This window comes from Bradyrhizobium sp. IC3123, assembly GCF_020193625.1.
In the GTDB taxonomy this organism is placed as follows: Bacteria; Pseudomonadota; Alphaproteobacteria; order Rhizobiales; family Xanthobacteraceae; genus Bradyrhizobium; species Bradyrhizobium yuanmingense.
Window position 1 is genome coordinate 337,856 of record NZ_JADYVF010000003.1, and the last position, 225,395, is coordinate 563,250.

At 65.0% G+C, this 225,395-nt stretch carries 218 protein-coding genes and 1 other RNA gene (2 of these 219 running past the window's edge); 80 read left to right on the forward strand and 139 right to left on the reverse strand.

The annotated features are described in order from the left end of the window. The 3 genes from I6F20_RS11675 to I6F20_RS11685 form a co-directional block, all read left to right on the forward strand. Positions 1-870, forward strand: the 3' portion of a protein-coding gene (locus I6F20_RS11675; RefSeq protein WP_035998767.1) for an ABC transporter substrate-binding protein. It extends 516 nt beyond the left edge of the window; 870 of the gene's 1,386 nt are visible here — the last part of the coding sequence; the start codon falls outside the window, past its left edge; it ends in the stop codon at positions 868-870. 93 nt (positions 871-963) lie between these two features. Beyond that, on the forward strand, positions 964-1,836 hold the full coding sequence (locus I6F20_RS11680; RefSeq protein ID WP_035998764.1) for a carbohydrate ABC transporter permease: 873 nt from the start codon (positions 964-966) through the stop codon (positions 1,834-1,836). Next, positions 1,833-2,684 (forward strand): carbohydrate ABC transporter permease, encoded by an 852-nt coding sequence (locus tag I6F20_RS11685; protein WP_035998760.1) that lies wholly within the window; start codon positions 1,833-1,835, stop codon positions 2,682-2,684. Before I6F20_RS11680 ends, I6F20_RS11685 begins: the two co-directional genes overlap by 4 nt. A gap of 116 nt (positions 2,685-2,800) precedes the next feature. Here I6F20_RS11685 and I6F20_RS11690 read toward each other — a convergent pair whose 3' ends face one another. From I6F20_RS11690 to I6F20_RS11710, 5 genes are all read right to left on the reverse strand, one after another. Then, positions 2,801-3,613, reverse strand: a complete 813-nt coding sequence (locus I6F20_RS11690) for an ABC transporter permease (protein ID WP_036041161.1) — start codon at positions 3,611-3,613, stop codon at positions 2,801-2,803. A 4-nt stretch (positions 3,614-3,617) separates the two neighbouring features. Beyond that, complete coding sequence (locus tag I6F20_RS11695; RefSeq protein WP_225126274.1) at positions 3,618-4,532, reverse strand: ABC transporter permease; 915 nt, start codon at positions 4,530-4,532, stop codon at positions 3,618-3,620. Next, positions 4,529-5,701, reverse strand: a complete 1,173-nt coding sequence (locus I6F20_RS11700; protein ID WP_225126275.1) for an ABC transporter ATP-binding protein — start codon at positions 5,699-5,701, stop codon at positions 4,529-4,531. The genes I6F20_RS11695 and I6F20_RS11700 overlap by 4 nt, the downstream gene beginning before the upstream one ends. Positions 5,702-5,870: 169 nt before the next feature. Beyond that, entirely contained in the window at positions 5,871-7,343 is a 1,473-nt protein-coding gene (locus tag I6F20_RS11705) for a glycerol-3-phosphate dehydrogenase (RefSeq protein ID WP_225126276.1), read from the reverse strand. Between the two features lie 138 nt (positions 7,344-7,481). Then, positions 7,482-10,166: an EAL domain-containing protein gene (locus I6F20_RS11710; protein WP_225126277.1), complete on the reverse strand. Its 2,685-nt coding sequence runs from the start codon at positions 10,164-10,166 to the stop codon at positions 7,482-7,484. Between the two features lie 202 nt (positions 10,167-10,368). On the opposite strand from I6F20_RS11710, the gene I6F20_RS11715 reads away from it, so the two are divergent. Then, the gene (locus tag I6F20_RS11715) at positions 10,369-11,493 is read left to right on the forward strand and encodes an NAD(P)/FAD-dependent oxidoreductase (RefSeq protein WP_035998729.1); all 1,125 of its coding nucleotides are present in this window, start codon (positions 10,369-10,371) and stop codon (positions 11,491-11,493) included. Positions 11,494-11,639: 146 nt separating this feature from the next. On the opposite strand, the gene I6F20_RS11720 is transcribed toward I6F20_RS11715, so the two are convergent. After that, entirely contained in the window at positions 11,640-11,822 is a 183-nt protein-coding gene (locus I6F20_RS11720) for a YdcH family protein (protein ID WP_008546178.1), read from the reverse strand. A gap of 330 nt (positions 11,823-12,152) precedes the next feature. Here I6F20_RS11720 and I6F20_RS11725 point away from each other — a divergent pair, with 330 nt between their 5' ends. From I6F20_RS11725 to I6F20_RS11735, 3 genes are all read left to right on the forward strand, one after another. Continuing rightward, positions 12,153-12,359: a YdcH family protein gene (locus tag I6F20_RS11725; RefSeq protein WP_008546179.1), complete on the forward strand. Its 207-nt coding sequence runs from the start codon at positions 12,153-12,155 to the stop codon at positions 12,357-12,359. 131 nt (positions 12,360-12,490) lie between these two features. Further along, positions 12,491-12,709, forward strand: a complete 219-nt coding sequence (locus I6F20_RS11730) for a hypothetical protein (protein ID WP_035998725.1) — start codon at positions 12,491-12,493, stop codon at positions 12,707-12,709. A 22-nt stretch (positions 12,710-12,731) separates the two neighbouring features. Beyond that, positions 12,732-12,983 (forward strand): hypothetical protein, encoded by a 252-nt coding sequence (locus I6F20_RS11735; protein ID WP_036021965.1) that lies wholly within the window; start codon positions 12,732-12,734, stop codon positions 12,981-12,983. 1 nt (position 12,984) lies between these two features. Here the strand turns inward: I6F20_RS11735 and I6F20_RS11740 are convergent, their stop codons facing one another. Further along, a complete protein-coding gene (locus I6F20_RS11740) occupies positions 12,985-13,692 on the reverse strand; it encodes a GGDEF domain-containing protein (protein WP_225112934.1) in 708 nt (235 codons plus the stop codon). 142 nt (positions 13,693-13,834) lie between these two features. On the opposite strand from I6F20_RS11740, the gene purE reads away from it, so the two are divergent. Both purE and I6F20_RS11750 read left to right on the forward strand, forming a co-directional pair. Then, positions 13,835-14,323, forward strand: a complete 489-nt coding sequence (gene purE / locus I6F20_RS11745) for a 5-(carboxyamino)imidazole ribonucleotide mutase (protein ID WP_035998720.1) — start codon at positions 13,835-13,837, stop codon at positions 14,321-14,323. After that, the gene (locus tag I6F20_RS11750; protein WP_225126278.1) at positions 14,320-15,426 is read left to right on the forward strand and encodes a 5-(carboxyamino)imidazole ribonucleotide synthase; all 1,107 of its coding nucleotides are present in this window, start codon (positions 14,320-14,322) and stop codon (positions 15,424-15,426) included. The genes purE and I6F20_RS11750 overlap by 4 nt, the downstream gene beginning before the upstream one ends. Positions 15,427-15,468: 42 nt before the next feature. Here I6F20_RS11750 and aqpZ read toward each other — a convergent pair whose 3' ends face one another. Continuing rightward, the gene (aqpZ, locus tag I6F20_RS11755; RefSeq protein ID WP_035998714.1) at positions 15,469-16,191 is read right to left on the reverse strand and encodes an aquaporin Z; all 723 of its coding nucleotides are present in this window, start codon (positions 16,189-16,191) and stop codon (positions 15,469-15,471) included. A 259-nt stretch (positions 16,192-16,450) separates the two neighbouring features. Here aqpZ and rpsU point away from each other — a divergent pair, with 259 nt between their 5' ends. Beyond that, the gene (gene rpsU, locus I6F20_RS11760; RefSeq protein ID WP_008546194.1) at positions 16,451-16,747 is read left to right on the forward strand and encodes a 30S ribosomal protein S21; all 297 of its coding nucleotides are present in this window, start codon (positions 16,451-16,453) and stop codon (positions 16,745-16,747) included. 101 nt (positions 16,748-16,848) lie between these two features. Beyond that, the gene (locus I6F20_RS11765) at positions 16,849-17,499 is read left to right on the forward strand and encodes a tetratricopeptide repeat protein (RefSeq protein WP_074447704.1); all 651 of its coding nucleotides are present in this window, start codon (positions 16,849-16,851) and stop codon (positions 17,497-17,499) included. Between the two features lie 26 nt (positions 17,500-17,525). Here I6F20_RS11765 and I6F20_RS11770 read toward each other — a convergent pair whose 3' ends face one another. The 12 genes from I6F20_RS11770 to I6F20_RS11825 form a co-directional block, all read right to left on the reverse strand. Beyond that, the gene (locus I6F20_RS11770; protein ID WP_225126279.1) at positions 17,526-18,446 is read right to left on the reverse strand and encodes a hypothetical protein; all 921 of its coding nucleotides are present in this window, start codon (positions 18,444-18,446) and stop codon (positions 17,526-17,528) included. A gap of 93 nt (positions 18,447-18,539) precedes the next feature. After that, positions 18,540-18,824: a cupin domain-containing protein gene (locus I6F20_RS11775; RefSeq protein ID WP_035998690.1), complete on the reverse strand. Its 285-nt coding sequence runs from the start codon at positions 18,822-18,824 to the stop codon at positions 18,540-18,542. 12 nt (positions 18,825-18,836) lie between these two features. Further along, positions 18,837-19,934, reverse strand: coding sequence for a calcium:cation antiporter (locus tag I6F20_RS11780; protein WP_035998688.1), 1,098 nt, complete (start codon positions 19,932-19,934; stop codon positions 18,837-18,839). 48 nt (positions 19,935-19,982) lie between these two features. Beyond that, the gene (locus I6F20_RS11785) at positions 19,983-21,455 is read right to left on the reverse strand and encodes a sodium:proton antiporter (protein WP_518513056.1); all 1,473 of its coding nucleotides are present in this window, start codon (positions 21,453-21,455) and stop codon (positions 19,983-19,985) included. Next, entirely contained in the window at positions 21,415-22,212 is a 798-nt protein-coding gene (locus I6F20_RS11790; RefSeq protein ID WP_225126654.1) for an alpha/beta hydrolase, read from the reverse strand. The genes I6F20_RS11785 and I6F20_RS11790 overlap by 41 nt, the downstream gene beginning before the upstream one ends. A 211-nt stretch (positions 22,213-22,423) precedes the next feature. Beyond that, positions 22,424-23,821 (reverse strand): NAD(P)(+) transhydrogenase (Re/Si-specific) subunit beta, encoded by a 1,398-nt coding sequence (locus tag I6F20_RS11795; RefSeq protein ID WP_225126282.1) that lies wholly within the window; start codon positions 23,819-23,821, stop codon positions 22,424-22,426. A gap of 39 nt (positions 23,822-23,860) precedes the next feature. Then, positions 23,861-24,178 (reverse strand): proton-translocating transhydrogenase family protein, encoded by a 318-nt coding sequence (locus I6F20_RS11800; protein ID WP_035998681.1) that lies wholly within the window; start codon positions 24,176-24,178, stop codon positions 23,861-23,863. Positions 24,179-24,190: 12 nt separating this feature from the next. Beyond that, positions 24,191-25,318 (reverse strand): Re/Si-specific NAD(P)(+) transhydrogenase subunit alpha, encoded by a 1,128-nt coding sequence (locus tag I6F20_RS11805; RefSeq protein ID WP_225126284.1) that lies wholly within the window; start codon positions 25,316-25,318, stop codon positions 24,191-24,193. Between the two features lie 140 nt (positions 25,319-25,458). Beyond that, positions 25,459-25,611, reverse strand: coding sequence for an aa3-type cytochrome c oxidase subunit IV (locus I6F20_RS11810; protein ID WP_035998674.1), 153 nt, complete (start codon positions 25,609-25,611; stop codon positions 25,459-25,461). 97 nt (positions 25,612-25,708) lie between these two features. Then, the gene (locus I6F20_RS11815; protein WP_074447732.1) at positions 25,709-26,104 is read right to left on the reverse strand and encodes a type II toxin-antitoxin system death-on-curing family toxin; all 396 of its coding nucleotides are present in this window, start codon (positions 26,102-26,104) and stop codon (positions 25,709-25,711) included. A 12-nt stretch (positions 26,105-26,116) separates the two neighbouring features. Then, positions 26,117-26,341: an AbrB/MazE/SpoVT family DNA-binding domain-containing protein gene (locus I6F20_RS11820; protein WP_035998672.1), complete on the reverse strand. Its 225-nt coding sequence runs from the start codon at positions 26,339-26,341 to the stop codon at positions 26,117-26,119. Between the two features lie 81 nt (positions 26,342-26,422). Further along, entirely contained in the window at positions 26,423-28,360 is a 1,938-nt protein-coding gene (locus I6F20_RS11825) for a M3 family oligoendopeptidase (RefSeq protein ID WP_225126286.1), read from the reverse strand. Between the two features lie 127 nt (positions 28,361-28,487). Between I6F20_RS11825 and I6F20_RS11835 the strand changes: the two genes are divergently transcribed. From I6F20_RS11835 to mepK, 3 genes are all read left to right on the forward strand, one after another. After that, a complete protein-coding gene (locus I6F20_RS11835; protein WP_057028054.1) occupies positions 28,488-29,984 on the forward strand; it encodes a sigma-54-dependent transcriptional regulator in 1,497 nt (498 codons plus the stop codon). 347 nt (positions 29,985-30,331) lie between these two features. Next, entirely contained in the window at positions 30,332-32,500 is a 2,169-nt protein-coding gene (locus tag I6F20_RS11840; protein ID WP_225126291.1) for a L,D-transpeptidase family protein, read from the forward strand. Positions 32,501-32,784: 284 nt separating this feature from the next. Beyond that, the gene (mepK, locus tag I6F20_RS11845; protein WP_225126293.1) at positions 32,785-34,377 is read left to right on the forward strand and encodes a peptidoglycan L,D-endopeptidase MepK; all 1,593 of its coding nucleotides are present in this window, start codon (positions 32,785-32,787) and stop codon (positions 34,375-34,377) included. 49 nt (positions 34,378-34,426) lie between these two features. Here mepK and I6F20_RS11850 read toward each other — a convergent pair whose 3' ends face one another. From I6F20_RS11850 to I6F20_RS11860, 3 genes are all read right to left on the reverse strand, one after another. Beyond that, positions 34,427-36,193, reverse strand: a complete 1,767-nt coding sequence (locus tag I6F20_RS11850) for an adenylate/guanylate cyclase domain-containing protein (RefSeq protein WP_035998656.1) — start codon at positions 36,191-36,193, stop codon at positions 34,427-34,429. 86 nt (positions 36,194-36,279) lie between these two features. Continuing rightward, entirely contained in the window at positions 36,280-36,552 is a 273-nt protein-coding gene (locus I6F20_RS11855) for a DUF2312 domain-containing protein (protein ID WP_018641571.1), read from the reverse strand. A gap of 195 nt (positions 36,553-36,747) precedes the next feature. Continuing rightward, positions 36,748-37,053, reverse strand: coding sequence for a DUF1244 domain-containing protein (locus I6F20_RS11860; protein WP_035998652.1), 306 nt, complete (start codon positions 37,051-37,053; stop codon positions 36,748-36,750). Positions 37,054-37,206: 153 nt separating this feature from the next. Here I6F20_RS11860 and I6F20_RS11865 point away from each other — a divergent pair, with 153 nt between their 5' ends. The 3 genes from I6F20_RS11865 to I6F20_RS11875 all read left to right on the forward strand — a co-directional run bounded on the left by I6F20_RS11865 (position 37,207) and on the right by I6F20_RS11875 (position 40,377). Continuing rightward, positions 37,207-37,788 carry a DUF1036 domain-containing protein gene (locus I6F20_RS11865; protein ID WP_035998649.1) on the forward strand — a complete coding sequence of 194 codons (582 nt, stop codon included), beginning with the start codon at positions 37,207-37,209 and terminating at the stop codon, positions 37,786-37,788. After that, positions 37,785-39,221, forward strand: coding sequence for a pyruvate kinase (pyk, locus tag I6F20_RS11870; protein ID WP_036021924.1), 1,437 nt, complete (start codon positions 37,785-37,787; stop codon positions 39,219-39,221). The genes I6F20_RS11865 and pyk overlap by 4 nt, the downstream gene beginning before the upstream one ends. A 247-nt stretch (positions 39,222-39,468) precedes the next feature. Then, on the forward strand, positions 39,469-40,377 hold the full coding sequence (locus I6F20_RS11875) for a DMT family transporter (RefSeq protein WP_225126295.1): 909 nt from the start codon (positions 39,469-39,471) through the stop codon (positions 40,375-40,377). 33 nt (positions 40,378-40,410) lie between these two features. On the opposite strand, the gene I6F20_RS11880 is transcribed toward I6F20_RS11875, so the two are convergent. Then, the gene (locus I6F20_RS11880) at positions 40,411-41,091 is read right to left on the reverse strand and encodes a TetR/AcrR family transcriptional regulator (protein WP_057028549.1); all 681 of its coding nucleotides are present in this window, start codon (positions 41,089-41,091) and stop codon (positions 40,411-40,413) included. A gap of 441 nt (positions 41,092-41,532) precedes the next feature. Between I6F20_RS11880 and I6F20_RS11885 the strand changes: the two genes are divergently transcribed. Continuing rightward, positions 41,533-43,125, forward strand: coding sequence for a glycosyltransferase 87 family protein (locus tag I6F20_RS11885; RefSeq protein ID WP_225126297.1), 1,593 nt, complete (start codon positions 41,533-41,535; stop codon positions 43,123-43,125). 74 nt (positions 43,126-43,199) lie between these two features. Next, complete coding sequence (locus tag I6F20_RS11890; RefSeq protein WP_225126299.1) at positions 43,200-44,432, forward strand: glycosyltransferase family 87 protein; 1,233 nt, start codon at positions 43,200-43,202, stop codon at positions 44,430-44,432. Positions 44,433-44,486: 54 nt separating this feature from the next. Here I6F20_RS11890 and I6F20_RS11895 read toward each other — a convergent pair whose 3' ends face one another. Next, positions 44,487-45,716 carry a glycosyltransferase family 87 protein gene (locus tag I6F20_RS11895; RefSeq protein WP_225126301.1) on the reverse strand — a complete coding sequence of 410 codons (1,230 nt, stop codon included), beginning with the start codon at positions 45,714-45,716 and terminating at the stop codon, positions 44,487-44,489. 167 nt (positions 45,717-45,883) lie between these two features. Next, the gene (locus tag I6F20_RS11900) at positions 45,884-46,048 is read right to left on the reverse strand and encodes a Flp family type IVb pilin (protein ID WP_035998610.1); all 165 of its coding nucleotides are present in this window, start codon (positions 46,046-46,048) and stop codon (positions 45,884-45,886) included. 297 nt (positions 46,049-46,345) lie between these two features. On the opposite strand from I6F20_RS11900, the gene I6F20_RS11905 reads away from it, so the two are divergent. From I6F20_RS11905 to I6F20_RS11915, 3 genes are all read left to right on the forward strand, one after another. Beyond that, positions 46,346-47,836, forward strand: coding sequence for a hypothetical protein (locus tag I6F20_RS11905; RefSeq protein ID WP_225126303.1), 1,491 nt, complete (start codon positions 46,346-46,348; stop codon positions 47,834-47,836). A 110-nt stretch (positions 47,837-47,946) separates the two neighbouring features. Next, the gene (locus I6F20_RS11910) at positions 47,947-49,443 is read left to right on the forward strand and encodes a hypothetical protein (RefSeq protein WP_225126655.1); all 1,497 of its coding nucleotides are present in this window, start codon (positions 47,947-47,949) and stop codon (positions 49,441-49,443) included. 64 nt (positions 49,444-49,507) lie between these two features. Then, positions 49,508-50,503 (forward strand): glycosyltransferase family 2 protein, encoded by a 996-nt coding sequence (locus tag I6F20_RS11915; RefSeq protein WP_225126305.1) that lies wholly within the window; start codon positions 49,508-49,510, stop codon positions 50,501-50,503. Positions 50,504-50,567: 64 nt separating this feature from the next. Here I6F20_RS11915 and I6F20_RS11920 read toward each other — a convergent pair whose 3' ends face one another. The 14 genes from I6F20_RS11920 to tolQ form a co-directional block, all read right to left on the reverse strand. After that, positions 50,568-52,007 (reverse strand): hypothetical protein, encoded by a 1,440-nt coding sequence (locus I6F20_RS11920; RefSeq protein WP_225126307.1) that lies wholly within the window; start codon positions 52,005-52,007, stop codon positions 50,568-50,570. A 121-nt stretch (positions 52,008-52,128) separates the two neighbouring features. Next, positions 52,129-53,361, reverse strand: a complete 1,233-nt coding sequence (locus tag I6F20_RS11925) for an APC family permease (RefSeq protein ID WP_225126309.1) — start codon at positions 53,359-53,361, stop codon at positions 52,129-52,131. 9 nt (positions 53,362-53,370) lie between these two features. Beyond that, a complete protein-coding gene (locus tag I6F20_RS11930) occupies positions 53,371-54,210 on the reverse strand; it encodes a universal stress protein (protein WP_225126311.1) in 840 nt (279 codons plus the stop codon). A 252-nt stretch (positions 54,211-54,462) separates the two neighbouring features. Next, entirely contained in the window at positions 54,463-56,385 is a 1,923-nt protein-coding gene (ftsH, locus tag I6F20_RS11935) for an ATP-dependent zinc metalloprotease FtsH (protein ID WP_035998585.1), read from the reverse strand. Positions 56,386-56,661: 276 nt separating this feature from the next. Then, complete coding sequence (gene tilS / locus I6F20_RS11940) at positions 56,662-57,717, reverse strand: tRNA lysidine(34) synthetase TilS (protein ID WP_035998583.1); 1,056 nt, start codon at positions 57,715-57,717, stop codon at positions 56,662-56,664. Positions 57,718-57,781: 64 nt separating this feature from the next. Continuing rightward, positions 57,782-58,864 carry a tol-pal system protein YbgF gene (gene ybgF, locus I6F20_RS11945; protein ID WP_109142503.1) on the reverse strand — a complete coding sequence of 361 codons (1,083 nt, stop codon included), beginning with the start codon at positions 58,862-58,864 and terminating at the stop codon, positions 57,782-57,784. Between the two features lie 206 nt (positions 58,865-59,070). After that, positions 59,071-59,559, reverse strand: a complete 489-nt coding sequence (pal, locus tag I6F20_RS11950; protein ID WP_035998574.1) for a peptidoglycan-associated lipoprotein Pal — start codon at positions 59,557-59,559, stop codon at positions 59,071-59,073. A 244-nt stretch (positions 59,560-59,803) separates the two neighbouring features. Next, positions 59,804-60,565 (reverse strand): N-acyl amino acid synthase FeeM domain-containing protein, encoded by a 762-nt coding sequence (locus I6F20_RS11955; protein ID WP_225126313.1) that lies wholly within the window; start codon positions 60,563-60,565, stop codon positions 59,804-59,806. A 167-nt stretch (positions 60,566-60,732) separates the two neighbouring features. Continuing rightward, a complete protein-coding gene (locus I6F20_RS11960; protein WP_036021865.1) occupies positions 60,733-63,054 on the reverse strand; it encodes a putative bifunctional diguanylate cyclase/phosphodiesterase in 2,322 nt (773 codons plus the stop codon). Between the two features lie 36 nt (positions 63,055-63,090). Continuing rightward, positions 63,091-63,234, reverse strand: a complete 144-nt coding sequence (locus I6F20_RS11965) for a hypothetical protein (RefSeq protein WP_225126316.1) — start codon at positions 63,232-63,234, stop codon at positions 63,091-63,093. 78 nt (positions 63,235-63,312) lie between these two features. Next, positions 63,313-64,656 (reverse strand): Tol-Pal system beta propeller repeat protein TolB, encoded by a 1,344-nt coding sequence (gene tolB, locus I6F20_RS11970; RefSeq protein WP_225126657.1) that lies wholly within the window; start codon positions 64,654-64,656, stop codon positions 63,313-63,315. Between the two features lie 41 nt (positions 64,657-64,697). Further along, positions 64,698-65,657, reverse strand: a complete 960-nt coding sequence (tolA, locus tag I6F20_RS11975) for a cell envelope integrity protein TolA (RefSeq protein WP_081494442.1) — start codon at positions 65,655-65,657, stop codon at positions 64,698-64,700. Between the two features lie 4 nt (positions 65,658-65,661). Beyond that, the gene (gene tolR, locus I6F20_RS11980) at positions 65,662-66,114 is read right to left on the reverse strand and encodes a protein TolR (protein ID WP_036021864.1); all 453 of its coding nucleotides are present in this window, start codon (positions 66,112-66,114) and stop codon (positions 65,662-65,664) included. A 43-nt stretch (positions 66,115-66,157) separates the two neighbouring features. Next, positions 66,158-66,874, reverse strand: coding sequence for a protein TolQ (gene tolQ, locus I6F20_RS11985; protein WP_225126318.1), 717 nt, complete (start codon positions 66,872-66,874; stop codon positions 66,158-66,160). A gap of 421 nt (positions 66,875-67,295) precedes the next feature. Here tolQ and I6F20_RS11990 point away from each other — a divergent pair, with 421 nt between their 5' ends. Further along, positions 67,296-67,814 carry a DUF2231 domain-containing protein gene (locus tag I6F20_RS11990; RefSeq protein WP_035998550.1) on the forward strand — a complete coding sequence of 173 codons (519 nt, stop codon included), beginning with the start codon at positions 67,296-67,298 and terminating at the stop codon, positions 67,812-67,814. 7 nt (positions 67,815-67,821) lie between these two features. On the opposite strand, the gene I6F20_RS11995 is transcribed toward I6F20_RS11990, so the two are convergent. Further along, on the reverse strand, positions 67,822-68,592 hold the full coding sequence (locus tag I6F20_RS11995) for a serine acetyltransferase domain-containing protein (protein ID WP_225126320.1): 771 nt from the start codon (positions 68,590-68,592) through the stop codon (positions 67,822-67,824). Positions 68,593-68,846: 254 nt separating this feature from the next. Between I6F20_RS11995 and I6F20_RS12000 the strand changes: the two genes are divergently transcribed. After that, a complete protein-coding gene (locus I6F20_RS12000) occupies positions 68,847-70,010 on the forward strand; it encodes an acyl-CoA desaturase (protein WP_225112960.1) in 1,164 nt (387 codons plus the stop codon). 33 nt (positions 70,011-70,043) lie between these two features. Here the strand turns inward: I6F20_RS12000 and I6F20_RS37945 are convergent, their stop codons facing one another. From I6F20_RS37945 to I6F20_RS12025, 6 genes are all read right to left on the reverse strand, one after another. After that, positions 70,044-70,178, reverse strand: coding sequence for a hypothetical protein (locus I6F20_RS37945; RefSeq protein WP_271542926.1), 135 nt, complete (start codon positions 70,176-70,178; stop codon positions 70,044-70,046). Beyond that, positions 70,175-70,432, reverse strand: coding sequence for a hypothetical protein (locus I6F20_RS12005; RefSeq protein WP_057028074.1), 258 nt, complete (start codon positions 70,430-70,432; stop codon positions 70,175-70,177). The genes I6F20_RS37945 and I6F20_RS12005 overlap by 4 nt, the downstream gene beginning before the upstream one ends. A gap of 254 nt (positions 70,433-70,686) precedes the next feature. Beyond that, complete coding sequence (locus I6F20_RS12010) at positions 70,687-71,178, reverse strand: DUF2852 domain-containing protein (RefSeq protein ID WP_035998538.1); 492 nt, start codon at positions 71,176-71,178, stop codon at positions 70,687-70,689. A gap of 121 nt (positions 71,179-71,299) precedes the next feature. Continuing rightward, a complete protein-coding gene (locus tag I6F20_RS12015; protein WP_057028075.1) occupies positions 71,300-72,040 on the reverse strand; it encodes a TetR/AcrR family transcriptional regulator in 741 nt (246 codons plus the stop codon). Positions 72,041-72,252: 212 nt separating this feature from the next. Beyond that, positions 72,253-72,618 carry a YciI family protein gene (locus I6F20_RS12020; RefSeq protein ID WP_036021849.1) on the reverse strand — a complete coding sequence of 122 codons (366 nt, stop codon included), beginning with the start codon at positions 72,616-72,618 and terminating at the stop codon, positions 72,253-72,255. 48 nt (positions 72,619-72,666) lie between these two features. Continuing rightward, complete coding sequence (locus I6F20_RS12025; RefSeq protein ID WP_035998515.1) at positions 72,667-73,071, reverse strand: YciI family protein; 405 nt, start codon at positions 73,069-73,071, stop codon at positions 72,667-72,669. A gap of 416 nt (positions 73,072-73,487) precedes the next feature. On the opposite strand from I6F20_RS12025, the gene I6F20_RS12030 reads away from it, so the two are divergent. The 4 genes from I6F20_RS12030 (at position 73,488) to I6F20_RS12045 (ending at position 77,447) form a co-directional block, all read left to right on the forward strand. Next, positions 73,488-75,152, forward strand: a complete 1,665-nt coding sequence (locus tag I6F20_RS12030) for a methyl-accepting chemotaxis protein (RefSeq protein WP_225126322.1) — start codon at positions 73,488-73,490, stop codon at positions 75,150-75,152. A gap of 215 nt (positions 75,153-75,367) precedes the next feature. After that, positions 75,368-76,156: an SDR family NAD(P)-dependent oxidoreductase gene (locus I6F20_RS12035; protein WP_225126324.1), complete on the forward strand. Its 789-nt coding sequence runs from the start codon at positions 75,368-75,370 to the stop codon at positions 76,154-76,156. A gap of 114 nt (positions 76,157-76,270) precedes the next feature. Then, entirely contained in the window at positions 76,271-76,708 is a 438-nt protein-coding gene (locus tag I6F20_RS12040) for a hypothetical protein (RefSeq protein WP_035998510.1), read from the forward strand. 394 nt (positions 76,709-77,102) lie between these two features. After that, complete coding sequence (locus I6F20_RS12045; protein WP_035998508.1) at positions 77,103-77,447, forward strand: hypothetical protein; 345 nt, start codon at positions 77,103-77,105, stop codon at positions 77,445-77,447. A 196-nt stretch (positions 77,448-77,643) separates the two neighbouring features. On the opposite strand, the gene I6F20_RS12050 is transcribed toward I6F20_RS12045, so the two are convergent. The 4 genes from I6F20_RS12050 to I6F20_RS12065 form a co-directional block, all read right to left on the reverse strand. Further along, the gene (locus I6F20_RS12050) at positions 77,644-78,057 is read right to left on the reverse strand and encodes a VOC family protein (protein ID WP_225126326.1); all 414 of its coding nucleotides are present in this window, start codon (positions 78,055-78,057) and stop codon (positions 77,644-77,646) included. 30 nt (positions 78,058-78,087) lie between these two features. Continuing rightward, complete coding sequence (gene kdpF / locus I6F20_RS12055) at positions 78,088-78,627, reverse strand: K(+)-transporting ATPase subunit F (protein WP_225126328.1); 540 nt, start codon at positions 78,625-78,627, stop codon at positions 78,088-78,090. Positions 78,628-78,820: 193 nt separating this feature from the next. Then, a complete protein-coding gene (locus I6F20_RS12060) occupies positions 78,821-80,122 on the reverse strand; it encodes an RNA polymerase sigma factor (protein ID WP_036041341.1) in 1,302 nt (433 codons plus the stop codon). After that, positions 80,119-80,487 carry a YciI family protein gene (locus I6F20_RS12065; RefSeq protein WP_035998498.1) on the reverse strand — a complete coding sequence of 123 codons (369 nt, stop codon included), beginning with the start codon at positions 80,485-80,487 and terminating at the stop codon, positions 80,119-80,121. Before I6F20_RS12065 ends, I6F20_RS12060 begins: the two co-directional genes overlap by 4 nt. 140 nt (positions 80,488-80,627) lie before the next feature. Between I6F20_RS12065 and I6F20_RS12070 the strand changes: the two genes are divergently transcribed. Then, positions 80,628-81,593 carry a 2-hydroxyacid dehydrogenase gene (locus tag I6F20_RS12070; protein WP_225126330.1) on the forward strand — a complete coding sequence of 322 codons (966 nt, stop codon included), beginning with the start codon at positions 80,628-80,630 and terminating at the stop codon, positions 81,591-81,593. Between the two features lie 15 nt (positions 81,594-81,608). Here I6F20_RS12070 and I6F20_RS12075 read toward each other — a convergent pair whose 3' ends face one another. Next, on the reverse strand, positions 81,609-82,289 hold the full coding sequence (locus I6F20_RS12075; protein WP_035998494.1) for a TetR/AcrR family transcriptional regulator: 681 nt from the start codon (positions 82,287-82,289) through the stop codon (positions 81,609-81,611). A 106-nt stretch (positions 82,290-82,395) separates the two neighbouring features. On the opposite strand from I6F20_RS12075, the gene I6F20_RS12080 reads away from it, so the two are divergent. Next, positions 82,396-83,040: a glutathione binding-like protein gene (locus I6F20_RS12080; protein ID WP_225126331.1), complete on the forward strand. Its 645-nt coding sequence runs from the start codon at positions 82,396-82,398 to the stop codon at positions 83,038-83,040. 37 nt (positions 83,041-83,077) lie between these two features. On the opposite strand, the gene I6F20_RS12085 is transcribed toward I6F20_RS12080, so the two are convergent. The 12 genes from I6F20_RS12085 to I6F20_RS12140 form a co-directional block, all read right to left on the reverse strand. Then, positions 83,078-83,845: a substrate-binding periplasmic protein gene (locus I6F20_RS12085; protein ID WP_057028082.1), complete on the reverse strand. Its 768-nt coding sequence runs from the start codon at positions 83,843-83,845 to the stop codon at positions 83,078-83,080. Positions 83,846-83,862: 17 nt separating this feature from the next. Continuing rightward, positions 83,863-84,177: a c-type cytochrome gene (locus I6F20_RS12090; protein ID WP_225126332.1), complete on the reverse strand. Its 315-nt coding sequence runs from the start codon at positions 84,175-84,177 to the stop codon at positions 83,863-83,865. A gap of 114 nt (positions 84,178-84,291) precedes the next feature. Continuing rightward, complete coding sequence (locus tag I6F20_RS12095; RefSeq protein WP_035998486.1) at positions 84,292-86,010, reverse strand: pyrroloquinoline quinone-dependent dehydrogenase; 1,719 nt, start codon at positions 86,008-86,010, stop codon at positions 84,292-84,294. A gap of 323 nt (positions 86,011-86,333) precedes the next feature. Further along, positions 86,334-87,638, reverse strand: coding sequence for a TRAP transporter large permease (locus I6F20_RS12100; protein WP_225126333.1), 1,305 nt, complete (start codon positions 87,636-87,638; stop codon positions 86,334-86,336). Positions 87,639-87,669: 31 nt separating this feature from the next. Continuing rightward, the gene (locus I6F20_RS12105) at positions 87,670-88,263 is read right to left on the reverse strand and encodes a TRAP transporter small permease subunit (RefSeq protein WP_225126335.1); all 594 of its coding nucleotides are present in this window, start codon (positions 88,261-88,263) and stop codon (positions 87,670-87,672) included. Between the two features lie 9 nt (positions 88,264-88,272). Next, positions 88,273-89,271, reverse strand: coding sequence for a TRAP transporter substrate-binding protein (locus tag I6F20_RS12110; protein WP_225126337.1), 999 nt, complete (start codon positions 89,269-89,271; stop codon positions 88,273-88,275). A 33-nt stretch (positions 89,272-89,304) separates the two neighbouring features. After that, positions 89,305-90,963 (reverse strand): hydantoinase B/oxoprolinase family protein, encoded by a 1,659-nt coding sequence (locus I6F20_RS12115; protein WP_225126338.1) that lies wholly within the window; start codon positions 90,961-90,963, stop codon positions 89,305-89,307. Between the two features lie 2 nt (positions 90,964-90,965). Continuing rightward, positions 90,966-93,050, reverse strand: a complete 2,085-nt coding sequence (locus I6F20_RS12120) for a hydantoinase/oxoprolinase family protein (protein ID WP_035998471.1) — start codon at positions 93,048-93,050, stop codon at positions 90,966-90,968. 140 nt (positions 93,051-93,190) lie between these two features. Beyond that, a complete protein-coding gene (locus I6F20_RS12125) occupies positions 93,191-94,012 on the reverse strand; it encodes an NAD-dependent protein deacetylase (RefSeq protein ID WP_225126340.1) in 822 nt (273 codons plus the stop codon). Between the two features lie 74 nt (positions 94,013-94,086). After that, on the reverse strand, positions 94,087-95,886 hold the full coding sequence (locus I6F20_RS12130; RefSeq protein WP_225126342.1) for a cation:proton antiporter domain-containing protein: 1,800 nt from the start codon (positions 95,884-95,886) through the stop codon (positions 94,087-94,089). 133 nt (positions 95,887-96,019) lie between these two features. Then, positions 96,020-96,856 carry an SDR family oxidoreductase gene (locus I6F20_RS12135; protein ID WP_035998460.1) on the reverse strand — a complete coding sequence of 279 codons (837 nt, stop codon included), beginning with the start codon at positions 96,854-96,856 and terminating at the stop codon, positions 96,020-96,022. Positions 96,857-96,926: 70 nt separating this feature from the next. After that, the gene (locus tag I6F20_RS12140) at positions 96,927-98,240 is read right to left on the reverse strand and encodes a solute carrier family 23 protein (protein ID WP_225126344.1); all 1,314 of its coding nucleotides are present in this window, start codon (positions 98,238-98,240) and stop codon (positions 96,927-96,929) included. A gap of 126 nt (positions 98,241-98,366) precedes the next feature. Between I6F20_RS12140 and I6F20_RS12145 the strand changes: the two genes are divergently transcribed. Then, complete coding sequence (locus I6F20_RS12145) at positions 98,367-99,701, forward strand: dicarboxylate/amino acid:cation symporter (RefSeq protein ID WP_225126345.1); 1,335 nt, start codon at positions 98,367-98,369, stop codon at positions 99,699-99,701. 192 nt (positions 99,702-99,893) lie between these two features. Here I6F20_RS12145 and I6F20_RS12150 read toward each other — a convergent pair whose 3' ends face one another. The 10 genes from I6F20_RS12150 to I6F20_RS12195 all read right to left on the reverse strand — a co-directional run bounded on the left by I6F20_RS12150 (position 99,894) and on the right by I6F20_RS12195 (position 109,820). Next, complete coding sequence (locus tag I6F20_RS12150; protein WP_225112967.1) at positions 99,894-101,507, reverse strand: ABC-F family ATP-binding cassette domain-containing protein; 1,614 nt, start codon at positions 101,505-101,507, stop codon at positions 99,894-99,896. A gap of 172 nt (positions 101,508-101,679) precedes the next feature. Further along, the gene (locus tag I6F20_RS12155; protein ID WP_028138431.1) at positions 101,680-102,027 is read right to left on the reverse strand and encodes a RidA family protein; all 348 of its coding nucleotides are present in this window, start codon (positions 102,025-102,027) and stop codon (positions 101,680-101,682) included. Positions 102,028-102,040: 13 nt separating this feature from the next. After that, entirely contained in the window at positions 102,041-103,162 is a 1,122-nt protein-coding gene (locus I6F20_RS12160) for an NAD(P)/FAD-dependent oxidoreductase (protein WP_225126346.1), read from the reverse strand. Beyond that, positions 103,159-104,577: an FAD/NAD(P)-dependent oxidoreductase gene (locus I6F20_RS12165; RefSeq protein WP_225126347.1), complete on the reverse strand. Its 1,419-nt coding sequence runs from the start codon at positions 104,575-104,577 to the stop codon at positions 103,159-103,161. The genes I6F20_RS12160 and I6F20_RS12165 overlap by 4 nt, the downstream gene beginning before the upstream one ends. Continuing rightward, positions 104,574-104,870, reverse strand: a complete 297-nt coding sequence (locus I6F20_RS12170; RefSeq protein WP_025034065.1) for a (2Fe-2S)-binding protein — start codon at positions 104,868-104,870, stop codon at positions 104,574-104,576. The genes I6F20_RS12165 and I6F20_RS12170 overlap by 4 nt, the downstream gene beginning before the upstream one ends. A 31-nt stretch (positions 104,871-104,901) precedes the next feature. Further along, complete coding sequence (locus I6F20_RS12175; protein WP_225126348.1) at positions 104,902-106,038, reverse strand: NAD(P)/FAD-dependent oxidoreductase; 1,137 nt, start codon at positions 106,036-106,038, stop codon at positions 104,902-104,904. Positions 106,039-106,046: 8 nt separating this feature from the next. Further along, a complete protein-coding gene (locus tag I6F20_RS12180; protein ID WP_225126349.1) occupies positions 106,047-106,853 on the reverse strand; it encodes an ABC transporter permease in 807 nt (268 codons plus the stop codon). Further along, positions 106,850-107,725 carry an ABC transporter permease gene (locus I6F20_RS12185; protein WP_225126350.1) on the reverse strand — a complete coding sequence of 292 codons (876 nt, stop codon included), beginning with the start codon at positions 107,723-107,725 and terminating at the stop codon, positions 106,850-106,852. Before I6F20_RS12185 ends, I6F20_RS12180 begins: the two co-directional genes overlap by 4 nt. Beyond that, entirely contained in the window at positions 107,722-108,762 is a 1,041-nt protein-coding gene (locus tag I6F20_RS12190) for an ABC transporter ATP-binding protein (RefSeq protein ID WP_035998437.1), read from the reverse strand. Before I6F20_RS12190 ends, I6F20_RS12185 begins: the two co-directional genes overlap by 4 nt. Positions 108,763-108,785: 23 nt before the next feature. Continuing rightward, positions 108,786-109,820 carry an ABC transporter substrate-binding protein gene (locus I6F20_RS12195; protein WP_035998434.1) on the reverse strand — a complete coding sequence of 345 codons (1,035 nt, stop codon included), beginning with the start codon at positions 109,818-109,820 and terminating at the stop codon, positions 108,786-108,788. A gap of 276 nt (positions 109,821-110,096) precedes the next feature. Between I6F20_RS12195 and I6F20_RS12200 the strand changes: the two genes are divergently transcribed. After that, the gene (locus I6F20_RS12200) at positions 110,097-111,017 is read left to right on the forward strand and encodes a LysR substrate-binding domain-containing protein (RefSeq protein ID WP_225126351.1); all 921 of its coding nucleotides are present in this window, start codon (positions 110,097-110,099) and stop codon (positions 111,015-111,017) included. On the opposite strand, the gene I6F20_RS12205 is transcribed toward I6F20_RS12200, so the two are convergent. The 8 genes from I6F20_RS12205 to I6F20_RS12240 are packed head-to-tail and all read right to left on the reverse strand — an operon-like array spanning position 111,007 to position 119,099. Continuing rightward, a complete protein-coding gene (locus I6F20_RS12205) occupies positions 111,007-112,380 on the reverse strand; it encodes an amidohydrolase family protein (RefSeq protein WP_225126352.1) in 1,374 nt (457 codons plus the stop codon). The genes I6F20_RS12200 and I6F20_RS12205 overlap by 11 nt on opposite strands. Further along, positions 112,377-113,960 carry an ABC transporter substrate-binding protein gene (locus I6F20_RS12210; RefSeq protein ID WP_225126353.1) on the reverse strand — a complete coding sequence of 528 codons (1,584 nt, stop codon included), beginning with the start codon at positions 113,958-113,960 and terminating at the stop codon, positions 112,377-112,379. The genes I6F20_RS12205 and I6F20_RS12210 overlap by 4 nt, the downstream gene beginning before the upstream one ends. Beyond that, positions 113,960-114,844 carry a polysaccharide deacetylase family protein gene (locus I6F20_RS12215; RefSeq protein ID WP_225126355.1) on the reverse strand — a complete coding sequence of 295 codons (885 nt, stop codon included), beginning with the start codon at positions 114,842-114,844 and terminating at the stop codon, positions 113,960-113,962. Before I6F20_RS12215 ends, I6F20_RS12210 begins: the two co-directional genes overlap by 1 nt. Further along, positions 114,831-115,646 (reverse strand): ABC transporter substrate-binding protein, encoded by an 816-nt coding sequence (locus tag I6F20_RS12220; protein WP_035998422.1) that lies wholly within the window; start codon positions 115,644-115,646, stop codon positions 114,831-114,833. Before I6F20_RS12220 ends, I6F20_RS12215 begins: the two co-directional genes overlap by 14 nt. 16 nt (positions 115,647-115,662) lie before the next feature. Beyond that, a complete protein-coding gene (locus tag I6F20_RS12225; RefSeq protein ID WP_057028105.1) occupies positions 115,663-116,427 on the reverse strand; it encodes an amino acid ABC transporter ATP-binding protein in 765 nt (254 codons plus the stop codon). Next, on the reverse strand, positions 116,424-117,281 hold the full coding sequence (locus I6F20_RS12230; protein ID WP_036021759.1) for an amino acid ABC transporter permease: 858 nt from the start codon (positions 117,279-117,281) through the stop codon (positions 116,424-116,426). The genes I6F20_RS12225 and I6F20_RS12230 overlap by 4 nt, the downstream gene beginning before the upstream one ends. Next, positions 117,278-118,105 (reverse strand): ABC transporter substrate-binding protein, encoded by an 828-nt coding sequence (locus I6F20_RS12235; RefSeq protein WP_225126356.1) that lies wholly within the window; start codon positions 118,103-118,105, stop codon positions 117,278-117,280. The genes I6F20_RS12230 and I6F20_RS12235 overlap by 4 nt, the downstream gene beginning before the upstream one ends. Before the next feature lie 37 nt (positions 118,106-118,142). Next, on the reverse strand, positions 118,143-119,099 hold the full coding sequence (locus I6F20_RS12240; protein WP_225126358.1) for an N-carbamoyl-D-amino-acid hydrolase: 957 nt from the start codon (positions 119,097-119,099) through the stop codon (positions 118,143-118,145). A 150-nt stretch (positions 119,100-119,249) separates the two neighbouring features. On the opposite strand from I6F20_RS12240, the gene I6F20_RS12245 reads away from it, so the two are divergent. Together I6F20_RS12245 and I6F20_RS12250 are read left to right on the forward strand one after the other, a co-directional pair. Then, a complete protein-coding gene (locus I6F20_RS12245; RefSeq protein ID WP_036021753.1) occupies positions 119,250-120,176 on the forward strand; it encodes a LysR family transcriptional regulator in 927 nt (308 codons plus the stop codon). Positions 120,177-120,204: 28 nt separating this feature from the next. Next, the gene (locus I6F20_RS12250) at positions 120,205-120,912 is read left to right on the forward strand and encodes a type 1 glutamine amidotransferase (protein WP_225126360.1); all 708 of its coding nucleotides are present in this window, start codon (positions 120,205-120,207) and stop codon (positions 120,910-120,912) included. Positions 120,913-121,106: 194 nt separating this feature from the next. Here I6F20_RS12250 and I6F20_RS12255 read toward each other — a convergent pair whose 3' ends face one another. From I6F20_RS12255 to I6F20_RS12285, 7 genes are all read right to left on the reverse strand, one after another. Further along, positions 121,107-121,574 (reverse strand): nuclear transport factor 2 family protein, encoded by a 468-nt coding sequence (locus I6F20_RS12255; RefSeq protein ID WP_036021747.1) that lies wholly within the window; start codon positions 121,572-121,574, stop codon positions 121,107-121,109. Between the two features lie 79 nt (positions 121,575-121,653). Then, complete coding sequence (ybgC, locus tag I6F20_RS12260; protein WP_036021745.1) at positions 121,654-122,103, reverse strand: tol-pal system-associated acyl-CoA thioesterase; 450 nt, start codon at positions 122,101-122,103, stop codon at positions 121,654-121,656. A gap of 68 nt (positions 122,104-122,171) precedes the next feature. Beyond that, positions 122,172-123,092: a metallophosphoesterase gene (locus I6F20_RS12265; RefSeq protein WP_225126362.1), complete on the reverse strand. Its 921-nt coding sequence runs from the start codon at positions 123,090-123,092 to the stop codon at positions 122,172-122,174. Positions 123,093-123,220: 128 nt separating this feature from the next. Further along, on the reverse strand, positions 123,221-124,255 hold the full coding sequence (gene ruvB, locus I6F20_RS12270; RefSeq protein WP_225126659.1) for a Holliday junction branch migration DNA helicase RuvB: 1,035 nt from the start codon (positions 124,253-124,255) through the stop codon (positions 123,221-123,223). A 155-nt stretch (positions 124,256-124,410) separates the two neighbouring features. Continuing rightward, on the reverse strand, positions 124,411-125,028 hold the full coding sequence (ruvA, locus tag I6F20_RS12275) for a Holliday junction branch migration protein RuvA (protein WP_035998377.1): 618 nt from the start codon (positions 125,026-125,028) through the stop codon (positions 124,411-124,413). Next, entirely contained in the window at positions 125,025-125,552 is a 528-nt protein-coding gene (gene ruvC / locus I6F20_RS12280; protein ID WP_225126363.1) for a crossover junction endodeoxyribonuclease RuvC, read from the reverse strand. The genes ruvA and ruvC overlap by 4 nt, the downstream gene beginning before the upstream one ends. 124 nt (positions 125,553-125,676) lie before the next feature. Beyond that, a complete protein-coding gene (locus I6F20_RS12285) occupies positions 125,677-126,423 on the reverse strand; it encodes a YebC/PmpR family DNA-binding transcriptional regulator (RefSeq protein WP_035998371.1) in 747 nt (248 codons plus the stop codon). Positions 126,424-126,639: 216 nt separating this feature from the next. On the opposite strand from I6F20_RS12285, the gene I6F20_RS12290 reads away from it, so the two are divergent. From I6F20_RS12290 to I6F20_RS12305, 4 genes are all read left to right on the forward strand, one after another. Then, positions 126,640-128,388 (forward strand): methyl-accepting chemotaxis protein, encoded by a 1,749-nt coding sequence (locus I6F20_RS12290; RefSeq protein ID WP_225126364.1) that lies wholly within the window; start codon positions 126,640-126,642, stop codon positions 128,386-128,388. A 140-nt stretch (positions 128,389-128,528) separates the two neighbouring features. Then, a complete protein-coding gene (locus I6F20_RS12295; protein WP_225112983.1) occupies positions 128,529-129,953 on the forward strand; it encodes a methyl-accepting chemotaxis protein in 1,425 nt (474 codons plus the stop codon). 282 nt (positions 129,954-130,235) lie between these two features. Then, positions 130,236-131,372, forward strand: coding sequence for a DSD1 family PLP-dependent enzyme (locus I6F20_RS12300; RefSeq protein ID WP_225126365.1), 1,137 nt, complete (start codon positions 130,236-130,238; stop codon positions 131,370-131,372). A 104-nt stretch (positions 131,373-131,476) separates the two neighbouring features. Further along, positions 131,477-132,064 (forward strand): GNAT family N-acetyltransferase, encoded by a 588-nt coding sequence (locus tag I6F20_RS12305; protein WP_085971997.1) that lies wholly within the window; start codon positions 131,477-131,479, stop codon positions 132,062-132,064. A gap of 163 nt (positions 132,065-132,227) precedes the next feature. On the opposite strand, the gene I6F20_RS12310 is transcribed toward I6F20_RS12305, so the two are convergent. The 5 genes from I6F20_RS12310 to I6F20_RS12330 all read right to left on the reverse strand — a co-directional run bounded on the left by I6F20_RS12310 (position 132,228) and on the right by I6F20_RS12330 (position 134,960). Next, positions 132,228-133,052: a TIGR00282 family metallophosphoesterase gene (locus I6F20_RS12310; RefSeq protein ID WP_225126366.1), complete on the reverse strand. Its 825-nt coding sequence runs from the start codon at positions 133,050-133,052 to the stop codon at positions 132,228-132,230. After that, positions 133,030-133,626 (reverse strand): 5-formyltetrahydrofolate cyclo-ligase, encoded by a 597-nt coding sequence (locus I6F20_RS12315; protein WP_225126367.1) that lies wholly within the window; start codon positions 133,624-133,626, stop codon positions 133,030-133,032. The genes I6F20_RS12310 and I6F20_RS12315 overlap by 23 nt, the downstream gene beginning before the upstream one ends. 189 nt (positions 133,627-133,815) lie before the next feature. Then, a non-coding RNA gene (ssrS, locus tag I6F20_RS12320) (6S RNA) lies at positions 133,816-133,976 on the reverse strand. 283 nt (positions 133,977-134,259) lie between these two features. Continuing rightward, positions 134,260-134,643, reverse strand: a complete 384-nt coding sequence (locus I6F20_RS12325; RefSeq protein ID WP_035998340.1) for a cell division protein ZapA — start codon at positions 134,641-134,643, stop codon at positions 134,260-134,262. Next, positions 134,640-134,960: a DUF4164 domain-containing protein gene (locus I6F20_RS12330; RefSeq protein ID WP_020608063.1), complete on the reverse strand. Its 321-nt coding sequence runs from the start codon at positions 134,958-134,960 to the stop codon at positions 134,640-134,642. Before I6F20_RS12330 ends, I6F20_RS12325 begins: the two co-directional genes overlap by 4 nt. A 368-nt stretch (positions 134,961-135,328) precedes the next feature. Here I6F20_RS12330 and tkt point away from each other — a divergent pair, with 368 nt between their 5' ends. The 8 genes from tkt (at position 135,329) to I6F20_RS12370 (ending at position 144,852) form a co-directional block, all read left to right on the forward strand. Continuing rightward, positions 135,329-137,314 (forward strand): transketolase, encoded by a 1,986-nt coding sequence (gene tkt / locus I6F20_RS12335; RefSeq protein ID WP_225126368.1) that lies wholly within the window; start codon positions 135,329-135,331, stop codon positions 137,312-137,314. Between the two features lie 148 nt (positions 137,315-137,462). Then, on the forward strand, positions 137,463-138,470 hold the full coding sequence (gene gap, locus I6F20_RS12340; protein ID WP_225126369.1) for a type I glyceraldehyde-3-phosphate dehydrogenase: 1,008 nt from the start codon (positions 137,463-137,465) through the stop codon (positions 138,468-138,470). Positions 138,471-138,652: 182 nt separating this feature from the next. Beyond that, positions 138,653-139,849: a phosphoglycerate kinase gene (locus I6F20_RS12345; RefSeq protein WP_109142460.1), complete on the forward strand. Its 1,197-nt coding sequence runs from the start codon at positions 138,653-138,655 to the stop codon at positions 139,847-139,849. Between the two features lie 39 nt (positions 139,850-139,888). Further along, entirely contained in the window at positions 139,889-140,956 is a 1,068-nt protein-coding gene (fba, locus tag I6F20_RS12350; RefSeq protein ID WP_035998315.1) for a class II fructose-bisphosphate aldolase, read from the forward strand. Positions 140,957-141,174: 218 nt separating this feature from the next. After that, positions 141,175-142,200, forward strand: coding sequence for a class I fructose-bisphosphate aldolase (locus tag I6F20_RS12355; protein ID WP_225126370.1), 1,026 nt, complete (start codon positions 141,175-141,177; stop codon positions 142,198-142,200). 3 nt (positions 142,201-142,203) lie between these two features. Beyond that, positions 142,204-142,893 carry a thiamine phosphate synthase gene (locus I6F20_RS12360; protein ID WP_225126371.1) on the forward strand — a complete coding sequence of 230 codons (690 nt, stop codon included), beginning with the start codon at positions 142,204-142,206 and terminating at the stop codon, positions 142,891-142,893. A gap of 8 nt (positions 142,894-142,901) precedes the next feature. Beyond that, on the forward strand, positions 142,902-143,975 hold the full coding sequence (locus I6F20_RS12365; RefSeq protein WP_225126373.1) for a tetratricopeptide repeat protein: 1,074 nt from the start codon (positions 142,902-142,904) through the stop codon (positions 143,973-143,975). A gap of 85 nt (positions 143,976-144,060) precedes the next feature. Continuing rightward, a complete protein-coding gene (locus tag I6F20_RS12370) occupies positions 144,061-144,852 on the forward strand; it encodes an inositol monophosphatase family protein (RefSeq protein ID WP_225111697.1) in 792 nt (263 codons plus the stop codon). A 143-nt stretch (positions 144,853-144,995) separates the two neighbouring features. Here the strand turns inward: I6F20_RS12370 and I6F20_RS12375 are convergent, their stop codons facing one another. From I6F20_RS12375 to I6F20_RS12385, 3 genes are all read right to left on the reverse strand, one after another. Continuing rightward, on the reverse strand, positions 144,996-148,157 hold the full coding sequence (locus tag I6F20_RS12375) for a multidrug efflux RND transporter permease subunit (RefSeq protein ID WP_035998301.1): 3,162 nt from the start codon (positions 148,155-148,157) through the stop codon (positions 144,996-144,998). Between the two features lie 184 nt (positions 148,158-148,341). Next, entirely contained in the window at positions 148,342-149,535 is a 1,194-nt protein-coding gene (locus I6F20_RS12380; protein ID WP_085968706.1) for an efflux RND transporter periplasmic adaptor subunit, read from the reverse strand. 230 nt (positions 149,536-149,765) lie between these two features. Further along, on the reverse strand, positions 149,766-150,785 hold the full coding sequence (locus tag I6F20_RS12385; RefSeq protein ID WP_225126374.1) for an SAM-dependent methyltransferase: 1,020 nt from the start codon (positions 150,783-150,785) through the stop codon (positions 149,766-149,768). A 168-nt stretch (positions 150,786-150,953) separates the two neighbouring features. Here I6F20_RS12385 and I6F20_RS12390 point away from each other — a divergent pair, with 168 nt between their 5' ends. The 3 genes from I6F20_RS12390 to I6F20_RS12400 all read left to right on the forward strand — a co-directional run bounded on the left by I6F20_RS12390 (position 150,954) and on the right by I6F20_RS12400 (position 153,589). Continuing rightward, positions 150,954-151,967 carry a flagellar motor protein MotA gene (locus I6F20_RS12390; protein WP_225126376.1) on the forward strand — a complete coding sequence of 338 codons (1,014 nt, stop codon included), beginning with the start codon at positions 150,954-150,956 and terminating at the stop codon, positions 151,965-151,967. Positions 151,968-152,114: 147 nt separating this feature from the next. Then, positions 152,115-153,143 (forward strand): peptidoglycan -binding protein, encoded by a 1,029-nt coding sequence (locus I6F20_RS12395; RefSeq protein WP_036021776.1) that lies wholly within the window; start codon positions 152,115-152,117, stop codon positions 153,141-153,143. After that, entirely contained in the window at positions 153,143-153,589 is a 447-nt protein-coding gene (locus I6F20_RS12400) for a GNAT family N-acetyltransferase (RefSeq protein WP_225126377.1), read from the forward strand. The genes I6F20_RS12395 and I6F20_RS12400 overlap by 1 nt, the downstream gene beginning before the upstream one ends. Before the next feature lie 31 nt (positions 153,590-153,620). Here I6F20_RS12400 and I6F20_RS12405 read toward each other — a convergent pair whose 3' ends face one another. Beyond that, complete coding sequence (locus I6F20_RS12405) at positions 153,621-155,471, reverse strand: ABC transporter ATP-binding protein/permease (RefSeq protein WP_225126379.1); 1,851 nt, start codon at positions 155,469-155,471, stop codon at positions 153,621-153,623. Positions 155,472-155,668: 197 nt separating this feature from the next. Between I6F20_RS12405 and rpmE the strand changes: the two genes are divergently transcribed. Continuing rightward, on the forward strand, positions 155,669-155,896 hold the full coding sequence (gene rpmE, locus I6F20_RS12410) for a 50S ribosomal protein L31 (RefSeq protein ID WP_027573780.1): 228 nt from the start codon (positions 155,669-155,671) through the stop codon (positions 155,894-155,896). A 205-nt stretch (positions 155,897-156,101) separates the two neighbouring features. Here rpmE and rcdA read toward each other — a convergent pair whose 3' ends face one another. Further along, complete coding sequence (gene rcdA, locus I6F20_RS12415; RefSeq protein ID WP_035998279.1) at positions 156,102-156,611, reverse strand: protease adaptor protein RcdA; 510 nt, start codon at positions 156,609-156,611, stop codon at positions 156,102-156,104. Between the two features lie 596 nt (positions 156,612-157,207). Next, positions 157,208-157,399, reverse strand: coding sequence for a DUF1192 domain-containing protein (locus I6F20_RS12420; protein WP_035998277.1), 192 nt, complete (start codon positions 157,397-157,399; stop codon positions 157,208-157,210). A 119-nt stretch (positions 157,400-157,518) separates the two neighbouring features. Between I6F20_RS12420 and I6F20_RS12425 the strand changes: the two genes are divergently transcribed. Next, positions 157,519-158,517, forward strand: a complete 999-nt coding sequence (locus tag I6F20_RS12425) for an NAD(P)H-quinone oxidoreductase (RefSeq protein ID WP_035998275.1) — start codon at positions 157,519-157,521, stop codon at positions 158,515-158,517. A 153-nt stretch (positions 158,518-158,670) separates the two neighbouring features. Then, on the forward strand, positions 158,671-161,547 hold the full coding sequence (locus I6F20_RS12430; RefSeq protein WP_225126381.1) for an EAL domain-containing protein: 2,877 nt from the start codon (positions 158,671-158,673) through the stop codon (positions 161,545-161,547). A 159-nt stretch (positions 161,548-161,706) separates the two neighbouring features. On the opposite strand, the gene I6F20_RS12435 is transcribed toward I6F20_RS12430, so the two are convergent. Continuing rightward, the gene (locus I6F20_RS12435) at positions 161,707-161,970 is read right to left on the reverse strand and encodes a DUF7662 domain-containing protein (RefSeq protein WP_225126383.1); all 264 of its coding nucleotides are present in this window, start codon (positions 161,968-161,970) and stop codon (positions 161,707-161,709) included. Positions 161,971-162,113: 143 nt separating this feature from the next. Here I6F20_RS12435 and I6F20_RS12440 point away from each other — a divergent pair, with 143 nt between their 5' ends. Further along, positions 162,114-163,610: a sensor domain-containing diguanylate cyclase gene (locus I6F20_RS12440; protein WP_225126385.1), complete on the forward strand. Its 1,497-nt coding sequence runs from the start codon at positions 162,114-162,116 to the stop codon at positions 163,608-163,610. Positions 163,611-163,720: 110 nt separating this feature from the next. On the opposite strand, the gene I6F20_RS12445 is transcribed toward I6F20_RS12440, so the two are convergent. Continuing rightward, positions 163,721-164,596 (reverse strand): UTP--glucose-1-phosphate uridylyltransferase, encoded by an 876-nt coding sequence (locus I6F20_RS12445; RefSeq protein ID WP_225126387.1) that lies wholly within the window; start codon positions 164,594-164,596, stop codon positions 163,721-163,723. A gap of 205 nt (positions 164,597-164,801) precedes the next feature. Between I6F20_RS12445 and I6F20_RS12450 the strand changes: the two genes are divergently transcribed. Next, the gene (locus I6F20_RS12450) at positions 164,802-166,187 is read left to right on the forward strand and encodes a lytic murein transglycosylase (RefSeq protein ID WP_225126389.1); all 1,386 of its coding nucleotides are present in this window, start codon (positions 164,802-164,804) and stop codon (positions 166,185-166,187) included. Between the two features lie 170 nt (positions 166,188-166,357). Further along, positions 166,358-168,067, forward strand: coding sequence for an SGNH/GDSL hydrolase family protein (locus tag I6F20_RS12455; protein WP_035998254.1), 1,710 nt, complete (start codon positions 166,358-166,360; stop codon positions 168,065-168,067). Between the two features lie 163 nt (positions 168,068-168,230). Here the strand turns inward: I6F20_RS12455 and I6F20_RS12460 are convergent, their stop codons facing one another. Further along, the gene (locus I6F20_RS12460; protein ID WP_035998251.1) at positions 168,231-168,605 is read right to left on the reverse strand and encodes a CsbD family protein; all 375 of its coding nucleotides are present in this window, start codon (positions 168,603-168,605) and stop codon (positions 168,231-168,233) included. 64 nt (positions 168,606-168,669) lie between these two features. Beyond that, positions 168,670-169,407 (reverse strand): SDR family NAD(P)-dependent oxidoreductase, encoded by a 738-nt coding sequence (locus I6F20_RS12465; protein WP_225126391.1) that lies wholly within the window; start codon positions 169,405-169,407, stop codon positions 168,670-168,672. 100 nt (positions 169,408-169,507) lie between these two features. Here I6F20_RS12465 and I6F20_RS12470 point away from each other — a divergent pair, with 100 nt between their 5' ends. Together I6F20_RS12470 and I6F20_RS12475 are read left to right on the forward strand one after the other, a co-directional pair. Beyond that, positions 169,508-170,287 (forward strand): SDR family NAD(P)-dependent oxidoreductase, encoded by a 780-nt coding sequence (locus I6F20_RS12470; protein ID WP_074447693.1) that lies wholly within the window; start codon positions 169,508-169,510, stop codon positions 170,285-170,287. Positions 170,288-170,383: 96 nt separating this feature from the next. Continuing rightward, entirely contained in the window at positions 170,384-171,271 is an 888-nt protein-coding gene (locus tag I6F20_RS12475) for a TauD/TfdA dioxygenase family protein (protein WP_035998242.1), read from the forward strand. A 152-nt stretch (positions 171,272-171,423) separates the two neighbouring features. Here the strand turns inward: I6F20_RS12475 and I6F20_RS12480 are convergent, their stop codons facing one another. After that, entirely contained in the window at positions 171,424-172,068 is a 645-nt protein-coding gene (locus I6F20_RS12480) for a YqgE/AlgH family protein (protein WP_035998239.1), read from the reverse strand. 142 nt (positions 172,069-172,210) lie between these two features. Between I6F20_RS12480 and I6F20_RS12485 the strand changes: the two genes are divergently transcribed. Together I6F20_RS12485 and I6F20_RS12490 are read left to right on the forward strand one after the other, a co-directional pair. Next, on the forward strand, positions 172,211-173,050 hold the full coding sequence (locus I6F20_RS12485) for a protein-disulfide reductase DsbD domain-containing protein (protein ID WP_035998237.1): 840 nt from the start codon (positions 172,211-172,213) through the stop codon (positions 173,048-173,050). Between the two features lie 85 nt (positions 173,051-173,135). Beyond that, complete coding sequence (locus I6F20_RS12490; protein ID WP_225126392.1) at positions 173,136-174,494, forward strand: flippase; 1,359 nt, start codon at positions 173,136-173,138, stop codon at positions 174,492-174,494. A gap of 156 nt (positions 174,495-174,650) precedes the next feature. Here the strand turns inward: I6F20_RS12490 and I6F20_RS12495 are convergent, their stop codons facing one another. The 12 genes from I6F20_RS12495 to cysG all read right to left on the reverse strand — a co-directional run bounded on the left by I6F20_RS12495 (position 174,651) and on the right by cysG (position 185,878). Continuing rightward, complete coding sequence (locus tag I6F20_RS12495; RefSeq protein WP_225126393.1) at positions 174,651-175,439, reverse strand: 3-hydroxybutyrate dehydrogenase; 789 nt, start codon at positions 175,437-175,439, stop codon at positions 174,651-174,653. 1 nt (position 175,440) lies between these two features. Beyond that, a complete protein-coding gene (locus tag I6F20_RS12500; RefSeq protein WP_035998231.1) occupies positions 175,441-176,616 on the reverse strand; it encodes a DUF3734 domain-containing protein in 1,176 nt (391 codons plus the stop codon). A 79-nt stretch (positions 176,617-176,695) separates the two neighbouring features. Next, the gene (locus tag I6F20_RS12505; RefSeq protein WP_035998228.1) at positions 176,696-177,199 is read right to left on the reverse strand and encodes a CAP domain-containing protein; all 504 of its coding nucleotides are present in this window, start codon (positions 177,197-177,199) and stop codon (positions 176,696-176,698) included. A gap of 108 nt (positions 177,200-177,307) precedes the next feature. Continuing rightward, positions 177,308-178,342 carry a sulfate/molybdate ABC transporter ATP-binding protein gene (locus tag I6F20_RS12510; protein WP_035998225.1) on the reverse strand — a complete coding sequence of 345 codons (1,035 nt, stop codon included), beginning with the start codon at positions 178,340-178,342 and terminating at the stop codon, positions 177,308-177,310. Then, positions 178,332-179,243, reverse strand: coding sequence for a sulfate ABC transporter permease subunit CysW (gene cysW, locus I6F20_RS12515; RefSeq protein ID WP_225126394.1), 912 nt, complete (start codon positions 179,241-179,243; stop codon positions 178,332-178,334). Before cysW ends, I6F20_RS12510 begins: the two co-directional genes overlap by 11 nt. 9 nt (positions 179,244-179,252) lie before the next feature. Continuing rightward, the gene (gene cysT, locus I6F20_RS12520) at positions 179,253-180,089 is read right to left on the reverse strand and encodes a sulfate ABC transporter permease subunit CysT (protein ID WP_074447692.1); all 837 of its coding nucleotides are present in this window, start codon (positions 180,087-180,089) and stop codon (positions 179,253-179,255) included. A gap of 37 nt (positions 180,090-180,126) precedes the next feature. Beyond that, a complete protein-coding gene (locus I6F20_RS12525; protein WP_225126395.1) occupies positions 180,127-181,128 on the reverse strand; it encodes a sulfate ABC transporter substrate-binding protein in 1,002 nt (333 codons plus the stop codon). Positions 181,129-181,248: 120 nt separating this feature from the next. Beyond that, complete coding sequence (locus tag I6F20_RS12530; RefSeq protein WP_036021667.1) at positions 181,249-181,974, reverse strand: phosphoadenylyl-sulfate reductase; 726 nt, start codon at positions 181,972-181,974, stop codon at positions 181,249-181,251. Next, positions 181,971-182,486, reverse strand: coding sequence for a DUF934 domain-containing protein (locus I6F20_RS12535; RefSeq protein ID WP_225126396.1), 516 nt, complete (start codon positions 182,484-182,486; stop codon positions 181,971-181,973). Before I6F20_RS12535 ends, I6F20_RS12530 begins: the two co-directional genes overlap by 4 nt. After that, entirely contained in the window at positions 182,473-184,128 is a 1,656-nt protein-coding gene (locus I6F20_RS12540) for a nitrite/sulfite reductase (protein ID WP_109142442.1), read from the reverse strand. Before I6F20_RS12540 ends, I6F20_RS12535 begins: the two co-directional genes overlap by 14 nt. A gap of 11 nt (positions 184,129-184,139) precedes the next feature. Continuing rightward, positions 184,140-184,457 carry a DUF2849 domain-containing protein gene (locus I6F20_RS12545; protein WP_225126397.1) on the reverse strand — a complete coding sequence of 106 codons (318 nt, stop codon included), beginning with the start codon at positions 184,455-184,457 and terminating at the stop codon, positions 184,140-184,142. Next, positions 184,454-185,878 (reverse strand): siroheme synthase CysG, encoded by a 1,425-nt coding sequence (gene cysG / locus I6F20_RS12550; RefSeq protein ID WP_225126398.1) that lies wholly within the window; start codon positions 185,876-185,878, stop codon positions 184,454-184,456. Before cysG ends, I6F20_RS12545 begins: the two co-directional genes overlap by 4 nt. A 244-nt stretch (positions 185,879-186,122) precedes the next feature. On the opposite strand from cysG, the gene cysD reads away from it, so the two are divergent. From cysD to I6F20_RS12570, 4 genes are all read left to right on the forward strand, one after another. Then, positions 186,123-186,917: a sulfate adenylyltransferase subunit CysD gene (gene cysD / locus I6F20_RS12555; protein ID WP_225126661.1), complete on the forward strand. Its 795-nt coding sequence runs from the start codon at positions 186,123-186,125 to the stop codon at positions 186,915-186,917. A gap of 14 nt (positions 186,918-186,931) precedes the next feature. Next, positions 186,932-188,848 (forward strand): adenylyl-sulfate kinase, encoded by a 1,917-nt coding sequence (gene cysC / locus I6F20_RS12560; protein ID WP_225126399.1) that lies wholly within the window; start codon positions 186,932-186,934, stop codon positions 188,846-188,848. 354 nt (positions 188,849-189,202) lie between these two features. Continuing rightward, a complete protein-coding gene (locus I6F20_RS12565) occupies positions 189,203-191,368 on the forward strand; it encodes a malate synthase G (protein ID WP_225126400.1) in 2,166 nt (721 codons plus the stop codon). A gap of 194 nt (positions 191,369-191,562) precedes the next feature. Continuing rightward, complete coding sequence (locus I6F20_RS12570) at positions 191,563-191,763, forward strand: CsbD family protein (protein WP_008546815.1); 201 nt, start codon at positions 191,563-191,565, stop codon at positions 191,761-191,763. Between the two features lie 156 nt (positions 191,764-191,919). On the opposite strand, the gene I6F20_RS12575 is transcribed toward I6F20_RS12570, so the two are convergent. The 3 genes from I6F20_RS12575 to I6F20_RS12585 all read right to left on the reverse strand — a co-directional run bounded on the left by I6F20_RS12575 (position 191,920) and on the right by I6F20_RS12585 (position 193,710). Next, entirely contained in the window at positions 191,920-192,075 is a 156-nt protein-coding gene (locus tag I6F20_RS12575; RefSeq protein ID WP_008546817.1) for a Thivi_2564 family membrane protein, read from the reverse strand. Between the two features lie 155 nt (positions 192,076-192,230). Further along, entirely contained in the window at positions 192,231-192,881 is a 651-nt protein-coding gene (locus I6F20_RS12580) for a DUF2865 domain-containing protein (RefSeq protein ID WP_225126401.1), read from the reverse strand. 13 nt (positions 192,882-192,894) lie between these two features. Continuing rightward, positions 192,895-193,710 carry a L,D-transpeptidase gene (locus I6F20_RS12585; RefSeq protein WP_225126403.1) on the reverse strand — a complete coding sequence of 272 codons (816 nt, stop codon included), beginning with the start codon at positions 193,708-193,710 and terminating at the stop codon, positions 192,895-192,897. Positions 193,711-193,918: 208 nt separating this feature from the next. Between I6F20_RS12585 and I6F20_RS12590 the strand changes: the two genes are divergently transcribed. The 5 genes from I6F20_RS12590 to I6F20_RS12610 all read left to right on the forward strand — a co-directional run bounded on the left by I6F20_RS12590 (position 193,919) and on the right by I6F20_RS12610 (position 198,041). Further along, positions 193,919-195,031, forward strand: a complete 1,113-nt coding sequence (locus I6F20_RS12590) for an AI-2E family transporter (RefSeq protein WP_035998174.1) — start codon at positions 193,919-193,921, stop codon at positions 195,029-195,031. A 78-nt stretch (positions 195,032-195,109) separates the two neighbouring features. Further along, the gene (locus I6F20_RS12595; RefSeq protein WP_035998171.1) at positions 195,110-195,481 is read left to right on the forward strand and encodes an ElaB/YgaM/YqjD family protein; all 372 of its coding nucleotides are present in this window, start codon (positions 195,110-195,112) and stop codon (positions 195,479-195,481) included. A gap of 88 nt (positions 195,482-195,569) precedes the next feature. Continuing rightward, positions 195,570-196,025 carry a hypothetical protein gene (locus I6F20_RS12600; RefSeq protein ID WP_057028148.1) on the forward strand — a complete coding sequence of 152 codons (456 nt, stop codon included), beginning with the start codon at positions 195,570-195,572 and terminating at the stop codon, positions 196,023-196,025. Between the two features lie 168 nt (positions 196,026-196,193). After that, entirely contained in the window at positions 196,194-197,342 is a 1,149-nt protein-coding gene (locus tag I6F20_RS12605) for an OpgC domain-containing protein (RefSeq protein ID WP_225126405.1), read from the forward strand. A gap of 90 nt (positions 197,343-197,432) precedes the next feature. After that, on the forward strand, positions 197,433-198,041 hold the full coding sequence (locus I6F20_RS12610) for a TetR/AcrR family transcriptional regulator (protein ID WP_225126663.1): 609 nt from the start codon (positions 197,433-197,435) through the stop codon (positions 198,039-198,041). Here the strand turns inward: I6F20_RS12610 and I6F20_RS12615 are convergent. The 15 genes from I6F20_RS12615 to urtA all read right to left on the reverse strand — a co-directional run bounded on the left by I6F20_RS12615 (position 198,038) and on the right by urtA (position 211,940). After that, positions 198,038-199,696: a CHASE domain-containing protein gene (locus I6F20_RS12615; protein WP_225126407.1), complete on the reverse strand. Its 1,659-nt coding sequence runs from the start codon at positions 199,694-199,696 to the stop codon at positions 198,038-198,040. The two genes, I6F20_RS12610 and I6F20_RS12615, sit on opposite strands and share 4 nt — an antisense overlap. Positions 199,697-199,995: 299 nt before the next feature. Continuing rightward, the gene (gene ureG / locus I6F20_RS12620) at positions 199,996-200,619 is read right to left on the reverse strand and encodes an urease accessory protein UreG (RefSeq protein WP_225126409.1); all 624 of its coding nucleotides are present in this window, start codon (positions 200,617-200,619) and stop codon (positions 199,996-199,998) included. Positions 200,620-200,658: 39 nt separating this feature from the next. Then, entirely contained in the window at positions 200,659-201,387 is a 729-nt protein-coding gene (locus tag I6F20_RS12625) for an urease accessory protein UreF (RefSeq protein ID WP_225126665.1), read from the reverse strand. After that, positions 201,368-201,979 carry an urease accessory protein UreE gene (locus tag I6F20_RS12630; protein WP_225126410.1) on the reverse strand — a complete coding sequence of 204 codons (612 nt, stop codon included), beginning with the start codon at positions 201,977-201,979 and terminating at the stop codon, positions 201,368-201,370. The genes I6F20_RS12625 and I6F20_RS12630 overlap by 20 nt, the downstream gene beginning before the upstream one ends. 13 nt (positions 201,980-201,992) lie before the next feature. Then, positions 201,993-202,292 (reverse strand): putative quinol monooxygenase, encoded by a 300-nt coding sequence (locus tag I6F20_RS12635; protein ID WP_035998129.1) that lies wholly within the window; start codon positions 202,290-202,292, stop codon positions 201,993-201,995. 129 nt (positions 202,293-202,421) lie between these two features. Next, complete coding sequence (gene ureC, locus I6F20_RS12640; protein WP_225126412.1) at positions 202,422-204,137, reverse strand: urease subunit alpha; 1,716 nt, start codon at positions 204,135-204,137, stop codon at positions 202,422-202,424. A 34-nt stretch (positions 204,138-204,171) separates the two neighbouring features. Next, positions 204,172-204,711 carry an HD domain-containing protein gene (locus I6F20_RS12645; RefSeq protein ID WP_035998123.1) on the reverse strand — a complete coding sequence of 180 codons (540 nt, stop codon included), beginning with the start codon at positions 204,709-204,711 and terminating at the stop codon, positions 204,172-204,174. 56 nt (positions 204,712-204,767) lie between these two features. Next, positions 204,768-205,073 carry an urease subunit beta gene (locus tag I6F20_RS12650; protein WP_026202067.1) on the reverse strand — a complete coding sequence of 102 codons (306 nt, stop codon included), beginning with the start codon at positions 205,071-205,073 and terminating at the stop codon, positions 204,768-204,770. A 9-nt stretch (positions 205,074-205,082) separates the two neighbouring features. Then, positions 205,083-205,385, reverse strand: a complete 303-nt coding sequence (locus I6F20_RS12655; RefSeq protein WP_007605424.1) for an urease subunit gamma — start codon at positions 205,383-205,385, stop codon at positions 205,083-205,085. Between the two features lie 38 nt (positions 205,386-205,423). Continuing rightward, on the reverse strand, positions 205,424-206,242 hold the full coding sequence (locus I6F20_RS12660) for an urease accessory protein UreD (RefSeq protein WP_370100949.1): 819 nt from the start codon (positions 206,240-206,242) through the stop codon (positions 205,424-205,426). Positions 206,243-206,292: 50 nt separating this feature from the next. Further along, complete coding sequence (gene urtE / locus I6F20_RS12665; protein WP_225126414.1) at positions 206,293-206,988, reverse strand: urea ABC transporter ATP-binding subunit UrtE; 696 nt, start codon at positions 206,986-206,988, stop codon at positions 206,293-206,295. A gap of 3 nt (positions 206,989-206,991) precedes the next feature. Next, on the reverse strand, positions 206,992-207,753 hold the full coding sequence (gene urtD, locus I6F20_RS12670) for an urea ABC transporter ATP-binding protein UrtD (protein WP_225126416.1): 762 nt from the start codon (positions 207,751-207,753) through the stop codon (positions 206,992-206,994). Positions 207,754-207,759: 6 nt separating this feature from the next. After that, complete coding sequence (gene urtC, locus I6F20_RS12675) at positions 207,760-208,929, reverse strand: urea ABC transporter permease subunit UrtC (RefSeq protein ID WP_225126417.1); 1,170 nt, start codon at positions 208,927-208,929, stop codon at positions 207,760-207,762. Continuing rightward, positions 208,926-210,533, reverse strand: a complete 1,608-nt coding sequence (urtB, locus tag I6F20_RS12680) for an urea ABC transporter permease subunit UrtB (protein WP_225126418.1) — start codon at positions 210,531-210,533, stop codon at positions 208,926-208,928. Before urtB ends, urtC begins: the two co-directional genes overlap by 4 nt. An 84-nt stretch (positions 210,534-210,617) precedes the next feature. Beyond that, positions 210,618-211,940: an urea ABC transporter substrate-binding protein gene (gene urtA, locus I6F20_RS12685; RefSeq protein ID WP_035998103.1), complete on the reverse strand. Its 1,323-nt coding sequence runs from the start codon at positions 211,938-211,940 to the stop codon at positions 210,618-210,620. Positions 211,941-212,420: 480 nt separating this feature from the next. On the opposite strand from urtA, the gene I6F20_RS12690 reads away from it, so the two are divergent. The 3 genes from I6F20_RS12690 (at position 212,421) to I6F20_RS12700 (ending at position 214,786) form a co-directional block, all read left to right on the forward strand. Beyond that, positions 212,421-214,004 (forward strand): DEAD/DEAH box helicase, encoded by a 1,584-nt coding sequence (locus tag I6F20_RS12690; protein WP_225126419.1) that lies wholly within the window; start codon positions 212,421-212,423, stop codon positions 214,002-214,004. Positions 214,005-214,027: 23 nt separating this feature from the next. Continuing rightward, complete coding sequence (gene infA / locus I6F20_RS12695) at positions 214,028-214,315, forward strand: translation initiation factor IF-1 (protein WP_035998101.1); 288 nt, start codon at positions 214,028-214,030, stop codon at positions 214,313-214,315. 258 nt (positions 214,316-214,573) lie between these two features. Continuing rightward, a complete protein-coding gene (locus tag I6F20_RS12700; RefSeq protein WP_035998097.1) occupies positions 214,574-214,786 on the forward strand; it encodes a cold-shock protein in 213 nt (70 codons plus the stop codon). A 91-nt stretch (positions 214,787-214,877) separates the two neighbouring features. On the opposite strand, the gene I6F20_RS12705 is transcribed toward I6F20_RS12700, so the two are convergent. The 4 genes from I6F20_RS12705 to I6F20_RS12720 all read right to left on the reverse strand — a co-directional run bounded on the left by I6F20_RS12705 (position 214,878) and on the right by I6F20_RS12720 (position 217,784). Further along, the gene (locus I6F20_RS12705; protein WP_036036873.1) at positions 214,878-215,492 is read right to left on the reverse strand and encodes a TadE/TadG family type IV pilus assembly protein; all 615 of its coding nucleotides are present in this window, start codon (positions 215,490-215,492) and stop codon (positions 214,878-214,880) included. Positions 215,493-215,515: 23 nt separating this feature from the next. Then, positions 215,516-216,097 (reverse strand): TadE/TadG family type IV pilus assembly protein, encoded by a 582-nt coding sequence (locus tag I6F20_RS12710; protein ID WP_036021610.1) that lies wholly within the window; start codon positions 216,095-216,097, stop codon positions 215,516-215,518. A 205-nt stretch (positions 216,098-216,302) separates the two neighbouring features. Then, positions 216,303-216,806 (reverse strand): pilus assembly protein N-terminal domain-containing protein, encoded by a 504-nt coding sequence (locus tag I6F20_RS12715; protein WP_035998084.1) that lies wholly within the window; start codon positions 216,804-216,806, stop codon positions 216,303-216,305. A 150-nt stretch (positions 216,807-216,956) separates the two neighbouring features. Further along, the gene (locus I6F20_RS12720; RefSeq protein ID WP_225126420.1) at positions 216,957-217,784 is read right to left on the reverse strand and encodes a sterol desaturase family protein; all 828 of its coding nucleotides are present in this window, start codon (positions 217,782-217,784) and stop codon (positions 216,957-216,959) included. A gap of 272 nt (positions 217,785-218,056) precedes the next feature. Here I6F20_RS12720 and I6F20_RS12725 point away from each other — a divergent pair, with 272 nt between their 5' ends. The 9 genes from I6F20_RS12725 to I6F20_RS12765 all read left to right on the forward strand — a co-directional run. Next, a complete protein-coding gene (locus I6F20_RS12725) occupies positions 218,057-218,221 on the forward strand; it encodes a Flp family type IVb pilin (protein ID WP_025033956.1) in 165 nt (54 codons plus the stop codon). Between the two features lie 77 nt (positions 218,222-218,298). Next, the gene (locus I6F20_RS12730; RefSeq protein ID WP_225111714.1) at positions 218,299-218,439 is read left to right on the forward strand and encodes a hypothetical protein; all 141 of its coding nucleotides are present in this window, start codon (positions 218,299-218,301) and stop codon (positions 218,437-218,439) included. Positions 218,440-218,561: 122 nt separating this feature from the next. Beyond that, complete coding sequence (locus I6F20_RS12735; protein WP_036021607.1) at positions 218,562-219,086, forward strand: A24 family peptidase; 525 nt, start codon at positions 218,562-218,564, stop codon at positions 219,084-219,086. Between the two features lie 129 nt (positions 219,087-219,215). Then, positions 219,216-220,013, forward strand: coding sequence for a Flp pilus assembly protein CpaB (gene cpaB, locus I6F20_RS12740; RefSeq protein ID WP_035998075.1), 798 nt, complete (start codon positions 219,216-219,218; stop codon positions 220,011-220,013). Continuing rightward, positions 220,010-221,500 (forward strand): type II and III secretion system protein family protein, encoded by a 1,491-nt coding sequence (locus I6F20_RS12745; protein WP_225126421.1) that lies wholly within the window; start codon positions 220,010-220,012, stop codon positions 221,498-221,500. The genes cpaB and I6F20_RS12745 overlap by 4 nt, the downstream gene beginning before the upstream one ends. A gap of 20 nt (positions 221,501-221,520) precedes the next feature. Continuing rightward, positions 221,521-222,255, forward strand: a complete 735-nt coding sequence (locus I6F20_RS12750) for a CpaD family pilus assembly protein (protein ID WP_225126422.1) — start codon at positions 221,521-221,523, stop codon at positions 222,253-222,255. Further along, a complete protein-coding gene (locus tag I6F20_RS12755; RefSeq protein ID WP_035998070.1) occupies positions 222,252-223,520 on the forward strand; it encodes a CpaE/TadZ family protein in 1,269 nt (422 codons plus the stop codon). Before I6F20_RS12750 ends, I6F20_RS12755 begins: the two co-directional genes overlap by 4 nt. Before the next feature lie 21 nt (positions 223,521-223,541). After that, a complete protein-coding gene (locus I6F20_RS12760) occupies positions 223,542-225,011 on the forward strand; it encodes a TadA family conjugal transfer-associated ATPase (protein ID WP_035998067.1) in 1,470 nt (489 codons plus the stop codon). A gap of 16 nt (positions 225,012-225,027) precedes the next feature. Next, positions 225,028-225,395: the 5' end (the start) of a type II secretion system F family protein gene (locus tag I6F20_RS12765; protein WP_057028159.1), read on the forward strand. 610 nt of this gene lie beyond the right edge of the window; 368 of the gene's 978 nt are visible here — the first part of the coding sequence; the start codon lies at positions 225,028-225,030; its stop codon lies beyond the right edge, outside the window.

Here is a 225,395-nt window from a genome sequence, read left to right on the forward strand (position 1 = left end):
CCGAACGACTGGACCGGCTACTGGAGCTTCTGGTGCGACAAGGTGCAGCCGGCGATCCGTAAGGCCACAGGCCAGCGCATCTATGCCGTCGGCCAGCCGATGGGCGTGGAATCCACCGACTCGTTCCAATCGTTCTACACCTTCATGGACGCCTACCACGTCAAGCTGGTCGACGACGACGGCAAGCTGCTGGTGGACGACCCCAAGGTCCGCGACGGCCTGATCAAGGCGCTGAAGGACTACACCGACACCTACAGCAAAGGCTGCGCCCCGCCCTCCGCGACTACCTGGAAGGACCCGGACAACAATGTCGCCTTCCACAACAAGACGATCGTGATGACCCACAACTTCACGATCTCGATCGCAGCGAAATGGTACGAGGAATCGCAGAACCAGAACCTCACGCCGGAACAGCGCGAGGCCGGCAAAAAGGCTTATGAGCAGGACATCGTCACGGCGTCCTTCCCCAAGGCTCCCGATGGCTCGACCATCAAGTATCGCTCCGACGTCAAGACGGGTCTGATCTTCACCGCGGCCAAGAACAAGGCCGAGGGCAAGCAGTTCCTCAACTTCCTGCTGCAGGAAGAGAACATCCGTCCCTACATCGAGGGCGCGCTCGGCCGCTGGTTCCCGGTGACGAAAGAAAGCCAGGAAAGCCCGTTCTGGCAGGCCGACAAGCACCGCAAGGCCGTCTACACCCAGTTCAAGGGCGGCACCTCTCAGTTCGACTTTACCAGGAACTGGAAGTTCACGATCTTGAACAATGAGAACGTGTGGGCGAAGGCGATGAACCGCGTCGTCAGTGAGAAGGTTCCGGTCGACAAGGCGGTCGACGAACTCATCGCCCGCATCAAGCAGGTCGCGGGCTGAGTCGTCCGCCGATCTCTCCGCGTTGCGGGGGAGAGTGCAACAACAACACCGGCCGCGTCTCGCGGCCGGCTTCTCTTTGAAGAGTCCGAAAGAATGGCGATCACGCTCTCTGGCGATCAGGCAATACCCGGCCCGCCCCTGTCGTCGCGGCTGACCCCGGCGCAGGTCTGGGGCATCCTCCTGCTAACACCTTATCTGCTCGTCTTCCTTGCCTTCGTCGTCTATCCCGTCTGCTACGGGCTCTGGCTGGCACGCGATCCGGCAAACTATGTGGCGCTATATCACGACCCGATCTTCGCGCGCGCTGCAATCAACACGCTGATCTTCCTGGTCGTCGGCATCAACATCAAGATGATGATTGCGCTGTTCCTGTCCGGCTTCTTCGCGCAGCAGCGCACCTGGATCAGATGGCTGTCGGTGATCTTCATCCTGCCCTGGGCGGTGCCGTCGATCCCGACCATCCTGTCGGTGCGCTTCATGCTCAATCCCGAATGGGGCATGGTCAACCATTTCATCTTCTCCCTGACCGGCGATGACGGTCCGAACTGGCTGAACGACCCGACCGTCGCGCTCTGCATGGCGATCGCCGTGCACATCTGGAAGTCGCTGCCGTTCTGGACGCTGATCCTGATCACCGGGCGCCTTGCGATCTCGCACGATCTGTTCGAGGCCGCCGAGGTCGACGGTGCCAGCTGGTGGCAGAAATTCCGCTACATCACCTGGCCGTCGATGCAGACGCTCTACGTCACCTGCACGCTGCTCTCGATGATCTGGACGCTGGGCGATTTCAACAGCGTCTACCTGCTCACCGGCGGCGGACCTGCCGACCTCACGCACGTGCTGGCGACGCTCGGCATCCGCTATCTTCGGCTCGACCAGCTCTCGCTCGCGATGGCATCCATCGTCTGCGCGATGCCGTTCGTCCTGCCACTGGTTTACTTCATGATGAAACGGTTGTCGCGATGAAGCTTCCCTCCCTCCGTGACGTCGCGACGGAAGCGCGGCTGCTGCTGATCGGCATTCCCGTCTTCCTGTGGACGATGATCCCGATCTACCACATGTTCCTGTTCGCGATCTCCCCGAAGGAGGACGCGTTCTCGGGCAAGCTGTGGCCGGACCATCCGACGCTGCACAACTTCGAAATCGTGTTCAAGCAGCAGCACTACTTCCTGCGCGACTTCTACGCCCAGTTCTGGAATTCGACGCTGATCGCAGTCTCCGTGGGCGTGCTCACGCTGTTCATCGCGACCGCCGCGGCGTTCGCGATTTCGCGATTGAAGGTGCCGGGCGGCCGCGCCGTGCTGAACCTCGCGCTCTTCACCTATTTCATTCCGGCGGCGTTCCTCGCGGTCCCGATGTATCGCACGATGGGCAATTACGGCCTGCTCAACAATCACTGGTCGCTGATCCTGGCCATGGTGACGATCGCCTCGCCTTACGCGATCTGGGTGCTGAAGCAGGCCTCGGACAAGCTGCCGGTGGAGCTGGACGAAGCCGCGGTGATGGACGGCGCCACCACGCTGCAGATCTTCCGCCTGGTCTATTTGCCGCTGATGATGCCCTCGCTGGTCGCGATCGGCACCTATGCGGTGCTGCTGGCCTGGAACGAGTATCTCTACGCGTTCCTGCTGCTGTCGAACGACCGCGACATCACCCTCCCCGTCGCGCTCGGCAACTTCCTCGCCGCCGACGACTCGCCTTGGGAGCTGCTGATGACGACGGGCTTCATCTACGCGCTGCCGCCGGCCGCGGTCTATTACGCCTTCCGCCGCTACATGGTGGGCGGGCTCACGGCGGGTGCGGTGAAGTCGTAAATAGGCTGTCATTCCGGGATGGTCCGAAGGACCAGACCCGGAATCTCGAGCTTCTCAGGTGCGCTATTCCGCACCATGGTTCAATGCTGCGTATCGCTCCGGAGTGACGCTCTCCTCTACAGCGGCGCCGCGCTCTCGCCCTGCGAGCTCGACAGCTTGGAGGCGAGCGAAGCGATCACGATCACCACCGCGATCAGCGCGATCACCAGCGTGCAGATCGCGTTGATCTCGGGCTTCACGCCGAGCCGCACCTCCGAATAGATGCGGATCGGCAGCGTCGCCGAGCCTGGGCCCGTGGTGAAGCTCGCGATCACGAGATCATCGAGCGACAGCGTGAACGCCAGCATCCAGCCGGCGACGATTGCAGGGGCGATCAGCGGCAGCGTTACGGCAACGAACGCACCGACGGGATTGCAGCCGAGATCCATCGCCGCCTCCTCCAGCGAGCGATCGAGCGAGCCGAGGCGCGACTGCACGACCACCGTGACGAAGCACATGGTGAGCGTGGTGTGGGCGATCGTCACCGTCCAGAAACCCCGCTCGGCGTTCAGCGCAACGAACAGCAAGAGCAGCGACAATCCGGTGATCACCTCCGGCATCACCAGCGGTGCGTAGAGCATGCCTGAGAACAGGGTGCGACCACGAAAGCGTTCACCGCGCGACAGCGCCACCGCTGCGAGCGTGCCGAGCAGCGTCGCGATCGTCGCGGAGGCGACAGCGACCCGCAGGCTCATCCAGGCCGCCTCGATCATGGCGCGATCGTTGAACAACTCATGATACCAGCGCAGCGACCAGCCGCCCCACACCGTCACCAGGCGCGAAGCGTTGAAGGAATAGAGAACGAGGATCAGGATCGGCAAATAGAGGAACGCCAGCCCCAGCGCGAGCGAGGCGATGTTGAAGCGGGACAGGCGGGAGACCTTGCGCATCGCGCTATCTTCCCTGTTCCAGCTGCCGCTTCTGCAGCCGCTCGTACAGCAAGAGCGGCACCAGCAGCACGACCAGCAGCACGATCGCGGCAGCCGAGGCAACCGGCCAGTCCTTGTTGGTGAAGAATTCGAGCCACAGGGTCTGGCCGATCATCAGCGAATTGGAGCCGGCCAGAAGGTCGGGAATGACGAACTCGCCGACGATCGGGATGAAGCACAAGAGCACGCCGGCGCCGACACCGGGCAGCGACAGCGGGAAGGTGACGAGCCAGAACACCCGCCAGGGCGGCGCGCCGAGATCGGCAGCCGCTTCCTCCAGCACCGGCTCCATCTTGGCGAGCGTCGCGTAGAGCGGCAGGATCATGAACGGCAGATAGGAATAGACGATGCCGATATACATCGCGGTGTCGGTGGAGAGCCACACCACGGGCTGGCTGAAAAGATGCAGCGCCAGCAGGACCTGGTTCAGCAGGCCGTCGTGCTGGAGGATGTTGATCCAGGCGTAGATGCGGATCAGGAACGAGGTCCAGAACGGCACGATCACCAGCACCATCGCCACCGCCTGCCAGCGCTGCGGCAGCCGCGCCATCCCGTAGGCGATGGGATAGCCGATCAGGAGCAGTAGCGCGGTGGCCGTGAGGGCGACGGTGAGGCTGCGGACATAGGCGAAGACGTAAATGTCGTCGGAGGCGAGCAGCTTGAAATTGTCGACCGAGAGCGCAGCGAACGCTGCCTTCAGCGCGTTCCATCCCGCCGTGAGGTCGAACACCGGCTCGTAAGGCGGCTGCGCGATCGCGGTCTGCGACAGGCTGATCTTGAGCACGAAGCCGAACGGCACCAGGAAGAACAGCACCATCCAGACATAGGGCGCGATGGCCGCGAAGCGCGCCGGCTTTGCGAAGATGCGGCGCGAGCTCATGATTGCAGCACCACGCAATCGTCGGGCGTGAACCAGGCGACGACATGCTGGTTCAGGCTGTAGGCGTCGACATCCAGCCGCGCGCTGTTAGCGACCGACGCCTGCAGCATCCCGCCGGTGTCGAGCTTCACCTTATAGGTGGTGGTGCCGCCGAGATAGCAGATGTCCGCGATCACGCCCTCGAGGGTGTTGATCGCCGTCTCACGACCGGCCTCGTTGGCCGGGCCGCGGCGCGACAGCTTGACCTTCTCGGGGCGGATCGCGACCGCCAGTTTTCCGGTGCCGACCGCCTCACGCGGCTCGGCCACCACCAGCGCCCCCGCATCGCGCGTGCCGATGACCAGACGATGACCGTCGCGCAATTTTGACTCGCCGTCGAACAGGTTGATGTCGCCGACGAACTCGGCGATCCAGCGCGAGCGCGGCGCCTCATAGAGCTCGCGGGGGTTCGCGACCTGGGCGAGCTTGCCTGATTTCATCACGCCGATCCGGCTCGCCATCGTCATCGCCTCCTCCTGGTCGTGGGTGACGATGATGAAGGTCATGCCGAGCCGCCGCTGCAGTTCCATCAGCTCGGCTTGCGTGTTTTCGCGAAGCTTCTTGTCGAGGGCTGCGAGCGGCTCGTCGAGCAGCAGGAGTTGCGGGCGGCGCGCCAATGCGCGGGCGAGCGCCACGCGCTGGCGCTGACCGCCGGACAACTGGTCCGGCTTGCGCTTCTCCAATCCCTCGAGCTTGACCAGCGCCACCATCTCCGCGACGCGCGTGGCGATGTCGGCACGCGGCATGCCGGCGCGCTTCAGGCCGAAGGCAATGTTGTCGCGTACCGACAGATGCGGGAACAGCGCATAGTTCTGGAACATCATGTTGATCGGGCGCTCGTGCGGCAGCGCCTGCGCGATATCCTTGCCGCCGAGCAGGATACGCCCCTCGTCCGGCGCCTCGAAGCCCGCGAGCATGCGCAAGAGCGTGGTCTTGCCGCAGCCGCTCGGGCCGAGCAGCGCGAAGAACTCGCCGGCCTTGATATCGAGCGACACGCCGTCGACGGCGCGGAACGTGCCAAAGGTCTTGGCGACGCCCTCGATGCGCAGCAGCGGCTGGCCGGGCGCCGGGCATGCGTCCCCGCCAGCCGCTTCAGCCGCAACGTTCATCCCGGGCAATTCTTCCGCCATGGTCCCTGCCAACCCCGATTCCGCCGCACGCTAGCGGCCGATCGTGTTTAGCTCAACCGGTTCGGGGAAAACTTACATCGCGCCGCCGTAGCCCGGATGGAGCGAAGCGGAATCCGCGGCTGTTCGCCGGCGCAGAGACTCTCCCGGATTTCGCTTCGCTCCATCCGGGCTACACCAGTGACCGGCTCAGATCTGCCATGAACGCCGCCAGCGCGTCGTGGTCCGCCGCAGGCATTGTCAGGCCCAGCTTGGAACGGCGCCACAGAACGTCATCCGGAAAACGCGCCCATTCGTGGGTCATGAGATATCGCACCTCCGCGCCGGTCAGTTCGGGACCGAAGGCTGGGCCAAGCTCTTTGCGCGTCCTTGCTTCACCGAGCACGGCCGCCAATCGCGAGCCGTAGGCCGCGACCAGGCGCTGGGCTTCCGGCTCGGACAGAAAGCGCCAGCGCTCGCGTGCGAGGTCGACCTCGGTGTCGAAACGATCCCAGGCGAAATCTCCACCTGGCAGCGCTGCGCCGGCGGTCCAGGGCGGCGACATCGGATAGAACGGCGTCAGCCTCGTCACCGCCCGCTCGGCGCGCCGGCGCGCGGTGGTGAGGTCGCCGCCGAACATCGTGATCAGCGGTGCCTTGCGCCGGCGCGCGTGGAACAGGGTTGTGCCCTCGCGTTGCCGCGCGGACGCCGGCCTCAGATTGACGCCGCAGACCGTCCGGACCACGTCGGTCGGGGCGACGCGCTCGCGGAAGTAGCGGCTCGCCGCTTCGCAGAGATAACCGACATCGGCCCCTCGCACCGCCACGATGGCGGGGTCGCCGGTGAAATCGTGCGTGACTGTGCCGATCAGCGTGAACGCGCGCTCAAACGGGCTTGCGAAGATCAGTCGGCCGTCGCTGTTCTGGAACACGTAGACATTGTCTGAATCGAACAGCCTGGGCACGATGATCTGGCTCATCTGCATGGCCGTGGCGGCGGGCTGCGGCTGGCGCAGGACGGTCTCCGCGACGATCGAGGTCCAGCCGCCACTGGTATTGGCCAGCGCCCTTGCTGTAACGGAGCGGCGGTGGCCGCGATCGACCACGGCGAGCCGCCAGATGTCGGTTCGGTCGGCACGCACGCAGCGCGCCCCGGTCCGGATCGTCGCACCACGCTCGGCGGCGTCCAGCGCCGTGAGCACGACAAGGCGGGAATCGTCGACGATACAGTCCGAATATTCGAACGCCGTGCCGAACGGGCGCTTCAGCGCGTTGCCGACCGGGTGATGGGTGATGTCGAGGGTCGTCGATCCGGGCAGGCCGCTCCGGCCGGCGAGGACGTCATAAAGAAACAGGCCGGCCCGCAGCAGCCACGGCGGACGCTCGTCCACATGTGCAGGAATCACGAAACGCATCGGCCGCACCAGATGCGGCGCGATGGCGAGCCAGGTCCGGCGCTCGGCCAGTGCCCGGCGCACCCGCCAAAAGCCGCGGCGCTCCAGCACCGAGAGATCGCCGTGGATCAGCCGCGGTGTGGCCGACGACGCCGCGCCGCCGAGATCGCCCTGCTCGAACAGGATCACCCGCAGGCCGCGGCCCGCCGCATCGCGGGCGAGGCTGACGCCGTTCAGGCCGCCGCCGATGATCGCGAGGTCGTAATCCGCCATGAAGCCGTCGAATGGGAGCGAAGCACTCCCATCCACTAGAGCGATTTCCGTTCCGATGAAATCGGAACGGTGGCTCTAGATTCATATTCTGACGCGTTTTCTTGACGCGAGCCGCTGTCCACTTCGCTCGAAAACGCTCTAACCGGTCTTCAGCGCAAGCTCCATGGCTTCGGCGCGGCCGACGAGCCCGGCATATTTGCCGATCGGCAACGGCTTGCCGAGCAGATAGCCCTGCACCCCGTCACAGCCTTCCTTGGCGAGGAAGGCGAGCTGGTCGAGCGTCTCGACGCCCTCGGCGATGATCGACATTTCGAGGCCGTGGCCGAGGTCGATGACGGCGCGCACGATCGCCGCCGATTGCGGGTTGCGGCCGAGATTGATGATGAAGGCGCGGTCGATCTTGATCTTGTCGAACGGGAACGCCTGGAGATAGCTCAGCGAAGAATAGCCGCTGCCGAAATCGTCCATGGAGATGCGCACGCCGAGCGCCTTCAGGCGGCGCAGCAGCGCAAGGCCGCGATCGAAATCCTCGATCAGAACACCTTCGGTGATCTCGAGCTCGAGCCGGCCGGGTGCGAGGCCCGTCTCGATCAGGATCGAATGGACGAGGCCGACCACGTCGCCGTGCATGAACTGCGCCGGCGACAGATTGACCGCGACCTGCAGCGGCTTCGGCCAGGACGCCGCCTCGCGGCAGGCCTCGCGCAGGATCCACTCGCCCATCTCGACGATGAGGCCGCTCTCCTCGGCGATGGGAATGAATTCGGCCGGCGAAACCTGGCCGCGCACCGGATGCTGCCAGCGCGCCAGCGCCTCGAAGCCGATGATCTCGCTCTCGGCGACGCTGTGGCCCGCGGCCCCCTGCGGCTGGAAGGCGAGCGAGAGCTCGCCGTTCTTGACCGCCATGGAGAGGTCCTGGTGCAGCACGCGGCGGTCGCGGATCTGCTGGTCCATCTCGGGCTGGTAGAGGCTGATCGTGCCGCGCGACTTCTGCTTGGCGCGGAACAGCGCCGCGCCGGCATTGGCGAGCAGCGAGGCGCCATCGGTGCCATTGTGGGGAAAGACCGACATGCCCGTGGTGATGCCGGCGCGGACCGGGCGGCCGTCGATCTGGAAGTCCCTCGCGACAGCTTCGCCGATCTGCTGCGCCAGCGCGAGGCCCGCCTCGGGCTGCTTGCCGTCGATGATCAGGCCGAACTCGTCCCCGGACAGGCGCGCCACCACGCCGCCGCGTGCGGAATCCTGCAGCCGATGGGCGACCTCGATCAGGAGCTTGTCGCCCAGCGCATGGCCGAAGACGTCGTTGACCTCCTTGAGGCCGTCGAGGTCGACGCAGAGCACGGCGAACTCCTCGTCCGTGCCCTCGCAAGCCTCGATCATCTGAGTCAGCGCCTGCAGGAAGGCCGCGCGATTCGGCAGATCGGTGAGGCCGTCGTGATAGGCCATGTGCGCCATGCGCGACTCGGTCTGCCGGCGGTCGGTGACATCCTCGTGGGTCTTGATCAGATATTGCGGCTCGCCGGCATCATTGACCACGGTGGCGCGGCGGGTGAGGAACAGCCGCAGGCCGTTCTTGGTAGAGATCGGATGCTCCTCGGTGATCATCCCGCGCTTCTTGATCGCGGCCTCGTCGCGCGCGACGATCAGCCTGGCTTCCTTGGCGTTGAAGATGTCGGACGCGGTCAGGCCGGTGGCTTCCTCGCGCCTGCGGTTGAGGATCGTCTCCGCGCTGCGGTTGGCGAGCAGATAGCGGCCGTCCTTGACCTGCTCCACGATCAGCGCAACCGGGATGTTGTCGACCACGAGCTCGAGGAACTTCTTGGTGCTCTCCAGCTCCTGCGACAGCGAGCGGCGGTCGGTGATGTCCTCGAACAGGATGAGCAGAAATTCGGGCTTGTTGCTCTCGTTGCGGACCACGATCCGGATCGAGGCGACCATGCGCCGCGCGCCGGCACGATCCACCTCGAACTCATTGCGGTGCTGGCCATCCGGCGAATTGAGCGCGGCCTGGTCAGCGGCCTCGATGCTGGCCGCCGAGGCCGACGCAAACAGCTCCCGTGCATTCCTGCCGACGGCGAAGTCCCGCGACAATCCCCAGAACTTCTCATAGGCGCTGTTGGCGAAGATGTAGCAGCCGTCCTCGATGTTCTTGGCCGCCACGCAGGCCGGCACATGATCGAGCACCGATTCCAGGAACTGCTTGGTGGAGGCGAGCTGCCGCGACAGGTTGCGCTGCTCGGTGACGTCGAGATGGGTCGCCACCGAGCCGCCGTTCGGCAACACGAAATACTTCACCAGGATAGCCCGTCCGTCCGGCAGTTCCGTGGTCAGGCCATTGGCGCTCGATGCCTTCCGGTAAAATTCGTCATCGGTGACGCCGAGCACTCCGCGCTCGCGGCGCAGCCTCAGGATGTCGCAACCGGTCATGTTGGGCCGGAGGTCGGATCGCGTCAGGCCATAGATCTCGAGATAGCGGTCATTGCAGAAGATGACGCGGCGCTGCGCATCCGTCATCACCACGCCCTGGTTGAGGTTGTTCATGGCGGAGGAGATGAAGGCGTTGCGACGCAGCTGCAAACGGCTGGACCGGCGCAGCGAGGAATGGATCCACAGCCCGATCGCGGCGAGGAACGAGCAGACCACGATGCCCGCGATGAGGGCTTCCCAGATCACGCCGGGATCAAGCCTGGTGAGATCGCCCGGAACGGCAAGGCTGTCCGATGCCGCAAAGGCGCGCGCAGGCGCGCCCGTAACGGCCAGGCATAGGAGGGCGTGCACAGCAATCCAAAGCGTGCTGCCCACGTGCCAGTTCTTCTCAGCCATCAGCCACCCGCGATTTCAACGTCGGATTGTCTGGCTTCGCGGGTTTGGATCGGGTAAACGCCTGTGGGCACAACAGAATAATGTGACATAAAATGCGGCAATTGCCCTGACATGATAAACGACTTCTTAACGGAAGCCCCGCCTGCGCCGCCGCATCCGGACCGTGCGCCACCGGTGCTTCCAACTGGTATCCTGCACAACCATGGATAGGGTCGATTGCGTCGTCATCGGAGCCGGCGTGGTCGGGCTCGCGGTGGCCCGGAAGCTCGCCCAGGCCGGGCGCGAGGTGATCGTGCTGGAGGAAGCCGAGGCGATCGGCACCGTCACCTCCTCGCGCAACAGCGAGGTGATCCATGCCGGCATCTACTACCGGGCCGGGAGCTGGATGGCGCGCATGTGCGTGGCAGGCAAGCACGCGCTGTACCGCTACTGCGCCGAGCGCGGCATCCCGCACAAAAATTGCGGCAAGCTGATCGTCGCGACCAGCCCGAAGGAGACCGAGAAGCTGCAATCGATCAAGGCGCATGCCGAGGCCAACGGCGTGCTCGACATGCAGCTGCTCTCGGGCGAGGCCGCACGCGCGCTGGAGCCGGCGCTCGCCTGCGACGCCGCGCTGCTGTCACCGTCGACGGGCATCATCGACAGCCATTCCTACATGCTCTCACTGCGCGGCGAAGCCGAGGACGCCGGCGCAGCTTTCGCGTTTCACACCCCGCTGATCCGTGCCAAGGCGGCGGCCGGCCTCATCGAGATCGATGCCGGCGGCGAGGCACCGATGACGCTGCAATGCAACCTCCTCGTCAACGCCGCGGGGCTGTCGGCAACGCATGTGGCGCGCAACATCGACGGCATGCCGCTGGACCGGATTCCGCCGGCCTATCTCGCCAAGGGAAACTACTTCAGCTGCAACGCCAAGGCGCCGTTCTCGCGTCTGATCTATCCGGTGCCGGAGCCCGGCGGCCTCGGGGTGCACTTGACGCTGGACATGGCAGGACAGGCGCGCTTCGGGCCTGACGTCGAATGGATCGAGACGATCGACTACGAGGTCGATCCGTCACGCGCCGAGCGCTTCTATCCCGCGATCCGCAAATACTGGCCGACGCTGCCTGACGGCGCGCTGATGCCGAGCTATTCGGGCATCCGCCCGAAGATCGTGCCGCCGGCCGTGGCCACGCAGGATTTCTTGATGCAGGGCCCGCGCGATCACGGCGTTGCAGGCCTGATCAATCTGTTCGGCATCGAATCGCCGGGACTGACGTCCTCGCTCGCGATCGCCGATCACGTCGCCGAGCTCGCAGATATCGACAGTGTTTCGAGAAGCGGATAAGTGTGCGCGTCGAGAGCCACGGGTCCAAGCAAGAATGAGCGCCGCACAACCGTGTTGCACGGTACACACCTTGCAGCAGGGATGAGCACGGATGCTCTCATCCCTGCGTGAAGGACGTGATCAACTCTACACTGTCACGGGGGTTACTAGTGGAGCGTGTCGCCAGATTGCTTCAGACGCTCGATCTGGTCCTTGACCATCAACTTCCGGCGCTTCAACTCAACAATTTGCAGGTCGTCTGTTGAAAGGTGCACGAGAGCTTCGTGCAATTCGTTTTCGAGAAGTTTGTGCTTCCGTTCCAATTCAACGAGATGTGCCTGAATTGTCATTCGAAACCTCCTCGGTAGGGTTGAACCTTTAGGATTCGATCCGGACAACCAAGTCTACATCACCGATTCGTCCTGTCGATGGGTATCCGTCGTTGCAGCGTCATTTTTGAAAGTTCATATGTAACGAAGCGTGACTAAGGGAACCACGCCGGAAAAATCCATGATATCAATACGCCCACGCACCGCCGCAGCTCCCTGCAGAAATATGTTGCTGGAGATCGGGGACGAGGGATCGCAGATCGCTTGCGATCACGCGGCGCAAGGACGATAATTTCCACAGGGCATCCACAGCCCGGATCTCACGCCTATCGGTTTTCGGCCACCGCAGACATGACCAATGAAGATGAGCGTGAGCTCGAAGCCGAGCTCACCCGGTTGCAGCAGGAACACCGAGATCTCGATGCGGCGATCGATGCATTGCATCAATCGCCCGCCCCCGACCTGTTGCGGTTACAGCGCCTGAAGAAGCGCAAGCTGTTGTTGCGCGACCGCATCGCGTTCATCGAAGACCAGATCACCCCCGACATCATCGCCTGACCGTGAGCCGGTCTTGCGCGGCGCCCCGCCGCTTCCGAATCCGCTTGACTCAATAAGAACAAAATAGGAACATTCGCGGGCGCCCCAACACCTCAGAGAACGCTCAAGGACAACACACGAGGACAACGCAGATGTCGGCAACCGCCCTTTTCGACAACAGCCATTACGAACAGGCCTGCGATCAGGCGATCGCGATGTGCGACGGCAATCTGCGCAGCACCATCAAGGCGCTGATCATGGCCAACGAATATCTGGAAGCCGAGCTGGAGGAATTGCAGGCGGCGATTTCAGCCGGCTGCATTCCGGAGATCTCGCGCAGCAAGATGCGGAGCAAGAGCAGCGCCGCATAATCTTCAACCTTGGAGCAACGCCATGTCGGATGTGACCTATTACGTTGCAATGCCCTTCTTGATCGATGACGACGGATCACCCGTCGCAGGCGCTGCAGAGGAGTGTCAGTCCTCGACGGCGGCGCTGCGACGCGCAGAGATGCTGGCGCGCGGCGCCGGCCATATCGGCGCGATCGCGTTCAGCCGCAGCGGCGATCCCATGACCGGCGAATTCGGCGACGCGACGCTGCTGCGCAAGTTCGGCAACGTGCCGGAAGATCTTGCCACCCTCTAGACTAGCGCTCGCCGCCGACCAGCCTGATCCGCGGCTCGTGCCGGCGGCTCGCCTTGCGCACATACATGGCGGCATCCGCCTCCTCCAGGGCGCGGCCTGCAGCGGATTGCGGACCGAGCAGCGCGACGCCGGCCGAGGCGCCCGCGGCCACGTGCTGGCCGCGAAAAACGAATGACAATTCGTCGATCGCCTGCTCCAAGGCCGCAGCCTTGACCTTCGCATCGGTCTCGCTGAGATTCCAGAGCAGCAGCGCGAACTCGTCGCCCCCGAGCCGGCCGACCACGTCGGAGGCGCGGATCTGTCGCGTCAGCGTGGCGACAATCGCCTTGAGCACCTCATCGCCGGCGGCATGACCGAAGGAATCGTTGATCGGCTTCAGCCGATCGACGTCGAGCACGATCAGCGCCCCGCTGGCGCGGTAGCGCTTCATATAGGCGATGGCGCGCGCGAGCTCGCGCTCGAAACCGCGCCGGTTGGGAATCCCGAGCAGGAAATCGGTATCGGCGGCCGCCTCGAGCTCCGAGATCCGCAGCAGGGCCGCCTTGAGCTTGCTCCTGAGGCCGCGGATGATCGCCTTGCCGTCATCGGCAGCCGGCGCTCTGCGCAAGGCCGGTTTGGCCGCGCGGCTCGAAACGGCTTTGGATCGGGCGGCGCTCATGTTCCGGCCCTTTCTGGCCTTCGCAGGGCTCGCCCTTTTCGGTTTCTTCATGGGCATCGTGCTCAATGAAGGCTTGCGGGGATTCACCAAGACAGGATAGTGGATTCCCTTCTCCTTGCCACCGCCTTGCGAGCCGCCGGCCGGAATCATTAATCTGGCCTATCTCTCTGTTTTTCTGGGCACAATTGACGTCATGACCGCGCCGATCGCCATCATCATGGGAAGCCAGTCGGACTGGGACACGATGCGGCACGCCGCCGACACGCTTGACGCGCTCGGCATTGCTGCCGACAGCCGCATCGTCTCGGCCCACCGCACGCCCGACCGGCTGTTCGCATTCGCCAAGGGTGCCAAGGCCGCAGGCTACAAGATTATCATCGCCGGCGCCGGTGGCGCGGCCCATCTGCCGGGCATGGCGGCGGCGCTGACGGAACTCCCGGTGTTTGGCGTTCCCGTCGAATCCAAGACGCTCAAGGGCGTCGATTCGCTCTATTCGATCGTCCAGATGCCCGCGGGCATTCCGGTCGGCACCCTCGCCATCGGCAAGGCCGGCGCGATCAATGCCGCGCTGCTGGCAGCCGCCGTGCTGGCATTGTCCGACCCCGCCCTGTCGGATCGCCTCGCCGCCTGGCGCAAGGCCCAGACCGAGGCGGTCGCCGAGCGGCCGGAGGACAAGGCGTGACGGACACCAGGCACGTGAAGCTGAAGCCCGGTGACACCATCGGAATCCTCGGCGGCGGACAATTGGGCCGGATGCTTGCCATGGCCGCGGCGCGACTCGGCCTACGCTGCCAGGTGTTCTCGCCCGATCCGGATTCACCGGCCTTCGACGTCGTGCTGAACGCGACCTGCGCCGAATATGCCGACGTCGAGGCGCTCGAATTGTTCGCGCATGATGTCGACGTCATCACCTACGAATTCGAGAACGTGCCGGCGGCAGCCGCGCTAGTATTGGACGCGCGCCGCCCGGTGCTGCCCAACCGCAAGATCCTCGAGACGACCCAGGACCGGCTCGCCGAGAAGGATTTCGTGACGAAGCTCGGGATCGGCACTGCCGCCTACGCCGACGTCACCTCCGTCTCCTCGCTGCGCGAGGCGATCGCCAGGATCGGCCTTCCAGCGGTGCTGAAAACCCGCCGCTTTGGCTATGACGGCAAGGGCCAGGCCATCATCCGCGAGGGCGACGACATCGCGAAGGTGTGGACCAGCCTCGCCACCAAATCGGCGATCCTGGAGGCCTTCGTGCCCTACGAGCGCGAGATCTCCGTGATCGCCGCGCGCGCGGCCACGGGCGAGGTCGAGTGCTTCGACGTCACCGAGAACGAGCACCGCGACCACATCCTGAAGATATCGCGTGCGCCCGCGCCGATTCCTGACGCGCTAGCCGAGGAGGCGCGCAGCATCGCGAGCAAAATCGCAAGCGCGCTCGACTATGTCGGCGTGCTCGCGGTCGAGATGTTCGTGCTGGCAGGCGGCACCGGACCGAAGGTGCTGGTCAACGAGATCGCGCCGCGCGTGCACAATTCCGGGCACTGGACGCTCGACGGCGCCTCCGTCTCGCAGTTCGAGCAACACATCCGCGCCATCGCCGGCTGGCCGCTCGGCAAGCCGGTGCGCCACGGCGACGTCGTCACCATGACCAACCTGATCGGCGACGAGATCAACGATTACGAAAAGTGGATGAGCGTGCCGGGCGCGACCGTGCACATCTACGGCAAGGGTGCGCCGCGCCCCGGCCGCAAGATGGGCCACGTGACGGAAGTCAGGCCGCCCCGCGTCACGTGACGGGATCGCAGCAAGAGCTGCAATCCCGTCGGGCGATTGTGACTACGCCGTCTTCACGCCCGCAACGACGCCGCTGGGCTCCTCGCTGAGCCAGCGATAGATCACCCCGCCGAGCGCGCCGCCGATCAGCGGCGCGACCCAGAACAGCCACAGCTGCGACAGCGCCCAGCCGCCGACGAACAACGCCGGGCCGGTGCTGCGCGCCGGGTTCACCGAGGTGTTGGTGACGGGAATGCTGACGAGGTGGATCATCACCAGCGCGAGCCCGATCGCCAGCGGAGCGAAACCCGCCGGCGCGCGCCCATGGGTCGCCCCCATGATGATGAACAGGAACATCATGGTCATCACCACCTCGGTGAGGAAGCCGGCCATCATGCTGTACTGACCGGGCGAATGCGCGCCATAGCCGTTGGAGGCGAAGCCCTTGCTGACGTCGAAGCCGGGCGCCCCACTCGCAATGACATAGAGCAGCGATGCGGCGACAATCGCGCCCGCCACCTGGGCGATCACATAAGGCAGGATCTGGCCGGCCGGAAAGCGGCCGCCGGCGGCGAGACCGACCGTGACGGCCGGATTCAGATGGCACCCGGAGATGTGGCCGATCGCGTAGGCCATGGTGACGACGCTCAATCCGAAAGCCAGGGACACGCCGACCAGCCCGATCCCGACCTGCGGGAAGCCGGCGGCGATCACCGCGCTTCCGCAGCCCGCGAATGTCAGCCAGAAGGTGCCGATGGCTTCGGCAGCATATTTTTTGATGTCCATTGTAGTCCCTCATTGCAAAGATTCCGGAACAAAGCTCCGGTGCGGCCCCGTCCTCGGCGCCAAATCGCCCAAATCGGGGCCGCATGGAGGTATTTTCGCCGCATTTAATGGCCGAACTTGGCCCGAAAATCCGCTTGGCCGGTGGACATCTGCGGTTTTGTCTGATACATCCGCGCGCTCAAGGTTAAGGGCTTGCGCGTTTCGCCATCCCCTTTGACTTACCAGAATTCAAATCCGATCCACCTGAAGAGGATGCCGCGTGCAGGTTCTCGTTCGCGATAACAATGTTGATCAAGCCCTCAAGGCGCTGAAGAAGAAGATGCAGCGCGAGGGAATTTTCCGCGAGATGAAGCTCCGCGGTCATTACGAGAAGCCCTCCGAGAAGAAGGCCCGCGAAAAGGCCGAGGCCGTGCGCCGCGCGCGCAAGCTGGCCCGCAAGAAGCTGCAGCGCGAAGGCCTGCTGCCGATGAAGCCGAAGCCGGTGTTCGGCGCCGGCCCGGGCGGTGATCGCGGCGGTCGTGGCGGCCCCGGCGCAGGTCCGCGCGGACCGCGCTGAGCCGATTCAGCAAGACTCTAGTTTTCGAAGACGCGGGCCCCAGGCCCGCGTTATTGTTTTGAGGACTTGTCGGATCAAGCTCTAGCGCGAGCCAACCGTAGATGGCCTCCCCTTTCTCCCAGCGCGGCCTTCCGCGACGGCGCCGGATCTGGCAGCCGCCGCTCGCGGCGGCCCTGACGGGGATCGTGCTGGGCGGCTGCTCGTTCGATCTGGGATCACTGATGCCGGAGAAGGACAAGCCGCAGGAGGCCCCCAAGGCCGCCGCGCCGGCCGAGAGCGCGGTGAGCGCCGGCAACGTCACCGAAGCCCAGGCCCATACCGCGAAGGCTCAATCTCTGGCGAAGTCAGGCGAGGCCGCGGCAGCGCTCGACGAGTTCAATCGCGCGATCGGCCTCGATCCCTACAATGCGCAGGCGCTCTATGGCCGCGCCCTGATCTACCAGGGCAACAACCAGCACGACTTCGCGATCGCCGATTTCAGCGCCGCCAGCGGACTCAACCCGCAAAAGGCCGAGCCGCTGCTGGGCCGCGCCAACAGCTATCTCGCGCTCGGCAAGGTCAAGGAGGCCGCAGCCGATCTCGACGAAGCCTCCGAGGCCGATCCGAACAATGCCCAGGTCTGGACCGCGCGCGGTCAGGTCTATGAGCGCTTGGGCGACAAAGCCAAGGCGGCGGCGTCCTACACCAAGGCGGTTGCGCTTCGTCCACGCGACGAACCCGCTCGCAGCGGTCTCGCCCGCGTCGGCGGCTGACGGTTTGGCGGAGGCTGAGCGGAGTTCTAGTCGGGCGTGGCGCTCTTGGGCAGAACGGCGTTGAACATCGACTTCATGCCCGACAGCATCTCGTCGGCGACATTGGTCTTCTTCGGCCGCGGCAGGGCGGCGCCCGCATCGGCACGCAGGTCGAGCGGCGGCGCGATGACCGGCACGGGAATGTCGGCCGGCGGCGTCACCCGATTCGGATCATCGTTGCCGATCGAGGCCGTGTAGGGCGGATTGGAGCCCCCATTGCCATAGGCCTCGGGTGAGGGCGTCGAGACATTGATCGGCGGCGGCAGCGGACGGACTGGAGACGGCTCCACATTCACGACACGCGGAGCCTCCGGCGTGCGGGCGGCGTCCCGCACCGCAGGCTCAGCCGGCTTGGTCTCCGACGCGCGAGCCTCGGCAGGCTTGGTCTCGGACGGCTTGGTCTCGGACGCTCTGGCCTCGGCAGCCTTGCCCTCGGGCGACTTGCGCAGGCGCTCGATCGCAGCACGCGCCAGATCGTTGGCGTCGGGAGCCGCGGAAGCCGCCGTCGGGGCCGAATTGGCCTCAACCACGGGAGCAGAAGCCGCCGGTGCGGATTTCGCCGCGGCCTTGTCGCGGGCAGAGGGACGTCCGCGCGGACCGGTGTCAGCGGGAGCCACGTCTGCGGCCTTGGTCTCGGCGGCCGGCGGATGATCGACCGGCTTCTCGACCGCCGCCTTGTCCGTCACGCTCTTCTCGGGGATGCCCTTGGCCTTGACGCCGGAGGCGGGAAGGTTGGCGGTATCGGTGGGTTTGCCGTCGCTGCCGGTCTGGGCAGGCGCGGTCACGGCGGCTGGGGTGTCGGCGGCCGGCTTGGCGTTGATGTAATGATTGACGATGTAGGCCCCGATGATCGTCGCGAGCACCGAGGGGAAAATATCCATCGAAATTTTTGCGAGGTATTTCAGCATTCCGACCACACTCCCCGCGCGACCTGATGCGGGAACTTTAGGGCATTGTGAGGGATCAACTGCGACGGATCGATGGCAAACAGGGGCGCGACCCTAGCGTTTCAGCTCAATTTCAAGGAACACGATCTCAGTTGAGGTTTCGTTAAGTACGTCATGCTGGACGCCGGCCTTGCGGAAATAGGATTTCCCGGCGGCAAGCTGCGCCTTGGACCTTTCGCCATTGGGCGCGACGATGGTCATCTCGCCGGCGGCGAGCGGAACGATCACATAGTCCATGCCATGGGTGTGATGGCCGGTGGCGCTGCCGGGGGCAAGCCGCCATTCCGTCACCCGGACCTCTTCGTTGTCGACCTGAACCTCGGACTGGGCGGCAAGCACCGGGAGCTCCTTCTAGGGTACGAAAACCATGAACACGTAGACGGCAAATACCACCATATGCACCAGGCCGAACAGGACATTGGTCCTGCCCGTGCCGAAGGTCAGCATGCTCAGGAAGAAGGTCAGCAGCAGGAGCACGCTGCCCTGGGCGCCGAGGCCGAGCTCGAGCTCCTTGTCGAGCGCGTAAGTGGCGACGCCGACGGCAGGAATGGTCAGGCCGATGGTCGCCAGCGACGATCCCAGAGCGAGGTTGATGCTCTTCTGGAGGTCGTTCTGGCGGGCCGCCGAGACGGCCGCGACGCCTTCCGGCATCAGGATCAGAAGCGCGACCAGAAGCCCGGCAAAGGCCGGCGGCGCGCCAATCTTGGCCGCGACGGCGTCGACCACCAGCGAGAATTTCTTGGAGAGCAGCACGACCGCCAGCAGCGCGATCAGCAGCAGCACGACGCTGAGCACCAGCATCCTGCCCGACAGATGCACCTCGCCGCTGCCGGCGTACGCCCGCTCGTGGACGAAGTAATCCTTGTGCAGGACCGTCTGGGTGTAGAGAAACACCGCATAGAGCGCCAGCGTGACCACGTCGACGAAGCCGAGCTGGACCGCCGAATAGACAGGCCCCGGCGTGGTGGTGGTGTAGTTCGGCAGGATCAGCGTGATGGTCGCGAGCGCGAACAGGACGCTGAGATAGACGTTGGCGCCGGAGAGCTGAAAACCCTGCTCGCGATAGCGCAGGCCGCCGATGAAGATGCAGAGCCCGACGAGGCCGTTGCAGACGATCATGACCACGGCGAACACGGTGTCGCGCGCCAGTGCCGGGGCAGGCTTGTCGCCCAGCATGATCGTGGTGATCAGAGCGACCTCGATGATGGTCACCGAGAGCGTCAGCACCAGCGTGCCGTAGGGTTCGCCGACCCGCTCCGCGATCACCTCGGCATGATGAACCGCCGCGAACACCGTGCCGAACAGGATGACCAGAAGGACGACGGTGAAAAGAAGACCGCCAAACGACAGCGTGAAGACGTAATCCGTGGCGCTGACGGCTGCGAACAACAGCAGGGCCAGCGCCGGAAAGACCCAGGCCGACCGGGGCATCGGATCATGCGCGCTCATCATCGGCTCCAACTACGAAAGCGAGCAATAGCAAATCGGCCGGCGGATTCAATGCCAGTGCAGGATCGGTGCGACCGGCAGGAACGTCAGCAACAGGAACAGCGGGATCAGCACGGCGCCGGCGCGCAGGAGATAACCGAAGAAGCTCGGCATCGCGACGCCGTTCTCGCGCGCGATGCTGCTCACCATGAAGTTCGGCGCGTTGCCGATATAGGTGAGTGCTCCCATGTAGACCGCTCCCATGGAGATCGAGGCGAGCGTGCCCGAGAGCTGATGCATCAGCACCTGCGGATTGCCGCCGGCGAGCTCGAAGAACAGCAGATAGGTCGGCGCATTGTCGAGGAACGCGGACATCAGGCCGGTGAACCAGAAATAAACGACCTCGCGCGGCGCGCCATCCGGCGCCGTCACCGCCGACAGCAGCCAGGCGAACGCGCCGTGATGGCCGGCATTGAGCATGGCAATGACCGGGATGATGGCGACGAAGATGCCCGCGAACAGTTTTGCGACCTCGCGGATCGGCTCCCAGGTGAAGCCGTTGGCCTGCCTGTGCTCGTCGGGCGTCAGCCACGCCGACAGCGCCGCGATGGCCAGCAGCGCCAGGTTGCGCGCGACGTCCTCCAGCTCCAGCTTGGTACCGAAAATGTCGAACGCAATGTCGGGCCTCCACATCGCCGAAGCGAGAAGGCTGGCGACGATGGCTGCGATCAGCACCAGATTGACGAGGCCGCGGATGCGCAACGGCTCTCCCCGGCCTGTGTCGGCGGGCGGCGGCTCACTGCGAAAGCGCCAGACGTCGACGACGGCGAAGATCGCGAGCAGCAGGACGGCGACGAGTGCGGTCTGCAACCAGATGGTCCGCGTGGTCCAGAAGAAGTCAACGCCATGCAGGAAGCCGACGAACAGCGGGGGATCGCCGAGCGGGCTCAGCGCGCCGCCGACATTGGCCACCAGGATGATGAAGAAGATGACGACATGGGTGTTGTGGCGCCGCTGCCGGTTGGCGCGGATCAAGGGGCGGATCAGGATCATCGCGGCACCCGTGGTACCGACGATGCTCGCCCCCAGCGTGCCGAGCGCGAGGATGCCGACATTCGCCGCCGGCGTGCCCTTGATGTCGCCCGTGATGAGGATGCCGCCGGCCACGACATAGAGCGCGAACAGCAGCACGATGAACCCGAGATATTCGGCGAGCATGGCATGGACCAGCGCCGCCAGTGTCGCCATGCCGCCGGCGAAGACGACGAGCGCGGCGAGCGCCAGTAGCGACCAGGCAGCGGTGATCTTGCCGTAATGGTGATGCCAGATCTTCGGCAACAGCAGCGGCCCCATTGCAATCGACAGCAACAAGCTGGCAAAGGGCAGCGCATAGGGCCAGCGCATCGCCGCACCATCGAGGCCGGTCGCGGCAAGCGCGTTCTGCGGCAGAAACGTCAAGCAGGAGACGACGAGCGCGGGGAGGTAACGTTGAGCCAAGCCGTCAGCCGCCAATGAAGCCTCTCGCGGTTTCGATCGCGCCATATTGATCGAGATCGTCGTGTCCGCCGCCCTCCATGCGAACGAACCGCTTGGGCTCGCGGGCGAGCGCGAACAGACGCTCTCCGAAGAGGATCGAAATGACAAGGTCATTGGTGCCATGCATGACCAGCAGCGGCACCGTGACGCGCGACATGCGCTGGTCCGAATGGAACGGGTCGCGCATCAGGAGGCGGACCGGAACGAACCAGAACGATGACCCCGCAATGTCGGCCGCCGACGTATAGGGCGCCTCCAGGATGAGTTTTCCAACGCGATGCTCCGAGGCGAGCGCGACCGCGACGCCCGTCCCGAGCGAAAAGCCCCAGGCGACGATTCGTTCCGCCGCATAGCGCGCGGTGGTGAACGCGTAGGCGGCTGCAGCGTCGCGCAGCAGGCCCTGCTCGCTCGGCATCCCGCTCGAGCCGCCATAGCCGCGATAGGACAGCGCAACGAGGCCGGTGCCGTCGGCGGTCATCGCCTTGAAACGGCCGACGCGGCCGGCGAGAAAATCGCCATTGCCGTGGAAGTAGAGGATCACGGAACGACCGGGCTTGGCCGGCACGTGCCAGACGATGACCTGCTCGCCATCAGACGTGGTCAAGACATGCTCTTGCGCCTCAGGAAGGCCCGCAGCATCGGGTGCGGTGCGACCGGCGGGCGGGATCGGAAACAGCATCTCGCGCTGGCGGACGTACAGCACGAGGAGACCGGCGCAATAGACGGTCAGGAGCACGATGGCGATCCACTTGACAATGCTCATCATTGCGCGGCCGCTCCCTCGCTTGAGACTAGGGCTTGCGACGGCTCCGCAGCAATTTCATGACGTCGGTCGCAGGCTCGCCGGAACGTCGCGGCAGCTGCACGCCGCCTTGTGGGCAGCGTGCCAGGCGACGCGCTGCTCGCGCACGCCTTGGGCGGCATGCGATCGGACTGGTGCCATTCCTAATTGATGGCCACGGTCCCTCCCCCCGTCACATCGCCTTGACGATGTTCTCGGTGACCTTCTTGGCGTCGCCGAGCAGCATCATGGTGTTGTCGCGGTAGAACAGCGGATTGTCGATACCGGCATAGCCCGACGCCAGCGAGCGCTTGATGAACATCACCGTGCCGGCCTTCCAGACCTGGAGCACCGGCATGCCGTAGATCGGCGAAGTCTTGTCCTCTTCGGCCGCCGGGTTGGTGACGTCGTTGGCGCCGATCACGAAGGCAATGTCGGCCTGCGCGAATTCGGAGTTGATGTCCTCGAGCTCGAACACCTCGTCATAGGGCACGTTGGCTTCGGCCAGCAGCACGTTCATGTGGCCGGGCATGCGGCCGGCGACCGGGTGAATGGCGTATTTCACCTCGACGCCTTCCTTCTTGAGCATGTCCGCCATCTCGCGCAGCGCGTGCTGGGCCTGCGCCACCGCCATGCCGTAGCCGGGCACGATGATGACCTTGGAGGCGTTCTTCATGATGAAGGCCGCATCGTCCGCCGAGCCGAGCTTGGCGGGCTTCTGCTCGCCCGTGGCGCCGCCGGCCGCCGCGGTCTCACCGCCGAAGCCGCCGAGGATGACCGAGATGAAGGACCGGTTCATCGCGTGGCACATGATGTAGGACAGGATCGCGCCCGAGGAACCGACCAGCGCGCCGGTGATGATCAGCGCGGAGTTGCCGAGCGTGAAGCCGATGCCCGCGGCGGCCCAGCCGGAATAGGAGTTCAGCATCGAGATCACGACCGGCATGTCGGCGCCGCCGATCGGGATGATCATGAGCACGCCGAGCGCCAGCGCGATGATGGTGATCATCCAGAAGTCGAACGCGCCGCCGGTGAGGACGAGACGGACGATAAAGAACACCAGCGCCACGGCCAGCGCGATGTTGATGATGTGACGGGCCGGCAGGATGATCGGCGCGCCGCTCATGCGCGCGGACAGCTTCAGGAACGCGATCACCGAGCCGGTGAAGGTCAGCGCGCCGATGGCGACACCGAGCGACATTTCGACCAGACTTGATGCATGAATGGCGCCGGGCTTGCCGATGTCGAAGGCCTCAGGCGCGTAGAACGCGCCGGCAGCGACCAGCACCGCGGCCATGCCGACCAGCGAGTGGAAGGCGGCGACCAGTTCCGGCATCGAGGTCATCGGCACGCGGCGGGCGATCACCGCGCCGATGCCGCCGCCGATCGCGACCGCGAGGATCACGAGGATCCAGGCCACGCCATCCGCCGGCGGATGGCTCGCCAGCGTGGTGGCGACCGCGATCGCCATGCCGATCATGCCGAACAGATTGCCCTGGCGCGAGGTTGCCGGGCTCGACAGCCCGCGCAGCGACAGGATGAACAGCACCCCCGCCACGAGATACAAGAATGCAGAGAGATTGGCGCTCATCTCAGGTCCCCATTGATCCCTTCAGCCCGAGGTGGCCGCTTACTTCGACTTCTTCTTGTACATCGCCAGCATGCGCTGGGTGACAAGGAAGCCGCCGAAAATGTTCACGCAGGCGAAGACGAGCGCGACGAAGCCGAAGCCGCGCGCCCAGCCCGAGCCGCTCGAAACCATGCCGACGCCGACCGCGAGCAGCGCGCCGACCACGATCACCGAGGAGATCGCGTTGGTCACGCTCATCAGCGGCGTGTGCAGCGCGGGCGTCACCGACCACACCACGAAATAGCCGACGAAGACGGCGAGGACGAAGATCGACAGCCGGAAGATGAAGGGGTCGACGACCTGTGCAGCGTGCTCCATGGCAATCTCTCCTTAAGCTTTCGGCTGGAAGTTAGGGTGGATCACGGCGCCGTCCTTCGTCAGCGCGGTAGCCTTGACGAGTTCGTCGTCCCAGTTGACGGCGAGCTTCTTCTCTTTCTTGTCGATCATGGTCTCGATGAAGGAGAACAGGTTGCGCGCGTAGAGGCTGGAGGCCGAGGCCGCAACGCGACCCGCAACGTTGGTGTAGCCGACGATCTTGATGCCATCGAGGTCGACGACTTCGCCGGCCTTGGCGCCCTCGACATTGCCGCCGCGTTCGACGGCGAGATCGACCAGCACCGAGCCGGGCTTCATCGACTTGACCATGTCGGCACTGACGAGCTTCGGCGCCGGGCGGCCCGGAATCAGCGCGGTGGTGATGACGATGTCCTGCTTCTTGATGTGCTCGGCGGTGAGCGCGGCCTGCTTGGCCTGGTATTCTTTCGACATTTCCTTGGCGTAGCCGCCGGCGGTCTGCGCGTTCTTGAACTCCTCGTCCTCGACGGCGAGGAATTTCGCGCCGAGGGATTCCACCTGCTCCTTGGTGGCGGGCCGCACGTCGGTCGCGGTCACGACGGCGCCGAGACGGCGCGCGGTCGCGATCGCCTGGAGGCCGGCGACGCCGACGCCCATCACGAACACCTTTGCGGCAGGCACGGTGCCGGCTGCGGTCATCATCATCGGAAAGGCGCGGCCGAAGGCTTCGGCGCCCTCGATCACGGCGCGGTAGCCGGCGAGGTTGGCCTGCGAGGACAGCACGTCCATCACCTGCGCTCGGGTGATGCGCGGCATCAATTCCATCGCGAAGGCGGCGATGCCGGCATCGGCCATCGTCTTCAGCGCGGCATCGTTGCCGTAGGGGTCCATGATGGCGATGACGAGGGCGCCGCGCTTGTACTGCGCCAGCTCGGATGCCTCAGGGCGCTTCACCTTGATGATGATGTCGGCGTCCTTGAGCGCGTCAGCGCTGACGGTGGCGCCGACCGCGGTGAATTCGGAATCCGGCAGGCCCGATTTGATGCCGGCACCCGGCTCGACGGCGATCTCGGCGCCCAACGCCTTGAACTTCTTCACCGTATCAGGCGAAGCGGCGACCCGCGGCTCCGACGGATCTATTTCTTTGGCAACGGCGATCTTCATAGGCCCTCCGGCGACGCGGACAAAAACGCGCACGCGAACTTAGCGTTACTCCCGCAACGTTTGGATACCGGTTTTGAAACCGGCTTGTATGCAAATTTAATGAGCAGCCGCCGGCGTTGGCGGATGCAGCCGACGATGGATCAGGTCAGAAAGACCGCCATCAGGATCACGATGAGCGCGACCGAGACCGTGCCGTACTTCACCAGCTTGATGAAGCCCTCATAGGTCTGCTCGTGGGCAACGTAGTCGTTGCCGTCGGCGGTGGTGTACGCCACTTCGCTATGGTCAGCCATGGAATGTCCCCAGTCGAACGTCGAATTCTCGGGCTGGGATACCTGAAAGATTTAGACAGGGCAACGGCACCGAGGCGGGGTTTTCCCGCAAATCGGGTCATTTGGAATTCCAATTGTCCCGGATCCATCGCGTCAGACTCTCCTCACTGACTTCGCCGGCGGCGAGGGAGAGGATGATCGTTGTCGCTTCCGCGGGATCGGGGCTGAAAGCTACGCCGTTCTTGCGAAGAAAAGCCATCATGGCCATGAAGGCGATGCGCTTGTTTCCATCGACGAATGCATGATTTTTCGCGAGGCCGAATGCATAGGCTGCAGCGAGTTCGTCCAACGGCGCCTGTTCCGAGCGCCATTTGTTGATCGGGCGCTCCAGCGCCGAGCGCAGCATGCCTTCGTCGCGCAATCCCGGCGCACCGCCGAAGCGCCGGAGCTGTCGACCATGAATTGCGACAGCCTGCTCGTAGGTGACCCAGAGCGGCTCCTGAGGATCGCTCATGCGCATCGCCAGCTATTTTGCGAGCGCAGCGAGCGTGTCGCGATACTTATCCATGATCTCGTCGGCGATCTCCATCGTCCGCTCGAAATCGGGGTCGTAGGGCAGCAGCTGAAAACCACCACCAGGCAATTCCACCACATGCAATTGCTGGCCGCGCTTGAGATCGAGGCGCTGCATCAGCTCGCGTGGCAACAGCAAACCATCCGAATTGCCGATCTTCTTGATCTCAATTTTCATGGCCGACCTCCGGCGCGTTATACACTTGTATAACACAACCAACGGGTCGGTTCAACGGATGTTTTACGGATGGCGAATGCGTCAGCCCATCGCCTCCAGCTCGTCGATCATTCCGGCGATGACGCTGAGCCCGCCGTCCCAGAACTTTGGGTCCTTCGCATCTAACCCGAATGGCCGCAGCAGCTCGGAATAGTGCTTGGTGCCGCCGGCGGCGAGCATGTCGAGATAGCGCTCGGCGAAACCCTCGGCCGCGTTCTCGTAGACGGCATAGAGCGAGTTCACGAGACAGTCGCCGAACGCGTAGGCGTAGACATAGAACGGCGAATGGATGAAGTGCGGGATGTACATCCAGTAGTTCTCGTAGCCCGCCTTGATCTCGATCGCCGGTCCAAGGCTCTCGCCCTGCACCGACAGCCAGATCTCGCCGAGCCGCGTCGCGGTGAGCTCGCCGTTCTTGCGCTCGGTGTGGACCGCACGCTCGAAGGAATAGAACGCGATCTGCCGCACCACGGTGTTGATCATGTCCTCGACCTTGCCAACGAGCAGCGCCTGGCGCTGCTTCGCGCTCTTGGTCTGGGCCAGCAGCCGCTTGAAGGTGAGCATTTCGCCGAACACGCTCGCGGTCTCCGCCAGGGTCAGCGGCGTCGGCGCCATCAGCGCGCCGTTCTTTGCCGCGAGCACCTGATGGACGCCATGGCCGAGCTCATGCGCGAGCGTCATCACGTCGCGCGGCTTGCCCTGGTAGTTCATGAGAACGTAAGGGTGCGCTGACGGCGTGGTCGGATGCGAGAACGCCCCGGGCACCTTGCCCGGCCGGACCGGCGCGTCGATCCAGCGGTCGGTGAAGAAGCGCTCGGCGATATCGGCCATTTTGGGCGAGAAGCCGCGATAGGCCGTCAGCACCATGCTGCGCGCCTCCGGCCAGGCGATGACATCGGTCGCCGCGAAAGGCAGCGGCGCGTTGCGGTCCCAATAGGCCAGCCGCTTCTTGCCGAACCATTTCGCTTTCAGCGCATAATAGCGATGCGACAGTTTCGGATAGGCTGCGCGCACCGAGGCGACCAGCGCATCGACGACCTCGCGCTCGACACGATTGTTCAGATGGCGGGAATCGGCCACGTCCTTGAAGCCGCGCCAGCGGTCGGAGATGTCCTTGTCCTTGGCCAACGTGTTGGTGATCAGCGCAAAGGTGCGCTCATTGGCCTTGAAGGTCTTCGCCAGTGCCTCCGCCGCGCTCTTGCGCTTGGCGCCGTCGCGATCCTGCAGCAGATTCAGCGTCGGCTCGATCGCGAGCTCCTTGGCGCCGACCTTGAAGCGGAGGCTGGAGATGGTCTGATCGAACAGCCGGTTGAAGGCTGAATAGCCGGTCTGCGCCTTCTCCAGGAAAAGCTGCTCCAGCTTGTCGTCGAGCTGGTACGGCTTCTCCTTGCGCAGATCCTCGATCCAGGGACCGTAGTGCGCGAGCTCGGCGGCCTGCATCGCGCGATTCAAAATATCGTCATCGATCCGATTGAGCTCGAGCGCGAAGAACAACAGATGCGTGGACGCCGCCGTCAGCCGCTCGGACACGTCGCCGTAAAACTTTGAAATCGCAGGGTCCACACTGTCGCCGGCATGGACGAGCCCGGCATAGGAGCCGAGACGGCCGGCGAGATCGTCGATCGCCTCATAGCGTCGCACCGCCTCGGCGAGCCACTTTCCGCCATCTTCGTTTGCTGTCCCTGTCGCCAGCTTGCCCCTGTAGTCCGTCTCGAAGGCGACGCAGTCGGCATCCATTCTCTCGAGGTCGCGCGCCACCTCCGGCGCCTCGATCCCGGAATAGAGGTCGGCCAGGTTCCACTCCGGAAGCTTGCCGGTCTTGCTCGCAGCTTTGGAGGGTGCAGCTTTGGAGGGCCTTGCCTTGGGGGCGGATTTTTTGGTGCTTGGCTTGCGGAGAGCGGGCTTGCCGGGAGCGGACTTCTTGAGAGCGGACTTGTTCAAGGCAGATTTGTTCAAGGCGGACTTGGAGCGCGAATTCATTGTGTGGGAAACCTGTGTTCAACAATCGCGGCGGCAGGCGGGGGCATCAAGGTTTAAGCGTGCGTTAATCGGCTTCGGCCAGAGTGCCCCGATTCGAGACAGATAGTAGTAGCGTGCGGGGAACACCATGGCTGCCAGTATTTTGATCGCCGACGACGACGCTGTAGCCCGCCGGCTGGTCGAGAACATGGTGCAGAAATGCGGCTATGAGACGGTCGTCGTGGACTCCGGTGACGCCGCAATTGCCGCCCTCACTGCCCCCGACGGACCGGCCATCGACGCCGTCATCCTCGACCTCGTCATGCCCGGCCTCGACGGCATGGGCGTATTGGCGAAGATCCGCGAAGCCGGCCTGAGCGTCCCCGTCATCGTGCAGACCGCTCATGGCGGTATCGACAACGTGATCTCCGCGATGCGCGCGGGCGCGGCCGATTTTGTCGTCAAGCCGGTCGGCGTCGAGCGGCTCCAGGTCTCGCTTCGCAACGCGCTCAACACGTCCGCGCTCAAGGGGGAATTGCAGCGCATCCGTCACAGCCGCGAAGGACGGCTCACCTTCTCCGACATCATCACCCGCTCCGAAGCGATGACGGGCGTGATGCGCGCCGCCCAGAAGGCGGCAAACTCCGCGATCCCCGTGCTGATCGAGGGCGAGTCCGGCGTCGGCAAGGAGATGTTCGCGCGCGCCATCCATGGCAGCGGCGAGCGCAAGGCCAAGCCGTTCGTTGCGGTCAATTGCGGCGCAATTCCCGACAACCTCGTCGAGTCCATCCTGTTCGGCCATGAGAAGGGCGCCTTCACCGGGGCCACCGAGCGGCACACGGGCAAGTTCGTCGAGGCTCATGGCGGCACGCTGTTTCTGGACGAGGTCAGCGAGCTGCCGCTGACGGCGCAGGTAAAGCTGCTGCGTGCGCTCCAGGAGGGCGCCGTGGAATCGGTCGGCGGCCGCAAGCCGCTCAAGGTCGACGTCCGCATCATCTCGGCCACCAATCGCAAGCTGCTGGAGCGGGTGAAGCAGGGACAATTCCGGGAAGACCTGTTCTACCGGCTGCACGTGCTGCCGCTGACGATCCCCTCGCTGCGCGCGCGGCGTGAGGATATCCCGCACCTGCTCAGGCATTTCATCGCGCGCTTTGCCGCCGAGGAGAACCGCCCGATCACCGGGATCAGCGGCGAGGCGGTGGCCCATCTTGCCCAGCTCGACTGGCCCGGCAACATCCGCCAGCTCGAGAACGCGGTCTATCGCGCCGTGGTGATGAGCGACGGGGACCAGCTTGGTCTCGGCGACTTCCCTCTGCTCGCCTCGCAGGCGCATCCCGTCACGGATATTCCGACCGCTCCGTTGCTGCTCGAGCCGGCGGCGACGCCCTCCGTAGTGTCGGGTAATGAAATACCAATCGCCCCGCTCCCCGCGGTGGGAACGCTGTCTATGCTCACTGCGACCGGGGATGTCCGCCCGCTGGAGGACATGGAGAACGAGATCATCCGTTTCGCGATCTCGCATTATCGCGGCCAGATGTCCGAAGTGGCTCGCCGACTCAAAATCGGCCGCTCGACGCTCTACCGCAAACTCGACGAGGCCGGGGTTCCCGGGCATGGCGGCAAAAGCGGCGAGGAGACGCATTGAGCCCAGTGCGAACGAAGCTTCGCGCGGCGGTGCGAGATCGCTCTAAGCCGTTCGCGTGACGACGGAATTCGTCTGCGATTTGAACCGTGACTTGGAAGTGACAGACAGAGGGAAAAGCGCGTGGCAGAAGCGTACAATCCGTTGCCAAGAGGCTCCCTTGAAGTCAGTTTGTCGTGAGTTGCCCCGGGCAGCGCTGGCCGCAAAATCGGGGCCTGTATATCGTCTGCGTCAGAATCGTTGCGTGCAGGCGTGCAACTTTCGAGAGGCCGGCGCGGTTTAGCCGAAACATCAATAAGCGATAACGAGCTGTTCCATGAAGGAACAGTTCACCCGAGGGGTGCGACACAATGCGTGACCGTTTGAACCACCGTGTGGGCTTTGACCGTGTCTTGATGACGGTCGCGGCGACCTTCCTCACGGTGTCGGCCAGCTCGGCCCTGGCGCAGGATCTGCCGCGCAGCAGCGCCGCGGAACTCGCGATCGAAGCCGCGATCCCGCGCCCCGAACCGGCAAACGTCCCGCCCCCGACTGCAGCCGACATCAAGCTCGACACCACCGCCACGGTGCAGGATTCCACGAAGGACGTCGCAAGGGATTCCGCCAAGGTGAACGTCCCGCCCACGGCGGACAAGGTGGAGACCAAGCCCTCCGACCTTGCCACCACACCCGCGCCGGAAGCGCCGAAGAGCGAGACTGCAAAAACCGAGCCGGCCAAGGCCGACACCGCAACGGCCACGCCGGCGGCTCCCGCAGCACCGGCCGCCGAACCGGTGAAGGCCGCAAGCAACGTGCCCACCGCCGACCAACCGGTCGCGGACAAGCTCAAGGACATCATCGGCGCTAAGACCTCGCGCCATTTCGACCGCAAGAACGAGCGTGCAGCGATTGAGAAGTTCTACGGCGCGCGCGACTTCGCGCCGGTCTGGACGCAAGGCGGCAACCTGACTGCTGCGGCCAAGGGCGTGATCGCACGGCTCAAGGACGCGGCGTCCGACGGTCTCAATCCCGCCGACTATCCGGTGCCGGATTTCGCCGCCACGACCCCCGATGCGCTGGCTGATGCCGAGCTCAAGCTCACCGCCAGCATGTTCGACTATGCCCGCCACGCCCAGAGCGGCCGCATGCATTGGTCGCAGGCCGGCGGCGACATTCTCTATCCCGAGCATCCGGTCGATCCCGGCGAAGTGCTCGCCAAGATCACGACGGCGGCGGACGCCTCCGCGGCGCTCGAGAGTTACAACCCGCCGCACAAGCTCTACAAGGAGCTGAAGGCCAAGCTCGCCGAGCTGCGCGGCCAGGGCAGCGGTCCGGTGATCGAGATCGCCGACGGCCCTGCGCTGAAATACACCCCTGCCGGCAAGAAGCAGGCTGAGATCGTCGTGGAAGATCCGCGCGTGCCGCAACTGCGCGCCAAGCTCGGCCTCGCCGAGAATGCCAGCGACACCCGCTACGACGCTGCGGTCGCCGAAGCCGTGCGCAAGTTCCAGACCGGCGCCGAGCTGAAGCCGACCGGCATCCTAGACGACAAGACGGTCAAGGCGCTCAACACCCCCAAGCGCGACAAGCAGATCGACGTGGTGCTGGTGAACATGGAGCGCTGGCGCTGGCTGCCGCGCGATCTCGGCGCGCCGGCGCTGGGTGACGCCTATGTCATCCTCAACATTCCCGATTTCACTTTGAAAGTGATGCAACGCGGCCAGCAGGTCTGGACCACACGCGTCGTCACCGGCAAGCCGGGCAAGCAAGCCACCCCGCTCCTCACCGAGACGATGAAGTACATCACGGTGAACCCGACCTGGAATGTGCCGCCATCCATCGTTTACAACGAGTACCTGCCGGCATTGCAGCAGGACCCGACCGTGCTTCAACGCATGGGCCTGAGGCTTGAGCAAAACCGCGACGGCTCGGTGCACATTTCGCAGCCGCCGGGCGAAGCCAACGCGCTCGGCCGCATCCGCTTCAACTTCCCGAACAAGTTCCTCGTCTATCAACACGACACGCCGGACAAGCATTTGTTCGCCAAGGAAGAGCGCGCCTTCAGCCATGGCTGCATGCGCGTGCAGAATCCGGATCAGTACGCCTCCGTTCTGCTCAACATCGTCATGCCGAACGAGAAGTACACGCCGGAGCGCATCCGCAGCATGTACGGCAAAAGCGAGATCGACCTGAAATTCCCGACCCCAATCCCGGTCAACATCACCTACCAGACCGCGTTCGTGGATGAGGCCGGCAAGCTGCAATTCCGCAAGGACGTCTATGGTCGCGACGCGGCCATGATCAACGTCCTGAAGAACAACCGCGGCAAGGACCTCGAGGCCGTCGTGGCGCATTCCCAGCCGAGCTATTCGCGTCCGGCAACGACGCTGCCCTCCGGAGTGGCCGTGGCCAACAACGGCAGCGGCTTCGGCTCGTCCGGGCCGAACTTCTTCGAGCGGCTGTTCGGGGCGCCCACCCAGGCCGTGCCCCCGGCACCGGTCGGCCGCCGTCCGCAACAGCAGCGGGTGTTTACCCGCTGACGCCCGTCCCGCACTCGTTTTCCTGAAATTCTGCAAGGAAATCAGCGACCCCGTCCCCAGGATGGGGTCGTTGACGTTAACCATGCTGCGACCTGCGATGGGGCGGCGGGCGTTTTTTTGCCACAGTCAACCGCTTAGGATCGTAATCTGACTTGGTTTGGGGGCGAGAAGGTCAACCTCAAATTAACCTTCTCGCTTTAAGAAAGCGTTCATCCTCTTTCGCGCTGCTAACGGGGTTGGCGGGAGAGTCCATTTGAACGCTCGTCGACTGGGTGGGCTCATACGTGCTGACTGGTCTCGCACGCCAATTCGTTGTGCTGTCGTTGTCCCATGCGGGCGTGAAGGCCGGATCCCGGATCGGCCTTGCGGCTGCATTGCTGCTTGCGGCCGCCGGTTCGGTTCATGACGCCGCCGCTCTGAACGAGACCAAGACGCTCTCGTTCCACCACACCCATTCCGGCGAAGACCTCACCGTCACCTTCAAGCGCGACGGGCGCTACGACGAGGCGGCGCTGAAGCAGCTCAACCACTTCCTGCGCGACTGGCGTACCCAGGAACAGACGGTCATGGACCGTCGCCTGTTCGACATCCTCTGGGAAGTCTATCGGGACGTCGACGGCAAGCAGCCGATTCAGATCATCTCCTCCTATCGCTCCCCCGCCACCAACGCCATGCTCCGCCGCCGCTCCTCCGGCGTGGCGCGCGCCAGCCAGCACATGCTGGGCCATGCGATAGACTTCTTCATCCCCGGCGTACCGCTGGAGCAGATCCGCTTCGCCGGCCTGCGTCTGCAGCGCGGCGGGGTCGGCTTCTATCCGACATCCGGCTCGCCTTTCGTGCACCTCGACACCGGCAGCGTCCGGCACTGGCCGCGGATGACGCATGACCAGCTCGCCCGCGTCTTCCCGGACGGCAAGACGGTGCATCTGCCGACCGATGGCGTGCCGCTGAAGAACTATGAGCTCGCCAAGGCCGAGATCGAGCGGCGCGGCAGCGGCGATGACGCCGGCAGCAAGCCGAATTTCTTCGCAGCCTTGTTCAGGAGCAAGCCGGCAGCTCCGGCCGCCAGCGACGAGGATGACGAGGGCGCGCCCAGCCCGGCCGCGAAGCCGGCGGCACCGACCGTCGTCGCAGCCGCCGCCAAGCCCGCCGAGCCGGTGCCGACGCCGCGCGCCAAGCCGCAGATCGCCGCCGCGATCCAGCTCGCGTCGGCCGATGCGCAGATCGTCGCGCCGCCCAAGCCGAAGCCCGCGCCCGTGGCTGACAAGCCCGCTGCCAGCAAGCCGGAAACCCCGGCCGACATCATCAATGCGCGCGGCTTCTGGGATGACGTTCCGGCCATGCCGCAGCAGGCGACGCCGGCGCAGGTCGCCGCGCTGAAGGCGCGCCAGGCGCTGGCCGCGGCCACCGATCCGCAACCGACCGCGAGCGTGTCCAACGCGGCCCTGCAAGCCCTGGCTTACGCGCCGGCGGCGTCCCCGGTCGACCGCGGCAATGTCGTCGCCGCCTCGGCGCCGATCCCGCGCACCACCCGCCCCCGTAGCGTGGCTCAGGCGCCGGAGATCAACAGCGTGGTCGGCAAGAGCGTCGACGGCAGGGTCGCAACCGCGACCCGCCTGTCTGCGGCCAAGGGCGAGAGCATCTGGCTCAAGATCGTGATGCTGTCGCCGAGCGCCAGCCACGCGATGTCGGTGACGCTGATGGGCGAGCTCGATACCGCGGCGCTGCGCGGCTATTTCGTCAAGCCGCGCTCCGTGATCGCGATGGGCTTCTCCGACGACCCGATGCAGGGCCTGTCCTGCGACAATTTCTCGGGCAGCGCGACCGCAAAGCTCGAGACGACGTCGTTCGTCGTGCGCACCGCCGCGCTGCGCTGAGTCCTCTGTGCCAGCAAAGCTCTCTCTGTTCGTCCTTGCCCGGGGTCGATCAAGCCGGCAAGCCGGCCGCGATGAGGCCGGCCTCGTGACGCTGCCGGTCGGGCTCGCGCTTGTAGTGCAGCGTCGCAAGATAAGCTGCCACCGAGAATCCCGGTTCGCGCTTCAAGACCTCGGCGGCGTGAGCGCCGGCCGCGATCGCGTTCTTCATCTGCGCGAATGTCGCCGCCAGGAACGCATGATGGGTATAGTCGGGGCGCGTGATCCTTGAAAACGCCTCGGCGGCCTCGGCGTATTTCTCCGCGCAATAATAGGCGCGGCCCAGATGGCTCCAGAAGCGCTCGGGATGATAGGGGTTGAGACGCATCGCTTTCCTGATCCAGTCGATGCCTTCCTCCGGCAGGCCCAGCCAGGTCAGAAGCTCTCCCTGTTGCACGACGACGAGGTCGTAGTTCGGATTGAGGGCGAGTGCACGCTCCTGGTGATAGGTGGCCTTTTCGTAGTCGTGTCGCGTCAGATTGAGCGCGGCGAGAATTCGGTGCACGTCCGCGTCGTTGTCGTCGAGCGCCAACGCAATTTCCAGCTCCGAAGCAACCTGCTCGAAGGTCGCCTCGCGGTCGGCGCACCAGCCATAGATCCAGCACTGACCGAGCACGCATGCCTTCCAGGCATGAGCGTGGGCATAGTTCGGATCCATCGCCAGCGCGCGGTTGAGCAGCGTCTGCGCCTGAGCGTTGTCGTCGCGGGTTGACCGATGATGCAGGAGCTTCGCAGCCAACACGCATTCGTAAGCGGGCATGTTGTCGGTCGGCTTGCGCTTGGTGCGGTCGTGCGTTGCGGCTTCTACCCGACCCGGCAACGTCGCCACGATCGCGCGGGTCATCTCGTCCTGGATGGCGAAGATATCCCGGAGCTCGCGGTCGTAGCGTTCCGCCCAGATATGGCGGTCGGTCTCTGCATCGATCAGCTGCACGGTGACGCGGACGCGCTCGCCGGCCTTGCGAACGCTGCCCTCGATGACATAGTCGACTCCGAACTCACGGCCGATGTCCTGGACCTTTACGGCCTTTCCCTTGTAGACGAACGTCGAGTTGCGGGAGATGACGAGCAGGTCGTGGAAGCGCGAAAGCTCGGTGATGATGTCCTCGGTGAGACCGTCAGCGAAGAACTCCTGCTCCGGATCGCCGCTCATATTGGCGAACGGCAGCACGGCGATGGACGGCTTCTTCGAAACACCCGGCGGCGTCAGAGCACGATTGGACCCGTCAGGCAGGCTTGCGGGCCCCTCCGCCAGCCGAATGCGGAAGATGCGGATTGGACGGGCGATGTTCTTGACGCTCTGTTCACCGAGATCGTCGAACTGAACGCCGTCGAGCCGGTCGCCGACCTGATCGCGCACCGCGCCGGAGACGCAGATTCCTCCGGGCTCGGCCAGCGTCTCCAGCCGCGCCGCGACGTTGACGCCATCGCCGAATATGTCGTTCTGATCGACGATGACGTCGCCGAGATTGATGCCGATGCGGAATTGGATCCACCGCGGCGGCGGGACGTCGGCATTGCGCCGCGCCATGCGGCGCTGAACCTCGGCCGCACATAGCACGGCATCGACGACGCTGTGGAATTCCGCGAGCATGCCGTCGCCGGTCGTCTTGATGATACGGCCGCGATTCTTGGCAATGGCAGGATCGATGAGCTCGACACGATGGGTCTTGAGGCGCGCAAGAGTGCCGGCCTCGTCGACCTCCATCAGCCGGCTGAAGCCGACCATGTCGGCAGCGAGAACCGCGGCAAGCCTGCGCTCTGGTCCCGGCACATCCATCGCTCGGTCCCTTCACCGAGCAACCTAGCAGATGCCGAGATTTTGCCCAAGCTTGGTGCGCTGCAACGCCGACCGGGCGGGGCGCCTCAGAGCATCCCCAGCGCCTGCATGTAGGTCTCGAGGATGGTCTCTGCCTCGGCGCGCTCGTTGGGGTCCTGCTTGCGCAGGCGCACGATGGTGCGCAGCGCCTTGACGTCGTAGCCGTTGCCCTTGCTTTCGGCATAGACGTCGCGGATGTCGTCGGAGATCGCCTTCTTCTCTTCCTCCAGCCGCTCGATGCGCTCGATGATGGATTTGAGCTGGTCCTTGGCGAATTTCGTCGCGGGCTCGTCGTCGCGGACGGCGGCGGAGGTGGCCATCTTGGTACTCCCAATGGAACTGGCAAAACGAGGTGACGCCGGCATCCCTCACCGCGCGTGCTGGGTAGACCCTTAGGGTCGGCGCTCCCAGCGTTCAAGCAAGCATCACGCTCGTCCACAGCGCGCCCACACCTTCCTGCGCTGACGCACAGAAAGCTGTTGTGTGGTGCGACTCAGGGCTCGGCGATGGGCCGTTCAATGCCCGTGGGGATGGACCTTCTTCATCGCCTCGAGCTGCTCGGGCGTGGCCGTGCCCTGGTGCTTCGCCTTCCAGGTCTCATAGGGCATGCCGTAGACGGCCTCCCGGCTCTCGTCCTTGCTCAAGGCGACGCCCTGGGCGTCCGCGGCGTCCTTGAGCCAGTTGGACAGGCAATTGCGGCAGAAGCCGGCCAGATTCATCAGGTCGATGTTCTGGACGTCGGTGCGGCTCCGCAGATGCTCGACCAAGCGCCGAAAAGCGGCCGCCTCGAGCTCCGTTCTGGTTTTGTCGTCGATTGCCATGGCTGTCTTCCTCAAGGTCCGTTCCGGGGCAGGGTTACGGGATCAGGTGGGTCTTGTCACAGATTTTGCCATATCGCGGCGCAAAGGGGCCACTGCCCGGCTGCCCCCGGCCCAACGCCAAATCGTCAATGATCTGGTATAGCTTCCGCGACAATGACTGCCGAATCTCCCCGCTCCCCGCTTTACCTGCTCGCCCGGTTGGTCCCGGTGCTGGTGGTCGCCCTGGCGTGCCTCTACGCCGGCCCGGCCTCCGCCGATTTCCGCCTCTGCAACAACACGTCGAGCCGGGTCGGGATCGCGCTCGGCTACAAGGACGCCGAGGGCTGGACCACCGAGGGCTGGTGGAACATCTCGTCCCGTTCCTGCGAGACGCTGCTGCGCGGCACGCTGGTCGCCCGGTACTACTACATCTACGCCATCGACTACGACCGCGGCGGCGAATGGTCGGGCCAAGCCTTCATGTGCTCCCGCGACAAGGAGTTCACCATCCGCGGCACCGAGGATTGCCTGGCCCGCGGTTATGACCGCACCGGCTATTTCGAGGTCGACACCGGCGAGCAGCGCGCCTGGACGGTGCAGCTGACCGACGCCAACGAACAGCCGGCGCAGCAGCGCGTGCCTGGCCTGCCCGGCCCGGTGGGCCCGGGCGGCGTTCCGGGTTTGCCCAATAGCCCGCCCGGTGCTACGCCCCCGGGCTCGCCCGGCCTGCCACCCCCGTCTGGAAATAAGCCATGAGGCGCCTTCGCCGTATCAAGATTCTCGCGACCCTGGGACCAGCCTCTTCAGACCTCGCGATGATCCGTCGCCTGTTCGAGGCCGGCGCCGACCTGTTCCGCATCAACATGAGCCACACCCCGCATGACAAGATGCGGGAGCTGGTGGCGACGATCCGCAACGTCGAGAGCAGCTACGGCCGGCCGATCGGCATCCTGGTCGACCTGCAGGGTCCGAAGCTGAGACTGGGCTCCTTTGCCGAAGGGGCGATCCAGCTCCAGAACGGACAGACCTTCACGCTGGATTCCGACAAGACGCCCGGCGATGCCACGCGCGTCCAGCTCCCGCATCCGGAGATCCTGGCGGCGCTCAGGCCCGGCCATGCGCTGCTGCTCGACGACGGCAAGGTGCGGCTGATCGCGGAGGAGACCTCGAAGGAGCATGCGGTGACGCGTGTCGTGGTCGGCGGCAAGATGAGCGACCGCAAGGGCGTCAGCCTGCCCGACACCGACCTGCCGGTCTCGGCGATGACGCCCAAGGACCGCGCCGACCTCGAGGCCGCCCTCGTCACCGGCGTCGACTGGATCGCGCTGTCCTTCGTGCAGCGCGCCGACGACGTCATCGAGGCCAAGAAGATGATCCGCGGCCGGGCCGCCGTGATGGCCAAGATCGAGAAGCCGCAGGCGATCGACCGCCTCGCCGACATCATCGAGGCTTCCGATGCGCTGATGGTGGCGCGCGGCGACCTCGGCGTCGAGCTGCCGCTGGAGCGGGTGCCGAGCCTGCAGAAGCAGATGACGCGGATGGCGCGCCGCGCCGGCAAGCCGGTGGTGATCGCGACCCAGATGCTGGAATCGATGATCCAGTCGCCGGTGCCGACCCGCGCCGAAGTCTCCGACGTCGCCACCGCGGTCTATGAGGGCGCCGACGCCATCATGCTGTCGGCGGAATCGGCGGCCGGCAAATTCCCGGTCGAGGCGGTCTCGACCATGAACCGCATCGGCGAGGAGGTCGAGCGCGATCCGACCTACCGTTCGGTGATCATGGCCCAACGTCCGGCGCCGGAATCCACCGCGGGCGATGCCATCGCCGACGCCGCGCGGCAGATCGCCGAGACGCTCGACCTGCCGGCCTTGATCTGCTGGACCTCATCGGGCTCGACCGCCGTGCGCGTGGCGCGCGAGCGGCCGAAGCCGCCGATCGTGGCGATCACGCCGAACATCACCGCCGGCCGCCGGCTCGCGGTCGCCTGGGGCGTGCATTGCGTGGTGGCGGAGGACGCGCGCGACCAGGATGACATGGTGAGCCGCGCCGGCCAGATCGCCTTCCGCGACGGTTTCGTCCGCGCCGGCCAGCGCGTCATCATCGTCGCCGGCGTGCCGCTCGGCATCCCCGGCACCACCAACATGGTGCGCATCGCCTCGGTCGGCCCCGAGGGCGACGCCAACATGTGAGGACCGGCGGGCCGGCCAAACACAAAGTCGAAAAACAACCCCATGCACAGTAGCCGGGCGCTTGGCCGGACCTTGCCCGGGTTTCGCGAAAAAACACGCTCGGGCAATGACCTGAGCGCAATCAGGTCGCCTCTTGGCTCGCGGCGCGATTTCTTCAGGTCCCAACCAGCGCCTTGTTCGCCGGCGGCAGCGTCTGCCGCACCAGGCCGCGGGGGCGGCGAGAAGTTGTTCGAATGGAATCGGTCGCATGGCCACCGTAGAATCCGAAGCCCGCGCCCGCCCGACGCTGGGCATCGTGCTCATGGCGGCCGCGATGCTTTCGATCCCGCTGGTCGATGGGATCGCCAAATATCTGAGCGCCGACTATTCGCCGCTCTTCATCGCCTGGGCGCGCTACGCCGTGGCAAGCGCCGTCGTCCTTCCGGTGGCCGCGATCAGGTACAAAGGAGAGGTCTTTCCCGCCGAACGGCGCGCCTCCCATATGCTGCGGACGGTGTTCCTCGTCTCCGGGATGACGCTTTACTTCCTGTCCATCGCGACCGTTCCGCTGGCTACAGCCGTCAGCGCCTATTTCGTGGGGCCGGTCATCGCGGTCGCGCTCGCCGCCATGGTCCTGAAGGAGCGTTTGACGCAACGAAAGCTCGCGAGCCTGGCGCTGGGCTTCACCGGCGCCATCGTCATTCTGCGCCCGGACGGCGACATCGAGCCCGGCATTCTGCTGGCGCTCGGCGCCGGGCTAACGTTCGCGCTCTATCTGATCGCAACGCGGCAGGCTTCTCTGGTCAGCGATCCCGTCAAAACGCTCGCATTCCAGTCTGTCGTCGGCATGGTGCTCCTGACGCCACAAGCCATCTTGACCTGGACCACACCGGCTTGGGACGCTGTCATGTTCTTTCTGGCTTTGGGTGCGCTCTCTGCTGTCAGTCATGTCCTGTCCATCGCGGCATTTCGCTTCGCCGAAGCGTCCACCCTGTCGCCGCTGGTCTATCTCGAACTGCTCGGTTCCACAGCCATCGGCTATCTTGTCTTCAAGGATATCCCGCAAGGCTCCACGATCGCCGGAGCCGTCCTCATTGTGACCGCCGGGCTCATTCTTCTGAAGCGTCCCACCGGGGTTGATCAGTCCGGCCGGGAAAATGCTGATGTAGCAGGATAACAGCGGGCCCGGGCGATCCCGGTGGCGGTCGGCTCAGGCGCCGACCAGTGCCTTGGTCGTCGGCAGCAGCGTCTGCTGCACCACGAGGCCGCGGGCGCGGGCGTCCATGACGCCGACGGCGCGCAGCGCCAGCAGCGTCACGGTCTGCACCGCATCGCGCATCTTGACGGGATCATCGAGATTATCGGGCGCGAGCGGCCCGACCAGGGCCTCATGCAGCGCGCCGAGCAAGGCGGTGGCGGCGAGCGCGGTGTCCTGCGCCGGCAGATGGCCGGCACGCACGGCGGCGTCGATCCGCGAGGCGATCTCGCCGGCGATCTCGCGCCGGCTGGCGAGACGGGAGGCGCTGACATCGACATCGACAGGCTCGGCCAGGATGCCCCAGGCCAGCCTGCGCTGCGACAGCGTATGCACCGCCACGGTGGTGACCGCGGCCGCCAGCGCCGAGGACGGCCCCGGCGCGGCATCTGCCGCTCTTCGGATCGCCGCGAGCTCGTCGCGGGAGACCTCGGCAATGAGCTCGGAGATCAGCTCGGCCTTGGAGGGGAAATAGCGATAGACGGTGCCGGCCGCGACATTGGCCCGTACCGCGACCGGCGCGATCTGCACCGCCGCCATCCCGCCTTCCGCCGCCGCCTCCCGCGCCGCCGCCAGTATGGCGCTGCGCCGCGCCGCAAGGCGCTTCACCACTTGATGCGTCCGCCGATAAACCATGGCGCGCTTCCTGTCCCACACGCCGGCCGCACGCCCTGCAGCCGAACGCTTCTCACGCAATAGATGCAAATCGCCCCGCAAGGACTGAACAACTATTCAGGGTGAATGACAAGATGCAAATGCGTGGGGCGTCATGGTGGGCGGACGGAGGCGTCAAGCTGCGTCGGCGGGCGCGTGGGCTTCGTTCTGCAACGCACTCCGCCCTCGTTCCCGTTTCCGACATCCACAATCTCTAGGTGTCAAATCAGAAAATTCTCGCAAAGATTCATGCAACCTTAACTGGCTACCCGTAGTCCTACGGTTGTAAATTGGAATTCGGCAATGCGTTTCACGAGCGGGCTTTCTGCGGTTCAGCGACCCGGCTCTGCTCGTGATGTTCCCGGCGCATATGGCGCCTTGATGCTGGAACGCGCGGCGATTTCTTCCGATCCGCGAGAGGTCATGTCCCTTCCCGCGGCCGACAGGCTGCGGCGGTCGTGGAGGGCGAAGCAGCGCGGCAATGCGCTTGCAGCGATCGCCGTTGTCGTCTGCTCGATGCTGGCAGGCGCGCTCTACACCCTGGCCATGGGAGAGGACGTCAACTGGGATTGGCAGAACTACCACGAATACAATGTCTGGGCCGTTCTCAACGGCCGCTATGGCGTCGATGTGGTCCCGCCGGGCTTTCAGACCTACTTCAATCCGCTCGTCTATTTCCCCGTCTACTATCTCCGCCACGTGCTGCCGGCGCCCTATGGGCTGATGATCATCGGCGCTGTTCACGGCCTCAACCTTGCGCTGATCTGCCTGTTCGCGCGGCTGCGCCAGGCCGCAACCATCGCGTCGGTCGCAGCAGTGGTCGTCATCGCTGCCTCGGGTCCGATGACGCTCTCGGAAGTCGGCACGAGCTTTTCCGACGTGCTGCTGGCCTTGCCCGTGATCGGCGGCTGCCTTCTGATCCTGGTGGCGGATCGCCGACCGGCGATCTGCGTCCTGCTCGCGGGATTGCTGATCGGTGCCGCCGTCGGGCTGAAGCTGACCAATGTCGTCTACGCGATCGGCGCTGCCGCGGCGCTGATCGTCTCCGCGCGTCCGCTGCGGGCGATCACGCTTCTTGGCATCGGCGGAATGGCCGGCGCGGCGCTCACCGGCGGGGTATGGTGCCTGATCACGTGGCGCGACACCGGCAATCCGATCTTCCCGCTGTTCAATGCACTGTTCCAGTCGAGCGAGGTGGCCGGCGTCAACCTGATGGATGCGCAGTTCATGCCTCATGGCGTGCTCGACGCATTGGCCTACCCCTTCTACTGGCTGATCGGCGACCACCGAGGCGCGGAGCATCCGTTCCGCGACGCGCGCTTCGCGGTGGTGATGGTCCTGCTCGTGCTCGGCCTGTGGGTCCGCGCGAGGCGCAAGAGCGCGATCCTCACCCGGGGTGACGTGCAGCTGGTGGTGCTGTTTGCGGCCTCTTACCTCGCATGGCTCGGCTTGTTCTCGATCCAGCGCTATGCGGTGGTTCTGGAGCTCCTGTGCGGTCCGCTGATCGTTCTCCTGCTCACGCGCCTCGCCGCGAGCACCGGACCGTCATCGCTGACGGCGTCCCCTCGTCCGCTCGCCGTGTTGACGTTGACGCTCGCAGTCGCGATCGCAGCGTGGTCGCAGCCGGCGGACTGGTGGCACCGCCCCTGGTCCGACGTCTACCGGCCGAAGATCGCCCACGAGCTCGATCAGCCCGCGACCTATTTCATCCTCGGCAAGCCACTGGCCTATATCGCGCCGCAGCTGCCCTCCCAATCGCGCTTCTACCTGCTCGCCGATATCGCCGTGCCGATCGTCCCCGGCGGCATCTTCGACCAGCGCATTCGCGCCGGGCTGAAGACGCCGCTGCCCGGCGGCGTCCGCGAATTGCACATGCGCGGCGATCCGGACCGCAGCGCGCTGCTGGATCGCTACGAGCTCACCATCGATCGCTCCCGGCCCTGCGTCACCATTGAGGGCGCCCGCCCCGGCACGGTGATCGAAAGTTGCCCGCTGATCGCGCGGACTGCGCATTAGTCGCCGTCCGCGCGGAACTCAAACTTGAGAACCATCGCGCCTCTCGAACAGAGGCCTTACCCTTTGAGCGTACAATGAGTCATGGCAAGCTTGGCACAGGCAATCCAGCATCAGTAAGGATCTACGCGTCCCTCACCGTGGTCGCTGCGGCCATTCTGCTGGCGGTTGTCATATTTGACTTCCAACTGGCAGCATCCCAGTCGTTCCCATCGTTCGTAGTTGACCCAGGCGGCTTTCCGGTTGGTCGAGATTTTCTGAACACTTGGATAGGCGGCCGATCGGCTTTTTCCGGCGGCCCTGCGGACTGGTTTGATTCCAGCGCCTACATGGCTGCGATAGCGAAGGTGACCGGCATTCCCGATTTGGCACCTCTGTATTGGTCGTATCCGCCGCATCTTCTGTTCGTCATTTGGCCCTTTGGTTTGCTCGGTTTTCTGCCGTCGTACATTGTGTGGTGCGTCACCGGGCTCGCCCTGTATGTTTGGGCGGCAACATCATGTGGTGTCGAACGAAAATACTGGGTGTTTCTGGCCGTCGCACCTGCCGTCACGGTTAACGTATTCCTCGGCCAAAATGGCTTCTTGACCGCTGCGCTCTTGATCGGCGGTCTGGCAAACCTCGAGCGGCGGCCGATACTCGCTGGAATTTTGTTTGGTATGCTGACTATCAAGCCGCAACTCGGTCTCCTGCTTCCGATCGTGCTGGTGCTGGGAGGGCACTGGCGAGTCATTGGTTCAGCCGTCGTCATGACGGTGTCGCTTGTCGCCGCGACTGCAGCATGGTTTGGGCCAGAAATCTGGATCGCATATTGGCATAAAGTTTTGCCGCAACAGCACGAACTGCTCGACGTGGCAGGTATCATGGGCTGGCCGATCGTTGCCTCAGCCTTGATCAACGCCCGCCTTGCGGGTCTTCCGGCTGATTTGGCCTGGGTAGTGCAAGGAGCGGCGTCGGTTTGCGCCGTCGGTGCAGTGGTTTGGACATTCTGGCGCAAGCGCGATCCGGTCCTCTCACTAGCGCTCTTCGTTACCGCCACCTTCTTGTTTTCGCCCTGGATCATGAACTACGACATGGTCGTATTCGGATGGATTGTCGCGCTCCTGCGTCAGCGCGGAAACGAAACGTTCGTGGATCAAATTCTTTCGCTTGCGTTATGGGCGTTGCCTATTCTGATGTTCCCATTCGGCTTCGCGCAAATACCGATCGCTTTACTGATCCTCCCCTTGTTCGCCGCGCGTCTCCTATGGCGGTTGTCCAATGGCAAAACAAAGCAGGCCTCGTCAGTGGCATCGCCAGCTTTAGCTTGAGTGGCGACATTTCCCATCTGACGTCTGACCAGTGCCTGTGCCCGACCGAGCTTCTCAGCTCGTTCGTGTGAGAGCGACCTGCGTTGACGCGGCCTCGGCACTCCGCCAGGCTGCGCAGCGTCCGAGGATCAGCCCGAACACGATCAGGATCGCCGGGAAGCCGACCGGCTGCCCGAGAAACAGGAAGCTCGCAAGCAGGCCGAAGACGAGCGCCAGCGCCATCACCTCGTGGCGTGCGAAACCTTCGTCGAGACCGGCTCGGATGAGGAAGGCCACGGCGATGCCCAGCACGACCAGATCGTACATGAAGAGATAGGGCGTCGTCAGCAGCGCCGCGGTCGCGAGCATCGCCGCCTTGAGGGCATAGGGCAGCCGGCTCCGCCACACCACGACCAGCGCCACGGCAACAGCTGTGGTCAACACCCACTGGAAGATCCATGCGAGCTGCTCGGTGCCGCCGAGATAGCGCACCAGCGCGAAGATGCTCTGCATCTTGAACCAGGGCGCCCTGCCTTCGGTCAGGAAGGCCTGGGAGAACATCGGAATCCAGTGGAAGAACGCCTGCCAGCTTTCGGTGCCGAAGGCGAACCAGGATAGTGCAGCGATCGCAACGGTGACGATCGCGGCGCTGAACAGCACGGTCCATTCGGCGGCGGCGAGCAGGACAAGCGGAAACAACAATCCGTATTGCGGCTTGTAGCTGAGAAGGCCGAGGCAGATTCCAGCCAGCACCGGCCGCGTCGGCAACAGATAGAGCATGCCGCCGATCAGCGAGGCCGTGAGGAAACCGTTCTGCCCGACCAGGATGTTGAGGAAGGCGGCCGGAAATCCAACCGCAATTACCAAGCCCGCGTTGCGCCCGATGATGGCGCGCATCACGGCGAGATAGGGCACCATGCTGAACGCGGCCCAGCCGATGAACGCCACCGTATAGGGAAATTGCGCGAGGAAGGACGCGACGAACAGGAAGGGCGGCGGATAATGCCAGGCGAAATGGCCGACAAAATCCTGCTTGAGAAGCGCAAGCTCGACCTGCTTCTGAATGTCCCAATCCCAGGCCTGCGCGGGATGCCCCTCGAGCGCCAGTCTTCCGGCCGCCCAGACGTTGACGAAATCAGTGGGGATGCCGCGCCCGTCGGCGTCAAAGATCCAGAGATGGGCGAGATAGGCCGTCGGAAAATACGCCAGCGTGACGATCGCCAGCACGAAGGAGATGTTGACGAGGATCGCTGGGACCGCACCGTGACGGCCGATTGCAGGCGGAACGGAGGAGGCTTCGGCCATGCGGCTTCCTTGCGCGATGATGTGAGGCGGATGCGCCCAAGCCATACACCCGAGTGGCTTGAAGGAGGCTTAAGCCTGATCGTCGAACGCCCCGCGCCGATTCCTGGACAACGCAAAAGAGCCCCGTCGATGACGGGGCCCTTCGCTATTCCGCTGGTCGTCCGGCCTTACTTGAGGCTGGTCGAGATCGAGCTGAACTTCGTGTTCAGCGTGGTGCCGAGGTTGTTGACGACGGTGATGATCGCCAGCGCGATGCCGGCAGCGATCAGGCCGTATTCAATGGCGGTGGCGCCGGATTCATCCTTCATGAAACGCGCAACGAGGTTCTTCATAGAGTGCTCCAAATGAGTACACGAGGCTACAACTGATCTGGTCTCTTCGGCTTCCCAGCGCCGCCCGACCATGGCAACGGAACGTAGAGGCAAAGAATTGCACCGCAGTTAATTCGGCTGCGTAAACACCGAGCGGATTGCGTGTATCGGCCCATGGTAAATCCAAGTTCGAAACAATCCGTTAAATTGTAAGCATCTGACGCCGGCCTGGCGCGGCCGGTTTACCCGAAGTTATGACCGGCGTGGTCCAATGCCGCCCGCTCGGGCCGGCAAGAACAACCAGGACGACGAGACGGCATGTCCCTTTCCTTCGCCAACAGCATCGCGGTGCAGGGCCGCGCGCGTGCCCTGGTGCCGTTGTGCGTCGGCGCCGGCGCCTATCTGTTCTTCCTGTTCCTCGGCGACACGCTGCTTCAGGATTCCGACTCGTTCTGGCAGATCAAGATCGGGCAATGGATCCTCGATCACCGCGCCATGCCCATGATCGACTTCTATTCCTTCACGCGGACGGGCGCGCCGTGGATCTCGACGTCCTGGCTGTCGCAGGTCGCGTTCGCCTTCTCGCATGCGCACTGGGGCTGGGCAGGCCCCGTCATCCTCACCGCGGCCGCCGTCGCGCTCACCGTCGCGATCTTCGTCCATCTGCTCGAGGCGCATATCGGAGCCCCGCGCGCGGTGCTGTTCGCAATGCTGGCGCTGCTGCTGTCGATCCATCACGTGCTGGCGCGGCCGCATATTCTGGCGCTGCCGGTGATGGTGGCGTGGGTCGGCTTGCTGATGGCGGCTGCGAGCCGCCGGAGCGCGCCGTCCTGGACCTGGCTGCCGCTGATGGCGCTGTGGGCGAACCTGCACGGCGGCTTCGTGCTCGGGCTCGCGCTGATCGGCCCGATCTCGCTCGAAGCGGTCGAGCATGCCGGGAAGGGACGACGGCTCGCCCTGTTCATGCGCTGGGTGCTGTTCGGAATCGGGGCGCTGATCGCGAGCTGCTGCACGCCGTACGGCTGGCGAACGCTGCAGGGCGCGACCAACATTCTCAGCCTCGGCGAGTTGCTGACACTGATCGTCGAATGGATGCCGGCGAACTTCGCCACGTTCACCCCGTTCGAAGGCGCCCTGCTCGCCCTGATCGCATTCGGTTATTATCGCGGCCTGGTGCTGTCAGCACCCCGGATCTTCCTGATCCTCTTCCTGACCTGGAGCGCGCTGAGCCACGTCAGGAGCATCGACGCATTTGCATTCCTGGTGCCGCTGGTGCTGGCAAAGCCGCTCGGCGAGATGTTCCCGCAGCCGGCGCTTGAGCCCGCCGGTGCCGACAGCTGGCCGGGCCGCTATGTCACGGCGCTCGGCGCGCTGATGATCGTGGCGGCAAGCTGGACCTCGACCTCGCTCTATCTGGGGCACCACCGCTTCACCTTCACGATGACGCAGACGCCGGTTGCCGCGGTCGACCTGCTCGAGCAACGCAAGGTGCAGCGCGTCTTCAACGCCTACCAGTTCGGCGGCTATCTGATCTCGCGCGATATCCCTGTTTTCGTCGATGGCCGCGCCGAGCTCTACGGCGAGAAATTCATCATGGACTTCTTCAAGGCGACCGAGGGCAAGAAGCCCGAGCTGCTGCCACGCCTGCTCGACGAGCACAAGATCGACGCGACACTGCTGGGCGCGGATGCGCCGGGCCCGCAGATCCTCGACCAGCTCAAGGGCTGGAAGCGGATCTATGCGGACGACATCGCCGTGATCCACGTGCGCGACGCCGCAGACGGCGCGACCGCGGCGCCTTCGAAGTGACGACCGGCTCCAGCGCGCGTCTTCGGCCTCAGCGACTTCATCAGATGGTTCCTTCCAGCAAGCCGATCCTGACAGATCCGGCGCGTTCCGCCCCGGACCGAGCCGTGGCGATGATCGTGCTTGCGATGCTGGCTGTAGTCTCGTTTGTTCCGGTGCTGCTGACGCCCATTCCGGCGATGGTCGATTATCCCAATCACCTCGCCCGCATGTCTGTTCTGAGCCAGAACGGCACCGCGGGTGCAAATCCGTATTACGAGGTGAGGTGGGCCTTCTATCCCAACCTCGGAATGGACCTGCTGGTCCCGCAGCTGGCGCGGCTGATGAGCGTCGAGAACGCGACGCGGCTGTTTCTCCTGCTGAGCCAGGTCCTGATCGTCACCGGTGCGCTTCTGCTCGAATGGGTCAGGAAGGGACGCATCCATCTCGCCGGCTTCGCCGCGCTCGCTTTGCTCTATTGCCTGCCGTTCAGCTGGGGTTTCGTGAACTTCGAGTTCGGGCTCGGCCTCGCGCTCTGGGGCATCGCCGTCTATCTGATGCTGGCGGAAGGCCCCTGGCCGCTGCGCTTCATGGCCAATCTGATCTTCGTCGCCGCGCTCTATGTGGCGCATTTCTTTTCGCTCGGCATCTATGGCGCAACGCTCGGCCTTTTCGAGCTGTCGCGCGTCCGCCAAGGGCGGGTCGCGTATTCCGTCGCGGCCGCGCGGCTTGGCGCGCTGGCCCTACCGGCGCTTGCGCTGCTTGCGATCATGCATGTCACGGCAGGCGCGATCGGAAGCCAAGGCAATGACTGGTTCCTCGCATTCAAGCCGGTCTGGCCGCTCCGCATCATGAACGGTTACAATCTGACGGCCGCGGCGGTGACGGGGCTGACCCTCATGACCGCGTTGCTGTTCGCCGCAAGGCGCGACTTGCTCAGGCTCGAGCCCGCCGGGATCTGGATCGCGCTCGGTCTTGCGCTCCTGTACGTGGCCATTCCCTCGAGGCTGTTCGGGACCTCTTTCGCCGACCTCCGCGTGTTTCCTGCTGCGGCGCTGATCCTGCCGGCGTTCTGCTCGCTGTCGCTGCCAAGCCGGGCTTGGCGGATGGCTGCACTCGCTGCGATCAGCGGCATCACGCTGATCAATCTCGCCGTTGTCTTCACGGTATGGCTGCCCTACCGCACTGACTACGCGGCCATTATCGAGTCGTTCCGCAAGGTCGAACGTGGCTCGCGCGTCCTCGTCAGCAATGCGGACGAAGCTGGCGACCCGCCCTTCGCCGATCTCACGGCGTATCCGATGTATTATGCGCCAACGCTGGCGGTGCACTATGCCAATGCGTTCGTGCCCAATCTCTTCACGGAGGCGGGCAAGCAGCCTGTTCGGGCCGTCGAGGCCGTGCGCCATCTTGCCACTCCGGATGGCGGACTGGTGTCCTCAGGCCTGCTCACCGCGATAGCAGCGGGCCACCCGCCGGCGGACTCGCCGCGCTTTGTCCGCACCTGGTACCGGGATTTCGACTACCTCTATGTGCTGGGACCGCGGGCCGCAAACCCGCTGCCGGATCTGCTGGAACTATTGGAGACCTCGGATCGGTTCGTGCTCTACAGGATTCGCCGCAAGTCCTGAGAAAGGCGACCTTAACCACCTGCCCGTAGACTTCCGTCCCTGCAACCCAGCTGGACTCCTTCGCATGGCGGCCAATTCCGGACCGATCCGCTACAGCCTCGTCATTCCCGTCTTCAACGAGGAAGCCGTACTGCCGATATTGTTACGCCGGCTCGACTTCCTGCTGTCCCGGCTCGACGGGCCGGCAGAGGCGATTTTCGTCGACGACGGCAGCAGCGATTCCAGCTCGATCGTGCTACAGGCACTTGCTGTGCGCGACGCCCGCTTTCGCTATATCGGCCTGTCGCGGAATTTCGGCCATCAAGTCGCCATCACCGCCGGCATGGACGCCGCGCAGGGCGACGCGATCATCGTCATGGACGCCGATTTGCAGGATCCGCCCGAAGTGATCGAGCAATTGATCGCAAAATGGCACGAAGGCAATGACGTCGTCCACGCCCGCCGCTTGTCGCGCGAGGGCGAAAGCCGATTCAAGCGCGCGACCGCACACCTGTTCTACCGGCTGCTCGGCAAGATGTCCTCCGTCGGCATCCCCGCCGACGTCGGTGACTTCCGCCTGATCGATCGCAAGGTGCTGGACGCGCTCAGGCAGATGCCGGAGCAGGATCGCTTCGTACGCGGCATGATCGCCTGGCTCGGCTTCCGCCAGGCCGAGGTCACCTTCCATCGTCTCGAGCGCGCCGCGGGCGAGACCAAGTACCCCCTGTTCAAGATGATCCGCCTAGCGGTGAACGCCGCGCTCGGCTTTTCCGATCTGCCCTTGCGCCTGGCGATCTGGTGCGGATTGACCGTCTCGGCATTCGCACTGCTCTACGGCGGCTGGGTCGTCGTGATGTGGCTGAGCAACGACGCTCATCTCGTGACTGGCTGGTCCTCGACCATTGTCCTCCTCTCGCTGTTGTGTGGAATGAACATGCTGATGACGGGGATCGTGGGCCTTTACGTCGGCCGCATCCATGCCGAAGTAAAGCGCCGTCCACTGTACGTGGTCCAGAAGCGAGCCGGCTTCGATCGCAACGAGGCGGCGACTGTACCCGCCAAGCACGCAATCAACGAGTGATCCGCCGCAATCATCTCGGACGTGAGGCCAACACCTCGTCTTCGATGCTGCTGGCGAGCTGGCTTTACTGCATCTCCCGGCGCTTGTGGACGACCGCCACATCGTCGCTGTACACGCGCTGCCAGTGCGGGAGCCGGTCAAGCATCGCTGTGGCGGGCGTATTCGGTGCGAGCAGCGTCGCGCGGATCTTGTAGTCGTCGAGCAGCTTAAGAAAATCTCCGAGGTCAATCAGCGCCAGGGCGCGATTGTAGCGGTCGATGAACGGTCCGCCGAACAGTTCCGCGCGGCCGTCGATGAAGGTTGGAATGCCGGCAAAGACCAAATAGCCGCCGAAGGAATAATCGTTGAGCAGCGGCCCCGCCTTGGCGAGGTCGGCACGGGCGACCGCCGCCTCGGGGGTGATGAGGGGAGCCGGCCGGATGTCGCGCGCCAGCGCCAATCCACTCATCGCGGCCAAGATGCCGAATGCCGCCAGGTTCAAGCCACGCGAGGAGCGGTCGGTCTCGTTCCCGCTCGGCCCGCCGAACCTCCGGGCCAGCGGGGCCGCGAGGTAGAGCGGTGCCAGCATGGCCAGCAGATCCGCATTGCGCATCTGCGCCAGCGCGAAATGGAGCAAGCCGATCACCACGAGGGTCCGCACGACCGGCAGCGTGACGCCGCGCGAGAGCGCGAAGATGCCCCCCAGCAACAGCAGCTCGAAGCCGCCGATGCGGCTGAAATCCTGCGGCCGCCATTCCGCGATCCAGGCGAGCGCGGGACCGAGGCCGAGTGTCGTGATCGGCATCAGCAGCGGTTCCGGCCCATGCGGCGTCAGGCAGGATGCGGCGACGGCAAGCAGTGTGAATGGCACCCAGCGCAGCAGCACGCGTGGCCATTGGCTTCGCTCCTCGCGCAGCAGCGCCTCGAGCACCACGGGTCCAATCAAGCCAAGCGCCAGCACTCCGCTGCCGTGCAGATTGCCCCACACGACCAGCAGCGGCAGGGCCCAGTATGGTGGCGGCCTGCCGTGATCCATGCAACGCACCAGGGCAGCCGCCCAGATCACCATGATGGGCATCACGAGCACGTGTGGCCGCGCCAGCATGTGCGGCGCCGTCAGGATGACGGCCGCGATCACCATGACCAGCGTCTGGGTCGGCGACAGCTCGCGCAGCAGGAAGTATGTGAGCAGACCAAAGGCGAGTGCGATCGCCGCGGCCGCGACGACGACGACGCCGGGCCAGCCGGACAGGACGTAGGCTCCGGCATAGATGACTTCCGACAGCCATTCGAACGTGATCCAAGGCGCGCCATGCTTCGAAAACGAAAATGGATCGCTCGTCGGCAGGGTCCCATGCGCCATGATCCAGCGCCCGAGCTCGACGTGAGAATAGCTGTCGGGATCTCCGAGCAGCTTCGGGCCGACAGCCAGCAACACAGCGTAGACGGCGAGCCCCACAGCCCAAGGGAGCGCTGCACGCGCCGAAAACGGTTGAACCGCGCTGGAGACGACCTGATCAGTCATGGCGGGCCAAGCTAGGCCTTAATTGTTAAGGTGTTCTTTAATGTTTCACCGATCGCGCGTGCGGAAGCGAGAGAACCGCCATCGCAACGTCCGGGTCCTCCGCCGAAACGCCACGCGGGCGCTATCGCACGAGATCGATCAGGAGCAACGCGGCGCTTGTGAACAGTCCTGCGATCGGCACCCAAATGGGCACGAAGAACACGCCGGCGGGAGGCTTGGATTCTCTCGTCTTGATGCGAAGAAGCGCCAGGTTGACCAGGACGAAGATCCCGAGCGTCAGGCGTGAGGTCCATTCGGCCAATCCGGTCAAGGGAACGCCGAGGGCGAGGATCAGGATGGCGCCCACGCCGAAGAGGGTTGCAACCACCGGCGCGCCGCTTCTGGCGTTCACACGGGCCAGAAAGGCCGGAAGGCTGCCTTGGTCCGCAAGCCCGTACAGCACACGTCCGATCATCAGCATGTGAACGATGATCCCGTTGACCGTCGCAACGATCGCGATGACGCTCAATACCGAGAGGGGAAGACCGGTCAACCGCTGAAAGACAAGTGCAAGCGGAGCCGAGGCGTGCGCGAGCTCGGCCGGGGGCACCGCGACGACCGCGACCCAGACGACGATCATGTAGAGGAGCGCGGTCACGCCGAGGGTGATGAAGAGCGCCCAAGGCAGCGTTTGGGACGGATTCTTCATCTCCTCGGAGATGTTCACGAGGTGCTCGAACCCGATGAACGCAAACACGGCGAGCAGCGACGTCTGTGCGATCCCGGTCCACGCTGCTTTATCGCTCAGGGGAGCCAACAGTTCGGGCAGCCGGGAGACCAGGGCGTCGCCCTCAAACAGCCCGGCTCCGACAATGAGGACCAATCCTCCGATCTCCACGACCGTCATCAAGCCGGCGAAGCTGATGGACTGAACCGCGGAGAGGCAGGCGATCGCTCCCATCGCGAGCACGACGCCCGCGATGATCCAGCTGGCAGGCAGCGGCAGGAACACGCTGATGTAGCCGGCGCTCCCCACGGTGATGGTCGCGCCCGAAATCGTCGCTGCAGCCACCACGAGCAACCCTGTGGCACCGCTGAGCCATTTTCGATGAAACGCGGCCTGGACATAGGCGGCCTCGCTCGCCGCGACCGGCAGTCGCGTGCCCAGTTCGGCAAAGCTCCCGGCCGTCACGCCCATCACGACCGCGGCAACGAGGAACGCCAGAGGTGCATGCATTCCGCTCCGGGCAGCGGCCGCGCCCACCAGGACGTAGATGCCGGCGCCGATCGTCACGCCGAGCCCATAGAGGACCGCGTGCGTGAGCGTCAGCGATCTGACCAGTTTCGTAGACCCGAGCGGCGCCACCTCCTGCATCACCAAGCGTCAATGCGAAAACAGGATCGGCACCGGCGGCTTGGACAGCAGGCCCCTGGTCGCGCCGCCGAGCACGAATTCCCGCCACCTCGGCGTTCCGTACGCGCCCATCACGAGGACGTCGATGCCGTGGGACAGCACGTAAGATGTGAGGACCTCGTCGATCGGCTTGCTCTCGGCATCGATCTCATCCAGCACGACCTCGATGCCGTGACGAGCCAGGTTCTTCGCCAGTTCTCGGCCGGAATGTCTGGAATCCAGGGGCTTTTCGTTGGTGACAGTCACGACGCGTACGCTTCTTGCGCTTTCAAGCAAAGGAAGTGCGTCGGAAACCGCTCGCGCAGCGGTGCGGCTGAAGTCCCAAGCCACGCAGATGGCATCGAGCCGCAAGGGACGCGACCGCGGGCCGGTGGGCAGGATCAGCGTCGGCCTGCCGGATTCGAAGATCACCTCCTCGGCGTACCCCAGATCATGGGAGTCCGGCACCGCCATGATCGTGAGATCCCGAAGCCTTGCATAGTCAACCAGCAGCGCGGCCTCGCTGGCGGTTGCACAGTGCTCGAAGATGGTCTCATGCCGGACGCCGGATTTGTCGGCGGAGGCTTCGAATGCGGCAAGCAGGGCTTTCGCATTCTCGCGGCTCTTGGCGGCCTCGCGCGCAATAAGCGCGGGTATGTCCAGGATGACATCCCCGAGCAGGCTTGCGCGCACCTCCGCATGGACCTCGCAGGAAATGGCTGCGAGGTGCGCCCCCAGGGTGGCGGCCACCGAGACGGCATCGTCGATCACTGAAACCGGCGTCGGCTCCGGGTAGCTCGCCAGGGTCAACAGAACATCCTTGAAAGCCATGTGTGCCTCCTTTGACGAGTCGGAACCTAACGCCGTCGAGATGCTCCTTCTTGACCCACCGCAACCGATTCAACCGGATGGCTGTGGCAAAACGGCCCAGGCTCGAACGATGGCGCCGGAACAGAACGCTCTGGTTCGGCGGCGCCTGCCTTGCGGGAGGGCCAGCGCAATGCGAGCTCGCGAAGGCGCGCTCGGACAATAAAAAACGCGGCGTTACCGCCGCGTTTTTCGATTCTCAACTGCCGCTTGGAATTACGCCTGCGGCTGCGGCTCCAGGCCGGGATCCGGATCGGGACGCGGGCGCGGCTTGCCGGCCGGGGGCACGGCGGAGGCGCGCGGTGTGGTCGGCTCGAGCACGGACTCGCGGTTCGGCTTCTTGCCCTTGAGCAGGTCGACGATCTCGTCGCCGGTCAGCGTCTCGAACTCGAGCAGGCCCTTGGCCAGCGTCTCGAGATCGGCGCGCTTCTCGGTGAGGATGCGCGTCGCCTCCTTGTAGCCTTCCTCGACCAGACGCTTGATCTCGGAATCGATCTTCTGGACGGTGGCTTCGGAGGCGTTCTGCGTGCGCGACACCGACATGCCGAGGAAGACCTCGTCCTGGTTCTCGCCATAGGAGACGGTGCCGAGCTCTTCCGACAGGCCCCAGCGCGTCACCATCATGCGGGCCAGGCGCGTGGCCTGCTCGATGTCGGACGCCGCGCCCGAGGTCACCTTCTCGCGGCCGAAGATCAGCTCTTCGGCGACGCGGCCGCCCATCATGATGGCGAGGCGCGAGGTCATCTGCTCCAGCGACATCGACAGCTTGTCGCGCTCGGGCAGCTGCATGACCATGCCGAGCGCACGGCCGCGCGGGATGATGGTCGCCTTGTGGATCGGATCGGTCGCGGGCACGTTGAGGCCGACGATGGCGTGGCCGCCCTCGTGGTAGGCCGTGAGCAACTTCTCTTCCTCGGTCATGACGAGCGACTTGCGCTCGGCGCCCATCATCACCTTGTCCTTGGCCTCCTCGAACTCGGCCTGCGTCACCATCCGCTTGTTGCGGCGGGCGGCGGTCAAAGCGGCCTCGTTGACGAGGTTCATCAGGTCGGCGCCGGAGAAGCCCGGGGTGCCGCGCGCGATGGTCTTGAGGTTGATATCGGGCGCCAGCGGAACCTTGCGAACATGCACCTTCAGGATCTGCTCGCGGCCGACGACGTCGGGGTTCGGCACCACGACCTGACGGTCGAAGCGGCCCGGACGCAGCAGCGCGGGATCGAGCACGTCGGGGCGGTTGGTGGCGGCGATCAGGATCACGCCCTCGTTGGCCTCGAAGCCGTCCATCTCGACCAGCAGCTGGTTCAGCGTCTGCTCGCGCTCGTCATTGCCGCCGCCGAGACCGGCGCCGCGGTGACGACCGACGGCATCGATTTCGTCGATGAAGATGATGCAGGGCGCATTCTTCTTGGCCTGCTCGAACATGTCGCGGACGCGGCTCGCGCCGACGCCGACGAACATCTCGACGAAGTCGGAACCGGAGATGGTGAAGAACGGCACGTTGGCTTCGCCCGCGACCGCACGCGCGATCAGGGTCTTACCGGTGCCGGGCGGGCCGACCAGCAGCACGCCGCGCGGAATGCGGCCGCCGAGGCGCTGGAATTTGCCGGGGTCGCGCAGGAACTCGACGATCTCCTGCAGGTCCTGCTTGGCTTCGTCGACGCCGGCGACGTCTTCGAAGGTGACGCGGCCATGGGCCTCCGTCAGCATCTTCGCACGCGACTTGCCGAAGCCCATCGCCTTGCCGGCGCCGCCCTGCATCTGCCGCGACAGGAAAATCCAGACGCCGATCAGCGCGATGAAGGGCAGCCAGGAGACCAAGAGCGAGACGAACCACGGCACGTTGTCGCCGGGCGGCTTCGCGGTGATCTGCACCTTGCTGTCATAGAGGCGCTTCACCAGCGTCGGGTCGTTCGGCGCGTAAGTCTGGAAGCTGGAGCCGTTGGTGAAGGTGCCGTGGATGTCCGGCCCCTGGATCACGACGTCGCGCACATTGCCGCGGTCAACTTCGCTCAGCAGCTGCGAGAAGGCGATGTCCTGCGAGGAGGCCCGCTGACCCGGATTCTGGAAGAGCGTGAACAACGCCAACAGCAGCAAGACAATGATGACCCAGAGGGCGAAATTGCGCAGATTGGCGTTCATCGATCTTCCTTCGTGGTCGCGCGGATCGCGGCCGTGATCCTTGGGCAGTTGATTTGGTCAATGCGAGGAAATCCCAAGGAATCCTCATCGTTAGACGGATACAATTTAGGTGCCGCCCCGGTCGCTGCCAAGGGAACGAGATGGGACTATTTATCCCATCTTAGCGCGATTCCCGCTGAAATCATGGCGTCCGAACCCGGGTTTTTCCTGCCTGGTTAAGGTGGCCTGACGGCACGGACGCGAATTGACCGGTGTCATGATCCGCTCTCGTCGCGCTCATCTGCCCTTGCGCCGCCGGGCCGGCGCCGGCGCGATCTGGATACGCCCGCCGGCAAGGCTGATCAAGGCTCCCGCAAGGGTCTGCTTCAGAACCGGCCGGCCATTTGCGGCTGCGCCGGGGCCGGCGATCGCCCGATCAAGCACCGACATCAGGGTTTCGACCTTGCCGAGTTCCGCCGGCCCTTCATGGCCGAGCGCGTTGATGGCCCGCAGCAGGAGCCGCAGCCGCACCTCCTCCGGCAGGGCGGCAAAGGTCGCGGCCTCGAAGCTCCTGACACTCGCCTGCGGCGCATCGCCGCGATCCCGCAGGCGGAGGAAGCGCTCGGCGCCGTCGGCAAGCACCTCGACCGCCGCATTGGCCCGCGCCAGCCTTGCCGCGAGCCGCGCCAGATTTCTGGCGTCGCCGCCCTCGGCCGCGAGGAGCGGCAGCAGCGCGCGCAGCCGCGGCCGTGTGTAGGCGGTGTCCCGGTTGGTGGGATCCTCGGCAAAGCCGATCCTCGCCCGCCGCAAGGTCGCGATCAGCTGCGATTTCGGAACGTCGAGCAACGGACGCGCCAGCACGATTCCGTCGCGCTCGGTGAATGGAGCCATGGCCGAGAGTCCGGCAAGTCCGCTGCCGCGGAACAGGCGCATCAACAGGGTCTCGGCCTGGTCGTCGCGGGTGTGTGCCGTCAGCACATGGCTCGCGCCGGCGGCACGGGCGGCCTGTGCGAGCAGGCGGTAACGGGCCTCGCGCGCGGCGGCAGGCAGCCCCGTCTTCGGCTTTTCACCGCGCCAGCGCAAGGTCCGGTGCGGCAATCCGAGCGCCGCGGCGAGCCGCTTGACCTCGCGCGCCTCACGGGCGGCCTCCGGGCGCAGGCCGTGATCAATCGTGACGACCGTGATTTGCGGGCCTCGCGCGAGGCTGCGCTGCCAGCGCGCTGCAAGCCACATCAGCGCAACCGAGTCGGGCCCGCCGGAGACCGCGAGCACCAGCGCCGGGGCATCTCTCAGGCCCGCGAAGAGCCGCCTCGCCTCGCGCGCCGAGATCGGTGAATCGTCGTCGTCTGACATGACGCTGCAATCATCCGCGGATTGACCGAATGTTTAGCGCAACGCCATCCGCTTTGTCAGCGGATCAGCACTTCACCCGCTTCTGCTCGCGATCGACGGCGGCTTTGACGCCGGCGGAGGCGCGGGGATATTTGCGGCCGATCTCGCCGAAGGCGGCGCAGGCGGCCTCCTTCTCCTTCAGCGCGGCGAGCGACTGGCCGAGCCGCAGCAGCGCATCCGGCGCCTTGGCCGATTTCTCGTATTTGGTGGTGACGGCGAGGAACGCTTCGGCGGAATCGCGATATTGCTGGCGCTGGAAATAGCTCTCGCCTAGCCAGTATTGCGCGTCGCCGACCAGCGGGTCGCTCGGAAATTTCTGCGTGAAGTTCTTCATGGTCTGCTCGGCCAGCGCGTAGTCCTTGCGCTGCATGTAGCCGATGCCGAGGTCGAACTCGTCGCGGGGCGTCGCCGACGGCGGCAGGGTGGCCAAAGCAGCGCCACCGGCCGGTGCGGGATAACCCGATTGTGCCGGCGGATAGCCGGGCTGCGCGGCCGGCGGCACACCTTGTTGGTAGCGCGGGCTGGTGTTGGCGAGATCGAGCGGCTCGCCCGCATTGCGGCCGCCGCCAGGCGTGACCGCCGGCATCGGCTGCTGCCCGCCGCCGAGTGCGCGCGGCGCGCCGGGTGCATTCGGGTTCTGGTTCGGGTCGAAGGCATCGCCGCGGCGGCGTGTGCCGGGAGCGCCGGGCGCCGGCTGCTCCTGAACGATCGGCGCGGGCGCGGCGATCTGCGGCTGCTCGTAGCTCGGCTGCGCGGCTTGCTGTTGCGGCGGCGGCTGGCGATAGCCGGGCGCGACCTGACCTGGTGCAATCTGGCTGGGTGCGATCTGCGCGGGCGGCATCGCCGCGACGTTGGGTGCCTGCCCGGGCGCCCCTTGCGCGCCGCCCTCGAGCGCCCGCAGGCGCTCTTCGAGCTGGCGGTTGCGATATTGCAGCTCCTCGTTCTGGCCGGTGAGCTGGCGCAGCCGGTTCTCCAGCCGCTCGATCCGCATCTCAGGGTCGACATCATCCGACTGCCCGTAGACCGATTGCGCAAGCGCGGGCGAGCACAAAGAGAGCAGCGCGGCGGTCGCCGCGGTACCGGTAAAAGCCTTAAATCTGGATGACATCTTGCCCTGACGACGAAAGCGAAATGGCCTGCGACGGAACCCTCGACGCGCCACACATCGAAGTGGAGTACGCCAAAAATGTGACTGATACCAAGGGGTTTTCAGTCCCAGAATGCTGAAACGAAACCGGCGCCCGAGAGGGCGCCGGCATATCCAATTGCAAAGCTGAACGGGGCCTGACTGACCACCGGGGACCTGACCGAGCGTCAGGAGCTGGCGTTCAGGACAGTGACGGCGCGGCGGTTCTGCGACCAGCAGGAGATGTCGTTACAGACGGCGACCGGCCGTTCCTTGCCGTAGGAGATCGTGCGCATGCGGTTCGGGTCGATGCCGCGCGAGGCGAGGAACGAACGGACCGACTGGGCACGGCGGGCGCCGAGCGCGATGTTGTATTCGCGGGTGCCGCGCTCGTCGGCATGACCTTCGATGGTGAAGGAGTAGCGCGGATAGGTCTGCAGCCACTGCGCCTGCTTCTCCAGGGTCACGATCGCCTGCGGGGTCAGATCGGTCTGGTCGCTTTCGAAGAACACGCGGTCGCCGACGTTGACGACGAAGTCCTGCTGGCTGCCGGGCGTCGCCGCATTGGCCATCGCATCCGTCGCGGCATTCTTGTTGGCGCAGGCGCCCATCGACAGCGCGACGGCGAGCACCGCGGCCAGCTTCAATCCCTGGAGGATACGCATAGGATGTCTCATTCCGGAGCCTCCACGCTCACGTTAGTCCACTGCTGTCCGGTCTACAGGGGGTTGGTTAAGCGAACGTTCCGTCAACCTTGACGGAACCTTGCCTCAGCCGGTCAAATGCCCCCAACCAGCGAAAAGCAAACGTCATGGTTAATGGGTTGTAAATGTGGCGCGAGGGTGAAGGCAAGCCGCGTCGGCCGGCAAAAGAGCCGGCACTTGCTGGAATTTTGGGCCGAAATGACCGGGGAGCGCCCGCCTAGACCGAACCGAGCGCTTGAGAGGCCACGTCCAGGGTGCGCGGCGTGGTGAGCAGAATCGGCCGCGTGGCGGCCTGCCGGGGGATGCTGCGTTCAAACAGCATGCGCCGCTCGAACGCGCTGGAGCGCATGATCGGAAAGCGCGCGAGCACCTTGTCCCGCTGCCGCCGGACGTCGGTGGCCATCAGGACCGCCTTCTTGGTGGGCCAGCCCGGAAAGCCCCGCGGCTCCGGCGAAATGGTCTCGTGCAGGAAGATGCGGCGGTAGAACGCCTGATGATCGGTCCGGATCATGGCAAGGCCGGTGTCGGCGTTGAAATGATCGCACGCGACAAAGGCGAGGCGGACGGTCAAATAGGGCAGCTCGGGAAAACGGTGGTGCTTGTCGGGATCTGCAACGAGCCGGCATGGATCGACAAAAACCTCGCCGCGATCGAGGCGGGGATGCAGGATGTCGCCGAACACCTCGGTGGTATAGGACATCCGCCATTCCGACGTCAGCAGATGGATGCGGACGGAGCTGCAAAGCTCTCCGTCAACATAGACCCCGAAATTCCAGGTGTTGGGCGTTTCGTCGAAATGATCGCTGACGCGCAGCGAAGGTGATGGCTCGATCAGACCGGCCTGCAGATAGGCGCGGTAGCGCATCAGATACAGGTTGTCCTTGTCCTCGGGCGTTTCGATGAGCCGATAATCGATGCGGTCAAACAACGCGGCGCCTCGTGGAAGGAGCGCCGTGTTCGGTTCGGCTCCGGACTTCATCTGCAACCTCTGACTCCAAGCAACTTCCACGAGTAGCCAGACCTTAATGGTTCCTTAACGGAATTGCAAAGCTATAGAATCGTTAGGGTTAACCTTTGCGAGCCCGCAAGACTACGGTGCACACGGGAGCCGATTGCGAGAGTGGAGCTGCCGGGAAGGGATCGGGCCTATCGCGACGACACAAGGGCGAGCTGGTCGTCGGGCACGCGACGACCATGCGAGGCGTTGAGCAATTGCCGGATTCGCACCGCCGGTACGGGCCGGCTGAACAGGTAGCCCTGCCCTTCGGTCACGGTGCCGTCGGCGCTGATCAGCTCGAGCTGCTCGTTGGTCTCGATGCCTTCGACCACGACGGCCATGCCGAGGTCGGCGGACAGCCGCGCGACACCGCGCAGCAGCGTCAGCGGCCGGTCGGAATCGATACCTTCGAGGAAGGAGCGATCGATCTTCACCTTCTGCATCGGGAAATTGTGCAGGTAGCTGAGGCTGGAGTAGCCGGTGCCGAAATCGTCGAGCGAGATGCGCACGCCGAGCGCATGCAATTGCGACAGGATGTCGTGGGTGAGCTGGGTGTTGCGCAGCAGCGAGGACTCGGTGATCTCGATCTCCAGACGATGCGCCGGCAGGCCCGACACTTCGAGCGCGTAGCGGATTTCGCTCAGGACGTCGCGCTGGTGGAATTGCTGCGGCGAGAAGTTGACGGCGACGCTGACACCCTCCGGCCACTTCATGCATTCCATGCAGGCGCGGCGCAGGATCCAGCGGCCGAGATCGACGATCAGGCCCATGTCCTCGGCGACCGGGATGATGTCGACCGGCGAGACCGTGCCGCGCACCGGATGATTCCAGCGCAGCAGCGCTTCGCAGGTGGTGATCTTGCCGGACCTCAGATTGACCAGGGGCTGGAAGAACAGCTCGAATTCCTCGTTGGCGAGCGCCTTGCGCAGGTCGAGCTCGAGGATGCGGCGCGCCTCGACGGTCGCGGCCATCTCGTCGCGGAAGAAACAATAGGTGCCGCGGCCGTCGGCTTTGGCGCGGTACAGCGCCATGTCGGCGTTCTTGAGCAGCGTGTCGGCGCTGGTGCCCTCCGGCGAGGTCAGCGCGATGCCGACGCTGGCGCCGATCTCGACCAGATGATTGTCGATGCGGTACCGCTCGCTCAACCGCTCGACGATGCGGCGGGCGAGTGCCGCGGCATCCTCGGGCGACGTGAGGTTCTGCTGGAACACGACGAACTCGTCGCCGCCGAACCGGGCGACGAAATCCTCGGGGCGCAGCATCTCGCGCAGGCGGTTGGCGACGGCGCACAGGAGCTGGTCGCCGCAGGGATGGCCCAGCGTGTCGTTGACCTGCTTGAACTGGTCGAGGTCGATGAACAGCAGCGCGGAGAGCTGCGCCGCATCGTGGGAGACAGCCAGCAGGTGCTCGATCTGGTCGCGGAAGTTGACCCTGTTCGGCAACGCCGTCAGGTCGTCGTATCGCGCAAGATGGGTGATCTTGGCCTCGGCGTTGCGCCGCTCGGTGATGTCCTCGAGCAGCAGCACCGCCCCTCCGTCCGCCATCGGCTGAACGGTCCAGCACAGCGACCGATTTCGCTCCAGGTTCGCCTCGGCGGTGATGATCTCCTTCTCCCGCGAACTTTCGATGCCGGCGACGATATGCTCGCCGTCCGCGCTCGAGATGGATCTTGCCTGCACGCACGCCGCGATGATGTCGCGCGCACTGGCGCCGCTCCGAGGCAGATGGTCGGGCAGGTTCATCATCGCCGCGAAGCGGTGATTCATCACCGCGAGCTGGCCATCGCGATGGAACATGCAAAGACCGTGCGGCATGTTGTTGAGGGCGGTATCGAACTGGCCCGCAAGTGCGGCTTCGCGCTCGCGCGCCACCACGGCGCCCATGAAGATCCGGTGCAAGTTGACCGAGAGCTGCATGATCGCCAGCAGGAAGGCCGCGCTCACAACGGCCATCGCGATGTAGTAGGGCGTGCCGCGCCACGCCAATGCCAGCACCGCCGGGGCGAAAATGAGCAGCGCCTGCAGATGGAAGATCGACGGTCGTCCGTACGCCCTTCCCGCTCCCCCTGCGGCAATGCCTGTCGTGACCGACAGGGCAATCATATGCGCGACCGCGTCGTCGGTGGCGAGCAGAGTCGTGCCGCACCAGATGCCGATCGCTGCAGCTTGGATCTTCGCGCCGATCTGATACCGCGCCTGCCAGCGTTTGGCCGCCTCGGCGGTCACGCTCGACTTGCGTCCCTGATAGCGACGCAAATCGATCGCCCGCACCGTTCCGGCCAAGACGAGCAGCGCCACGCACGCCCAAATCAGGGGCTCACCTGTCTTCAGCGCAGTCAGCGCAGCACCGATCGACACGAAGATGAGACCGGCCAGCAGCGGTCCGGGCGCTTCAAAGAGCGAATCGATCTGCGCCGCCGGATTGACCGGCGGCGGTTGCCCCTGCTCTCCGCTCTGGCTTGCGAACTGCATTTTGGTTTGTACGCGCGTCCTGTTCAGCGCGTAGTCTTACCCAGCCGAGATGAAGCTTTTCTGAGGGAACATCGTTAAAGTCGGGTTGTTTTTCGGCAATAGCGAAATGATTTTCGCTGCAATATCAAGCAGGTAGGCAAGCCTTGCCGGGCGCAAGGTGAAGGAAGTGTTGCCGGTCACGGCAAACTCGGAAAAAATCGGCGCGGTTTTTCGAAAACATCGCGCGTCTGAACGCGCGATGTTTCAACTGCGCCGTTGTCAGCCCGAGGTCGAGGACAACAGTGGCGACCATGCCGGGTCCGAGGCAAAGCCCGGAGTCGGCACCTTCAATTCGTTGCGGCCGGAGATGTCGACCGAGTACAGCGACGGCCCGCCATTGCCGCCGGGATCGCGGAAGAACATCAGCACGCGGCCGTTCGGCGAGAAGGTCGGGCCTTCGTTGTGAAAGCCGGAGGTGAGCAGCCGCTCGCCCGAGCCGTCGGGCTTCATGACGCCGATCGCGAACTGCCCGCCGCCCTGCCGGGTGAAGGCGATGTAGTCGCCCTTCGGCGACCACACCGGCGTCGAATAGCTGGCGTTGGTGTCGTCCTTGGAGAAGGAGATGCGCTGCGCCTGTCCGCCGCCCGCACTCATCACGTAGATCTGCGACCTGCCGCCACGATCGGACTCGAAGCAGATGCGGCTGCCGTCGGGCGAATAGGACGGCGAGGTGTCGATCGCCGGCGTGTCGGTGAGACGCGTGGTCGAGCGCGAGCGCAGATCCATCACGAACAGGTTGGAATTGCCGCCCTGCTGCAGGCTCATGATGACACGCTGGCCGTCCGGCGAGAAGCGCGGCGCGAAGGTCATGCCGGGGAAATTGCCGACGATCTCGCGCTGGCCGGTCTCGATGTTATAGAGGTAGACCTTCGGATCGCCCTGGCCGAACTCCATATAGGTGATCTCTTGCGAGTTCGGCGAGAAGCGCGGGGTCAGCACGAGATCGGAGCCGCGGGTCAGATAGCGCACATTGGCGCCGTCCTGGTCCATGATCGCGAGCCGCTTGACGCGGCGCTCCTTCGGCCCGGTCTCGTCCACGAACACGACGCGGCTGTCGAAATAGCCCTTCTCGCCGGTCATGCGCTCGTAGATCTGGTCGGAGATGATGTGGGCGATGCGGCGCCAATATTCCGGTGAGGTGAAATATTGCTGGCCGGCGAGCTGCTGGCCGGAGATGACGTCCCACAGACGGAATTCGGCCTTGAGCCGCCCGTCCGGCTGCCGCGTCATGCGGCCGGTGACGAGCGCCTGCGCGTTGATGGTCTTCCAGTTCTGGAATTGCGGCGCGACATCCATGTTGTTGATGCGCTCGATGAAGGCGGCCTGATCGATCGGCGCGAACAGGCCCGAGCGCTTCAGATTGTTGGTGATGACCTGCGTGACACCGTTGCCGACGTCGCCGTCGGAGGGCGAGCCGGGCAGGAAGTTGCTGATCGCGATCGGAATCGGCTGGAATTCGGTGGGATTGATTTCAAGCCGCTTTTGCGATTGGGCGAGCGCATGTCCAGCCCCAAGCGTCGCAAGCGCGGATCCGGTCAGCGTCATGAAGCGGCGGCGGTTCATCGATCGAATGTCATTCATCGCAAAATTCTTTTGTTCGGATGTCACAACATATCCTTCAGGCCGAAGCGCATCGGAATGGTCTTCCAGGTGTCATACTGCTGCTTCGGCAGGAACGAATAGACTTGACACTGGACGATGGCACGCTTGCCACTCTCCGCCACGGCCTGAGCGATCGACCTGGACGGTCCACGCGCTGCAACCACAACCGGCTCGGATGCCAGTGTTCCATCGATCTTCATAAAAATATCGATGTCGACTTCGTATTGGTCGGCATCCTGCCCGTTGTAGGTGGGCGTGAAGCAGCGCCTGACCGCCGACATGAACGCGCCCTGCCAGGTCGCAACATTGTTGGCGGCCGTCCCGGTTGCTGCTCCCAGCGACGCTGATGCATTCAACGCCGAGCCGGTCTGCTCGTGCCGGGTCGCGGCGCGCTTGTCGAGGTCGCGCTGGATCTGCGCGGGGTCGAAGGTGCGCTCCTTGGGCTTGGGCTGCTGCTGCGGCTGCACCGCCGCGACCTTCTGCTCCACGGGCTTGGGCGGCGGCTTCTTGGCCTCCATCTTCTTCTGCAGCTCGGCGATCGGATCTTCCTTGGCCGGATCAGGCTTCTTTTCCTGCGGCTTCGGTTCTTCCTTCGGCTTGGCCTCCGCCACGGGCTTCGGCGGCTCCGGCTTCTTCTCCACCGGCTTCTCGACCGGCTTCGGCGGCGGCTCCGGCTGGGAGTTGGTCTTGATCAGCTCTTTCTTCTCGGTGACCTTGCCGACGGCGTCTTCCTCGGGCTTGGGCTCCGCGATCTTCTCGACCTTCGGCTTCGGCTCTTCCTTCTTGCCGGTCTTCTGCCCCGCCATCATCTTGGCGAGCTGATCGGAGGAGATGATGTCGATCGGAAGCGATTCCTGCGTAGCGATGTAGGCCTTGCTGCTGAAGGTGACGAGCCCCCATCCCAGCACGAGGACATGCAGGGCAATCGACGCAACGAGTGTCTTGTCGACGTTCACCTTCACGGTCTCAAGACCCCTGATCCGCTTCCGTGACGAGCGCCAGCTTCTTGAATCCGGCGCCCGAGAGCTGGCCCATCACCTTGGCCACGGTGCCGTAATCCGCCTTCTTGTCGGCGCGCAGATAGATGCGTTCCTCGAGGCCGCCGCGCGCATCGGTGATCGCCTTCAGCTTCGGGATCAGCTCGTTCAGCGCAATCTCGGTGTCGTTGATGAACACCTTGCCCTTGATGTCGACCGACATCTGGATCGGCTTCTGGTCGTTGTTTTCGAGGCTCTTGGCACTGGTCTGGGGCAGGTCGAGCGGGACGCCGACCGTCAACATCGGTGCCGACACCATGAAGATGATGAGCAGCACCAGCATGACGTCGACCATCGGCGTGACGTTGATCTCGGCCACGACCGGCTTGCGCCGGCCGCGGCGCCCGCCGCCGCCGGACGAACTCGCAACGTTCATGGCCATGATCGCGTGCCCAGATTGCTCTTCACACTATACATGCCGTCCGTCAGCCCCGCTCGTCGATCTGACGAGACAGAATGGCTGAAAATTCATCAGCAAAGCCCTCGAGTCGCTGGGCCTGCCGGTTCACCTCGGAGGTGAACTTATTGTAGAAAATAGTGGCAGGAATGGCGGCGATAAGGCCGACGGCGGTCGCAAACAGCGCCTCGGCGATACCGGGGGCGACCACCGCCAGAGAGGTATTTTTCGAGGCCGCGATCGACTGGAAGCTCGACATGATGCCCCAGACCGTGCCGAACAGGCCGACGAAGGGGCCGGCGGAGCCGACGGTCGCCAGCACCAGAAGGCGCCGTTCCAGCCGCTCGACCTCGCGCGCAATCGAGACGTTCATCACCTTGTCGATGCGCATCTGAAGCCCTGCGACCGAGCGGGCATGGCTCTCGAACGAGCGCTTCCACTCGCGCATCGCCGCCACGAAGCAGGCCGCCATGGAATGCGTCGGCTTGGCCGACAGCGTGCGATAGAGCTCCTCGATCGACTCGCCGGACCAGAACGCCTGCTCGAACCGGTCCATCGAGCGGCGGGTGCGCGCGTAGAGAAAGATCTTGTCGATGGCGATCGCCCAGACCCAGACCGAGCAGGCCAGAAGCCCCAGCATCACCGCTTTCACGATCCAGTGAGCCTGCCAGAACAGCGCGATCAGCGACACGTCGGCGGAGGCAGCAACCGGAAGGGCTGTCTGAGCCAATTCGGCCGGATTCATAAGCAGTATCCTCTCAAGGCGATCGTTACCTAATGTCTTCGGCCAGCAAATCGCGGCCGGTGTTCCCCAACAGCCGCGCCGGACCCGCGCGGCGGGCAAGCCCGCTCAAAGCCTTGTCTTTCTGGGGTGCAGGGCTCGTCCAAAGGCTCGTCAAAAGCCGGCCGCCTGCATTCCCCGCCAAGATGTCAAAACTAAGGGGCCTCGACCCCAGGCCTTGACGTCGGGCTCCGGGCACGCCTGTCCGCACATACCAGAGCCCGCCGATGGTTAATGCGGGGTTACCGGCGGCGCATTTGGCTGCAGGAAAGACAGTCCCTGCAGGGGGATGGACCCCGGATCCCGTGTTCCAGACGCACCGGCCGGAGGAACCTGCTCTCGTGCCAAAAATTGTCCGGAAAATCACTCTCCGCGAGGTCCTGCCATGTCCATCAACCCCAAGACGACCGCCGCGATCGGCGATCACCCGCTCCACCCCATGCTGATCCCGTTCCCCGTCGCGTTCCTGGTCGGCGCTCCCATCGCCGATCTGGCCTTCATCGGAACCGGCGACGGTTTTTGGGCACGCGCCGCGATGTGGCTGATCGGCGCCGGCATCGTCATGGCGCTGGTTGCCGCCGCAGCCGGCTTCACCGACTTCTTCAGCGAGCCACGCATCCGCCGCCTGAACGATGCCTGGTACCACATGGTCGGCAATCTCGCGGCGGTGGTGCTGGCCCTGGTCAATTTCTATCTCCGCTACGCCCAAGGCGCGGAGGCGGCGATCAAGCCCTGGGGCGTCGTGCTGTCCCTGGTCGTGGTCGGCATCCTTCTGTTCACGGGATGGAAGGGCTGGGAAATGGTCTATCGCCACCACGTCGCGGTGCTGGATGCGCCGGGCCAGACCAGCTCGGAGCCGGTCAACCCGCATCATGGCGGCGAAAGCCACCGCCGCGCCGCCTGAGCGACAGTCAAGCGGACGAAGCGGCCGCAAGGCAATTGGTGAGCCGCGCGGGATTGCCGATTGCGGTGCAGCCGCCAGGCACGTCACCGGTCACGACAGTCCCGGCGCCGATCTTGGCGAAGTCGCCGATCTCGATGTCGCCGAGGATGGTCGCGCCGGAGCCGATGAACACGCCGCGACCGATGCGAGGCGAGCGCATCGGCAGGTCGCCATGGCGTCCGATGCTGACATTCTGAAGGATGGTCACCTCGTCGCCGATGACGACATTGGCACCGATCACGATGCCGGTGGCATGGTCGAGATAAACCGACGAGCCGAGGCTCGCGGCCGGATGAATGCTGACCTGCAGGACGTTCGAAGCCTCGTTCTGCAACAGCAGCGCCGCATCACGATGGTCATGACGCCATAGCCAGTGCGAGACGCGCCAGGACTGCAGCGCGACATAGCCCTTGAAGTGCAGCAGCGGCGGCAACAATCCGGCGATGGCGGGATCACGGAGCACGATGGCGCGCAGGTCGCGGCCGGCCGCTTCGACCAGATCCGGTTGGCCGCGAAAGGCATCGCGGGAAAACGTCGTGAAGCGCTCGCGATCGGCGGCGCTGCCGCCCAGCCGACGCCCGATCAGATCGGCCAAGGCAGCGGTAAAATCGTCATGGGCAAGGATGGCATCGGCGACAGCCTTGCCGAAGACGGGATCCGCCGCTGCGGCGCGCCGCGCCTCGCCGCGTATCTCCTGCCAGAGGATGTCGCTCGCCACGATCGCAGTCTCCGTCCGCATTGCCGCCTGCGGTGTTTTGACGCTTGCTTCTCGCTGTCGAATATAGGACGCAGGCCGCCTGCGCGCCAATTGGCGTCGGCAACACGCGCGGCCACCTGTGCGCCATGCTCCCCGTAAGGCTACGGGCTTGCTTGCCAGAGAGCTGCGGCCAGCCTTCGGCCGAAGCCCGCGGTGGCATCCGCGGGTATTGGTACCCGCCGGACGTCAAGCTGCCGGCCAGTTCCGAATCCACGTCATCCGAGGTCACGCTCAATATGCCGCTCAACGCCCCCGCCGACGACCAGCACGACGACATCATGTATCCATCCGCCCTGCCGTTCCTGCTGGTCCATCTCGGCTGCCTTGCGGCAATCTGGTCGGGCGTCACCTGGCAGGCGGTCGCGATCTGCGTCTCACTCTATTGCTTGCGGATGTTCGCGATCGGAGCCGGCTACCATCGCTATTTCTCGCATCGGGCGTTTGCGACCAGCCGGGTGTTTCAGTTCATCCTGGCCTGCCTTGCGCAAAGCAGCGCCCAGAAGAGCGTGTTGTGGTGGGCCGCCAAGCATCGCCACCATCACCTGCATTCCGACACTGAAAACGACGTGCATTCACCGCGTCACCGCGGCTTCCTCTATAGCCATCTCGGCTGGATCTTTTACCGGCAGCACGACGCAACCGACCTCGTGAAGGTCGGCGATCTCGCCGCCTATCCCGAGCTGATGTGGCTGCATCGGCTGGAGCTGCTGCCGGCCTTCGTGCTGGCAGGGCTCTGCTTCCTGGTCGCAGGATGGTCGGGTCTGGTGGTCGGCTTCCTCTGGAGCACGGTGCTGGTCTATCACGCGACCTTCTGCATCAATTCGCTTGCCCATGTGCACGGGCGCAAGCGCTACGTGACCGGCGATGATTCCCGTAACAACTGGCTGCTGGCATTGGTCACGCTCGGTGAGGGCTGGCACAACAATCACCACGCCTATCAGAGCAGCGTGCGACAGGGCTTTCGCTGGTGGGAGGTCGACGTGACCTATTACATCCTGACGCTGCTGTCGTGGATCGGCGTCGTCTGGAACATGAAGGCGCCGCCCGAACAGGTGCTGCGCAACGAGCAGCCGCTCGGCGCGCGGGTCATCCAGCGGGCGGCCCGCGAGCTCGCCGGACGGTTCGATGCGCAAACCCTGGCGCATGCGATCTCGTCGGCACGCCGCCGGGCCGATCTCGCCCAGTTGCAGCTGCCGACGCTGCACGACATCCTCAATCGCGCGCATGAAGGTGTCGACGCGCTGACGCATCTGCATCTGCCGAAGATCCCGACACGCGAGGAGTTTCTCGCGGAAGCCAAGGCGATGTTCGCGCGAACGCGTTCGCTCAACGAGATCGTCGACCACGCCTACGAATACTTCCTGGCCTCGGTTCACGCGCAACTCGCCACGGCGCGCTGAAGCTTCACGCCATGCGACACCGGCCGGCAGCGGTCATGCTGCCGGGGCGCGTCCATCGCGGGCGCGGCCGGGGTCAGCCTGCTTGCGGAGGCTGAGCGCATAGAGCCAGCCGCCTGCGGCGATCAGCACGGGCAGGACGAAAAGCGCGAAATCGCGGAGCAGGATCATGGGACGATACTTCCCTTCGCGAACGACACCGCGCGGCTGAGTGCGTACGATGCGCCCCAATATAGATAGGCGCTAAGAAACAACCGCCAGGACTCACCGAGCTGCCACTCCGGGTAGAGCTGAACTTCCGTGGGCCATCCATTGAGGAACGCGATCGCCACCGGGACGACCGGGCCGAAGCGCTCGAACAACACGGCCGCGCGCTCGAACAATGCGAGGCGCTGGCTGATTTGTTTGCGTTCAATATTGGTCATGATCGTGCCCGTCGGCGCCGCGGAGGCGCAGTCAAGGCTTGGTCGGTGCTCGCGCGGTCCGGGTTCTATCGATCCTGCACATCTGCGTGATGGGCCTCGCAAAGCCCTCGCAGGCGCTTCGCATCGCCAGGACGACCATCGAAGTGTGACATAAGCCAAACCGCCCGCCTGCGGATTGCGCAGACGGGCGGCTCGGGGCCATCAGGACTTTGGGGGCATGCGCCTGAAGGCTTTGAGAGGTGTAATTCTTCGGATCAGCCCTGCTGCTGGTCGGTCGGCGGCGGGGTCGGACGCGTCTTGTGCTGCGCCATGAACTGATCGAACTCTTCCTTGTCCTTGGCGTGACGCAGGCGGTCGAGGAAGTTCTTGAACTCGACCTGCTCTTCCTCGAGCCGGCGCAGTGTCTCACTGCGATACTCGTCGAAGGCGCGGTTGCCGGAGGACGGCGGGCCGAAGCCAAAGCCGAAGCCGCGGCGCTCCATGCGGTCGCGCATGCGATCCATCTTGTACTGCATCTTTTCCATCTTGTTCTGCCAGCGATCCTGATTGCTCCAGCACGACATTCTTCTGCTCCCGAGTGTGAAAAAGAGGAGGGCAAGTCCGATCGGCCACCAGATGATGAAGCCGAGAATGGTCACGGCGATCCAGCCGGGATGCCAGGGCGTGTCCAGCATGCGGGGGCGCTCGTAATATTGCTGTTGGTCCGACGGGCCGCGCCAGCGATTGACATCAGCGGTGTAGGCCATTTCCCTTCTCCATCACGGCACCAGCGCCGTTGTGAATGTAAATAACATTTACATAGCTAGACCATCCCGCGATTTTGTCAAGCTGGCAGCAAGACACGCCCGCGTGATTACTTGCGCAATCTTATTTCGGCTTGCCCCAGGGGCTGCCGGGCGGCAGGCCCGAACCGGAGGGAGCCTCCGGCGGCACCGGCGGCGGCTCGGCGCCCCTGGCCGGAGGACGGCGGTCGATCGGGAAGCCGAGGCCGCGCAGATAGATCAGCACCTCGGCCTCCAGCAGCTCGTCCGGCGACATCGGCAGCTTGCGTCGCGCAGCATCGCCGCGGGAAAACAGCGAGGCCACGCCATGCGACATCGACCAGATGTGCAGCGCCATCATCATCGCCGGCGGGCGGGGTGTGCCGGGCGGCGTCAGTGCGGCGAGCCGCTCGGCTGCGGCTCGAATGATGTTGAAGGCGCGTTCGCTGGCCGCCTGAAGTGCGGGATTGGCATCGACCGGCACGCCCGATTCGAACATCGCGTTGTAGAAGGCCGGCTCCGCGCGGGCAAAGGCGAGATAGGCCTTGCCGACGCGCTCGAAGGCGGTGACGGTGTCGGGCCGCCCGTCGTCCCAGGCCGCCGACAGGCGCGCCTCGAACTGCTCGAAACCGCGCTGGGCGATAGAGGACAGCAGCTCGTCACGGTCGCGGAAATGCCGGTAGGGCGCCGCCGCACTGACTCCGGCCATGCGCGCGGCATCGGCGAAGGTGAAGCCGGCCGCCCCCTTCTCGGCGATCAGCCCGAGGGCCGCCTGCAACAGGGCTTCCTTCAGATTGCCGTGGTGATAGCCGCGCTCGGCGCGGCGCTGCTCCTTGCGCCAGCTCATGTGAACGAGCTTTACATGAGCCGGGCTTCAAGGTCACTAGCGGGAATCGCTCGTGATTAACCCGTATTCTCCGCAGTCATTCCGGGCGGCTCACAGAGCCGAACTATGGTGCGCGCTTGCGCACCTGAGAATGTCGAGATTCCGGGTTCGGTCCTGCGGACCGCCCCGGAATGACGGCCCACTTGGCCGCCCGGATACCTATTCGTTCAGGGCTACATCTCCGGAATCGGCAGCACGGGCATGACTTCGATCGCCTCGCCCGGGAAGATCGCAAAATGCGGATGGTTCTCGAACAGCTTTGCAGCGTCCTCCTGCGAGGCGGCGCGCACCACCGTGAAACCGGTCAGCGCGTTGCTGACCTCGGTGATGCCGCTCCCGTCGATCCTGCGGGTCTTGCCGAGCGGGCCGCCCATCTCGACGATCACGGACTTGTGCTTCTCGACCCAGCCGTGCCAGGCGGCCATCCCCTCCTGCTCCTTCGCCTTCCGCTCGGCCTCGGGCAGCGCGCGCCACGCCGCCATTTTCGATCCGCTCGTGCTGCCGAGATAGACGGCGAGAAATTTGTGTTCGGTGCTCATGGGTTTTCTCCTCAGGGTTGATTGGGAATCGCGCAGCCGCCGTCTCGTCTACGTCTTCAGGTCGCCAAACCCGGCGACGATCTCCTGCACTTCGGGCGAGTAGTCGGCCATCTCCTGCACCTGGCGGACCTCGATGATCTCGTTGGCTGAAGCGGGACATTTCTTGGCCCAGGCGATCGCCTCGGCGCGCGAGGCGACCTCGATCATCCAATAACCGCCCAGGACTTCCTTGGCTTCCGCGAAGGGCCCGTCGGTGACGATGGGCTGGCCGGTCGCAAACGAGACGCGCGCCCCGGTCGACGGCGGGTGCAGCCCATCGAGCGTGATCAGCACGCCTGCGTCCTTCAGCGCCTCGTTGTAGCGCATCATCGCGGCGACGCGCTCGGGATCGAGCTGCAGCTCCGGCGGCGCGTTCTCGTAGCCGAGCGGGATCATCAGCATCATGAATCGCATGGGAGTTCCTTGCCTTCATTGTCGGGGAGAGCGCGGCAAAGCCGTCTGCCCTCCCCTCCAAGACGAACGGACTTTCAGGGAAGCGACATGCGACGTGAGAAAATTTCCGGGGCCGACCCGGCTGCGCCAGGTGATTTCACGACGCCCTGTCGGCCATTCGCGCGGGCCCGGCAGCAAGGGCGCGAAAAATCATGCGCGTTTCATTCCCGTAGGAATACGGAAGACGATATGTATCTCAACGTGCATACATGGCTAGAAACCGTTTTGATTGAAGGAGATAGCCCAAACACGTGAACTCGCCCGAATTCATAGGGCGCATGAGGGTTTACAGATGGTCAAGACGCGCATGCAACTTTTCGATTGGAGAAAAGGTCGCCAGTCCTCCCAATTGCCACCTGTAATATTGCGGAGCTCACGTGTTCAATTTCCAAAGCAAGAAGGTCAGGCACGCCCTCGCGGAAGTCGAGGCGCTCGATCAGTCGCAGGCCGTAATCGAATTCGGACTCGATGGCACCATCCTCGATGCCAACGAAAACCTATTGAAAATGAGCGGCTATACGCTCGCCGAGATCAAGGGCAAGCACCACAGTATCTTCGTCAGCCCGGCCGAGCGCGAGAGCGCCCGCTATCGCGACTTCTGGGCCAGCCTCAACCGGGGTGAATTTCAGACCACCCAATACAAACGTTTCGGCAAGGGCGGCAAGGAAGTCTGGGTCCACGCCTCCTACGCCCCGCTACGCGACGAGAACGGCAAGGTGGTCAGCTTCATCAAGTTCGCCACCGACATCACCGCGTACAAGATCAAGACCATGGAGGATTCCGGCAAGATCGCCGCGATCAATCGCGCGCAGGCGGTGATCGAGTTCAACATGGACGGCACCATCGTCACCGCAAATGAAAATTTCCTGAAGGCGGTGGGTTACTCGCTCGACGAGATCAAGGGCAAGCACCACAGCATGTTCGTGACACCCGAGGACCGCGCAAGCCCCGCCTATGCGGCGTTCTGGGCCAAGCTGAACCGCGGCGAGTTCGAGGCGGCCGAATACAAGCGGCTCGGCAAGGGCGGCAAGGAGATCTGGATCATCGCCACCTACAATCCAATCCTCGACGAGAACGGCAAGCCGTTCAAGGTGGTGAAGTTCGCAACCGACGTTACCGCGCAGAAGATGCAGGCCGCCGACAATAACGGTCAGCTCGCCGCGATCCAGAAGTCGCAGGCCGTGATCGAGTTCAACATGGACGGCACGATCCGCACCGCCAACGACAATTTCCTGAAGGCGATGGGTTACTCGCTGGCGGAGATCAAGGGCCAGCACCACTCGATGTTCGTCGACCCGAGCGAGAAGAATTCGGCGGCCTATCGCCAGTTCTGGGAGACCCTCAATCGCGGCGAATATCAGGCCGCCGAATACAAGCGTATCGCCAAGGGCGGGCGAGAAATCTGGATCCAGGCCTCCTACAACCCGATCTTCGATCTCAACGGCAAGCCTTACAAGGTGGTGAAGTACGCCACCGACATCACCGCGCAGGCGATCGGCCGCAAGAAAGCCGACAATGCCCGCGGACTGATCGAGGCTGTCGCGGCCGGCAGCGAACAGATGAGCGCCTCGATCCGCGAGATCTCGGAGACCATGGCGAAGTCGCGCGAAACCTCCAAGGTCGCGACGACGCGGGCCGAATCCGCAGACAGTCAGGCTCAGAAGCTTGCCGCAGCTGCGCAAGCCATGAGCGGCATCGTGGAGATGATTTCGGGCATCACCGGCCAGATCAACCTTCTCGCACTCAACGCCACGATCGAATCGGCGCGTGCGGGCGAGGCCGGCCGCGGCTTTGCGGTGGTCGCCTCAGAGGTGAAGAACCTCGCGAACCAGGCCAAGCAGGCGACCGACACGATCACCTCCGAAATCGAAGCCCTGAACGTCATCTCGGGCGACGTCGCCAACTCGCTCACCGCGATCAAGGCCGCGATCGCCGGCGTCAACGAGTTCATCGCCTCCACCGCCGCCGCCGTCGAGGAGCAGAGCATCGTGACATCGGACATGTCCGCCAACATGCAGCGGGCCTCGGCGGAACTGGCCTAGGCGCCCGCTTTATCCCCATCCTGAGCGCTCGCAATGACGGAGCAAGGAGCGAGGCCGTTTGTTCCCTCACTCCTATCTCGACTACAGGTAGGCCTTCGCGGCCTCCGGGCGTACAAGCGACCGGCTCGACCAGCATGGGGCTTTCGCCCTCGGACAAAAGCGCAGTAGAAGGAGCGCAAGCTCAAGCACGCCCTTTGCCCGAGGACAGATTCTCCATGTCGCAAGCCCCGCAAAAAGTTGCCCTCGTCACCGGCGCCGCCCGCGGTATTGGGCTGGCCACGGCGAAGAAGTTTCTCGCCGAGGGCTGGCGCGTGGCGCTGCTCGACATCGATGGCGACCTGCAGGCAAGCGCGGTAGCCGCGCTGGAAAATCGCCATGACGCGCTGGCGATCACTTGCGACGTAGCCGACGCGGCGGCCGTCAGCACCGCAATGACGACGATCGAGCGGCGGTTCGGCCGGCTGGACGCGCTGGTCAACAATGCCGGCATCGCGGTGTTCGCGCCGCTGATGGAGACGTCGGATGCCGACTGGCGCCGCGTGCTCGAGGTCAACCTCACCGGACCGTTCCTCTGCACCAAGGCGGCGGTGCCCCTGATGCGCGACGGTGGTGGCGGCGCCATCGTCAACATCACCTCGATCTCAGCCGTGCGCGCTTCGACGCTGCGCTCGGCCTACGGCACCAGCAAAGCAGGCCTTGCACACCTTACCAAGCAGCTCGCGGTCGAGCTCGCCTCCCTCAACATCCGCGTCAACGCGGTCGCACCGGGGCCGGTCGACACCGCGATGGCGAAGCAGGTGCACACCAAGGAGATCCGCGCCGACTATCACGACGCCATTCCGCTCAACCGCTACGGCCTGGAAGAGGAACTCGCGGAAGCGATCTATTTCCTGTGCTCGGGCCGCGCGAGCTACATCACCGGCCAAATTTTGGCCGTGGACGGCGGCTTCGATGCGGCGGGCATCGGCCTGCCGACGCTGCGCGGGCAAAGGCGCAACGGGTAGGCGCAGGATTTGTAGGGTGGGCAAAGGCGCAACGCGCCGATCCCAAATTTGCGGTGCGGATGGTGGGCACGCTACGCTTTGCCCACCCTACGAAAGCGAGTTGGTGGAGAGTTCATGCAACGCATCACCTTCCTCAAAGCTCTGATGCTTGCATCCGCGCTGCTCGCCGCCGCGCCTGCGGCGGCCGAGATCCGCATCATCCAGTCCCCGGGCGGACAGGTCGGGCCGTTCCTCGATCTGTTCGAAAAGGTCCGCGACAGTGGCGAGCGCGTGGTGATCGACGGCCCCTGCCTGTCCGCCTGCACGCTGGTGCTGAGCATCGTGCCGGGCGAGCGCATCTGCGTCACCAAGCGCGCCGTGCTCGGCTTCCATGCCGCACGCTCGGTTGACCGGCGCGGCCGCTTCTATGCCGAGCCGGAAGCATCGGTCGCGGTGCTTGCCGCCTATCCCGGTCCGGTGCGCGACTGGATCAGCCGACGTGGCGGTCTGACCTCGCGGTTGCTGCTGTTGAAGGGGCGCGATCTCGCCGCGATCTATCCGCGTTGCCGCTGATACAGCCGGCAGCCGCCACCGCTTTCAAAAAAGCGTCTGGATCACTGGCGCCAGCTTCGCGCTGGCGCAAATGAGCATTCCCCAAAGAGCAAAGTTGATCTGTAGCGCCGCCGCCATCGGTCGCTCCCCTTGCAAGTGACGTCCATCCCAGTTTGTAGCTTTTATGACTCACCAATAACGATTCTGACGTGCAGAGCACAGCCCAATCTTGCGCCAATTGTTGTGCGATGCAGCTCGCTTCACGAAGCGGCCTCACTGCGTCCGCAAAGTGATGCGAAAGCACGACTCATATTCGGCCATGCCGGCAAGTATGTTTTGCCTTGAGTTCCATTGACCGACGATGCGCGTGTCTCACGCAGATTCTGCGCGCCGATTGTGGAGGCAAAAGCCCGGCATGATTCGACACGGCTTGATCGTGCTCACTTTTTGCACAGCGCTGATCGGATGCGCAGAGGCGCCAGCGCAGGAACGCCGCGCCATTGCATGGGATGGCCTCGGCAAGGATCCGAACCGTCCGCATGTGGCCAAGCGGCGCGTCACGACCGGCGCGCCGGCTGCAAGTGATCCCAATCAGGAGCGCGAAAAAGTGCTCGGCACATTGCGCCCCTATTCCGAGGCGTGGTGGGCGGTCCAGGACGAGATACAGGCGGAGAACGACAGGAAGCTGGGCGCCAAGCTCGTAATCTGTCCTCGCTGCGTGGAATCGTCGCCCGAGGACGTCACCGGATCAATCCGGTGAAAGGACAACGGCTGATCGGCGCCTGACGTAACGAAACGTACGTCCCCTCTCCCGCAGCATTGGAGAGAGGGATCGCAACGCGACGGTCGCGCCCAAAGCGCGATGCGATAGGATAAATCGTCATCGCGCTTTAGGTTGTTGTTTGAGCATGATCTTTTCGGAAAACCGCTTCACACTTTTCCGGATCATGCTCCTATCACATGCCCTCGGCCGGGCAGTTCACCATCCAGGGAATGCCGAACTTGTCGATGCACATCCCGAAGCCCTTGGCCCAGAACGTCTTGCTGAAGGGCATGGTGACGCTGCCGCCGTCGGCAAGCGCGTTGAACTTGCGCTCACCATCCGCGGGGTCCTTGACTGTAATCGAGATTGCAAAGCCCTGCGGCTTCTGGAAATGCTCGGCCGGCGAGTCGGAGGCCATCAATACCGTGCCGTCCGGCAGTGACATCCGCGCATGCATGATCATCTTCTCGCGGCCGGGCGTAGCCGGCACGTCCGGCGGAGCATCCGATGCGCGCATCATCGCGTCGATCTTGCCGCCGAGAACCTTGGCGTAATAGTTGAACGCTGCTTCGCAATTGTCCTGGTAGAACAGATAGGGATTGAGCATCGTTTCTCTCCTCTTCGTTTGCAGTGAGGCTTATTGCTTCTCGGTGAGCTTCTTCAGGCCGGCGAGGCCGGTCTCGAAATCCTTGCCGATCATGCTGTCCATGTTGAAGAACACCTGCATCAGCTTGGACAGGAACGGGGCCGGACCGTACATTACCCATGTGACGAGTGTGGCATCGCCTTGCGGCACAAAGGTGAACTCGGCGGTGTTGTGGCCTTCGAACGGCCGCTCGAAATCAAGCTTGATGCGGAGCTTGGAGGGGCCGTTCGCCTCCAGGATCTCCATATGGCCGGCGCCGACCTTGTTGTTGCCCTCCCAGGCATAGGTCGCACCCTTCCCTGCCGCGGTTCCGCCGAACGTCCGCTTCATGGCGGGATCGCGGGTCTCATACGGCGACCAGGCGGTCCAGCGATGGAAATCGGCAACCAGCGGATAGATCACAGCGGCCGGTGCCTTGACGGCGAGCGAGCGTTCCACACGGAACGTGTCGGGTTTCGTCAGGGCGAAGACGAGGACCGCGGCAAGGCCGGCGGCGAGAACGATGGCGATGACGGCAATGGCTTTCAGCATGGATGGCTCTCCTGGTACGGGATTAAGACGAAGGGGAACGGCGGGGGCCGACAATGGGAGAGAAATTCTTTGGCGCACTGCCCACCGCTCGTCATGGCCGGGCTTGTCCCGGCCATCTACGTTCTTGGCGTAGATGGAAAGACCGTGGATGCCCGGGACAAGCCCGGGCATGACGATGTGGAGGCAGACGGGCCTACTTTGCCTTCGTACCCAACTTCACGCTGCCATCGCTGCGCTTCGGCTGGCTGTCCCGGATCAGGCGATCGAGATGCATGCGGATGTGGGCGGCTTCGGCCGAGGTGTTGGCGAGCGCGATGGCGCGATCGAAGGCGATTCGGGCTTCGTCGTTGCGGCCGAGCTGCATCAGGAAGGCGCCGCGCACGCCGTAGAAATGGAAATAATTGGCGAGCTTCGGCGCCAGCGGCTCGATCAGCTCGAGCGCGGCCTGCGGCCCGCGCACCTTGGAGACCGCGACCGCCCGGTTGAGCGTCACCACCGGTGAGGGCTGCACCACTTCGAGCGCGCCGTAGAGCAGGTCGATCTCCGTCCAGTCGGTCTCCTCCGGCGTCGCCGCGCGCGCATGCAGGGCGGCGATCGCGGCCTGGATCTGGTAGGGCCCGCTGCGGCGGTGGCGCATCGCCTTGTCGATCAGCGCGAGGCCCTCCGCGATCATGGTGCCGTTCCACAACGAACGATCCTGATCGTCCAGCAGGATCAGCGACCCGTCCGCGGCAAAGCGCGCCGCGCTGCGCGCGTGCTGCAACAGGATCAGCGCGGTCAGGCCCATGATCTCCGGCTCGCTCGGAAACAGCCGCAGCAGCAGCCGCGCCAGCCGGATCGCCTCCTCGCACAGCGGCTTCCTGATCTCCGCGGTGTCACCGCTCGCCGAATAGCCTTCATTGAAGATCAGGTAGATCATCGCCGCGACGCCGGCGAGCCGTTCAGAGCGCTCGACCGCGCCCGGCGCCTCGAACGGCGTCCCGGCCTCGGCCACCTTTGCCTTGGCGCGCGTGATGCGCTGCTCCATCGCCGCTTCCGAGACCAGGAACGCGCGGGCGATCTGCTTCACCGTGAGGCCCGAGACGATGCGCAGCGCCAGCGCGATCTGCTGCGTCGCCGGCAGTCCTGGATGGCAGCAGATGAACATCAGCCGCAAGATGTCGTCGCGATAATGCGAGCCGTCGAGCCGCTCGGCGAGTTCGCCCTCGGCATCGTCGAGATCGGAGATCGCCTGGTCGTCCTCAGGCAGCGGCTGCTGCCTGCGCGCGCGTCGCACTTCGTCGATCGCAACGTTGCGGCCGACCATGATCAGCCAGGCCGCGGGATCGCGCGGCGGCCCATTCTGCGGCCAGGTCTTGAGCGCGCGCAGGCAGGCGTTCTGAAAGGCCTCCTCGGCGGTGTCGAGATCGCGGAAATAGCGCAGCAGCGCGCCGACCGCCTGGGGTCGCGCCGAAGTCAGCGCAGTCTCGATCCAGGCGGTATCGGCCTCGCTCACGTCAGGTTTCCTCCGGGCCGGAACACGCCGACGGGACGCACCTCATAGGCGCCGCCGGGATTGGCGGCACCCAGCTCGCGTGCGACGTCGAGCGCGTCGTCGAGATTCTTGCAGTCGACGATGTAGAAGCCGAGCAGCTGCTCCTTGGTCTCGGCATAGGGGCCGTCGAGCACCAGCGGCGGATCCTCCTTGCGCAGCGTCGCCGCCGCCGTCGTCGGCAACAGCCGCGCCACCGGCCCGAGCCGACCCTGCCTGGTGAGCTTCTCCTGCACCACGGTGAGCTTCTTCATCACGGCCTCGTCCTGCTCCTTGCTCCAGGAGCCGACGAAATCCTCATCGTGATAGCAAAGTATGGCGTAAAGCATGGGCGGCACTTCCCTCGTCTGTTCTGAAGACGCGCCAATATGCCCCGCGCCGACAGCGCTGCGGAAAAAATTTGCAAGAAAAATCCGGCAGATCGTGCCAAGGAGGGCCTTCTCGAGCGGAACCCGAAGAGGCACTTCGAATGACCATGGGCACACTGGCCGTCCTGATCAACAGCACGCAACAGAACTGGCTGCCGGAGCGGTGGAAGGCCCGTTTCGACGCGGTCTGCGGCAACCGCCGCGTGGTGCTGCTGCCGGACGCCGGGCTCGATCCGGCGGAGGTGCATTATGCGGCGGTGTGGAAGCCGGTGCCCGGCGATCTCGGTGCGTTCCCCAATCTGCGGGCGATCTTCAACCTTGGCGCCGGCGTTGACGCGCTGATGGCGGACAAGAGCCTGCCCGAAGTGCCGCTGGTGCGCGTCGCCGTGCCCGATCTCACCAATCGCATGACCGAATATGTCGTGCTGCACGTTCTGATGCATCACCGCCAGGAGCTTTACCTGCGGCAATCGCAGCGCGAGAAGCGCTGGGAGCCCAGATATCAGTGGCCGGCGAGCGCGATCACGGTCGGCGTCATGGGGCTGGGCACGCTCGGCGCCGATGCGGCCGACGTGCTGCGGCGGCTCGGCTTCCGCGTCGCCGGCTGGAGCCGCAGCCCGCGCACGTTCGAGGGCGTCGAATGCTTCCACGGCGCCGCCGGAATGGACGCGTTCCTGCGCAGGACCGATATCCTGGTCTGCCTGCTGCCGCTGACATCAGACACGCACGGCATCCTCAACCGCGAGGTCTTCGCCAAGCTCAATCGCACCAGCCCGCTCGGCGCGCCGGTGCTGATCAATGCCGGCCGCGGCGGCCTGCAGAACGAGGCCGATATTCTCGCCTGCCTCGACGACGGCACGCTCGGCGCCGCCTCGCTCGACGTCTTCGTGCAGGAGCCGCAGCCGAAGGACAGCCGGTTCTGGACCCACCCCAAGGTGGTGTTGACGCCGCACAATGCCGCCGACACCGACGCGGATGCGATCTCGGCCTATGTCGCCGAGCAGATCGCCCGGTTTGAGGCGGGCGGCGCGCTGGAGAACGTGGTGGACCGAAAGCGGGGATATTGAAGCTTCGCTTCCAGCTTATCCTTTGGCGCCGATCATCACGTCGATCGCGCTCTTGACGATCGCCTCCAGCTCCTTGCGCGGCACGCGGGCGCGGGAGCGGATGGCGATGGTGTGGATGGTGGCCGATGCGATCTGTGCCAGCGCGAACGGATCGGCGCTCTCCGGCAGCTCGCCTTTCTCCTTGGCGCGGCGGAAGCAACTGGCAAAGGCCTTGTCGAGCCCGGTGAGGCCGTCCAGCACCATGGCGCGGATCTCGGGATCGCCGACCGCCTCGGAGGCCGCGGTCACGACCGTGAAGCAACCGCGCGGTCCGGTGTCGCCGGACAGATAGATGTCCAGCGCGGCTGCGTAGATGCGCTCCAGCCGCTGGCGCAGCGGCATCTCCTCGCGGAAGATCGCGACCATCGCCGCGCCCGCCTCGTCGCGGTAGCGCTGATAGCTCTTGATGTAGAGCTCGCGCTTGTCGCCGAAGGCGCCGTAGAGGCTCGGCCGGTTCATGCCGGTGGCTGCGCTGAGATCGTCGAGCGAGGTGGCCGCGAAACCCTGCTTGCGGAACAGATCGAGCGCCTTGCCGAGCGCGATATCGGGCTCGTAGGCGCGCGGACGGCCGCGGCGCTTAGGCCCACCGCGACGCTCGGACTCGCCGCGACGCTCGGGCTGATTGGCAGCAGCTGGCGGCTTCGATTTTTGTACCATTCCGCAAGTTATTCCTTGACCTCACCCATATTATGCAAGATGGTACAAAAATCAATCTGGCCAGGTTGAGCGACACCCAAAGAGGAATTGCCCAAGGAGGCTACAGATGGATCTCTATTTCTCGCCGCTTGCCTGCTCGATGGCGACACGCGTCGCGCTGTATGAAGCCGGCGCCGAGGCGAACTACCTCGAAGTCGATCCGCCGACCAAGACGGTCTTGAGCGACGGCTCCGACTTCCGCACCGTGAATCCGATCGGCCTCGTGCCGACGCTGCGCACCGATGAAGGCATGGTGCTGACCGAGAACGCTGCGATCCTGCAATATGTCGCGGACCGTTTCCCGCAAGCCGGCCTCGGCGCGAGCGCCGGCATCGAGCGCACCCGGCTGCATCAATGGCTCTGCTTCATCGGCACCGAGCTGCACAAGAGTCTCTTCATCCCCATGCTCGACCGCAAGGCGCCGCAGGAAGTCAAGGCCTATGCCCTGGAGAAGAACCTGTCACGGCTCGACTATCTCGACAATTACCTGAAAGGACGCGAGTTCCTGCTCGACCATTTCAGCGTGGCCGATGCCTATCTCGTCACGGTCATCAACTGGACCATGGCGACGCCGCCGATCGAGCTTGCGAAATGGCCGAACCTGAAGGCGTATCACGAACGGCTGTGTCAGCGACCTTCGATTGCCAAGGCGATCGCGGAGGAGTTCGAGCTGTACAAGGCCGAGCTCGCGCGGAAGAAGGCCGCAGCCTGAGGCCGCACGCGAGCTCCGTATTCGCGCGGCAAGCGCGCTATCTCGGCGCCTGCAGCGCGATGCCGTAGCGGCGGTAGATCCGGTCGATCGTGCCGTCGCTGCGCAGCCGCTCCACGGCTGCGTCGATGGCTTCGCGCAACGCATCGTCCGGGCGGACCATGCCGACGCCGACGTTCCAGTTCAGATCGGCCGTGCTCTCGTCGCGATCGAGGATCCGGAGCGGTTTGTCCGGGTGGGTCAGATTGAAATAGCTGGCGGCGGTGGGCGTGACCGCGGCGGCGTCGATCTCGCGGTTCGACACGGCCTCCAGGCTGTCGCTCTCGAAGCCGAAGGTCGATATCGGCACGCGCCGCTGACCGATGATCATGGCTGCGATCGATCCAACCTGCACGCCCACCTTGGTCGATTCGTTGAGGCTGGCGAAGGACGTGAGCGTGCTGGATGACGGCACGGCGAGCGCGACGCCTGTGCGATAATACGGTTTGGAGATTCTCAGACGGGTTTCGCCTTGCGCTTCGCGATCGGCGATGACGTCCAGGAGAATGTCGCAGCCGGCGCTGCGCATCTGGTACTGCGTGATGATCCAGTCGAGCCGCAGCGAGACACCGAGCTCGCGTGCCAGCACCCGACCGAGTTCGACCTGGAAGCCGGGCGGATCGCCGGTCTTGTGCGCGAAGGGAAGCGAATTGGGATGCGCGCAGAGCCCGATCACGCCGCTGGAGCGGATCGCCTCCAGGGGGCGCGCCGCCGCCTGCCCCGACAGGACGATGGCGGCAGCGACGATGACCGGGACAAATGTCTTCATTCCACACTCTATGCTAGTCAGCCGTCGCGCGGTTTCAGGGCGCGGATGTACTTGACCATCTGGTCGATCTGGGCGTCGGTGAAGGCGCCGTCAAAGGCCGGCATCGCTCCTTGCTTGCCGAGCTTGATGCGACTGCGGATATAGTCGTCGTCGCGCGGCGAATTCATCAGTTGCGGCCCCTTCCCAGCGGCCCGGCCACCGTCGGAGTGACAGAAGCCGCAAGTCCCCGCAAACACCTGCTCGACCTCGAACGCCGTGTTCTCCGGCGCGGGTGTGGCGGATTGGGCCTGGGCCATCGCAGCCCACAGCAACGAGGCGCCCAGCCCCGCCAAAATCGTCTTGCAAGATAGTCTCAACAGCTACGCTCCATTCCTGAGCCACGCGGCCGCGACATCGATCGAGGAGCGGGCTTGCGCCCGCTCCATGATCAGAACATCTGCGGCAGACTATTTCAGGCTGAAGACGACCAGGGCGCCGTCGTCACGCGGCATGCTCTTGTAGACGCCGCCGAAGTTCGGCGCATATTCGTCCGCCAGCATCCCGCCGAAGCCCGCCGTCACCGCGATATATTGCTTGCCGCCGACGGAGTAGCTGACGATGCCGCCCTGATGGCCGGTGCCGTTGTTGTGCCTCCATAGCTCGGCGCCAGTTTCGGCATCATAGGCGTGCAGCACGCCACGCGAATCAGGCACGAAGACGAGGTTGCCTGCGGTCGACAGCACGCTTCCGAGCGGAGGCTCGGGATAGCGAACCTCCCATTTCTTCGCGCCCGTGATGGGATCGCGCGCGTCGAGATGTCCGTAGATCTCGCCACCCGGAGGAGGCACCATCTTGAAATCGGCACCGATGTTGAGCTGGACCTGCGGCGTGGTGACCGGCGTCGTCTTCTGGATATCCAGCGTCATGCACCATTCCTGTCCGATCTTGTAATAGAGACCGGTCTTGGGGCTGTAGGAGCCGGCGTTCCAGCTGATGCCGCCGCCGATGAACGGACACAGCGGCGGTTCGGTGACCTTGCCGACCGGGAAATCGCGACGGCCGATCAGGGCGCCGGTCTTGGGATCTATGTCCTTGACGAAGTTGATGTTCTCGACCAGCCGCCAGACGTTCTTCACTTTGAGATTGCGGTCGTAGACGAAGACGAAGCCGCCCTTGTTCGGATGGACGACGTATTTCTGGCCGTCACGCTCGAGCATCACGAATTCGCCGACCGAGCTGTCGAAGTCCCAGGCATCGTGCGGCAGTTCCTGATGGTAGAATTTCAGCTTGCCGGTATCGATGTCGAGCCCGATCACCGAGCTCGTATAGAGGTTATCGCCGGGACGCGCCCCCTGGGTCTTGTAGTCCGGACCCGACCAATCGTAGAGCGGCGCCGGATTCGCAGTGCCCCACAGGACAGTGTTGGTCTCGGAATCGTAGGTGCCCGGCATCCAGCCGCCACCACCGCCGGTGCGCCAGGACTCGTTGCCCCAGGTCTTCATCGCCTCTTCGGTGCCTGCGACCGTGAGGAACTCCCACTTCTTCTTTCCGGTTGCGGCATCGAGCGCGAAGATCGGGCCGCGGCCCGGCCATTCGCCGCCTTGCGCGCCGATGATCACGCTGCCCTTGGCGTAGAGCGGCGCGCCGGTGAAGCCGACCGTCAGCTTCTGCGAGTCGATCAGCCTGGTCTCCCAGAGAACCTTTCCGGTCTTGGCGTCCAGCCCGAAGACACGACCGTCCATGGTGCCGACGAAGACCTTGCCTTCGCCGAGAGCGACGCCGCGGTTATAGGGCGAGTGGGTCTGGCGGCTGATCAGCGCTTCATCCAGCTCCGGAAAGAACGACCAGATCACCTCGCCGCTGGCGCCGTTCAGCGCGAAGACCCGGCTGTAAGAGCCCGAATAGTACAGCACGCCGTCGGCGACGAGCGGCATCGACTGCAGGCCGCGCGTCGATCGCCCGGGAATGTGCATCCATGCCACGCCCAGATTGCCGACATTGCTCGTATTGATCTGTGTAAGCGGGCTGTAGTGATGGGATTTGTACGAACCGTGATAGGTGAGCCAATCGTTCTGGCCGGCGGCCTCGATCCGGGCCGTATCCACGGACTGAGCCAATGCCGCCGTCGCTGCAAGTGTCGCAACGACAACGACAGCCAAGGCCGAGCTGAGCCACTGTTTCCTCATTTGCACTTCCTCCCGCTCTTGTGTTTGTTGATTGCGTCTCGTGAATGCGGCTTGCGAGGGGTATTTGCAGTTCAGTGTGCGTCGATCGTCCTCCATCGGACCGAATCGTCAACAGACGTCCCCTTCCTCGGCGCATCGCGCCGAGGAGCCACGTTCACCGGAGTGGTTGCTGTTGTACTTCTGCTTGCCGTCACACTGTACGACGGATCACAGGGCCTGCAAATATGGAATGCGCGCCGAAGTCGCTTCGATGCAGGGGGACTTGAAACGGCAGCGGCGCTGACCGTTTTGCTTTCGATCCGCCGATCCCGGAACAAGTTGTCTTATCCGTAAAGCACCTTCGGCAGAATCGTGACGATGCCCGGCCACAGCGTCAGCAGCAGCACGAACCCGATCATGATCATGAGGTACGGCATCGTGACGCGGGCGATATAGCCGAGACCGTCGTCGGTCAGCCCCTGGATCACGAACAGGTTGAAGCCGACGGGCGGCGTGATCTGCGCCATCTCCACGGCGAGCACAAGGAAGACGCCGAACCAGACCTCGTCGAAGCCGGCACCCTTCACGATCGGCAGCACGATCGGCAGCGTCATCACGATCATCGAGAAGCCGTCGAGGAAACAGCCGAGCACGAGATAGAAGACGATCAGCGCCACGATCAGCATGAAGGGCGACAGGCCGAGGCTCTTGACGAACGCGGCCACCGCCTGCGGGATGCCGAGGAAGGCCGCGGCATTGCCGAGGATCGAGGCTCCCAGCACGATCAGCGCGATCATCGAACAGGTGACGACCGAGCCGATCAAGACGTCGCGGATCACCTGCTGCGACATTGCGCCTTGCACCCAGGCAACCAGGGCCGCGCCGAGCACGCCGACCGCGGCAGCTTCGGAGGGCGTTGCGAGCCCGCCATACATCGAGCCGAGCACGCATGCGATCAGGAACAGCGCCGGCGCGAGATCCTTCAGTGCTGCAAAGCGCTCGCTCCACGGCACCTGCGAGAGCTTGGCTTCGGTCTCGGGCACCATCGCGGGTTTGAGGGTGGTGTGCAGCATCACCCAGGCCATGAACGTCGCGGCCAGCAGGAAGCCCGGCAGCACGCCGGCGGTGAACAGCTTCAGGATCGAGACGTCGCCGAGCACGCCGTAGATGATCATGATGTTGGAGGGCGGGATCAGGAAGCCCAGCGTGCCGGCGCCGGCGAGCGAGCCGATCGCGATGTCACGGGAATAACCTCGGCGCGTGAGCTCGCTGAGCGACATGCGGCCGATCACCTGCGTCGTCGCGGCCGACGAGCCCGAGATCGCCGCGAAGATGGTGCAGCCGATCACGTTGACATGCAGCAGGCGGCCGGGCAGCAGCCCGGCCCACGGTGCCAGTCCCTGAAACAGCGAGCGCGACAGGCGGGTGCGGAAAAGCAACTCGCCCATCAGAATGAACAGCGGCAGCGCCAGCAGCTCCTGCGTGGTCAGGATGTTCCAGGCGTATTGCGGCAGCAGTTTTTCAAGCGGGATCGAGCGGAACATCGCGAGCAGCAGCGTCGCGGTCAGCGCAAGCGTGAGGCCGATCCAGACGCCGCAAGCCAGCAGCACAAACAGGATCGCGAACAGGGCGACGACTTCGACGGTCATGCGAACTTGGATCCGGATGCGGGCAAGGCGGTCATTCGACGGGCGAGGCCTTCATGCGATGGTCCTCCAGCGGCAGGCCGAGCGCGGCCTGGATCGCACGCGCGAGGAACTGCAGCGTCAGCAGCAACATGCCGAAGGTGACGATCGCTTGCGGAAACCACAGCGGCGTGTCGCTCGAGGTCGAGACCTGGCCGCGCACGAAGGCGCTCCAGGCGAATTTCGCCATGGCCATGGTCAGGAACGCCATGAAGGCGAAGCCGGCCGCCGCCGAGAGGATCTCGAGCGCGCGCTGCACCGGCACGGGTGCGTTCTTCAGGAGCAGCACGACGCGGATGTGGCCGCCGACGCGCAGCGTCATGGCGGCGCCGAAAGTGAAGGCCGCCGCCATCAGATAGGAGGAATATTCCCACGCGATCGAGATGGTCGGCGGGAAGAACGGCAGGAAGTTCGAGAGGAAGCGGGTTGCGACCTCGCACAGCATCAACAGCGTCAGCATCAGGAGACAGAAGCCGCCGATCCAGCCGTCGAGCCGGCCGAGGCGATCGATGGCGTCGAGGACGATGCGCAGCGGCGCGGGCGCCGCTGCGTTGAGGCTTTGCGATGCTTCGGGCGAAAGGCTCACCACGTCTCGCCCTCAGCCGCGCTTGATTTCGGCGAGATAGGCCCGCACCGGCTTGTCCGCCGCCGGCACGCGCTTGAGGAAGGCGTCCAACTGCGGCGCGGTCTTGGCCCGGATGTCCTTCATCATGGCGTCCGAGACCGGCACCACCTCCATGCCGCCCTCCTTGAGGCGGTTGAGGCTGTCGACATCGGCCTTGAGCGAATTGGCCCAGAAGCCGGGCTCCATCTTCGCCGCGATGTCAGCGACCAGCTTCTGTTGATCGGCGCCGAGCGCCTTCCAGGCATCGAGATTGACGGTGAGCATCTGCGACGACCAGACATGGTTGGTCGGGTAGACGTATTTCAGGAACTCCCAGAACTTGCCGTCGACGCCGGACACCGACGAGGTGGAGACCCCGGCCACCGCGCCGGAGGCGAGTGCGGGGATCGTTTCGCCCCAGGGGATCATCACCGCCGCCATACCGATGGCATTGAGCATCTCGACCGCATTCTTGTCGGGCACGCGGATCTTGATGTTCTTGAGGCCCTCGACCTCGGCGACCTTCGCCTTCAGATGCAGATATTGCGTCGGCCACGGCACGATGTAGAGGATCTTCTGGTTGTTGCGCGCAGCGATCTTCTCGTATTCAGGCCGCACATATTTGTGCAGCACCTTGAGCTCCTCCACGGAGCCGCAGAGGAAGGGGATGCTCTCGACGCCCATGAAGGGCTCGTCGCCGACCTGCTGGATGTTGAGGACGTCGGCGAGCGGCACCAGGCCGTCGCGCACGGCCCGCAAGTGCTCGGGCCCCTTGAAGCCGAGCTGGCCGCCGGCCTTCACGGTGATGGCGACCGCACCATTGCTCTGCTTCTTCACCTCCTCCGCAAACGCCATCGCGTTCTGGGTGTGGAAATTGCCGTCGGGCCAGACCGTCGACATATCCCAGCTCGTTGCCGCCCGTGCGCGAGTCGAGATGTGGCCGGCGGCGAGCAGCGTCGCTGCGCCCACAGTGAAGTTCCGTCGCGTAATCATTGCTCCCCTCCGTTTACCGAGCGCGTTGATGCATCAACGCGCGTACCCATAGACCTTGACTGCGTTCTCCGAAGACACGAGACCGCTTGCGACGTCGTCGTTGACGGCCGCGCGATCGCGCTCCCTGGGATCGCCGATGCCGGCACCGCCGGGCGTCAGCACCACCAGCCGGTCGTCCGGCGGCACCTGCTGAAAGCCCTTGCCGCGCAGCTTCTTGCCGGACTTGAGACCGACATAGCCGGCCTCGCCGTTCTGGCCGCCGTCCCGCCCGCGCGGCGGGTGGTCGATGCGGTCGAACGCGGCGAGGATGTCGAACGGCGCATCGACCCCGCTGCCGACTTCGATGATCTGGCCGAGGCCGCCGCGGGTGCGCCCTGCCCCGCCGGAATCCGGGCGCAGCTCCTTGCGCCAGAAGATCAGCGGCGTCTGCGTCTCCGCGATCTCGACCGGCGTGCCGCGCACGCCGCTTGGGTAAGCGGTCGCCGACAGCCCGTCCTTGCCGAAGCGCGCACCGGTGCCGCCGTTGGAGGTGACTGCCATCGAGAACCCGTAATTGCCGCCGGCGCCGGAGCGGGTCTGGCCGCGCACGTTGAGATTCCACAGGCAGGAGGTGCCTTCCGCAGGCACGCGCTCGGGAATGATCTGGCGCAGGCAGCCGAACACGACGTCCGGCAGCATCTGGCCGATGACGTGGCGCGACGCCACGGGCGCCGGCTTCGGCGCATTGAGGATGGCACCGGCCGGCGCAGACACCGTCAGCGGCGAGAGCGAGCCGGCATTGTTGGGGATCTGCGAGGCGACGACGCAGCCGAGGCCGAACACGGTATAGGCGGTGGTGTAGGACAGCGGCACGTTGATGCCGAATTTTGACGCGGCGGACGTGCCGTCGAAATCGACGTGGATGCCGGTATCCGAGATGGTCAGCGTCGCCGCCAGCGTCACCGGGGCATCATATCCGTCGACCACCATGGTGTTGCGCCAGCTGCCCTTCGGCAGCTTTGCAATCTCGGCCAGCACGGCCTCGCGCGAGCGGTCGCAGATGTAGTCGCCGAGCTCGTCGAGCGTCTCGATGCCGAACTCGCTCATCATCTCGACCAGGCGCTCGCAGCCAACGTCGTTGCAGCCGGCGAGCGAATAGGTGTCGCCCTCGGTGTCGATCGGAAGCCGCGTGTTGGTGCGGATCATCGCCATCAGCGTCTCGTTGACGACGCCCTGGTCGATCAGCTTCAGCATGGGGATGTAGAGCCCCTCCATGAACACGTCGGTGGCATCGGGCCCGAAGCCGATGCCGCCGATGTCCATGAGATGGCTGGTGCAGGAGAACAGTGCGACGACCTTGCCGTCCTTGAAGCAGGGCGTGGTGACGACGAAATCGTTGAGATGACCGGTCCCCATCCAGGGATCGTTGGTGATGTAGGCATCGCCCTGCTTCATCGTCTCGATCGGGAAGTGAGCGATGAAGTGCTTGACCGATTCCGCCATCGAGTTGACGTGGCCGGGTGTGCCGGTCACCGCCTGCGCCAGCATCCGCCCCCTGAGGTCGAACACGCCGGCCGAGAGGTCGCCGCATTCGCGCACGATCGGGCTGAAGGCGGTGCGCAAGAGCACCTGCGCCTGCTCCTCGACCACGGCGATCAGCCGGTGCCACATGATCTGAAGGTCGATCAGGCTCGCGCCATTTGCCTTGCTCATGATCAGGCCGCCTTTCGTTCCATGACGATGCTGCCGGCACCGTCGATATGGGCGTCGAAACTGGTGGAGACGAAGGTCGAGGTTTCGTCTTCCGCGATCACGGCGGGGCCTGCGATGGTCGCCCCTGGCGCCATGTCCTCGCGCCGATAGAGCGGGATCTCGATCACTTCGCCGGCCCGGCCGTCGAAGAATTTTCGGCTGCCGGACGCCTTGGCCGCGGGCTGGCGCGCCACGGAAGCGACGGCGGGCGGATTGCGCGCCTCGGTGGTCGCGAGCACCGACCAGCTCAGAACCTCGATCGCCGCGCCCGGGATCGGTCGCTCGAACATCGCGGAATAGTCGGCCTCGAACTTTTGCCGCAGACCGGCGAGATCGGCCGTCGTCAGCGGACGGTTCGGCAGCTCGACGGTGATCTCGTGGCCCTGGCCGACATAGCGCATGAAAGCCGCGCGGCGCTCGCGCACCGGCGCGCCGGCCGCGCCCGGCTCGACCAGCGCGCGCGCTTCGGTCACCATGTCCTGAAGCAAGTCAGAGACCGCCTCGGTATCGAAATCATCGAGCCGGACGTGACGGCTGCGCACCAATTCATACGCGATGGGAGCCGCCAGAAATCCGACCGCCGAGCCGACGCCGGCGTTCGAGGGCACGATCACGCGGGAGACGCCGATCTTCTCGGCAACGCGCGCCGCATGCAGCGGCGCGGCGCCGCCGAAGGCGATCAGCGTGTGCTGGCCGACCACCGCGCCGCGCTCGACAGCGTGCACGCGCGCGGCGCTCGCCATGTTCTCGCAGACCACCTCGTGCACGGCATAAGCCGCTGTTTCCGCCGACAGGCCGAGCGGCGCACCGACATCGCGCAGCAGCGCCTGTTTCGACAGCTCCGGATCGAGCTTGATCGTGCCGGCCGCAAAGGCGTCAGGATCGATCATTCCGAGCGCAACGTCGGCATCCGTCACCGCGGGGCGCTGACCGCCGCGGCCATAGCAGGCCGGTCCCGGCTCCGACGAGGCGCTCTCCGGGCCGACGGTGACGCGCTTCATCGCGTCGACATGGGCGATCGAACCGCCGCCGGCGCCGATCTCGACCATCTCGATCACGGGGATGCGCACCGGCAGGCCGGAGCCCTTGAGGAAGCGCGCGGCGCGATCGACCTCGAACACGCGCGAGGTCTCGGGCTGGTATTTCTCGATCAGGCAGATTTTTGCCGTGGTGCCGCCCATGTCAAAAGAGAGCACCTTGCTCTCGCCAAGGCGCGCCGCGATCTGCGCCGCGAAGATCGCGCCGCCCGCAGGACCGGATTCGACGAGACGCACTGGAAAGCGCCGCGCCGTCTCGATCGAGGTGACGCCGCCGCCTGAGGTGACGAGGTAGATCGCGCCGCGGAACTGCTCGACCTGCAGGGCGTCGGCCATGCGGGCGAGATAACCGTCGATCAGGGGTTGCACATAGGCGTTCGCGACCGCAGTCGATGTGCGCTCATACTCGCGAATTTCGGGACAGACGGCGGAAGACACCGTCACGGAGATGCCGGGCATCTCCTCGGCCATGATCGCCGCTGCGCGTCGCTCGTGCTCGGGATTGGCGTAGGAGTGCAGGAAGGCGACCGCGACGCTCTCGACGCCGAGTTCACGCAATTTCGGCGCGAGCGCGCGCACGGCCGTCTCGTCGAGCGGGAGGCGGACGGCGCCGTGGGCGTCGATGCGCTCGGGCACGGTGAAGCGGAGGCCGCGCGGCGCCAGCGGCTTCGGCTTGTCGATGCTGAGATCGTACTGGTCGTAGCGGCTCTCGGTGCCGATATCGAGCACGTCGCGAAAGCCTTCGGTTGCGATCAGCGCCGTCTTGGCGCCGCGCCGCTCGATGATAGCGTTGGTCGCAAGCGTCGTGCCGTGGATGAAGACGTCGATATCGCTGATATGCGCGCGTGCATCGGCAAGAATGAGCCGCATGCCGTCCAGCACCGCCTGCTCGGGGCGCTGTGGCGTCGTCAGCACCTTGCGGGTTTTGCGGTCTTGTCCCACGTCCAGCACGATATCGGTGAACGTGCCACCGATATCAACGGCAAGCCGCACCTCGGCTCCCTCGAGCATTCCAATTTCTCCGTGCTGATCGTCAAGATCGGGTCCAAAAGCACAGCAATTCCCGTGCCATGAGGCATGCCTGCAACGCTGTGACCGGCTATTTTGCGCGGCACCTATGCAATAGGCAAGGCGTGTTCGCGCCTGAGCGATCAGAGCAGGAATGCAAGCGCCGCTTCACAGCGCTCCTCGACCTTCAGCGTCAGGAGATCGTCGGCGCGGGTGCGGCCGAGATTGACCGCGGCGATGGGGATATTGCGCCGCGCGGCGGCTTGGACGAAGCGGAAGCCGGAATAGACCATCAGTGACGAGCCGACGATCAGCATGGCATCGGCTTCTGCCAGATGATCCTGCGCCGTGGCCACCACCTCGCGCGGCACGTTCTCACCGAAGAACACCACGTCGGGCTTGAGGATGCCGCCGCAGGCTTGGCAAGGTAGCACCTCGAAGGAGGAAAAATCCTCGTGCTCCAGATCGGCGTCGCCGTCGGGTGCATCCGCGGCATCGAGCGTCAGCCATGCCGCATTGGCGCGGCCGAGCGCGTGCTGAAACTCCTCGCGCGGCGTCTTCGCCCCGCAGCCCATGCAGCGGACCAGATCGAGCCGGCCGTGCAGGTCGATCACCTGCCGATGGCCGGCCGACTGATGCAGCCGGTCGACGTTCTGGGTAAGCAGCATCCCGCACCGGCCGTTCGCCTCGAGCCGGGCCAGCGCGCGATGCGCATCGTTGGGCCTCGCCCGGCCGAACCGCCGCCAGCCGATCAGGCTGCGCGCCCAATAGCGCCGGCGGGTCTGCTCGTCCGACATGAAGGCCTGGAAGTTGACGGGCTGGGTCCGCTTCCAATTGCCCTGGCTGTCGCGATAGTCGGGAATCCCGGAATTGGTGCTGCAGCCGGCGCCCGTCAGCACGAACAGGCGTTCGTGCCGGCCGATGAAATCCTGGAGCGGAGGTTTTGCCGGAGGGGCATTCGTCATGGCGCATGATGTAGTTCGCGCCGGCCCGTTTTGCCAGATGACGACAATCCCGGCGCATGGCGGCCGCATAGCCGCTATCGCGGCGACCGCCGTCCCGTGAGATCGAGCGGACGAGCTTTCTCTTGTCCCGCGATCCGCGCGGCCTGCTGCAGCGTCAGCCTGAACTCGTCCCGCTTCTCGTGCACCGAGGCGATCGCATGCCCGACTGCAACGCCGAGGCCGACCAGTGCGGCTTCGGAGAGCTGCAGGCTCGCCTCGATGGTTTCCGGCACCGCATCGGTTGCGCCGATCGCGTAGAGGTGCCGGGCATGATCGGCGTCCCGCGCACGCGAGACGATCAGCACGTCCGGCCGCACCGCCCGGATCCGCTCGACGACGGCATCGATCGCCGGCCGCGACTGGATGGTGATGATCACGCCGGTCGTCTGCATCAAGCCGCAGGCTTCGAGGAAACCCGGCTCTGTCGCATCGCCAAAATAGACCTTGTGACCGTCGCGGCGATCACGCGCCACGTCGACGGCCGCGTGATCGACCGCGATGTAGTTCAGGCCATGGCTGGTCAGCAGGGAGCAGACCACCTTTCCAACACGGCCATAGCCGACCACGATGGCTTGCGCCCGGTCGCCGGGCGGCCGGACCGCGAGCTCGGGATCGGGCGTGCGTTCGCTGCTCAGCTTCGCGGCCAATCGTCGCCCGAGCATGCCCAGAAGCGGCGTCAGGGCCATCGTCACGGCGGTGACGGCGACGGCAAAGCTCGACACGGGGGGCTCGATCATGCCTCCGGCCGCCGCCAATCCGATGCTGACGAAGGCGAATTCGCCGACGGGGCCCAGCAGGAAGCCGATCTCGATCGCCGCCGGCCATGACAGCCTGAAGAGGCGTCCCAGGATGATGAGCACGATCGCCTTGCCGACGAGAATGCCGACGACGGCGGCCAGCAGCCAGCCGGGCTCGCGCAGGAACACACGGACGTCGATCGCCATCCCGACCGTGAAGAAGAAGATGCCCAGCAGCAGGCCCTTGAACGGCTCGACGGTGGCCTCGATGGCCTTGCCATATTCGGTTTCCGCCAGCATCAGTCCTGCAACGAAGGCTCCGAGCGCCATCGACAGGCCGGCCTGGTGGGCGGCAAGCCCTGCGCCGACGATGACGAACAAGGTCGCGGCAACGAACAACTCCGTCGAATGGGTGCCTGCAACCATCTGGAAGAGCGGACGCATCAATAGCCGTCCGACCAGAGTGAGGAAGGCTACCGCCAGCACAGCCTTCAGGACCGCACTGGAGACGTGCGCCACGACCGAGCCACCGCTTCCCGCGCCGAGCACCGAGACGAAAACCAGAATGGGGACGACTGCGAGGTCTTGAGCCAGCAGCACCGAGAAGCTGGCGCGCCCGGCCGAGGTGGAAAGTCGCCTCTCGGCGGACAAGAGCTCGAGCACGATCGCCGTCGAGGACAGCGCAAGGCTCGCGCCGAGGATCACGGCCGTATCGGAGCTCTGCCCGAAGAGAAGCGCCACGCCGAAAATCATGGCCGACGTCGCGAGGACTTGCAGGCCGCCGAGCCCGAACACCAGACGCCGCATCGTCATGAGCCGTCTGAAAGACAGCTCGAGCCCGATCAGGAATAGCAGGAACACGATGCCGAGATTGGCGATACCCTCGACGTTCTGGGCGTCCGTCACGGTGAACCAGTACAGGACCGGGACGTCCTTGACGAGCGAGCCGAGCCCGAGCGGACCGAGAATGGCGCCGGCCCCGAGATAGCCCAGCACGGGATTGATGCCCCAATGCCGGACCATTGGCACCACCACGCCGGCAGTCCCGAGCACCACCAGCGCGTCACTATAGGCATTGATGTTGATGGTTGTGGTCACGGGCCCTTCACGTGTCGGCGCCCGCCAATAGCGGCAGCGCCATCCACGGTCGATAGCACACGGCGCCGCAGATCCCCAACCGGTCGCGCCCCTCTATCCCACGCGCGAGGCGCGCGCAACCCCAAGCCGGTTTTCAGCTTGCCCAGTTCTCCCGAAACTCTGGAAACAGCGTCAGGCCCCCGCAGGCATAGATGGTCTGGCCGGTGATGTAGCTGGCGTCGTCCGAGGCGAGGAAGGCGAACACCGCGGCGATCTCTTCCGGCGTGCCGACGCGCCCCATCGGAATGTGGGAGGTGACGACGCCGCGCTTCTCCGGATCGCCGGTCCAGGCCGCATTGATCGGCGTGTCGATCGCGCCGGGACCAACCGCATTGACGCGGATGCGCTGGCCGGCGAATTCCAGCGCCAGCGTGCGCGTCAGATTGGCCATGCCGCCCTTGCTGATCGAGTAAGCGAGATAGCCGGGTTTGGGGATGATCTGGTGGACGCTGGAGCAGTTGATGATGCTGCCGCCTGCCCCGCGCGCGACGAAATGCGCCAGCGCCTTCTGCGCACACAGCACGGCGCCGTTCAGGTTGACGTCGATGATGCGGCGATAGGTTTCGACGTCGAGCGCCTCGCTCGGCGATTCCCGCTGGAAGCCGGCATTGTTGACGAGACAGTCGAGGCGCTTGAAACGCGCCAGGACCGTCTCGAACATCGCGGCGATGTCCTGCTCATTGCCGATATCGGCCTTGACGACGATATGGTCGAGCCTGCCGTGGCCGCGATCGCTCGATGCGGTTCGTGCGAGCGCGAGCGTCTCGTCCGCCCCCTCGGGACTGCCGAAATAATTGATGGCGACGGTCGCGCCTTCCTGGGCGAGCCGGATGGCGACGGCACGGCCGATGCCTTGTGAGGCGCCGGTCACCAGCGCGTACTGGCCGACGAGGCGCGAGGGAAACGGGGTCGAGCGTTCGGTTTGCGGCATGTGTTTTCTCCGGGATGCATCATCATGGATGGAACCGGCGTTTTGTTCCATCCCTCGCAGATGCCGGGATCTAGTCAGCTCGCTGCGCGCGCGGCGAGGTCAAGATCTGATAGAGGATGATCGCGCCGAAGGTCGCGGTGCCGATGCCGCCGATCGTGAATGCACCGAATTTGAGCGTGAGATCGCCGGCCCCTGCGATCAGCGCCACCGCGACCGTGATGAGGTTCGCAGGATTAGCGAAGTCGACCTTGTTCTCGACCCAGATTCGTCCGGCCATCGCCGCGATCAATCCGAACAGCACGATCGAAAGCCCCCCGATGACGGGACCCGGGATGGACAGGATGAGCGCGCCGAATTTCGGCGAGAAGCCGAGCAGGATCGACACCAAGGCTGCGAACGCAAACAGCAGGGTCGAATAGACCTTGGTCGCCGCCATCACGCCGATGTTCTCGGCATAGGTGGTGACGCCGGTACCACCGCCGCACGCCGCCACGATGGTAGCTAAGCTGTCGGCGAACAGAGCGCGGCCAAGATAAGAATCGAGGCTTCGGCCGGTCATGGCGCCAACGGCCTTGATGTGCCCGAGATTCTCGGCAACGAGAATGACGGCAACCGGCGCGATGAGGAAGATCGCATCGGCATGGAAGCTCGGCGCAGTGAAGTTCGGCAGCCCGAGCCACGGCGCGGCCGACAATTGCGTGAAGTCGATCGGCTTGCCAAAGCCGAGGCCGTTCGCGAACAGCAGGTAGAGGAGATAGCCGCCGACCGCCCCGAGGATGATCGGTAGGCGGCGCCACAGGCCTGGTGCTGCAACGGCGACCACGCCGATGATCAAGACGGTGGCGAGGCCGATCCAGGTGTCGAATGCATTGGCGCTCACCGCCTTGACCGCCACCGGCGCGAGATTGAGGCCGATCGCGGCGACGACGGCGCCGGTAACGGCCGGCGGCAGCAGCCGCTCGATCCAGCCGACACCGGACCACATCACGACCAGCGAAATCAGGCCATACAGCACTCCGGCGCCGACGATGCCGCCGAGCGCAACCGACAGGTTCGGGTTCGGCCCCTGCCCGGCATAGCCGGTGGCGACGATGACGACGGCGATGAAGGCGAAGCTCGAGCCGAGATAACTAGGCACGCGCCCGGCGACGATGACGAAGAAGATCAGCGTGCCGACGCCGGAGAACAGAACTGCAACGTTGGGATCGAACCCCATCAACAGCGGCGCGATGATCGTCGCACCGGACATCGCGACGCAATGTTGAAGACCCGAGACGATGGTCTGGCCCCAGGACAGCCGCTCCTCCGGCATGATCACGCCCGAGGTCTTGAGCTTCCAACGTGGAAAATAACTCTGCTCGTCCGAGCCTGTTGCGATCGTCATGTTCCCACCCAAGTTCGACGCAACGACCGATGGTCGTGCCAACAGACAAAAATGTGATTGTCGCTTCTGCGGCGCCCATCACATGATGCAAATCATGCACGATCAATCCGTTCCCGAGCCTACATTATGACACAGATTGCGATCCCGTCAGCCATCCAGCGCCGGCATCAGCCCTGGTACAAGATCCTCTACGTCCAGGTGCTGATCGCGATCGCACTCGGCGTGCTCATCGGCTATGTCTATCCCGATCTCGGCAAGGCCTTGAAGCCGCTCGGCGACGGCTTCATCGCGCTGATCAAGATGATGATCGCGCCCGTGATCTTCTGCACCGTGGTGCACGGCATCTCCTCGATGGGCGATCTGAAGCGGGTCGGCCGGGTCGGGCTGAAATCGCTGATCTATTTCGAGACGGTCTCGACCGTGGCCCTCGCGGTCGGCCTTCTGGTCGGGGAGATTCTCCAGCCCGGGCACGGCTTCAACATCGATCCAGCCACGATCGACCCGAATTCGGTGGCGACCTACGTCACCAAGGCCCACGAAGAGGGCATCGTCGCCCATCTGATGGCGATCATTCCCGACAGCTATCTCGGGGCGATCGCGCGCGGCGACCTCTTGCAGGTGCTGCTGATCTCGATTCTCTCCGGCTTCGCCATCGCCTTTCTCGGCAAGGCCGGCGAGCCCATTGCGGACGCGATCGACAAGGCGGCGAAGATGTTCTTCGGCATCATCCGCATCATCGTGCGCGTCGCGCCGATCGGCGCCTTCGGCGCCATGGCGTTCACCGTCGGCGCCTACGGCCTCGGCTCGCTGCTCAATCTCGCCGCGCTGATCGGCACGTTCTATCTGACCAGTATCCTGTTCGTGCTGATCGTGCTGGGTTCGATCGCCCGGCTCGCCGGCTTCTCGATCCTGCGCTTCATCGCCTATATCAAGGACGAGCTCTTGATCGTGCTCGGCACCTCGTCCTCCGAGACCGTGCTGCCGCAGATGATCCAGAAGATGGAGCATCTCGGCGCCTCACGCTCCGTGGTCGGCCTCGTCATCCCGACCGGCTACAGCTTCAACCTCGATGGGACCAACATCTACATGACGCTCGCGACGCTGTTCCTGGCGCAGGCGACCAACACCCATCTGACCATCTGGCAGGAGCTCGGCATTTTGGGCATCGCTATGATCACCTCCAAGGGGGCCTCGGGCGTGACCGGCGCCGGCTTCATCACGCTCGCTGCGACGCTGTCGATCGTGCCTGATATCCCGATCCAGTCGATCGCGATCCTGGTCGGCATCGACAAGTTCATGAGTGAATGCCGCGCGCTCACCAACCTGATCGGCAATGGCGTTGCCTGCGTGGTCATCAGCATCTCCGAAGGCGAGCTCGACCGCGACGCGCTGCACGAGACCATGGCGCATCCGCTGGAGATCGGCGAGGCGCTGGAGCCGGGTGGAGGCGCGGCATCCTAGGCCGCGCAATCGGTGGGCAGACGAAGCCTGGTTCCGATGCGGTAGTTTCCCGGAGTAGAAAATCGATGCGGCCCGCGTCACAACAATGGCGTTGGGATCACGGATTTATACTCATTTTTTTCCGCCCGACGCGCTGGGGGCAGGGCGTCGGGCTTTTGAAAATCACAGCCAGATCCAGAGCGCCAGGCGGGATCAGACGATCCCGCCATCGATGCGCGGCAAATTGGCGGCAAGTTCGATCCGCCGCGTGATCCCGATCGCCTGCAGGAACGCCTCGTCATGGCTGACGACCAGCAGTGCGCCGTCATAGGCCCGCAAGCCGGCCTCGACGGCTTCGATGGACTCGAAGTCGAGATGATTGGTCGGCTCGTCCAGGATCAGCAGCGACGGCGGCGGCTGCCCGCCCAGCACGCAAGCGAGGCCCGCGCGGAAGATTTGCCCGCCGCTCAGGCTCCCGGCGATTTGCAAGGCGGCATCGGCGCGAAACATGAACCGGGCCAGCGCGGCATGGCACTCGTTCGCACCGGCCTTCGGATTGAGACGCCGAAAATTGTCCAGGATGGAGCGCGCCGGGTCGAGCAGGCTGACCTTCTGGTCGAACAACGCGAAATCCGGCCTGAGCCGCACGATGCCCGCAAGCGGACGCAGCTCGCCCACGATGAGCTTCAGCAGCGTCGTCTTGCCGGAGCCATTGGGCCCGACCAGCGCGACGCGCTCCGGCCCGACCACCGCAAATGAGAGGTCGCGCACGACAGGCTGCTCCGGCCAAAAGCCAGCGCTGACACCGTCAAGCCAAAGCACCTCCCTCCCCGCCGGCAGGTCGGTTGCGGGCAATTTGACCGAGAGCGGCTGAAGAACCTCGACGCGCCGGCGCGCCGTGTCGATGGCTTGAAGCGCTTCCGCGCGCTGCCGCTCGGCGATTTGTGCATTCTTGCCGCCGGTGTCCTCGCTGCGATCCTTGCGGGCGCCGGCCAGGATGCGCGGCATGTCGCCCTTGGCGCGCTTCTTTCTGCCGCCGCTGTCCTTGCGCGCTTTCTTCTCCGCGGCCTCCCGCGCCCTCCCGTCGATCTCGGACAGCCGGTTCTCGGCAAGCGCGAGATCGTGCCTCACAGCCGCGAGCTCGATGGCCTTCTGCGTTCGAAAGCTGCTCCAATTGCCACCATATCGCGTCGCGCCGAGCGACGTCAGCTCGACGATCGCATCCATGGTGTCGAGCAGTGTCCGGTCGTGGCTGACGATAATCGCGCCGCCGCGCCAGGCAGCCAGCAGATCGGTGACGGCCTTGCGTCCGTCCTGGTCGAGATTGTTGGTGGGCTCGTCCAGCAGCAGGAAGTCAGGCGCAGCGAACACCAGCGCGGCGAGACGAACCCGCGTGATCTGGCCACCGGACAGGCACGACAGCGCCGTATCGGGAGACGGATCGAACCCGAGGCGCGCCAACGCGGCCTCAAGCCGCGTCTCGAGCGTCCAGTCGACCGCAGCGACCTCGTCGGCGGAGGCGTCGCCCCGCTCGGCACGGCGCAGCAACTCGAGCGCCGGCCGCACGCCGAACAGATCCGCCACGGTCCCGCCGGCAAGAACCTGCACGTCCTGGCGTAACAAGCCGATAGTGCCGTTGATCAGAACGCGTCCCGACTGAGGAATATGTTCGCCGAGCATCGACGCAAGCAGCGTCGTCTTGCCAACGCCGTTACGGCCGACGAGACCAGTTCGCTCGGCGCCGAATGTCAGATCGAGGTTTGAGAAGAGAGAGCGCCCGTCAGGCGTGGACAGCGACAGGTTCGACAGGATGATTGAAGCAGGCATGGAATTCCCCGTGAGCAAGGCGGATGGGCGTTGCGGTCGGGGTGAAATCCATGGCTGCGAAGATCCTGATTGAGGAACTCTCTAACTAGTCCCATCAAAGGGCGAGATCAAGGCGCGGCACGAGGAGACAACAGGCGTGATGGGCGCTGTCGTCCTTCCTCGCCGTGCACCATCAGCCCTTGAGCGCGGTCACCACCACCTCGATTAGCGCACCGCCGCCGAGATCGGCGACGCCGACGGTGGCGCGGGTCGGCAGGTTGTCGCCGAAGAATTCGGTCCAGGCCGCGTCCATCTCTTTCTTCTTGGAGAGATCGGTGACGAAGATCGAGGCGCTGACCACGCGGCTCTTGTCGGTTCCCGCCTCTTTCAGATAGCCGGCGATCTTGCCGAGGATGTTGCGGGTCTGCTCGCCCATCGAGACCGAGGTGTCGTCGGCGATCGTGCCGCCGAGGAAGACGAAGCCATTGGCTTCGACGGCGCGGTGCATGATGGGCGTGCGGATGCTGCGGGTGATGCTCATGATATCCTCTTGTTTAGAGCGTGGAAGGGTGGAAGCGGTCGATGCCGAGTTCGCCGATACGGGTCTGGGTGCCGCCGTTGACGATCAGCTCCGCCATCACGGCGCCGGCGCCAGGGCCGAGCTGGAAACCGTGCAGCGAGAAGCCGAACTGGTGATAGAGGCCCTTGTGACGCGAGCTCGGCCCGAACACGGGAATGTCGTCCTTCATCTTGGCTTCAATGCCGGCCCAGGCACGGACGATGTTGGCGCTGCGCATCACCGGAAACAGCTCGAACACGGTCTGCGCACTGGTCGCAAGGCTCTTCCAGTCCAGCACCGTCTCGTTGCGATCCTGATAGGGCGTCGCCAGATGGCCGCCGCCGATCAGCACGGTGCCGTTCTTGAACTGCTTGAAGGACAGCTTTCGACCACGCAGGATCACGACGGGGTCGATGAAGTGCGGCACGCGCGAGGTGATCATCAGCATCGGCGCCACGGTTTCGACCGGGACGGGCTCGCCAAGATCAGCCGCGATCCTGCCGGCCCAGGCGCCGGCAGCATTCACCAGCACCGGCGCGGCAAAGCTCTCCGACCCGGCATCGACGTGCCAGAGGCCGTCGTTGTAGCGGATGTTGCCGGCCGCTACGCCTTCGCGCACGGTCGCACCTAACTGCTCAGCCTTGCGGCGGAACGCCGTCGTCGTCTGCGCCGGATTGGCCGCGCCATCACGGCGCGAGACCACGCCGCCGGGACAGGTCTCGGCAACCGCCGGCACCAGTCGGCGCAATTCGGTCGCGTCGATCAGTTCTTCGTGGGTGAAGCCGAGCGCATTGAGCTCGGCGACGCGGGCGCGGCAAAGGGCGAGCTCGTCCTCGTTCTCGGCGACCAGCACCTGGCCGTAGCTCTCGAAGCTGCAATCGTCGTCGACGAGATCCGTGATCTTCTCCCAGATGTCCATCGAGCGGATCGACAGCGGAATCTCGGGAATGTGCCGCGCGAGCTGCCGGACGCCGCCGGCATTGACGCCCGAGGCGTGACGGCCGGCATAGTCCTTCTCGATCAGCACCGGCTTCAGGCCGGCGAGACACAGATGCAGCGTGGTCGAGCACCCGTGGATGCCGCCGCCAATGACGATCGCATCCACATTTGTGCTCATCCGCGCACCACAGCCTTGACGTCGGCCTCGCTCTTGGGAACGGCGGCGAGTTCGGCCAGCGTGATCGGCTTCACCGGCGCGCGCAGCCGGTAGTAACCGATCTCCTGCGGGGTCTTGCCGCGCGCCCGCGCCATCAGCTCGGTGACGGTGAGGCCGCAGAGCCGGCCCTGGCACGGGCCCATGCCGGTGCGGCGATAGGCCTTGAGCTGATTCGGCCCGGTCGCGCCGATCGCGACGGAATCGAGAACGTCCTTTGCCGTGACCTCTTCGCAACGACAGACGATGGTATCGCCTGAAGGAATCCGGAACTGCGGCGCGGGGCGGAACAGCGTGTCGAGGAACAGGCGACCACGCTCAGCCTTGGCGAGGTCGGAACGGAGCGTCGCCATTGCGGGAAGTTTTGCGGCAGAAGCGGGCGCCAGTGCTTCGACGGCGGCGCGCGCGGCAATGCGACCGCGCACCACGGCTGCACTCGCGCCGCCGATGCTGGCCCCGTCACCGGCGATCGCGATGCCGGCGACCGACGAATTGCCGCTCGCGTCGAGCACTGGCGACCAGCACAATTGCAGATCATCCCAGCGATGCTCGATGCCGGCTGACATCGCCAGATTGACGTTGGGCACGACGCCCTGATGCAGCAGCAACAGGTCCGCAGCGATGGTCTCGCGCTTGCCGCCGGCGACGTAGCTCACGCTGGCAAGCTGGCCATCACCGGAAGCCGCAAGCTCGGTGACGCCGGAGACGACCTGCACCTTCGCCCTCACCTCGCGCATCATCGACAGGCCCTTGGCGAAATAGGGCGAGGTGAGGAAGGCGAAAGCGTGCGGGAGCGCGGCGAAATAATTGCCGCGCTGGGTGGTGTCGAGGATGCGATCGATGCGGCCGCCAAGCCGCAGTATCTGCGCGGCGAGCAGCCACAGCAGCGGCCCCTGCCCTGCGATCACCGTGCGTCCGTCGGGCACCAGGGCCGAGGACTTCAGCATGGTCTGCGCCGCGCCGGCGGTCATCACGCCCGGCAGCGTCCAGCCGGGAATTGGGAACGGCCGCTCCAGCGCACCGGTCGCGAGAATCACGCGTTTCGCCTTGACGAAGGCCGAGGCGCCGCCGATCGAGACGGCGATATCGAGATTGCGGTCGAGGCTCCAGACGGTGGCGCGGTGAATGACCTCCGCATTGCTCGCGCGCAGCGACTGCACGAGATCGGCCCCGACCCAATAATCGGCGCCGAGCTGATTGCGCTCGGTAACCGGCGTCGAGGCGATGGCGCGAAACACCTGGCCACCGGGGCCGATGTTCTCGTCGAGCAGCAGCGTCGAGAGGCCGGCCTTGGCGGATGTTGCGGCAGCCGCAAGGCCCGCGGGCCCGGCGCCGATCACCACGACGTCATAGTTTTCGCGCTTGGGAGCCACGCTCATTTTCCGATCTCCCGCTTGCCCTTCTGGATTTCGATCTGCATGCCCTCGGCGACGGGCACGAGGCACCCTTGCCGGTTGCCGACGCCGTCGATGGTGACGAGGCAGTCGAAGCAGACGCCCATCATGCAATAAGGCAGACGCGGCGCGCCGCTCACCGCGGTGGAACGCCGTGCGTCAACGCCGGAGGCCAGCAGTGCGGCGGAGACGGTGTCGCCCTGGCGCGCTGCGACCGCGACGCCGTCGACGAAGATCTGCACCTGTGGCCGCTTGTCCTGTTCGGATCGCTTGAACATGGGGATGCCTCTTGGCTCCTTCTCAGAATCTCTAGTAGCCGCTGCTGTTCGCAGCACCTGCGCCGCCAAAACGGCTGGCCGAGAACGCGCCGACCAGCTCCGGCTCGAGCGCGCCCTGCGCCACCATGCGCGCGATCTCGAAGGCGTGGTTGGAGGCGAGCGTCACGCCGGAATGGCAGCAGGCGACGAAGGCGCCGGGATACGTCTCCGACTGATCGTAGATCGGAAAGCCGTCCTGCGGCATGACGCGGATTCCGGACCAGCTCCTGACCACGTTGAGCCGCGCCAGATGCGGAAACATGCGCTGCGCGCGATCGGCCATGACGCCGCTGATCGACGGCTTCAGCGTGCGATCATCGAGCTCGTCCTCCTTGCTGTCGCCGATCATCACCGTGCCCTCGTCGGTCTGGCGGATCGTGGTCAGCGGATGCGGCAGGAACGGCATGGTGCGCTCGGTCACGACGACCTGGCCGCGAGTCGGGCCCATCGGCGCAAAGAGGCCGACCATCGGCGCCAGCGTCTGGTTGGCGTTGCCGGCGGCGAGCACGATCTTGGCGGCGCGCAGCTCGCCCTGCGGCGTGATCAGTCGAAATTCGCCCCCGCTCTTGCTGATCGCCGAGACCGGACGCTCCGGAAAATAGTCGATGCCGAACGCAATGAAGCCGGTGTGGAAGGCGCGGAAGGTGCGCAGCGAATTGACGTGGCCGTCGAGCGGACAATAGCTGCCGCCGGAGACCTCGGGGCCGATCAGCGGCAGCGCCTCCTTCACCTCGGACGGCCGCAGCATCTCCATCTTGTAGTCGGCCGCGCCGACCTGGTTGTGCATGCGCTTGACGAGCTCGGTGCGCTGGCCGAATTCGTCCTCGCCGAGCGTGAGATGAAAACCGCCGTTCTGCTGCAGGGCGACGTCGAGGCCGGTCTGCTGCTTCAGCTCGGAGGCCAGCCGGCCCCACGCCTGCGAGGCCTGCACGGTCCACCGCGTATAGGCCGGCATGCCGAGCCCTTTGCTCTGCACCCACACCAATGCGAAGTTCGCGCGCGAGGCGCGCTTGGTGATGTCGCCTTCGTCGAGCACGGCGACCTTCTTGCCGAGCCGGCCGAGGCCCCAGGCAATGGCGGAGCCGAGCAGTCCGCCGCCGACGACGGCGACGTCGTAATCTCCTGACATGAGTTCTCCTATCGTCCCGTATCGCCCTTGCCAGCGAGCACACGGTCGAGCCCGTAGAAGCGGTCGAGCAAAATGAGGGCGGCCATGGTGATTGCGATCACGCAGGCCGAGACCGACGTCACGAGCGGATCGATGTTGTCCTGGATGTAAAGGAACATGCGGACCGGCAACGTCTCGGTCCCGGGCGCAGCAAGGAAGACGGTCATGGTGAGATCGTCGAAGGACTGGATGAAGGCGAGCGCCCAACCGCTAATCACGCCGGGCAGGATCAGCGGCAAGGTCACGCGGCGGAACAGCGTCCAGCCGCCGGCGCCGAGCGAGACCGCCGCCATCTCGACCGTGCGGTCCATGCCGGTCGCCGCCGCCAGCGTCAGCCGCAGCGCGAACGGGAACACGATGATGACATGCGCGACGATCAGCGCCACGAAGCTACCGCCGAGACCGGCCGAAGTGAAGAAGCGCAGGAAGGCGATGCCGAGCACCACATGCGGGATCATCAGCGGCGACAGGAACAGCGCCGCCAGCACATCACGACCACGGAAGCGATAGCGCGAGATCGCCAGCGCCGCCGGCACCGCGAACAGCAGTGCCACGAGGGAGGACAACGCGCCAAGGCCGAGGCTGACCCAGAAGGCGTGAATGAATTCGGGGTAGTTCGCAATGGTCCTGAACCAGCGCAGCGAGAAGCCGTTGGTCGGCAGCGACAGGTATCCCTCAGGCGTGAAGGCGACGAGGCAGACCACCAAGATCGGCGCCACCATGACGATGACGAAGATGGTGTGAAAGATCAGCGCGAGCGGACCGTTCCGGCTCATCGGAACACCTCCGCATAGCGGCGTTCGATCAGTGCGTTGCTGCCGACGACGATCAGCACCAATGCGGCCAGCAGCAGCGTTGCGACCGCAGCGCCCAGCGGCCAGTTCAGCGTGTTGAGGAATTCGTCATAGGCGAGCGTTGCCGCGACCTTGAGCCGGCGGCCGCCGATGATCGCAGGCGTTGCGAAGGCGCTGCCCGAGAGCGAGAACACGATGATGGCGCCCGACAGCACGCCCGGCATGATCTGGGGCATGATGATGCGGCGCATGATGGTCGCGGGGCCCGCGCCGAGCGACATCGCAGCATTCTCGATCTGCGGATCGAGCCGCTGGAGGGCGGCCCATACCGACAGCACCATGAACGGCATCATCACATGCGCGAGCGCGATCACCACGCCTGTTTCGGTGAACATGAAGGGAATGGGGGAGCCGATCAGCCCGAGCGACATCAGCAGCTTGTTGACGAGGCCGTTGTTGCCGCCGAACAGCAGGGCCCAGCCCAGCGTTCGCGCCACCACTGAGATCAAGAGCGGCCCGAGAATGACCAGTAGGAAAAAACTCTTCCAGCGGCCGCTCATGCGGTTGAGGATATAGGCTTCGGGCGCGCCGAGCAGCGCGGTGAGCAGCGTGGTCAGAATCGCGATGCGAAAGGTCCGCCAGAACATCTCGGCGTAATAGGGATCGGTCGCGATCTCGTGCCAGTTCTTGAAGATGAAGACCGGCTCGATGCCCTTGTACTGGCCCCAATCGTGGAATGACAGCATTACCGTCATCGCCAGCGGAATCAGCAGCACGCCGACGAACAGCATCAAGGCGGGTGCGGTCAGCACCCACGGCGCGCGCAGGCTGCGCTCCTCGGCCGCCATGCTCATGCGCCGGCCCTCACGCGAACGCTCATGTCTTCGGGCCGCCAGGTGAGGCGAACCGCGTCCCCTTCGGCCGGCTGCGCTTTGCCGTCGTTCTGGCGGATCACGATCGCCGGGCCGCATTCACTGTCGCACTGGAACAGCCAGTGATTGCCCTGGAAGATGCGCGTGATGATTTTTGCGCTGAGCCCTGTATCGCCAAAGCCGATTCTTTCGGGGCGAACGCTGACGGTGACGGGACCGCCGAGCCCAGCCGGCGCCGGTGCGCGCCAGGAGCCGGCCACCAACTGCGTCGGCGCGACGGTCCGGTCGATCGTTCCGGCAAAATCGTTGGTCTTGCCGAGGAATTGCGAGACGAAGGCCGAGGCCGGCCTTTCATAGGTCTCTTGTGGCGTGCCGATCTGCTCGATCTTGCCCTGGCTCATGACCACGATGCGATCCGACAGCGACATCGCCTCGTTCTGGTCATGCGTGACCAGGATCGTGGTGGTGCCGACGGTGCGCTGGATCTGGCGCAGCTCGATCTGCATCTCCTCGCGCAGCTTGGCGTCGAGGTTCGACAGCGGCTCGTCGAGCAGCAGCACGCTGGGCTTGATCACCAGCGCACGCGCCAGTGCCACGCGCTGCTGCTGGCCGCCGGACATGCGGCGCGGATGGCGATCCTCGTATCCGGCGAGGCCCACCATCGCGAGTGCGGCGCGGACGCGTTCGGACCTTTCAGCGCGCGGCACGCCACGCATCTCCAGGCCGAAGGCGACGTTCTCCGCTGCGGTCATGTGCGGAAACAGCGCGTAGCTCTGGAACACGATGCCGAGGCCGCGCTTTGCCGGATGGATCGCGGTCAGGTCCTTGCCCTCAAGGCGGATCGCGCCGCGCGTCGGATCGAGGAAGCCCGCGATCATCTGCAGCGTCGTGGTCTTGCCGCAGCCGGACGGGCCGAGGAAGGAGATGAACTCCCCCTTCCCCACCGACAGGCTGAAGTCATCGACCACAGTCTGCGTGCCGAACTGCTTTGCGACCCGATCGAGCTCGAGATAGGCCATGACGCTGTCTCCGCGGCGACCGATCAGCGTTCGACCTCGCGATTCCAGCGCTTGGTCCACTCCTCGCGCTTCTCGTTGATCACGGTCCAGTCCGGATTGTAGAGCTTGGCCGCGCGCTCGCCGATCGGCGCCATCTTGCCGAGCTCGGGCGGGATCACGAGCGATTTCAGCACCGGGCCGTAGCCGTAATCCTTCAGCATCACGAGCTGGGTTTTCGGATCGAGCAGCATCTTGACGAAGCTCGCAGCCAGCGGCGAAGCATTGGGCTTATTGATCGGGCACGCCGTGGTCAGCAGCGTCGCTGCGCCTTCCTTCGGGTAGACGAAGTCGACGGGGAAGCCGGTATTGGCGAAGCTCTGCACGCGGCCGGTGCCCCATACCGCGATCACGGCCTGGCCGGACTGGAACAGCTCGGTCATCTTGCCCGGCGACGGCTCATAGGCCAGCACGTTCGGATTGATCTGCTCCTTGAAGATCTTGAAGCCGGACTCGACGTTGGTCTCGCCGCCGCCGTTCATCTTCGACAGCATCACCAGCGCTTCGAGACCGTAGGTGTTGTTGATCGGTGGAATCACGAGCTGTTTTGCGTATTTCGTGTCCTTCAGGTCGTTCCACGAGGTCGGCGGCGCCCAGCCTTTCTCCTTGAACACTTTCGTGTTGTACATCAGCCCGGTGGCGACGATGCCGATCGCAACCGCGCGATCGTCCTTGAAGCGTGCAGTATCGTAGAGATCGGCGGGCAAGCCGTCGAGCTTGCCGCAGAAGCCGAGCTGGATGGCCTGGTACATCGGGCCATCATCGACGATGGCGACGTCGATCTGCTGGTTGCCTTTCTGCGCCTGGAGCTTGGCCAGCGTGTCGGTGGAATTGCCGGCGACGTATTCGACCTTGACGCCGTTCTCCTTCTCGAAGGCCGGGATCACCTCGTCGCGGATGGTCTTCTCGAACGAGCCGCCATAGCCGGCGACGTAGAGCGTTTTCTGCTGGGCCGAGGCGACCGAGGGGACGGCAATGAGCGCTGCGATGCTGACCGCGGTCAGAAGGCGAAAAGTCTTCATGTGGACCGATCTCCAATACCGGAATGAGGTGACGTGCCGACGAGTCTCGCTGGCTGAAGCGCGTTGCCGCATTCCCTTCCGCGCCAATCCGCTTCCGATCAGGGCTCCGGCCCCCATTCGGCGGGTTTTGGCGCGATCTGGAGGTTTGAACCCCTCCAATCTGCCGAAAAAGCGGGCTGTCTCCAGTCCTGATGAAAAAGATCGCAGACCTATACTTCCATCGTCCAATGAATAATGGCACCCTCTGCATGCCGAAATGTTATGGATGGAGTTGGAATGGCGCGTATCAATTCGCGGCAGGTGGAGGCCTTCCGCGCGATGATGCTGACCGGCAGCGTGACGGAGGCGGCGGCGCTAATGAAGGTGACGCAGCCGGCCGTCAGCCGGTTGCTGCGCGACCTCCAGGCGCTGCTGAAGATGGAGCTGTTCGAACGGCGCGGCACCGGCCTGGTGCCGACCGCCGCGGCGATGGCGCTCTACACCGAGGTCGAGCGCTCCTTCGTCGGCCTCGAACGCATCACTGCGGCAGCAGAAGAAATCCGGGGACGCCGCACCGGCTCGCTACGCATCGCGGCACTGCCGGCGCTGTCGAACGGCTATCTGCCGCGGCTCACCGGTCACTTTCTGAAGGAGCGGCCAAACCTCAACCTCGCCTTCTTCGGTGTCATCTCGCCGATCGTGGTTGACTGGGTGCTGAACAATCAATGTGACGTCGGCTTTGCCGAGGTGCCGATCGCGCATTCCGGTCTGCCGAGCCAGAGACTGCCGGCGCCGGCGCGCGTCGCAGTGCTGCCGACCGGTCATCGCCTCGCGGAGAAGGAAGTCCTGGAGCCGCGCGATTTCGAGGGCGAGACCTTCATCTCGCTGTCGGCGGGATCGTCGAGTCGGCATCTCGTCGACCAGGTCTTCCACCGCCACGATGTCCGCCGCGTGCTGCGCGTTGAGACCACGCTGTCGGAAATCATGTGCGGCATGGTGTCGTCAGGCCTCGGCGTCGCGATCTGCGATCCCTTCACGGCGCAGGAATTTGCGACGCGCGGCGTCGTCGTGCGCCGCTTCCTGCCGCGCATCGATTTCGAATTCTCCGCGGTCTTTCCGGCGCAGCGCAGCCCGTCCCCGGTGGCGCTGGACCTGGTCGAGACCATGCGCAAGGCGCTGGTGGAGTTCGAGGACGACGAAGCCGGGGTCAGCCGTTGAACGCGGCCTGCGCCTCCGGCAGATCCCAGATCTTGCCGATCGCGGCGGTGCCGGCCGCCGTAATCGCGGCTTCATCCGCGCCGAGATAGCGTCCCTCATCGACCAGGACCCGGCCATCGACCATGACCTGATCGATATTGGCGCGGTTGGCGAGTGCGATCAGCGCGCGGCGCGGGTCGAACAGCGGCTGCAGATGCGGATGGGTGAGATCGACGACGGTGAGATCTGCGGTCGCGCCCGGCTCGATGCGGCCGAGATCGGGCCGCTTGATGACGTCGGCGGCGACCGTCGTGTTCGCCTCGATCAGCTCGGGTGAGTTCGCGACGTCAGGGCGCGCCGAAATGATCTTGGAGATCAGCGACGCCGCATTGAGCTCGCCGAGCAGATCCATGTTGTAGCCGTCGGTGCCGACCACGGTGCGCACGCCGTGCGCGGCGAAGCGGCTGAACGCCGCGGTGATGCCGGCACGCGCGAACACGCGCGGGCAGTTCAAGACGGTCATGCCGCGCGCGGCCATCAGCTTGAGATCGTCATCGCTGCTGAACATGCAGTGCGCCGCCATCAGATCCGGCGCGAGCAGGCCGAGCCAGTCCAGATATTCTGCCGGCGTGCGGCCGCCATAGCGCTTGCCGATGGTCTTGACCTCGGCGCGGCTCTGCGCCATGTGCGTGGTGATGGGAACGCCGAGCTCGCGCGCCCGCGTGGCGCAGGCTTTCAAGAGATCGGGGCCGCAGGTGTCGGTGGCGTGCGGGCTCATCGCAAGACTGATGCGGCCGTCGCCGCGATTATTCCAGCGCTGATAGAGCGCGTCCCACGCCGCCATATCCGCAGCGCCGTCATCGCCGGAATATTGGACCACACCGTCAGGCCCGGCCTTGGCGTCGGAGGTCGAGAACAGATAGGGCGCGCCGTAGAAGCGGATGCCCATCTTTTCCGCCGCGTCGAACATCTCGGGGATCGAGTTGCGGAACGGCTCCATCACCGTGGTGGCGCCGCCCTTGAGCAGCTGGAGGATGCCGAGCCGCGCCACCGCAAGGCGCTCTTCCGCCGACAGGATATCGGCGCCGCGCTTGGTCAGCGGCAGCAGCACCGTGTAGACGATGCTCTGGTTGTTCTTGCGGCCGTTGCCGTCCTCGGTGTGGCTGCGCGCCACCGCTTCCGAGAAGCAATGATTGTGCAGGTTGAGCAGGCCCGGCAGGACGAAGCGGCCTGGGCGATCATAGACCTGATCGGCGCGCGGCTTGTCGCGCGTGATCGCCGCAATCTTCTTGCCTTCGACCAGAACCCAGCGGTCGCGCAGCACGTCCTGCGCGCCGTCTTTCCGTGACAGCACATAGCTGCCGAAGATTGCTGTGGTGCTCATGCGGGGCGCACGTTCCAGAACACGGCGGTGCCGTCGAGAATGCCGGTGATGGCCTTGCGATAGGCCGTCGGCTGCTTGTAGAGGCCGATCGGAATATAGGGGATTTCCTCGAACGCCACCCTCTGGACTTCGCGGCAGATGCGCTGCTGTTCGGCGAGTTCGGAGGCCGCCAGCCACTGGCTGCGCAACTCGCCCATCTTCGTGCTCGCGTACCAGCCGGCGACCTTGCCTTCGCCGCGAATGTTGGTGTTGCCGGCCGGGTTGAGCCAGTCGATGCCCTGCCAGTTGCCGACCGCGGCGCTCCAGCCGCCCTGCGGAAGCGGATCCTTCTTCAGCTGGCGCTGCAGCACCACGGCGAAATCGAGGCCGGCATATTCGACGTTCATGCCGGCCTTGCGCAACGAGTCCACCGCGATCTCGCCAAGCGGCTTTTGCGCCAGCGAGTTGGTCGGAACGAGCAGCACGATCTTCTCGCCGTTGTAGCCCGCGGCTTTCAGGTCGGCCTTCACCTTGGCGTAGTCGCGCGGGCCGCGGAACACGTCGAGGCCGACCTCATTTGCCATCGGGGTGCCGGGTGCGAAATAGCCGACCGGTGAGACCTGGAACGCCGGATCGGTGCCGGCGACGGCGGTCATGAATGCGGACTGGTCGATCGCACCCAGGAGCGCGCGGCGGATGGCGGGATTGTCGAACGGCGGCTGCAGGTGGTTGAGGCGCAGCATGCAGGCGTAGCCTCGGGGATCGAGGATGCGCGTCTCGATATCGCCGGCCGCCTTGATCACCGGCAAGAGATCGTGCGGCGTGGTCTCCTGCCAATCCTGCTCGCCGGTCTGCAGCGCGGCAACGCCGGTGCCGGCATCGGGCGTCGTGGTCCAGACCACGCGATCGTAGTGCACGATCTTCGGCCCCGCGGTCCAATCCGGCTTGCCGTCGGTGCGCGGCTGGTAGCGCTCGAATTTGGCATAGGCGTTGCGCGCGCCCTGTACGCGCTCGTCGGCGAGATAGCGGAACGGGCCGCTGCCGATCACCTCGGTGAGCGGCTTGAACGGATCCTGGCTCGCCAGCCGCTCCGGCATCATGAAGCAGGCATTGATCGCTGCCTTGCCGAGCGCCTGCGGCAGCAGCGGAAAAGGACGCTTCAGACGGAAGCGGATGGTGCGGTCGTCGGCAGCCGAGAGCTCGGCGGTCGCCTCCATCAGCTCGCCGCCAAAGCCGTCGCGCGCGGCCCAGCGACGGATGCTGGCGACGCAATCGCGCGCCAGCACGCGTTCGCCATCGTGCCAGAACAGGCCGTCGCGAAGCGTGAGGTCCCACCGCAGCTGGTCGGCGGAGATGGCGTGGCCCGACAGCATCTGCGGCGAGACCTGGAGCGAGGAGCTCATGCCGTACAGCGTGTCGTAGACCATGAAGCCGTGGTTTCGCGACACCTGCGCGGTCGAATAGATGGGATCGACGAAAGCGAGATCGATGACGGGGATGAAGCGCAGCGTGGATTGCGATTCAGCGCGGACGATGCCCGGCAGCGACAGCGCCGGCAGCGCCGCGCCGGCCTTGAGGAGCGAACGGCGGGAGATGGACATTAGCGGTGACCCGCTTCGTGGCGCAGGAAGTTCTCCGCGATGTTCTCGCCGGTGGTGATCCAGACATCCGGGCACGATTTTGCGTAGGTCAGGAATTCGCGCAGCAGCCGCAGCCGCATCGGGCGGCCGCTGCATTGCGGATGCAGCACGGTTGTCACCATCGCGCCCCAGTCGCGGACCTCATCCAGCTCGTCCTTCCACATCGAGAGCACGTGTTCCCTAGGGAAGATCGAGCGCGGACTGAAGCGCGCCGACAGGCCGTGCATCCAGTCGTCATAGCTCGCGGTCACCGGCAGCTCGATTGTGCCGGGCTTGCCGTCGGCGAGGCGATGGCGATAGGGCCTGACGTCGTCGCGGAACGAAGACGTGTAGACGATGCCGTGACGCACCAGCGCGACGCGCAGTTCCTCCGTGAACTCGCCATAGGGCGCGCGATAGCCGGTCGGCTTGAGGCCGAGCCGGCGCTTCAGCGCCTCGAAGCCGCGCTCCAGCTCCTCCTCGATCCAGGGATCGCCGGGGTCGGGCAGCAGATGGTGATAGCCGTGATGTCCGATCTCGTGACCGGCCTTCAAGATGGATTCCGCCATCGCCGGATGCGCGTCGACCGACCACCCCGTGACGAAGAACGTCGCCTTGAGATCGAGCTGGTCGAGCAGCTCCAGGAGCTTCGGCGTGCCGACGCGCGCCTCATAGCCGCCATAGCTCATGGTGATGAGCCGCTGCGCATGACCTGCGTCCTTGCTGGTCCAGGCACTCTCGGCGTCCACGTCGAACGACAGGAACATCGCGGATGTGTACGGCTTCGGCCACGGATATTCCGGCGCGGGATCCGCGGTGTTGGCCGGAACGAGCGGAATGCTCTGGAGTGCCTTACTGTCCAGCATTGATGGTCGCCTTCTCGATTGCGTTGTCGCTCAATTTCCACTTCGCCAGCAGCGTCTTGTAGGTGCCGTCCGCGATCAGCGCGTCGACGGCTTCCAGCATTGCCTGCTGCAATGCCTTCTCCTTCACCGGCAGAGCAATGCCGGTAAATTGCTGTGCGATGGGCGCGCCCACGGTCGCATAGGTGTTGGGCTCGAGGTCCATGATGTAGGGCAGCGTCTCGTTGCCCTGGGCGGCGGCATCGATGCGGCCTTGCCTCAGCTGGGTGCGCGCATCGGCCGAGCCGTCGGTGCCGACGAACTGGATCGGAGAGCTGCCGCAATTCTTCTCGCTCCACGCCGCAATCTGGGCCGGGAACATGGTGCGTCGGCTGGCGCCGACCTTCTTGCCGCACAGCGACGTCGCATCCTTGAATTCCGCCTTGCGTGACGCCTGCACGAAGAACTGCGGGCCGCTGCGCAAATAATCGACGAAGGTCGCGACCTCGTGCCGGCTCGCATAGTCGGTGAAACCGGACAGGATCGCATCCACCCGCCCCGTCGAGATCGAGGGCATGAACTCGGCAAAGCTGGTCTCGGTCCATTCGATCTTGACGCCGAGCTTGCGGCCGATCGCCTCGCCAAGATCGACGTCGAAGCCGGAGAGCGCGTTGGTGGCGGGATCGCGGAACTCCATCGGCGGATAGTTCGGCACCACCGCGACCTTGATGCTGCCGCGCTTTACGATCTCAGGCGGCAGTTCGGCCGCCATTGCCGACACGCTCATGGCGCCCAGGAACGCCGCCGCAAGCAAGAATCTCTTCATCACCATACCCCCAATGTCAGATCACTGCCGAAAGAAATGCCTTGGTGCGCTCCTCGCGCGGCGCGCCCAACACGTCGGAGGCGCGGCCCTGCTCGACGATCGCGCCCTGATCCATGTAGACGACGCGGTCGGCGACCTCGCGGGCGAAGCCGAGCTCGTGCGTCACCACCATCATGGTCATGCCGCTTCGGGCCAGCTCCTTCATGACCGCGAGCACCTCGCCGACGAGCTCGGGATCGAGTGCGCTGGTGGGCTCGTCGAACAACATCAGCATCGGCTTCATGGCGAGCGCCCGCGCGATCGCGACGCGCTGCTGCTGGCCGCCGGAGAGCTGCGCCGGATACCAGTCGGCCTTGGCCGACAATCCGACGCGCCGAAGCAGCTCGGTCGCCTCGGCGCGCACCTCATCCGGCTTGCGCCCCTGCACCTGGGTCGGACCTTCCGTGATGTTCTCCAGCGCGGTCTTGTGCGGAAACAGGTTGAAGCGCTGGAATACCATGCCGGTCTTGAGCCGCTGCCGCCCGATTTCGCGCTCGCTCAGGCGATGGAGTTTCCCGCCTTGCTCGCGCACTCCGAGCAGTTCGCCGTCGAGCCAGATGCCGCCGGCATCGATCGTGGCGAGCTGATTGATGCAGCGGAGCAGCGTGGTCTTGCCGGAGCCGGAGGCGCCGATCAGGCACATCACCTCGCCGGGCCAGACGTCGAGCGAGACGTTCTTGAGAGCCTGAAACTCTCCAAAGTTCTTGGCTACGGAGCGGATCGCGACGAGCGGCTTTGTCATCGCGCCAGCCGCAATGTGCCGCGTGCAAAGCGGCGTTCGAGCAACATCTGGAGCGGTGTCAGGATCGAGACCGCGAGCAGGTACCAGAGCCCGGCGACGATCAGGAGCTCGATGACGCGGGAGTTGGCGTAGTAGATGTTCTCGGCATTGTGCAGCAGCTCCGGATACTGGATCACGCTGGCGAGCGAAGTCGCCTTCACCATGCCGATGAACTCGTTGCCGAGCGGCGGGATTACCACGCGCATCGCCTGCGGCAGCACGATCCGGCGCAGCGCCCGCAGCCGTCCCATGCCGATCGCCTGCGCCGCCTCATATTGTCCGATATCGACCGACAGCATGCCGGCGCGCATGACTTCGGAGGTGTAGGCGCCCTGGTTGATGCCGAGCCCGAGCAGCGCGGCAAGGAACGGCGTCATGACATCGACGGCGCGTGCAGACCACAGGCCGGGGATACCGATGGTCGGAAACACCAGCGCGAGGTTGAACCACAGCAGCAGCTGCAGGATCAGTGGCGTGCCGCGAAACAGCCATGTGTAGCCGGCGGCGACCGACTTCAGCACCGGATTGGGCGACAGCCGCATGATCGCGACGACGATGCCAAGGAAGATGCCGAGCATCATCGCCAGCACCGCCATCACCATGGTGTTGACGATGCCTTCGAGGATGACCTTTGCGGTCAGGAAGCGGCTGACATAGGACCATTCGATCTGGCCGTTCGCAAAGGCGCGCGCGATCGCCGCCAGCACGAGGACGATCAGGGCCGCGCTGATCCAGCGAAACCAGTGCGGCTCGCGCGCGATCCGCATGCCCGACAGATCGGGAAATCCTTGCGCGAGTGCCGGCGCCTGCTTCATTGCGGCGCCGCGTTCAGCATGGGCTGGGCGACTGCATTGGTCCCCAAGCCCCATTTGTCGAGAATGGCCTTGTACGAGCCGTCAGCGATCATCGCCGCGAGTTTCTCGGTCACGACTTCGCGCAAGGCGGCATCGTCCTTGCGGAACATGATGCCTTGATAGCCCTTGGCAAGGGGCTCGCCGACGATGCGGTACTTGCCGGGCTCCTGTTGCTGCGCATAAGGCAACGTCTCGCTGCCCTGCACGGCGGCGTCGATGCGGCCCTGCTTGAGCTGGTTGCGGACGTCGATGGAATTCTCGCCCGGAACGTACTGGATCGCCGGCTTGCCGGCCGGCTCGCAATTCTGCTTGCTCCACTTCTCGATCTCGACCGGGAAGCTGGTGCTGCGGGTGGTGCCGACCTTCTTGCCGCAGAGATCGTTGGCGTCCTTGACCGCGCTCTCCGCCATCACGAAGAACTGCGGGCCGGTTGCGAGGTAATCGACGAAATCCGCCGTCTCGCGCCGCGAGGCACGATCGGAGATGCCGGAAATGATGAAGTCGGCCCGCTTGGTCGTGAGCGAAGGGATCAGCTCGGCGAACGGCGTCTCGCTCCAGACGATCTTCAGCCCTCCGAGCCGCTTGGCGAGCTCCTTCGCCAGATCGATGTCGAGCCCGACCAGCTCGTTGGTTGCGGGGTCGCGATATTCCATCGGCGCGTAGGTGGAATTGACCGTGAGCTTCAGCGTACCAGCCTGCTTGATCTCCGCCGGCAGCTCGGCGGCTCGCGCCGACGTCACCGCAGCCAGCGCTGCGCAGGCAAGCAAATACGAGAGGCGTGTCATGTCAGCTCCTTTTGCCAACGCCGCGACCGGCCGTTGGTCAATCTGCGTCGAGAACGGCCGGCTCGATGATGCCGGCACGCTCGGTGATCACCCTGTATTGCTCGGGCCGCCGGTGGGCGGCGAAGTTGAACATCTTGTCCTTGCCCTGGCGGCAGAGGTCGAGATCGATGTCGGCGACGATCACCTCGTCGGCCAGCGTCTGAGCCTGCGCGACGATGCGGCCGTTGGGATCGACGATGCAGGAGCCGCCGATCAGGCCGGACCCGTCCTCCTCGCCCGCCTTCGCCACCGAAATCGCCCAGGTCGCGTTCATGTAGGCGTTGGCCTGCGTCACCAGCGTCGAGTGGAAGGTGCGCAAGGCTCCGTCTTCGGTCGTGCCGCCGTTGGGATCGTAGGCCGCCGAATTGTAGCCGATGCAGACGAGCTCGACGCCTTGCAGACCGAGCACGCGCCAGGATTCCGGCCAACGACGATCATTGCAGATCATCATGCCCATGATGGCATGGGCCCAGGACGAGCCGGCGCGGAAGGCGGGAAAGCCGAGGTCGCCATATTCGAAGTAGCGCTTCTCGAGTTGCTGGTAGCGCGCGCCCGGACGCGGCTCGACCGAGCCCGGCAGATGCACCTTGCGATAGCGGCCGAGAACCTCGCCGTCGCGATCGACCAGGATGGAGCAATTGTAGCGCCGCCCCTCCGGCGTCAGCTCGGCATAGCCGACATAGAAGCCGACGCGCAGCGCACGTGCGCGATCGAATAGCTTTGCCACCGCGGGGTTCGGCATGCTGCGCTCGAAATACCGGTCGAGGGCCTCGCCTTCGAGCAGCCAGCGCGGGAAGAAGGTGGTGAAGGCGAGCTCCGGAAACACCACAAGGCTCGCACCCCGACCGGCCGCCTCATCGAGCATGTCGAGCATCCGCGACAACGTGTGCTCGCGCGTATCGGCTTTTTGCGTCGGCCCCATCTGAGCGGCGGCGGCGCGAAGGACACGAACCAAGATTGCCTCCAATTGTGCGCAGTGCTGCCTCAATGGGCGAACGAACCCTTTGATGCGACGTGCAAATCCGCTGCCATTACGGGCGAGCGGTGCTGCAAAATCAATTCGCGTTGCTATGATGTTTTGGCCCTGACTATAATCGGCAGTGATATGAACCTGCGTCAGCTCGAGATCCTTCGCGCCGTGATCCGCCACCGCACCACGGTGGCGGCGGCGGACGAGCTGGCGCTGTCGCAGCCGGCGGTCAGCAACGCGCTGAAGACGATGGAGGCGCAGGCGGGCTTTGCGCTGTTCGAGCGCGTCAACAACCGGCTGTTTCCAACCGCCGAAGCGATGGCGCTCTACAAGGAGAGCGAGGCGATCTTCGCGCTGCACGCCAAGCTCGAGAACCGCATGCGCGATTTGCGCGAGAACCGGTCCGGGCATCTCGCCATCGTGGCGACGCCGCCGCTCGCGTACAGCATCATTCCGTCCGCGCTGTCGGGCTTCCTGCGCCGCCGCCCGGAGACGCGGGTGTTCTTCGACGTACGACGCTATGAGGGCATCATCGAGGGTGTGCTGAGCCGCGTCGCCGAGCTCGGCTTCGCGCTCGGCCTCACGCATCATCCAGGGATCGCGCACGAGGTGGTGCACACCGGCGAGATGGTCTGCGTGCTGCCGCCACAGCATCCACTCGCCGACCGGCCGATGATCTCCGCTTCCGATCTCTCCGGCCTACCCTTCATCGGGCTCGAACGCGGCACGCGGCTCGGCGAAGCCGTGCGCGACAGCTTTGCCCGCGCCGGCGCGCCGTTCCGGCCGACGGTCGAGGTGCGCTACTGCAACACGGCCTGCGTGCTGGCCGCCGCCGGCGTCGGCGCGGCGGTGGTCGATCCTTTCTCGCCGCGGCAGAACGGCGGCAGCGGCCTCGTCGTCCGTCCGTTCACGCCGACGACGCAGGCGGTCGCCTATATGCTATGGTCTGAAGCCGAGCCGCTGTCGCGTCTGGCCAAGGCCTTTCTCAACGAGATCCGCAAGGAGAGCGCTCTGCTCGAGCGCACAGCGCCGCACCAGCAACATGGGGCAGAAAGCGGCTGAGCTTCGCAACCTTTTGACCGGGAGGCCCATGGCACGCATCACCATCATCGAGACCGGAGAGGTGCCGCAAAAATACCGCGAGCGCCACGGTTCATTTCCGGACATGTTCGCGCGCATGATCCGCGCCGAGGAGCCGGCCGCGACGATCGAGGTCGTCAGCATCCCCAGCGGCGATGCGCTGCCCGATCCGAGCAAGCTCGAGGCCATCCTCATTACCGGCGCGGCGGCCGGGGTCTATGACGGGCTCGACTGGATCGCGCCGCTGGAAGATTTCGTGCGAACGGCTTACGCCAACAAGACACCGATGGTCGGTGTCTGCTTTGGCCACCAGCTGATCGCGCAGGCGCTCGGCGGCACCGTGCGCAAATCAGAACAGGGCTGGGGCATCGGCCGGCATGTCTATCAGGTGCTGCCGGAGAACGGCCTCATCGACGGTGAAGCGGTCGCGGTCGCCGCCTCGCATCAGGACCAGGTGATCGAGCCGCCAAGCGAGGCGCTGACGATCCTCTCCTCCGAGTTCACCCCGCATGCCGGCCTGCTCTATGCCAATGGCGCAACGCTGACCGTGCAGCCGCATCCGGAGTTCGATGTCGGGTTCGCGCAAGTGTGCTGCGATCTGCGTGACGGGAAAGCGCCGGAGGATGTCGTTGCCACAGCAAGGGCGTCGCTGGCGGAGCCGATGGACAATGCGAAGCTCGGCGGGGCGATTACGCGGTTTCTGGCTAAGAGCACCTGACTACGAAGCTCGAGACGCACTCGTCTTCCCTTCTCCCCTTGCGGGAGAAGGTGGCGCGAAGCGCCGGATGAGGGGTTCTATCCATTCGCCGGACTGCTCGTGAGGAGAGAGACCCCTCACCCGTCTCGCCGCTATGCGGCGAGCCACCCTCTCCCGCAAGGGGAGAGGGTGAAGCAGCGGTCGCTTTGTTAATTTCAGAACGGCTCGCTTCCCAGCCCCGGCACATCGGCCGGCCGCGGGCCCGGCGCCGCCCAGTGAAATCGGCGGTCCTTCTCCGCAATGGCGATGTCGTTGATCGAGGCCTCGCGCCGTTTCATCAGGCCGTGCTCGTCGAACTCCCATTGCTCGTTGCCGTAGGAGCGGTACCACTGGCCGCTTGCATCGTGCCATTCGTACTGGAAGCGCACCGCGATGCGGCTGCCGTCGAAGGCCCAGAGGTCCTTGATCAGGCGGTAATCCTGCTCCTTCTCCCATTTGCGGGTGAGGAAGGCGACGATGGCCTCGCGGCCCTGAAACACTTCCGAACGGTTGCGCCAGCGGCTGTCCTCGGTATAGGCGAGCGAGACCCGCACCGGATCGCGTGAATTCCAGGCGTCCTCGGCCATGCGGGCCTTTTGCGCGGCGGTCTCGCGGGTGAAGGGTGGAAGCGGCGGGCGCGACATGGTGGCCTCATCGGTTGATCGGGACCGCGAATGTATCGTCGCAATTGGCGGAGTCGATAGGCGATCCGCTATCGAGCGATCACGTAACCAGATCGGCCTTCATCAGCTGGCGGATCGACTTCGGAATCGGCTGGGCCCGGCCGCCGCTGATGAAGGCGACGCGGACCTCGGCTTTCACCAGCACGTCGTCACCGCGCCGCACCTCCTGCGCCAGCATGATTGACGCCCCTTTCACCGCGACCGGCCAGGTCACGACGTCGAGCACGTCGTCCATTCGCGCGGGCTTCAGGAAGTCCAGATGCATCGAGCGCACCACGAAGGCGAAGCCCGCGCCGTCCGTCTCGGTCTGCTCGAACAGCACCTGCTGCTCGGCACCCATCAGCCTGAGATGATTGGTGCGTCCGCGCTCCATGTAGCGCAGGTAATTGGCATGATAGACGATGCCGGAAAAATCCGTGTCCTCGTAATAGACCCGGACCTGCATGTGGTGGCGGCCGTCGCGGATCTCGCCGTCGAGATGAGCTGTCACGTCCGGAGCCTCTTCGCTGGTCGGTAACCGGCACGTTTTGCGCAAAAACAGCCGGACGCGCAAGCGTGTTAGGACACGACCGGTCCTGGCCTTCCCAGCGTCACCTCGACGATCTCAGGCGGCACGCCGAAGCGGAGCGGCATGATGCTGCAACCGAGGCCGCCGGACACGATGAGATCGCATTTCAGGCGGAAATGGCCATAGGCGAGACGCAGGCCGTTCCTGGGCGCGACGGCCGGTGACCAGCCGAGCAGGCGGACCTGGCCGCCATGGGTATGGCCGGACAATTGCAGCGCGACGCGCGCGGGCACGAGCGGAGCGACATTGGGCTCGTGCGCGAGCAGAATGACCGGCGCATCGTCGGTGATCTTCGCCAGCGTAGCATTGAGATCGTCGGCACCGAAGTGCGCCATGCTCCGGAAGCGCCGCGCCGGCAGGAAGGCGAGCTGATCGCCGAGGCCGGCAAGCCAGAACGGACGGCCGTCCTTGGTGAGGCGCACAGCATCGTTCTCGTAGACGGGGATGCCGGCCGCCTCCAGCGCCCGATGTGCGATGGTCGGCCCGTGCCCTGCCTGCTGCACTGTTCTGTCATCCCAATAGTCGTGGTTGCCCATGACGGCATGGACGCCGAGGGGCGCCTTCAGGCGCCCCAATACCCTTGCCCATTCGCTCGACGGAATGAAGCGCGTGACATGGTGAAGGCCGGCGACATAGTCGCCGAGCAGCACGATGAGATCGGCGTTGAGCGCGTTGGTCCGGTCGACGATGCCCTCGATGCGCTCCAGCGACATCCAGGGATCGCAGGCATGGATGTCAGCGATGGCGGCAATCTTCAGCGGAAAATCCGCCGGCCACTGCCGCGGCATCGGATGATAGCGCGTGACGCGAAGGCGCAGCACCGGCTCGACACCGACGCCGTAGGCTGCGGTCGAGACGCCGAGGGCGGACAGACCGCCGATGGAACGGATGAGATGACGGCGCGTGATCATGGAAGCCCGATGATGATGCGGCGCCTTGATGATATCCGATTGGAGCGGAATTGGGGTGCGTTCGTGCAGATCGTCTGCACGAGGTTAACGGAAATTCATCAAGCCGGAACAGCGCGAGGTTCGGCAGATCACTCGTCGCTGTCATCCGTGCCGAACAGGCCGAACTGCGCCGCCGCATCGCGCGAGGGCTCGGCGAGACCGAGATGGCGGAAGGCGTGCGAGGTCAGCAGGCGGCCGCGCGGCGTGCGCTGCAGATAGCCGCACTGGATCAGATAGGGCTCGATGATGTCCTCGATGGCGTCGCGCGGCTCCGACAAGGCCGCAGCCATGGTCTCGACGCCGACCGGTCCGCCGCCATAGTTGAGCGCGATGGTCGAGAGATAGCGCCGATCCATCGCGTCCAGCCCTGCGGTATCGACCTCGAGCGCGCTCAGCGCATGGTCGGCAATCTTACGGTCAATCTTGTCGGCATCGGCCGCCGAGGCGAAATCGCGCACGCGGCGGAGCAGGCGGCCGGCGATGCGCGGCGTGCCGCGGGCGCGGCGCGCGATCTCGTTGGCGCCATCGGCGCTCATGCCGACGTTGAGCACGCGCGCGCCGCGGCTGACAATGCTCTCCAATTCCTCGATCGTGTAGAAGTTGAGCCGGACCGGAATGCCGAAGCGGTCGCGCAAGGGATTGGTGAGAAGGCCGGCGCGCGTGGTGGCACCGACCAGGGTGAATTTCGACAGCTCGATCTTCACCGAGCGCGCCGCCGGGCCCTCGCCGATGATGAGGTCGAGCTGAAAGTCCTCCATCGCGGGATAGAGCACCTCTTCCACCGCCGGGCTGAGGCGATGGATCTCGTCGATGAAGAGCACGTCGCGCTCTTCGAGGTTGGTCAAGAGGGCGGCAAGATCGCCGGCCTTGGCGATCACGGGCCCCGAGGTGGCGCGGAAACCGACGCCGAGCTCCTTCGCCACGATCTGCGCCAGCGTGGTCTTGCCGAGCCCCGGGGGACCTACGAACAGCACGTGATCCAGCGCCTCGCCGCGCTTGCGCGCCGCTTCGATGAAGATCGAGAGATTCTTGCGCGCCTGCGCCTGGCCGACGAAGTCGGACAGCGATTGCGGCCGCAGCGCGGTGTCGCCGACATCATCGCTGCGGCGCTCGGGCGAGACCATGCGGCTGGCCTTGGGGTCGCTCACTCAGCGAACTCCATCGGATCGTAGGGTGGGCAAAGGCGCACTTCGCGCCGTGCCCACCATGTCGCTGCTCGCTTTGTAGATGGTGGGCACGCTTCGCTTTGCCCACCCTACGAGACTGACCATTGAGGCACTCACTTTGCCAATTCCTTCAGCCCGAGCCGGATCAGCTGCGCCGTCTCGGCGCCCTCACCCGCGCTGCGCGAGGCCGACGCGATCGCCGCGGCGGCCTGCGGCTGGCCATAGCCGAGATTGACCAGGGCGGAGATCGCATCAGCGACGGGCCGCGGCGCGCGCTGGTCGTCGACGGCGCCGGCAAGATGCACGACGGCGGGATCGACGTTGGCGAAGGCCGGCGCCTTGTCCTTCAATTCGGTGACGATGCGCTCGGCGACCTTGGGGCCGACACCGGGCGTTCGCGCCACCGCGGCCTTGTCGCGCAGCGCGATGGCATTGGCGAGATCGGCCGGCGACAACGTGCCGAGCACGGCCAGCGCGACCTTGGCGCCGACGCCCTGCACGGTCTGGAGCAGGCGAAACCATTCGCGCTCCTGGTCGGTGCGGAAGCCGAACAGCTTGATCTGGTCCTCGCGGACATAGGTCTCGATCGACAGCACAGCGGCCTCACCCGGCGAGGGCAGATGCTGCAAGGTGCGCGAGGAGCAATGTACCTGATAGCCGACGCCGCCGACGTCGAGGATGACGAAATCCTCGCCGTAGGAATCGATCAAGCCCTTGAGCTTGCCGATCATATCCCCACCACCTTCAGCCGGAGCGCCGTGCTCTGGCGGTGATGGGCGTGGGTGATGGCGATGGCGAGCGCGTCGGCGGCGTCCGCGGACGGCGGCTCGGCCTTCGGCAGCAGGATCTTCAGCATCATCGCGATCTGTTGCTTGTCGGCGTGGCCGGCGCCGACCACCGTCTTCTTGACCTGGTTCGGCGCGTATTCTGCGACAGAGATGCCGAACATTGCGGGCGCCAGCATGGCAACGCCGCGGGCCTGGCCAAGCTTCAGCGTTGCAACGCCGTCCTTGTTGACGAAGGTCTGCTCGACCGCGGCTTCCAGCGGCTGGTGATTGGACAAGACGGAAGCGAGCCCTTCATGGATCGCGAGCAGCCGGCTCGCCAGCGGTAGATCGTCCGGCGGTTCCACCGAGCCGCAGGCCACATAGATCAGGCGGTTGCCCTCGGCCTCGATCACGCCCCAGCCGGTGCGGCGCAGGCCGGGGTCGATGCCGATGATGCGAACGGGGCCACGAATCGGGAGCGCAGTCATGGGCCAGTGATAGCGGCTGGCCGCGGGATGCGAAACAGAAACAGAACGGAAGTAACAGGGGAATGGGTCCCGGCCCAGCGCCGCAGCGTTTCACGCTGCAGCGCGTCCGGGACACGAGAGCGGCCTATCCGCCCATCTTCGCAACAAGCGCGTCCGACACCTCGAAATTGGCGTAGACGTTCTGGACGTCGTCGTGCTCGTTGAGCAGGTCCATCAGCTTCAGGAGCTTCTCGCCGGTCTCGTCGTCGACCGCAACCGTGTTCTGCGGCTTCCAGATCAGCGCAGCCTTGCGCGGCTCGCCGAACTTGGCTTCCAGCGCCTTGGCGACGTCGCGATAGCTTTCGGTCGAGGCGTAGATCTCGTGACCATTCTCGCCCGAGACCACGTCGTCGGCGCCGGCCTCGATCGCGGCGTCCAGCACCGCATCGTCGGAGGCGACGCTGCGGTCATATTCGATGATGCCGGTGCGGTCGAACATGAAGGAGACCGAGCCGGTTTCGCCGAGATTGCCGCCGGACTTGGTGAAGAAGGAGCGGATGTCGGAGGCGGCGCGGTTGCGATTGTCGGTCAGTGCCTCGACGATGACGGCGACGCCGCCGGGGCCGTAGCCCTCGTAGCGGATCTCGTCATAGTTCTCACCGTCGCTGCCGAGCGCCTTCTTGATGGCGCGCTCGATATTGTCCTTCGGCATGTTCTCCTGCCGCGCCGCGATCACGGCGGCACGCAGGCGGGGGTTCATGGCGGGGTCGGGGGTGCCCAGCTTGGCAGCGACGGTGATTTCCCGCGCCAGCTTGCCGAACAGTTTCGACTTCTGGGCATCCTGCCGCCCCTTGCGGTGCATGATGTTCTTGAATTGGGAATGTCCGGCCATGCGTGGTCTCTTGAGAAATCGTCAGCCAAAGATGAGCGTGGGAAGCGCGGCCTTATAGGCCGCCAACCCACCGGAATCAAAGGGCTCGGCTGCTCCTGAGGTAGCACTGTAAAGGTAGCCGCCGTAACGGCGCCTGCCTAGATGGGCACCGTTAACCCTGATTTCATTCCGGACTGCGAAAATAGCGCCCGACCGTCCCCCGACAAGAGAGACCCGATGGCGTTCGGATTATTTCGGAAGCGTCTGCCGGACACGGCCGCGCCCGCGGCAGCCCCGGAGGCTGCGCAGCCGGCGGCCCCTGCCGCACCCGCCCCGACCGCCGAAAGTGATTCGGCCCGGGAAATCCTGGAATTGCTGGAACTCGAGCTCGGCGCCATGATCCGCCAGCTCGAGCGCGCCGCCAATTCGGTGGCCGGCGGCGCCGAGGCGACCGCGGCGACCCTCGCTGCCATTCGCGACCGCACCGACGCCCTGACCGGCCGGACCAACGCGGCGCAATCCACCGCCTCCACCTTCGCCCATGCCGCCGACAAGTTCACCCAGTCCGCGCAAGGGATTGGCGCGCAGGTCCGGGAAGCCGGCAAGCTCGCCGACGAGGCCAGCGCCGCCGCGCAGGAAGCCCGCGCCAATGTCGACCGCCTGCGCGAATCCTCCGCCGCCATCGGCAACGTCGTCAATTTGATCGCGCAGATCGCGCGGCAGACCACGCTGCTCGCGCTCAACTCGACGATCGAGGCCGCGCGCGCGGGCGCAGCCGGAAAAGGCTTTGCCGTCGTTGCCACCGAGGTCAAGGCGCTCGCGGTGCAGACCCAGAGTGCGACCGAGGAGATCACGAAGAAGATCGACGCATTGCAGCGCGACGCCGCCGGCTCGGCGGACGCCGTGCACCGCATCTCGCAGGCGATCGAGGCGATCCGTCCGGTCTTCGACACCGTCAACGGCGCGGTCGCCGAGCAGAATGCCACGACCAGCGAAGTCTCCGGCAACGCCGCCAGCGCCTCGGAGTTCATCATCTCGGTCGGCGAGAGCGCGGCCGAGATCGACGCGGCGACCAAGGCGGCCGAGACCCATGGCGAGAGCGTCGCCAGCGCCGGCAAGGCCGTCACCACCTTCGCCCAGAAGCTGAAATCGCGCTGCGCGGTGCTGCTGCGCCAGAGCGAGCACGACGACCGCCGCAAGACCGAGCGGCTGCCCTGCCACCTCAAATTCGAAACCGCGCGCGCCGTGATGCCGGTCTATGAAATCGCGATGGAAGGCGTGCTGATCGGCGGCGCGGACGCAAGCCGGCTGGCAACGCAAGCGACGATCGAAGGCAGCTTAGAGGACATCGGCGCCTGCCGCCTGCGCGTGATCGAGCAATCCAAGGCCGGCGCCCGCGCGCAATTCGTCGGCGCCACCGCCGCTCTCAACGAGAAGATCGAGGACAAGCTCTGGTCGATCCATGAGGAGAACACCGAGTTCGTCACCCGTGCCATGGAAGCCGGCAATGCGCTGACGCAGATATTCGAGAAGGCGGTTGCGCGCGGCGAGGTCAAGCTCGACGACCTCTTCGACACGGACTATTTGGAAATCGCCGGCACCAATCCGCAGCAATACCGCACCAAATATCTCGACTGGGCCGACCGCGCCCTGCCGCCGTTCCAGGAAGCCTTTCTGGCGCGGGAGTCGCGGATGGCGTTCTGCGCCATGGTCGACCGCAACGGCTTTTTGCCGGTGCACAACAAGATCTATTCGCATCCGCAGCGGCCGGGCGACGTCGCCTGGAACACGGCCAACAGCCGCAACCGGCGCATCTTCAACGATCCGGCGGGGTTAGCTGCCGCGCGCAACCTGCGATCGTACCTGGTCCAGAGCTATGCGCGCGACATGGGCAACGGGAATACGGTGATGATGCGGGAGATCGACGTCCCGATCCGCGTGCAGGGCCGGCACTGGGGCGGCTTCCGCACGGCCTACAAGCTGTAGCGCTCCCGCGCGTGCACGCACCTGCACGCACCTGCACTCCTGGGCAAGACGCCGGGCGCGAATCATCCTCTAAGGTCGGATCTGGAATCGGAATGCCGCCAAGGAGCCGATCAACGGCTCCGACTGGAGAGAGCCCGTACATGTCCTCTGCACAACTTGCCGTATTGGACACTGCCTCCAACCGGACGCTGGCCGAACGCCTGATCGACCAGCTCGCCGACCGCATCGGCGGTCTCGGCGTCGAGCTCGCCGACATCGCCGGCAACGTCCAGGACGTCGCCAACCGCGTCGCGAGCCAGTCGGAACGGTTTCACCATTTGCAGAAGACGGCCGAGACGATGGTCTCGGCCAACCACGACATCGCCAATGCCTCGCAGGCGGTGCAAACCACGACGTCGGCCGCGGTCGGCGAGATCGCGCAGTCGCGCGGCGCCGTCGACACCGCGGTCAGCCACATCTCCGAGCTCGTCGCCGCGGTGGAGCGGATCGAGGCGCGCCTGTCCGCGGTCGGCGCGGCGTTGGCGCAGGTGGCGAAGGTCTCCGGCTCGATCGAGGCGATCGCCAAGCAGACCAATCTGCTCGCGCTGAACGCCACCATCGAAGCGGCGCGCGCCGGCACTGCCGGCCGCGGCTTCGCGGTGGTCGCAAGCGAGGTGAAGAACCTCGCGGAGGCCACGCGCCAGGCCACGCATGAGATCTCCGACACCGTGCGCGATCTCGACGGCCAGATCGAAGGCCTGATCGGCGAGAGCAGCGACGCCTCGCAGCGCGCCAAGACCGCCGGCGAAGGCGCGCAAGCGATCTCCGGCATCATCTCGCGGGTCCAGCAGGGCTTCGCCTCGGTCGAAGCCGAGATCGACGGCGTCGCGCGCGCGGCGACCTCGAACCTCGGCCACTGCGACACCGTGATCAGCGAGCTCAACGAGCTCGCCAAGGGCGTCGACCTCTCCTCGCGCGACCTCCGAAGCGCCGACGAGCGGGTAGCAAAGCTGCTCGACGCCTCCGAAGGCCTGATCGCGCTGATCGCCGACAGCGGCGTGGAGACGTCGGACGCGCCGCTGATCCGCATCGTCGTCGACACCGCGAAGCGGATCTCGGCCGAGTTCGAAGCTGCGATCGACCGCGGCGAGATCACGCTCGACCAGCTCATGGACGAGACCTACCGCGAGATATCAGGCACCGATCCGAAGCAGTACCTCACCAATTACGTCGAGTTCACCGACCGCGTGCTGCCTGCGATCCAGGACCCGATCCAGAAGACCGATCCGCGCATCGTGTTCTGCGTCGCCTGGGCGCGGGGCGGCTACCTTCCGACCCACAATCCGAACTACCGCCTGCCGCAGGGCAAGGACCCGGTCTGGAATAACGCCAATTGCCGCAACCGCCGCCTGTTCACCGACCGCGCGGTGAAGAAGGTCGCGGCCAACACAAAACCCTTCCTGCTGCAAACCTATCGCCGCGACATGGGCGGCGGGCAGTTCGTGCTGATGAAGGACCTGTCCTCGCCGATCATGATCCGCGGCAAGCACTGGGGCGCCTTCCGGATGGGATTCCGGCAGGGCTGACGGGCGGCGCTAAGGCCTTTGACTCAAAACCTAAAAAACAACCCCATGCACAGTAGCCGGGGTGTGCGGAATCAATGGCTTACGCCGGCGGGCCCCGGCGCGCGTTGACTCGTCGGGCAAAACAGGGGCAAAATGCTATTATTCCGAAATTGTGAGAGGCGTGCGGTTCTCCCCGCCGTCCGCCGAGCACAAAAGCCGACTGCACTGGTGCGGCGGCCGACGTTGCCGTAGAAATGCCGCCGCGCATCCGCGCGAACCCGAACACAACAAGCTGGTTTTTCGATGGCCTGTCCACCCGCCCAAATCGGCGCGCCGTTTTCCGAGATCGATACACCGGCGCTGATCATCGACCTCGACGCCTTCGAGCGCAATCTCGACACGATGGCGGCGGCGGTGAGCAAGCTCGGCGTTCGCTTGCGTCCGCATGCGAAGACCCACAAATCACCGATCATTGCGGCCAAGCAGATAGCGCGCGGCGCAATCGGCATGTGCTGCCAGAAGGTCGCCGAGGCCGAGATCCTGGTTGCGGGCGGGGTGAGCGACGTGCTCGTCAGCAACGAGGTGGTGGGCCTGCGGAAGCTGGAACGGCTCGCAGGCCTCGCGCGCCACGCACGCATCAGCGTTTGCGTGGACGATGCGATCATGGTCGAGCAACTGTCGCACGCCGCGGAGCGGGCAGGATCGCAAATCGAAGTCCTGGTCGAAATCGACGTCGGCGCCGGTCGCTGCGGCGTCAGGCCGGGGCCGGCGGCGGCCACCCTGGCGCGGCAGGTGGCGGCTTCACGCTTCCTATTGTTCGGCGGCTTGCAGGCCTATCAGGGCTCTGCCCAGCATTTGCGCACGCCGGAGGAGCGGCGCGCTGCCATCGCCGGTGCCGCGAACGCGACCGCGGAGACACTGCGCGTCCTCAAGGACGCGGGCTTTCAGTGCCGGACGATTGGAGGTGCGGGAACCGGCACATTCGAGCTCGAAGGCGCGAGCGGCATCTGGAACGAATTGCAGGCGGGCTCCTATATCTTCATGGACGCCGACTACGCCAAGAACCTCGCCGACGGGGCGCGCAACGCCAATCCGTTCGAGCATGCGCTGTTCGTGATCGCGACGGTGATGAGCACAGGCGCCGGCGAACACGCGGTCATCGATGCCGGCCACAAGGCTCTGTCGAACGACAGCGGATTTCCGGTCGTGCTCGGCCGGCCCGATCTGCGCTATCATCGGCCCTCTGACGAGCATGGCTTGCTCGATTTCGACAACGCTTCGTCGCGACTGGCGATCGGCGACAAGGTGACGCTGATCCCCGGCCATTGCGACCCGACCGTCAATCTCTACGACTGGTATGTCGGCGTGCGCGGCTTCAACACGCCGGATTCCCGCGTGGAGGCACTTTGGCCAGTCGCGGCGCGGGGCGCGGTCACCTGAGATTGACGCGTGATTGCGCGCGACGCCGTAGCGCCCGGCCACTATCCTGTGCTGCATCTTAGAATGAATGTGGCCGACGCCATCGACGACTTGGAGACGATATCATGAGCGCAGACTCGGAAATCAAATCTGCGGGCGCCAACATTCAGGCAAGCACTATCAGCACCATTGTACTTGGCTTTGCAGCCGATCCGATGGCGCGTTGGGTTTGGCCCGATTCATCCGAATATCTCAGGATTATGCCTCAATTCGTCAAGGCATTTGGCGGACGGGCATTCGAGCATGGCACAGCTTACATCACAGAAGGGGCTCGCGCGGCCGCCCTGTGGCTGCCGCCCGGCGTCGAGCCCGATGAAACGGCCATGGACGCACTCATGGCGCAATCCCTGCGTCCGGAGATCGCCGATGATATTGGACACATGCTCCAGGGAATGGCCGAACATCATCCCCACGAGCCCCATTGGTATCTGCCTCTCATTGCCTCCGATCCGAACTGGATCGGCCAAGGTCTCGGCACATTGTTGATGAAGCACGCTCTTCGGCGATGCGACGAGGAGGGCATCGCCGCCTACCTCGAAAGTTCGAATCCGCGAAACATCTCCCTTTATGAACGCCACGGCTTCAAGATCATCGGCGAGATACAACATGGTTCTTCGCCGACGATGACACCAATGTTGCGGACAGCTTCTTGAACGGAATCCAATCTGTCGAAGAGAAGGGCTCGCAGCCGCCAATGACTGTTGACTTCCGCTTGTAGCCCAAAGCGGAGTTCCCTTGTTGCGCGTCGATGTCCGCTGCTGAGGGCAAAGTTGATATAATCGTCCGGAGACGACACCGGGTGATTTCGCTCGCGCTTCAGCTCAACCAGAATTTCGGCGTCGTCGGCTCCAGCCTTCCACCCACGCGCACCGGCGCGATCTTGAGCGCGAGCCCTGTCGCATCGTCCGTTTCCACGGCGACGCCGCTGAGCGTCGCGGCGCCTGCGGCCGGCTCGAAGCGGCCGGACGGAATTCCTGATGTGAACCTCCGCAGCGGCTCTTCCTTCTGCATGCCGATGATGGAATCGTAATCGCCGGTCATGCCGGCGTCGGTCATGTAGGCGGTGCCGCCTGACAGGATCTGGTGGTCGGCGGTCGGCACATGCGTGTGCGTGCCGACGACGAGGCTGGCGCGGCCGTCGCAGAAGAAGCCGATGCCCTGCTTCTCGCTGCTCGCCTCGCAATGGAAGTCGACGACGATGGCGTCGGCGGCGACACCGAGCGGACAGGCGCCAAGCTCGCGCTCGAGCGCGGCGAAGGGATCATCGAACGGGGTCATGAAGACGCGGCCCAGCGCGTTGACGACGAGGGCGTGCTTGCCGTTCTTGGTCTCGACCAAGGCGGCGCCGCGGCCGGGCGTGCCGCGCGGATAGTTTGCGGGGCGCACCAGGCGGTCGGCGCGCTCGATGAAGACGAGGGCCTCGCGCTGGTCCCAGGAATGATTGCCGAGCGTCACCGCATCGGCGCCGGCCTCGAGAAACTCCTGGTAGATCGCTTCCGTGATGCCGAAGCCGCCGGCCGAATTCTCGCCGTTGACGATGACGAGATCGAGCGACCAGTCCTTGACCATGCCGGGGAGATATTCGGAAACGGCCTCGCGTCCGCTGCGGCCGACGACGTCACCCACGAAGAGAATGCGCAACTTCAGAACTCCGGAAATCGAACACGTCCGATTCCGTTAGCACATAATCCAGCGCCACGTCGTGGCATAGTGCCGGAACCGCCTCGATCTCCTGCACTGCAAACGCAACGCCGATGCCGACGATGTGCTTGGTTTTGCGCAAATGCGCAAAGGTGAAATCGTAATGCCCGGCGCCATAGCCGATGCGATGGCCGAGGCGGTCGAAGGCGGCGAGCGGCGTCAGCATGATGTCGGGAATGACTTCGGCCGCAGCAGGTGAAGGTTCGGGAATGCCGAGCGGGCCGAGCATCAGGCGGTCGTTCGGATGGAAGATGCGGAAGATCAGCGACTGGCCGCGCGCGGTGACGCAAGGCAGCGCCAGCCTGGCGCCCTCTTCCGCGAGCCTCGCAAGCAGCGGCATCGGATCGATCTCGCTGCGGATCGGCGAATAGCCGGAGACGATGCTGCCGGGCAGCAGCTTGAACGGCAGCCCACGCTTGGCGAGCTTTGCGGCGGCAGCGATGCGTTTCTTCTCGCTCAGCGCATCGCGCTTGGCGAGGGCTTTGGCACGGAGCTCGGCTTTGGAGTTGGGCATGCGCTTTGGTCCCCACGTCATCACCCGCCTTGTGCGCCCTTGCGCACTGGGGCGGGTGATCCAGTATTCCAGAGGTGGTGGTGATTCACACAAGGTCCGCGGCGTACTGGATTCCCCGCCTCCGCGGGGAATGACACCTGTTGAATTGGCCGCAGTCGTTTCAACAAGCACAAACCAAGCAAACGAAAGTGCGAAGCCGCGAACGCCGTTGAAGCACTCGATCCCGGAGTTCCCTACGAAAGTAGGTGGGCACCATATGTCCGAGCCCACGGGCCCGGCCAGGGACAGTTCCCTAAAGGATCGATAAGGCCCCGGGGATATATGGCTCCTGACGCACGTCGCAGCCTCGCGCAGGCAATGTAACAACTGTACTGACGAATCGCCAGTGCGACGAGAGTGCGGCTTCCGCTGCGCGCTTTCTTACCCTCCCCTGGAGGGGTCCGGGACGAGCGAAGCTCGCCCGTGGGTCGGCTCACATGGAGCGCAGCGAAATGTGAGACGGGGTGGGGTAATCTCTCCCCACGGGCACTGTTCGTGTGGAGAGATCACCCCACCCCGCTCGCGCTACGCGCGATCGACCCTCCCCCTCCGGGGCCCTCCAGGGAAGGGTAAGGGCACGGCTCCTATCGAGCTTCAGCCGATCGCGATGCCGTTCCCCACCGTCCGGTTCAGGACCTGGGTCGATTTCTCGATGCGCTCGGCGGCGGCGTTCAGCGCGTTGACCACCGCGGTCTGCGTCATCCTGGCGCGCTCGACGGCGGCATTGCGGAAATCCCTGAGCTCGGTCAATTCCTGCTCAAGGGTGCGGACGCGGTTGGTGGTGTCGATCAGCTCATCACACACGGTGAGCGCAGCCATGACGGTGAGGCGCGCATCGCCGATCTCGCCGAATTTTCCGCGCAGCGACTGGATGCGCGTCTCCAGCGTCTCGGCGAGCTTGAGCAGCCGCACCTCCTGGCCCTCCTCGCAGGCCATGCGATATTGCCGGCCGTTGATGGTGACGTTGATGTGGCTCATCCGTCCTCTCCGGTATCGAGCACCGAGCGTATCGTGACGATCGCGGAATCCAGCCGGTCAGAAATCTCGCGATTGGTGCGCTCGAGCTTGCGTGCCTTCACCAGCGCGCCGTCGAGCTCGTCGGCAAGACGCGAGCGATCCGCGCCGAGCGCCTGGATGCGCGCCGCAAGCTCGTTCTCGTCGCGATCGGCATCGCGACGCCGCTCCACCGCACTTTCGAGCGCATCGAGCGCCGCCATGAGTCTGCGGGTCGCAATCTCGATCTCGACGGCGGACGACTCCGTCATGGCGGAACTGTTGGATACGCGATCGTTCATGCAGTCAGCGGCGGAACCTGGCGGCCTTTGCCCAGTGGCCTTTCCCTGGAGCTTGCCGTCCGGCAAAAGACTCGGTTCGGCAAGCGGTTAGAAGCAGAAATTTACAAAGCAAGCTAGCCAAGCGCAACGCCGCCGCAAAACTATGCACTGTTCAATCGGGACGACGTGTCGCTGCGTCGCTTCCGCCCGGCGCGATCCCGGCGGAAAACCGATGTCCACACAGGCAACTTTTGCGGCCAAACCGGCGTTCGATTGCCTTGGACTCCCGGAACCGAGGTGCTATCCCAGCGCCAACCTTCAGTGGCCGCCAGGCTTCTCCCCGCGCGGGCAACCATCGCCAAGCGCTTCATTTCAGACGGATTTCAGACATGACGCAGGTCGATCACACCCGTATGGCCAACGCGATCCGCGGCCTTTCGATGGACGCTGTCGAGAAGGCGAAATCGGGCCATCCCGGCCTGCCGATGGGCGCCGCCGACATCGCCACCGTGCTGTTCACGCAGTTCCTGAAATTCGATGCCGCCGCGCCCGCCTGGCCGGACCGCGACCGCTTCGTGCTCTCGGCCGGCCACGGCTCGATGCTGCTCTATTCGCTGCTGTATTTGACCGGCAATGCCGAGATGACGCTGGACCAGATCAAGCAGTTCCGCCAGGTCGACTCGCTGACCCCCGGCCACCCCGAGAACTTCCGCACCAATGGCATCGAGACCACCACCGGCCCGCTCGGCCAGGGCATCTCGACTGCGGTCGGCATGGCGCTGGCCGAAAAGATGCTCGCCGCCGAATTCGGCAAGAAGATCGTCGACCACCACACCTATGTGCTCGCCTCCGACGGCGACCTGATGGAAGGCGTGTCGCAGGAAGCGATCGCGATGGCCGGCCACTGGAAGCTCAACAAGCTGATCGTGCTCTACGACGACAATGGCATCTCGATCGACGGCCCGACCTCGATCTCCGATTCCGTCGACCAGGTGAAGCGCTTCAAGTCGGCGGGCTGGGCGGCCGAGAAGATCGATGGCCACGACCAGGCCGCGATCGCCGATGCGATCACGCGCGCGAAGAAATCCAGCAAGCCGACGCTGATCGCCTGCCGCACCACGATCGGCTTCGGCGCGCCGCACAAGCAAGGCACCTCGAAGGTGCACGGCGAGGCACTCGGCGCCGACGAGCTCAAGGCTGCCAAGGAAAATCTCGGCATTTCACTCGAGCCGTTCGCGGTCGCCGACGACGTGCTGAAGGCATGGCGCGCGGCCGGCAGCCGAGGCGCCGCGGCACGCCAGGAATGGGAAGCGCGGCTCGGTGAGCTCGGCAGCCGCAAGCGCGCCGAGTTCGAGCGCCGCCTGCGTCATGAGCGTCCGGCTTCGCTCGCCAAGGCCGTGCGCGCCTACAAGAAGGAGCTGCTGGAAAAGCCGATGATTGCGGCGACCCGCAAATCCTCTGAAGCCGTAATCGAAGTGATCGCCGGCGCCATGCCGATGGAATTCCTGGCAGGCTCGGCCGACCTCACCGGCTCCAACAACAACAAGGCGAAGTCGGCGACCGCCTTCTCGGCCAAGACGCCGAAGGGCCGCTTCATCCATTACGGCATCCGCGAGCACGGCATGGCCGCCGCGATGAACGGCATTTTCCTGCATGGCGGTTTCGCACCGAACGGCGCGACCTTCCTCGTCTTCACCGATTATGCGCGTCCGGCGATGCGCCTTGCCGCGCTGATGGGCGCCGGCGTCGTCTACGTCATGACTCATGACTCGATTGGCCTCGGCGAAGACGGCCCGACCCATCAGCCGGTCGAGCATCTCGCAGCGCTCAGAGCCATTCCCAACATGCGCGTGTTCCGTCCCTGCGATGCCATCGAGGTCGCTGAGTGCTGGGAGCTCGCGCTCAACCGCGTCGATGGCCCGACCGTGCTGGCACTGACGCGGCAGAACCTGCCGCAGCTGCGGACCACCGCACCGAACGACAATCCCTGCGCGGCTGGTGCCTACGAGTTGGTCGCCGCCCAGGGCGAAGCCAAGGCGACGCTGTTCGCCTCGGGCTCGGAGGTCGAGATCGCGGTCGCGGCCCAGAAACAATTGGCGGAACGCGGCGTCGCTTCGCGCGTTGTCTCCGTTCCCTCGCTGGAGCTGTTGTTAGCGCAACCAGAGGCCAAGCGCGCCGCCATCATCGGCAACGCGCCGGTGAAGATCGCGATCGAGGCCGCCGTGCGCTGGGGCTGGGACGCCGTGATTGGCCAGGATGGCGAATTCATCGGCATGCATTCGTTCGGCGAAAGCGGCCCTGCCAAGGAGCTTTACAAGCATTTCGGCATTACCGCCGAGGCCGCGGTTAACGCTGTGCTGAAGCGCGTTTCCTGAGAGTTGAGCTTGCCGCAAAAAAGGACTACCTAATCTCCCATATGATCAAGCACCGCCCGGCCGAACCGGGCGTCCGCCCCTAAAAAACCCTCGCAGGCGCGTATAGCGCGTTGTGCGGGATGACAACGGTCATTGAAGGAGACGAAACATGGCAGTCCGCGTCGGAATTAACGGTTTTGGCCGCATCGGCCGCAACATCCTGCGGGCTATCGCCGAGTCCGGCCGCAAGGACATCGAGGTCGTCGGCATCAACGACCTCGGCCCGGTCGAGACCAACGCTCATCTCCTCCGCTTCGACAGCGTCCATGGCCGCTTTCCCGGCACCGTCACCGTCGACGGCGACTCCATCAGCCTCGGCAACGGCAAGATCAAGGTCACCGCCGAGCGCGATCCCTCGAAGCTGCCCTGGAAGGATCTCGGCGTCGACATTGCGATGGAATGCACCGGCATCTTCACCTCGAAGGACAAGGCTAGCGCGCATCTGACCGCCGGCGCCAAGCGCGTGCTGGTCTCCGCGCCCGCCGACGGCGCCGACGCCACCATCGTCTACGGCGTCAACCACGACACGCTGACCAAGGATCACCTCGTCGTCTCCAACGGCAGCTGCACCACCAACTGCCTTGCGCCGGTTGCCAAGGTGCTGAACGATCTCGTCGGCATCGAGACCGGCTTCATGACCACGATCCACGCCTATACCGGCGACCAGCCGACGCTCGACACGATGCACAAGGATCTCTACCGCGGCCGCGCGGCGGCGATGTCGATGATCCCGACCTCGACGGGTGCTGCGAAGGCGATCGGCCTCGTGCTGCCCGAGCTGAAGGGCAAGCTCGACGGCGTCGCGATCCGCGTGCCGACCCCGAACGTCTCGGTCGTCGACCTCAAGATCCTCGCCAAGCGCGCCACCGACGCCAAGGAGATCAACGCGGCGATGAAGCGCGCCAGCGAGCAGCAGCTCAAGGGCATCCTCGGCTACACCAATGCGCCGAACGTCTCGATCGACTTCAACCACGACCCGCACTCCTCGACCTTCCACGAGGACCAGACCAAGGTGCAGAACGGCACGCTGGTGCGCGTGATGTCCTGGTACGACAACGAGTGGGGCTTTTCGAACCGCATGGCGGACACCGCCGCCGCGATGGCGAAGGTGATCTGAGGGAAGCCAAGGTGCTTCCTCACTGGATTGGCATCCCTGGCGTCATACTGTTGATCGCGATGATCGCGTACGGATTTCGCCGGGGCCTCGCAGTGAAGTCTCCGAAAGACGGTGGAGGGAGCGGCGACCACGGCCATTCGCCTCCCCCCGATTCCGACACTCCGACGCACGGATGATGAACGATGCCCGCTAAATTCCGCACCCTCGACGACGTCGACGTGAAGGGCAAGCGCGTGCTGCTGCGCGTCGACCTCAACGTGCCCATGGAGAGCGGGCGCGTCACCGACGCCACCCGGCTCGAGCGCGTGGCGCCGACCATCACCGAGCTCGCCGACAAGGGCGGCAAGGTCATCCTGCTCGCGCATTTCGGCCGGCCGAAGGGACGCGACGCCAAGGACTCGCTCAAGCCCGTCGCGGAGGCGCTGGCGAAGGTGGTGAAGAAGCCCGTCGCGTTTGCCGAGGATTGCATCGGCGAGCCCGCGGCCAAGGCGGTCGCCGGCCTGAAGGATGGCGACATCCTGTGCCTGGAAAACACCCGCTTCCACAAAGAGGAAGAAAAGAACGATCCCGCCTTCGTCGCGGAACTCGCGAAGCTCGGCGACATCTGGGTCAATGACGCGTTCTCGGCCGCGCACCGCGCCCACGCCTCGACCGAAGGTCTCGGCCACAAGCTGCCGGCCTATGCCGGCCGCACCATGCAGGCCGAGCTGGACGCGCTGGAGAAGGCGCTGGGCTCGCCGAGCAAGCCCGTGATCGCCATCATCGGCGGCGCCAAGGTCTCGACCAAGATCGACCTGTTGGAAAACCTCGTCACCAAGGTCGACGCGCTCGTGATCGGCGGCGGCATGGCCAACACCTTCCTGCACGCGCAGGGCGTTGCGGTCGGCAAGTCGCTGGCCGAGAAGGATCTTAGCCCCACCGCGCTGCGCATCATGGAGAAGGCGGAAGCCGCCAATTGCGCCATCATCCTCCCGGTCGACGCCACCGTCGCCTATCACTTCGCCGCCAACGCGCCGTCGCATGCCTATGGACTCGATGCGATCCCGGCCGACGGCATGATCCTCGACGTCGGCCCGCAATCGATCGCGCGCGTCCATGCCGCGATCGACGATGCGGCGACGCTGGTCTGGAACGGCCCCCTGGGCGCATTCGAGATGCAGCCGTTCGACCGCGGCACGGTCGCGGCCGCCAAGCACGCCGCCGAGCGCACCAAGGCCAAGAAGCTGATCTCGATCGCGGGTGGCGGCGATACCGTCGCGGCGCTCAACCAGGCCCATGTGGCCGGAGACTTCACCTATGTGTCGACCGCCGGTGGCGCGTTCCTTGAATGGATGGAAGGCAAGCCCCTGCCCGGCGTTGAAGTTCTGCGTAGCAAGTAATCAAGCGGCCTTTGAGGCCCCAACGGGAGACAAAGACAGATGGCTCGGATCACGTTACGTCAATTGCTCGACCACGCGGCGGAGAACGATTACGGCGTACCGGCCTTCAACATCAACAACATGGAGCAGGCGCTGGCCATCATGGACGCGGCCAACCAGGTCGACGCGCCCGTCATCATCCAGGCCTCGCGCGGCGCGCGCTCCTACGCCAACGACGTCATGCTCAAGCACATGATGGACGCGGTGACCGAGATCTATCCGCACATTCCGGTCTGCGTTCATCTCGACCACGGCAACGAGCCGGCGACCTGCATGACCGCGATCCAGGCCGGCTTCACCTCGGTGATGATGGACGGCTCGCTCAAGGCCGACGGCAAGACCCCCGGCGACTGGGGCTACAATGTCGGCGTCACCAAGACCGTCACCGACATGGCCCATCTCGGCGGCATCTCGGTCGAGGGCGAGCTCGGGGTGCTCGGCTCGCTCGAGACCGGCATGGGCGACAAGGAAGACGGCCACGGCGCCGAAGGCAAGCTTAGCCACGACCAGCTCCTGACCAATCCGGACGAGGCCGTGAAGTTCGTCCAGGAAACCAAGGTCGACGCGCTCGCGATCGCGATGGGGACGTCGCATGGCGCTTACAAGTTTACCCGCAAGCCCGACGGCGACATCCTCGCCATGAACGTGATCGAGGAGATCCACCGCAAGCTGCCGAACACGCATCTCGTCATGCACGGCTCCTCCTCGGTGCCGCAGGATCTGCAGGACATCATCAACGCCTATGGCGGCAAGATGAAGCCGACCTGGGGCGTGCCGGTGGCCGAGATCCAGCGCGGCATCAAGAACGGCGTGCGCAAGATCAACATCGACACCGACAACCGCATGGCGATGACCGGCCAGATCCGGAAAGTTCTGAAGGATAACCCGGAAGAGTTCGATCCGCGCAAGTACCTGAAGCCGGCGATGGAAGCCATGACCAAGCTGTGCAAGCAGCGCCTGCAGGAGTTCAACACCGCAGGCCAGGCCTCCAAGATCAAGAAGGTGCTGACCACCGCCGAGATGGCCAAGCGCTACGCCAAGGGCGAGCTCGATCCCCGGGTCGCCTAAGGCCTCCGTCACATCCTCCCGTCATTCCGGGACACGCGAAGCGTGGGCCCGGAATCCATAACCACAGCCTGGGGTTATGGATTCCGGGCCTGCGCCTTTCGGCGCATCCCGGAATGACAGAAAGACCCTTTACCCTGCGACGAACGATAACTCGGCAATTGCCCGAGAACGGTCTATTTTCACGGGCAAGGGCAGAATCGTTTTGGGAGGACCTCTCGATGAATCTGACTAAGCTCAACAAGATCGCGACCGCCATGGTGGCGCCCGGCAAGGGCATCCTTGCTGCCGACGAATCCTCCGGCACCATCAAGAAGCGCTTCGACGCCATCGGCGTGGAATCGACCGAGGAGAACCGCCGCGACTATCGCGAGATGCTATTTCGCGCCAAGGACGCCATGAGCCAGTACATCTCCGGCGTGATCCTCTATGACGAGACGATCTGGCAGAATGCCAAGGACGGCACGCCGCTGGTCAAGCTGATCGAGCAGGCCGGCGCCATTCCCGGCATCAAGGTCGACGAAGGCACGCAGGCCTTGCCGATGTGCCCGGGAGAGCTCGTCACGGTCGGGCTCGACAGGCTCGCCGAGCGGCTGAAGAAATATTACGAGCGCGGCGCACGCTTTGCCAAATGGCGCGCGGTGATCGACATCGGCAGCGGCATCCCCTCGATGACCGCGATCAGCGTCAACGCCCACGCGCTGGCGCGCTATGCTGCGCTGTGCCAGGCCGCGCAGATCGTGCCGATCGTCGAGCCGGAGGTGCTGATGGACGGCGACCACGACATCGAGCGCTGCTATGAGGTGACGCAACGCGTGCTCAACAAGACCTTCCAGGAATTGCGCGTGCAGCGCGTGGCGCTGGAAGGCATGGTGCTGAAGCCGAACATGGCGATCTCAGGCAAGAAATGTCCGAAGCAGGCCTCGGTCGAGGAGGTCGCGGAGAAGACGATACGGCTGCTGAAGGCCTGCGTGCCGGCGGCGGTGCCCGGCATCGCCTTTCTGTCCGGCGGCCAGTCGGACGAAGAGGCGACCGCGCATCTCAACGCCATGCACAAGCTCGGTCCGCTGCCCTGGGGCCTGACCTTCTCCTACGGCCGCGCGCTGCAGGCCGCGCCGCAGAAGGCCTGGTCGGGCAAGCCTGAGAACGTCGCGGCCGGCCAGCGCGCCTTCAGTCATCGCGCCCGCATGAACGGCCTCGCCTCCAAGGGCGAATGGCAAAGCAGCCTGGAACAGAAGGCAGCCTAGACCTTGTCGAACAAACCGCCTCCGCCGCGCCCGGCGCCGCGTCTCTATCTCGCGACGCCCGTCGTCGATGATCCCGCGACGCTGGTCGCCGAGCTGCCGGGGCTGATCGCGTCCGCCGACGTCGCCGCCGTGCTGCTGCGGCTGAAGGAGACCGATCAGCGCGGCATGATCTCGCGCGTCAAGGCCTTGGCGCCGCCGGTGCAGAAGGCGGGCGCCGCACTCCTCGTCGACGGCCACCCTGATATCGTCGCGCGCGGCGGCGCCGACGGCGCGCACCTGCCCGGCATCGCCGCGCTGAAGGAGGCGCTGCCGTCGCTCAAGCCAGATCGCATCGCCGGTGTCGGCGGGCTGACGACGCGGCACCATTCCATGGATGCCGGCGAGATGGGCGCGGATTACGTGCTGTTCGGCGAGCCCGATGCGAAAGGCCAGCGTCCCTCGGCGCAAGCGATCGCCGAGCGGCTCGACTGGTGGGCCGAGCTGTTCGAGCCGCCCTGCGTCGGCTTTGCCACCACGCTGGACGAGGCCTACGATTTCGCCGCCAGCGGCGCCGATTTCGTGCTGGTCGGCGACTTCATCTGGGCCGATCCGCGCGGGCCCAAGGCCGCGCTGATCGAGGTCGATGCCGCGATCAAGAAGGCCCATGCGACGGCGCAGGCCGGCCAAGATCCTGCGGGCCAGGAGCACGGCTAGCGCCCGACATGAAGCTCCCGTGCATCACCATGCTCGCCACGCTGCTGCTGACAGTGCCCGCGGCCGCGCAGCTGCAGATCACCCCGCCGGCGACGACGCCGAGCGCACCGGCAGAGAAGCAGAAGCCAAAGCCGCCCGCCCCTGCCAAGAAGAAGGAGGCAGCACCGGCGCCGAAGCCTACGGCATCTCCCAAGCCGTCCGCTTCGCCCAAGCCGGCAACCGTGATCCCCGCGCCGCCGTCCGACGATCCCAACGTCGACCTCGTGTTCGGCGCCTATCAGCGCGGCCAGTACAAGACGGCGTTCGAGCTCGCCACGGTGCGCGCTCAAGCCGGCGATGCCAAGGCGATGACCATGCTCGGCGAGCTCTATTCCAACGCCATGGGCATAAGGCGCGACTACGTCAAGGCGGCCGAATGGTACAAGCGCGCCGCCGATGCCGGCGATCGCGAGGCGATGTTCGCGCTCGCCATGCTGCGCATCTCCGGCCGCGGCGGCCCGGTCGACAAAAGCGAGGCGGTCAGGCTGATGGCCTCCGCCGCCAAGCTCGGCGAGCCCAAGGCGGCCTATAACCTCGCCCTGCTCTATTTGGACGGCCAGACGCTGCCGCAGGACGTCCGACGTTCGGCGGAACTGCTGCGCCAGGCCGCCGATGCAGGCCTGCCCGAAGCGCAATACGCGCTCGCGACCTTCTACAAGGAGGGCACCGGTGTGCCGAAGGACCCCGAACGCGCGGTGCGACTGCTGCAGGCCGCCGCGATCGCCGACAATGTCGATGCCGAGGTCGAATATGCCATCGCGATGTTCAACGGCACCGGCACGCCGAAGAACCAGCCTGCAGCCGTCGCCCTGCTTCGCAAGGCCTCACGCCAGGGCAGCGCGATCGCGCAGAACCGGCTGGCCTGGGTGCTGATCAACGGCGTTGGCACGCCCGTGGACAAGATCGAGGGCTTCAAATGGCACCTGGTGGCCAAGACGGCCGGCAAGGGCGACCCCGAGCTCGACAAGCAGCTCTCCGATCTGCCGGCCGATGACCGCGCCAAGGCCGAGGCCGCCGCCAGGAAGTGGCTCGGGTCCAAATGACTTGACGCGGGGCCCCTCACGGGGCACCCAATCCCCCAAACAGGCGCGTTTCCGCGCCCCTCTCCCCGATCAAGACCAGAAGCATATGCTGTATTCCGCAACTATCAACGTCATGGTCAAGGCGGCGCGCCGCGCCGGCCGCAGCCTCAAGCGCGATCTCGGCGAGATCGAGCATCTCCAGGTCTCGCTGAAGGGGCCGGCCAATTTCGTCTCGCTCGCCGACAAGCGCGCCGAGGAGATCCTCTACCAGGACCTCGCCAAGGCCCGGCCCGGCTACGGCTTCATCGGCGAGGAAGGGGGCAACCGCGAGGGCACCGACAAGAGCCACACTTGGATCGTCGATCCCTTGGACGGCACCACCAACTTCCTGCACGGCATCCCGCAATTCGCGATCTCGATCGGGCTTGCGCGCGAGGGCACCGTGATTGCGGGCGTGATCTACAACCCCGCCAATGACGAGCTCTACATCGCCGAGCGCGGCAAGGGCGCCTTCCTCAACGACCAGCGCCTGCGCGTCGCCGGCCGCCGCCAGCTGAGCGAATGCGTGGTGGCCTGCGGCCTGCCCCATATCGGCCGCGGCGACCACGAGGAATTCCGCCGCGAGATGACCGCGATCCAGGACCGCGTCGCCGGCTTGCGCCGTTTCGGCGCTGCCTCGCTCGATCTCGCCTTCGTCGCCGCCGGCCGGCTCGACGGTTATTGGGAGCGCGATTTGCAATCCTGGGACATCGCCGCCGGTATGCTGATGGTGCGCGAAGCCGGCGGTACCATCAGCGATATCGCAACGCCGGGCGACCCGCTGGTCACCGGGCACGTCGTGTGCGGGAATGAGTACGTGCACGGGGAGCTGGTGAAGATCTTGCGGAAGCCGGCTTAAGGCGGAAGCTCGCGCTCCACATTCCCCTGTCATTCCGGGGCGCGCCTCTTGGCGCGAGCCCGGAATCCATTGATCCTCGTCAATGGTGGCCCGCTGGATTCCGGGCTCGTGCTTCGCACGCCCCGGAATGACGGACCGGTACGTCAGTGGCCTGTGTGCGCCCGCGCCGGTCGGCCGTGCGCTTCAGCTTCCCGCGCCGCCTTCGGCTCGCGATCACCCGCCAGCACGCGCTGCACCGAGACGAAGAACACCGGCACCATCAACAGCGCCAGGATCACCACCGCGATCATGCCGCCCATCACCACGCTGCCGAGCGCCTGCTGGCTGGCGCCGCCGGCGCCGTGGGCGATGGCCATCGGCAGCACGCCGCAGATGAAGGCAAGGCCGGTCATCAAGATGGGGCGGAAGCGCAGGCGGCAGGCTTCGATGGTGGCTTCGACCAGCGGCTTGCCTTCTTTCCGCAGATCCTTGGCGAACTCGATGATCAGGATCGCGTCCTTTGCGGCGAGGCCAATGATCGTGATCAGGCCGACGGTGAAATAGACGTCGTTGGGCAGGCCGCGCAGCATAGCGGCAGTGACCGCGCCGACGATGCCGAGCGGCACGGTGAGCAGCACCGCGAGCGGAATGGTCCAGCTCTCGTAGAGCGCGGCGAGGCACAGGAACACCACGAACACCGACAGCGCCAGCAGGAACGGCGCCTGCGAGCCCGACAGCTTCTCCTGCAGCGACTGTCCGGTCCATTCATAGCCGAAACCGCGCGGCAACCGGTCGGCGAGCCGCTCCATCTCGGCGATGGCGTCGCCCGAGGTGAAGCCGGGCCTGGCCTCGCCGGAGATGCGCACCGCCGGATAATAGTTGAAGCCGGCGATCTGTGTCGGGCCGCGCGCCCATTCGATCGTGGTGAAGGACGAGAACGGCACCAGCTGGCCGCGGCTGTTCTTGACGTTGTAGTTGAGGATGTCCTCGGCCCGCATGCGGTCGCGCGCGTCCGCCTGCACCACGACGCGCTGCATGCGACCGCGGTTCGGGAAGTCGTTGATGTAGTTCGAGCCGAGATTGGTCGAGATGGTGTTGTTGATGTCCTCGAAGGTGACGCCGAACGCGCCGGCCTTCTCGCGGTCGATCATGAGATTGACCACGCCCGCCTCGGGCAGGCCTTCGATATAGACCTTCTGCAGCACCGGGCTGGCATTGGCCTCCGCGATCAGCTGGTCGGCGGCGCGCATCAATTGCTGATAGCCCTTCTGGCCGCGATCCTGGAGGCGGAACGAGAAGCCGGACGAGTTGCCGAGATTGTCGATCGGCGGCGGCTGCAGCGCCGAGATTTTTGCGTCGCGGATCGACGAGCCCAGGTCGCGGTTGACGTCGTTGACGATCGCGGCAGCGGAGTCCTTCGGCCCGCGCTCCGACCAGTCCTTCAGCGTGATGAAGGCCTGGGCGGTGTTCATGCCCTGGCCGGAGAAGCTGAAGCCGGTGAGGAAGGTGACGTTGTCGACGCCCGGCCGCGCGGCGAGATATTTTTCGACCTTCTCGATCACGGCCTCGGTGCGGGCATAGGACGAATCCGAGGGCGTCTGCACGTCGGTGGTGATGAAGCCCTGGTCGTCGACGGGCAGGAAGCCGCCGGGCAGGTTGACGAAGGCCCAGGACAGGCCGACCAGCAGCGCGGCATAAACCAGCATCAAGCGGCCGGTGCGATTCAGCGAAAAGCCGACGGTGCGCGAATAGCGTTCCTTGACGCCTTCGAGCATGCGGTTGAACCAGCCGAACACGAAGTTGGTCGAATGACCGTGCCCCTTTGCCACAGGCTTCAACAGCGTCGCGCACAGCGCCGGCGTCAACGACAGCGCCAGGAAGGCGGAGAAGCCGATCGCGGCGACCATGGTGACGGAGAACTGGCGGTAGATGATGCCGACCGAGCCCGGGAAGAACGCCATCGGCACGAACACCGCCATCAGCACCAGCGTGATGCCGATGATGGCGCCGGTGATCTGCGACATGGCTTTCCGCGTCGCTTCCTTCGGCGGCAGGCCTTCCTCGGCCATGATGCGCTCGACGTTCTCGACCACGACGATGGCGTCGTCGACGAGGATGCCGACCGCCAGCACCATGCCGAACATCGAGAGCATGTTGATGGAATAGCCGGCGAGCAGCAGCGTGGAGCAGGCGCCCAGCAGCGCCACCGGGACCACGATGGTCGGAATGATGGTGTAGCGGATGTTCTGCAGGAACAAGAACATCACCACGAACACCAGCACCACGGCTTCGACCAGCGTCGTCAGCACCTTTTCGATCGAGGCCTCGACCACAGGCGTGATGTTGTAGGGGATCTCGTAGGTGATGTTGGCCGGGAAGAAGCGCGACAGCTCCTTCATCTTCGCTTCGACCGCGCTGGCGGTCGCCAGCGCATTGCCGGTCGGCGACATCAGGACCGACAGGCCCGCCGTCGGCTTGCCGTCGAGGCGCGTGTTGAACTGATAGCTGAGGCCGCCGACCTCGATCCGCGCGACATCGCGCAGGCGCACGGTCGAACCGTCGGCGTTGGCACGCAGGATGATGGCGCCGAACTCGTCGGGCGAGGAGAGCTGGCCCTTGACCAGCACCAGTGCCGAGGTGCGCTGGTTCGAGGTCGACGGCTCGGCGCCGATGCTGCCGGAAGCGACCTGCGCGTTCTGCGCGGTGATGGCCTTGTTGACGTCGTCGGCGGTCAAGCCATAGCCGACCAGCTTGGCCGGATCGACCCAGACACGAAGCGAGCGCTCGGTCGAGTACAGCGTGGCGCGGCCGACGCCGGGAATGCGGCGGATCTCGCCGAGCACGTTGCGGATCATGAAGTCGCCGAGGCCGACTTCATCCAGGCTGCCGTCAGTCGAGTTCAGCGTGATGATCTGCAGCACTGCGCTCGAGGCTTCCTCGATCAGGATGCCCTGCTGCATCACCGCGCGCGGCAGGCGCGCCTCGACGCGCTTGATGCGGTTCTGGACCTCGACCGAGGCGGCACTGGTGTCGGTGCCCGGCTGGAAATTGGCGATGATCTCGACCTGGCCGAGCGAGTCGCTGGTCGATTCGAAATTGAGGATGTTGGCGGCGCCGTTGAGCTCCTCCTCGATCAGCCGCGTGACGCTATTGTAGAGGTTTTCCGGCGAGGCGCCGGGATAGCTGGTCGAGACCGAGATCGAGGGCGGCGCGATGATCGGATATTGCGCGATCGGCAGCAGCGGCACCGCGATCGCGCCGATCAAGCAGATGAACAGCGCGACCACCCAGGCGAAGATCGGCCTGTCGATGAAGAAACTCGGCATTGGCCGTTTTATCCTCGTTGTTCGGTTAGACCCTCATGGTGAGGAGCGCGGAACGCGCGCTCCGGACGATGCCGCGCATCGCCGCGAGAACCATGAAGGCCCGGCTCTCTCCCGCGGCCATCCTTCGAGACGCCCGCTTGCAGCGGGCTCCTCAGGTTAAGGACGACACTTGCTGCGCGGAGCGTTACCGCGTGAGCTGCTGAGCGTGCCGGTTGTCTGCGGTCGCTTCCGCCTCCGACCAGGATTGCGGCTTGACCTTGTCGCCGGCCGCGAATTTCTGGAAGCCTTCGACCACGACCTTGTCGCCGGACTTCAGGCCTTCGGTGATGAACCAGAGGCCGTCCTGCACCGAGCCGGTGCGCACCGGCTGCACCGCGATGTGATTGTCGTCCTTGACGACGAACACCTCGCTGCCGCCGCCGCCATTGCGCTGGATCGCCTGCTGCGGCACCGCGATCGCATCGGAATCGAGACCCTGGTCGATGCGGACCCGGACATACATGCCCGGGAGCAGCTCGCGCTTGGGATTGGGGAACTCGCCGCGCAACGTCACCTGCCCGGTGTGGGCGTCGACCTTGGCGTCGGAGAACAGCAGCTTGCCGTCGAGCGAATAGATGGTGTTGTCGTCGAGCACGAGGCGCACCTTGGCGGCATCGGCGGCGATGCGATCGAGGTCGCCGGTCTCGAAGGCGCGGCGGAGCTGGTTGAGCTCGGTCACCGACTGGGTAAAGTCGGCATAGATCGGATCGAGCTGCTGGATGGTGGCGAGATTGGTCTCGTTCTGCACGGCGAGCGCGCCCTCGCTGACGAGGGCCGCGCCGACCACGCCGTCGATCGGCGCACGCACAGTGGCGTAGTCGAGATTAAGCCTGGCCCGCGCGAGCTCGGCCTTGCGGCCCTCGACCTCGGCATGGGCCTGGCGTTCGGCCGCAATCGCCTTCTCGTTCTCGGCTTCGGGCGCGGCGCGATCCCTGGTCAGGGTGGCGATACGATGCGCCTGCTGCTTGGCCTGCGCCAATGCCGCTTCGGCCTTCGCCAGCGCGGCCTCGTTGGCCATGACCTCGACCTCGAACGGGCGCGGATCGATGCGGTAGAGCGGATCGCCGGCCCTGACCTCGCTGCCCTGGCGGAACAGGCGCTCTACCACGATGCCGGACACGCGCGGCCGGACTTCGGAGACCCGGGTCGGGGCGATGCGGCCCGGCAGCTCGCGCACCACGGCGCGCGGCTGCGGCTTGACGATAACGATGCTGACGTCAGGGGCAGGCGGCTGGGCGGCGGACACCGCGGAACTGGATTCCTCGCAAGCACCCAGCAGCGGCGCAAGGGCCGCGAGCATCATTGCAACGCATGCCGATCGCGCTCGAATTCCAAACATGAAGTGGGATGCCCCGATTGTTGAAACTGATCATGCTCGCGCGAAGCCCGTTCTGGACCTTTTGCACGCGGCTGATGCCGCCAAAATAGAATGCATCTGCTGCGATGCAACGCATGGCGCGGGCGGCTCATTGTCACACAGCTTATCCCGTTGAAATCAGAAGGCTTTTGCGGTGTAACTTGATTGTGAATCTAAGTTCCACCGGCGCGTGCTGCGGCGGAACACCGCAATTACTCGGCGGCCTTCATCCGGTAATGGCTGACGCCCCATTCTGTTCCGTCGGCGTAACCGAACAGGCCCGAGGTCGCGAGCAGGAACCAGCGCCAGCGACGCATCCAGAGAGCGGTCTCCTCGCCGTGGACCCCGTGCAAGGAGGCTTCGATGGCCTCGCGATGGGCATCGAAATTGGCCAGCCAGTCGTTGGCGGTGCGCTGGTAGTGCGTGCCGCTCCAGCACCATTCCTTCTCGATGGCAAAGATATCGTCGAACTGCCTGACGAGGTGATGGCTCGGCATCAGCCCGCCTGTGTAGACGTATTGCGCGATCCAGTCGTCGCGATCGGCCGGGTCAGGCAGATGCGAGCCGGACCGGTGGGTGACGACGTGCATGAAGAACCGTCCCTCCGGCGCGAGCCATGACCGCACGCGCGTCATCAGCTTGCGCCAGTTGCTCATCCGCTCGAACATCTCGACCGAGACGATGCGGTCGAACTGGCCATCGGGCGCGAACACGTTCATGTCGGCCGTGACCACGCGCAGATTCAGCAGCCCGCGCCGCCGCGCCTCCTCCTCGACGGAGGCGCGCTGCGCCTGCGAGGCCGCGACCGCCGTCACCGTCGCGTGCGGAAATTGCCGTGCCATCCACAGCGACAGCGAGCCCCAGCCACAGCCAAGCTCCAGAATGGCCTGGCCGTCGGCCAGGCCGGCATGCTCGACGGTCTGGCGCAGCGCCTCCTCCTCCGCCTCCCGCAAGGTGGTCGCGTCGGTCTTGTAGAAGCAGGAGGAGAATTTGCGTTTGGGGCCGAGCAAGTCGGCGAAGAAGGCCGCGGGCACCTCGTCATGCCCCGCTGCCGCGCCCTCGGCGATCGGCCGCAGCATCATCCGCCCGGCGAAGGCGGCATCGTCGCCGAGGCCCAGCCCGGACAGGCGCGTCGCCATGCGGGAGCACAGGCGCTGGATCGCGGCGCGGATCACCACGTCCGGCAGCGGCACACGCTCGGCAGTCCCGATGATCGCGGAAACGACGCTCATGCGCCCCCCGAATGGCGAACTTCTGCAGAGACCTGCTTATCAAAGCACCGCTTCCGGTCCGGGTTCCCCGAGCTGTCCCCGAAATCGGCGCATCCGGCGCTTTTTTTGGGCCGGCGCTGTGCCATAGTGCGCGCCGCAAGCAAGCTTTACGTAACGGATGATACCGGCATGCGGTCTGGCACTTCCCGATCCACCATGGACATCGAGTACACCAAACTGTCCTCGCCCAGCGTCTTCCTGGTGCGGATGCTGGTCTTCCTGGTGCTGTGCACGCTGGTGAGCGTGGTGCTCTACAAGCAGATCGTCCAGGCCTTCTTCGCCAATCCCGGGCTCAACGCCCTGATCGGGGGGGTGCTGTTCATCGGCATCATCCTGGCCTTCCGCCAGGTCGTCCGGCTCTATCCCGAAGTCTCCTGGGTCAACAATTTCCGCGTCGCCGATCCCGGCCTGGCGCCGGCCCGCCATCCCAAGCTGCTGGCGCCGATGGCTGCGATCCTCGGCGGGGAGCGCTCGGGGCGGATGACCATCACCCAGACCACGATGCGGCACCTGCTCGATTCGATCGCGACCCGCCTGGACGAGGCCCGCGACATCTCCCGCTACATGACCGGCCTCTTGGTCTTCCTCGGCCTGCTCGGCACCTTCTGGGGCCTGATCGAGACGGTGGGCTCGGTGGGCAAGGTGATCGACGGGCTCAAGGTCGGGAGCGATTCCGGGGCGCTGTTCGACACGCTGAAGGAAGGCCTCGCCGCCCCGCTCGGCGGCATGGGCATCTCCTTCTCCAGCTCGCTGTTCGGCCTTGCCGGCTCGCTGATCCTCGGCTTCCTCGATCTGCAATCGAGCCAGGCGCAGAACCGCTTCTACACCGATCTCGAAGACTGGCTCGCCACCACAGTGCGCGAGTATGGCAACGGCGAGGCGCCTGTCGCGACCGGCGGCGGCGTCGCCAGCGGCGAGCTTCAGGCCGCGGTCGAACGGCTGCGGTCCGTGCTCGAGGAAGGCAGCGCCGGCCGCGGCACCACCGCGGCGATGGCGAGCCTTGCCGAAGCCATCCAGGCGCTGGTCTCGCACATGCGCACCGAGCAGCAGATGATCCGCGAATGGGCCGACGGCCAGGGCGAGCAGAACCGCGAGATCCGCCGCCTGCTGGAGCGGATCGCGCGCCAGCCCGAGAAGAGTTGAGACGGTGTTGTGCCCCGGACGCGACGCAGCATGAAATGATGCATCGCTGAGCCGGGGCCCAGCGTCAGGGACAAGATGGGTCCCGGCTCTGCGCAGCAGCGTTGCACGCTGCACCGCGTCCGGGACACAAGAGTGGAGACGGATGACATGGCCCTTGCCCGCGCCCGCCGCAGCGAAGGCGGTCTCAACTACTGGCCCGGCTTCGTCGACGCGCTGTCGACGCTGGTGCTGTCGATCGTGTTCCTGCTGTCGGTGTTCCTCGTGGTGCAGTTCTTCCTGTCGCAGGAGGTCACCGGCAAGGACAAGGCGCTGGAGCAGCTCAACGCCAAGATCGCTCAGCTCAACGAGCTGTTGTCGCTGGAGAAGCTCGGCAAGCTCACCCTCGACGACCAGGTCTCGTCGCTGAAGGCCGGGCTCGCCTCGGCCGAGTCCGAGCGCGACCGCATCAAGGGTCTCTATGACGGCTTGGCGGCCGCGGGCAATGATGCGCAAGGCAAGACCGCCGAGCTCGGCAAAGCGCTGGACTCCGAAAAGGCGGTCTCGGCGCGGGCGCTGGCGCAGATCGAGGTGCTGAACCAGCAGATCAGCGCGCTGCGCCGGCAATTGGCGGCGCTGGAGGAGGCGCTCGATGCCTCCGAGAAGCGCGACAAGGAATCGCAGAACCGCATCGCCGACCTGGGCTCTCGCCTCAACGTCGCCCTGGCGCAACGCGTGCAGGAATTGTCGCGCTACCGCTCGGAATTCTTCGGCCGGCTGCGCGCCATCCTCGGCAACCGCCCCGACATCCGCATCGTTGGCGACCGCTTCGTGTTCCAGTCCGAAGTGTTCTTCGACACGGGACAGGCGGTGCTGCTGCCCGAGGGCCGCGCCGAGCTAGACACCTTGGCAGCGGCGCTGATCGAGCTCGACAAGAAGATCCCGAGCGACATCCCCTGGGTGCTGCGCGTCGACGGCCATACCGACGTGCGGCCGGTGAGCGGCGCGAACTTCAGGTCGAACTGGGACCTGTCCGCGGCGCGCTCGATCTCAGTGGTGCAATATCTGGTCTCGCTCGGCGTGCCCGCCCAGCGCCTCGTCGCGGCCGGCTTCGGCGAATTCCAGCCGCTCGATACCGGCAACACCGAGGAGGCCTACAAGCGCAATCGCCGCATCGAGCTGAAGCTGACGGAGCGGTAGTGAGCGCGCTCCACCTCCGCCTTTACCGACCCGAAGACGAAGCCGTCGCGATCGATCTCTGGCATCGCACCTGGCAGCAGGCCTATCCGCAGATCGACTTCGCCGCACGGCTCGAATGGTGGCGCGAGCGCTGGCTGAGGGATCTGGTGCCGAAGGCCCAGATCGTGGTGGCGGAGCAGGACGGCGCGCTGGTCGGTTTCGTCACCATCGACGGCGAAGGCTATCTCGACCAGCTCGTCGTCGATCCCGCGCATTGGGGCTCCGACGCGGCAAGGCTGCTGGTGGACGAGGCCAAGCGCCTGTCGCCCTCGGGCGTCACGCTGCTCGTCAACAAGGACAATGCCCGCGCGATCCGCTTCTACGAGCGTAGCGGCTTCGCCCATGCGGGCGACGACGTGAACCCGACCTCGGGGCGGCCGGTGTTGAAGATGGTGTGGAAGGCGTGAGGTCCCCGGTACTTTCCGCCGTGTGAGGCGTCTACGCGCCCTCGAACTGCAGCCGCGCCAGCCGCGCATAGAGCCCGTTCGCCGCGACGAGCTCGGCATGCGTGCCCTGCTCGACGATCCGGCCCTGGTCCATCACCAGGATGCGGTCGCAGGAGAGCACGGTGGCGAGGCGGTGGGCGATGACGAGCGTGGTGCGGTGGCGCATCAGCTCTTCCAGCGCGGTCTGCACCAGCGTCTCGCTTTCGGCGTCGAGCGCGGAGGTGGCTTCGTCCAGCAGCAACAGCGGCGCGTCGCGCAGGATGGCGCGTGCGATCGCAATGCGCTGGCGCTGGCCGCCGGAGAGCGTCACGCCGCGCTCGCCGAGCGCAGTCTCGAAACCTTCAGGCAGGCGGCGGATGAATTCGGCGGCATGGGCGAGCTCGGCGGCGCGCTCGACCTCGGCATCGGTCGCATCGGGCCGGCCGAAGCGGATGTTCTCGCGGGCGCTCGCGGCGAACACCACGGATTCCTGCGGCACCAATGCGATGCGCGCGCGGAAATCGCCGGGGTCGGCGGACTTGACCGGCACGCCGTCGAGCAAGATCGTCCCGCTGCGCGGATCGTAGAAGCGCAGCAGCAGATGAAAGATGGTGCTCTTGCCGGCCCCGGAGGGACCGACGATCGCGACCTTCTCGCCGGGGCGCACGGTGAACGACACCGCGTCGAGCACCTTGACGTCGGACCGCGCCGGATAGGCGAAGCTGACCCGATCGAAGCCGACCTCGCCGCGCGCCGGCACCGGCAGCGCAAGCGGCGTCGCAGGCGCGGTGATCTCGGGCTTGACGTGGAGGATCTCGAACAGGCGCTCGGCCGCGCCCGACGCCGCCGAGACCTCGCCCCAGACCTCGCTGAGCTGGCCGAGGCCCGCTGCGGCAAACACCGCATACAGCACGAACTGACCGAGCCGGCCCGGCGTGATCGCACCGGTGAGCACGTCATGCGAGCCGATCCAGAGGATGGCGACCACGCTTGCGAACACGATGAAGATGATGATCGCCGTCAGCACGGCGCGGGCCTGGGTCGAGGTGCGCGCGGCTTCATAGGCCTGCTCGACCTCGCCGCCGAAACGCTTCTCGGCAAATTGCTCGCTGGTGTAGGCCTGCACGGTGCGGATCGCGCCGACCAATTCGCCCGCATAGGCGGAGGCGTCGGCGAGCGTGTCCTGCGCATTGCGCGACAGGCGCCGCACCCAGCGCCCGAACGCCACCAGCGGCAGCACGATCAAAGGGATGGCCAGCAGCACAAAGCCCGAGAGCTTCGGGCTGGTGATCACCATCATCGCCGTCGCGCCCAGGAACATCATCAGGTTGCGCAGCGCGATCGAGACGGAGGCGCCGACGGCCGATTTCAGCTGCGTGGTGTCGGCGGTGAGGCGCGAGATCAATTCGCCACTGCGCGCGGAATCGAAGAAGGCGGGGGAGAGCGACAGCAGATGGGCGAAGACGTCGCGCCGGAGATCGGCGACGATGCGTTCGCCGATGCTCATCACGAGGTAGTAGCGCGCGGCACTGGCGATCGCGAGCACGGCGACGACCGCGAGCATCACCGAGAAGTAGCTGTTGATCAGCTCGATGCCCTCGGGCGTCAGGCCGAAATCGATCATCCGGCGCACCGCAACCGGCACCAGCAGCGTGGTCAGCGCGGCGATCGTGAGCGCGACGAAGGCCAGCGCCGCGCGACCGCGATAGCGGATCACATACGGCGCGAGCGCGAGCAGCGGCCGCAGCTTGGCGCGGCCCTTGGCCGGCGCTTCGATCAGCTCGGCCTCGATCGAGGGATTGTCCGCGGCGTTCATTGCGGGCCGTTCGACATCGTGGTCATCCAGCCGTTCCACTGCGCTCATGAGATCCGACCCGTTGCATTGATCTGCTCCCAATAGGCCGGTGCAGGAGTAGTGGCAAATCCGGGAAGTCCCTTAGGGGCAAACCCGGTCCAGCGCGCGGGCATGGCTTGTTTTGCGGGGTTTCGTGAGGTATAGAGCCGCCCAAATCCGTCATTCGCGAGCCACCCAAGAAGGCGCCGGAGCGCCGAGGAATTGCCATGAAAGCCGAAATTCACCCGAATTATCATACGATTAAGGTCGTCATGACCGACGGAACCGAGTACCTGACCCGCTCGACCTGGGGCAAGGAAGGCGACACGCTGAACCTCGACATCGATCCGAAGTCGCACCCGGCCTGGACCGGCGGCTCCGCCCAGATCATGGACCGCGGCGGCCGCGTCTCGCGCTTCCAGAAGAAGTTTTCGGGCTTTCTCAAGAAGGATTGAGCCGGCCGCAAGGCTGGAGATGAAAACGCCCCCGGGAGACCGGGGGCGTTTTTGTTTTGGGGCTGTCATTCCGGGGCGCGACGAAGTCGCGAGCTACGATGCGCAATTGCGCATCTGAGAATCCATAACCTCGATCGGGAGTATGGATTCCGGGCCCGCGCCAAGAGGCGCGTCCCGGAATGACGATTGGAATTGTTGATAGACCCTACCGCTCGAACGCGGCCTTCAGCGCGTTGAGGTGCGGCACCAGCGGGTTGCCGATCGTGGCCTGCTCGGCCGGCGGGGTGTGGATCGTGCTGTCGAGGCGGCGGACGCGGGTCTGCAGGCTCATCGAGCGATGGATCAGGTCCTGAAGCTGCGCGGGCAGCTTCTCGATGGTGTCGGCGGGACCGGGATCGGCGGCGGTAAGCTTGACCTTGGTCTTCTCGCGATTGGCCTGGCTTAGCGTCATCTCGCCTTCCTTGACCGCGCGGTGCAGCAGCAGCCAGGAGGCGAGCTGCATCAGGCGCGTGGTGAGGCGCATGCTCTCGGTCGCATAGGTGAGGCTGACGGCGCGGTCGAGCGCCTTGGCCTCAACGCGGCCGGCGCCGTCGAGATAGGCGGCGGTCTCCTCGACGAGGTCCATGCCCTCACGGAACAAATTGCCGAACGCCGCAGAATTGGTGAATCGCTCACTGAGCTGAACGAGCGCGCCGTCGGCCTGCAAACGTTCCATGGTTAACGCCTCTTACGCAACTGTTTGACTGCCCGGCTTTGCCGCCGGCTTATGATGAACAAATCATTGCGCGGGCGGGACGCGGAGTCCAGTGACAAGCGCGGATATGGTTTCCGCGGGTCAATCCTTTCGTATGCAACCGGGATGAGAGGTGCAAACCGGGCAGTGAACGCAAAAAAAGAGCCGCCGGAGACCGGCGGCTTTGAAAGTTGATAACAGGGAGGCGTCAAACAGAGTGGACAGGAGCCACTCGGTGTCCAAACGAGGACAGTTCCAGTCATAAACCCGAAAGCTTAATCTGAAGTAAACGAGCTAATTTTTTCAGAGTTCATTAGTCATGTGAGCCAGTGGCCGAGTGTGCTGCGGGAACAGACTCTCCGTCGTCATTCCGGGGCGCGACGAAGTCGCGAGCTACGATGCGCAATTGCGCATCTGAGAATCCATAACCACGAGCGGATGGAACGGCCCGGCTCTCTTAGCGCGCCCTTTTGCAAAAGCCTGTGATTATGGATTCCGGGCTCGGCGCTGACGCGCCGCCCCGGAATGACGGCCGCGAGCGGTCGCGCACCCAGCTGCGACGACAGCTGTGACGTCCACTACGACTTGAAAATGCTGTTCGCCGCATCGCGCGAGGCGCGCTTCTTGGCGGCGGCTTCTTCCAGTCTTGCGATCTCGGTCTTGAGCAGCGCCACGCGCTCGGTCAGTTCCTCCACTGACAAAAGTGAGAGGTCCTGTCCAATTTCATGACTGATCTTCTTGCGCGGGCGGTCGTCGTCTTCGATCGGCATCGTCGTTGCTCCTCTCCGTCCGCGGGTCGGACCACATGGCCTAAGGCGGTTGCCAGCCTGCACCGCGCTGGCTAAGCAAGGGCCTCGTTTCCTCCCGCACTTTTGCTCAAGGACACATCATGGACAAGCTGCCCGCGCAAATGACCGTGGTCGCCATCTCCAAGCCCGGCGGGCCGGAGGTGCTGGTGCCGGAGCAACGCAGTGTTCCGCAGCCCGGTCCCGACGAGATCCTGGTCAAGGTCGAAGCTGCCGGCGTCAACCGGCCCGACGTGGCGCAGCGCTCCGGCGCCTATCCGCCGCCGCCCGGCGCCAGCGACCTGCCCGGCCTCGAGATATCAGGCGAAGTCGTCGCGGTCGGCAGCAACGCCAAGCGGCACAAGGTCGGCGACAAGGTGATGTCGCTGGTCGCCGGCGGCGGCTATGCGCAGTACTGCATCGCCCAGGACGCCCAGGCGATGAAAGTGCCGCCGGCGCTGTCGATGAAGGAAGCCGGCGCGCTGCCGGAAACACTGATGACGGTCTGGCACAATGTGTTCGAACGCGGCGGCCTCAAGGCCGGCGAGACGCTGCTGATCCATGGCGGCTCGTCCGGCATCGGCACCATGGCCATTCAGCTTGCCAAAGCCTTCGGTGCGAAAGTGTTCGTCACCGTGGGATCGCAGGACAAGATCGACGCCTGCCTCAAACTGGGGGCCGACCGCGCCATCAACTACAAGACCGAAGACTTCGTCGCCGTGGTGAAGGCGGAGACCAACAACGTTGGCATCAACCTGATCCTCGACATGGTCGCCGGCGACTATGTCGACCGCAACTATGATGCCGCCGCGGTCGACGGCCGCATCGTCCAGATCGCGACCCTCAACGGCCCCAAGGTCAGCGTCAACATCGCCAAGGTGATGGTCAAGCGCCTGACCCATACCGGCTCGACCTTGCGCCCCCGTAGTAATGCGGACAAGGCGGCGATGGTGGCCGCGATCGAGCAGAAAGTGATGCCGCTTTTGCGCGAAGGCCGCGTCAAGCCGGTGATGGACAGCACTTTCCCGCTGGAAAAGGCGGCAGACGCCCACCGGCGCATGGAAACGAGCGCACATATTGGCAAAATTGTGTTGGAGGCCTAGGCCGCTGGCCCACAGGGCAAGCCGGAAACCCTTTGATTTTCCTCGCTTTCGTGGCATCTATCGCGACGCACCGAACCGCATCGGTCCGGTCTGAAATCGCCTTTTAGATTTGCCTTGCACTGACGAGTTTGCGTCGAACGCGGAGAACTGACCTTGCGTCTGATCAGGTGCCTCGCGCCCATCGCGCTGGGCCTCATGATTCTTGTCGCCGCGTATCCTGCGCGCGCGCTCGACGCCGTCAGCGTCCGCAGCGACGCGCCCGCGATCGACCTCACCGGCGTGCTCGAGCATCAGCGCAGCGATGCCGATCGTATCCAGGTCTCCACCGCACCCGGCACCGACGGCATCGTCCGCCGCATCGAGGTGCGCGCCCGCGAGGGCGGACAGAACTGGGTGGTGTTCGCGCTCGCCAACAACACCGACGACCAGCTCGACCGCCTGATCGTCGCTCCGCATTACCGGATCGTCTCCTCGGGATTGCTGTGGCCCGACCTCGGCCTGTCGCGCATCGCGACCATCACGCCCTCGATCGGCGACCGGCCGGAACGGCAGGAAAGCGCCACCGCGGACGTGTTCCGCATCACGCTCGACCCCGGCGCCGTCGTCACCTTCGTCGCGGAACTGCGCACCGACAAGCTGCCGCAGCTCTATCTGTGGGAGCCGGAAGCCTACAAGGACAAGGTCAACTCCTTCACGCTGTACCAGGGCATCGTGATCGGCATCTCCGGCTTGCTTGCCTTGGTGCTGACCATCCTGTTCGTGGTGAAGGGCAGCATCATGTTCCCGGCCGCGGCGGCGCTGGCCTGGGCGGTGCTGGTCTATATCGGCGTCGATTTCGGCTTCTGGGGCAAGGTGCTCGACATGTCGAACAACGCCGAGCGCATCTGGCGCGCGGCGGGCGAAGCGATCCTGGCGGCGACACTCCTGGTGTTCCTGTTCGCCTATCTCAATCTCAGCCGCTGGCACGTGCGCTATTCGCACATCACCGTCGGCTGGCTCGCGTTCCTCGGCTCGCTGGTGGCGCTCGCGCTGTTCGACCCGGCGGTGGCCTCCGGCATCGCCCGCATCTCGCTGGTGCTGATCGCCTTCGCCGGCTTCGCGCTGATCGTCTATCTCTCCACCCACGGCTTCGACCGCGCCGTGCTCTTGATCCCGACCTGGTTCCTCCTCGTGGTCTGGGTGGTCGCGGCCGGCATGACGGTGGCGGGCTCGGTCACCAACGACATCGTCGGCCCTGCTTTGCTCGGCGGCCTCGTGCTGATCGTGATGCTGATCGGCTTCACGGTGATGCAGCACGCCTTTGCCGGCGGCGGCGCCAGCACCGGCGTCGTCTCCGACATCGAGCGGCGCGCTTTGGCACTGGCCGGCTCCGGCGACCTGATTTGGGACTGGGACGTCTCCGCCGACAAGGTGTTCACCAGTCCCGAGACCGAAGCCCTGCTCGGGCTGAAGCGCGGGACGCTGGAAGGCCCGGCCGCCTCCTGGTTAGAAGTACTGCATCCGCTCGACCAGGACCGTTTCCGCGCCGCGCTCGACAGCGTGCTCGACCAGCGCCGCGGCCGCCTGGTGCAGGATTTCCGTCTGCGCACGCCGGACGGCCACTTCATGTGGTTCGCGCTCAAGGCGCGCCCGGTGGTCGGCTCGGACGGCGAGGTCTCGCGCGTGGTCGGCACGCTCACTGACGTCACCGAGCTGCGCAACGCCGAGGAGCGCCTGCTGCACGATTCCGTGCATGACAATCTCACCGGCCTGCCCAACCGGAAACTGTTCATGGACCGGCTGGGCGCGGTCGCGCATTTCGCCAAGACCATGCCGATGCTGCGGCCGACGCTGATGGTGATCGACCTCGACCGCTTCAAGCAGGTCAACGATTCCGTCGGCATCGCGGTCGGCGATTCCATCCTGCTCACGCTGGCGCGCCGCCTCACCCGCATCCTGAAGCCGCAGGACACGCTGGCGCGGATGGCCGGCGACCAATTCGGCCTGATCCTGCTGTCGGAGCAGGACCCGGCCCGCATCACCGCTTTCGCCGAGACCATCCGCAAGACCATCCGCGCGCCGATCGCCTTCAACGACCGCGAGATCTTCCTCACCGCGTCGATCGGCCTCGCGCTGTCCGATCCGCAAACCCAGCTCACGGACGAGATCATCAAGGACGCCGAGCTGGCGATGTATCACTCCAAGCGGATCGGCGGCGACCGCATCGACGTCTACAAGCCGGCGATGCGGGCGCGCAAGACCGACCGCCTGACGCTGGAGAGCGAGTTGCGCCGCGCCATCGAGCGCCAAGAGATCACGATCCTGTACCAGCCGATCGTGCGGCTGGAGGATCGCTCCATCGCCGGTTTCGAGGCCCTGGCGCGCTGGGACCACCCGAAGCTCGGACGCATGGCGCCCTCCGAGTTCATCACCATCGCCGAGGAGACCGGGTTGATCGTCGACCTCGGCATGTTCGTGCTCGACCAGACCGCCAAGCAGCTTTCGGTGTGGCAGCGGGCGATGCGCTCGCGCGAGCCGATCTTCGCTTCCGTCAACGTCTCCTCGCGGCAGCTGCTGCGCCACGATTTGATCCACGATGTCCGTACCGTGCTGTCGCGCTCCTCGGTGGCGCGCGGCACGCTCAAGCTCGAGCTGACGGAATCGCTGGTGATGGAGAATCCGGAGCACGCAGCCCAGATGTTGACCCGGATCCGCGAGCTCGGCACCGGGCTGTCGCTCGACGATTTCGGCACAGGCCACTCCTCGCTGGCCTATCTGCAGCGCTTCCCGTTCGACACTATCAAGATCGACCAGTCGTTCGTACGCACCACCAGCCGCGGCACCCGCCCCGTGATCCTGAAGTCGATCATCGCGCTCGCGCATGACCTCGGCATGGACGTCGTCGCCGAAGGCGCCGAGACCGATTCGGACGCCGTCGAGCTCTACCAGATGGGCTGCGAATACGCGCAAGGTTTTGCCTTCGGCGAGCCGATGGACGCGGACGCGGCGATGCGTCTGCTCACGGAAGTGCGGCTGGAAGCTGCGAGTTGATCTTCCCCTCTCCCCTTGCGGGAGAGGGTCCGCTCGCAAGCGAGCGGGGGTGAGGGGTATCTCTCCCCACGTCCAAATCCATCTGAATGCGCGGAGACATACCCCTCATCCGGCGCTTCGCGCCACCTTCTCCCGCAAGGGGAGAAGGGAAGTCACGCACTAGCGCCGCCGCTCACCCTTCTGCTTCCTGAACCGGACGCTCTGGCCGTCCGGCATGCGTATCGCCACGAAGCCGGCGGCGAGGCAGGCTTCGCGTTGCGGCATCTGGATGTCGGGGCTGCGAAGGCTGTCCCACCATGAGGCACGCTGGGCCGCGCGCGGCAGCGCCGCGCCGATGATCTCCTCGATCTGCTCAAAGCTCAGCACGAGCTCCTCCTGCTTCTGCCGCAGCAGATAATCGCGCAACGCGTCGTAGTCGTTCACACTCGTCCTCTCGTCCGGGGCGAAGTCAGGCTGCTCAAAACCGTCAGCCGCATAAACCGATTCTTAACTCATTGCGGCAGCGCCGTCGCGGCTTAAACACTACGCAAGCTTTCGGGCGCATCCACTATGGACAGGAGCGAAAAATGTTCTCTGGATGGCGCGACGTTGCGGCCCGCCGGCCGTGGCGGATTTCGGCGAAGCTGCTGATCATCTCGTCCGTGGTGACGGTGATCGGTTTTTCCGCCATTTGCGTCAACGTCATGCTCGACATGCGCCGCGGCGAGGAGGCACTCGCCCGCCAGACGCTGGAGAACCTCGCGACCACGATCGAGTCCGACGTCAGCCGCAACGTCGAGATCTACGATTTGTCGCTGAAGGCGGTGGCCAGCAACATGCTGCTGCCCGAGCTGGCGACGGTCTCAAAGACGATCCGTCACCTGATCCTGTTCGACCACGCAACCACCGCCAAACATTTCGGCGCCATCCAGGTGTTCGACGCCGAGGGCCGGCTGACCATCGATGCGTCCACGCTCGATCCCCTGCCCGAGGACCGCAGCGAGGAGGACTACTTCAAGGTCCACCGGGATAATCCCGGCACGGAGCTGTTCATCAGCCGTCCCATGCTGTTTCGCGGCGCCTACTCGATCGTGTTGAGCCGGCGCATCAGTGACGCTGACGGCGGCTTCATGGGCGTGGTCGCCGGCTCGATCCGCTTCAGCTATTTCCACGAGCTGTTCGATCGGCTCAACCTCGACCCTGAGGACACCATCACCGTGCTCAAGCGCGACCGCACCATCATCATGCGGCGACCGTTCGATCTCGACATCATCGGCACGAACCTGAACGACCGTCAGAACTGGAAGGCCGACAATCTCAGGGTCGGCGCCGCCTATTCGGGACAGGGCCCGGTCGATGCGACCCCGCGGCTCTATGTCCGCAGCAAGAACAATGGTCCGCTGTTCGTGGTCGCCGGCAAGCCTTTGGCCGCGGTGTTCGCACTCTGGCAAAGGGAGGCGCTCCGCATCGGCACCGTGGTGCTGGCGCTCATCCTGTTCGTGCTGGGATCGACCCTCGTGCTCGCGCGCGAGATCGGCCGGCGCGCCGAGGCCGAGCGCAAGCTCGAGGAGTTGGCGACGACCGACGCGCTCACGGGCTTGAAAAACCGCCGCAAATTCGATTCCGTCATCGACGTCGAATGGCGGCGCGCCATGCGCCAGAAGGCGCCGATCGCGCTGCTCATGATCGATACCGATCACTTCAAGGCCTACAACGACACGTTCGGCCATCAGGCCGGCGATCAGGTGCTGGTCGGCATCGCCATCTGCATTTCCGATTCGGTGAGCCGCGCCGGCGATTGCGCGGCGCGCTATGGCGGCGAGGAATTCGCCGTGCTGCTGCCGAACACCTCGGCCACTGAGGCCCACAAGGTGGCGGAGATGATCCGCCTCAAGGTGCAGGGCTGGTCCGACGATCAGGCGATGTCGACGGTGTCCTGCGGCATCGCGAGCCTCGTCCCCGCCGCCGGCATGGACTGGCCGCTACTGGTTGCCGCCGCCGACAAGGCGCTCTACGCCGCCAAGGCCGGCGGGCGCAACCAGTCGGTGGTGGCGAGCCTGCCGCAGCTGTCGCTGGTGGCGTGAGGCGGTCTCTCGCTCTCGTCATTGCGAGGAGCTCTTGCGACGAAGCAATCCAGACTTCCTCAGCGGAAGGATTCTGGATTGCTTCGCTTCGCTCGCGATGACGGCGGGAGCTACTGCCCCAGATACTTCTTCATCTCCGCGACCAGGCCGTCGCGCAATTCCGGCCGCTTCAAGCCATAGGCGATGTTGGCGCGCAGGAAGCCGGGCTTGGAGCCGCAATCATGGCGCTCGCCCTCGAACTCGACGCCGTAGAATTTCTGCGTCTTGGCAAGCCCGATCATGGCGTCGGTGAGCTGGATCTCGCCGCCGGCGCCGCGCTCCTGGGTCTCCAGGATCTTGAAGATCTCGGGCTGCAGGATGTAGCGGCCGGTGATCGAAAGGTTGGAGGGCGCGGTGCCCTTGGCCGGCTTCTCGACCATGCCGTCGACCTCGAACATCTTGCCGTTGCGCTTGCCGACGCCGCAAATGCCGTATTGATGGGTCAGGTGATCGGGCACCGCTTCGACCGCGATCAGGTTGGATTTCTCGCCGAGCGAGGACGCTATCTCGATCATCTGCTTCAGGCAGCCGGGCGTGTTGAGCACGAGCTCGTCCGGCAGCACGACGGCGAACGGCTCGTTGCCGACGATGTCGCGCGCGCACCAGACCGCGTGGCCGAGGCCGAGCGGCGCCTGCTGGCGGGTGAAGCTGACCGCGCCGGCTTCGGGCTGGTTCTGCGCCAGGATATCCTGCTCGGCTTTCTTGCCGCGCGCGGCCAGCGTCGCGTCGAGCTCGAACATCCGGTCGAAATGATCCTCGATGACAGCCTTGTTGCGGCCGGTGACGAAGACAAAGTGCTCGATGCCGGCTTCCTTCGCCTCGTCATAGACGTATTGGATCAGCGGCTTGTCGACGATGGTCAGCATTTCCTTCGGCATCGCCTTGGTGGCAGGCAGGACGCGGGTGCCGAGGCCGGCGACGGGGAATACGGCTTTGCGAATCTTCATGGGATCGATCGAATACCTTGGGGCACATGGGACGGGAGCAATGGCATCCTTGCTAGCCTGTTTGCAGCCGCCAACAAAGGCGGATGTGGGGCCTCGCCCCGACGGAGTTAAGAAAAAGGCCGCCACCAAAATTTCACCTTTGTTAAGCTATTGGCAACGCTAACCAGGCCTCCTGTGGCGGGTTTTTCAGGCCGACGGGTGGAACATGATGCAATCAATGGCGGGACTGGCGACACGGGCTGGCGGCGCGGTCGTTGCGGCCGCTTTGCTGCTGCCGGCCGGCGCACACGCCCAGGCGCAGAACGGCCTGTCCAACCTGTTCGGCGGCATCTTCTCGGGATCGAACCCGGCACCGGCGCAACCCACACCTGGCCCGAGCGGCGCGCCGACGGGTCCATTGCCGTGGAGCGGCGAGGACGGCGCCTCCGGCCATCCCTTGATGACGGCCGCCGCGATCCGCGAGGCTGCCGGCAATTTCAACAATTGCGTCGCTGCGATGTGGCCCGATGCCGCACGACGCGGCGTCACGCAGGAGAACTTTCAGCGCTTCACCGCCGGGCTCTCACCCGACCTGCGCATCATGGACCTCATGGATTCGCAGCCGGAATTCACCAAGTCGATCTGGGCCTATCTCGACATCCTGGTGAACGACAACCGCCTCGCCAAGGGCCGCGAGGTCCTCGCCAAATACAAGACGCAGTTCGACGCCACCGAAAAGGCCACCGGTGTCGACCGCTACATCATCGCCTCGATCTGGGGCATCGAGTCCAATTACTCGACGCAGATCGGCGATCGCAGCGTGCTGCAATCGACCGCGACGCTCGCCTGCATCGGCCGCCGCCAAGCCTATTTCAAGGACGAATTCCTCTCCGCGCTGGAGATCCTCAACCGCGGCGATTTGCGTCCGGAGCAGCTGCGCGGCTCCTGGGCCGGCGCCTTCGGCCCGACCCAGTTCATGCCGACCGCGTTCAAGCGCTTCGCGGTGGACGGCGACGGCGACGGCCGGCGCGACGTCGTCGACAATCCGACCGACCTGATCGCGTCGACCGCCAACAATCTGAAGAAGGACGGCTGGCAGCCAGGCCAGACCTGGGGCTACGAGGTCGTGGTACCGCAAGGCTTCAACTACATGTTGGCCGACCGCGCCAAGGCGATGCCGATCGCGCAATGGGAGAAGCTCGGGCTCAAGCGTCCGAACAACCAGGCCTTCCCGCATCCTGCGGACAAGGCTTACCTCCTGGCACCCGCCGGCGCGCAGGGACCGGGCTTTTTGATGCTGCAGAATTACCGCGTCATCATGAAGTACAACCCGGCGGAAGCCTATGCGCTGGCGATCGGCCATTTCGCCGACCGCCTGCGCGGGGGACAGCCTTTCGTGCAGCCCTGGCCGCGGCAGGAGCGCGAGCTGTCCCGCACCGAACGGCTGGAGCTGCAGCAGCTGCTGGCTCAGCGCGGCTACTACAAGGGCACCCCGGACGGCCAATTCGGCGGCATGACCAGGGAGGCCCTGCGCAACTTCCAGGCCTCGATCGGGGTCCCCGCCGACGGTTTTGCCTCCTCCGACGTGCTGGACCGGCTGCGCGGGCGGTAAAATCGCGCTCGAAGTAACCTTGAAGGGGGATTTTGGCTGATAGCCTTGACCGGGACTGGTGTTCCCCGGTCTATGGACAAGAATCTGCGATGGAATTTGCCCGTTTGGCGCCTGATTCCGTTATTATATTGAGCTAACTCCGATCCCCCATTGCGCGTGCCCGAGATCGCATGTCGAAGAAGTCCCTGTTCAAGGCGCTGACCGAGACCGGCCCGTTGATCGCGCTGGGGACGGCGCTTGCGATCCTGGTGTCGGTGGCGGCACCCGCTTCGGCGCAGTTCTTCAACTTCCCTGGCTTCGGCGGTCCGCCGCAGCGTTCGGCCCCACCACCGCCACCACGGGGCGGCGGAGGTGGCGGATGGTTCGGCGGCGACTTCTTCGCACCCTTCCAGCCGCCGCCGCAGGCGCCGCGCCAGGATTTTTCACGCGCGCCGGCACCGGCCAAGCGCGACACGATTCCTGAGAAGAACGTGCTGGTGATCGGCGATGCCATGGCCGACTGGCTCGCCTATGGCCTCGAAGACGCCTACGCCGAGCAGCCCGACATGGGCGTGATCCGCAAGCACAAGACCACGTCCGGCCTGATCAGGTACCAGCCCAAGGGCGAGCCCGCGGACTGGGCCGCGGCGGCCAAGGGCATTCTCGAGACCGAAAAGCCCGACGTGATCGTCGTCATGCTCGGCCTCAACGACCGCGTCGCGATCCGCGAGCCGGCCGCCGACAAACCCGACAAGCCGGCCGCGGAGAAGGACAAAGATAAGAAGAACGACAAGGGTGCGCGCGCAAAGCCGCAAGGCAAGCCCAGCGACGCCAAGCCCGGCGACAGCGCCGCCAAGCCGGACGATAAGCCTGCCGACGCCGACCTGCCGCAGGACGACGCCGACAATGCCGACACGCCGGCAGCCGCGCCGGAAAAGACCGCGCGCAATCCGAACGGCCTCTACGAATTCCGTGACGAGCGCTGGGTCGAGCTCTACGGCAAGAAGATCGAGGAGCTCGCGGCCGTCCTCAAAACCAAGGGCGTGCCGGTGCTCTGGGTCGGCCTGCCCGCGGTCCGCGGACCGAAGGGCACCGCGGACACGCTGTTCCTGGATTCGCTGTACCGTGAGGGCGCGGCCAAGGCCGGCATCACCTATGTCGACGTATGGGACGGCTTCGTCGACGAAGCCGGCCGCTTCCTGCAGAAGGGCCCGGACTTCGAAGGCCAGATCCGCCAGCTCCGCAGCTCCGACGGCATCTATTTCACCAAGGCCGGCGCGCGCAAGCTCGCGCATTATGTCGAGCGCGAGATCACGCGTCTGCTTGCCGGACGCTCCGGCCCGATCGCGCTGCCGAGCGAGCCCGCGACGCCCGACACCAGCGCCGAGCCGGGCAAGCCCGCGCCGCGGCCGTTGGCCGGACCGATCGTGCCGCTGGTTGCAGCCTCGATCTCGACCGATCAATTGCTGGGCGGACCGGGCACGCGTCCCGCCGCCGTCGATGCGCTCGCCGCCAAGACCATGGTAAAGGGTGAACCGCTGGCAGCCCCGGCCGGCCGCGCCGACGATTATGCCTGGCCGCGCCGGGAAGTCGGCCGCGAGCAGGCCAAGGGCGATACGCCGGTGGCGGCAACGACGCCGGACGGCGGGGCGGCTCAGGGCGCACCGGGCGCCGCCGCCGCGATCGCACCGCCAAAGCTCGCGCCGAAGAAGCCGCAGGTCGCCCCGCAACTGCCGGCCCAGGCAACGCCCACATTCCGTGATTTCTTCGGCTTCGGCTCGCCACAGCCCCCGCCGCCGCGCCAAATGGCGCCGCCGCCCGGGCCGCGCAATCCGAATCCCAATCCTGGGATCCCGCGTCCGCCGGCTAACGTCGGCCGTTCCGCCGAGATGTTCCGGTAAGGTAAGATCTCGTGTCCCGGACGCAACGCTGCACCTTCTGGTGATGCGGCGCAGAGTCGGGACCCAATTCGTGCGGCATTCAGAAAAGATGGCCCCGGCTCAGCGATGCAGCGTCTCACGCTGCATCGCTGAGCCGGGGCACGCGTGACAGGCGTTTCGGCAACTAGCCGTAATAGCGCCAGCGTGACGGCGGGCGGCGGGCGGGACGCGACATCAGCAGCGCCAGCGCGAAGCCGATGCCGCCGGCAACCAGCAGCGCGCCGAGCGGATTGTCCTGCACCTTCTGCGCAATGGCCTTCGAGCCGTCGCGGAAAGTCTCACCACTGTTCTCGTAGGCGTCCTTGGCATAGCCCGCGGCGGTGTCCGTGGCGTCGCGCACGGCATCCTTGGCCTGGCCGTAGAGATTCTGCACCGTGCCCGCGGCTTCCCGCGCCTTGCCCGACGCCTGCGTCTTGGCATCGCCTGCCATGTCTCCGATCGCGCCTTCCGCGCGTCCGGCATATTCCTTCGCCGATCCAACAATCCGATCCGTGTCCATGATGATCCTCCTCGGTGGTCAGCCGAAGTAACCGATCAGACGCAGCGCGGTTCCTTAGGCTCTCCTATAGAATCAGGCCGCCATCGACGACCAGCGTCTGGCCGATGATGTAGGACGACAGCGGCGAGGCCAGGAACAGCGCTGCGCCCGCCATGTCGGCCGGCGTACCCAATCGCCGCAGCGGGATGCGTGCGAGCGCGCCTTCGAGCCGCTTCGGATTGTCGGTCGTCACCTTCGTCATCTTGGTGTCGACGAGCCCTGGCGCGATGCCGTTGACGCGGATGCCGTCCTCGGCCCAGGCCTCGCCCAGCGTCCGCGTCAATCCGACCGCACCGGTCTTCGAGGCGTTGTAGGCGGGATTGCCCATGGTGGAATGATAGGCCGCGGTCGAGGACACGATGATCAGCGCGCCCTTCGCGTCCCGCAACATGGAATGAAAGCGCGTCGCGCAGGCCATCAGGCTCATCAGATTGACCTCGACGACCTTGCGGAAGCCCGCCATCTCGAATTCGCCGCGGCGGTAGATCACCGCGCCCTGCGCGAGCACCAGGATGTCGAGACGGTCGAACGGCGGCCTGAATGCTTCGATGGCATTGGGATTGCTGACGTCGAGCTGCGCGTAAGCAAGACCTTCGAGATCGGAGCCTTCGTCGGCTGAATATTCCGTTGCGTGAGCACGCGTGCCGCAGACGGCAACAGCTGCGCCCTTTGCGCGAAAGGTCTGCGCGATGCCGTTGCCGATGCCGCTGGAACCGCCGACCACCAGCACCTGCTTGCCTGAGAAATCGAGCTCGTTTGCCATTGTCGGCCTCCCCTTTTGTTTTCTGCTTGTTTGACCTGTCTGCGGATCGATGCCAGCCTTGTCAATCACAACAAGAACCAGCTCGGCGCGAGGGAACAGCATGTCCGACGTCAGGGAGCTCAGCCGGTCCGTGAAGGGGCTCACCGTGCTCGTCACTGGCGCAGCCAGCGGCATGGGGCGCGCCACAGCGCGCGTGTTCGGAAACGAAGGTGCGAACGTCGCCGTCACCGATTTCGACGAGCAAGGCGCGCAGGACGTCGCCAGGGAGATTGCGGCAAGCGGAGGCGCGGCAAGGGCGTGGAAGCTCGACGTCGCCGACGGCGGCGAAATCAAACGTGTGGTCGGCGATGTCGCCGCGCATTTCGGCGCCCTCGACATCGTCGTCAACAATGCCGGCATCTCCGTGCGCGTCGCGATCGACGATGAGGGCTACGAGGACGCCTGGGCGAAGGGCATCGCCGTGATGCTGACGGCGCACCCACGCATCATCCGCGCCGCGCTGCCGCACTTGCGCAAGTCGAAGAGTCCCCGCATCGTCAACATCGCCTCGACCGAGGCGCTCGGCGCCACCGCATTGCACAGCCCGTATTCGGCCGCGAAGGGCGGCGTCGTGAGCCTCACCCGCTCGCTGGCGGTGGAGCTCGGCCGCGAGGGCATCACCGTCAACTGCATCTGCCCCGGACCGATCCGCACAAAAATCACCGACCGCATCCCGGAGGAGCACAAGACCATCTACGCCAAACGCCGCACCGCACTCGGCCGCTACGGCGACCCTGAAGAGGTCGCGCATATGACGCTGAGCCTGTGCCTTCCGGCGGCGTCCTTCCTCACCGGCGCGGTGATCCCGGTCGATGGCGGGCTGATGGCGCGGAACGCGTGAGAGCCATGCGCGCGGCGCGTTGACATCGCCGGATGCGGGAGTCATTTTTTCCACAAACAGAGCGGGGAAACCGCTCGTAGATGCGGGAGGAACGCAATGACCATCGCCATCCGGCAGCTTCAGAAACATTTCGTCGGCGAGGTGTCCGGCCTCGACTTGCGCAAGCCGCTCACGCCGGATCAGGCGCGCGAGATCGAGGCCGCGATGGACAAGTACGCGGTGCTCGTCTTCCACGACCAGGACATCACCGACGAGCAGCAGATGGCATTCGCGCTGAATTTTGGCCAGCGCGAGGAGGCGCGCGGCGGCAACATCACCAAGGCGGATGAACACCGCCTCACCTCAGGCCTGAACGACGTCTCCAACCTCGGTAAGGACGGCAAGCCGCTGCCCAAGGACAGCCGCGCCAATCTGTTCAACCTCGGCAATTGCCTGTGGCACTCGGACAGCTCGTTCCGTCCGATCCCCGCAAAATTCTCGCTGCTATCGGCGCGCGTGGTGAACCCGAAGGGCGGCAACACCGAGTTCGCCGACATGCGCGCGGCCTATGACGCGCTCGACGACGAGACCAAGGCGGAGATCGAGGATCTCGTCTGCGAGCATTCGCTGATGTATTCGCGGGGATCGCTCGGCTTCACCGAATACACCGACGAAGAGAAGGAGATGTTCAAGCCGGTGCTGCAACGGCTGGTGCGCACGCACCCCGTGCATCGCCGCAAGTCGCTGTATCTGTCATCGCATGCCGGCAAGGTCGTCGGCATGAGCATGCCCGAGGGGCGGCTATTGCTGCGCGATCTGACCGAGCACGCCACGCAACCCGAGTTCGTCTACGTGCACAAATGGAAGCTGCATGACCTCGTGATGTGGGACAACCGCCAGACCATGCACCGCGTCCGCCGCTACGACCAGTCCCAGCCCCGCGACATGCGCCGCGCGACGGTGGCAGGGACGGAGCCGACGGTGCAGCAGCAGGCGGCGGAGTAGGCCGGGTCGGAGTAGCCACAAATTCGGTCGTCGTCCCGGACAAGCGGAGCGCTGGGCAACGCGTAGCGTTGTCCGGCGCGAAGCGCCGATCCGGGACGACAGCGGAGAATAACTGAGGGCAGTGGAGAGTGTGGCAATAGCGGCCGATAACGCTACGCGTGCCCGGCCTCGTTCGAGAGCATACCGGGGTCGATGCCGATCTTCTGCAAAGCGCGATTGTACTTGTCCTCGACGTCGTCGCCGAAAATCAGATCCGCGTCCGCGTCGCAATGCAGCCAGCCGTTGCTCTGGATCTCCGTCTCGAGCTGGCCCGGCGCCCAGCCGGCATAGCCGAGCGCGAGGATGGCGTGCTTGGGGCCGGAGCCGTTGGCGATGGCGCGCAGAATGTCGACCGTCGCGGTCAGGCAGACGCCGTCATCGATCCGCAGCGTGGCGTTCTCGATGTAGAAGTCGCTGGAATGCAGCACGAAGCCGCGCCCGGTGTCGACCGGCCCGCCCCGCAGCACCTTCATACTTTCGGCATTCTCCGGCAGCTTGATGTGCTCGCCCTTCTTGATGATGCCGAGCTGCTGCAAGAGCTCGGGGAAATCGATGCTGCCGGCGGGGTGGTTCACGATGATGCCCATCGCCCCCTCCGCCGAATGGGCGCAAAGATAGATCACCGAGCGCTCGAAGCGGGAATCGCCCATCACGGGCATTGCGATCAGGAGCCGGCCGTCGAGATAGCCGCCGGAACTGGGCAGCGCGGCGCCCGAGCTGCGGGTGCTTTCGCCCGTCCTCTTGCCTGTGGGAGCCATCGCTCGAGCACTCCGGTTTCAATTCCTATCCTGATGTCGGGCCGGGCGGCTGTCAAATCAAGGCTTGCGGCGAGTTGATTCGAGTGCATCCATCACAAGCAATTCAATGGTTTGGCCCTAGGTGACCCTGTAAAGACGTGCCATGTCCAGCATTGTTCCCCTGCGTGCGGCGATTGGCGTCGCGACAACCCTGCTCGCGTCGTCGTTGGCTATCGCGGCCCGTGCCGATGACGCATCGCCTTGGCAGCGCGATGGACATTCCGCGGTGCGGCTCCTGGCGGGCTCGCGCAGCGGCGCGGTGCTGCTCGGCGGTATCGCCTTCCAGCTGCAGCCCGGCTGGAAGACCTACTGGCGGTCGCCCGGCGATTCCGGCGTTCCACCCCGGTTCGACTTCTCCAAGTCCGACAATGTCGAGGCGGTGACGGTGATGTGGCCGGCGCCGCTGAAGTTCGACGACGGCGCGGGCGGCCATTCCATCGGCTATCGCGACCAAGTCGTGCTGCCCCTGCGCATCGTCGCCAAGGCTGCAGACAAGCCGGTGACCTTGAGGGCCGAGATCAACTACGCGGTGTGCGAGAAGCTCTGCATTCCCGTAGAGGCCAGCGCCGAGCTCGGCTTCAACAGCGTCGCCTCGACCGAGGACGCGAACTTGCGTGCCGCGCTCGACACCGTGCCGAAGCCCGCCAATATCGGCGACCCCAATCCGCTCACCATTCGCGACGTCAAGCGGGACGGGCCCAAGAACGTAGTGGTCGATGTGGTGGCGCCGGACAGCCGCAAGGTCAATCTGTTCGTGGAAGGCCCGACACCCGATTGGGCGCTGCCGATTCCGGCGCCGGTGCAGCCCAGCCCGCCCGGGGTCGTGCGCTTCTCGTTCGAGCTCGACGGATTGCCGCCGGGCGCCAAGCCCGAGGGCGCCGCGCTGAAGTTCACGCTGGTCGGGCCGGAGAAGGCGTACGAGTTCAACACGAATTTGAACTAGCGTCCGCCCAACCGAATCTTAACGAATGGTTGCTAATCCCTCGCCTGCCGCTGCAGGTCGCTGGGGATTGTTCGAATTGGCCGTGATGGATGCACCACCCGCAACGACCGGACGGGCCGGGCTGATCGCGCGGCTGCGCGCCAGGCTCGCGGGCGGATCGAGCGAGGCGTCGCTGACGCGCCGGCTCGCCGGCACCATCTTCATCATCCGCGTCATCAGCGCCGGCCTCGCTTATGTCTCGCAGGTGCTGCTGGCGCGCTGGATGGGCACGTCCGATTACGGCATCTACGTCTATGTCTGGACCTGGGTGCTGCTGCTCGGCAGCATGATGGATTTCGGCATCTCGGCCTCCGCGCAGAAAATCATTCCGGAGTACCGCGCCAACGGCGCGCACGCGCTGCTGCGCGGCTTCCTGTCCGGCAGCCGCTGGCTGACCTTTGCCGTGTCCACGCTGACGTCGCTCGGCCTTGCCGGCATCGTCAAATTGCTGTCGCCCTGGATCGATCCGGCCGAGGTGCTGCCGCTCTATATCGGCTGCATGACGCTGCCCGCTTTCGTGGTCGCCAACACCCAGGACGGCATCGCGCGCTCGCACGACTGGATGCAGCTCGGCCTGATGCCGCAATTCATCATCCGCCAGGCGCTGATCATCGGCATCACGGCGCTCGCCTTCCTGCTCGGCTATCACCTCGGCGCCGTCGCCGCGATGGTCGCAAGCCTTTGCGCGGTATGGATCGCGATGGCCGGGCAGATGGTGGTGCTGAACCGCAAGCTCGCCGATCACATCACACCGGGACCGAAGGCCTATGACGTCAAGGGCTGGCTCGCCGTCTCGCTACCGATCCTGCTGGTCGAGAGCTTCTACCTGCTCCTGTCCTACACCGACGTGCTGGTGCTGCAGCAATTCCGTCCCTCGGACGAGGTCGGCGTCTATTTCGCCGTGGTGAAGACGCTGGCGCTGGTCTCGTTCATCCACTACGCGATGTCAGCCACGACGGCACACCGCTTCGCCGAATACAATGCCAGCGGCGACAAGGCGCGCCTGTCGGCCTACGTCGCGCATGCCATCACCTGGACGTTCTGGCCGTCGCTGGCCGCGACCATCGTGCTGCTCGCGCTCGGCAAGCCGCTGCTCTGGCTGTTCGGGCCGCAATTCACCGTCGGCTACGACATCATGTTCGTCGCCGCGATCGGGCTCGTGGTCCGCTCTGCGATCGGGCCGGTCGAGCGCCTGCTCAACATGCTCGGCCAGCAGAAGATCTGCGCGCTCGCCTATGCGCTAGCCTTCATGATGAACCTCGTGCTCTGCATCGCGCTGGTGCCGCGCTACGGCGGCCATGGCGCGGCGGCCGCGACCTCGATCTCCCTCACCTTCGAGACGGTGCTGCTGTTCTGGATCGTGCGGCAGCGGCTCGGGCTGCACGTGCTGGCGTTCGGCAAATAGACGACGATCGAAAACGCCGATCCACTCTCGCTGTCATCGCCCGGCTTGACCGGGCGATCCAGTACTCCGAGGCGGCTGTGATTAACCGAGAGGCCGCGGTGTACTGGACGCCCCGCCTTCGCGGGGCATGACCGAGAGTTGTCAGGTCGGCACGAATTACTCCGCGGTCCAGCCGCCGTCGATCGAGAGGTTGGTGCCGGTGATCTGGGCGGCGTCGTCGCTGCACAGGAACAGGGCGAGCGCGGCGACCTGCTCGGAGGTGACGAACTCCTTGGTCGGCTGCGCATCGAGCAGCACGTCGTTGATGACCTGCTCGCGCGTCAGATTGCGCGCCTTCATCGTGTCGGGGATCTGCTTCTCGACCAGCGGGGTCCAGACGTAGCCGGGGCTGATGCAGTTGCAGGTGATCTTGTGGGTCGCGACTTCCAGCGCCACGGTCTTGGTGAGGCCGGCGATGCCGTGCTTGGCCGAGACGTAGGCCGACTTGAATGGCGAGGCCACCAGCGAGTGCGCCGACGCCGTGTTGATGATGCGGCCCCAGCCCTTCTTCTTCATGCCGGGCACTGCGGCGCGGATGGCGTGGAAGGCCGAGGACAGATTGATCGCGATGATCTGGTCCCATTTCTCCGGCGGGAATTCCTCGATCGGCGAGACGAACTGGATGCCGGCATTGTTGACGAGGATGTCGACCGAGCCGAACGTCTTCTCGCCAAGCGCGATCATGCCGGCGACCTCGGCGGGCTTGGTCATGTCGGCGGGCGAGTAGACCGCCTTGACGCCGAAATCGGATTCGATCTTGGCGCGCTCCTTCTCGATGTCCTCCGGCGAGCCGAAACCGTTGATGACGACGTTGGCACCGGCGCCGGCGAAGGCGCGCGCGTAAGCGAGCCCGATGCCGCTGGTCGATCCGGTCACGAGGGCGTTCTTGCCTGACAGAGTACCCATTCTATTCGCTCCTTTTTGCCGGGGGCGCGGTGACGTCCCCCGTGAGATCGTAGGTCACCATGGTCTCGCCGGACTGCGGCCGCTCCAGCCAGTCCTTGTGGCGCATCGACAGGTGCACGTCACGAACGCCGGCCTCCCAATGCTCGACCATGGCAATGTGCGAGAAATCGTAATCCTTGGACGAGGATTCGTAGTTCTTGCTGCGGTAGATCAGATGCACCACGGTGACGGTGCTTTCGCGCGACACTTTCGCCAGGAATTCGACGGAAGGATCGTTCTTGAGATAGTCCGGCAATTTGCCGATCAGATCGCGCACGGCCCTGCGGGCGTTGTGCAGCTGCTTGTTCTTGTCGGTGTTCATCCGCGTGCGGCTGGAATAGCGGATGTCCTTCTCGCGCTCGGCGGCCTCCAGCAGCGAGTTCGGCAGGTCGCCGCGCGCGGAAAACAAATCGACCTGAAAGATCAGCATGTCGCGTTCGACCTCGGCATCGAGCACGTAGTCGAGCGGAGTGTTGGAGGCGATGCCGCCGTCCCAATAATGCTCGCCGTCGATGACGACGGAGGGAAAGCCCGGCGGCAGCGCGCCGGAGGCCATGATGTGCTCGGGGCCGATCTTCTTGCCGAGCTTCTTGAACGCGTAATTGTCGAAATATCTGAAATTGCCCGAGGTGACGCCGACCGCGCCGACCGACAGGCGTGTCTTCAGATCGTTGATGCGGTCGAAATCGACGAGTCGCTCCAGCGTCTTCTTCAGCGGCGAGGTATCGTAATAGCTTTCGGCCTCGCGATGCCCCGGCGGCCACAGCGGCGCCGGCGGAATGCGTGGCGTGAAGAAGCCGGGCACGCCGAACGTCGCAATCAGCGCGGCACTGGTGGAATTGAACAGCTCGCGGCTGCGGTCGCTCTTGCCGACCGGCTTCCACGGCACCGGGGCCGACACCATTTCCCAGAATTCCTTGAGCCGCTCGACGCGGGTGTGCCCCTCATTGCCGGCGATGATGGCGGCATTGACCGCGCCGATCGAGATGCCGGCGACCCATTCCGGATCGAAGCCGTAGCCACACAGCGCCTGGAAGGCGCCAGCCTGGTACGAGCCGAGCGCGCCGCCGCCCTGGAGGACCAGGACGCGCTGCGCATTCGTGGGGATTGTTGCGGTTTCCGGACTATGATCGGTCATGCGGGAACAATAGCAAAAGGCTGGCCACCGTGGCGACACTCCGCCGCGACGTCAATGCATCCCCGGGATCAAGTCTGGCTTATCGAGGCTCGGTGGAGGCCAGGATCATGGTCCAGAACACCTTGTATTTGGTGCCTGGAGCATAGCTCGCCGCGATGCCCAATTTTGTGACACCGCTCTTGAGCATGTTCGCGCGGTGCGGAGGCGAGTCGCGCCAGCCGGAAAACGCTTCCGCCAGCGTATGATAGCCGGCCGAGATGTTCTCGACCGCCACGGTGGCAGGATAACCGCCAGAGGCCAGACGCTTGGCGAGCGGCGCGCGGACGTCGTGGTCCATCTTGTTGGCCGCCGCCATCGCGCCCGATTGGGATTCGGCGAGCCGCGTCAAATCCGGGTCGACCACGACCGTACCGAGCCCGTTGTTCTGGCGGTATTGCGAGATCATGATTGCAGCTGCCTGGACGTCGAGCTTGGAGCCCGGCACCGCCATGTCGGCATACATCGACGGCTGCTGGACCGGTGCTTCGTTGCCGGCACAACCGGCGAGCAGCAACATGATGAGAATTGCGGCCGCAGCGCGCATGAATCGGGGCCCCCAAATGAGGGGCTGTTGTTGCATACCAACAATGGCTGAAAGGTGAATTTTGAAGAGAATTTGAGCCGTCATTCCGGGGGCGGAATGACGGCGGGCCTAGCCCGCAAAAATCCGGTAGCGACGCGGATTGAGGCCGATCGTGTCGCCGGCGCGCAGTTCCTTGTCGCGGGGGGCGTCGATCTCGATGGTCTCGCCGCCGGACAGGGCTACTTCCGCCCGCTGCACCGGACCGAAATTGCGGACGTGCTGGACCGCGCCCTCGAAGGCGCCGCTGCCGGGCGGGCCGACCAGCATGTCATGTCGCCGCACGAACAGCTTCGACGCGCCAGGCGCAAGCCCATCGGCCGCCAGATCGAGCTGCCGGTCGCCGAGCCGGATCGCACCATCGCCGATCTGGATCGGCAGCACGATGGATTCGCCGATGAAGCCGTGCACGAACGCAGTCGCCGGATTGTCGTAGACGTCGTCGGGCGAGCCGATCTGCTCGATCCGTCCCTTGTCCATCACCACGACGCGGTTGGCGACTTCCAGCGCCTCCTCCTGATCGTGCGTGACGAAGATCGAGGTGACGTGGATCTCGTGATGCAGCGAGCGCAGCCATTTGCGCAGCTCCTTGCGCACCTTGGCGTCGAGCGCGCCGAAGGGTTCATCGAGCAGGAGGATGCGCGGCTCGATCGCAAGCGCACGGGCGAGCGCGATGCGCTGACGCTGGCCGCCGGAGAGCTGGCTTGGATAGCGGTCGGCGAGCCAGTCGAGCTGCACCAGATCGAGCAGCTCCTTGACGCGCGAGCGGATCGCAGCCTCATCCTTTCGGACCGCGCGCGGCTGCACGCGGAGGCCAAAGGCAACGTTCTCGAACACCGTCATGTGGCGGAACAGCGCATAATGCTGGAACACGAAGCCGACGTGGCGCTCGCGGGCTCCTTGCGCCAGCGCGTCCTCACCGTTGAAGGAGACTTCGCCCGAGTCCGGCCAGTCGAGGCCGGCGATGATCCGCAGCAAGGTGGTCTTGCCGGAGCCGGACGGGCCGAGCAGCGCCAGCAGCTCACCGTCATTGACCTTGAGATCGACGCCGTCGAGGGCTGCAAAACTGCCGAATTTCTTGACGAGATTCTTGACTTCAATGGTCACTGGCGTCTTGTCCTTCGTCGAGATGACGTTCGAGAACGGTTTTTGCGATCAGCGTGATCAGCGCCAGCATTGCGAGCAGCGAGGCGATCGCGAAAGCGGCGACGAACTGGTATTCGTTGTAGAGGATCTCGACCAAGAGCGGCATGGTGTTGGTCTCGCCGCGGATGTGGCCGGAGACGACGGAGACCGCACCGAACTCGCCCATCGCGCGCGCGTTGCAGAGCAGGACGCCGTAGAGCACGCCCCATTTGATGTTGGGCAGGGTGACGCGGAAGAAGGTCTGCAGGCCGGAGGCGCCGAGCGAGATCGCGGCCTCCTCCTCCTGCGTGCCCTGCTCCTGCATCAGGGGGATCAGCGCGCGCGCCACGAAGGGGAAGGTCACGAAGGTGGTGGCGAGCGCGATGCCGGGGACCGCGAACAGGATCTGGATGTCGTGCTCGCGCAGCCAGTTGCCGAAATAGCCTTGCGCGCCGAACAATAGCACGAAGACGAGGCCCGAGATCACCGGGCTGACCGAGAATGGCAGGTCGATCAGCGTGATCAGGAAGGTCTTGCCCGGAAACTCGAATTTTGCAATCGCCCAGGCGGCGACGAGGCCGAACACCAGATTGAGCCCGACCGAGATCGCCGCGACGATCAACGTCAGCTTGATCGCCGCCATCGCCTCCGGCTCGGCGAGCGCGGCGAAATAGGCGAGGATGCCGCGCGAAAATGCCTGCGCGAACACGACGACCAGCGGCAGCACGACGAAGACGGTGAGAAACAGCAACGCCAGCGTGATGATGACGATGCGGACAGCGCGCGGCTCGGTGCGCAAATTGTTCCGCGCCGCCGCCGCGTGCGCGCGTGCCTGCGAGTCGGAGGCCGAGAGCGACACGGAATCTGCGATCTGCATCGTCATGGTCCGCCCTCAGCGCGCCGGGATCCGGCTCTGCGCCCAGCGCTGGAGCCGATTGACCGCGAAGATGATGACGAAGGAGACGACCAGCATGACCACCGCAATCGCGGTCGCATCGGCGTAACGGAATTCGGACAGGCGTATCACGATCAAGAGCGGCGCGATCTCGGACACGTTGGGCAGATTGCCGGCGATGAAGATCACCGAGCCGTATTCACCGACCGCGCGGGCGAAGGCGAGCGCGAGGCCCGTGAGCAGCGCCGGCGCGAGCGAAGGCAGGATCACGCGAACGATGGTCTGCAAGCGGCTGGCCCCCAGGCTGCCCGCGGCTTCCTCGATTTCAGGGTCGAGATCCTGCAGCACCGGCTGCACGGTGCGGACAACGAAGGGAATGCCGATGAAGATCATGGCGACGAAGATGCCGACCGGCGTGAACGCCACCTTGAGGCCGAGCGCGGCGAGCGGCGCCCCCAGCCAGCCCTTCTCGGCGAACAGCGCCGTCAGCGCGACGCCGGCCACCGCCGTCGGCAGCGCAAACGGCACGTCGACGATGGCATCGAAGATGCGGCGGCCGGGGAAGCGGTAGCGCACCAGCGCCCAGACGATGATGCTGCCCATCACCAGATTGACGCAAGCCGCCGCAAAGGCGAGGCCGAACGAGACGCGGAGCGCGTTCAGGGTGCGGCGGCTGGAGAGGATGTTCCAGAACTGCTCGGGGCTGAGCTCAAGCGATCTCAGGAACAGGCCGGCGAGTGGAATCAGGATGATCACGGACAGCCAGGAAAGCGTCAGTCCCATGGTGAGACCGAAGCCCGGCAATGTCCGGCGTCGTGCTGCGAGTGCGCTCACCAGGCCCCCTGCTAAAGCCCCCTACGACAGCGCCCGATCAGTTCTTGTAAATCTGATCGAAAACGCCGCCGTCTGCAAAATGTTCCTTCTGTGCCTTGGTCCAGCCGCCGAAGACGTCGTCGATCGTGAACAGCTCGACCTTGGCGAAGGCATTTTCGTACTTTTTGGCGGTCTCGGCATCACGCGGACGGTAGAAATTGCGCGCGGCGATTTCCTGCCCTTCCTTGGTGTACCAGTATTGAAGGTAGGCGTCAGCCGCATTGCGGGTGCCCTTTTTGTCGGCAACCTTGTCCACGATCGCGACCGGCGGCTCGGCGAGGATCGACTGCGGCGGTGCAACGATCTCGAACTTGTTCGCACCGAATTCCTTGAGGGCCAGGAACGCCTCGTTCTCCCAGGCGAGCAGCACGTCACCGACGCCGCGCTCGACAAAGGTCACAGTGGCGCCCCGGGCGCCGGTATCGAGCACCGGCACCTGCTGGAAGAGCTTCCCGACGAAGTCCTTGGCCTTGTCGGCCGAACCGTATTTCTTTTGCGCAAAGCCCCAGGCGGCAAGATAATTCCAGCGCGCGCCGCCCGACGTTTTCGGGTTCGGGGTGATGATGGCAACGCCCGGCTTGATCAGATCATCCCAGTCCTTGATGCCCTTGGGATTGCCCTTGCGCACCAAGAACACGATGGTCGACGTGTAGGGCGACGAATTCTGTGGCAGCCGTTTCTGCCAATCCGTCGCGGTGAGGCGCTTGCTCGCGATGGCGTCGATGTCATAGGCCAGCGCCAGCGTCACCACATCAGCCTGCAAGCCGTCGATCACCGCGCGCGCCTGCGAGCCGCTGCCGCCGTGCGACTGCTTGATCTCGACGCTCTTACCGGTTTCCTTCTGGTAGGCGCTCGCGAACGCCTTGTTGAACTCGACATAGAGCTCGCGCGTCGGATCGTACGACACGTTCAGCAAATTGATGTCGGCGGCCAGAGCCGAGCCTGCCCAGAACCCCGTCGCGAGCAATCCTGCGGCGAGCGGAACGATACGGCGCATCATGTCCATCTCCATTCACCTCGACGACATCGGCGTCGTCGACGGCAGGCATAACTCGTGGCGAAACGCTCTTGTGTCAACGGAACCCGATTTTCTTGTTCGCTAGCTCGCAGCGTGACTGTGCTACGAAGTCTTCATCGTATGGATGCCGCATTCTGTCTTGGCCCGGCCGCGCCACCGGCCGGCGCGTGCATCCTCGCCCTCAGTCGTTCTGCTGGTGCAAGGCATACACCCAACCGACAGGAATCCTGACACAACCAGAGGGTGCCGCGGCAATTTAGCGCGGGTGAAGATCGCCTCGATCTCCTCGCGCGAGACGTTGGCGAAGGGATTGAATTTCAGCCGCGCGCCATCGTCCTCGACGACCGGAATGTCGGCGCGCGCATTGCCCTGAAAGCGCTTGCGGCCGTTGAGCCAGGCGCCGAACGGCTTCAGCGCACGCGCCAGCGGCTCGACCTTGCGGATGCGGCAGCAGGCATCGGGATCGGAGAACCAGAGGTCGCGGTCGGGGTCTTCGCGCAACAGCGTCTCCTCGGCCGGCTTGATCGAGCGAACGTCCTTCAGGCCCAGGGTCGCAATGAGCGTATCGCGATAAGCCAGCGTCTCCTCGAACAACCAGCCGGTGTCGAGAAAGATCACGGGGATTGCGGGATCGACATCCGACATGACCTTCAACAGCGTCGCCGATTCAGTACCGAACGAGGACACCAGCGCAAGCTTCTCGCGCCCGACCGTCTTCAGCGCCGCGGCAATGACCTCCGCAGGCGAGGCATCGCGCAAGGCGCGATCGAGCTCGTCCGCCGAAGGTAGCGCAGACACGGGCGAAACCTGAGGCGCGATCGCGTTCACGTGCCGACCCCTTCGGAGTGGCGCAATTGCATGCGCCGGTGCAGCGCGGTGATGCGGCCATCGCCGGTCGGCTGGTAGAACACCGAATAGCGCTTCGCGGTCTGCATGAAGGCCTCCGCATCGGCCTGCTTCTTGACCTCGAAGGCATCGAAGCCGGCGCGCAGCATGAACACGAACTGGTCGCGCAGCACCTGACCGGTCGCGCGCAATTCGCCGCGGTAATTGTAGCGTTCGCGCAGCAGCCGCGCCTGGCTGTAGGCCCGTCCGTCACGGAAGGTCGGGAACACCAGCGCGACGGCGGCGATCTGGCCGAGATACGGCGCGAGCTCGGCGATGTCGCGATTGTTGGGCCAGATCACCCCGACCTTTCCGGCGCGCTTGAGCAAGCCCTCGGCCTCGCCGAGGAAGCGCTCGGCGGGCACCAGGATGTCGCCGCCCTCGGGCAGCGGCGTGTCGACGGCGAGCTTGACGAAGCGGTCGTCCGTGATCTTTCCGCCATTAACGAGTGGCATAGACGCGCTCCTTGAAGGGTTCGACGCCGAGGCGCTTCACCGTGTCCATGAACAGCTCTTCGGGCCGCTCGCGCAGCGCCAGATAGGCTTCCACGATGTCCTCGACCACGTCGGCGACCTCGTCGAACTTGACGCCGGGACCGATCAGGGTGCCGAGCGCGGCGTTCTCGTCGGCACGGCCGCCGATGGTGATCTGGTAGACCTCCTCGCCGTTCTTCTCGACGCCGAGAATGCCGATATGGCCGACATGGTGATGGCCGCAGGCATTGATGCAGCCGGAGATGTTGATGTGCAGACGGCCGATCAGGTTAGCGAGCTCGTGATTGGCGAAGCGCCGCGTCAGCTCCTGCGCGATCGGAATCGAGCGGGCATTCGCCAGCGAGCAATAGTCGAGCCCGGGGCAAGCGATGATGTCGGTGATCAGGTTGACGTTGGGCGTCGCCAACCCGAGCTTGTCGAGCGCCTTCCACAGTGCCGGCAGGTCGCGCTTGGCGACGTGCGGCAGCGCTAGATTCTGCTCGTGGCCGACGCGGATCTCGCCGAAGGAATATTTGTCGGCAAGATCTGCCAGCGCGTCCATCTGCTCGGCGGTGGCATCGCCCGGAGGCCCGCCGGTCGGCTTCAGCGAGATCGTGACGATGGAGTAACCCTGCACCTTGTGCGGGGCCACCGAGTTCTTGCGCCATGCCTCGAAATCGGGGTCGGCCGCGGCCTGGCGCAGCTCGTCCGGCATATGCGGCAGCTTCTCGTAGGCCGGATAGGTGAAGCGCGAGCGGATGTCCTCGATCACCTCCTCGTCGATCTGGAGCGAGGAGTTGCGAATGTGCTGCCACTCGTCCTCGACCTCGCGCGAGAATTTCTCGATGCCGAGCTCGTGCACCAGGATCTTGATGCGCGCCTTGTAGATGTTGTCGCGGCGGCCGTACTGATTGTAGACGCGTAAGATCGCCTCGATGTAGCTGAGGATGTCGCGGCCGTGCACGAAGTGCTTGATGGTCTTGGCGATGAACGGCGTCCGGCCGAGACCGCCGCCGACCAGAACCTCGAAGCCGGTCTCGCCCTTCTCGTTCTTGATCAAGCGCAGGCCGATGTCGTGGATCTTGATCGCGGCGCGGTCGTGGTCCGAGGCGGTGATCGCGATCTTGAACTTGCGCGGCAGGAACGAGAATTCCGGATGCAACGTGGTGTGCTGGCGGATCAGCTCCGACCAGATGCGCGGATCCTCGATCTCGCCCGGCGCGACGCCGGCCCACTGGTCCGAGGTGACGTTGCGCATGTTGTTGCCGGAGGTCTGCATCGCGTGGATGCCTACCTTGGCGAGGTCTTCGAGCGCATCCGGCAGCTCGGCGAGCTTGATCCAGTTGAACTGGATGTTCTGCCGCGTGGTGAAGTGGCCGTAGCCGCGGTCGTATTTGCGCGCGACATGGGCAAGCGCCCGCATCTGGTTCGTCGCCAGCGTGCCGTAGGGGATCGCGACGCGGAACATGTAGGCGTGCAATTGCAGATAGACGCCGTTCTGCAAACGCAGGATCTTGAACTCGTCCTCGGTGAGCTCGCCGGAGAGGCGCCGCTTCACCTGGTCGCGGAACTCCGAGACGCGCTCGTTGACGAGCGTGCGGTCGATTTCGTCGTAAGCATACATAAGTGGGTGCCTTAAACCTGTGCCGGCTGTCCGATGGTGACGCCGGTGCGGCGAATCTGTTCGCGCAGATTGCCGGGCAGGACCTTGCCGTCCTCGCCGATCTGCACCGGCGCGATATAGGGGCCGATGGCGCCGACGTCATCGGCAACGGCTTCCGCAAGCAACGCCCTGGCCTCGTCGGAGTTGCGCACGATGGCGGCTTCCGACAGCTCGGCGGACCAGCTCTTGGCGGCGGTGCGGTAGACCACGATGCCGTCCCAGGTGCGGTTGGCGGTCACGACCGAGGGGCCGGCGATACGGATTTTCTTTTGTTCGAGCGGAGAGGTCATTCGGCTGCATCCAATAGGTCAGAGATGATTTGTTTGGGTGTCTGGCGGCGAAGCGAGCCGGCATGCCGGACCACGTCGCCGATGATGAGGATGGCGGGACCGCCATGGATCCGCCGCACCAGTTCCGGCAGGTCGCGCAGCGTGCCAATTGCGCCTTGCGCATCCGGCCGCGTGACGCGGGCGAACACGCCGACCGGCGTCTCCGGCGAGCGGCCGGCCGCGAACAAGCCTGCGCGCACGGCGGGCGCTGCGGTCATGCCCATGTAGACCACGACGGTCATCTTGGTGTCGGTCAGTGTCGACCAATCCACGTTCTCTGCATCGCGGGCCTTGTGTGCGGTGAGGAAGGTGATGCGGGTCGCTTCGTGGCGATAAGTGAGCGGCACCTCGAAATCGGCAGCGGCGCCGAGCCCTGCGGTGATGCCGGGAATGATCGAATAGGCGACGCCGGCGGCGCGCAACGCTTCCACCTCTTCGCCGCCGCGGCCGAACACGAAGGGATCGCCGCCCTTCAGCCGCACGACGCGCTGACCCGATTGCGCGGCCTCGATCATGCGCTTGTTGATGGCGTCCTGGCCGATGCCGGGCTTGCCCACGCGGCGGCCGACCGCAAAGCGCGTGGTGTCGCGGCGAATGCGGTCGAGAATCTCGGGCGAGACCAGCTCGTCATAAAAGACGATGTCCGCGTCCTGCAGCGCGCGCAGCGCCTTGATGGTGAGCAGATCGGGATCGCCGGGGCCAGCGCCGACCAGTGCGACGGAGCCTTCCGGCTTGTCGGCGCGCGCGAATGCGGAAAGGTCGGCAATCGCCTTGAGCGATGCATCGGCTTCGCTGTTGCGGCCGGCGAGCACGGCGGCGCCGATCGGACCGTCGATGACGCGCTCCCAGAAGCGGCGGCGCAGCGGAAACTCGGCGATGCGCTCGTTGATCGACTTGCGGAAGGTGCCGATGAACTCGGCGAGTTCGCCAATGCGCGCCGGCAGCAGCGCCTCGATCTTCTCGCGTACGCGCCGCGCCACCACCGGAGAGGTGCCGCCGGTGCCGACGGCGACCACGACATCGCCGCGATCGACGATGGCCGGAAAGATGAAGCTGGAATGCTCGAGGTCGTCCATGACGTTGACGGGCAGGCCAGCCGCCTTGGCGCGAGCCGACATGGCGACACCGACATCACCTGCGCCCGCGCAGACGACGGCGATGACGCCGGAAATATCCGCCGTGAGCGGATCGCCTGCCGCGATCTCGATGCGCGCCAAGTCTTCGGAGCCGAGGCCAAGGTCGTGATTGCCATCGATCGCATGCACGCGCAGGCGCGCGCCGGCAGCGGCGAGCACGCGCAGCTTGGCGCGCAAAAGCTCGCCCGCCCCGATGAGGACCACCGGGCCGGCCTTGAGATCGAGAAACACCGGCAAGAACCGCATGTGATACTCGCTTCCCCACAAACGGGGTTGACTGGAATTATTTTCTATATATGTCTCGTTTCGAGCGCGCAAAGAGAAATTTTTTTCTTCTCTTCCGCACCGCAACTATAGAATTTTCGCCTCCAAACGCAAAGTGGCAGAGATGCATCTTCTCAAGGACGATTCCGCTGCTGATCGACTGAGCAATCCGGCGCTGGCTGAGCGCGTGCGCGCGCAAGAATTTGCTGCCGAACTTGCCTCGAGCATGGACCATCTCGACCAGCTCGAAGCGCAGAGCATCTACATCTTCCGTGAGGCCTTTGCCCGGCTGAAGAAGATTGCCCTGTTGTGGTCACTCGGCAAGGACTCCAACGTCATGATCTGGCTGGCGCGGAAAGCCTTCTTCGGCAAGATGCCGTTCCCGTCCCTTCACGTCGATACCGGCAAGAAGTTTCCGGAGATGTATCGCTTCCGCGATCATTACGGCAAGGAATGGGATCTCGATCTGCGCGTCGAGCCCTGCCCGCCGATCGATGCCGTCGACCCAACGCTGCCGCCGGCCGCCCGTTCCGCCGCGCGCAAGACCGAGGGCCTCAAGATGGCGCTCGCAAAGTATGGCTTTGACGGCCTGATCGCCGGCATCCGCCGCGACGAGGAAGCAACGCGCGCCAAGGAGCGGGTGTTCTCGCCGCGCGGCTTGGAGGGCAATTGGGACGTGCGCGACCAGCCGCCGGAATTCTGGGATCATTTCAACGCCTCGCCGCCGCAAGGCGCGCATCTGCGCATCCATCCGATCCTGCATTGGACCGAGGCCGACATCTGGGCCTACACCAAGCGCGAGAACATCCCGATTATTCCGCTGTACCTCGCCAAGAACGGCAAGCGTTATCGCTCGCTAGGTGACCAGGACATCACCAATCCAGTTGCCTCGAATGCCTCGAACATCGACGAGATCCTGATCGAGCTCGAACAGACCAAGGTGCCGGAGCGCTCGGGGCGCGCGCTCGACCACGAGACCGAGGACGCCTTCGAGCGCCTTCGCGTCGCCGGCTATCTCTGATCAAGGACGCGGCCATGAACATGATCGTCACGTCAGCCTCGCCCGGCACGCCGAACGGCACCACGCGTCCCCAGGTCCGCATCGTCATCGTCGGCCATGTTGACCACGGCAAGTCGACCCTGGTCGGCCGCCTCCTGCATGAAACCGGCAGCCTGCCCGAGGGCAAGCTCGAAATGCTCAAGGCTGTCAGCGCGCGGCGCGGCATGCCGTTCGAATGGTCGTTCCTGCTCGACGCGCTGCAGACCGAGCGCGACCAGGGCATCACCATCGACACCACCCAGATCCGCTTCCGCACCAATTCGCGCGACATCGTGCTGATCGATGCGCCCGGCCACGCCGAATTCCTCCGCAACATGATCACCGGCGCCTCGCAGGCCGACGGTGCGGTGCTGATCATCGACGCGCTGGAGGGCGTGCGCGACCAGACCAGGCGGCACGGCTATCTCCTGCATCTGCTCGGGGTGAAGCAGGTCGCCGCCGTCGTCAACAAGATGGACCGCGTCGATTTCTCCGCCGCACGCTTCAAGGACATCAGCGACGAGATCTCCGCGCATCTGAACGGCCTCGGCGTGACCCCCACGGCCGTGATCCCGATTTCCGCGCGTGACGGCGACGGCGTTGCGATGCGCACCGACCGCATCTCTTGGTACAAGGGACCGACCGTGGTCGAGGCGCTTGATCACCTCGAGCCGGCGCGTCCGCTGGAAGCGCTGGCGCTGCGGCTGCCGGTGCAGGCGATCTACAAGTTCGACGACCGCCGCATCGTCGCCGGCCGCATCGAATCCGGCAGCCTGATTGCCGGCGACGAGATCGTGATCATGCCGGCCGGTAAGATCGCCAAGATCAAGACGGTCGAGAGCTGGCCGGCGACGCCGGTCGCGGGCCGTCAGGGCGCCGGCCGCTCGGTCGGCATCACGCTCGACCGCGAATTGTTCATCGAGCGCGGCGACATCATCGCGCATGCGGGCAGCGCCCCGCGCGAGACGCGGCGGCTGCGGGCGCGCATCTTCTGGCTGCACGACAAGCCGCTTGCCAAGGGCGACCAGCTTTTGGTGCGCTGCGGCCCCAAGGAAAGCCGCGCCACCGTGGTCGCCATCGAGAAGGCGGTCGATCCCGGCGAGCTCTCAAGCAGCGAGAACAAGGCGATCGGCCGCAACCATGTCGGCGAGATCGACATCTCCCTGTCCAATCCGATCGCGACCGATCCCTACACCGAAAATCCGCGCACCGGCCGCCTCGTGATCGAGGTGTCCGGGCGCATCGCCGGCGGTGGCCTGGTGCTGTCGGTCGATGCCGGTCAGCGTGCCGTGCCTGTCGACATCGTGCCGGTGGAATCGGCGCTGCGCAGCGACGAGCGCTCGGCCCGCTACCGCCACAATGGCGCCGTGGTCTGGCTTACCGGCCTGCCGGCTTCCGGCAAGTCGACGCTGGCGCGGGCGCTGGAGCGGCGTCTCTTCACCAATGGCGGCTCGCCGATCCTGCTCGATGGCGACACGCTGCGCGCCGGGCTCAACAGCGATCTCGGCTTCTCCGCCACTGATCGCAGCGAGAACATCCGCCGCCTCGCCGAGGTCGCGACGCATCTCGCCCGCAACGGCCACATCGCCATCGTCGCGGCGGTCTCGCCCGCGCGCGAAGATCGCGCCGCCGCGCGTCGCATCGCCGACACCGCGTTTCGCGAAATCCATGTCGCGACGCCCGCCGAGGTGTGCGAGGAGCGCGATCCCAAGGGCCATTACAAGAAAGCCCGCGCCGGCGCACTCGCCTCGTTCACCGGCATTGGCAACGACTACGAGAAGCCTGAGGCCGCCGAGCTCGTGATCGATACGTCGAAGCGGACGGTTGCGGAAGCGGCCGACGAGATCGAGCAGATGCTGAAGGCATCAGGCGTGCTGTTCGACGAGCTCGTGGACCTCGCTGCGAATATTTGAGGCCGCCCTAGTCGTCGCCCGGCTCGGCCGGGCGACCCAGTATTCCAGAGACAGCGTTGGAATACGAAGAAGCCGCAGCGTACTGGATTCCCCGCTTGCCGCCTTCGCTAAAGCTTCGGCGCCCCTAGACCTCAACCTCGGCGAAGCCTTAGCGTAGCCGGGTCGCGGGGAATGACACCGGTGCGTGGGACCGTCTCCCACCTCTCCTTGACATTTTGACAAGCTCCCGGGGGTCTTCTCACGGCCTCTTTTTTGGGGCTAATAGGCCCCCGAAAGCCGCCCCGCGTGGGCGCATTTTGCTGCTGTCGGGTCAAAAGCAGCCAAAAACAGCCATTTCCAACAAGAAAGCCCATCATGAAACGCGTCGACGCCCACGGATTGAAGATCGCACCCGTCCTGTTTGACTTCATCGCCAAGGAAGCGGCCCCGAAAACCGGGATCGCGCCGGATGCGTTCTGGGCCGGGCTTGCCGGCATCATCAAGGAGTTGGGACCGAAGAACCGCGAGCTGCTCGCATTCCGCGACAATCTGCAGGCCAAGATCGACGACTGGCACCGCGCGGGCAAGGGCAAGGCGTTCGACCTCGATGCCTATACCGCCTTCCTCAAGGAGATCGGCTATCTCGTCCCGGAGCCGGCGACGCAGAAGGTCGAGACCGCCAATGTCGACGAGGAGATCGGCAAGATCTGCGGCCCGCAGCTCGTCGTGCCGCTCACCAATGCGCGCTACGCGCTGAACGCGGCGAACGCACGCTGGGGCTCGCTCTATGATGCGTTCTACGGCACCGATGCGATCCCGCACGACCCGTCCGAGAGCGGCAAGGGCTACAACAAGGCGCGTGGCGACAAGGTGATCGCCAAGGCCAAGGCGTTCCTCGATAACGCCGTGCCGCTCGCGACCGGCAGCCACACCGACGTGACCGGTTATAGCGTCGTCGCGAGCCAGCTCGCGGTGAAGCTGAAGAGCGGCAACGCCACCGCGCTGAAGAATGCCGCGCAGTTCGCGGGCTTCCAGGGCGATCCAGCCGCGCCGAGCGCCGTGCTGCTCGTCAACAACGGCCTGCATATCGAGGTCAAGATCGACCGCAGCAGCGCGATCGGCAAGGACGATCCGGCCGGCGTCGCCGACATGATCATGGAGGCTGCGGTCTCCACCATTCTGGACATGGAGGACTCGGTCGCCGCGGTCGATGCCGAGGACAAGGTGCTGGTCTACCGCAACACGCTCGGCCTGATGAACGGCACGTTGTCGGCCGATTTCGAGAAAGGCGGCAAGACGCTGACCCGCTCACTCAACGCCGACCGCAGCTACAAGACTCCCGACGGCAAGGGCGAGCTCAAGCTGCACGGCCGCAGCCTCCTCCTGATGCGCAATTGCGGTCACCACATGTTCACCGACGCCGTGCTCGACGAGAAAGGCGAAGAGATTCCAGAAGGTCTGCTCGATGCCGCGGTCTCTGGCCTGCTCGCGATCCACGACCTCAAGGGCAATTCCAAGGTCAAGAACAGCCGCACCGGTTCTGCCTACATCGTGAAGCCGAAGATGCACGGCCCGGACGAGGTCTCGCTGACCTGCGAGATTTTCGACCGCGTCGAGAAGATGCTCGGCCTGCCCGAGAACACGCTCAAGGTCGGCATCATGGACGAGGAGCGACGCACCACCGTCAACCTCAAGGCCTGCATCCAGCGCGCCTCCAAGCGCATCATGTTCATCAACACCGGCTTCCTCGACCGCACCGGCGACGAGATCCACACCTCGATGGAAGCGGGTCCGATGATCCGCAAGAACGAGATGAAGGCGCAGGCCTGGATCAAGGCCTATGAGGACTGGAACGTCGACATGGGCCTGATCGATGGCCTGCCCGGCCACGCCCAGATCGGCAAGGGCATGTGGGCCGCGCCCGACAAGATGGCGGACATGCTGGCCCAGAAGCTCGGCCATCCGCAGGCCGGCGCCACCACCGCCTGGGTGCCCTCGCCGACCGCGGCGACGCTGCACGCGCTGCACTACCACCAGGTCAACGTCATCGCGCGCCAGGAGGAACTCGCCAAGGGCGGACCGCGCGCAAAGCTGTCCGACATCCTCACCATTCCGGTGTCGAAGTCGAACTGGGCGCCCGATGACGTCAGGCAGGAGATCGACAATAATTGCCAGGGCATCCTGGGCTATGTCGTGCGCTGGATCGACCAGGGCGTCGGCTGCTCGAAGGTGCCCGACATCCACGACGTCGGCCTGATGGAAGACCGCGCCACCTTGCGCATTTCCAGCCAGCACCTTGCCAACTGGCTGCATCAGGGCGTCATCACCGAGGCGCAGGTGATGGAATCGCTTAAGCGCATGGCCGTCGTCGTCGACAAGCAGAACGCGGATGATCCCATCTACAAGCCGATGGCGCCCGCCTTCGACGGCGTCGCCTTCAAGGCCGCCTGCGACCTCATCTTCAAGGGGCGGGAGCAGCCGAACGGCTACACCGAATACATCCTCACCGCGCGCCGCCGCGAGGCCAAGGCTCTTGCATAAAAAGGCTCTTGCATAAAGAGGCTCTTCGATAAAAGAGGCTCTTGGATAAAGAGGCGCTCGGCTGAGCAGAGTCACGGAACATCGAAAGCCCCGGCCGAACCCGGGGCTTTTTTGTTGGGGAAACGTCGCGCTGTGTCACGGAACAGGCTGCGTGCGCCTCGCGTTGTCGGGCCATCAACCAACGGGAGATGGTCATGGACTGGAATCGGATCGAAGGAAACTGGAAGCAGTTCAAGGGATCGGCCAAGGAGAAATGGGGCAAGCTCACTGACGACGACCTCCAGCTGATCGAGGGCCGCCGCGAGCAGCTTGAGGGCCGGTTGCAGGAGCGTTACGGCAAGGCCAAGGACCAGGTTCGTCAGGACGTCGACGACTGGCTGAAGTCGCTGCACTGAAGCGGCACGAACGAAGCCCCGGCGAAAGCCGGGGCTTTTGATTTGAAAACATTTGCATTCGTAGCCCGGATGCAGCGTAGCGCAATCCGGGATCGGTTTCGCTGTGGCAAGACTCCGGATTTGCTTCGCTCCATCCGGGCTACGCGCCTACCCCCGCTAGAACACCGCGAGATATTTCAGCAATGAGACAATGCCGATGATGATGACGATGACGCGCGCGATCTGCTTGGCGCGGCCGTCCATTGGCAGCATGTTGATGAGATAAAGCACGAGAATGACGACGAGAAAGGTGACGAGTACGCCGACCAGCATCGCGAGGCCCCCTTCAGGCAATTGCTACGCTGTTCTAACGCGCTGCACCCAAGCCGGTTCCATCTCGGAAACCCTGCCGCGCAACGTCCCGCGGCGGGCCTAGTCCAGCATTTGGCCGTCCGACAAGGTTCGGACGCCGTCCGATAGGGCGCTCCCTACTCCTTCGCCACCACCGGGACTTGACGGAATCTGGCACGCACCGATTCCGGCAGCGGCGAGAAATTCATCGCGACGCCACGGCGGTCATTGGCGTTGCGGCTGGCGACCACGAGGCCGTTGGCGCCCGCGACGATGTCGCCCTTGCGCAGGGTCGGGTCGTCCTCGACCTTGACTGATGCGAGCCCGACCGGGTCCTTGCCGTTGCAGGTACAGCCCGCGACGATCTCGTTGCGGTAGCGGTATGCATTTGGCAAGTCCGAATAGGATTTTCCCTTCTCAGTCGCGGCATCGTCGATGTTGCCGCCATAGACCAGCGAGGTCTCCGAGGCCGGGCAGAAGCTCTTGCAGGATTGCGCCTTGCTCTCGGCATCATTGCCTTGTGCCGGGAAGTAGCGACCGTCGCAGCTGCGCACGCAATAGGCGGTGCCGCCGCCGTAGGACGCGCGCTGGCGTGGCGCCTCATAGCGCGGCATATCGTCGGTGGGGAAAGGCATCCGGATTTCCGGCGGCGGCCGCATCCGAAAGCCGCCGAACAGGCCCGAGAAGAAATCCTGCGCATGCGCCGACGGCGCCATCGCCAGCCCGCTGGAGACGACGACGACAATCGCCGCTCCGCCCGCCAGTTTGTCAATCAGCCGTCTCGCCATAGGACCTCGCAGACTAATTCACGGCCGACGTGGTCATGTTCAGCGCCTGCCGACCCGAAGGCAGTGTCGTCACGGCCGGACGCTTGCGCACGGGATCACCTCCCTTCGCCATTAACGGCGCGTTCTTCGGCAGCACCACGACCTTGGCGCCGACATTGACGCGGCCATACAGGTCGACGACGTCCTCGTTGGTCATGCGGATGCAGCCGGACGAGACGAACTTGCCGATGGTGGAGGGATCATTGGTGCCGTGGATGCGGTATTGGCTCGAGCCGAGATACATCGCGCGCGCACCGAGCGGGTTGCCGGGCCCGCCAGCGACGAAGCGCGGCAGATAGGGCTGGCGCGCGATCATCTCGGCCGGCGGATGCCAGTCCGGCCACTCGGCCTTGCGGCTGACGCTTTGCACGCCCGACCAGGTAAAGCCCTCGCGGCCGACGCCGACGCCGTAGCGGATCGCTCGGCCGCCTCCGAGCACGTAATAGAGATAGGTGCTGTTGGTATCGATGACGATGGTACCGGCCGGCTCGCTCCGGTCGAAGCCGACGATCTGCCTGCGCAACCGGTCGGGCAATTGGGCATCCTCATCGGCGACCTGCGGCGCCTCGTTGATGTCATCCTGCGAATAGCCTTGGTCCTGCAAGTGTTGGCCCTGCAAGTATTGGCCCTGCGAGTAAAGGTCCTGCGGATACACCCGCTGCATCGGCGCATAGCCGAAGGTTTGGGCGCTTGCGGTGCCCACCGGCACTGCGAGAAGAGCGGTTGCGAAGGCGAACGCGCCGACGGCGCGCGGCGAGAAGCTGCGACGGACTGCAAAGAACTTTGTCATGAGCTGCCCCGTTGGATGTGCATCAGGTGATGCGCTGCCTCAACAAACTCCGCCGCCTCGATCGAAGTTCCGGCGCAGCGTGCGGCAGCGACGTCACAGTCAAGCGAGCATCCGTTCACGAAGCCGCGATGGAACCAGCACGCCGCCCAAGCATTAGTCACGTCATCAATGGGCGCGCGGATCATGGATTCCGTGCGGGAGAGATATTGTGCGCGTCCTACCCAGTGAACGTTTGATTTCCGGCAACAGCGAAGGCGATCCGCTTCCCGAGAGCCATGTCGAGCTGCCGCCGGTGATCCGCCGCACTGAATTCGTCGCGTTCGCGCTGGCCGGGCTGTTGCTGATCGCCATCGTCGCCGTGCTCTATGTCGGCCGGGCGTTCTTCCTGCCGGTCGTGATGGCGTTCGTCATCGGGACCATGCTGTCTCCGGCGGCCACCTTCCTGGAGCGAAGCAAGGTCCCACGCAGCGTCGGCGCCGTGCTGATCGTGGTCGCAGTGAGCGCGGTGGTCGCTTTCGCCGTCGCGTTGATCGCTTCGCCGGTCATGGCGTGGAGCACGCGCCTGCCAGAGCTCGGCGCGCAATTGAAGGACAAGCTGCACGTGTTCGACCGGCCGCTTGCGCTCTGGCGGGAGCTGCAAGCCATGCTCGGCGGCTCGGAGGGATTGCCGAGCCTGCACATGCCCAAGATCGAGTGGGTACAGCCGACGCTGGAATTCCTGTCACCGACCTTTACCGAATTCCTGCTGTTCTTCGTCACCCTGATCCTGTTCATCGCAAGCTGGCGCGACCTGCGGCGGGCCATGATCATGACCTTCAGCAATCACGACGCGCGGCTGCGCACGCTCCGGATCCTCAACGAGATCGAGGTCCATCTCGGCAATTATCTGCTGACCGTCACCCTCATCAATGTCGGCGTCGGCGTCGCCACCGGCCTGATCTGTGCGCTGACCGGAATGCCCAATCCCGCCGGGCTCGGCGCACTGGCGGCCACGCTCAACTTCATCCCGATCATCGGGCCCGTGGCGATGTTCGTGGTGCTGGTCGTGGTCGGGCTGATCGCCTTCCCGACCCTCGGCGGCGGCCTGATGGCCGCGCTCGCCTTCGGTGGCCTCACCTTTCTCGAGGGTCACTTCATCACGCCGACGATCATCGGGCGGCGGCTCGCCCTGAACGCGCTCGCCGTGCTGCTCGCGCTCGCGTTCTGGACCTGGCTGTGGGGGCCGATGGGCGCGTTCCTGTCGTCGCCGCTCCTGATCGTCGCGCTGATCCTGAAGGACCACCTATTGCCGGAGAATTCGCCGCAGCTGCCGCAAGCCTGACCGGTTTCAGCGAACGGAACTTACCCGGCGACGAAACGTTCTCCGCCCATCTCAGCCGTCAACAGTTCGGAGCTCCCGATGTCCACGCCCAATGCCGAAGCCGGGATGAGAGACTGGACCGACAAAGCCACCCGAGACCGCCTCGAAAAGGATGTAGCAGCCGTGAAAAGCGATATCGCCGCCCTCACCGACCAGATCACCGACGCGCTCAATACTTTCGCCAACTCCACCAGCAAGCAGGCTCGCCGCGGCTATCGCCAGGCGCGCGAGAACATGGACTCCGCGATGGACGACATGTCCGAGCGCGGCAGCGCGATGATGGAAGCTGCACATGACGCCTACGGCTCGATCGAGGAGACGCTGGAAGAGGCGATCACGCAGCGGCCGCTGGCGACCGTCGGGCTGGCGCTCGGCATCGGCTTCCTGATCGGCGTCGCCTGGCGTCGCTAAGGATGTCGACGCCCATTTGATACGGCGGCGGCACGCCGCCGCTGTTGGCTCGTGACCATTCGGCTGGCGGGGATTGAGGAGCAAGGCCATGTTTCAGCGCATCATCGACGGCATCAGCGCATCAACCGGCACGACGGTTCGGCTGACCTCCCTTGCCGCGGGCGCTGCCTTCGCGCTGCTCGTGACCACAGGCTTCCTCTGTGCCGCCGTCTTCATTTGGGTGCTGCAGAAATATGGCCCGGTGCAGGCTTGTCTTGCCGGCGCCGGCATCTTCTTCCTGTTGACCCTGGCCGCCGCAGGCTCCTATTGGAGCTACAAGCGCGAGGTGCAGAAACGCGCCCAGATCGCGGCCGAGCGCGCCGCGAAATCGGCCGCGCAGAGCATGCTTGCAGATCCGATGCTCCTCGCCACCGGGCTCCAGATCGTTCGTGCCATCGGCGTCAAGCGGCTGCTGCCGATCCTGGCGATCGGGGGCGTCGCCCTTGGCATCCTGGCGAGCCGCGCCGGCGTGTCCGACGAAGTGTCGGCCGAACCTGCCGAGTAGAGGTCCGGCGCTATAATTACTGCGCGCGCATATATCTGCATTTCATAGAGCAAGCGGCACATTTGACGCCGTTTGGCGCGGTTCTTCCCTGCTCACGCAAACGCTACTCGGACGAGCAGGCGGTTGCCGTTAAAAGCATCATCCTGATTCCCAAAGCTATTTTGCTCAATGAAACCGTCCGTCAAGGCGAACCTCGCCGCATTCCAGCATGACGCCAGGCTCTATCTGACGCTCGGCATCGCCAATTGGTCCATATTCGTCGACCATATTCCCAACAACGTCGTCAACCTGCTGACGCTGCGCAATTTCGGCTTCAGCGGCGCGGCGGACCTGTTCGTGTTCGTGGTGGGCTACGGGGTCGCCATCATCCATGGCAGGATGGCGCTGGAACGCGGCTACTTGGTCGCGGCGACGCGCATCTTTCGCCGGGTCTGGCGGCTCTATGCCGCCTATGTCGTGCTGTTCGTGATCTATATCGATGCCATCGCCTATGTCGCCAGGCAATCGATGGCACCGGAGATCATCCACCAATACAACATCTCCGGAATTCTCGAGCATCCACTGCGCATCCTGGTCCGCGGTCTCGTGCTCCAGGAAGAGCCGCTGAACCTCGACCTGCTGCAGCTGATGGTCCCGCTGATGGCGTTCTTTCCGTTCGCGTTGTGGGGCCTGCTGCGGGGCCCGAACCTGACGCTGGCGGCATCGGTCGCGCTGTATCTCGCCGCACGCTGGTTCGACTGGAATTTTCGGATCTATCCGGACGGGGAATGGACCTTCAATCCGCTGTGCTGGCAGATGTTGATGGTGCTGGGCGGCTGGTTCGCCGTGATGGGCGCTCCGGGACGTGCGCTGCACGGCATGTCCTGGCTGCGGATCCTCGCCGGCGCCTACCTGGTCTTCGCGATGGCCGTCACCTTGATGCGCCATTCGCCGGCGCTGTCGGCTTACCTGCCCGATCTGCTCCTCAACAGCATCGCTCCGACCGACAAGGAAAACCTCGCTCCCTATCGGGTGGTCCACTTCCTCGCCCTCGCATTCATTGCCACCCATCTCATTCCGGCAGATCACCCCGGCCTGAGATGGAAACCGCTGCAAGCGGTGATCGCATGTGGTGAGGAATGGCTCGCGGTATTCTGCGTCGCCGTGTTCCTATCCTTCGCTGGCCACCTCATCCTGATCACCGGGCCGAACCTGGCGGTGATGCAGGTGGCGGTGAGCATCACCGGCTTCGCGGCGATGACCGGGCTCGCCTACTACATCGCCTGGTCGAAACGGCAGGATCTGCCGGCAGCCCTGCGGCAGCAGGCCCAGAGCTGATCGCTTCGCGACGAAATCGTGCGATTCTGCTAGGCCGAATGCCGCCCCTGGGCTATGCCGGGACCCTGCGTGAGGAGACCGGGCGTGGCGATGGCGAAAGACGGGCGTGAAGAGGCGGAGCGCGCGCCCCGGCGCGGCCGGCCAAGGTCGATTGAGACCACCAACGCCATCCTCGAAAGCGCCTATGCACTGATGGCGACCACCGGCCTTGCCGCCACCACCATCGATGCGATCGCACGCCACTCCAGCGTGTCCAAGATGACGATCTACAAATGGTGGCCGTCGCGGGAAGCGCTGCTGATCGACGCCTTCCTCCACCATGCCGCGCAAATGCTGCCGCTGCCGCCCGCGAGCGCGGGCACGCCCGCGGCGCGCGCGCGGCGCCACGCCGCCGCCTATGCCGAGGCGCTGCAGGGCGAGTTCGGCAAGGTCCAACTCGCCGTCGTCTCCGAATGCATTTCCAAGACCGGGTCGGCCGAGCTGTTCTACGCCCGGTACCTGCAATTCCGCCGCGACGCGCTGGTGGACATGATCGCCGCCGGCCAGAAGGACGGCAGCATTCAGGCCGAGGGTCCTCCTGAGAATCTCTACGACGCGATCTATGGCAGCCTGTTCTACCGCTATATCTTCGGCATCGCGCCGATCACACCCGGCTACGCGCGCAGCCTCGTCGATCTGGTGTTGCGGACAAAGGGCTAGCTTCGCACCGGCCTGACCGGCGCCGAGATTTTATCCGTGCGGTCGCGCTCGGTCATGTCGACCACCGTCTCCATCGGCGCGGTCAATTCATAGACGTAGGAGACGTCGGTGAAGAAGCGCTTGGCGGTCCCGCCCAGCGCCTCGGGCGCGACGCGGTCGAGCAGGATCAGGCCGAAATCGGAATCGGGCCGGCGCGTCGCCTCGCTGGTGTTGAACTCCTCCCAGCGGAAATGGAAGACCTCATCGCCCTCCTCGCCGGTCACCGTCCAGTTGGCGGTGATGTGCGGATGCTTGCCGACCAGCGACAGGCCCTCGTCGGAATGCGAGGCGAGCTCGAAGAACAGCAGCGACAGGCTCTGTGCGGCACGCGCGCTGACCGCGATGTCGGGGCCGGTGACGGCGATGCGATCGGCATGCGGAATCGCGCGCGCCTCGAACAGGCCCTTCAACTTGACACCCTGCCACTGGCTCTCGCTGAGCAGCGACACCACATTGGACATGGCGTGGATGCGCCCGATCAGGAGCTCGCGCGCAATATCGATATCCGAGCCGTGGCGCAAGGTGCGCGTCACGATCGACTGGATCACCGCCAGGATGTTCTTGACGCGGTGGTTGAGCTCGTCGATCACCGCGGTCAAACGCCGCTCGAATCCGATCCTGACCTGAATCTCCCGGCTGAGCCGCAGATTGTTGTAGGCGACGTAACCGAACAGGCCGCACACCATTGCGGTGATGGCAAAGCCGATCGCCGCCACGATGATGGCGGTCTGCTCGGCGCGGCGCACCGAATTGGTCTTCGCGTAATAGCCGAGCTGCCAATCGCGGCCACCGAAGCTCACCGTGCGCGTCGCCGACGGCGCCCCGTCCGCCGCCGCGATCCGCGTCGAGACCACGCCCTGATCGTTGGCGATCAGCTCGCCGCCGTCCTTGCGCGGATCCCTGAGCGCCACCGCGAACAGCGACATGTCGTCATTGGCCAGCATCAGCGAGGCGAGCTCGTAGGAAAATGTGACGAACCCGGCCGGCTCCGTCGCGCCCTCGGGAACGACGGGCGCGGCCACGATGATGCCGATCGGACCGTTTCCGCGGATCAACGGCACCGGGTCAGAGGCAACCGACCTCTTTTGGGCGCGCGCCCGCGTGAGCATCGCGCTGCGAACCGGATCCTGATCGTAGCTGCGGCCGGGCAAGGCCGTGGTCTCGTTGCTGCGCGGCTCGAGATCCAACAGCACGTCGATCGGCTGGGTGACATCGGCAGGATTGATCGGCTTGTCGTCAAACGAGCGGATCTGCGGATTCGGGAAGCCGGCGCTGGCGATGGCGGCTTGCGCGTCCGCAAGCTCGTTCGGCTTCAGCCGGGCGATCCAGCCGGCCACCACAAAGTCGGTCTTGAAGGCGTAGATCGCCGAGCGCAGCGGCTCCAGCATGTTCGGCTTGATCACCGACGGCGCGCGGAACAGGCCCGAGGCGACACGCGCGAGCAGCTCCCGCTCGGTCAGGCGGTCCTGAACCAGGCTCGCATGCACGTCGATCGCCCGCGCTAGCGCGATCCGGTCCAGCGCCAGCTCCTGGTCGTGGACGCGATAAGCCGCAAGCCCGGAGAGCAAGGCCCCGAGCAGAGCGATGAAGCCGATGATGAAACCCAGCCTGACCACGCGATTACTCAGGCGAAAGCAGGAGGTCGGCAATGAACACGGAGCACATGAACGCCGCTCGAACGGCCAGAGGCCGAAGCAGGGTAAACCCCAGTGGCGGAGATAATGAAGGAGGAGGCATCAGTACGCAACTTAGGTCGCCTGAAAAGCTTAATCCGCCCGGCCGATGGTCTGGCCGGGATGAATTCGCCCCGGGCGCCGGAGGTAGTTAATCGCCGTGTCCGAAATTTGTTCCGTGGGTTGCGGCACGGCCCAGGCGTTAACGACGAAAAACGCCTGCGCCAACTGGTCGCGTCCGGTCAGCCCGCCCGTTTCAGGCCGCCTTTGGCCTCGATGAAGCCGACGATTCGGTCGAGCCCCTCGCTCTTCTTGAGGTTGGTCATGACGAAGGGACGTTCGCCGCGCATGCGCCTGGCGTCCGTCTCCATCTTCTCCAGGGAGGCGCCGACATGGGGCGCAAGGTCGGTCTTGTTGATGACCAGGAGGTCGGACCGGGTGATGCCGGGGCCGCCCTTGGACGGGATCTTGTCGCCAGCGGCGACGTCGATGACATAGATGGTGAGGTCGGCCAGCTCCGGGGAAAAAGTGGCAGCGAGATTGTCGCCGCCGGATTCGATCAGCACGAGGTCAAGTCCGGGAAACTTGGCGCGCATGTCCGCGACCGCAGCGAGATTCATCGAGGCATCCTCGCGGATCGCCGTGTGCGGACAACCGCCGGTCTCGACGCCGGCGATGCGATCCGGCGTCAGCGATCCCGAACGCACCAGGAACTCCGCATCCCATTTGGTGTAGATGTCGTTGGTGATCGCCGCAATGTCATAGCGCTCGCGCATGGTCTTGCAGAGCAGGTCCATCAGCGCGGTCTTGCCCGATCCGACCGGACCGCCGACGCCGACACGCAAAGGACCGTAAGATTTCGCCATGTGACTCGTTCTCTCCTGATGACTTGACGGCCGCACCGCTCACGACCGAAACAAGCGGGTATATTGCGTCTCGTGCCGCAAGCTGGCGAGATCGGCCCGGAACGTCGCGCTGCCGAGATCATCCAAGGTTGCATTCAGCGCGCGATTGGCGGTGGCGGCGACGGCGGCCTCCAGCCTCACCAGCACACGCTGGCTATCGGTCTGGCCGAGCGGAATGAGCCGGCTGGCGGCGGAAATCCAGTTCGAGACCAGCGCATGCAGGAAGGCGTGCAGCGTCGGCGCCAACGGCACGGCGTGCATCGCGGCAACCACACCGACCGCGACTGGATAGACCAATGGCGCGCCGCATGCCGCGACCGTGGCGTCCAGTCCGTCGACATCCCATGCGGCGCGCGAGATATCGATGAAGGCGCGGCCCTGTGAGGTCGTCTCCAGCTGCCGCTCGCGCGACGGCACGAACGCGCTCGCGAGCTCGGCGATCTCGTTCAATGCGGCCGTCTCGCCCGATTCCGTGGCGCGATAGGCGTGGACCAGAAACGTCGCGTCACAGAAGCCGGAGCCGTCGCCGAGCATCGCATCGAGCCAATCCGCCAGCGTCGTCGTGTCGGTGACGTCGCCCGCCTCGACCGCCCATTCGATGCCGCTGGAGTAGGAGAAGCCGCCGACCGGGAACGCCGGCGAAAGCCAGGTCATCAGCCGGTACAGCGCCGCCGCCTCGCCCTCGGCAAGATCACCGGCGCCGACCGGCTCATTTGTGGTCATGAGCATGCTTGTGGCCGTGGTGATGGTCGGGATGATCGCAATGCTCGTCGTGGTGATGGTGGTGCTCGTGGCTATGGTCGTGCGAGCCATGATCATGGTGGTGGCCATGGTCATGGTGATGATGGCCGCGATCGTGATGCGCATGGTCGTGTCCATGCGCGTGGCCGGCATCGGCGTAGGCGCCGCCTTCGGGATCGAACGGCGCCTCGATCTCGATCACACGCGCGCCAAGGCCCTTCACCATCGCCTCGATGACGTGATCGCGGCGGATGCGCAGGGCCTTGGCCATGATCTGGGTCGGCAGATGACGGTTGCCGAGATGCCAGCCGACGCGCACGAGGTGGTGCGGATCGCGGCCGCGGATTTCGAGCAGCGGCTCGGGCGCCGCGACCACCTCGATCAGCCTTCCATCCTCCAGCACCAGCGCATCGCCGCCGCGCAGCGCGACGGCATGTTCCAGGTCGAGCAGGAATTCGAGACCACGCGTTCCCGTCATCACCATGCGACGACGGTGCCGATCGTCGAAATCGAGCACGACCGTGTCCGCCGGAACTTCCGTGAAGCGGTGCTGTCCCCTGACCTGCGTCGCCCGGATCATGCGTCTTACCTCTTTACCGTGTCTCGACCTTCTCGGGCGTGATGTATTCGATCTTCGGCGGCGCCGTGAAGCATTTCACAGCAACACGGCCGAACGTCTTCATGTGCTCGGCAGCGCGATGCGGCCCCAGCGCTTCCATATTCTCCCACTGCTCGACGAACACCATCTTGGCAGGGTCGGTGACGCTCTCATGCAGGTCATAGGCGATATTGCCGGGCTCTTTCCGCGTCTCCTTGATGCAGGCGGTGGCGGCTGCAATGAATTCGGCGCGCGTCTCGGGCTTGATGGTCAAGGTAGCAACGACGTAGATCACGAGAAATCCTCCCGGCTTTTCTTCTGAGGGTTACGATACCGGGCGGGACATTAGACCAGGCGGGACCGAACGCAAAACCGCAAAAAGCCGTCCCCGGACACCGCCGGGGACATGCGTCGAGGCGCTATTTCAGTACATGAAATATCGCTGCGCCATCGGCAGCACCTCCGCCGGAGCACAGGTCAGGAGCTCGCCATCGGCGCGCACTTCATAGGTCTCCGGATCGACCTCGATATCGGGCGTGGCGTCGTTGTGGATCATGCTCTTCTTGGAGATTTTGCCGCGGGTGTTCTGGACTGCATAGAGCTTCTTCTCGATGCCGAGCTTTCGCGCGAGGCCACCGGTGACCGCGGCCTTGGAGGTGAACACCACCGAAGATGCCGTACGCGCCTTGCCGAACGCGCCGAACATCGGCTGGTAATGCACCGGCTGCGGCGTCGGGATCGAGGCGTTGGGATCGCCCATGGGCGCCGCGACGATGGTGCCGCCCTTGACGATGCAGTCCGGCTTGACGCCGAAGAAGGCCGGCGACCACAGCACGAGGTCGGCAAGCTTGCCCTTCTCGACCGAGCCGATCAGCTTCGACACGCCGTGCGCGATGGCGGGATTGATGGTGTACTTGGCGATGTAGCGCTTGACGCGGAAATTGTCGTTGTCCTTGCCCTTGTCCTGCGGCAGCGACCCGCGCTGCTTCTTCATCTTGTCCGCGGTTTGCCAGGTCCGGATGATGACTTCGCCGAGGCGGCCCATGGCCTGCGAGTCCGAGGACATCATCGAGAGCGCGCCGAGGTCGTGGAGGATGTCCTCGGCCGCGATCGTCTCCTTGCGGATGCGGCTTTCGGCGAACGCCAGATCTTCGGCGATCGAGGGATCGAGATGGTGGCACACCATCAGCATGTCCAGATGCTCGTCGATGGTGTTGCGGGTGAACGGCCGCGTCGGGTTGGTCGACGACGGCAGCACGTTCTTCAGGCCGGCGACCTTGATGATGTCAGGAGCATGGCCGCCGCCGGCGCCTTCGGTGTGGAAGGCGTGGATGGTGCGGCCCTTGAACGCCTTGATCGTGTCCTCGACGAAGCCGGATTCGTTCAGCGTGTCGGTGTGGATCATCACCTGGATGTCGTGATCGTCGGCGACCGACAGGCAATTGTCGATCGCGGCCGGCGTGGTGCCCCAGTCCTCGTGCAGCTTCAGCGCACAGGCGCCGGCCCTGATCATCTCGACCAGCGCGGCGGGGCGCGACGCGTTGCCCTTGCCGGAAATGCCGAGATTGACCGGGAAGGCGTCGAACGACTGGATCATCCGCCCCATATGCCAGGGCCCCGGCGTACAGGTGGTCGCGAAGGTGCCGTGCGACGGGCCGGTGCCGCCCCCCAGCATCGAGGTGACTCCTGACATCAGCGCGTGCTCGATCTGCTGCGGACAGATGAAATGGATGTGGCTGTCGAAGCCGCCGGCGGTGAGGATCTTGCCCTCACCCGCGATCACGTCGGTGCCGGGGCCGATGATGATGGTGACCCCGGGCTGGATGTCGGGATTGCCGGCCTTGCCGATGCCTGCGATCATGCCGTCCTTGATAGCGACGTCGGCCTTCACGATGCCCCAGTGATCGACGATCAGCGCATTGGTGATGACGGTGTCGGCGGCACCCTGCTTGTTGGTGACCTGCGACTGCCCCATGCCATCGCGGATCACCTTGCCGCCGCCGAACTTCACCTCCTCGCCATAGGTGGTGAAATCCTTCTCGACCTCGATGATGAGGTCGGTGTCGGCCAGCCGCACCTTGTCGCCGGTGGTCGGACCGAACATGTCGGCATAGACGGAACGCTTCATCTTGACGGACATCACAAGCCCCGTTTGCGATTGAATGTCTGGTTTGTCACAGCAAGGCCTTTGCTGCTTTCACGGCGTCATCGAATTTTTCGTCGAGCCACGCATTGCCGCCGCGGCACCCCGCCACGACCTGCGTGGCCCAGGCGATATAGTCGGCGAGATCTTCGCGCTCCCCAGCATTCGGATCGGTCTGAATGCGCGCGCCCGTATTGCTGATCTTGTCGGCGATCTTGATCAGCTTGGCGCCCGGCGATTTGTGGGGCGCGTCCTCGATTTGCTTCTGCCGCCGCTTCGCTTTCGGCAAGCTCATGTCGTCGGTGCACTCGGCAACGAGGGACGCGACCCGATCGGAAAATCTCTGCGCGAGCTCCTCGCGCGTGGTGTCGGTGTCCTCGATGGTGTCGTGCAGCCAGCCGGCCGCGACCAGCTCGGCATCGGCGCCGTCGGTCGCAGTCGCGAGCAGGTTCGCGACCTCTGCGAGATGATTGATATAGGGCTCATTGCCGCGGCCCTTGCGCGCCATGCCGTTATGGCGCTGCGCGGCGAGCTCGGCAGCTTCCGAGACGAGGCGGATTGGTGAGAGCATGGAAATACCTCCGTTTCCGCCTCAACCATGCCGCGCCGTGCTCGTTCCTGCGGAGGTCACAGCTTCCCCATCACATCGCCGCGGAAGCCGTAGATCGTCTTCTTCCCCGCCATGGCGACGAGCTGGACGTCGCGGGTCTGGCCGGGCTCGAAGCGGACGGCGGTGCCGGCGGCGATGTCGAGGCGCATGCCGCGCGCCTTCTTGCGGTCGAACTTCAGCGCGGGGTTGGTCTCGAAGAAATGGTAGTGCGAGCCAACCTGGATCGGGCGGTCGCCGGTATTGGCGACCGTCAGCGTCACGGTCTTGCGGCCGGCGTTGAGCTCGATCTCGCCGTCCTGAATGAAGAGTTCGCCGGGGATCATGCTCTGCTCCTACCTGATCGGCTCGTGCACGGTGACAAGCTTGGTGCCATCAGGAAAAGTCGCCTCGACCTGGATGTCGTGGATCATCTCGGGAATGCCCGGCATCACCTGGTCGCGGGTCAGAACTTGCGCGCCTGACTGCATCAGCTCGGCGACGGTGCGGCCGTCACGCGCGCCTTCCAGAATGAAGTCGGAGATGATCGCGATCGCCTCGGGATGGTTGAGCTTGACGCCGCGGTCCAGCCGGCGGCGGGCCACGATCGCCGCCATCGAGATCAAAAGCTTGTCCTTTTCGCGGGGAGACAGATTCATGCGACATCTCTTCCGTTCAACACGTCAATTCAACCAGTCTAGTTCAGCCAGAGCCGCGGCAGGGCCGCACCGGTGCGCGCCAGCACCGTCATCATGTCGGCGCGCAAGCGCGCCGCATCTTGGGCACAGAACCGCGCCATTGCAAAGCCATTCCAGGCCGAGATTCCGGCTTCGCCGGAGAACGATTCCGACGCCTCGCGGATGCGCTCGACCAGGGCTTCGTCGCCGGGCACGATCAGGGCTGTGCCGATCGCCGCGCCACCTTTGGCGACCGCGGGCCGTGCAAGCTTGGCACCGATATCGCCGTCGAGCCGGACCGTCTCGGCGAACACCAGCCGCCCGCCGCGGCGTAACCGCCAGCGGTCGACGAACTCGCCCTGCTCCATCCGCTCGCCCATGGCGGTGCGGCCGAACACCACGATCTCGCAGAGCAGGAGCGAGGCCGCCTCGTCGAGGTCGATGTCGAAGCGGCGCTGGACGCGGGCACGGTCGAACAGAATCGTCTCCTGAGGCAGCCAGGCAAGATGCGCGTCCGCGCCGACCTTCAGGGCGATGTTGAGCTGCGCTGCCGCTCCGGGCGTGCGATAGACCTTTTCGGCGGCCGCTGTGGTCAGCGTCAGCCGCGCTGCATCCGCCGCCGCTATCTCGATATCAAAGCGATCACCGCCGGCAACACCGCCGGCCGTGTTGACGAACACGCCGGACAGGCCCTGATCTTCCGGCGAGGGAAAGCGGACGCGGAGCGAACCGGATTCATGCAAGGTGCCGCGCCGTGTCACCCCGTCGCGCGCATGCACGTCGAAGCGCACGGTGCCACGGGCACGGTTGGCCTCGAACAGCGTGGACGTGGCTGACAATTCGCTGCGCATCCGTCTCCCCCAACCGGTCGCGGCAGGTCTGTTCCGGCTTACAGCGCCATCTGGCGGCTGATCTCGCCCGGATCGAGATTGGAGCGGTCGCAGGTGAACTTCACCGCGCCGCGATCCATCACCGCGAAACTGTCGCCGAGTTCGCAGGCAAAGTCGAGATATTGTTCGACCAGCACGATGGCGATGTTGCCGAGGTTGCGCAGATACGAAATGGCGCGGCCGATGTCCTTGATGATCGAGGGCTGGATGCCTTCGGTGGGCTCGTCGAGCAAAAGTAGTTTCGGCCGCATCACCAGCGCGCGGCCGATCGCGAGCTGCTGCTGCTGGCCGCCGGAGAGGTCGCCGCCGCGCCGGCCCAGCATGGATTGCAGCACCGGAAACAGCGAGAACACGTCGTCCGGAATGTGCTTGTCCTCGCGCTTGAGCGGACCGAAGCCGGTCTTGAGGTTCTCCTCAACCGTCAGCAGCGGGAAGATCTCGCGGCCCTGCGGCACGAAGCCGATGCCTTTGCGCGCTCGCTCATACGGCCTGAGGCCGGTGATATCGCTGCCGTCGAACACGATTGCGCCCGAGGAGATCGGATATTGCCCGACCATCGCGCGCAGGAGTGAGGTCTTGCCGACACCGTTGCGCCCGAGCACGCAGGTCACCCTGCCGGGCTCGGCCGAGATCGAGACGCCGCGGAGCGCCTGCGCCGCGCCGTAGAACAGATTGATGTCCTTGACCTCAAGCATTGCTCAGCGTCCCAGATACACTTCGATGACCCGCTCGTTGGACGAGACCTGGTCGATGGTCCCTTCCGCGAGCACCGTGCCTTCGTGCAGGCAGGTGACCTTGACGCCGAGCTCGCGCACGAAGGTCATGTCGTGCTCGACCACCATGACGGTGTGGGTCTTGTTGATTTCCTTCAGCAGCTCGGCGGTGAGTTGCGTCTCGACGTCGGTCATTCCCGCGACGGGCTCGTCGACCAGCAGCAGTTTCGGATCCTGCGCCAGCAGCATGCCGATCTCCAGCCATTGCTTCTGGCCGTGGCTGAGGCTGCCGGCGAGACGATTGCGAGCCTCGGTGAGGCGGATCGTCTCCAGCACCTTGTCGATGCGTTCGGCCTCCGCCTTGCTGCCGCGCCAGAACAGCGTGCCGCGGACCGAATGGTCGACATTGAGCGCCAGCAGGAGGTTGTCCTGCACGGTCTGGCTCTCGAACACGGTCGGCTTCTGGAACTTGCGGCCGATGCCGAGCTCGGCGATGCGGGTCTCGTCGAGGCGCGTCAGGTCGGTGACGCCGTCGAACAGCACGGTGCCTTCATCCGGCTTGGTCTTGCCGGTGATGATGTCCATCATCGTGGTCTTGCCGGCGCCGTTCGGGCCGATGATGGCGCGCATCTCGCCGGGCTCGAGCGTCAGCGACAGATTGTTGATGGCGTGGAAGCCGTCGAACGAGACGTGCACGCCGTCCAGATAAAGCATCGCGGAGGTCGCGCGGGTGTCCATGACGTTCATGACCGCTTACTCCGCCATCTTGGGTTCGGTGACGCCGTCTTCGGCCGCGGCACTCATGGAGGTGGCGGAGGTGCGTCTTTCCTTCGATTGATCCCACCAGGCATTGAAGGTGCCGACGATGCCCTTGGGCAGCAGCAGCGTCACCAGGATGAACAATGCGCCCAGCATGAACAGCCAGTACGGCGCGAGCACGCCCGAGGTGAAGAACGTCTTGGCGTAGTTGACGACGACGGCGCCGAGCGCCGCGCCGACCAGCGTGCCGCGGCCGCCGACCGCGACCCAGATCACCGCCTCGATCGAATTGCCGGGGGCGAATTCGCTCGGGTTGATGATGCCGACCTGCGGCACGTAGAGCGCGCCGGCAACGCCGGCCATGCAGGCCGACACCGTGAACACGAACAGCTTGTAGGATTCGACGCGGTAGCCGAGGAAGCGCGTGCGCGATTCCGCGTCGCGCACGGCAATCAAGACCTTGCCGAGCTTGGAGGAGACGATGGCGCGGCAGATCAGGAAGCCGATGATCAGCGCCAGACAGCTCAGCGCGAACAACGCGGCGCGCGTCCCCTCCGCCTGGACGTTGAAGCCCAGGATGTCCTTGAAGTCGGTCAGGCCGTTATTGCCGCCAAAACCAAAGTCGTTGCGGAAGAAGGCGAGAAGCAGCGCGTAGGTCATCGCCTGCGTGATGATCGACAGATAAACGCCGGTGACACGTGAGCGGAAGGCGAGCCAGCCGAAGCAGAAGGCGAGCAGGCCGGGCACGACCAGCACCATCAGCGCGGCGAACCAGAACATGTCGAAGCCGTACCAGTACCAGGGCAGCTTCTCCCAGTTCAGGAACACCATGAAGTCGGGCAGGATCGGATTGCCGTAGACGCCGCGGGTGCCGATCTGTCGCATCAGGTACATGCCCATGGCGTAGCCGCCGAGCGCGAAGAAGGCGCCGTGGCCGAGCGAGAGGATGCCGCAATAGCCCCAGATCAGGTCGATCGACAGCGCCAGGATGGCGTAGCAGACATACTTGCCCCAGAGCGCGACGAGATAGGTCGGCACCTGCAGGAACGAGCCCGCGGGCAGCAGCAGGTTGGAGAGCGGAATGAGGATGCCGCAGGTCGCGACGACGGCAAGGAAGATCGTCGCGCGGCGGTCCAGCGATCGCGTCAGCATGTGAGGGGTCATGCTTCCACCGCACGGCCCTTGAGCGCGAACAGGCCGCGCGGCCGCTTTTGAATGAACAGGATGATGAGAACCAGGATCGCGATCTTGCCGAGCACGGCACCGGCGACCGGCTCCAGGAACTTGTTGGCGATGCCGAGCGTGAAGGCGCCGACCAGCGTGCCCCAGAGATTGCCGACCCCGCCGAACACCACGACCATGAAGCTGTCGATGATGTAGCTCTGGCCGAGATTGGGGCTGACATTGTCGATCTGCGACAGCGCGACGCCGGCGATGCCTGCAATGCCCGAGCCGAGGCCGAAGGTCAGCGCGTCGACGCGCGAGGTGGCGATGCCCATCGAAGCCGCCATGCGGCGGTTCTGCGTCACCGCGCGCATTTCGAGGCCCAGCGCGGTGTAGCGCAGCATCGCGAGCAGGATCGCGAACACGGCGAGCGTGAAGAGAAGGATCCAGAGCCGGTTATAGGTGATGGTGATCTGGCCGAGCTCGAACGCGCCGCTCATCCAGGAGGGGTTGCCGACCTCGCGGTTGGTCGGGCCGAACATGGTGCGCACCGCCTGCTGCAGCACCAGCGATAGGCCCCAGGTCGCGAGCAGCGTCTCGAGCGGGCGGCCATAGAGGAAGCGGATGATGCTGCGCTCGATCAGCACGCCGATCGCGCCGGCGACGAGGAAGGCGAGCGGCACGGCGATCAAGAGCGAATAGTCGAACAGGCCGGGATAGCGGGTGCGGATCACCTCCTGCACCACGAAGGTGGTGTAGGCCCCGATCATCACCATCTCGCCATGCGCCATGTTGATGACGCCCATCACGCCGAAGGTGATGGCGAGCCCGATCGCGGCGAGCAGCAGCACCGAGCCGAGCGAGAGACCGTACCAGGCATTCTGCACCATCGACCAGACCGCGAGCGAATTCTGGATCGAGCCGATCGCGCTCGCGGCGGCCTTGGTGACCGAGGCCGGCTGGTCGCCCATGCCGGTGAGCAGCGCCAGCGCATCCTGGTCGCCCCGCGCCTTGAGGGTTGCGACCGCTTCGAGCTTCTCGACCTCGGTGGCGTCGGACTTGAACAGCAGGATCGCGGCTCGGGCCTCAGTGAGCGCCGCCTTGACGGATTTGTTGGCTTCCTTGGCAAGCGCGGCATCGACCGCCTCGAGCGCGGTCTCCTCGTGCGACTTGAAGACGGACTCCGCGGCTTGCAGGCGCGTTCCCAGATCCGGAGACTGCAGCGTCAGGCTCCCGAGTGCGGCGTCGACGCTGCGGCGCAGGCGGTTGTTGAGGCGAACCGCGCTCGCACTGTCGGGAACGCTGGCAACGGCCTCGCCGGTCGCAGCGTCGATCGACTTGCCGTCCGCATCGGTGACGTAGACCTTCTTACTGTCGGGATCGGCCATGAGGCGACCGTCCTGAAGCGCATTGATGATCGGAAAAGCCAGCTTGCTGCCGCTGCCCGCGATCACACCGATCGCCTCTTCCGTGTCGGAAAAATCATCGTTGGCGAATTTGGCGACCGCATCCTCGAACGGACCGGCGAAGGCCGGCAGCGCGAACGCAATCAGGAACAACGAGAGTGCAAGCGAACAGAGACGAGCGGACAAATGGGCTGGCACTGTGAATGACCCCGGCAGAAATGAGTGGAGAAGGCGGCGGGATCGCCGCCCTCTCCGGTCTTGCAATGGAGCGTCAGATCGGGATCAGGAGCCCGAGCCGAGGCACTTGTTGGACTTGGTGTTGAAGTTACCGCACTTCTTGCCGACCCAGTCGCCGATCAGGTCCTTGGAGCCGTCGAGCTCCTTCGACCAGGCGTCGCCGGGGACGAGGCTCGGGGTCTTCCAGACCACGTCGAACTGGCCGTTGCCCTTGATCTCGCCGATGAACACCGGCTTGGTGATATGGTGGTTCGGGAGCATCTTGGAGGTGCCGCCGGTCAGGTTCTTGGCTTCGATGCCCGGGAGAGCGTCGATGACCTTGTCGGGATCGGTCGACTTCACCTTCTCGACCGCCTTGACCCACATGTCGAAGCCGATCACGTGCGCTTCCATCGGATCGTTGGTCACGCGCTTCGGATTCTTGGTGTAGGCCTGCCACGCCTTGATGAACTTCTCGTTCTCCGGCGACTTGATCGACTGGAAGTAGTTCCAGGCGGCGAGGTGGCCGACCAGCGGCTTGGTGTCGATGCCGGCGAGCTCTTCCTCACCCACCGAGAACGCCACCACCGGGATGTCCTTGGCCTTGATGCCCTGGTTGCCGAGCTCCTTGTAGAAGGGAACGTTGGCGTCGCCGTTGATGGTCGAGACCACCGCGGTCTTCTTGCCGGCCGAGCCGAACTTCTTGATGTCGGCCACGATCGTCTGCCAGTCGGAATGACCGAACGGCGTGTAGTTGATCATGATGTCTTCCTGGGCGACGCCCTTGGACTTCAGATAGGCCTCCAGGATCTTGTTGGTGGTGCGCGGATAGACGTAGTCGGTGCCCGCGAGCACCCAGCGCTTCACCTTCTCGTCCTTCATGAGGTAGTCGACGGCAGGGATCGCCTGCTGGTTCGGCGCAGCCCCCGTGTAGAACACGTTACGCTCGCTCTCCTCACCCTCGTATTGCACGGGGTAGAACAGGATGCTGTTGAGCTCCTTGAACACCGGGAGCACCGACTTACGCGACACCGAGGTCCAGCAGCCGAACACGACCGAGACCTTGTTCTTGGTGATCAGCTCGCGCGCCTTTTCGGCGAACAGCGGCCAGTTCGATGCGGGATCGACGACGACGGCTTCCAGCTTCTTGCCGAGCACGCCGCCCTTCTTGTTCTGCTCGTCGATCAGGAAGAGGATGGTGTCCTTCAGCGTGGTTTCGCTGATTGCCATGGTGCCGGACAGGGAGTGGAGTACACCCACCTTGATGGTGTCGTCGGCGGCCTTTGCGCCAGTCAATGAAGCCAGACCGAGCATCAGTCCGGCGGTCGCAGCGAGCACGCCGCGGCGGCTAAATGACGCCGCTATATCGTGAGTGGATTTGTTAAACATGAGTGCCTCATCTCCCTGACGCAGACGTGAAAAACGCTGCGAAACGGCCCCACGGCCGCCTGCGGTTAACGGAATCGCAAGAACCATGCCATGGGCTGGGTACCCATCAACTTATTGAATTTACAAAACTAATTGGCAGAAATCGAAGTTTCTCCGCAGACTTGCAGCCTAAATCGTAGGCAACATAAATGTATGCGAAAGCGGCAGTCAGACTACTTTCTAAGCAAATCGCTAATGCTGGCTAAATTTCTGGCAGCAGTATTTTTGCACCGCACCCGCTGTTTTGGAGGCAAGTGCCTTGAAAGCGCCCCCTCGATGTTCCATATGAGCGTCCGAGACCTCTTGCGAATCAAGGGGTCGTAGCGAGCCGCGTGTTCTTAAGCCCTCTACGGGCCTCTGGCTTGCCCCATATCATCCAAGCCATCCGACACCCCAAACACGCAGGTGTCTTCTCGACACCCTTTTGCGCGCGCCGCGCTGATGCGCCGGGCGTTCGCTTTTGACATGGAAAGAACCCCTCTTTTGACTTCGTTTCAGGACTTCGGCCTCGCCGAACCCATCGCGCGCGCTCTTCGTGAAGAGAATTACGTCACCCCCACTCCGATCCAGGCCCAAACCATCCCGCTGGCATTGACCGGCCGCGACGTCGTCGGCATCGCCCAGACCGGTACCGGCAAGACCGCGTCCTTCGCGCTGCCGATCCTGCATCGTCTGCTCGAGAACCGCATTAAGCCGCAGCCCAAGACCGCCCGCGTGCTGGTGCTGTCGCCGACCCGCGAGCTGTCCGGGCAGATCCTCGACAGCTTCAACGCCTACGGCCGCCACATCCGCCTGTCCTCGACGCTCGCGATCGGCGGCGTGCCGATGGGCCGCCAGGTCCGTGCGCTGATGCAGGGCGTCGACGTGCTGGTCGCCACCCCCGGCCGCCTGCTCGACCTCGTGCAGAGCAACGGCTTGAAGCTTTCAAGCGTCGAGTTCCTCGTGCTCGACGAAGCCGACCGCATGCTCGACATGGGCTTCATCAACGACATCCGCAAAATCGTCGCCAAGCTGCCGATCAAGCGGCAGACCCTGTTCTTCTCGGCCACCATGCCGAAGGACATCGCCGAGCTCGCCGATTCCATGTTGCGCGACCCCGCCCGTGTCGCGGTGACCCCGGTGTCCTCGACCGCCGAGCGGATCAACCAGCGCATCCTGCAGGTCGACTTCGCGGCCAAGCCGGCCTTCCTGACCAAGCTGCTGCAGGACGAGGCGATCAACCGCGCGCTGGTCTTCACCCGCACCAAGCACGGCGCCGACAAGGTGGTGAAGACGCTGGCCAAGGCCGGGATCGCCGCCAACGCCATCCACGGCAACAAGTCGCAGAACCATCGCGAGCGCACGCTGGCCCAGTTCCGCTCGGGAGAGATCCGCACCCTGGTCGCCACCGACATCGCCGCCCGCGGCATCGACGTCGACGGCATCAGTCACGTCATCAACTTCGACCTGCCGAACGTGCCGGAGACCTACGTCCACCGCATCGGCCGCACCGCGCGCGCCGGAGCCGACGGCACCGCAATCTCGCTGGTCGCGGGCGGCGAGGAGCTCGGCTATCTGCGCGACATCGAGCGGCTGATTCGCGTCGCCCTGCCGCGGGAGGACCACCGCACCGACGCCGGCCGCCGCGATGCCGGTCCCGCCCCGTCGCAGCAACGACAGGGCCGGCCGGGCGGTCGTCCGGGCCAGCGCCCGCAAGGAGCACGCCACGGTGACGGACGTCGTGCCGACGAACGGCATGCCGACGGGCGCCACCATAGTGCCGGCAAGCAAGGCGACGGCAGGCACGGTGAGGGACGCCACGCCGAGGCAAGGCATGCGGACGGACGCCCCGGCAGTGGCCCGAATGCCCCCAAGGGTTCTCGCCGCCGCCGCTCCGGTGGTAAGATGCATTCATCGCCTGTCGACCGTCCGGAACAGCGTTCCGCGCATAGCGCCGGGACCCCTGATGGGATACAAGGCGTTGCCTTTTTGCGCCGCCAGAGTCGGCCAAACAGCCAACCGAACCGCAAACCCTATTCGCACTAGCCGTCCACGACCTGGAGATATCAATGGCTAAGGAAGAGCTGATCCAGTTCGAAGGACTGGTCACCGAAATCCTCCCCGATGCCCGCTACCGCGTGCAGCTCGACGCCGGACACGAGATCGTTGCCTATACCGCCGGCAAGATGAAGAAGAACCGCATCAAGACGCTCGCGGGCGACCGCGTGACCGTGGAGATGTCGCCCTATGACCTCGAGAAGGGCCGGCTGATTTTCCGCCACAAGGACGAACGTCCCAGCACGCCGGGCGGACCGCCCCGTCCCGGACAGCGCGGCGGCCAATTCCGCCGCCGCTAGTCGGGTGCGGCGCGGGTTCGAATTCCGATCTGTAGATTGATCCGCCGTTGACATCGGCGGATCAAAAAATCGTGCGCGTTCGGATTGTTTCGAACCGTTGCTTCCGATAAAATGAATTAATCGATTTTCGGCCGGACGACATTGGCATCCACCGGTACAGCCGGTTCAGACACGCTGACGACCCTTCCAGAAATTCGATCCTAACCCTGCCCGCGCGAGCGGGCTCCGACATAGTGTTATCTGAGAGGGACTACCCCCGTGAGCATGGGAACCGTGAAGTGGTTTAACGCAACCAAGGGCTATGGCTTCATTCAGCCCGACGATGGCGGCCAGGACGTGTTCGTTCACATCAGCGCCGTGGAGCGCGCCGGCCTCGGCTCGCTCCGCGAGGGCCAGAAGATCTCCTACGAGATCGTGGCCGACCGCCGTTCCGGCAAGTCTGCGGCGGACAACCTGCGCGCTGCGGGCTGAGCCCGCCGGGCGCCGGCCCGATCAGCGAGCCAAAGCAAAAAGGCCGTGCGCAACGCACGGCCTTTTTCATGTCACGGGCGGCTGACAGATCTCAACACGTCGACGGCACGTTGTTGTAGGGCACGCAGGTGACCTGACGCGGTCGCGTGTAGGAGAGATCGCTCAGGGTTACGCTCGACTTCAACACGTAGCCGATGGTCGGCGTGTAAGTGTAGTTGGCTTCGCTCAGGATGAGATAGCTCGACGGAATCAAGAGTGCCGGGGGAATCATCGTGGTGACCGTGTCGCCGGCGTTCCGAGCCGAGGTCGCAAGCGTGGCTTGCGTCGCGCCGCTCGCAATCGTGCCGGCCCTGCTCCACTGGACCTTGGCGATGCTGTTGGCGTCGATGTAGATCTGGGAGATCGTGCCCTTCACGAGCGCAGCGTCGTAAGGCATGACGACGGAGATGCTTGCCGTGAACGTATCCTTCATGCCGGCATCGTTGAGCGTCGTCGACTGCGAGGTCAAATCGGACAATGTCCGCGCGATCAACGTGATTTTGCGGTCGATCGCCACGGCGGACGAAAATTCGACAGTGCCGAAGAACATCACCAGCATCAGCGGTACGATGATCGCGAATTCGGTCGCCGCCAGCGCGCGCTTGTCGGCGACGAAGCCGCGCACGGAGCCGCGTGCATTCCTCCAGATGTTCGCAATCGCCCGCATCGGTCCGCCCAGATCCATCTGCCTCAGAAGGGTTCGTTCTTGAACGCCACCGTCGCCACCATCAGCCGCTTGTTGCTGCATCCCGCGTTGTAGCCGAGGCCGGTGACGATGAGCGGCCATTGATAGAACAGGCGCACCACGACGACCTGACCGGAGCTTCCGGCACTGTACTGCATCCCGGAGGGATTGAAGGTGCAGGAATTGCCGAAATTGGTGAGGCTGAGCGTCCCGAACGAGCTGGTGCTGACGACGTCGACGTACAGCTTGCTGCAATCGAACAGCGCCGGAATCTTGCTGCAGACGAAGGTCTTGAACGTCGTCTGATCGCATGCAGCGACTGTGTTGGGCGCGGACTGGCAGGCCGCCACCGAGCCGCCCTGCGCCTGAGCCTGGCCGGTTAGAATCGCGCGCGCGGAGTCCTGCGCGATGGTCTCGAGCACCTGGCTGGAGAAGAACATGAGCGCCGTCTCGAGGATCGCGAACAGCAGCGCGAAGAACATCGGTGCGACCAGCGCAAATTCGACGGCTGCGGAGCCGCGGCGGTTGCCGCGAAACCGGAGCAGCGCTTTCCGGAGCGTGAACCTCGTAGGTGCAGGCGATGGCATCTCGTCAAATTCCCCAGCGGCCGGCGATCATCTGCCCGTTCAATAGCGGAAACTGATTGTCTAAGTGTTTCAGACGATCCGCTTCCGGCGGACCGCGCCGTTAACACCGCGTTAACCAGCGCCCGCAAGCGGGAGGAAGCACGGCATGCAACGAGGTGCCGCCCTCGAATCGAGCGGCTTGGCGGGATCGAGGCCCGCCCGTGGGCTAGTTTGGCTTGGCAGCCGCGCCGGCACCCGCACCTCCGCTGGCGCTGCTGCTCAGCGTACCGGCCTGGCTCATCGCGTTGTTGAAATAGGTGTCGCTGTCGCCGAGCGTCACGCGGCGCTGGCAAAGCGGCACGCAACTGTAGGACTCCCGCTCGACCCCGCGATAGACGGTGACGAGCCGGTCGCTCGGACCTTCGACCTGGATCTGGCGGTCCACCAGAATCTCGCCGCCGCGGTCGAGCGCGATGAAGTTGGTGGCCCCGTAGCCCTTTCCGGTCACGACGATCATGCCGCCGGGCTGGAGCGTGACGTCGGCGATCAGGGGATTGCCGACCACGATGGTCGCCACCTTGCCGGGCAGCCGCACCAGCTTGGCCTGGTCGACATTGACGGCGATGGTATCGGCGACGGGCTCGGCAAGGCTGGCGGCCGGCGAGGCCAGCACCGCAGCGGCAACCAGAACACAGACGCGCACATGACGGCGCAGCATTTCTTTACGCATACTCTTACCCCCGGGACGTCACAGACCGGCAGAAGCGACCGAATACAGCGGAGCCGGTGCCCGACCCGGCTAACCTGCCTTTAATTCGTGAACGTTCCGCAAACTCGCCGAGTATTGTTTGAACGGACGGACATTTGCGGGGCCCGCCCCCTAATGCCGGAACGGAAAGGCGAGCTGCCCGCCGATCTCCTTGGGCATGGCCGCTTCGTCCTTGCCGTAGTCCTGCGGCAGCCTGCCCTCCGGCATGCGGAAGGTGCCGAACAGCACGTCCCAGATCGGGAACGTTCCGGCAAAATTGGTGTCGCCGCCCTCTTCGAGGGAGGTGTGGTGCCAGCGATGGAAGACCGGCGTCGCCAGCACGTATTTGAACGGTCCGAAAGTCCAGTTCAGGTTGGCGTGCACAAAGGCCGAGTGGAAGGTGGTGAACGGGCCGACCCAGACCATGACGTTCGGGGAGATGCCTGCCATCAGCAGCACGACGTCGACGATGATCGTCCCGAGCAAGAGATTGACCGGATGGAAGCGCGCCGCGGAGATCCAGCCGATCTCCTCCGACGAATGATGGATGGCGTGATATTTCCAGAAGCCGCCGTCGTGGAAAAGCCGATGCAGCCAGTACAGCATGAAATCGGACAGCACCAGGAACAGCACGGCCTGCAGCCACAGCGGCAGCTGCGCCAGCGGACCGTGGCCATTGTCGTAAAAGGCGATGAGCTCGTCGGCGTCGTGGATGTTGAAGACGACGCTGGCGCCGACGACCAGCAGCCCGATCCGCATGGTGCGGGCGAACACCGGGACGAAGAACCAGTAGCAGATGTCGGTGACGATCTCCCGCTTGCGCCACCACGGCGCACCGGGATTGCAAGCCCAGAAATGCTCCAGCACGGTGAACACCGCCGCGAGCACGAAGGTGACCGGGATCACCTTGACGATGGTCTCGCCGAACATCAAGGCGACTTGCATGGGCAGGCTCGACATCGTCGCCTCTCTCCGCGAATTCCGCTGTAGCTCAAGGCCTACTCCGCGAAATTTAAGGGAGGGTGAAGCACGCGCCGCGTTGGCGGCGCATCCGGAACCGCAACGAATTTGCAGGTGCCGTCTTAAGGCGAAATTCACTCTGGGCAAAAGCATCGCGCCGGACGTGGGATTACCCGGTCGAATTAACTCTCCCGAAAGAGCTCGGCTCTCATGGTCGTCGCGTCAACGACAGCGCCGAACGAGGCGGTCCCCACCCAGACGGAGTTTTGTTCATGAAGAACTTGATTGCGCGTTTCGCGAAGGATGAATCCGGCGCCACCGCCATCGAATACGGCCTGATCGCCGCCGGCATCGCGCTGGCCATCATCACCGTCGTCAACAATCTCGGCACCACGCTGAACGCCAAGTTCAGCTCGATCAGCACCTCGCTGAAGTAAGCGGGTCCACGAACGACGGCAAAAGCCCCGGACCTCCGGGGCGTTTGTTTTTCTGAAGACGGCGAGTTCCAGTGGCGTTGCACGAGTTCAGAACCGATGCCGCGGTCGCGGCGCACGAGGCGGAAGCGGCGCAGGCCGGCTCGCCGGTCTATTGGATCTGCCTTGCGCTGCTGGTTGCGACGATCGCGCTCGCCGCACGTATTGCCAGCTTCTGGTGAAAGCGCGCTCGTGGGCCGAGGCCCGGGCGCGCCCGTGCCGCCGTTGTCGGTTTGTTTAGCATCGCGCGCTAGCATCGCCCGAAGCAGCTCCCGCGACAAACCCAGGCCTCAAGACGCAGCCCATGATTCTCGACCTTGCGCGCCTTCTGCTCTTCCCGGCCCTGATGGCGTTCGCCGCCGCGAGCGATCTCTTCACGATGACGATCTCGAACCGCGTATCGCTGGCGCTGGTGGCGGGCTTCTTCGCGCTCGCCCTCGCCGGGGGCATGGCACCTTACGAGATGCTGAGTCATGTCGGCGCCGGTGCGCTCGTTCTGGTCGTGGCCTTCACCTGCTTCGCCATGGGCTGGGTGGGCGGCGGCGACGCCAAGGTCGCTGCCTCCGTCGCGCTCTGGTTCGGCTTCCCACATCTGATGAACTTCCTGCTCTACGCCTCGCTGTTCGGCGGCGCGCTGACGCTGCTCCTGCTGCAGTTCCGGCAATGGCCGCTGCCTTACGGGCTGGCAGGACAGGCCTGGCTCGCACGGCTGCACGCCAAGGAGAGCGGCATTCCCTACGGCATCGCGCTCGCGCTGAGCGCGCTGATGGTCTACCCGGAGACCGAATGGGTGAAGGCGATCGACCTCGCTCGCCTCGCGCTGCGCTGAACGCTCCGGGTAAACCCGGCGTTAAGGCGATTTAGATACGCCTCATTAACCATGCTTTGACGAATAGCTGGTCAACTGCCGATCACGGCGGCGGCAGCGTCGCGGCGTATTGTTGGAAAGTTGAAGCGTATGAATAGGGCACGCATTGTCGTCCTGACGGTCGCCATCTGCGCCGGCGGCGTCGCCGCGTACCTGGCGAGCGGCTCCGACAATTCTGCGCCGCCTCCGGTTCCGGTCGCACAGCTGCCGACCGTCGACGTCCTCGTGGCCAAGAACGACATCGGCCTCGGCCAGACCGTGAAGCCCGAAGACGTGCAATGGCAGACCTGGCCGACCGCGACCGCCAGCGCCACCTTCATCCGACGCAACGAGCGCCCCGACGGTGCGACCCAGGTGACCGGCTCGATCGCGCGCGCGCCCTTCATCCAGGGCGAGCCGATCCGCGACCAGAAGCTGGTCAAGGCCGAAGGTTCCGGCTTCATGGCGGCAATCCTGCCCACCGGCATGCGGGCGATCTCGACCGAGATCTCGCCGGAGACCGGCGCGGGCGGCTTCATCCTACCCAACGACCGCGTCGACGTCCTGCTCACCCGCCGGCTCAAGAACCCGGATCAGAGCAGCGGCGCTCCCGACATCGTCACCTCCGAGATCATCCTGGCCAATATCCGGGTCCTGGCCATCGACCAGGCACCCAAGGAGAAGGACGGGCAGAACGCGGTGATCGGCAAGACCGTCACCCTCGAGCTCAATCCCGCGCAGACCGCAACGCTCTCCGCGGCGCGCCAGAGCGGCACGCTGTCGCTGGCGCTGCGCAGCATCGTCGACGTCAAGATGAGCGAGATCACGCTCGATGACTCCGCGCAGAAGCGCGACGGTGTCTCGATCATTCGCTACGGCATTCCAAGTCAGGCGGCTAAGGCACGATGAAGACAGTCGACATCAAATACAGGGCAGATTCGGCGACGATGCGGACCTCACTGGTCCGCGCCCTGTCGTTTTCGGCCGCCCTCGCGCTGGCGCTCAGCCCGACGATCGCCCCGGCAGTCGCCGCCGATTACCGCCCTGTGCCGCAGACCGCGGCGGACGGCCAGATCAACGCGCGTTTCCTCTCGCTCGGCATCGGCAAGTCGGTCGTGATCGACCTGCCGCGCGACATCAAGGACGTGCTGGTCGCCGATCCCAAGATCGCCAATGCGGTGGTCCGCTCCGCACAGCGCGCCTATATCATCGGCGCCGCGGTCGGCCAGACCAATATCGTGTTCTTCGATTCCGCCGGGCAGCAGATCGCGGCCTACGACATCGCGGTGAAGCGCGACCTCAACGGCGTGCGGGCCGCACTGAAGCAGGTTCTGCCCAACTCAGACATCCAGATCGACGGCCTGGGCGACGGTATCGTCCTGTCCGGCACGGCCGCCAACCCTATGGAAGCGCAACAGGCCAACGAGCTCGCTGCGCGCCTGGCCGGCGGCGTCGACAAGGTGGTGAACTCGATCGTGGTCCGCGGCCGCGACCAAGTCATGCTCAAGGTGACCGTTGCCGAAGTCGCGCGTACAATCGTCAAGCAGCTCGGTATCGACCTCACCGCCAACCTCAACTACGGCACATCGGTGGTGAGCTTCAGCAACTCCAACCCGTTCACGGCCCTCGGCCGTAATCTGGTGGATGGCAACAATCTCACTGCGAGTTTCGGCGCGACGCCTTCGGTGCAGGCGACCCTGCGTGCGATGGAGAGCGCGGGCGTGATCAGGACGCTTGCCGAGCCGAACCTGACCGCGATCTCCGGAGAGTCCGCCACCTTTCTCGCCGGCGGCGAATTTCCGGTGCCGGCAGGTTATTCGTGCGATCCCGTCACGCGCGTCTGTACCACTCAGATCAGCTTCAAGAAGTTCGGCATCTCACTCAACTTTACGCCTGTGGTCCTGAGCGAAGGCAAGATCAGCTTGCGGGTGATGACCGAGGTCTCCGAACTGTCAAATGAGAATGCGATCACGCTGTCGCAGGCGGTGACCTCGAACACGGTCAACTCGCTGACGGTCCCCTCAATCAAGACACGCCGCGCAGAGACTTCGCTGGAAATTCCGTCCGGCGGCGCGATGGCGATGGCCGGCCTGATCCAGCAGCAGACCAAGCAAGCTGTCAACGGAATGCCGGGGCTGATGCAGCTCCCGATCCTCGGCACGCTGTTCCGCAGCCGCGACTTCGTCAACAATGCAACCGAGTTGGTCGTGATCGTGACGCCCTATGTGGTCCGCGCGGTGGCGCCGAAGGACCTGTCGCGGCCGGATGACGGCTTCGCCCCGCCTGCGGATCCGCAGGCGCAGCTGATCGGCAATATCAACCGGATCTACGGCGTGCCGGGCCGGACCGAACCGGCCAAGAACTACCGCGGCACCTACGGCTTCATTACCGACTGAGGCGGAACGGGGATTTCACGATGATCACGAGACCACCCCAGCTTCGCAAGCGCGCCATCAGCCTCGGTGGCGTGCTCATCGGCCTCGCGCTCGCGGTCGGGGGCTGCCAGCACGACGAAGTCCTCACGGCGTCCATTCCCGACGACTACAAGCAGCGCCATCCGATCGCGGTCGAGGAGCAGAATCGCTCGATCGTCGTCTTCGTGGGTCATGCCCGCGGCGGATTAACCGCGGCCCAACGCGCTGACGTGATGGGCGTGGCATCGGCGTGGTTGCAAGAAGGCACCGGCGCGATTCGCATCGACGTGCCTTCCAATACGCCCAATGCTCGCCCGGTCGCCGATACGATGCGTGAGATCCAGGCGATGCTGGCGGCGGCAGGCGTTCCGCCGCGCGGCGTCAGCCTTCACCCCTACCAGCAGCAAGACAAGCGCTTCCTCCCCCCGATCCGGCTCACCTATTCCAGGATTGCCGCAGTCGCCGGTCCCTGCGGCCTGTGGCCGGAAGACATCGGACCCTCGATGAAGAACAAGCGCTGGTTCGAGAACAAGGACTACTACAATTACGGCTGCGCTTATCAGCGCAACCTCGCGGCCATGGTCGACAATCCGTCGGATCTTGAGCAGCCGCGGCCCGAAACTCCGTCATACACGCCGCGGCGCATCACCGGGTTCGAGAAGTATCGCAAGGGAACGACGACGGCGACCACCTATCCCGAGGCCGACAGGGCCAAACTCAGCGACACCGGCAAATGATCAGTTACGCGCGCCAGACACACGAAGAGCAGCCGGCAGCAGCTCCTCCGCCGGTCGAGGAGCATATTGCGCCCGCGCCGCGCGTCTCGGTTCAGGCCTTCTGCGAAACCGTGGAGACGGCCGCCGCGGTGCAGTCGGCCGGCGAGGATCGCCGTCTCGGCAAGGCTCACCTGAAGATCCAGATGGGCGGCATGGCGGCCGCGATCGAAGCCTACCGCTCGGCTCCCACGCCGAACGTGATCGTGCTCGAGAGCGACGGTCGCAACGACCTGCTGGGCGGACTCGACCAGCTCGCCACTGTCTGCGATGCCGGCACCCGCGTGGTGGTGATCGGCCGCATCAACGACGTCACGCTCTATCGCGAGCTGGTGCGCCGCGGCGTCAGCGATTACGTGCTCGCGCCGGTCGGCGCGATCGACGTCGTACGCTCGATCTGCAACCTGTTCTCGGCCCCCGAAGCCAAGGCAGTCGGCCGCATCATCGCCGTGGTCGGAGCCAAGGGTGGCGTCGGGGCTTCGACCATCTCGCACAACGTCGCGTGGGCGATCGCGCGAGACCTCGCGATGGACGCCGTCGTCGCCGATCTCGACCTCGCCTTCGGCACGGCCGGGCTCGACTACAACCAGGATCCGCCGCAGGGTATCGCCGACGCCGTGTTCTCGCCTGACCGCGTCGACACCGCGTTCATCGACCGCCTGCTGTCAAAATGCACCGACCATCTCAGCCTGCTGGCGGCGCCTGCGACGCTCGACCGGGTCTATGATTTCGGCACTGACGCTTTCGATGCCGTATTCGACACGCTGCGCTCCACCATGCCCTGCATCGTGCTCGACGTTCCGCATCAATGGTCGGGCTGGACCAAGCGCGCCTTGATCGGGGCGGACGACATCCTGATCGTGGCCGCCCCGGACCTCGCCAATCTGCGCAATACCAAGAACCTGTTCGATCTATTGAAGGCCGCGCGCCCCAACGACCGGCCGCCGCTCTACTGCCTGAACCAGGTCGGCGTGCCGAAACGGCCCGAGATCGCCGCCGCGGAGTTCGCCAAGGCAATCGAGAGCCAGCCGGTCGTCTCGATCCCGTTCGAACCGCAGATCTTCGGCTCGGCGGCCAACAACGGCCAGATGATCGCGGAGATCTCCGCCAACCACAAGTCGATCGAGATGTTCCTGCAGATCGCCCAGCGCCTGACCGGCCGCAGCGAGACCAAGAAGCAAAAGTCGTCCCTGCTTTCACCTCTGATTGAGAAGTTGCGGGGAAGATAAGCCGCCGCATGGAGTTGTTAAGTGTTCGGTAAGCGTAGCGGAACAGACACCGACCTTCGGGCACCCAAGCCCGGCGCCGTGTCGCTCGAGCCTGCCCCGGCTCAGGCGCCGACGGTGTCGCGCGCTCCGCCTCCGCCGGCCGTCGCCTCGCCGCCGCTTGCGCCCGCCAAGGCTCCGCCGCCTCCGGCCATGGAGAGCCGGCGTTCGGACAATTATTACGAGGTCAAGGCGACCATCTTCGGCGCGCTGATCGAGGCCATCGACCTCGCCCAGCTCGCCAAGCTCGATTCGGAGTCCGCGCGCGAGGAAATCCGCGACATCGTCAACGAGATCATCGCGATCAAGAACATCGTGATGTCGATCGCCGAGCAGGAGGAGCTGCTCGACGACATCTGCAACGACGTCCTCGGTTACGGCCCGCTCGAGCCGCTATTGTCGCGCGACGACATCGCCGACATCATGGTCAATGGCGCCAACACCGTCTACATCGAGGTCGGCGGCAAGATCCAGCGTACCGGCATCCGCTTCCGCGACAACCAGCAGCTTCTCAACATCTGCCAGCGCATCGTCAGCCAGGTCGGCCGGCGCGTCGACGAATCCTCGCCGATCTGCGACGCGCGCCTCGCCGACGGCTCCCGTGTCAACGCCATCGTGCCGCCGCTGTCGATCGACGGCCCCGCGCTCACCATCCGCAAATTCAAGAAAGACAAGCTGACGCTGGATCAGCTCGTCAAGTTCGGCGCGATCACGCCGGAAGGCGCCGAGATCCTTCAGATCATCGGCCGCGTCCGCTGCAACGTGCTGATTTCCGGCGGTACCGGCTCGGGCAAGACGACCCTGCTCAACTGCCTCACCAACTACATCGAGCACGACGAGCGCGTCATCACTTGCGAGGACGCCGCCGAGCTCCAGCTGCAGCAGCCTCACGTGGTGCGGCTGGAAACCCGTCCGCCCAACATCGAGGGCGAGGGCCAGGTCACGATGCGCGAATTGGTGCGCAACTGCCTGCGTATGCGTCCCGAACGCATCATCGTCGGCGAGGTCCGCGGACCCGAAGCCTTCGACCTGCTGCAGGCCATGAACACCGGCCATGACGGCTCGATGGGCACGCTGCACGCCAACAACCCGCGCGAGGCGCTGTCGCGCTGCGAATCCATGATCACGATGGGCGGCTTTTCCCTTCCGTCGCGAACAATTCGCGAGATGATCTGCGCCTCGATCGACGTCATCATCCAGGCCGCGCGCCTGCGCGACGGCTCCCGCCGCATCACCCACATCACCGAGGTGATGGGCATGGAAGGCGACACCATCATCACCCAGGACATCTTCCTCTACGACATGGTCGGCGAGGACGCCAACGGCAAGATCATCGGCCGGCACCGCTCAACCGGCATCGGCCGTCCGAAGTTCTGGGAACGCGCCCGTTATTACGGCGAGGAGAAGCGCCTCGCCGCGGCGCTCGACGCGGCGGAAGTCGCGCCGAAGACGTGAGCAGATTGGCAGCGCCATGAACATGCAGGTCCTCGCCCTCGCCTTCCTCGCCACCGCAGCAGTTGGTGGCATCGCCTGGGTATTCCTCTATCCGGTGCTGTCTGGGGAGCGAAAGGCGGAAAGCCGCCGTGCCTCGGTCGCGCGCGCCGAAGCGCCCACGGCCCGGCAGGCCGAGAAAACTCAGCGCTCTCGCCGCGAGCAGGTCGAGTCCACGCTGAAGGACCTCGAGGCGCGGCGCGCCCAGGAGAAGAGCGCTCCGCTCAGCGTCCGCCTGTCGCAGGCCGGGCTCGACTGGACGCCGCAGAAGTTCTGGACCGTGTCCGCCGTGGTGGCCGGCGTTTTTTTCGCGGCCGCTATGTTCGCGGGCGGGGGCCTGATCGGCGC

Excerpts from the sequence above, each read along its gene's own strand:
- I6F20_RS11680 (WP_035998764.1), top strand. The coding sequence starts at position 964 with ATGGCGATCACGCTCTCTGGCGATCAGGCAATACCCGGCCCGCCCCTG.
- I6F20_RS11685 (WP_035998760.1), top strand. The coding sequence starts at position 1,833 with ATGAAGCTTCCCTCCCTCCGTGACGTCGCGACGGAAGCGCGGCTGCTG.
- I6F20_RS11690 (WP_036041161.1), bottom strand. The coding sequence starts at position 3,613 with ATGCGCAAGGTCTCCCGCCTGTCCCGCTTCAACATCGCCTCGCTCGCG.
- I6F20_RS11695 (WP_225126274.1), bottom strand. The coding sequence starts at position 4,532 with ATGAGCTCGCGCCGCATCTTCGCAAAGCCGGCGCGCTTCGCGGCCATC.
- I6F20_RS11700 (WP_225126275.1), bottom strand. The coding sequence starts at position 5,701 with ATGGCGGAAGAATTGCCCGGGATGAACGTTGCGGCTGAAGCGGCTGGC.
- I6F20_RS11705 (WP_225126276.1), bottom strand. The coding sequence starts at position 7,343 with ATGGCGGATTACGACCTCGCGATCATCGGCGGCGGCCTGAACGGCGTC.
- I6F20_RS11710 (WP_225126277.1), bottom strand. The coding sequence starts at position 10,166 with ATGGCTGAGAAGAACTGGCACGTGGGCAGCACGCTTTGGATTGCTGTG.
- I6F20_RS11715 (WP_035998729.1), top strand. The coding sequence starts at position 10,369 with ATGGATAGGGTCGATTGCGTCGTCATCGGAGCCGGCGTGGTCGGGCTC.
- I6F20_RS11720 (WP_008546178.1), bottom strand. The coding sequence starts at position 11,822 with ATGACAATTCAGGCACATCTCGTTGAATTGGAACGGAAGCACAAACTT.
- I6F20_RS11725 (WP_008546179.1), top strand. The coding sequence starts at position 12,153 with ATGACCAATGAAGATGAGCGTGAGCTCGAAGCCGAGCTCACCCGGTTG.
- I6F20_RS11730 (WP_035998725.1), top strand. The coding sequence starts at position 12,491 with ATGTCGGCAACCGCCCTTTTCGACAACAGCCATTACGAACAGGCCTGC.
- I6F20_RS11735 (WP_036021965.1), top strand. The coding sequence starts at position 12,732 with ATGTCGGATGTGACCTATTACGTTGCAATGCCCTTCTTGATCGATGAC.
- I6F20_RS11740 (WP_225112934.1), bottom strand. The coding sequence starts at position 13,692 with ATGAAGAAACCGAAAAGGGCGAGCCCTGCGAAGGCCAGAAAGGGCCGG.
- purE (WP_035998720.1), top strand. The coding sequence starts at position 13,835 with ATGACCGCGCCGATCGCCATCATCATGGGAAGCCAGTCGGACTGGGAC.
- aqpZ (WP_035998714.1), bottom strand. The coding sequence starts at position 16,191 with ATGGACATCAAAAAATATGCTGCCGAAGCCATCGGCACCTTCTGGCTG.
- I6F20_RS11765 (WP_074447704.1), top strand. The coding sequence starts at position 16,849 with ATGGCCTCCCCTTTCTCCCAGCGCGGCCTTCCGCGACGGCGCCGGATC.
- I6F20_RS11770 (WP_225126279.1), bottom strand. The coding sequence starts at position 18,446 with ATGCTGAAATACCTCGCAAAAATTTCGATGGATATTTTCCCCTCGGTG.
- I6F20_RS11780 (WP_035998688.1), bottom strand. The coding sequence starts at position 19,934 with ATGAGCGCGCATGATCCGATGCCCCGGTCGGCCTGGGTCTTTCCGGCG.
- I6F20_RS11785 (WP_518513056.1), bottom strand. The coding sequence starts at position 21,455 with ATGGCGCGATCGAAACCGCGAGAGGCTTCATTGGCGGCTGACGGCTTG.
- I6F20_RS11790 (WP_225126654.1), bottom strand. The coding sequence starts at position 22,212 with ATGAGCATTGTCAAGTGGATCGCCATCGTGCTCCTGACCGTCTATTGC.
- I6F20_RS11795 (WP_225126282.1), bottom strand. The coding sequence starts at position 23,821 with ATGAGCGCCAATCTCTCTGCATTCTTGTATCTCGTGGCGGGGGTGCTG.
- I6F20_RS11800 (WP_035998681.1), bottom strand. The coding sequence starts at position 24,178 with ATGGAGCACGCTGCACAGGTCGTCGACCCCTTCATCTTCCGGCTGTCG.
- I6F20_RS11805 (WP_225126284.1), bottom strand. The coding sequence starts at position 25,318 with ATGAAGATCGCCGTTGCCAAAGAAATAGATCCGTCGGAGCCGCGGGTC.
- I6F20_RS11810 (WP_035998674.1), bottom strand. The coding sequence starts at position 25,611 with ATGGCTGACCATAGCGAAGTGGCGTACACCACCGCCGACGGCAACGAC.
- I6F20_RS11815 (WP_074447732.1), bottom strand. The coding sequence starts at position 26,104 with ATGAGCGATCCTCAGGAGCCGCTCTGGGTCACCTACGAGCAGGCTGTC.
- I6F20_RS11820 (WP_035998672.1), bottom strand. The coding sequence starts at position 26,341 with ATGAAAATTGAGATCAAGAAGATCGGCAATTCGGATGGTTTGCTGTTG.
- I6F20_RS11825 (WP_225126286.1), bottom strand. The coding sequence starts at position 28,360 with ATGAATTCGCGCTCCAAGTCCGCCTTGAACAAATCTGCCTTGAACAAG.
- I6F20_RS11835 (WP_057028054.1), top strand. The coding sequence starts at position 28,488 with ATGGCTGCCAGTATTTTGATCGCCGACGACGACGCTGTAGCCCGCCGG.
- I6F20_RS11840 (WP_225126291.1), top strand. The coding sequence starts at position 30,332 with ATGCGTGACCGTTTGAACCACCGTGTGGGCTTTGACCGTGTCTTGATG.
- I6F20_RS11850 (WP_035998656.1), bottom strand. The coding sequence starts at position 36,193 with ATGGATGTGCCGGGACCAGAGCGCAGGCTTGCCGCGGTTCTCGCTGCC.
- I6F20_RS11855 (WP_018641571.1), bottom strand. The coding sequence starts at position 36,552 with ATGGCCACCTCCGCCGCCGTCCGCGACGACGAGCCCGCGACGAAATTC.
- I6F20_RS11860 (WP_035998652.1), bottom strand. The coding sequence starts at position 37,053 with ATGGCAATCGACGACAAAACCAGAACGGAGCTCGAGGCGGCCGCTTTT.
- I6F20_RS11865 (WP_035998649.1), top strand. The coding sequence starts at position 37,207 with ATGACTGCCGAATCTCCCCGCTCCCCGCTTTACCTGCTCGCCCGGTTG.
- pyk (WP_036021924.1), top strand. The coding sequence starts at position 37,785 with ATGAGGCGCCTTCGCCGTATCAAGATTCTCGCGACCCTGGGACCAGCC.
- I6F20_RS11875 (WP_225126295.1), top strand. The coding sequence starts at position 39,469 with ATGGCCACCGTAGAATCCGAAGCCCGCGCCCGCCCGACGCTGGGCATC.
- I6F20_RS11880 (WP_057028549.1), bottom strand. The coding sequence starts at position 41,091 with ATGGTTTATCGGCGGACGCATCAAGTGGTGAAGCGCCTTGCGGCGCGG.
- I6F20_RS11885 (WP_225126297.1), top strand. The coding sequence starts at position 41,533 with ATGTCCCTTCCCGCGGCCGACAGGCTGCGGCGGTCGTGGAGGGCGAAG.
- I6F20_RS11890 (WP_225126299.1), top strand. The coding sequence starts at position 43,200 with ATGAGTCATGGCAAGCTTGGCACAGGCAATCCAGCATCAGTAAGGATC.
- I6F20_RS11895 (WP_225126301.1), bottom strand. The coding sequence starts at position 45,716 with ATGGCCGAAGCCTCCTCCGTTCCGCCTGCAATCGGCCGTCACGGTGCG.
- I6F20_RS11900 (WP_035998610.1), bottom strand. The coding sequence starts at position 46,048 with ATGAAGAACCTCGTTGCGCGTTTCATGAAGGATGAATCCGGCGCCACC.
- I6F20_RS11905 (WP_225126303.1), top strand. The coding sequence starts at position 46,346 with ATGTCCCTTTCCTTCGCCAACAGCATCGCGGTGCAGGGCCGCGCGCGT.
- I6F20_RS11910 (WP_225126655.1), top strand. The coding sequence starts at position 47,947 with ATGATCGTGCTTGCGATGCTGGCTGTAGTCTCGTTTGTTCCGGTGCTG.
- I6F20_RS11915 (WP_225126305.1), top strand. The coding sequence starts at position 49,508 with ATGGCGGCCAATTCCGGACCGATCCGCTACAGCCTCGTCATTCCCGTC.
- I6F20_RS11920 (WP_225126307.1), bottom strand. The coding sequence starts at position 52,007 with ATGACTGATCAGGTCGTCTCCAGCGCGGTTCAACCGTTTTCGGCGCGT.
- I6F20_RS11925 (WP_225126309.1), bottom strand. The coding sequence starts at position 53,361 with ATGCAGGAGGTGGCGCCGCTCGGGTCTACGAAACTGGTCAGATCGCTG.
- I6F20_RS11930 (WP_225126311.1), bottom strand. The coding sequence starts at position 54,210 with ATGGCTTTCAAGGATGTTCTGTTGACCCTGGCGAGCTACCCGGAGCCG.
- ftsH (WP_035998585.1), bottom strand. The coding sequence starts at position 56,385 with ATGAACGCCAATCTGCGCAATTTCGCCCTCTGGGTCATCATTGTCTTG.
- tilS (WP_035998583.1), bottom strand. The coding sequence starts at position 57,717 with ATGTCAGACGACGACGATTCACCGATCTCGGCGCGCGAGGCGAGGCGG.
- ybgF (WP_109142503.1), bottom strand. The coding sequence starts at position 58,864 with ATGTCATCCAGATTTAAGGCTTTTACCGGTACCGCGGCGACCGCCGCG.
- pal (WP_035998574.1), bottom strand. The coding sequence starts at position 59,559 with ATGAGACATCCTATGCGTATCCTCCAGGGATTGAAGCTGGCCGCGGTG.
- I6F20_RS11955 (WP_225126313.1), bottom strand. The coding sequence starts at position 60,565 with ATGAAGTCCGGAGCCGAACCGAACACGGCGCTCCTTCCACGAGGCGCC.
- I6F20_RS11960 (WP_036021865.1), bottom strand. The coding sequence starts at position 63,054 with ATGCAGTTCGCAAGCCAGAGCGGAGAGCAGGGGCAACCGCCGCCGGTC.
- tolB (WP_225126657.1), bottom strand. The coding sequence starts at position 64,656 with ATGAACCGCCGCCGCTTCATGACGCTGACCGGATCCGCGCTTGCGACG.
- tolR (WP_036021864.1), bottom strand. The coding sequence starts at position 66,114 with ATGGCCATGAACGTTGCGAGTTCGTCCGGCGGCGGCGGGCGCCGCGGC.
- tolQ (WP_225126318.1), bottom strand. The coding sequence starts at position 66,874 with ATGAATCCGGCCGAATTGGCTCAGACAGCCCTTCCGGTTGCTGCCTCC.
- I6F20_RS11990 (WP_035998550.1), top strand. The coding sequence starts at position 67,296 with ATGTCCATCAACCCCAAGACGACCGCCGCGATCGGCGATCACCCGCTC.
- I6F20_RS11995 (WP_225126320.1), bottom strand. The coding sequence starts at position 68,592 with ATGCGGACGGAGACTGCGATCGTGGCGAGCGACATCCTCTGGCAGGAG.
- I6F20_RS12000 (WP_225112960.1), top strand. The coding sequence starts at position 68,847 with ATGCCGCTCAACGCCCCCGCCGACGACCAGCACGACGACATCATGTAT.
- I6F20_RS37945 (WP_271542926.1), bottom strand. The coding sequence starts at position 70,178 with ATGATCCTGCTCCGCGATTTCGCGCTTTTCGTCCTGCCCGTGCTGATC.
- I6F20_RS12005 (WP_057028074.1), bottom strand. The coding sequence starts at position 70,432 with ATGACCAATATTGAACGCAAACAAATCAGCCAGCGCCTCGCATTGTTC.
- I6F20_RS12010 (WP_035998538.1), bottom strand. The coding sequence starts at position 71,178 with ATGGCCTACACCGCTGATGTCAATCGCTGGCGCGGCCCGTCGGACCAA.
- I6F20_RS12015 (WP_057028075.1), bottom strand. The coding sequence starts at position 72,040 with ATGAGCTGGCGCAAGGAGCAGCGCCGCGCCGAGCGCGGCTATCACCAC.
- I6F20_RS12020 (WP_036021849.1), bottom strand. The coding sequence starts at position 72,618 with ATGAGCACCGAACACAAATTTCTCGCCGTCTATCTCGGCAGCACGAGC.
- I6F20_RS12025 (WP_035998515.1), bottom strand. The coding sequence starts at position 73,071 with ATGCGATTCATGATGCTGATGATCCCGCTCGGCTACGAGAACGCGCCG.
- I6F20_RS12035 (WP_225126324.1), top strand. The coding sequence starts at position 75,368 with ATGTCGCAAGCCCCGCAAAAAGTTGCCCTCGTCACCGGCGCCGCCCGC.
- I6F20_RS12040 (WP_035998510.1), top strand. The coding sequence starts at position 76,271 with ATGCAACGCATCACCTTCCTCAAAGCTCTGATGCTTGCATCCGCGCTG.
- I6F20_RS12045 (WP_035998508.1), top strand. The coding sequence starts at position 77,103 with ATGATTCGACACGGCTTGATCGTGCTCACTTTTTGCACAGCGCTGATC.
- I6F20_RS12050 (WP_225126326.1), bottom strand. The coding sequence starts at position 78,057 with ATGCTCAATCCCTATCTGTTCTACCAGGACAATTGCGAAGCAGCGTTC.
- kdpF (WP_225126328.1), bottom strand. The coding sequence starts at position 78,627 with ATGCTGAAAGCCATTGCCGTCATCGCCATCGTTCTCGCCGCCGGCCTT.
- I6F20_RS12065 (WP_035998498.1), bottom strand. The coding sequence starts at position 80,487 with ATGCTTTACGCCATACTTTGCTATCACGATGAGGATTTCGTCGGCTCC.
- I6F20_RS12070 (WP_225126330.1), top strand. The coding sequence starts at position 80,628 with ATGACCATGGGCACACTGGCCGTCCTGATCAACAGCACGCAACAGAAC.
- I6F20_RS12075 (WP_035998494.1), bottom strand. The coding sequence starts at position 82,289 with ATGGTACAAAAATCGAAGCCGCCAGCTGCTGCCAATCAGCCCGAGCGT.
- I6F20_RS12080 (WP_225126331.1), top strand. The coding sequence starts at position 82,396 with ATGGATCTCTATTTCTCGCCGCTTGCCTGCTCGATGGCGACACGCGTC.
- I6F20_RS12085 (WP_057028082.1), bottom strand. The coding sequence starts at position 83,845 with ATGAAGACATTTGTCCCGGTCATCGTCGCTGCCGCCATCGTCCTGTCG.
- I6F20_RS12095 (WP_035998486.1), bottom strand. The coding sequence starts at position 86,010 with ATGAGGAAACAGTGGCTCAGCTCGGCCTTGGCTGTCGTTGTCGTTGCG.
- I6F20_RS12100 (WP_225126333.1), bottom strand. The coding sequence starts at position 87,638 with ATGACCGTCGAAGTCGTCGCCCTGTTCGCGATCCTGTTTGTGCTGCTG.
- I6F20_RS12110 (WP_225126337.1), bottom strand. The coding sequence starts at position 89,271 with ATGATTACGCGACGGAACTTCACTGTGGGCGCAGCGACGCTGCTCGCC.
- I6F20_RS12115 (WP_225126338.1), bottom strand. The coding sequence starts at position 90,963 with ATGAGCAAGGCAAATGGCGCGAGCCTGATCGACCTTCAGATCATGTGG.
- I6F20_RS12120 (WP_035998471.1), bottom strand. The coding sequence starts at position 93,050 with ATGCTCGAGGGAGCCGAGGTGCGGCTTGCCGTTGATATCGGTGGCACG.
- I6F20_RS12125 (WP_225126340.1), bottom strand. The coding sequence starts at position 94,012 with ATGACGAATGCCCCTCCGGCAAAACCTCCGCTCCAGGATTTCATCGGC.
- I6F20_RS12135 (WP_035998460.1), bottom strand. The coding sequence starts at position 96,856 with ATGCCGCAAACCGAACGCTCGACCCCGTTTCCCTCGCGCCTCGTCGGC.
- I6F20_RS12140 (WP_225126344.1), bottom strand. The coding sequence starts at position 98,240 with ATGACGATCGCAACAGGCTCGGACGAGCAGAGTTATTTTCCACGTTGG.
- I6F20_RS12145 (WP_225126345.1), top strand. The coding sequence starts at position 98,367 with ATGACACAGATTGCGATCCCGTCAGCCATCCAGCGCCGGCATCAGCCC.
- I6F20_RS12150 (WP_225112967.1), bottom strand. The coding sequence starts at position 101,507 with ATGCCTGCTTCAATCATCCTGTCGAACCTGTCGCTGTCCACGCCTGAC.
- I6F20_RS12155 (WP_028138431.1), bottom strand. The coding sequence starts at position 102,027 with ATGAGCATCACCCGCAGCATCCGCACGCCCATCATGCACCGCGCCGTC.
- I6F20_RS12160 (WP_225126346.1), bottom strand. The coding sequence starts at position 103,162 with ATGAGCACAAATGTGGATGCGATCGTCATTGGCGGCGGCATCCACGGG.
- I6F20_RS12165 (WP_225126347.1), bottom strand. The coding sequence starts at position 104,577 with ATGAGCGTGGCTCCCAAGCGCGAAAACTATGACGTCGTGGTGATCGGC.
- I6F20_RS12170 (WP_025034065.1), bottom strand. The coding sequence starts at position 104,870 with ATGTTCAAGCGATCCGAACAGGACAAGCGGCCACAGGTGCAGATCTTC.
- I6F20_RS12175 (WP_225126348.1), bottom strand. The coding sequence starts at position 106,038 with ATGTCAGGAGATTACGACGTCGCCGTCGTCGGCGGCGGACTGCTCGGC.
- I6F20_RS12180 (WP_225126349.1), bottom strand. The coding sequence starts at position 106,853 with ATGAGCCGGAACGGTCCGCTCGCGCTGATCTTTCACACCATCTTCGTC.
- I6F20_RS12185 (WP_225126350.1), bottom strand. The coding sequence starts at position 107,725 with ATGAGCATGGCGGCCGAGGAGCGCAGCCTGCGCGCGCCGTGGGTGCTG.
- I6F20_RS12190 (WP_035998437.1), bottom strand. The coding sequence starts at position 108,762 with ATGGCCTATCTCGAGCTCGATCGGGTCGCAAAGCAGTTCGGCACGCAG.
- I6F20_RS12195 (WP_035998434.1), bottom strand. The coding sequence starts at position 109,820 with ATGAAGACTTTTCGCCTTCTGACCGCGGTCAGCATCGCAGCGCTCATT.
- I6F20_RS12200 (WP_225126351.1), top strand. The coding sequence starts at position 110,097 with ATGGCGCGTATCAATTCGCGGCAGGTGGAGGCCTTCCGCGCGATGATG.
- I6F20_RS12205 (WP_225126352.1), bottom strand. The coding sequence starts at position 112,380 with ATGAGCACCACAGCAATCTTCGGCAGCTATGTGCTGTCACGGAAAGAC.
- I6F20_RS12210 (WP_225126353.1), bottom strand. The coding sequence starts at position 113,960 with ATGTCCATCTCCCGCCGTTCGCTCCTCAAGGCCGGCGCGGCGCTGCCG.
- I6F20_RS12215 (WP_225126355.1), bottom strand. The coding sequence starts at position 114,844 with ATGCTGGACAGTAAGGCACTCCAGAGCATTCCGCTCGTTCCGGCCAAC.
- I6F20_RS12220 (WP_035998422.1), bottom strand. The coding sequence starts at position 115,646 with ATGAAGAGATTCTTGCTTGCGGCGGCGTTCCTGGGCGCCATGAGCGTG.
- I6F20_RS12225 (WP_057028105.1), bottom strand. The coding sequence starts at position 116,427 with ATGACAAAGCCGCTCGTCGCGATCCGCTCCGTAGCCAAGAACTTTGGA.
- I6F20_RS12230 (WP_036021759.1), bottom strand. The coding sequence starts at position 117,281 with ATGAAGCAGGCGCCGGCACTCGCGCAAGGATTTCCCGATCTGTCGGGC.
- I6F20_RS12235 (WP_225126356.1), bottom strand. The coding sequence starts at position 118,105 with ATGACACGCCTCTCGTATTTGCTTGCCTGCGCAGCGCTGGCTGCGGTG.
- I6F20_RS12245 (WP_036021753.1), top strand. The coding sequence starts at position 119,250 with ATGAACCTGCGTCAGCTCGAGATCCTTCGCGCCGTGATCCGCCACCGC.
- I6F20_RS12250 (WP_225126360.1), top strand. The coding sequence starts at position 120,205 with ATGGCACGCATCACCATCATCGAGACCGGAGAGGTGCCGCAAAAATAC.
- I6F20_RS12255 (WP_036021747.1), bottom strand. The coding sequence starts at position 121,574 with ATGTCGCGCCCGCCGCTTCCACCCTTCACCCGCGAGACCGCCGCGCAA.
- I6F20_RS12265 (WP_225126362.1), bottom strand. The coding sequence starts at position 123,092 with ATGATCACGCGCCGTCATCTCATCCGTTCCATCGGCGGTCTGTCCGCC.
- ruvB (WP_225126659.1), bottom strand. The coding sequence starts at position 124,255 with ATGGTCTCGCCCGAGCGCCGCAGCGATGATGTCGGCGACACCGCGCTG.
- ruvA (WP_035998377.1), bottom strand. The coding sequence starts at position 125,028 with ATGATCGGCAAGCTCAAGGGCTTGATCGATTCCTACGGCGAGGATTTC.
- ruvC (WP_225126363.1), bottom strand. The coding sequence starts at position 125,552 with ATGACTGCGCTCCCGATTCGTGGCCCCGTTCGCATCATCGGCATCGAC.
- I6F20_RS12285 (WP_035998371.1), bottom strand. The coding sequence starts at position 126,423 with ATGGCCGGACATTCCCAATTCAAGAACATCATGCACCGCAAGGGGCGG.
- I6F20_RS12290 (WP_225126364.1), top strand. The coding sequence starts at position 126,640 with ATGGCGTTCGGATTATTTCGGAAGCGTCTGCCGGACACGGCCGCGCCC.
- I6F20_RS12295 (WP_225112983.1), top strand. The coding sequence starts at position 128,529 with ATGTCCTCTGCACAACTTGCCGTATTGGACACTGCCTCCAACCGGACG.
- I6F20_RS12300 (WP_225126365.1), top strand. The coding sequence starts at position 130,236 with ATGGCCTGTCCACCCGCCCAAATCGGCGCGCCGTTTTCCGAGATCGAT.
- I6F20_RS12305 (WP_085971997.1), top strand. The coding sequence starts at position 131,477 with ATGAGCGCAGACTCGGAAATCAAATCTGCGGGCGCCAACATTCAGGCA.
- I6F20_RS12315 (WP_225126367.1), bottom strand. The coding sequence starts at position 133,626 with ATGCCCAACTCCAAAGCCGAGCTCCGTGCCAAAGCCCTCGCCAAGCGC.
- I6F20_RS12325 (WP_035998340.1), bottom strand. The coding sequence starts at position 134,643 with ATGAGCCACATCAACGTCACCATCAACGGCCGGCAATATCGCATGGCC.
- I6F20_RS12330 (WP_020608063.1), bottom strand. The coding sequence starts at position 134,960 with ATGAACGATCGCGTATCCAACAGTTCCGCCATGACGGAGTCGTCCGCC.
- tkt (WP_225126368.1), top strand. The coding sequence starts at position 135,329 with ATGACGCAGGTCGATCACACCCGTATGGCCAACGCGATCCGCGGCCTT.
- gap (WP_225126369.1), top strand. The coding sequence starts at position 137,463 with ATGGCAGTCCGCGTCGGAATTAACGGTTTTGGCCGCATCGGCCGCAAC.
- I6F20_RS12345 (WP_109142460.1), top strand. The coding sequence starts at position 138,653 with ATGCCCGCTAAATTCCGCACCCTCGACGACGTCGACGTGAAGGGCAAG.
- fba (WP_035998315.1), top strand. The coding sequence starts at position 139,889 with ATGGCTCGGATCACGTTACGTCAATTGCTCGACCACGCGGCGGAGAAC.
- I6F20_RS12355 (WP_225126370.1), top strand. The coding sequence starts at position 141,175 with ATGAATCTGACTAAGCTCAACAAGATCGCGACCGCCATGGTGGCGCCC.
- I6F20_RS12365 (WP_225126373.1), top strand. The coding sequence starts at position 142,902 with ATGAAGCTCCCGTGCATCACCATGCTCGCCACGCTGCTGCTGACAGTG.
- I6F20_RS12370 (WP_225111697.1), top strand. The coding sequence starts at position 144,061 with ATGCTGTATTCCGCAACTATCAACGTCATGGTCAAGGCGGCGCGCCGC.
- I6F20_RS12375 (WP_035998301.1), bottom strand. The coding sequence starts at position 148,157 with ATGCCGAGTTTCTTCATCGACAGGCCGATCTTCGCCTGGGTGGTCGCG.
- I6F20_RS12380 (WP_085968706.1), bottom strand. The coding sequence starts at position 149,535 with ATGTTTGGAATTCGAGCGCGATCGGCATGCGTTGCAATGATGCTCGCG.
- I6F20_RS12385 (WP_225126374.1), bottom strand. The coding sequence starts at position 150,785 with ATGAGCGTCGTTTCCGCGATCATCGGGACTGCCGAGCGTGTGCCGCTG.
- I6F20_RS12390 (WP_225126376.1), top strand. The coding sequence starts at position 150,954 with ATGCGGTCTGGCACTTCCCGATCCACCATGGACATCGAGTACACCAAA.
- I6F20_RS12395 (WP_036021776.1), top strand. The coding sequence starts at position 152,115 with ATGGCCCTTGCCCGCGCCCGCCGCAGCGAAGGCGGTCTCAACTACTGG.
- I6F20_RS12405 (WP_225126379.1), bottom strand. The coding sequence starts at position 155,471 with ATGAGCGCAGTGGAACGGCTGGATGACCACGATGTCGAACGGCCCGCA.
- rpmE (WP_027573780.1), top strand. The coding sequence starts at position 155,669 with ATGAAAGCCGAAATTCACCCGAATTATCATACGATTAAGGTCGTCATG.
- rcdA (WP_035998279.1), bottom strand. The coding sequence starts at position 156,611 with ATGGAACGTTTGCAGGCCGACGGCGCGCTCGTTCAGCTCAGTGAGCGA.
- I6F20_RS12420 (WP_035998277.1), bottom strand. The coding sequence starts at position 157,399 with ATGCCGATCGAAGACGACGACCGCCCGCGCAAGAAGATCAGTCATGAA.
- I6F20_RS12425 (WP_035998275.1), top strand. The coding sequence starts at position 157,519 with ATGGACAAGCTGCCCGCGCAAATGACCGTGGTCGCCATCTCCAAGCCC.
- I6F20_RS12440 (WP_225126385.1), top strand. The coding sequence starts at position 162,114 with ATGTTCTCTGGATGGCGCGACGTTGCGGCCCGCCGGCCGTGGCGGATT.
- I6F20_RS12445 (WP_225126387.1), bottom strand. The coding sequence starts at position 164,596 with ATGAAGATTCGCAAAGCCGTATTCCCCGTCGCCGGCCTCGGCACCCGC.
- I6F20_RS12450 (WP_225126389.1), top strand. The coding sequence starts at position 164,802 with ATGATGCAATCAATGGCGGGACTGGCGACACGGGCTGGCGGCGCGGTC.
- I6F20_RS12455 (WP_035998254.1), top strand. The coding sequence starts at position 166,358 with ATGTCGAAGAAGTCCCTGTTCAAGGCGCTGACCGAGACCGGCCCGTTG.
- I6F20_RS12460 (WP_035998251.1), bottom strand. The coding sequence starts at position 168,605 with ATGGACACGGATCGGATTGTTGGATCGGCGAAGGAATATGCCGGACGC.
- I6F20_RS12465 (WP_225126391.1), bottom strand. The coding sequence starts at position 169,407 with ATGGCAAACGAGCTCGATTTCTCAGGCAAGCAGGTGCTGGTGGTCGGC.
- I6F20_RS12470 (WP_074447693.1), top strand. The coding sequence starts at position 169,508 with ATGTCCGACGTCAGGGAGCTCAGCCGGTCCGTGAAGGGGCTCACCGTG.
- I6F20_RS12475 (WP_035998242.1), top strand. The coding sequence starts at position 170,384 with ATGACCATCGCCATCCGGCAGCTTCAGAAACATTTCGTCGGCGAGGTG.
- I6F20_RS12480 (WP_035998239.1), bottom strand. The coding sequence starts at position 172,068 with ATGGCTCCCACAGGCAAGAGGACGGGCGAAAGCACCCGCAGCTCGGGC.
- I6F20_RS12485 (WP_035998237.1), top strand. The coding sequence starts at position 172,211 with ATGTCCAGCATTGTTCCCCTGCGTGCGGCGATTGGCGTCGCGACAACC.
- I6F20_RS12490 (WP_225126392.1), top strand. The coding sequence starts at position 173,136 with ATGGATGCACCACCCGCAACGACCGGACGGGCCGGGCTGATCGCGCGG.
- I6F20_RS12495 (WP_225126393.1), bottom strand. The coding sequence starts at position 175,439 with ATGGGTACTCTGTCAGGCAAGAACGCCCTCGTGACCGGATCGACCAGC.
- I6F20_RS12500 (WP_035998231.1), bottom strand. The coding sequence starts at position 176,616 with ATGACCGATCATAGTCCGGAAACCGCAACAATCCCCACGAATGCGCAG.
- I6F20_RS12505 (WP_035998228.1), bottom strand. The coding sequence starts at position 177,199 with ATGCGCGCTGCGGCCGCAATTCTCATCATGTTGCTGCTCGCCGGTTGT.
- cysW (WP_225126394.1), bottom strand. The coding sequence starts at position 179,243 with ATGACGATGCAGATCGCAGATTCCGTGTCGCTCTCGGCCTCCGACTCG.
- I6F20_RS12525 (WP_225126395.1), bottom strand. The coding sequence starts at position 181,128 with ATGATGCGCCGTATCGTTCCGCTCGCCGCAGGATTGCTCGCGACGGGG.
- I6F20_RS12535 (WP_225126396.1), bottom strand. The coding sequence starts at position 182,486 with ATGCCACTCGTTAATGGCGGAAAGATCACGGACGACCGCTTCGTCAAG.
- I6F20_RS12540 (WP_109142442.1), bottom strand. The coding sequence starts at position 184,128 with ATGTATGCTTACGACGAAATCGACCGCACGCTCGTCAACGAGCGCGTC.
- I6F20_RS12545 (WP_225126397.1), bottom strand. The coding sequence starts at position 184,457 with ATGACCTCTCCGCTCGAACAAAAGAAAATCCGTATCGCCGGCCCCTCG.
- cysG (WP_225126398.1), bottom strand. The coding sequence starts at position 185,878 with ATGCGGTTCTTGCCGGTGTTTCTCGATCTCAAGGCCGGCCCGGTGGTC.
- cysD (WP_225126661.1), top strand. The coding sequence starts at position 186,123 with ATGGACCATCTCGACCAGCTCGAAGCGCAGAGCATCTACATCTTCCGT.
- cysC (WP_225126399.1), top strand. The coding sequence starts at position 186,932 with ATGAACATGATCGTCACGTCAGCCTCGCCCGGCACGCCGAACGGCACC.
- I6F20_RS12565 (WP_225126400.1), top strand. The coding sequence starts at position 189,203 with ATGAAACGCGTCGACGCCCACGGATTGAAGATCGCACCCGTCCTGTTT.
- I6F20_RS12570 (WP_008546815.1), top strand. The coding sequence starts at position 191,563 with ATGGACTGGAATCGGATCGAAGGAAACTGGAAGCAGTTCAAGGGATCG.
- I6F20_RS12575 (WP_008546817.1), bottom strand. The coding sequence starts at position 192,075 with ATGCTGGTCGGCGTACTCGTCACCTTTCTCGTCGTCATTCTCGTGCTT.
- I6F20_RS12580 (WP_225126401.1), bottom strand. The coding sequence starts at position 192,881 with ATGGCGAGACGGCTGATTGACAAACTGGCGGGCGGAGCGGCGATTGTC.
- I6F20_RS12585 (WP_225126403.1), bottom strand. The coding sequence starts at position 193,710 with ATGACAAAGTTCTTTGCAGTCCGTCGCAGCTTCTCGCCGCGCGCCGTC.
- I6F20_RS12595 (WP_035998171.1), top strand. The coding sequence starts at position 195,110 with ATGTCCACGCCCAATGCCGAAGCCGGGATGAGAGACTGGACCGACAAA.
- I6F20_RS12600 (WP_057028148.1), top strand. The coding sequence starts at position 195,570 with ATGTTTCAGCGCATCATCGACGGCATCAGCGCATCAACCGGCACGACG.
- I6F20_RS12605 (WP_225126405.1), top strand. The coding sequence starts at position 196,194 with ATGAAACCGTCCGTCAAGGCGAACCTCGCCGCATTCCAGCATGACGCC.
- I6F20_RS12610 (WP_225126663.1), top strand. The coding sequence starts at position 197,433 with ATGGCGAAAGACGGGCGTGAAGAGGCGGAGCGCGCGCCCCGGCGCGGC.
- ureG (WP_225126409.1), bottom strand. The coding sequence starts at position 200,619 with ATGGCGAAATCTTACGGTCCTTTGCGTGTCGGCGTCGGCGGTCCGGTC.
- I6F20_RS12625 (WP_225126665.1), bottom strand. The coding sequence starts at position 201,387 with ATGCTCATGACCACAAATGAGCCGGTCGGCGCCGGTGATCTTGCCGAG.
- I6F20_RS12630 (WP_225126410.1), bottom strand. The coding sequence starts at position 201,979 with ATGATCCGGGCGACGCAGGTCAGGGGACAGCACCGCTTCACGGAAGTT.
- ureC (WP_225126412.1), bottom strand. The coding sequence starts at position 204,137 with ATGTCCGTCAAGATGAAGCGTTCCGTCTATGCCGACATGTTCGGTCCG.
- I6F20_RS12645 (WP_035998123.1), bottom strand. The coding sequence starts at position 204,711 with ATGCTCTCACCAATCCGCCTCGTCTCGGAAGCTGCCGAGCTCGCCGCG.
- I6F20_RS12650 (WP_026202067.1), bottom strand. The coding sequence starts at position 205,073 with ATGATCCCCGGCGAACTCTTCATTCAGGACGGCGAGATCGAGCTCAAC.
- I6F20_RS12655 (WP_007605424.1), bottom strand. The coding sequence starts at position 205,385 with ATGAATCTGTCTCCCCGCGAAAAGGACAAGCTTTTGATCTCGATGGCG.
- urtE (WP_225126414.1), bottom strand. The coding sequence starts at position 206,988 with ATGCTTGAGGTCAAGGACATCAATCTGTTCTACGGCGCGGCGCAGGCG.
- urtD (WP_225126416.1), bottom strand. The coding sequence starts at position 207,753 with ATGAACGTCATGGACACCCGCGCGACCTCCGCGATGCTTTATCTGGAC.
- urtC (WP_225126417.1), bottom strand. The coding sequence starts at position 208,929 with ATGACCCCTCACATGCTGACGCGATCGCTGGACCGCCGCGCGACGATC.
- urtA (WP_035998103.1), bottom strand. The coding sequence starts at position 211,940 with ATGTTTAACAAATCCACTCACGATATAGCGGCGTCATTTAGCCGCCGC.
- I6F20_RS12690 (WP_225126419.1), top strand. The coding sequence starts at position 212,421 with ATGCGCCGGGCGTTCGCTTTTGACATGGAAAGAACCCCTCTTTTGACT.
- infA (WP_035998101.1), top strand. The coding sequence starts at position 214,028 with ATGGCTAAGGAAGAGCTGATCCAGTTCGAAGGACTGGTCACCGAAATC.
- I6F20_RS12705 (WP_036036873.1), bottom strand. The coding sequence starts at position 215,492 with ATGCGGGCGATTGCGAACATCTGGAGGAATGCACGCGGCTCCGTGCGC.
- I6F20_RS12710 (WP_036021610.1), bottom strand. The coding sequence starts at position 216,097 with ATGCCATCGCCTGCACCTACGAGGTTCACGCTCCGGAAAGCGCTGCTC.
- I6F20_RS12715 (WP_035998084.1), bottom strand. The coding sequence starts at position 216,806 with ATGCGTAAAGAAATGCTGCGCCGTCATGTGCGCGTCTGTGTTCTGGTT.
- I6F20_RS12720 (WP_225126420.1), bottom strand. The coding sequence starts at position 217,784 with ATGTCGAGCCTGCCCATGCAAGTCGCCTTGATGTTCGGCGAGACCATC.
- I6F20_RS12725 (WP_025033956.1), top strand. The coding sequence starts at position 218,057 with ATGAAGAACTTGATTGCGCGTTTCGCGAAGGATGAATCCGGCGCCACC.
- I6F20_RS12735 (WP_036021607.1), top strand. The coding sequence starts at position 218,562 with ATGATTCTCGACCTTGCGCGCCTTCTGCTCTTCCCGGCCCTGATGGCG.
- cpaB (WP_035998075.1), top strand. The coding sequence starts at position 219,216 with ATGAATAGGGCACGCATTGTCGTCCTGACGGTCGCCATCTGCGCCGGC.
- I6F20_RS12745 (WP_225126421.1), top strand. The coding sequence starts at position 220,010 with ATGAAGACAGTCGACATCAAATACAGGGCAGATTCGGCGACGATGCGG.
- I6F20_RS12750 (WP_225126422.1), top strand. The coding sequence starts at position 221,521 with ATGATCACGAGACCACCCCAGCTTCGCAAGCGCGCCATCAGCCTCGGT.
- I6F20_RS12755 (WP_035998070.1), top strand. The coding sequence starts at position 222,252 with ATGATCAGTTACGCGCGCCAGACACACGAAGAGCAGCCGGCAGCAGCT.